Origin of the sequence: Pseudarthrobacter sp. NPDC058119 (assembly GCF_042884655.1) — a bacterium.
Classification (GTDB): domain Bacteria; phylum Actinomycetota; class Actinomycetes; order Actinomycetales; family Micrococcaceae; genus Arthrobacter.
In genome coordinates this window covers 1-171,710 of sequence record NZ_JBHVTN010000002.1, presented here as the reverse complement: position 1 = coordinate 171,710, position 171,710 = coordinate 1, and the positions used below count along the sequence as shown (strand labels likewise).

At 64.6% G+C, this 171,710-nt stretch carries 155 protein-coding genes, 2 rRNA genes and 4 pseudogenes; 73 read left to right on the top strand and 88 right to left on the bottom strand.

What is annotated here, in order from left to right:
• The coding region (locus ACFVTD_RS05810; RefSeq protein WP_387559441.1) for an FG-GAP repeat domain-containing protein at nucleotides 1-296 on the top strand (296 nt) is incomplete at its 5' end.
• A gap of 16 nt (nucleotides 297-312) precedes the next feature.
• Here the strand turns inward: ACFVTD_RS05810 and ACFVTD_RS05805 are convergent.
• The gene (locus ACFVTD_RS05805) at nucleotides 313-1,095 is read right to left on the bottom strand and encodes an SDR family oxidoreductase (protein ID WP_387559439.1); all 783 of its coding nucleotides are present in this window, start codon (nucleotides 1,093-1,095) and stop codon (nucleotides 313-315) included.
• 192 nt (nucleotides 1,096-1,287) lie between these two features.
• On the opposite strand from ACFVTD_RS05805, the gene ACFVTD_RS05800 reads away from it, so the two are divergent.
• On the top strand, nucleotides 1,288-2,877 hold the full coding sequence (locus ACFVTD_RS05800; RefSeq protein WP_387559436.1) for an alkaline phosphatase D family protein: 1,590 nt from the start codon (nucleotides 1,288-1,290) through the stop codon (nucleotides 2,875-2,877).
• Between the two features lie 28 nt (nucleotides 2,878-2,905).
• Here the strand turns inward: ACFVTD_RS05800 and ACFVTD_RS05795 are convergent, their stop codons facing one another.
• The 3 genes from ACFVTD_RS05795 to ACFVTD_RS05785 all read right to left on the bottom strand — a co-directional run bounded on the left by ACFVTD_RS05795 (nucleotide 2,906) and on the right by ACFVTD_RS05785 (nucleotide 6,582).
• Entirely contained in the window at nucleotides 2,906-4,171 is a 1,266-nt protein-coding gene (locus tag ACFVTD_RS05795) for a S8 family serine peptidase (protein WP_387559433.1), read from the bottom strand.
• Between the two features lie 70 nt (nucleotides 4,172-4,241).
• Nucleotides 4,242-5,333 (bottom strand): hypothetical protein, encoded by a 1,092-nt coding sequence (locus tag ACFVTD_RS05790; protein ID WP_387559430.1) that lies wholly within the window; start codon nucleotides 5,331-5,333, stop codon nucleotides 4,242-4,244.
• Nucleotides 5,317-6,582 carry a S8 family serine peptidase gene (locus ACFVTD_RS05785; RefSeq protein WP_387559427.1) on the bottom strand — a complete coding sequence of 422 codons (1,266 nt, stop codon included), beginning with the start codon at nucleotides 6,580-6,582 and terminating at the stop codon, nucleotides 5,317-5,319. The genes ACFVTD_RS05790 and ACFVTD_RS05785 overlap by 17 nt, the downstream gene beginning before the upstream one ends.
• Nucleotides 6,583-6,789: 207 nt before the next feature.
• Between ACFVTD_RS05785 and ACFVTD_RS05780 the strand changes: the two genes are divergently transcribed.
• Nucleotides 6,790-8,010: an MFS transporter gene (locus ACFVTD_RS05780; RefSeq protein WP_387559424.1), complete on the top strand. Its 1,221-nt coding sequence runs from the start codon at nucleotides 6,790-6,792 to the stop codon at nucleotides 8,008-8,010.
• Nucleotides 8,011-8,111: 101 nt separating this feature from the next.
• On the opposite strand, the gene ACFVTD_RS05775 is transcribed toward ACFVTD_RS05780, so the two are convergent.
• The 3 genes from ACFVTD_RS05775 to ACFVTD_RS05765 form a co-directional block, all read right to left on the bottom strand.
• On the bottom strand, nucleotides 8,112-8,954 hold the full coding sequence (locus tag ACFVTD_RS05775) for an esterase/lipase family protein (protein ID WP_387559421.1): 843 nt from the start codon (nucleotides 8,952-8,954) through the stop codon (nucleotides 8,112-8,114).
• Nucleotides 8,955-9,383: 429 nt separating this feature from the next.
• Entirely contained in the window at nucleotides 9,384-10,145 is a 762-nt protein-coding gene (locus tag ACFVTD_RS05770) for an SDR family NAD(P)-dependent oxidoreductase (RefSeq protein ID WP_387559418.1), read from the bottom strand.
• Nucleotides 10,138-11,862, bottom strand: a complete 1,725-nt coding sequence (locus tag ACFVTD_RS05765) for an FAD-dependent oxidoreductase (protein ID WP_387559415.1) — start codon at nucleotides 11,860-11,862, stop codon at nucleotides 10,138-10,140. Before ACFVTD_RS05765 ends, ACFVTD_RS05770 begins: the two co-directional genes overlap by 8 nt.
• Nucleotides 11,863-11,991: 129 nt before the next feature.
• Between ACFVTD_RS05765 and ACFVTD_RS05760 the strand changes: the two genes are divergently transcribed.
• The 5 genes from ACFVTD_RS05760 to ACFVTD_RS05740 all read left to right on the top strand — a co-directional run bounded on the left by ACFVTD_RS05760 (nucleotide 11,992) and on the right by ACFVTD_RS05740 (nucleotide 17,127).
• A complete protein-coding gene (locus ACFVTD_RS05760; RefSeq protein ID WP_387559412.1) occupies nucleotides 11,992-12,777 on the top strand; it encodes an IclR family transcriptional regulator in 786 nt (261 codons plus the stop codon).
• A 106-nt stretch (nucleotides 12,778-12,883) separates the two neighbouring features.
• Nucleotides 12,884-13,645, top strand: coding sequence for an SDR family NAD(P)-dependent oxidoreductase (locus ACFVTD_RS05755; protein ID WP_387559409.1), 762 nt, complete (start codon nucleotides 12,884-12,886; stop codon nucleotides 13,643-13,645).
• Nucleotides 13,646-13,713: 68 nt separating this feature from the next.
• Nucleotides 13,714-15,396: an FAD-dependent oxidoreductase gene (locus tag ACFVTD_RS05750; RefSeq protein ID WP_387559406.1), complete on the top strand. Its 1,683-nt coding sequence runs from the start codon at nucleotides 13,714-13,716 to the stop codon at nucleotides 15,394-15,396.
• 1 nt (nucleotide 15,397) lies between these two features.
• On the top strand, nucleotides 15,398-15,727 hold the full coding sequence (locus tag ACFVTD_RS05745; protein ID WP_387559403.1) for a Dabb family protein: 330 nt from the start codon (nucleotides 15,398-15,400) through the stop codon (nucleotides 15,725-15,727).
• A gap of 11 nt (nucleotides 15,728-15,738) precedes the next feature.
• Nucleotides 15,739-17,127 (top strand): MFS transporter, encoded by a 1,389-nt coding sequence (locus ACFVTD_RS05740; protein WP_387559400.1) that lies wholly within the window; start codon nucleotides 15,739-15,741, stop codon nucleotides 17,125-17,127.
• A 68-nt stretch (nucleotides 17,128-17,195) separates the two neighbouring features.
• Here the strand turns inward: ACFVTD_RS05740 and ACFVTD_RS05735 are convergent, their stop codons facing one another.
• The 5 genes from ACFVTD_RS05735 to ACFVTD_RS05715 all read right to left on the bottom strand — a co-directional run bounded on the left by ACFVTD_RS05735 (nucleotide 17,196) and on the right by ACFVTD_RS05715 (nucleotide 21,613).
• Nucleotides 17,196-17,519, bottom strand: a complete 324-nt coding sequence (locus ACFVTD_RS05735) for a 2Fe-2S iron-sulfur cluster-binding protein (RefSeq protein ID WP_387559397.1) — start codon at nucleotides 17,517-17,519, stop codon at nucleotides 17,196-17,198.
• Nucleotides 17,520-17,551: 32 nt separating this feature from the next.
• Nucleotides 17,552-18,829: an NAD(P)/FAD-dependent oxidoreductase gene (locus ACFVTD_RS05730; RefSeq protein WP_387559394.1), complete on the bottom strand. Its 1,278-nt coding sequence runs from the start codon at nucleotides 18,827-18,829 to the stop codon at nucleotides 17,552-17,554.
• Nucleotides 18,822-20,087 carry a cytochrome P450 gene (locus tag ACFVTD_RS05725; RefSeq protein WP_387559391.1) on the bottom strand — a complete coding sequence of 422 codons (1,266 nt, stop codon included), beginning with the start codon at nucleotides 20,085-20,087 and terminating at the stop codon, nucleotides 18,822-18,824. Before ACFVTD_RS05725 ends, ACFVTD_RS05730 begins: the two co-directional genes overlap by 8 nt.
• 245 nt (nucleotides 20,088-20,332) lie before the next feature.
• Nucleotides 20,333-21,112: an IclR family transcriptional regulator gene (locus ACFVTD_RS05720; protein ID WP_387559388.1), complete on the bottom strand. Its 780-nt coding sequence runs from the start codon at nucleotides 21,110-21,112 to the stop codon at nucleotides 20,333-20,335.
• Between the two features lie 297 nt (nucleotides 21,113-21,409).
• Entirely contained in the window at nucleotides 21,410-21,613 is a 204-nt protein-coding gene (locus tag ACFVTD_RS05715; protein ID WP_387559385.1) for a hypothetical protein, read from the bottom strand.
• 178 nt (nucleotides 21,614-21,791) lie between these two features.
• Between ACFVTD_RS05715 and ACFVTD_RS05710 the strand changes: the two genes are divergently transcribed.
• The 4 genes from ACFVTD_RS05710 to ACFVTD_RS05695 are packed head-to-tail and all read left to right on the top strand — an operon-like array spanning nucleotide 21,792 to nucleotide 28,492.
• On the top strand, nucleotides 21,792-23,234 hold the full coding sequence (locus tag ACFVTD_RS05710) for a DUF3375 domain-containing protein (RefSeq protein WP_387559382.1): 1,443 nt from the start codon (nucleotides 21,792-21,794) through the stop codon (nucleotides 23,232-23,234).
• On the top strand, nucleotides 23,231-23,863 hold the full coding sequence (locus tag ACFVTD_RS05705; RefSeq protein WP_387559379.1) for a DUF4194 domain-containing protein: 633 nt from the start codon (nucleotides 23,231-23,233) through the stop codon (nucleotides 23,861-23,863). Before ACFVTD_RS05710 ends, ACFVTD_RS05705 begins: the two co-directional genes overlap by 4 nt.
• Nucleotides 23,860-27,267 carry an ATP-binding protein gene (locus tag ACFVTD_RS05700; RefSeq protein ID WP_387559376.1) on the top strand — a complete coding sequence of 1,136 codons (3,408 nt, stop codon included), beginning with the start codon at nucleotides 23,860-23,862 and terminating at the stop codon, nucleotides 27,265-27,267. Before ACFVTD_RS05705 ends, ACFVTD_RS05700 begins: the two co-directional genes overlap by 4 nt.
• Complete coding sequence (locus ACFVTD_RS05695) at nucleotides 27,257-28,492, top strand: Wadjet anti-phage system protein JetD domain-containing protein (protein ID WP_387559373.1); 1,236 nt, start codon at nucleotides 27,257-27,259, stop codon at nucleotides 28,490-28,492. Before ACFVTD_RS05700 ends, ACFVTD_RS05695 begins: the two co-directional genes overlap by 11 nt.
• Before the next feature lie 30 nt (nucleotides 28,493-28,522).
• Here the strand turns inward: ACFVTD_RS05695 and ACFVTD_RS05690 are convergent, their stop codons facing one another.
• The 4 genes and pseudogenes from ACFVTD_RS05690 to ACFVTD_RS05675 form a co-directional block, all read right to left on the bottom strand.
• On the bottom strand, nucleotides 28,523-28,849 hold the full coding sequence (locus tag ACFVTD_RS05690; protein ID WP_387559370.1) for a type II toxin-antitoxin system PemK/MazF family toxin: 327 nt from the start codon (nucleotides 28,847-28,849) through the stop codon (nucleotides 28,523-28,525).
• The gene (locus ACFVTD_RS05685; protein WP_387559367.1) at nucleotides 28,846-29,049 is read right to left on the bottom strand and encodes an antitoxin MazE-like protein; all 204 of its coding nucleotides are present in this window, start codon (nucleotides 29,047-29,049) and stop codon (nucleotides 28,846-28,848) included. The genes ACFVTD_RS05690 and ACFVTD_RS05685 overlap by 4 nt, the downstream gene beginning before the upstream one ends.
• Nucleotides 29,050-29,184: 135 nt before the next feature.
• Nucleotides 29,185-29,478: pseudogene (locus ACFVTD_RS05680) on the bottom strand (SDR family NAD(P)-dependent oxidoreductase); the annotation flags it as partial.
• A 79-nt stretch (nucleotides 29,479-29,557) separates the two neighbouring features.
• Nucleotides 29,558-30,217, bottom strand: coding sequence for a DUF3841 domain-containing protein (locus tag ACFVTD_RS05675; protein ID WP_387559364.1), 660 nt, complete (start codon nucleotides 30,215-30,217; stop codon nucleotides 29,558-29,560).
• Nucleotides 30,218-30,404: 187 nt separating this feature from the next.
• Here ACFVTD_RS05675 and ACFVTD_RS05670 point away from each other — a divergent pair, with 187 nt between their 5' ends.
• The 5 genes from ACFVTD_RS05670 (at nucleotide 30,405) to ACFVTD_RS05650 (ending at nucleotide 34,859) form a co-directional block, all read left to right on the top strand.
• Entirely contained in the window at nucleotides 30,405-31,394 is a 990-nt protein-coding gene (locus ACFVTD_RS05670; protein WP_387559361.1) for a 2-keto-3-deoxygluconate permease, read from the top strand.
• Complete coding sequence (locus ACFVTD_RS05665) at nucleotides 31,391-32,596, top strand: four-carbon acid sugar kinase family protein (protein WP_387559358.1); 1,206 nt, start codon at nucleotides 31,391-31,393, stop codon at nucleotides 32,594-32,596. Before ACFVTD_RS05670 ends, ACFVTD_RS05665 begins: the two co-directional genes overlap by 4 nt.
• Nucleotides 32,596-33,597, top strand: a complete 1,002-nt coding sequence (gene pdxA / locus ACFVTD_RS05660) for a 4-hydroxythreonine-4-phosphate dehydrogenase PdxA (RefSeq protein WP_387559355.1) — start codon at nucleotides 32,596-32,598, stop codon at nucleotides 33,595-33,597. Before ACFVTD_RS05665 ends, pdxA begins: the two co-directional genes overlap by 1 nt.
• A gap of 125 nt (nucleotides 33,598-33,722) precedes the next feature.
• Nucleotides 33,723-34,496 (top strand): DeoR/GlpR family DNA-binding transcription regulator, encoded by a 774-nt coding sequence (locus ACFVTD_RS05655; protein ID WP_387559352.1) that lies wholly within the window; start codon nucleotides 33,723-33,725, stop codon nucleotides 34,494-34,496.
• Between the two features lie 60 nt (nucleotides 34,497-34,556).
• Nucleotides 34,557-34,859 (top strand): YciI-like protein, encoded by a 303-nt coding sequence (locus ACFVTD_RS05650; protein ID WP_387559349.1) that lies wholly within the window; start codon nucleotides 34,557-34,559, stop codon nucleotides 34,857-34,859.
• Nucleotides 34,860-34,888: 29 nt separating this feature from the next.
• On the opposite strand, the gene ACFVTD_RS05645 is transcribed toward ACFVTD_RS05650, so the two are convergent.
• The 13 genes from ACFVTD_RS05645 to ACFVTD_RS05585 form a co-directional block, all read right to left on the bottom strand.
• Complete coding sequence (locus tag ACFVTD_RS05645; RefSeq protein WP_387559347.1) at nucleotides 34,889-35,653, bottom strand: ABC transporter permease; 765 nt, start codon at nucleotides 35,651-35,653, stop codon at nucleotides 34,889-34,891.
• Entirely contained in the window at nucleotides 35,650-36,423 is a 774-nt protein-coding gene (locus ACFVTD_RS05640) for an ABC transporter ATP-binding protein (protein WP_387559344.1), read from the bottom strand. The genes ACFVTD_RS05645 and ACFVTD_RS05640 overlap by 4 nt, the downstream gene beginning before the upstream one ends.
• Before the next feature lie 3 nt (nucleotides 36,424-36,426).
• Nucleotides 36,427-36,801: a DUF1048 domain-containing protein gene (locus ACFVTD_RS05635; RefSeq protein ID WP_387559341.1), complete on the bottom strand. Its 375-nt coding sequence runs from the start codon at nucleotides 36,799-36,801 to the stop codon at nucleotides 36,427-36,429.
• A 2-nt stretch (nucleotides 36,802-36,803) separates the two neighbouring features.
• Nucleotides 36,804-37,154 (bottom strand): PadR family transcriptional regulator, encoded by a 351-nt coding sequence (locus tag ACFVTD_RS05630; protein WP_387559338.1) that lies wholly within the window; start codon nucleotides 37,152-37,154, stop codon nucleotides 36,804-36,806.
• A gap of 284 nt (nucleotides 37,155-37,438) precedes the next feature.
• Nucleotides 37,439-38,281, bottom strand: a complete 843-nt coding sequence (locus ACFVTD_RS05625) for a class I SAM-dependent methyltransferase (RefSeq protein WP_387559335.1) — start codon at nucleotides 38,279-38,281, stop codon at nucleotides 37,439-37,441.
• A gap of 95 nt (nucleotides 38,282-38,376) precedes the next feature.
• Nucleotides 38,377-38,652, bottom strand: a complete 276-nt coding sequence (locus ACFVTD_RS05620) for a putative quinol monooxygenase (protein WP_387559332.1) — start codon at nucleotides 38,650-38,652, stop codon at nucleotides 38,377-38,379.
• A gap of 110 nt (nucleotides 38,653-38,762) precedes the next feature.
• Nucleotides 38,763-39,935: a Gfo/Idh/MocA family protein gene (locus ACFVTD_RS05615; RefSeq protein ID WP_236801395.1), complete on the bottom strand. Its 1,173-nt coding sequence runs from the start codon at nucleotides 39,933-39,935 to the stop codon at nucleotides 38,763-38,765.
• A gap of 65 nt (nucleotides 39,936-40,000) precedes the next feature.
• Nucleotides 40,001-40,822: a sugar phosphate isomerase/epimerase family protein gene (locus tag ACFVTD_RS05610; RefSeq protein WP_387559329.1), complete on the bottom strand. Its 822-nt coding sequence runs from the start codon at nucleotides 40,820-40,822 to the stop codon at nucleotides 40,001-40,003.
• Complete coding sequence (locus tag ACFVTD_RS05605; protein WP_387559326.1) at nucleotides 40,819-41,973, bottom strand: Gfo/Idh/MocA family protein; 1,155 nt, start codon at nucleotides 41,971-41,973, stop codon at nucleotides 40,819-40,821. The genes ACFVTD_RS05610 and ACFVTD_RS05605 overlap by 4 nt, the downstream gene beginning before the upstream one ends.
• A gap of 5 nt (nucleotides 41,974-41,978) precedes the next feature.
• On the bottom strand, nucleotides 41,979-42,965 hold the full coding sequence (locus ACFVTD_RS05600; RefSeq protein WP_387559323.1) for an ABC transporter permease: 987 nt from the start codon (nucleotides 42,963-42,965) through the stop codon (nucleotides 41,979-41,981).
• Between the two features lie 3 nt (nucleotides 42,966-42,968).
• Nucleotides 42,969-44,477: a sugar ABC transporter ATP-binding protein gene (locus tag ACFVTD_RS05595; protein ID WP_387559321.1), complete on the bottom strand. Its 1,509-nt coding sequence runs from the start codon at nucleotides 44,475-44,477 to the stop codon at nucleotides 42,969-42,971.
• A gap of 53 nt (nucleotides 44,478-44,530) precedes the next feature.
• A complete protein-coding gene (locus ACFVTD_RS05590) occupies nucleotides 44,531-45,691 on the bottom strand; it encodes a substrate-binding domain-containing protein (RefSeq protein ID WP_387559318.1) in 1,161 nt (386 codons plus the stop codon).
• Nucleotides 45,692-45,736: 45 nt separating this feature from the next.
• Nucleotides 45,737-46,219, bottom strand: coding sequence for a hypothetical protein (locus ACFVTD_RS05585; RefSeq protein WP_387559316.1), 483 nt, complete (start codon nucleotides 46,217-46,219; stop codon nucleotides 45,737-45,739).
• 216 nt (nucleotides 46,220-46,435) lie between these two features.
• Here ACFVTD_RS05585 and ACFVTD_RS05580 point away from each other — a divergent pair, with 216 nt between their 5' ends.
• Both ACFVTD_RS05580 and ACFVTD_RS05575 read left to right on the top strand, forming a co-directional pair.
• Nucleotides 46,436-47,503: a LacI family DNA-binding transcriptional regulator gene (locus ACFVTD_RS05580; RefSeq protein ID WP_387559313.1), complete on the top strand. Its 1,068-nt coding sequence runs from the start codon at nucleotides 46,436-46,438 to the stop codon at nucleotides 47,501-47,503.
• A gap of 154 nt (nucleotides 47,504-47,657) precedes the next feature.
• Entirely contained in the window at nucleotides 47,658-48,440 is a 783-nt protein-coding gene (locus tag ACFVTD_RS05575; RefSeq protein WP_387559310.1) for a GntR family transcriptional regulator, read from the top strand.
• Between the two features lie 4 nt (nucleotides 48,441-48,444).
• Here the strand turns inward: ACFVTD_RS05575 and ACFVTD_RS05570 are convergent, their stop codons facing one another.
• A complete protein-coding gene (locus tag ACFVTD_RS05570) occupies nucleotides 48,445-49,179 on the bottom strand; it encodes an IclR family transcriptional regulator (RefSeq protein WP_387559307.1) in 735 nt (244 codons plus the stop codon).
• A gap of 225 nt (nucleotides 49,180-49,404) precedes the next feature.
• On the opposite strand from ACFVTD_RS05570, the gene ACFVTD_RS05565 reads away from it, so the two are divergent.
• The 3 genes from ACFVTD_RS05565 to ACFVTD_RS05555 all read left to right on the top strand — a co-directional run bounded on the left by ACFVTD_RS05565 (nucleotide 49,405) and on the right by ACFVTD_RS05555 (nucleotide 52,752).
• Nucleotides 49,405-50,223: an Asp/Glu racemase gene (locus ACFVTD_RS05565; protein ID WP_387559304.1), complete on the top strand. Its 819-nt coding sequence runs from the start codon at nucleotides 49,405-49,407 to the stop codon at nucleotides 50,221-50,223.
• A 12-nt stretch (nucleotides 50,224-50,235) separates the two neighbouring features.
• A complete protein-coding gene (locus ACFVTD_RS05560; RefSeq protein WP_387559301.1) occupies nucleotides 50,236-51,621 on the top strand; it encodes an SLC13 family permease in 1,386 nt (461 codons plus the stop codon).
• A gap of 447 nt (nucleotides 51,622-52,068) precedes the next feature.
• A complete protein-coding gene (locus tag ACFVTD_RS05555; protein ID WP_387559298.1) occupies nucleotides 52,069-52,752 on the top strand; it encodes a serine hydrolase in 684 nt (227 codons plus the stop codon).
• A gap of 70 nt (nucleotides 52,753-52,822) precedes the next feature.
• On the opposite strand, the gene ACFVTD_RS05550 is transcribed toward ACFVTD_RS05555, so the two are convergent.
• Nucleotides 52,823-53,443: a flavin reductase family protein gene (locus tag ACFVTD_RS05550; protein WP_387559295.1), complete on the bottom strand. Its 621-nt coding sequence runs from the start codon at nucleotides 53,441-53,443 to the stop codon at nucleotides 52,823-52,825.
• Nucleotides 53,444-53,485: 42 nt separating this feature from the next.
• Here ACFVTD_RS05550 and ACFVTD_RS05545 point away from each other — a divergent pair, with 42 nt between their 5' ends.
• Nucleotides 53,486-54,232, top strand: coding sequence for a haloacid dehalogenase type II (locus tag ACFVTD_RS05545; protein WP_387559293.1), 747 nt, complete (start codon nucleotides 53,486-53,488; stop codon nucleotides 54,230-54,232).
• A 73-nt stretch (nucleotides 54,233-54,305) separates the two neighbouring features.
• Here ACFVTD_RS05545 and ACFVTD_RS05540 read toward each other — a convergent pair whose 3' ends face one another.
• The 3 genes from ACFVTD_RS05540 to ACFVTD_RS05530 all read right to left on the bottom strand — a co-directional run bounded on the left by ACFVTD_RS05540 (nucleotide 54,306) and on the right by ACFVTD_RS05530 (nucleotide 56,118).
• Nucleotides 54,306-54,806: an SRPBCC family protein gene (locus tag ACFVTD_RS05540; protein WP_387559290.1), complete on the bottom strand. Its 501-nt coding sequence runs from the start codon at nucleotides 54,804-54,806 to the stop codon at nucleotides 54,306-54,308.
• Between the two features lie 37 nt (nucleotides 54,807-54,843).
• Nucleotides 54,844-55,581 carry a hypothetical protein gene (locus ACFVTD_RS05535; RefSeq protein WP_387559287.1) on the bottom strand — a complete coding sequence of 246 codons (738 nt, stop codon included), beginning with the start codon at nucleotides 55,579-55,581 and terminating at the stop codon, nucleotides 54,844-54,846.
• 114 nt (nucleotides 55,582-55,695) lie between these two features.
• Nucleotides 55,696-56,118, bottom strand: a complete 423-nt coding sequence (locus tag ACFVTD_RS05530) for a nuclear transport factor 2 family protein (RefSeq protein ID WP_387559284.1) — start codon at nucleotides 56,116-56,118, stop codon at nucleotides 55,696-55,698.
• A 521-nt stretch (nucleotides 56,119-56,639) separates the two neighbouring features.
• On the opposite strand from ACFVTD_RS05530, the gene ACFVTD_RS05525 reads away from it, so the two are divergent.
• Nucleotides 56,640-57,065 carry an HNH endonuclease gene (locus ACFVTD_RS05525; RefSeq protein ID WP_387559281.1) on the top strand — a complete coding sequence of 142 codons (426 nt, stop codon included), beginning with the start codon at nucleotides 56,640-56,642 and terminating at the stop codon, nucleotides 57,063-57,065.
• A gap of 63 nt (nucleotides 57,066-57,128) precedes the next feature.
• On the opposite strand, the gene ACFVTD_RS05520 is transcribed toward ACFVTD_RS05525, so the two are convergent.
• Nucleotides 57,129-58,331, bottom strand: a complete 1,203-nt coding sequence (locus tag ACFVTD_RS05520) for a beta-propeller fold lactonase family protein (RefSeq protein ID WP_387560508.1) — start codon at nucleotides 58,329-58,331, stop codon at nucleotides 57,129-57,131.
• Between the two features lie 346 nt (nucleotides 58,332-58,677).
• Between ACFVTD_RS05520 and ACFVTD_RS05515 the strand changes: the two genes are divergently transcribed.
• The 4 genes from ACFVTD_RS05515 (at nucleotide 58,678) to ACFVTD_RS05500 (ending at nucleotide 61,108) form a co-directional block, all read left to right on the top strand.
• Complete coding sequence (locus ACFVTD_RS05515) at nucleotides 58,678-58,944, top strand: type II toxin-antitoxin system Phd/YefM family antitoxin (protein ID WP_387559278.1); 267 nt, start codon at nucleotides 58,678-58,680, stop codon at nucleotides 58,942-58,944.
• A complete protein-coding gene (locus tag ACFVTD_RS05510; protein ID WP_387559275.1) occupies nucleotides 58,941-59,339 on the top strand; it encodes a type II toxin-antitoxin system VapC family toxin in 399 nt (132 codons plus the stop codon). The genes ACFVTD_RS05515 and ACFVTD_RS05510 overlap by 4 nt, the downstream gene beginning before the upstream one ends.
• A 107-nt stretch (nucleotides 59,340-59,446) precedes the next feature.
• Entirely contained in the window at nucleotides 59,447-60,229 is a 783-nt protein-coding gene (locus ACFVTD_RS05505) for a GntR family transcriptional regulator (RefSeq protein ID WP_387559272.1), read from the top strand.
• 75 nt (nucleotides 60,230-60,304) lie between these two features.
• Complete coding sequence (locus ACFVTD_RS05500) at nucleotides 60,305-61,108, top strand: alpha/beta fold hydrolase (protein ID WP_387559269.1); 804 nt, start codon at nucleotides 60,305-60,307, stop codon at nucleotides 61,106-61,108.
• 209 nt (nucleotides 61,109-61,317) lie between these two features.
• Here ACFVTD_RS05500 and ACFVTD_RS05495 read toward each other — a convergent pair whose 3' ends face one another.
• From ACFVTD_RS05495 to ACFVTD_RS05485, 3 genes are all read right to left on the bottom strand, one after another.
• Complete coding sequence (locus tag ACFVTD_RS05495) at nucleotides 61,318-61,479, bottom strand: hypothetical protein (RefSeq protein WP_387559266.1); 162 nt, start codon at nucleotides 61,477-61,479, stop codon at nucleotides 61,318-61,320.
• A gap of 105 nt (nucleotides 61,480-61,584) precedes the next feature.
• Nucleotides 61,585-62,580 carry a nucleoside hydrolase gene (locus ACFVTD_RS05490; RefSeq protein ID WP_387559263.1) on the bottom strand — a complete coding sequence of 332 codons (996 nt, stop codon included), beginning with the start codon at nucleotides 62,578-62,580 and terminating at the stop codon, nucleotides 61,585-61,587.
• A 29-nt stretch (nucleotides 62,581-62,609) separates the two neighbouring features.
• Nucleotides 62,610-64,055, bottom strand: coding sequence for an MFS transporter (locus tag ACFVTD_RS05485; RefSeq protein ID WP_387559260.1), 1,446 nt, complete (start codon nucleotides 64,053-64,055; stop codon nucleotides 62,610-62,612).
• Nucleotides 64,056-64,100: 45 nt separating this feature from the next.
• On the opposite strand from ACFVTD_RS05485, the pseudogene ACFVTD_RS05480 reads away from it, so the two are divergent.
• Together ACFVTD_RS05480 and ACFVTD_RS05475 are read left to right on the top strand one after the other, a co-directional pair.
• Nucleotides 64,101-64,965 (top strand): annotated as a pseudogene (locus ACFVTD_RS05480) (PfkB family carbohydrate kinase).
• On the top strand, nucleotides 64,962-65,354 hold the full coding sequence (locus tag ACFVTD_RS05475) for a GNAT family N-acetyltransferase (protein WP_387559257.1): 393 nt from the start codon (nucleotides 64,962-64,964) through the stop codon (nucleotides 65,352-65,354). The pseudogene ACFVTD_RS05480 and the gene ACFVTD_RS05475 overlap by 4 nt, the downstream one beginning before the upstream one ends.
• Nucleotides 65,355-65,422: 68 nt before the next feature.
• Here the strand turns inward: ACFVTD_RS05475 and ACFVTD_RS05470 are convergent, their stop codons facing one another.
• Both ACFVTD_RS05470 and ACFVTD_RS05465 read right to left on the bottom strand, forming a co-directional pair.
• Nucleotides 65,423-66,112, bottom strand: coding sequence for a hypothetical protein (locus tag ACFVTD_RS05470; protein ID WP_387559254.1), 690 nt, complete (start codon nucleotides 66,110-66,112; stop codon nucleotides 65,423-65,425).
• 210 nt (nucleotides 66,113-66,322) lie between these two features.
• Nucleotides 66,323-66,883, bottom strand: a complete 561-nt coding sequence (locus ACFVTD_RS05465; protein ID WP_387559251.1) for a VUT family protein — start codon at nucleotides 66,881-66,883, stop codon at nucleotides 66,323-66,325.
• A 296-nt stretch (nucleotides 66,884-67,179) separates the two neighbouring features.
• On the opposite strand from ACFVTD_RS05465, the gene dpdE reads away from it, so the two are divergent.
• From dpdE to dpdD, 8 genes are read left to right on the top strand one after another with little or no spacing between them, the layout of a single operon-like run.
• Entirely contained in the window at nucleotides 67,180-70,608 is a 3,429-nt protein-coding gene (gene dpdE, locus ACFVTD_RS05460) for a protein DpdE (protein WP_387559248.1), read from the top strand.
• Nucleotides 70,605-73,208 (top strand): protein DpdF, encoded by a 2,604-nt coding sequence (gene dpdF / locus ACFVTD_RS05455; RefSeq protein ID WP_387559245.1) that lies wholly within the window; start codon nucleotides 70,605-70,607, stop codon nucleotides 73,206-73,208. Before dpdE ends, dpdF begins: the two co-directional genes overlap by 4 nt.
• A gap of 1 nt (nucleotide 73,209) precedes the next feature.
• Nucleotides 73,210-74,121, top strand: coding sequence for a protein DpdG (gene dpdG / locus ACFVTD_RS05450; RefSeq protein WP_387559242.1), 912 nt, complete (start codon nucleotides 73,210-73,212; stop codon nucleotides 74,119-74,121).
• Nucleotides 74,118-77,144, top strand: a complete 3,027-nt coding sequence (gene dpdH, locus ACFVTD_RS05445; RefSeq protein ID WP_387559239.1) for a protein DpdH — start codon at nucleotides 74,118-74,120, stop codon at nucleotides 77,142-77,144. The genes dpdG and dpdH overlap by 4 nt, the downstream gene beginning before the upstream one ends.
• Entirely contained in the window at nucleotides 77,141-77,845 is a 705-nt protein-coding gene (locus ACFVTD_RS05440; protein ID WP_387559237.1) for a hypothetical protein, read from the top strand. The genes dpdH and ACFVTD_RS05440 overlap by 4 nt, the downstream gene beginning before the upstream one ends.
• 14 nt (nucleotides 77,846-77,859) lie before the next feature.
• On the top strand, nucleotides 77,860-82,320 hold the full coding sequence (dpdJ, locus tag ACFVTD_RS05435) for a protein DpdJ (RefSeq protein WP_387559234.1): 4,461 nt from the start codon (nucleotides 77,860-77,862) through the stop codon (nucleotides 82,318-82,320).
• On the top strand, nucleotides 82,317-82,835 hold the full coding sequence (dpdK, locus tag ACFVTD_RS05430; RefSeq protein WP_387559232.1) for a phospholipase D-like domain-containing protein DpdK: 519 nt from the start codon (nucleotides 82,317-82,319) through the stop codon (nucleotides 82,833-82,835). The genes dpdJ and dpdK overlap by 4 nt, the downstream gene beginning before the upstream one ends.
• Nucleotides 82,832-85,039: a protein DpdD gene (gene dpdD, locus ACFVTD_RS05425; RefSeq protein WP_387559229.1), complete on the top strand. Its 2,208-nt coding sequence runs from the start codon at nucleotides 82,832-82,834 to the stop codon at nucleotides 85,037-85,039. The genes dpdK and dpdD overlap by 4 nt, the downstream gene beginning before the upstream one ends.
• 67 nt (nucleotides 85,040-85,106) lie before the next feature.
• Here the strand turns inward: dpdD and dbpB (ACFVTD_RS05420) are convergent, their stop codons facing one another.
• From dbpB (ACFVTD_RS05420) to ACFVTD_RS05405, 4 genes are read right to left on the bottom strand one after another with little or no spacing between them, the layout of a single operon-like run.
• On the bottom strand, nucleotides 85,107-86,210 hold the full coding sequence (gene dbpB, locus ACFVTD_RS05420; protein ID WP_387559226.1) for a DGQHR domain-containing protein DpdB: 1,104 nt from the start codon (nucleotides 86,208-86,210) through the stop codon (nucleotides 85,107-85,109).
• A complete protein-coding gene (gene dpdA, locus ACFVTD_RS05415; protein WP_387559223.1) occupies nucleotides 86,203-87,450 on the bottom strand; it encodes a tRNA-guanine transglycosylase DpdA in 1,248 nt (415 codons plus the stop codon). Before dpdA ends, dbpB (ACFVTD_RS05420) begins: the two co-directional genes overlap by 8 nt.
• Nucleotides 87,447-88,580, bottom strand: a complete 1,134-nt coding sequence (gene dbpB / locus ACFVTD_RS05410) for a DGQHR domain-containing protein DpdB (protein WP_387559220.1) — start codon at nucleotides 88,578-88,580, stop codon at nucleotides 87,447-87,449. The genes dpdA and dbpB (ACFVTD_RS05410) overlap by 4 nt, the downstream gene beginning before the upstream one ends.
• Nucleotides 88,577-89,461, bottom strand: coding sequence for a hypothetical protein (locus ACFVTD_RS05405; RefSeq protein ID WP_387559217.1), 885 nt, complete (start codon nucleotides 89,459-89,461; stop codon nucleotides 88,577-88,579). The genes dbpB (ACFVTD_RS05410) and ACFVTD_RS05405 overlap by 4 nt, the downstream gene beginning before the upstream one ends.
• Before the next feature lie 113 nt (nucleotides 89,462-89,574).
• Between ACFVTD_RS05405 and queC the strand changes: the two genes are divergently transcribed.
• Genes queC through folE2 form a run of 4 tightly spaced genes read left to right on the top strand, consistent with a single transcriptional unit; the run spans nucleotide 89,575 to nucleotide 92,065 of the window.
• The gene (queC, locus tag ACFVTD_RS05400) at nucleotides 89,575-90,264 is read left to right on the top strand and encodes a 7-cyano-7-deazaguanine synthase QueC (RefSeq protein WP_387559215.1); all 690 of its coding nucleotides are present in this window, start codon (nucleotides 89,575-89,577) and stop codon (nucleotides 90,262-90,264) included.
• Between the two features lies 1 nt (nucleotide 90,265).
• The gene (gene queE, locus ACFVTD_RS05395; RefSeq protein ID WP_387559212.1) at nucleotides 90,266-90,901 is read left to right on the top strand and encodes a 7-carboxy-7-deazaguanine synthase; all 636 of its coding nucleotides are present in this window, start codon (nucleotides 90,266-90,268) and stop codon (nucleotides 90,899-90,901) included.
• Complete coding sequence (gene queD, locus ACFVTD_RS05390; RefSeq protein ID WP_387559209.1) at nucleotides 90,898-91,281, top strand: 6-carboxytetrahydropterin synthase QueD; 384 nt, start codon at nucleotides 90,898-90,900, stop codon at nucleotides 91,279-91,281. Before queE ends, queD begins: the two co-directional genes overlap by 4 nt.
• The gene (folE2, locus tag ACFVTD_RS05385) at nucleotides 91,256-92,065 is read left to right on the top strand and encodes a GTP cyclohydrolase FolE2 (protein ID WP_387559206.1); all 810 of its coding nucleotides are present in this window, start codon (nucleotides 91,256-91,258) and stop codon (nucleotides 92,063-92,065) included. Before queD ends, folE2 begins: the two co-directional genes overlap by 26 nt.
• Here the strand turns inward: folE2 and ACFVTD_RS05380 are convergent.
• Entirely contained in the window at nucleotides 92,062-92,439 is a 378-nt protein-coding gene (locus tag ACFVTD_RS05380) for a hypothetical protein (RefSeq protein WP_387559203.1), read from the bottom strand. The genes folE2 and ACFVTD_RS05380 overlap by 4 nt on opposite strands.
• A gap of 656 nt (nucleotides 92,440-93,095) precedes the next feature.
• Between ACFVTD_RS05380 and ACFVTD_RS05375 the strand changes: the two genes are divergently transcribed.
• A complete protein-coding gene (locus ACFVTD_RS05375) occupies nucleotides 93,096-94,187 on the top strand; it encodes a helix-turn-helix domain-containing protein (protein ID WP_387559200.1) in 1,092 nt (363 codons plus the stop codon).
• Nucleotides 94,188-94,577: 390 nt separating this feature from the next.
• On the opposite strand, the pseudogene ACFVTD_RS05370 reads toward ACFVTD_RS05375, so the two are convergent.
• Nucleotides 94,578-95,445, bottom strand: a pseudogene (locus ACFVTD_RS05370) (transposase).
• Nucleotides 95,446-95,656: 211 nt separating this feature from the next.
• Here ACFVTD_RS05370 and ACFVTD_RS05365 point away from each other — a divergent pair.
• On the top strand, nucleotides 95,657-97,714 hold the full coding sequence (locus tag ACFVTD_RS05365) for an ATP-binding protein (RefSeq protein ID WP_387559197.1): 2,058 nt from the start codon (nucleotides 95,657-95,659) through the stop codon (nucleotides 97,712-97,714).
• A 118-nt stretch (nucleotides 97,715-97,832) separates the two neighbouring features.
• On the opposite strand, the pseudogene ACFVTD_RS05360 reads toward ACFVTD_RS05365, so the two are convergent.
• A pseudogene (locus ACFVTD_RS05360) lies at nucleotides 97,833-98,630 on the bottom strand (APC family permease).
• Between ACFVTD_RS05360 and ACFVTD_RS05355 the strand changes: the two are divergent.
• A complete protein-coding gene (locus tag ACFVTD_RS05355) occupies nucleotides 98,514-99,275 on the top strand; it encodes a hypothetical protein (RefSeq protein ID WP_387560545.1) in 762 nt (253 codons plus the stop codon). The pseudogene ACFVTD_RS05360 and the gene ACFVTD_RS05355 overlap by 117 nt on opposite strands.
• A gap of 344 nt (nucleotides 99,276-99,619) precedes the next feature.
• A complete protein-coding gene (locus ACFVTD_RS05350; protein ID WP_387559194.1) occupies nucleotides 99,620-100,888 on the top strand; it encodes a hypothetical protein in 1,269 nt (422 codons plus the stop codon).
• A 388-nt stretch (nucleotides 100,889-101,276) separates the two neighbouring features.
• On the opposite strand, the gene ACFVTD_RS05345 is transcribed toward ACFVTD_RS05350, so the two are convergent.
• Together ACFVTD_RS05345 and hisC are read right to left on the bottom strand one after the other, a co-directional pair.
• Complete coding sequence (locus ACFVTD_RS05345; RefSeq protein WP_387559192.1) at nucleotides 101,277-102,692, bottom strand: amino acid permease; 1,416 nt, start codon at nucleotides 102,690-102,692, stop codon at nucleotides 101,277-101,279.
• Between the two features lie 53 nt (nucleotides 102,693-102,745).
• Nucleotides 102,746-103,843 carry a histidinol-phosphate transaminase gene (hisC, locus tag ACFVTD_RS05340; protein ID WP_387559189.1) on the bottom strand — a complete coding sequence of 366 codons (1,098 nt, stop codon included), beginning with the start codon at nucleotides 103,841-103,843 and terminating at the stop codon, nucleotides 102,746-102,748.
• A gap of 93 nt (nucleotides 103,844-103,936) precedes the next feature.
• On the opposite strand from hisC, the gene ACFVTD_RS05335 reads away from it, so the two are divergent.
• On the top strand, nucleotides 103,937-104,440 hold the full coding sequence (locus ACFVTD_RS05335) for an Lrp/AsnC family transcriptional regulator (RefSeq protein ID WP_387559186.1): 504 nt from the start codon (nucleotides 103,937-103,939) through the stop codon (nucleotides 104,438-104,440).
• Nucleotides 104,441-104,550: 110 nt separating this feature from the next.
• On the opposite strand, the gene ACFVTD_RS05330 is transcribed toward ACFVTD_RS05335, so the two are convergent.
• Together ACFVTD_RS05330 and ACFVTD_RS05325 are read right to left on the bottom strand one after the other, a co-directional pair.
• Nucleotides 104,551-105,471 carry a hypothetical protein gene (locus ACFVTD_RS05330; RefSeq protein WP_387559183.1) on the bottom strand — a complete coding sequence of 307 codons (921 nt, stop codon included), beginning with the start codon at nucleotides 105,469-105,471 and terminating at the stop codon, nucleotides 104,551-104,553.
• 101 nt (nucleotides 105,472-105,572) lie between these two features.
• Nucleotides 105,573-106,007: a hypothetical protein gene (locus ACFVTD_RS05325; protein WP_387559179.1), complete on the bottom strand. Its 435-nt coding sequence runs from the start codon at nucleotides 106,005-106,007 to the stop codon at nucleotides 105,573-105,575.
• A gap of 150 nt (nucleotides 106,008-106,157) precedes the next feature.
• On the opposite strand from ACFVTD_RS05325, the gene ACFVTD_RS05320 reads away from it, so the two are divergent.
• Complete coding sequence (locus ACFVTD_RS05320) at nucleotides 106,158-106,859, top strand: hypothetical protein (protein WP_387559176.1); 702 nt, start codon at nucleotides 106,158-106,160, stop codon at nucleotides 106,857-106,859.
• 183 nt (nucleotides 106,860-107,042) lie between these two features.
• The gene (locus ACFVTD_RS05315; protein WP_387559173.1) at nucleotides 107,043-108,710 is read left to right on the top strand and encodes a thiamine pyrophosphate-binding protein; all 1,668 of its coding nucleotides are present in this window, start codon (nucleotides 107,043-107,045) and stop codon (nucleotides 108,708-108,710) included.
• A 191-nt stretch (nucleotides 108,711-108,901) separates the two neighbouring features.
• Here the strand turns inward: ACFVTD_RS05315 and ACFVTD_RS05310 are convergent, their stop codons facing one another.
• From ACFVTD_RS05310 to ACFVTD_RS05300, 3 genes are all read right to left on the bottom strand, one after another.
• Nucleotides 108,902-109,501: a hypothetical protein gene (locus tag ACFVTD_RS05310; RefSeq protein ID WP_387559170.1), complete on the bottom strand. Its 600-nt coding sequence runs from the start codon at nucleotides 109,499-109,501 to the stop codon at nucleotides 108,902-108,904.
• A 135-nt stretch (nucleotides 109,502-109,636) separates the two neighbouring features.
• Nucleotides 109,637-110,074 carry a hypothetical protein gene (locus ACFVTD_RS05305; RefSeq protein WP_387559167.1) on the bottom strand — a complete coding sequence of 146 codons (438 nt, stop codon included), beginning with the start codon at nucleotides 110,072-110,074 and terminating at the stop codon, nucleotides 109,637-109,639.
• 26 nt (nucleotides 110,075-110,100) lie between these two features.
• Nucleotides 110,101-110,625 carry a hypothetical protein gene (locus tag ACFVTD_RS05300; protein ID WP_387559164.1) on the bottom strand — a complete coding sequence of 175 codons (525 nt, stop codon included), beginning with the start codon at nucleotides 110,623-110,625 and terminating at the stop codon, nucleotides 110,101-110,103.
• A 1,143-nt stretch (nucleotides 110,626-111,768) separates the two neighbouring features.
• Between ACFVTD_RS05300 and ACFVTD_RS05295 the strand changes: the two genes are divergently transcribed.
• The 5 genes from ACFVTD_RS05295 (at nucleotide 111,769) to ACFVTD_RS05275 (ending at nucleotide 116,215) form a co-directional block, all read left to right on the top strand.
• Nucleotides 111,769-112,524 (top strand): SDR family oxidoreductase, encoded by a 756-nt coding sequence (locus ACFVTD_RS05295; RefSeq protein WP_387559162.1) that lies wholly within the window; start codon nucleotides 111,769-111,771, stop codon nucleotides 112,522-112,524.
• A gap of 178 nt (nucleotides 112,525-112,702) precedes the next feature.
• The gene (locus tag ACFVTD_RS05290; RefSeq protein ID WP_387559160.1) at nucleotides 112,703-113,989 is read left to right on the top strand and encodes a hypothetical protein; all 1,287 of its coding nucleotides are present in this window, start codon (nucleotides 112,703-112,705) and stop codon (nucleotides 113,987-113,989) included.
• 619 nt (nucleotides 113,990-114,608) lie between these two features.
• Nucleotides 114,609-114,887, top strand: a complete 279-nt coding sequence (locus tag ACFVTD_RS05285) for a hypothetical protein (protein WP_387559157.1) — start codon at nucleotides 114,609-114,611, stop codon at nucleotides 114,885-114,887.
• Nucleotides 114,888-115,013: 126 nt separating this feature from the next.
• Complete coding sequence (locus ACFVTD_RS05280) at nucleotides 115,014-115,943, top strand: NADP-dependent oxidoreductase (RefSeq protein WP_387559154.1); 930 nt, start codon at nucleotides 115,014-115,016, stop codon at nucleotides 115,941-115,943.
• A 116-nt stretch (nucleotides 115,944-116,059) separates the two neighbouring features.
• On the top strand, nucleotides 116,060-116,215 hold the full coding sequence (locus tag ACFVTD_RS05275) for a hypothetical protein (RefSeq protein WP_387559151.1): 156 nt from the start codon (nucleotides 116,060-116,062) through the stop codon (nucleotides 116,213-116,215).
• 56 nt (nucleotides 116,216-116,271) lie between these two features.
• Here ACFVTD_RS05275 and ACFVTD_RS05270 read toward each other — a convergent pair whose 3' ends face one another.
• Both ACFVTD_RS05270 and ACFVTD_RS05265 read right to left on the bottom strand, forming a co-directional pair.
• A complete protein-coding gene (locus ACFVTD_RS05270; RefSeq protein ID WP_387560505.1) occupies nucleotides 116,272-116,913 on the bottom strand; it encodes a DNA alkylation repair protein in 642 nt (213 codons plus the stop codon).
• Between the two features lie 103 nt (nucleotides 116,914-117,016).
• Nucleotides 117,017-117,724, bottom strand: coding sequence for a hypothetical protein (locus ACFVTD_RS05265; protein ID WP_387559148.1), 708 nt, complete (start codon nucleotides 117,722-117,724; stop codon nucleotides 117,017-117,019).
• A 171-nt stretch (nucleotides 117,725-117,895) separates the two neighbouring features.
• Here ACFVTD_RS05265 and ACFVTD_RS05260 point away from each other — a divergent pair, with 171 nt between their 5' ends.
• A complete protein-coding gene (locus ACFVTD_RS05260; RefSeq protein WP_387559145.1) occupies nucleotides 117,896-118,105 on the top strand; it encodes a hypothetical protein in 210 nt (69 codons plus the stop codon).
• 69 nt (nucleotides 118,106-118,174) lie between these two features.
• Here the strand turns inward: ACFVTD_RS05260 and ACFVTD_RS05255 are convergent, their stop codons facing one another.
• Nucleotides 118,175-118,495 carry a GYD domain-containing protein gene (locus ACFVTD_RS05255; protein ID WP_387559142.1) on the bottom strand — a complete coding sequence of 107 codons (321 nt, stop codon included), beginning with the start codon at nucleotides 118,493-118,495 and terminating at the stop codon, nucleotides 118,175-118,177.
• A gap of 291 nt (nucleotides 118,496-118,786) precedes the next feature.
• Between ACFVTD_RS05255 and ACFVTD_RS05250 the strand changes: the two genes are divergently transcribed.
• The 3 genes from ACFVTD_RS05250 to ACFVTD_RS05240 are packed head-to-tail and all read left to right on the top strand — an operon-like array spanning nucleotide 118,787 to nucleotide 122,736.
• Nucleotides 118,787-119,473 (top strand): DUF998 domain-containing protein, encoded by a 687-nt coding sequence (locus ACFVTD_RS05250; RefSeq protein ID WP_387559140.1) that lies wholly within the window; start codon nucleotides 118,787-118,789, stop codon nucleotides 119,471-119,473.
• The gene (locus tag ACFVTD_RS05245) at nucleotides 119,470-122,103 is read left to right on the top strand and encodes a PEP/pyruvate-binding domain-containing protein (protein ID WP_387559137.1); all 2,634 of its coding nucleotides are present in this window, start codon (nucleotides 119,470-119,472) and stop codon (nucleotides 122,101-122,103) included. The genes ACFVTD_RS05250 and ACFVTD_RS05245 overlap by 4 nt, the downstream gene beginning before the upstream one ends.
• 36 nt (nucleotides 122,104-122,139) lie before the next feature.
• Nucleotides 122,140-122,736, top strand: a complete 597-nt coding sequence (locus ACFVTD_RS05240; RefSeq protein WP_387559134.1) for a TMEM175 family protein — start codon at nucleotides 122,140-122,142, stop codon at nucleotides 122,734-122,736.
• A gap of 11 nt (nucleotides 122,737-122,747) precedes the next feature.
• Here the strand turns inward: ACFVTD_RS05240 and ACFVTD_RS05235 are convergent, their stop codons facing one another.
• The 9 genes from ACFVTD_RS05235 to ACFVTD_RS05195 form a co-directional block, all read right to left on the bottom strand.
• Nucleotides 122,748-123,014: a hypothetical protein gene (locus tag ACFVTD_RS05235; protein WP_387559131.1), complete on the bottom strand. Its 267-nt coding sequence runs from the start codon at nucleotides 123,012-123,014 to the stop codon at nucleotides 122,748-122,750.
• A 101-nt stretch (nucleotides 123,015-123,115) separates the two neighbouring features.
• Nucleotides 123,116-123,613, bottom strand: coding sequence for a hypothetical protein (locus ACFVTD_RS05230; protein ID WP_387559128.1), 498 nt, complete (start codon nucleotides 123,611-123,613; stop codon nucleotides 123,116-123,118).
• A 143-nt stretch (nucleotides 123,614-123,756) separates the two neighbouring features.
• Nucleotides 123,757-124,734, bottom strand: coding sequence for a squalene cyclase (locus tag ACFVTD_RS05225; protein ID WP_387559125.1), 978 nt, complete (start codon nucleotides 124,732-124,734; stop codon nucleotides 123,757-123,759).
• Nucleotides 124,735-124,988: 254 nt separating this feature from the next.
• Nucleotides 124,989-127,049 carry a phosphocholine-specific phospholipase C gene (locus ACFVTD_RS05220; protein WP_387559122.1) on the bottom strand — a complete coding sequence of 687 codons (2,061 nt, stop codon included), beginning with the start codon at nucleotides 127,047-127,049 and terminating at the stop codon, nucleotides 124,989-124,991.
• Nucleotides 127,050-127,160: 111 nt separating this feature from the next.
• Entirely contained in the window at nucleotides 127,161-128,030 is an 870-nt protein-coding gene (locus ACFVTD_RS05215; protein ID WP_387559119.1) for an SDR family NAD(P)-dependent oxidoreductase, read from the bottom strand.
• A gap of 157 nt (nucleotides 128,031-128,187) precedes the next feature.
• A complete protein-coding gene (locus ACFVTD_RS05210; RefSeq protein WP_387559116.1) occupies nucleotides 128,188-129,225 on the bottom strand; it encodes a TerC family protein in 1,038 nt (345 codons plus the stop codon).
• A 211-nt stretch (nucleotides 129,226-129,436) separates the two neighbouring features.
• Nucleotides 129,437-131,305: a hypothetical protein gene (locus tag ACFVTD_RS05205; RefSeq protein WP_387559113.1), complete on the bottom strand. Its 1,869-nt coding sequence runs from the start codon at nucleotides 131,303-131,305 to the stop codon at nucleotides 129,437-129,439.
• A complete protein-coding gene (locus tag ACFVTD_RS05200) occupies nucleotides 131,302-132,336 on the bottom strand; it encodes a hypothetical protein (protein WP_387559110.1) in 1,035 nt (344 codons plus the stop codon). Before ACFVTD_RS05200 ends, ACFVTD_RS05205 begins: the two co-directional genes overlap by 4 nt.
• Before the next feature lie 418 nt (nucleotides 132,337-132,754).
• Nucleotides 132,755-133,624 carry a DUF1295 domain-containing protein gene (locus tag ACFVTD_RS05195; RefSeq protein ID WP_387559107.1) on the bottom strand — a complete coding sequence of 290 codons (870 nt, stop codon included), beginning with the start codon at nucleotides 133,622-133,624 and terminating at the stop codon, nucleotides 132,755-132,757.
• 237 nt (nucleotides 133,625-133,861) lie between these two features.
• Here ACFVTD_RS05195 and ACFVTD_RS05190 point away from each other — a divergent pair, with 237 nt between their 5' ends.
• Complete coding sequence (locus ACFVTD_RS05190) at nucleotides 133,862-134,293, top strand: DUF2177 family protein (protein ID WP_387559104.1); 432 nt, start codon at nucleotides 133,862-133,864, stop codon at nucleotides 134,291-134,293.
• 120 nt (nucleotides 134,294-134,413) lie between these two features.
• Here the strand turns inward: ACFVTD_RS05190 and ACFVTD_RS05185 are convergent, their stop codons facing one another.
• Together ACFVTD_RS05185 and ACFVTD_RS05180 are read right to left on the bottom strand one after the other, a co-directional pair.
• Nucleotides 134,414-134,560 (bottom strand): hypothetical protein, encoded by a 147-nt coding sequence (locus tag ACFVTD_RS05185; RefSeq protein WP_387559101.1) that lies wholly within the window; start codon nucleotides 134,558-134,560, stop codon nucleotides 134,414-134,416.
• 1 nt (nucleotide 134,561) lies between these two features.
• Nucleotides 134,562-135,947, bottom strand: coding sequence for an OFA family MFS transporter (locus ACFVTD_RS05180; protein WP_387559098.1), 1,386 nt, complete (start codon nucleotides 135,945-135,947; stop codon nucleotides 134,562-134,564).
• A 369-nt stretch (nucleotides 135,948-136,316) separates the two neighbouring features.
• Here ACFVTD_RS05180 and ACFVTD_RS05175 point away from each other — a divergent pair, with 369 nt between their 5' ends.
• The 3 genes from ACFVTD_RS05175 to ACFVTD_RS05165 are packed head-to-tail and all read left to right on the top strand — an operon-like array spanning nucleotide 136,317 to nucleotide 140,441.
• The gene (locus ACFVTD_RS05175; RefSeq protein ID WP_387559095.1) at nucleotides 136,317-137,585 is read left to right on the top strand and encodes an alkaline phosphatase family protein; all 1,269 of its coding nucleotides are present in this window, start codon (nucleotides 136,317-136,319) and stop codon (nucleotides 137,583-137,585) included.
• A gap of 2 nt (nucleotides 137,586-137,587) precedes the next feature.
• Complete coding sequence (locus ACFVTD_RS05170; protein ID WP_387560502.1) at nucleotides 137,588-138,712, top strand: alkaline phosphatase family protein; 1,125 nt, start codon at nucleotides 137,588-137,590, stop codon at nucleotides 138,710-138,712.
• A gap of 52 nt (nucleotides 138,713-138,764) precedes the next feature.
• Complete coding sequence (locus ACFVTD_RS05165) at nucleotides 138,765-140,441, top strand: FAD-binding dehydrogenase (protein WP_387559092.1); 1,677 nt, start codon at nucleotides 138,765-138,767, stop codon at nucleotides 140,439-140,441.
• Here ACFVTD_RS05165 and ACFVTD_RS05160 read toward each other — a convergent pair.
• Nucleotides 140,398-140,934, bottom strand: coding sequence for a GNAT family N-acetyltransferase (locus ACFVTD_RS05160; protein ID WP_387559089.1), 537 nt, complete (start codon nucleotides 140,932-140,934; stop codon nucleotides 140,398-140,400). The two genes, ACFVTD_RS05165 and ACFVTD_RS05160, sit on opposite strands and share 44 nt — an antisense overlap.
• A gap of 66 nt (nucleotides 140,935-141,000) precedes the next feature.
• On the opposite strand from ACFVTD_RS05160, the gene ACFVTD_RS05155 reads away from it, so the two are divergent.
• Together ACFVTD_RS05155 and ACFVTD_RS05150 are read left to right on the top strand one after the other, a co-directional pair.
• The gene (locus tag ACFVTD_RS05155; RefSeq protein WP_387559086.1) at nucleotides 141,001-141,891 is read left to right on the top strand and encodes an ion channel; all 891 of its coding nucleotides are present in this window, start codon (nucleotides 141,001-141,003) and stop codon (nucleotides 141,889-141,891) included.
• A gap of 24 nt (nucleotides 141,892-141,915) precedes the next feature.
• Nucleotides 141,916-142,416 carry a DinB family protein gene (locus tag ACFVTD_RS05150; protein WP_387559083.1) on the top strand — a complete coding sequence of 167 codons (501 nt, stop codon included), beginning with the start codon at nucleotides 141,916-141,918 and terminating at the stop codon, nucleotides 142,414-142,416.
• Nucleotides 142,417-142,437: 21 nt separating this feature from the next.
• On the opposite strand, the gene ACFVTD_RS05145 is transcribed toward ACFVTD_RS05150, so the two are convergent.
• On the bottom strand, nucleotides 142,438-143,355 hold the full coding sequence (locus ACFVTD_RS05145) for a LysR family transcriptional regulator (RefSeq protein ID WP_387559080.1): 918 nt from the start codon (nucleotides 143,353-143,355) through the stop codon (nucleotides 142,438-142,440).
• A 95-nt stretch (nucleotides 143,356-143,450) separates the two neighbouring features.
• On the opposite strand from ACFVTD_RS05145, the gene ACFVTD_RS05140 reads away from it, so the two are divergent.
• Both ACFVTD_RS05140 and ACFVTD_RS05135 read left to right on the top strand, forming a co-directional pair.
• Nucleotides 143,451-144,476 (top strand): MBL fold metallo-hydrolase, encoded by a 1,026-nt coding sequence (locus ACFVTD_RS05140; protein WP_387559077.1) that lies wholly within the window; start codon nucleotides 143,451-143,453, stop codon nucleotides 144,474-144,476.
• Nucleotides 144,477-144,496: 20 nt separating this feature from the next.
• Nucleotides 144,497-145,813: an MFS transporter gene (locus ACFVTD_RS05135; RefSeq protein WP_387559074.1), complete on the top strand. Its 1,317-nt coding sequence runs from the start codon at nucleotides 144,497-144,499 to the stop codon at nucleotides 145,811-145,813.
• A gap of 49 nt (nucleotides 145,814-145,862) precedes the next feature.
• Here ACFVTD_RS05135 and ACFVTD_RS05130 read toward each other — a convergent pair whose 3' ends face one another.
• Nucleotides 145,863-146,780, bottom strand: a complete 918-nt coding sequence (locus tag ACFVTD_RS05130; protein ID WP_387559071.1) for a CPBP family intramembrane glutamic endopeptidase — start codon at nucleotides 146,778-146,780, stop codon at nucleotides 145,863-145,865.
• 16 nt (nucleotides 146,781-146,796) lie between these two features.
• Nucleotides 146,797-147,846 (bottom strand): response regulator transcription factor, encoded by a 1,050-nt coding sequence (locus ACFVTD_RS05125; protein WP_387559068.1) that lies wholly within the window; start codon nucleotides 147,844-147,846, stop codon nucleotides 146,797-146,799.
• A 168-nt stretch (nucleotides 147,847-148,014) separates the two neighbouring features.
• Here ACFVTD_RS05125 and ACFVTD_RS05120 point away from each other — a divergent pair, with 168 nt between their 5' ends.
• Nucleotides 148,015-148,449 carry a nuclear transport factor 2 family protein gene (locus ACFVTD_RS05120; protein WP_387559065.1) on the top strand — a complete coding sequence of 145 codons (435 nt, stop codon included), beginning with the start codon at nucleotides 148,015-148,017 and terminating at the stop codon, nucleotides 148,447-148,449.
• 11 nt (nucleotides 148,450-148,460) lie between these two features.
• Here ACFVTD_RS05120 and ppsA read toward each other — a convergent pair whose 3' ends face one another.
• From ppsA to ACFVTD_RS05095, 5 genes are all read right to left on the bottom strand, one after another.
• Nucleotides 148,461-150,872: a phosphoenolpyruvate synthase gene (ppsA, locus tag ACFVTD_RS05115; RefSeq protein ID WP_387559062.1), complete on the bottom strand. Its 2,412-nt coding sequence runs from the start codon at nucleotides 150,870-150,872 to the stop codon at nucleotides 148,461-148,463.
• Between the two features lie 147 nt (nucleotides 150,873-151,019).
• On the bottom strand, nucleotides 151,020-151,853 hold the full coding sequence (locus tag ACFVTD_RS05110) for a pyruvate, water dikinase regulatory protein (RefSeq protein WP_387559059.1): 834 nt from the start codon (nucleotides 151,851-151,853) through the stop codon (nucleotides 151,020-151,022).
• A 9-nt stretch (nucleotides 151,854-151,862) separates the two neighbouring features.
• The gene (locus ACFVTD_RS05105) at nucleotides 151,863-152,498 is read right to left on the bottom strand and encodes a lactate utilization protein C (protein ID WP_387559056.1); all 636 of its coding nucleotides are present in this window, start codon (nucleotides 152,496-152,498) and stop codon (nucleotides 151,863-151,865) included.
• On the bottom strand, nucleotides 152,495-154,021 hold the full coding sequence (locus ACFVTD_RS05100; RefSeq protein ID WP_387559053.1) for a LutB/LldF family L-lactate oxidation iron-sulfur protein: 1,527 nt from the start codon (nucleotides 154,019-154,021) through the stop codon (nucleotides 152,495-152,497). Before ACFVTD_RS05100 ends, ACFVTD_RS05105 begins: the two co-directional genes overlap by 4 nt.
• Complete coding sequence (locus tag ACFVTD_RS05095; protein ID WP_387559050.1) at nucleotides 154,018-154,821, bottom strand: (Fe-S)-binding protein; 804 nt, start codon at nucleotides 154,819-154,821, stop codon at nucleotides 154,018-154,020. The genes ACFVTD_RS05100 and ACFVTD_RS05095 overlap by 4 nt, the downstream gene beginning before the upstream one ends.
• A gap of 192 nt (nucleotides 154,822-155,013) precedes the next feature.
• Here ACFVTD_RS05095 and ACFVTD_RS05090 point away from each other — a divergent pair, with 192 nt between their 5' ends.
• From ACFVTD_RS05090 to ACFVTD_RS05065, 6 genes are all read left to right on the top strand, one after another.
• Nucleotides 155,014-156,759 (top strand): L-lactate permease, encoded by a 1,746-nt coding sequence (locus ACFVTD_RS05090; protein WP_387559047.1) that lies wholly within the window; start codon nucleotides 155,014-155,016, stop codon nucleotides 156,757-156,759.
• Nucleotides 156,760-156,841: 82 nt separating this feature from the next.
• Entirely contained in the window at nucleotides 156,842-157,594 is a 753-nt protein-coding gene (locus ACFVTD_RS05085) for a FadR/GntR family transcriptional regulator (protein ID WP_387559045.1), read from the top strand.
• A 17-nt stretch (nucleotides 157,595-157,611) separates the two neighbouring features.
• Nucleotides 157,612-160,440, top strand: coding sequence for an FAD-binding and (Fe-S)-binding domain-containing protein (locus ACFVTD_RS05080; protein ID WP_387559042.1), 2,829 nt, complete (start codon nucleotides 157,612-157,614; stop codon nucleotides 160,438-160,440).
• A gap of 104 nt (nucleotides 160,441-160,544) precedes the next feature.
• Nucleotides 160,545-161,186 carry a hypothetical protein gene (locus ACFVTD_RS05075; RefSeq protein WP_387559039.1) on the top strand — a complete coding sequence of 214 codons (642 nt, stop codon included), beginning with the start codon at nucleotides 160,545-160,547 and terminating at the stop codon, nucleotides 161,184-161,186.
• Nucleotides 161,179-161,340, top strand: a complete 162-nt coding sequence (locus ACFVTD_RS05070; RefSeq protein WP_387559036.1) for a hypothetical protein — start codon at nucleotides 161,179-161,181, stop codon at nucleotides 161,338-161,340. Before ACFVTD_RS05075 ends, ACFVTD_RS05070 begins: the two co-directional genes overlap by 8 nt.
• Before the next feature lie 47 nt (nucleotides 161,341-161,387).
• On the top strand, nucleotides 161,388-161,615 hold the full coding sequence (locus ACFVTD_RS05065) for a hypothetical protein (RefSeq protein WP_387559033.1): 228 nt from the start codon (nucleotides 161,388-161,390) through the stop codon (nucleotides 161,613-161,615).
• Here ACFVTD_RS05065 and ACFVTD_RS05060 read toward each other — a convergent pair.
• The 11 genes from ACFVTD_RS05060 to ACFVTD_RS05010 all read right to left on the bottom strand — a co-directional run.
• On the bottom strand, nucleotides 161,612-161,884 hold the full coding sequence (locus ACFVTD_RS05060) for a hypothetical protein (protein WP_387559030.1): 273 nt from the start codon (nucleotides 161,882-161,884) through the stop codon (nucleotides 161,612-161,614). The genes ACFVTD_RS05065 and ACFVTD_RS05060 overlap by 4 nt on opposite strands.
• Nucleotides 161,885-162,068: 184 nt before the next feature.
• Nucleotides 162,069-163,166: a DUF2891 family protein gene (locus ACFVTD_RS05055; RefSeq protein ID WP_387559027.1), complete on the bottom strand. Its 1,098-nt coding sequence runs from the start codon at nucleotides 163,164-163,166 to the stop codon at nucleotides 162,069-162,071.
• Nucleotides 163,167-163,201: 35 nt separating this feature from the next.
• Complete coding sequence (locus ACFVTD_RS05050; protein WP_387559024.1) at nucleotides 163,202-164,173, bottom strand: DUF979 domain-containing protein; 972 nt, start codon at nucleotides 164,171-164,173, stop codon at nucleotides 163,202-163,204.
• Nucleotides 164,170-164,883: a DUF969 domain-containing protein gene (locus ACFVTD_RS05045; protein ID WP_387559021.1), complete on the bottom strand. Its 714-nt coding sequence runs from the start codon at nucleotides 164,881-164,883 to the stop codon at nucleotides 164,170-164,172. The genes ACFVTD_RS05050 and ACFVTD_RS05045 overlap by 4 nt, the downstream gene beginning before the upstream one ends.
• 211 nt (nucleotides 164,884-165,094) lie before the next feature.
• Complete coding sequence (locus ACFVTD_RS05040) at nucleotides 165,095-165,772, bottom strand: GntR family transcriptional regulator (RefSeq protein ID WP_387559018.1); 678 nt, start codon at nucleotides 165,770-165,772, stop codon at nucleotides 165,095-165,097.
• Nucleotides 165,773-165,820: 48 nt separating this feature from the next.
• Complete coding sequence (locus tag ACFVTD_RS05035) at nucleotides 165,821-167,569, bottom strand: acetyl/propionyl/methylcrotonyl-CoA carboxylase subunit alpha (protein ID WP_387559015.1); 1,749 nt, start codon at nucleotides 167,567-167,569, stop codon at nucleotides 165,821-165,823.
• Entirely contained in the window at nucleotides 167,562-169,235 is a 1,674-nt protein-coding gene (locus ACFVTD_RS05030; RefSeq protein WP_387559012.1) for a 5-oxoprolinase/urea amidolyase family protein, read from the bottom strand. Before ACFVTD_RS05030 ends, ACFVTD_RS05035 begins: the two co-directional genes overlap by 8 nt.
• 2 nt (nucleotides 169,236-169,237) lie before the next feature.
• Complete coding sequence (locus ACFVTD_RS05025) at nucleotides 169,238-169,996, bottom strand: LamB/YcsF family protein (RefSeq protein ID WP_387559009.1); 759 nt, start codon at nucleotides 169,994-169,996, stop codon at nucleotides 169,238-169,240.
• Between the two features lie 215 nt (nucleotides 169,997-170,211).
• Entirely contained in the window at nucleotides 170,212-171,063 is an 852-nt protein-coding gene (locus tag ACFVTD_RS05020) for a phosphotransferase (protein WP_387559006.1), read from the bottom strand.
• A gap of 157 nt (nucleotides 171,064-171,220) precedes the next feature.
• A 5S ribosomal RNA gene (gene rrf, locus ACFVTD_RS05015) occupies nucleotides 171,221-171,337 on the bottom strand.
• Nucleotides 171,338-171,507: 170 nt separating this feature from the next.
• Nucleotides 171,508-171,710 (bottom strand): 23S ribosomal RNA (locus tag ACFVTD_RS05010); the annotation flags it as partial.

Sequence of the window (171,710 nt, the reverse complement as noted above, 5' to 3'; positions counted from 1 at the left end):
GCGACCTCACCGGGGACGGCAAACCCGACCTGATCGCCCGGGACACCGACGGGACCCTCTGGACCTACCCCGGCCAGGGCAACGGCCTCTTTGGCTGGCGGATCAACGTGGGCCCCGGCTGGAACGTCATGACCGCCATCAGCGCAGCAGGCGACCTCACCGGCGACGGAAAACCCGACCTGATCGCCCGGGACACCGACGGGACCCTCTGGACCTACCCCGGCCAGGGCAACGGCTTCTTCGGCTGGCGGATCAACGTGGGCCCCGGCTGGAACGTCATGACCGCCATCAGCTAGGCCCCTGCCTGGCCGGTCACCAGACGGAGTCCCCGCGCAGGACAACGTCGCTGCCGCCGTCCACGTAGACGATCTGCCCGCACAGGTGGGTGTTTTCGGCGCTGTTCAGCCAGGCCAGCAGGCGGGCGACGACGATGGGTTCGGCGATCCCGTTCAGCGGCATGGGGACAACTTTCAGCAGCGACTCCCGCTCCTGTTCGGTGTCGATCAGGTCGGCCGTCATCGGGGTGGCGATGACGCCGGGCGCCACGGCGTTCAGCGGGATCCCGGCACCCGCCCATTCCGCAGTGGCAGCCTGGCGGCGGACCCACCGGGACAGCGCCACCTTGGTCGAGGCGTAGATGAGGCCGCCAGTGGTGGCCGGTTCCTTGGCCAGGACCTGGGCGCGTTCGATGGCTGCCGGTTCGTCCCCGTCGGCCAGCAGCGCCACAAGCTCATCGTCGCTGGCCATGAGGGCCGCCATGGAAGACACCACCACGGCGCGCGGCGCCTCTGATCCTGCCAGCAGGGGCCGGAGCCCCTCGACCGAGGCGACGGTACCGAAGAAATTCACGGCCACCGTGGCCGGAGCCGGGATGGCGAGGCCGGCCACTGCGTATATGGCATCAATCCTGCCGCCGCTGGCGTCCCGCACCGCGTCCACCAAGGCGCTGCGGCCCTCCCTGGTGGAGAGGTCGGCCACCACTTCGGCGTCGTGGAGATCCACGCCAATCACGCGTTCGCCCCGCTGCTCGAGGAGTTCTTTGGTTGCCTTGCCGATCCCGGAGGCGGCGCCGGTGATGACGGACGTGCGGGGCATGGTGCCTTCTTTCGTTGGCCGGAGGGGGTCGCTGCCAACGATGCCCGGCGGCCCTCGTCGGGACCAGAGTCCAAAGGCCCGTGCGGCGCCGAAGCCAAGAACGGGCTGATCCAACAATCCTTGTCACACCGTTAACCGCGCATTCATATCCTCATCGAAACCTGTACAACGGCTGTAAATAGCGTGGGAGCCATGGACAACATCTCCCGCAGATCCCTTATTTCCGCCGGCCTGGGGACAGGCTTGGTGGCCGCCCTGCCGAGTGCCGCCGTCGCGGTTTCCACCGCGGATGACGCCGGCCTCCGAACCGATCCCTTCATGCTCGGCATCGCGTCCGGCGAGCCGTGGCCGGACGGATTCGTGCTCTGGACGCGCCTGGCGCTCAACCCCGTCGCGGAGGACGGGCTGGGCGGCATGCCGTCGCGGCCGGTCGCCGTGCAGTGGGAGGTGGCCGAGGACCAGGGCATGCGCAACGTGGTGGCACGCGGCGTGGAACAGGCCCGGATCGAAACCGCGCACTCGGTGCACGTGGAGCTGCGGGGACTGAAAGCGGGCCGCGAGAACTTCTACCGGCTCCGCGCCGGCAAGCACCTGAGCCCGGTGGGGCGCACCCTGACCAGCCCGGCGCCGCATGAGACGCCGGCCGCGCTGGCCATGGCGTTCGCCAGCTGCGCCCAGTATGAGCACGGCTACTTCACCGCGTACCGACGCCTGGCAGAGGACCACCCGGACCTGGTGCTGCACCTGGGCGACTACCTCTACGAGTACAAGAAGGGCAGCTACGTGATCGGCGGAGGGAACCCGCGCGACCACGAGGGCCCGGAGACCGTCACCCTGGAGACCTACCGGCAGCGGCACGCCCAGTACAAGGCCGACGCCGACCTGCAGGCGGCGCACGCGATCGCACCGTGGGCGGTGGTCTGGGATGACCACGAGGTGGACAACAACTGGGCGGACGACGTGCCGGAGAACAGTGACGCCGGCCAGCTGAACGACAGCGTGGAGCACTTCCGGCAGCGCCGCGCCGCCGCTTTCCAGGCGTACTACGAGAACATGCCGCTGCGCCCGTCCTCCCTGCCGGCAGGCCCGGACATGAAGATCTACCGGAGGATCCAATGGGGCCAACTGGCCAACTTCCACATGATGGACACCCGGCAGTACCGCGACGACCAGCTGGCCGGCGACGGCTGGAAGAAGAACGTCACCGAGCGGCTGGCGGAGGACCGGACCATCACCGGCGCCGAGCAGGAAAAGTGGCTGCTGAACGGCTTCCGCAACTCCACCCAGCGCTGGGACATCCTGGGCCAGCAGGTCTTCTTCGCCGAGCGCGACCGCGCCCAGGCGGCGGACGTGGACGACGTGTCCATGGACGGCTGGGACGGGTACGTGTCCTCCCGCCGCCGGATCACCCAGGGCTGGGTGGACGCGAACGTCCGCAATGCCGTCGTCCTCACCGGCGACGTGCACCGCAACTGGGCCAACGACGTCAAGGTCGACTACAAGGACCCGGCCTCCCCCGTGGTCGGGTCCGAGCTGGTGTGCACGTCCATCACCTCCACCGGCAACGGCACCGGCTCCACCACGGACCCGGTCATGGCCTGGAACCCGCACTTGAAGTTCTACAACGACAACCGCGGCTATGTGAACACGCGGATCACCAAGGACGCAATGACCGCGGACTTCAGGACACTGGACCACGTCACGGCGCCGGGTGCACCGGTGACCACCAAGGCGTCCTTCGAAATCCGCGACAGCGTTCCGGGGCTGCAGGCCCGGGCCTGACCGTCCGCGGGGATGAACGCGGCCAGGCCTACTTCACGGCATTGGCCGCGTTCACCCGCCCGTGCGCCCAATAGGTTTCCGTGCCCTTCTTCACCTCGCCCGAGGATTCCACGTCCGCCCGGATGACAGTGTTCGTTGCACCTGCGTGCGAGCTCCAGGCGAGGGCTGCAGCGGCGGCAACAATGGCGGAGGACATTGAGCTCCCGTTGCCCACGTCGTATCCCAGCGCCCGGTGGTTCTGGGTGGCCAGCACGAACGGGTGGTTGGGGAAGGTGGAGAAGACGTTGACGCCGGGCGCGGCGATGTCCACCCAGCTGGAGCCATAGGTGGAGAAGGAGGCTTTGTCATCGTTGTTGTCCGTGGCTCCCACGGCGATGACGTTGTCATAGGCGCCCGGGTAGATCTTGGTTTGGTTGCCGCCGTTCCCTGCCGCGGCTACCAGCACCACACCCTTGTTCCACGCGTTGTTGACGGCAGTTTCCAGGGTCCGTGAGGCCCGCACACCCAGGCTCATGTTGATCACTTTGGCCCCGTTGCTGACCGCCCAGTCGATGCCGCTTGCCAGGCTGGAGCTGGAGCCGACGCCGCTGTCGTTGAGGACCTTCCCGGCCAGGATGCTGCAGCCCGGGCAGACGCCGGCCACCCCGATGGTGTTGTTCACGGTGGCGGCAACGCTGCCGGCCACATGGGTGCCGTGGCCGTAGTAGTCCTCGGCGACGGGGTCACCGGCCTTGGTGGCGGAGCTGCTGAAGTTGGCGCGGGCCACCACCTTGGGCGCGATGTCCGGGTTGTCGCTGGCGACGCCGGAATCCAGGACCGCGACTTTGATGCCATTTCCCGTGGTGGTGTTCCACGCTTCCACGGCGTCCACGTCGGCGTCCGGGGTGCCGGCGGCAATGCTGATGGGATAGTCCGGGTTGTTGTTGGTGAACGCCTGGCCGGTGTTCTGCAGGGCGTACTGGCGCGGGAAGAACTCGTCGGAGGTGGTTGAACCCACGGGCTGGTCCGGTTCGGCGTAGTCGACGGCGGGATCCCGGCTGAGTGCGTCGATGAGTTGCTGTTCGGTGCCGGCGCGGACGCTGATCAGCCGGGCCCCCGTGCTGCCGATGGCAGGCCCGTCCTCAAGGCCCTGCCGGCGAAGGGCGCCAGCGGCGGCACCGCCGTCGTGGAATTTCACGATGATGCGCCCCGCTGCGCCCGGCAACGCCGCCCCGGCGTGGGCGGGAAAGGCAAGCGGGACGGGCCCAAGCATCATGGCTGCGGCCATGAGACCGGCGGTGACCAATTTCCTCATACGCCCCATCCTTGACCCGTCCGGAGGCACCGGCATAGGGGTAAAAGCCCCCAACCTGGCTCCGAAGCGATTACGGTGCCGCGCGGCTCCCCGAGTCGGCGCCGGACCCGGTGGTTGCCTGGAAGTTCCAGTCGAAGGAGCCGTCGGAGTGCAACGTGAGCTGGAGGAAGCCACGGCTGTCGCTGAACCTTTTCGCAATGTAGGACGGGCGGCGGCCGGTGAACGGGCGGGTGTCGATGCCGCCGGTGGAAACCTGGAAGGCCGTCATGCCGTCGTCGACGCATTTGTCGGCATTGTTCACCGGGCATGACCGCTCATAGTTGTGCTGCGAAGCCGAGAGGGTGAGGCGGACGCGGTACTTCCACATCACGTCGATCCACGGTTTGTTGTCTTCGGTGCGGCCATGTTCGCTGGTGTCGGACGTGAAGTACGGCTCGTGGTAGACCACCGCCAGGTGCTGGCCTGCGGCCTGGGCAGCCGAGAGGTCCTTGTCCAGCCAGTCCGTCGCGGCCTTGGCGTCGGCGGTCTCGTACCGCCACAGGGCGGAGGACAGGAAGGCGAAATGCCACTTCCCAAAGTCCTTCGAGTAGGGCTGGCCGTTCGGGACGAACCCGCGTTCCTGGTTGATCGCGGCCTTGTCCGTGGAGCCCGGGCACTGGCCGTTCATGAAGTTGTCCAGGTCCTCGTTGCGGCCGGGTTCCCAGTCGTGGTTGGGGGCGGACACCCAGTACAGCTTGGGCAGGGTGCCGCCCCAGAGCGGTTTCCAGAAGTTCACGTAGTCGGCGCAGCGCGCGGTGCTGTACTGGAAGTCGCCCAGGCCCAGGAACGCGTCGATTTCGTTGTTCGCTGCCAGCCGGGCAATGGCTGCGCCGTTGCGGCCGGAGGGGCTCTCCGGGTCGGTGTTCCCCTCGGGGTTCATGTCGCCGACGGCGGCGATGTGCACGTCGGGCAGGGGTGATGGCTGGTCCGGGGGTTTCGGTCCGCCGGTGCACCCCGCGGCGGCGAGCGCCAGGAGGGCCGCGGCCGTTGCGGCTACACGCCGGAAGCGTTTGGAACGAGGGAGCGCTGTCTGCATCCCGTTACCTCCTTCGAGCTGCAGGACCGGATGGTGGGAGGACGACGGCGGCCCGGCCCGCCTGCCGCGCTCAGCATACCGGGGCATCCACTGCCTTGCAGGCGTTTACCCGGCCGTGGGCCCAGTAGGAACCGGTGCCGGAGATCGGATCGGCCGTGGATTCAATTTTGGCGCGGACGGCGGTGTTGGAGGTGCCAGCCGGCGTGCTCCAGACCAGTGCTGCTGAGGCGGCGGCGATGGGGGACGCCATCGATGTGCCGCTGAGGATGTCGTAGCCCGGCGACAGGGTGTTTTGCGTGCCCAGGACCGTGCTGTAGTCGGGGAGGGTTGAGTAGACCCTGACGCCGGGGGCGGCGAGGTCCACCCATTTGCCGTACGTTGAAAATGATGCCTTCGCGTCCTTGTTGTCCGTGGCGGCCACGGCGATGACGTTCGGATAGGCGCCCGGGTAGACCTGGGCCTGCGTACCTGCGTTGCCCGCTGCGGCCACGATCACCACCCCCTGGTTCCAGGCATTGTTGACCGCGGCCTCGAGGGTCCGTGACGAGACCCGCTGCCCCAGGCTCATGTTGATGACCTTGGCGCCCTTGCCCACGGCCCAGTCGATGCCGTTGGCGATGCTGGAAGAGGAGCCGGTCCCGTTGCTGTTGAGGACCTTCGCGTCCAGGATGGAGCAGCCCGGGCACACACCGGCGACGCCCAGGGAGTTGTCCGCTGTGGCAGCCACGATGCCGGCCACGTGGGTGCCGTGGCCGTACTTGTCGTAGTCCTCCGGTGCCATGATCTGGGTATCGCTGAAGTTCACCCGGTCAACCACCTTGGATGAGATGTCGGCGTGGTTGATGGCGACACCGGAATCGACGATCGCCACCTTGACCCCGGTTCCCTTGGTGACGTTCCACGCCTCGACGGCGTCCACATCGGCGTCCTGGGTGCCCGCCGGGACCGTGACCGTCCCGGCGGTGTTGGTGAAGGACTGCCCCACGTTCCGGAGGGCATACTGCCGGTCAAAGTACGGGTCGGCGGTGGCTGCAGTCACCAGTTCGTCCGGTTCGGCGTATTCAACTGCGGAGCTCCGCCCCAGCGCGGCCACGAGCTGCAGTTCCCTGCCTGCCGGCACTTTGATGAGGTGGGCGCCGGTACTGCCGACCGCCGGGCCGTCGCTGAGCCCATGTACGCCGAGGACCCCGGCGGCGGCGCTGCCGTCGCGGAATTTGACCAGGATGTGCCCCGGCACCGGAGAGGACGGAGTGGCGGCGTTGCCCGGGGCGGCCGCCGTTATGGCTCCCAGGACCAGGACCGTCACAGCCACACCGGTGGTAAGCATTTTTTTCATGGCTTATCTTGCGCCCCACAGGCCACAGCTGAACAGGGTCCGCCATGGCAAACTTTGGTCCACAGGCCCCTGTTCGCTGTTCGAACATTTGTACGTTCATTGAACTTCTTGGTAACCTGCAAGCAGTAAGCATGCCGTGGATCACTCCCCCTGGTGACAGGGCTCTCAGCCGCATGCACCCCCGGCTCCCTGATCAATGAGGATTTCATGACCACTTCCCCCTCCACCCGCGCGTCACGCTGGCCGGTCTGGCTCTGCTGGCTGGCCATGGTCCTGGACGGCTTCGACCTAGTGGTGCTTGGCACCGTCATCCCTACGCTCATCAAGACCGGTGAGCTTGGCTTCGACGCGGTCGGCGCCACCCTTGCTGCAACCATCTCCCTCGTCGGCGTCGGTCTCGGTGCCCTGTTCATCGCCCCGTTGTCGGACCGGTTCGGGCACCGCAAGCTGCTGGTGGCCTGCGTCCTCTGGTTCTCCATCTTCACCATCGCGGTGATTTGGGCGCCCAACGTGGCAGTGTTCAGCACGTTCCGGCTGCTGGCCGGCCTGGGGCTTGGCGCCTGCCTCCCCGTTGCCCTGGCCTACATGAACGATTACGCCCCGGCCGGTTCTGCCGGCAAGTCAACCACCCGGACCATGACCGGCTACCACGCAGGTGCCGTGGCCACCGCCTTCCTGGCACTGATGGTCATCCCGGACTGGCGCACCATGTTCGTGGTGGGCGGCATCGCGGGCCTGGCCCTGGTGCCCCTCCTCTGGTTCAAGCTCCCCGAGACCCTGCCGGCAGAGCGGGATGCCAAGAAGCAGGAGCAGGGCACTGTCCGCGACCTCGCGAAGAAGCCGTACCCCCTGGTGGCCCTGGCCATCGCGGCGGCCTCGTTCATGGGGCTCTTGCTCGTCTACGGCCTGAACACCTGGCTGCCGCAGCTCATGGCGTCCGCCGGCTATCCCGTCAGCGCAGGCATCTCACTGCTCCTGGTACTGAACCTGGGCGCCGTCGCCGGCCTGATCATCGCCGGCATCCTGGCGGACAAGCACGGAACCAAGCGGATCGTCCTGCTCTGGTTTGGCCTGTCGGCCGTATGCCTCGCCCTCCTCAGTGTCAAGGTGGACAACGCCATCCTGCTGAACGCCCTCGTCTTCGTGACCGGAGTCTTCGTCTTCAGTTCGCAGGTCCTCGTCTACGCCTGGGTCAGCCAACTGTTCCCGGCCCGCCTCCGCGCCACCGCCCTCGGTTTCGCCGCCGGCGTGGGCCGCGTGGGTGCCATCGCCGGGCCTGCCGTGACCGGCGGCCTCGTTGCCGCCGGCATCGCCTATCCGTGGGGCTTCTACGCGTTCGCCGCCGCCGGCGCCCTGGCCGTCGTGGCGCTCGTGGCGGTACCCCAGGTCATTTCTGCCCGGACACCGGCACAGGAGCACGCTGGCTAAGCAACCGCAGCCGGGGCTTCAGAGACCAACGACGGCGGGTGGCCGGCTTTTGGAAGCCGGCCACCCGCCGTCGTACTGCTTGCTACTGTGCGTCCCGGGGGCTAAAGGCAGACGGGCTGGAATGCCGGGTCCGCCGGACCGGACGGCTGCGCCAGGGCGTTGCCAACAAGCTGGTGCACCACGGGATCATTCGGCGTTTGGTCGTGTTCGATAACGTCCGCCGGGCACTTGTCCTGGATGGTGATGTTGGTGACCTGCCGGGCGGAGCCGCTGAGGTACTGGCTGTTGTAGGGGATGACCACCTCGTCATGGGTGGTGGAGATGACGGTGTAGGCGGGGCCGGCTACGGTATCGCCTACCGAGTTGAGCTCCTGCATGAAGGGTGAGCCGGCCTGCTGGTCTGCGCACGCGGCGCATCCGGCCGCAGTGTAGTCGGGCGTGGGCACCAGGTCCGGCGGCGGAAGGATCACGCCTTCGGTGCCGTGGTTGGACGGGGCGATGCCGACAAGCTGGTGGACGTACTTGGCGCCGCCCAGGAAGCCCATGTAGTACCGCGGCATCATGCCGCCCTGGCTGTGGCCCACCAGGTCCACCTGCTTGGCGCCCGTGGCGGAGCGGACGGAGTCAACGAACGGCGCGAGTTCCTTGGCGGAATCCTTGACCGGAGCCGTGGCATAAACACCGTTGGTGGCACCGTAGTTGAGGGCGAAGACGCAGTACCCCTGGCTCTTGAGGTAGGGCGACATGGTGGACCAGTTCTTCTCCATGCTCTCGAACGTTCCGGGCACCAGGACCACCGGGTACGGATGTGCGGCTGACGGTTTGCAGGACCAGTCGTTGGCCCCGGGCGGGGAGACGTCAACCGCCTGGGCGGGTGCGGCCACCAGGGATGAGGCCAGGATTGCCGCGGCGGCAACGGACAGGGCTCGGCTTAGGAAGGACATGGAAACCTCTTCGTTTGTCTGTCTCTGGGACGGCCGGAACTGATGGTCTTGGGGGTCACCATCAGTTCCGGCGTGGTTTTCCATGCTGGCAGCGCTGCCGCTCCTCCGCAGCGGATCTGCACGAACGTGCGGCGAAATCGCGGCATCAACAGCATCAGGGCTTCCGGCAAATGTGACCTGAAGCACTCGTATTGTTACTGGTGAGTAGCCTATTTAGACGCTTCCTGCCCGTGGACGCCCGCTCAACGGCTGCTGCACAAACGTGCAAACGAGGGCATTCGCCGAGGCCGCCGGCGCCGGTATCGCCGGAACGGTGCGAACCCGCCGGTTCGTTACGGCGTCCCGGCACCGTTCCGGCGATCCCGGGAGTGCCGGGGCCACGGCGGTCCGGCTGCATCACCGTATGCAGGTGCTCAGGTCCGGCTGTCGCTAGGCGGCGGTGTAGCCGCCATCCACGGTGACAATGGATCCCGTCATACCGGACGACCCGTCCCCGGCGAGGAACAGGACGACATTGGCGATCTCCTCGGGCAGGAGCAACCGGCCGATCGGCTGCCTCGAGACCATGTGGGAACGCGTCTCCTCCGGCAGCTGGCTCAACAGCGGGGTGTCCACATAGCCCGGCGAGACCGCATTGAACCGGATGCTGTCCTTGGCGTAGGTCAGCGCTGCTGAGCGGGTGAAGTTGGCCACTGCAGCCTTCGCGGCGGAGTAGGCGGTGCTTCGATCCTGGCCCACGTGGGCCAGGATCGAAGCCATGTTGATCACTGAGGCCGTCCGCGGTTCTGCGCCCCGGCGCCGACCCTCGAGGATGGTGGCCACAGCCCACTTGTTGCAGAGCGCCACGCCAGTGAGGTTGACGTCCAGGACACGCTGCCACTTGGACAGGTCCAGTTCGTGAACGGGGGCCTTCACCTCGGGAATGCCGGCGTTGGCCACCAGGACGTCCAGGCTTCCGTAAGTGGCGGCCGCCGTTTCCATCAGGGCGCGGACCGACTCTTCGTCGGTCACGTCCGTAGGGACAAACTGCGCCTGCCCGCCACCGGCTGCGATCTTCGCAGCCACACCGGCAGCCGCCTCGCCGATGTCACCGATGGTCACCGCGTAGCCGGCCTCCCCCAGCTTCAGGGCGATGGCTTCGCCGATCCCGGAGCCTCCCCCGGTAACCACCGCGGATCCAGCGCTATGCACGGTCCACCAGTTCGGAAGTCCGGCCGCGCGCGGCGGCGAGCTTGGCAATATCCCGGCCGGCACGGTACCCGAAGACCAGGGCGGGGCCGATGTGCGAGCCGTAACCTGGGTACCCGCCGCCGAATACGCTCACAGCCGCCGAGCCGACGGCGATCAGCCCCGGAATGGCGGTGCCTTCCTCGGTTTCCACCTCGGAAGACCCATTGACGCCAATGCCGGCGAAGGTGCCCAGGTCGCCCATCTGGATCTTGGCCGCGTAGTACGGCCCCTTGCCCACGATTGCCAGGTTGGGGTTGGGCTTGTGGTCCATGTCGCCGCGGAAGTTGTTGTACAGGGTGGAGCCGCGGCCGAATGCCGGGTCCTCGCCGCGTTCGGCAGCCGGGTTGAACTCAGCCACGGTGGCCTTCAGGCCCTCGGCATCGATGCCGAGCTTGCCGGCCAGTTCCTCCAGCGACGCGCCCTTGACCAGGTAGCCGGTCTTGTAGAAGTAGCCGCGCGGCATGGGCCAAGGCTTGGCGTAGCCGATGCCGTACTTGTGCATGGTCTTGGCGTCACCGATGACGTAACCGAAGGTCTTGTCCTCGTCTTTGTTGTGCCCGATCATCGCGCCGCCGAAGTCGTGGTAGCTCAGGGCCTCGTTGCCGAATCGTTTGCCGTGGCGGTCCACGGCGATCAGCCCTGGCAGGCCGATGGCCCGGAGGTGCGGGAAGAGCCGTTCCTTGCCGTTGAGGGATTTGAAGACCGTGACGGGCGCCCAGGAGCCCACGCTGAAGACCGAGTTGTCGATGTGTCCGCCGGCGCTGAGGGCCAAAGTGGCGGCGTCGCCGCCGTGGCCCACGGTGGGCGTGAAGTGGTCGTCCCCGTCGGCGTCGTGCGGGAAGTACTGCCGGCGCAGTTCCTTGTTGCCTGAGAATCCGCCGGCAGCCAGGATGACCCCCAGCTTCGCGGTCACGGTGGCGGCATGCGAGCCACCGATGACCGCTCCGGTGACGGTCCCGGCGTCGTCCCGTGTCAGCGAAAGCGCCGGCGAGGAGTTCCAGAGCCGGACACCCAGGTCATCGGCACTTTTAACCATGCGCGTCATCAGCGCATTGCCGTTAGACCGGAGCACCGGCCGCTTGTACCGGGCGGCGTCGAACCAGGTCCGGAGCAGCTTCTTCGCCACGTATACGAAGGATCTGACCGACTGGTTGACGTGGAAGAACTCGTTGATATCCGGGCCCACCTGCGGCATGTAGCCGAACACCGTGTAGGAGCTCAGGTACGGCTGCATCAGGAGGCGCTTGTCACCGAGCACGCGCGCGTCAACGTCCTGCGGCAGGATCGCCCGGCCGGAGAGCCTGGCGCCGGGCAAGTCCATCTTGTAGTCCGGGGATTTCTCCGGGTACGTGAACTTCACGTCAGTCTCGTTCTCGAAGAAGTCAAGGGCCTCGGGCACAGTGTCCAGGAAGCTGCGGACGCCGGCCTCGTTGAAGGTGTCCGGCGCGAGGTTCTTCAAGTAGGTTTCCGCTTCCTCGCGGCTGTCCCCCTGCTCCACGCCCTGCTTGTTGCCGGGAACCCAGGCCCAGCCTGCCGAGATCGCAGTGGTTCCGCCGAAGTACTGCTCCTTCTCGGCAACAATCACGGTCAGTCCCTGCGATGCGGCTTTCAACGCTGCGGCCATCCCGGCCACACCGGACCCGATCACCAGGACATCACACACAACACTCTTACTCATGGTTCTTGCTCCGTTCAGTGGCTGCGCCTCGGTGCGGCAGCCGGGTGGAATGCCAGCCCCCAGTACAACGGGGGGTGGGGAACCACCACAGCCGCGATTACCATTGATCGGGAATCCCAAGGAGGATCAGTGGCCAATTCCGCATCCGGCGAGTCGATGATCGCCCGCTTCGTCAGGGTGGTGAGCGCATTCGATGACCGCCACCAGACCATGACCGTCGCCGAACTGGCCCGCAGGACCGGGCTCCCGGTCACCACCACGTACCGGCTGGTCAACGAACTGCTGCACGAGCGCCTCCTGGAGCGCGAGCCGGGCGGCGCCGTCCACATCGGAACAAAAATGTGGGAACTGGCATCCCGCGGCTCCAAGATGGTGGGCCTGCGCGAGGCGGCCCTGCCGTTTATGGAAGACGTCCAATCCGTGGTCCAGCACGCCACCACCCTGGGCATCCTGGATTCGGACGAGATCCTCTACATCGAACGCATCGGCACCCACGCAACGGTGGTGGATATTTCCAAAATCGCCGGCCGGCTCCCGCTGCACGCCACGTCGTCGGGACTGGTCCTGCTGGCCCACTCCCCCGCCGCCTACCAGGACAAAATCCTCGCGAGGCCGCTGTACAAATACACCGACACCACCCTCACGGAGCCGATGGTGCTGCGGCGCCACCTGGCCGATATCCGGCACAGGGGCTTCGCCGCCATGCCCGGCGTGATTGTTCCCGAGACCACCGGCATTGCCGTGCCGGTGTTCGGGCCGGACAACACGGCAGTGGCAGCCCTAAGCGTCATCGTGCCGCGGACCGAGGAGAACGACTCCGCCCGGGTGCCGGTGCTCATGGCCGGAGCCCGCGGGATTTCGCGCGCCCTGGGCTGGCGGGGCGAGCTCAAAGGAACTGTCCGCCGAAGCCAGTGAAGCGACTGATTACCGTTCATCGGTAATCCTGTGGTTCCGCTCACAGCACTCCTGCCACGGTAGCTAAGGCGCAGCGACGAGGCTGCGGAATGACGAGGAGCGGAACATGAACATCACGCACGGACGGGTCGCCGGCAAGACGGCGGTCATCACGGGCGGCAGGGGGGACCTTGGCAGCGCCACGGCGGCGCTGTTTGCGGAACACGGCGCCCGGGTTGCCAGCCTGGACATGGCAGGGGCCCCGGCCGCCGTCGAGCATCACAACGTCCGGGAGTACGACGTTGACGTCACCAGCGAGGACAGCGTTGCCGAGGCGATCCGCCGCGTCACAGAAGAAATCGGCGCACCGGACATCCTGGTCAATGCGGCCGGCATCATCGGGCCCGCCGGTCCGTCCCACACCGCCTCCGGCACGGACTTCGACATCATCTTCAACGTCAACGTCAAGGGCGTCTGGCTGATGACCAAGCATGTGGTCCCCGGCATGATCGAAAAAGGCGCCGGCAGCATCATCAACTTCTCCTCCATCCACGGACTCACCGGAGGCAGCAGCGTGCCCCTGTACCACGCCACCAAAGGTGCCGTCCGGCTGCTCAGCAAGTCCGATGCCGCCGCCTACGGAGCCCACGGCATCAGGGTCAACTCCATCCACCCCGGCTCCATGAACACGCGGATGAGCCGGCGCTCCGCGGAACAATCCACGGTTGGACCCGAGGCGTACTACAAGCAGCTGCTCGGCTCCAACCCGCTGCCCCGGCAGGGGGAACCGGAGGAAATCGCCTACGGCGTCCTGTACCTGGCGTCGGACGAATCCCGCTTTACCACCGGTTCGGAACTCGTGATCGACGGCGGTTACACCGCGGTCTGAGCCGCCGACCCTTGCCGCACCGCCTCCTAACGCGCGGCGGCACTGAACATCTCCCGAAAGGCATCACCATGAAAATCGTCAGTGGAACCGCAGCGGAAACGTACGACGTCGTCGTCGTGGGTTCCGGCGCCGGCGCCCTCACTGCGGGGGCCACCGCAGCCCGGGCCGGCAAATCTGTCATCATCCTGGAAAAGAGCGACCTGCTGGGCGGCACCTCCGCCGTGTCCGGCGGCATGCTGTGGGTGGCGGACAACCACCACGCCCGCGAGGCAGGCATCGCCGATTCCAAGGCCGCGGCAGCCGAGTATGTTCGTGCGGTGGCCCGGGGCCGCGGCCGCGAGGAACTGCTGGATGCCGCGTTGAACTATGGGGACCAGATGCTGCAGTTCGTGGAGGACGAGTGCGGCGTGCGCTTCATTTTCCTGGACAACTTCCCGGATTACCGCCAGGACCTGCCCGGCGCGCTCGACGGCGGACGCACTATCGAACCGGAACTCTTCAACAGCGGGGATGCCCTGGGTTCCCTCACCGCACATGTCCGCACGGACCGCCGCGCTCCGTTCACCATGCAGGAGTACGAGGCCTGGGGCGCTTTCACCAAGTTCCCCTGGGCGGAGCTGGACCAGCGCCAGAAAGACGGTTTTGTGGCGAAGGGCCAGGCGCTGGTGTCCATGCTGCTGGCCAGCCTGGTCCGGAGCGGTGCGGCCCTGGCCACGGGCGCCCGCGGGCACCGGCTGGTGACCGACGGCGGCCGGGTAACTGGCGTGGAGCTCGAAACCGGCGAGATCATCCGGGCCAACGACGGCGTGGTGCTGGCCACCGGGGGCTTCGAATGGGACAAGGCCCTGGCCGATTCGATGCTGGCCTCACGGCTGTACACCATGTGCTCGCCGCCTTCCAACACCGGTGACGGCCTGCGGATGTCCCAGCGTATCGGCGGGCAGACCCGCGGCACCCGCGAGGCCTGGTGGGCACCCATGTCGGTGACCGGCGATACCCGGGACGGGCAGCCGATCGGCACCCTCCTCCGGTTCGAACGCCAGGGCCCGGGATCCATCATGGTGAACCGGCACGGCCGCCGCTTCGCCAACGAATCCCAGAACTACAACGACCTGGCACGGTGCCTGCAGTCGTGGGACTCCGCCGCGAACCAGACCCTCAACACCCCCGCCCATGTGATCGTGGACCACGCCTACATGGAGCGCTACGGCATCCTGGCCCACCGCGCCGGCCAGCCCACGCCGGCCTACCTGACCGAGGCTGGCACGCTGGAGGAACTCGCCGCGAAGATCAACGTACCCGCCCGGAACCTTGTGGAGACCGTGGCCCGGTTCAACGGCTTCGCCGCCAAGGGCGAGGACCCGGACTTCGGCCGCGGCGAGAGCGCCTACGACAAATACTGGGGCGACGCGGACAACGCCTACCCCAACCCGTCCCTGGCTCCGCTGCAGACCGGACCGTTCTACGCCATGGAGGTGGTCAACGGCGCGTTCGGTACCAATGGCGGCATCGCCACCGACGGGCTGGCCCGTGTGCTCGACGTCGACAACCGCCCCATTGAGGGCCTGTTCGCCGCCGGCAATACCACCGAGAGCGCCTACGCGGCCGGTTACCCCGGCGCCGGTGCCACCCTGGGGCCCATCATGACCATGGGTTACCTCGCCGGACGGACCATCGCGGGCCAGGATCCCGCGTACGTCCCGGGCTCAATGGCTGGCGGCAACCACGCAGCGGAACTGGTAGGTGCCTGAGATGATCCGCCACACTGTCCTGTTCAAGTTCAAGCCGGACTTCCCACCGGAGGACAAACAGACCTGGATCGCCGGACTCAACCGGATGCGCGGCAACATCCCGGGCATGGTCAACCTGGCACACGGACCGGATGTGCTCAGCACCGAGCGTTCCTTCGATTACGCCATCGTGGCGGACTTCGAAACCGTCGAGGACATCGCCGTGTACAACACGCACCCTCTCCACGAGCCGCTGAAGGCGTACTCGTTCCCCAACAGCCAGCACATCCTCTCGGTGGACTTCCACCTCGAGGATCCCCCGCCGGCTTCCGCCAAGACAACGTTGTCTTAAGGAGATTCATCATGGAAACATCACCCGACACACGTACAGCCCCGCCGAAGACGCCGCGGAAGGCGGCCCTGGCATCCTTCCTGGGCAGCACGCTGGAGTATTACGACTTCTTCATCTACGGAACCGCGGCCGCCCTGGTGTTCCCGCATCTGTTCTTCCCGGCCGATGACCCCGCCGTCGGCCTGATCGGCGCACTGGCCACTTTCGGCGTCGCGTACGTGGCACGGCCGGTGGGCGGGCTGGTCATGGGCCACTTCGGCGACAAGCTTGGCCGCAAGAGGATCCTGCTGCTCACCCTGGGCATCATGGGCCTGGCCTCGCTGGGCATAGGCTGCCTGCCCACCTACGATCAGGTGGGGGTCTGGGCCCCCATCCTGTTGGTAGCAGGACGCCTGGCCCAGGGTTTCTCCGCCGGGGCTGAGTCCGCGGGCGCCTCCACCCTCACGCTGGAGCACTCCCCGGACGGAAAACGCGCCTTCTTCACCAGCTTCGTGATGATGGGCTACGCCTCCGGCATGGTCCTGGCCACCCTGGTGTTCATTCCGGTGAGTGCCCTGCCCCAGGATGCCATGATGAGCTGGGGCTGGCGCGTCCCGTTCTGGCTCTCCATCGTGGTCCTCGCCGTGGCCTACTGGGTGCGGACGCACCTGGACGAAACCCCTGTCTTCGAGGAAGCGCAGGAGCGCGAACAGGTCGCACCCATGCCCGTCAAGGAGGTCCTGCAGTTCCAGGCACCGGACGTGCTGCGCGTGGCGGGCATGTCCATCATGGTGGTCATGCAGACGGTGTTTACGGTCTTCGGGCTGGCCTACGCCACTTCCACGGCGGGCTTCGACCGGTCCTCCATCCTGACGGTCAACGCCGTCGCGATCGGGTTGTCCATGCTGGTGATGCCATTGGCTGCGACGCTCGCGGACCGGATCGGACGCCGTCCGCTGCTGCTGGCCGCCGCGATCGGATGTTCCGCAACGATTTTTGTGTACTTCCTGGCGTTGTCCTCGGGCAACATCGTGCTGGTGTTCCTGGCCGCGTTCCTGAATATGACCGTGCTGTACTCGGCGTACAACGCCGTCTGGCCGGCCTATGTGGCCGAGCAGTTCGCCACTCCCGTGCGCTATACGGGAATGGCGCTGGGCAACCAGCTGGGCCTGGTGCTGGCCGGATTCGCCCCGATGATCGCCAGCATGCTGCTGACGCCGGGCCTGACGGGCTGGATGCCCGTCGCCGTTTTTGCGACTGTCTGCATGCTCATTGCCGGCGTCTGTGTCTTTTACTCACGCGAGACGTACCGAACCCCCATTGAAAAGCTGGGCACACCGTATCTCGAGGGCACTGCCTTGCGCCGGGAACAGCATGCCGCCGCCAAGGTGGAGGCGGGACTCGACAGCCCTGTCCGCTAGGCACCCACACCGCAAAATGACAGTGCCCCCGTCGCCTTGGTGGCGACGGGGGCACATGTCATGGGGGCTTATTCCTCCGGGGCGAGGGTGACAGTCATCCCGTCCAGCCGGTCCTCAAACGCGACCTGGCAGGACAACCGTGAGCAGTCCTCCCTGAAGCCTTCGGCGTCCACCAGCAGCTCGGCCTCGTCCTCGCTCCGTTCACCGAGGCTGGTGACGATGTCGCCGTCCAGGAAGACGTGGCAGGTGGCGCAGGAGGCTGTGCCGCCGCAGGACGCCAGCACGGGGAGGTCGTTGTCCCGCAGGGCCTCCATCAGGCTTTGCTCCGGCTCCCACTGCACGGCGTGCTGCTGGCCTTCGCGGTCCACTACGGTCAGGGTGTTGTTGCTCATCTGGTGCTCTTTTCTGGGAATTCTTGCGGTTATCAGGCCAGTGCTGCTGCGGTCTGGCGGGCGTCAGAACACGAATGTTCGCCGGTTGCGGTGTCCTCGAGTTTCACGGCCGGGTCCGCCACCAGGGCGGGGTCCAGCAGCCGGCCGGCGGGAATGAGCTTCTTGGCCGGGCGGAAATCGGCCAGTCCGCCCACGGTGTCCACGGCGGCCAGCCGGCCCTCGCGGAGGTACACCACGGAGAATTTCCCGGTGGCGGGATCCCCGCGCACGATGACTTCGTCGTCCGGGTGCATCACGCCGGCGGTTTGCAGCCGGACACCGTGCTGGACGGTCCAGAACCACGGGACCTCCGCGGTCCGGGGCTGGCTGCCGAGGATGTCGCTGACCAGGGCCTCCGCCTGGGCATTGGCGTTCTGGATGGATTCCAGCCGTTGGCTGGCGCCGCTGAACGGGCTGGTGAACCGGGTGACGTCCCCGGCGGCGTAGATGCCCGGGATGTTGGTCCGGCAGTGTTCGTCCACCAGGACGCCGTCCCGGCATGCCACCCCGGCGGCTTCGGCGAGCTCCTGGTTGGGCAGCACACCGATGCCGGCCACCACCACATCGGCCTCGAAGTGCCGCCCGTCTGACGTCACGACGCGTTCCACACGGCCTTCCCCCTGCAGTTCGGTCACGGCGGCGCCGAATTCCAGGTTGACGCCCCGGTCCCGGTGGAGGCCCTCGAAGAAGGCGGACACGGGTGCGGAGGTCACCCGCTTCATCACGCGGTCCTGGAACTCCAGCACCGTGACGGAGCATCCGTTCTTGACGGCCGCCGCGGCCGCTTCCATACCTATGAAACCGGCACCGATGATCACCACTTTCGCGCCGGGAACCAGCGCGCGCTGGATGGCCAGCCCGTCCTGGTAAGTCCGGAGGGCAAGCACCCCGTCAAGCTGTGCACCGGGCACGGGAAGCTCGCGGGCACGTGAGCCGGTGGCGAGCACCAGCCGGTGGAACGGGAGCCGGCTGCCATCTGCCAAGACCACTGAACCGGCATCCGGGTCGATCGATTCGACGGCCTGTCCCGTGATGCGCTCAATCCCCCTGGCCTGGTAGTAGTCCTCCTTGCGAAGGAGCGGTGTTTTGTATCCGGCACCGGGCGTAAGCAGTTCCTTGGACAGCGGGGGCCGCTCGTAGGGCATCCCGTGTTGGGCATCGATGAGGACGATCCGGCCGTCCCAGCCGCCGGCCCGCAGGCCTGCTGCCACGGCAACGCCTGCGTGTCCGCTGCCGACAATAACCATAGGGTCTGTGGTTTTCTCAGTCATTGTGCTCCTCCAGGAAGACGTGCATGCGGTGAGGGCCCGCGTTGGTGAGGTTGTTGCCGCGCACCCACTCGATCGGGTGGGCTGGGTCCAGCGCGACCGAGGCCAGGCGCTGGGCCAGCACGTCGGCGGTAATGGTGGTTTCGAGGTGGGCCAGGGGCTGGCCCAGGCAACTGTGCACGCCGTGGCCGAAGCCCAGGGATTTGCTGTTGTCGTGGTCCATGTCGAAGGTGTCGCCGTCGTCGAAGAGGTCCCGGCTGGCGGATGCGTTGAGCAGCCGAACGATGCTGCTGGCGGGGATGGCCACCCCGGCCACTTCCACGGCTTCGGTGGTGACGCGGCTGGCGCGGTGGACGGCGCCGCTGTGCCGGGCCAGTTCCTCGGCGAACCGTGCGGCGTCGGCCGGGGTCTCGCGGATGCGGGTGAGCAGGCCGGGCTGTTCGGCAAAGATGCGGAAGGCATTGGCCAGCAGGATGGTGGTGGTGTCGTGTCCGGCGATGAAGACGAACGAACACAGTTCCTTGGCTTCCTGTTCGGTGAGGATGCCTTCGTCCTTCCACATGCGGGCGATGTGCCCGCCCATGGACGGGCTTTCCTCCGCGTAAAGGCGCTCCAGGGTGTCTTTCAGGTAGGCCCAGAAGTCGTGGGCGCTGTCCTTGTCGGTTCCCGTGCCCGGGGCGTTCCGGGCGAGCCGTCCGAAGTAGGAGAAGGTCTCATCGGACCAGAACTTCATCTTCTCGTAGTCCTGGGCGGGGACGTCCAGCAAGGCGGAGATGGTGGCCATGCTGAGCTGGATGGCGTACTCCTCCACTACTTCGCCGCCGCCCTTGGCGAGGAGATCGTCGAGCAGCGCGTTGGCCGTTTCCCGTATTCGGTCCTCAAACAGTTTGATGGCGTTGGGTGTGAAAGCGGTGGCCACAACCTTGCGCAGGCGGTTGTGGTTCGGCGCATCGAAAAGCGTCAGGAAGGTCATCGGCGGCGGCGAGACCACTTCCGAAGAGAAGATCTTCGGGGCCCGGAAGGCCCTGCGGACATCCTCGTAGCGGGAAATGAAGTAGACATCTGAGACCGGTGACCAGCACCGGAGAACGGGCGCGTTCTCGCGCATCCACGTGTAGTGGGCGTAGGGGTCCTCTTGGGAGCCGTCGTCAACAACCTTGAACGGCTCCAGGCCATCGGGCCATTGCAGTTCGTGGGAGTAGGGCAGGCTGCCTTCCTCGCTGCGTGGAAGGTGCGCGTCGAGCGTCGTTGCTGCGAGCATCGTAGTCCTCTCATGTGGGGCTTCGTCACCGCTGGCCGGGCAGGGGTGATCGGGGCCGGGATACAGGTGAGGCGGGACCGGTCTGGCGCCTGTCAGGGCACGGTGGACAGGGCACCCGTCAGGGCAACCGTCCGGCTGGTCCGCCGGCCCACGCCTCGTTTCCACTGTGAGGCGCGCCACGCGGGAAAGGTCGACGGCGTCCATTCAACGGACGCACTGGCCTGCGGTTTGTTTGCGCCGCGGGTTTAGCCGTTGCTGCCCGGAGAGGGCTGGCGTACCGGGCTGAGGGTCCGGGAAATGCCGCGGGCCGCTGTCAGGAGAGCCGGCACGATGACCTGCACATCGCCGTCGTCCCTGGGGACGATCGCGCTGAGCGCCGCCACCACGGAGCGTTCTGGTCCGAAGACGGGAACGGCGATGCCCAGCCATTCGGACACCCCGATTCCCGGGAGGGCAACGAATCCCCGCTGCCTGACCTCGGCGAGGTGCCGCCGGATGAGTCCGGGGTCGGTGGGGGTTTCGTCGGTCATCTTTACCAGCCGCCCGGAGAGGAAGCTCTCCTGGAAGGCGGCAGGGGAATGGGCCAGCAGCACCAGGCCGGGCGAGCAGGCGTTGAGCGGCAACCGGTCAGTAATCCGCGCTGCGTCCAGTACGGAATCCGGCGCCGACATACGCTCGACGTAGAGGGCGGATCTGTTGTCCAGGACGGCCAGGGTGGTGTGCTGTCGGACCACGGAGAGGACGTCGTCCATGAACGGCAGCGCGGCTTCGCGGACGTCCAGTGCTGCTTGGGACCGGGTGGCAATTTCCCACATGCGCAGCCCGATGCGCAGTTCCCCGGTGTCGGAGCGGCGGATCAAGCCGTGGCTGATGAGCTCCTCCACCAGGCGGTGCGCGGTGGACCGGGGCAGGCCGGCCCGCATGGCGAGGCTGGACACGGTCATCGACTGCCGGTCGCGGTCGAAGGCCTCGAGGACCCGGACCACCCGGCCAAGGACCGAATCTCCGCTGCGGGAATTGGCCATGGGCGTTGCCCTTTCCACGGACGGACTGGACCCCGTCTACCGTGTCAGGTGAGTCCGGGCGAGTGACATCCAAGACTATCGGCAGGCCCCGCGCCCATCAATCGCAGCGCCCCCACCCCGCGTGCCTCAGCGCCCCATGCCAGGAAGACGGCAAGTGACTGTTCCACCGCCGACATCGTCTTGACGTCCACTTGCCCTACTCGCTGCCCAGGATTCGTCCGCCGAACAGTGGTCAGCGGGACGGAAGGACCGCGGCCACCGCCTCGACGGCCGCGCGGGGGCTCGTCAGGACGCGCGTCACGATCCCGGGCAGCAGGGCGGCGGGTTCCTGCTCGCCTGGGCGAGGACGACGACGTCGCAACGGTTTGAGAGCGCGAAGGCCGCCTTCGCGATGCGGAGGCGGTAGTCCTCTCGGGACAGTGCCTCGAACGTGGCCACGTGGACCTGCGCCATGTGGAGGAAGCCCACGGTGCGGGGACCGTCGGGGCGGAGTTCGGTCATTGGCCTGACTTCAACAGGGAAGGACAACCAAGAGTGCGAGAGCGGCCGCGGAAAACCCACGGAAAGTGATAGAGCGTCGGGGAAAAACCGACATCAAGTGATAGAGCGTCGCAGGGATCGCCTAGAGTGATCACGACGACGTGACGCACCACATCAGACGCACCAAACACGGGACCCCATGGACTTCTACGCCATCAATTCCCTGCGGGAGAACCATGCAGGCTGGTCATTGCTCCGCGCACAGAACGCACCACTGGCCCTGGCGTTCTTCATGGCGGCCTTCACCGGCCCCAACCAGCGCAACCTGGGCCGCCAGCAGCTGGTTGACGTCCTGGACGACGTTCTGTTCGGGCTGCGCGACAGCGAAGGCCAGGACCGGTTTCCACGCGGCGCCGGCGAGTATTTGGACGACTGGGCGTCCGACGAACGGAAGTGGCTCAGGAAGTACTACGTCCCCGGAGAGGACGAACCGCGCTACGATTTGAGCGCCGCGGCTGAAGACGTTGTCCGGTGGGTTGAGAACCTCCGGGGACGGGAGTTTGTCGCCACCCAGTCACGCCTCACCAGCATCTTCGCTGTCCTTAAAGAGCTCGTCCAGCAGTCGGAAACGGACCCGGAAGTCCGGCTCGCCGAACTGCAGCGCCAGCGTGACGGGATCGAAGCCGAGATGCAGCGCATCCGAGACGGCAACATCCGGGTCATGACCGGCCCCGAGGCCCTGGACCACCTCCAGCAGCTGACCACCCTCGCGAAGGACCTTCTCTCGGACTTCCGTGAGGTCGAACAGAACTTCCGAAAGCTGGACCGCCAGGTCCGGGAGCAGATCGCCACCTGGGACGGGACCCAGGGCGAGCTGCTCCAGTCAATCTTCGACAACCAGCAGGACATCAGCAGCTCCCTGCAGGGCCGCACTTTCCAGGGCTTCTGGGACTACCTCATGTCGCCGCAGCTGCGCACGGAACTGCAGGACCTGCTGCAACGGGCAACCCACATCGAAGCCCTCGCCAACAACAGCGGCCTGAACGCGGTCGCCAACCTGCAGCAGGACTGGCTGCCCGCCGTCGAGCAAACCCAGGCCACCGTCCGCCATTTGTCCCAGCAGATGCGGCGGCTCCTGGACGACAAGGTGTTCCTTGAAAACAAGCGGGTCATGCACCTGATCCGCAGCATCGAATCCGCCGCGCTGGGCATCCGGGACGCACCGCCGTCGGGCGCCTTCATGGAAATCGACGCCCCGTCCGTGGACGTCGTACTGCCGTTCGAACGGCCGCTCTACGAGCCCAGCCGCAAGGTCCTGGTGGTCGATGCGGTCGAAAACGCCGAGGACACCGATCTGGACGCGGGCGCGCTGTTCACCCAGTTCCACGTGGACAAGGAGCGCCTTCAAGCCAACATCGATGCGGTGCTTGCGGAAGCCAGCCAGGCAACGCTCGCCGAAATCACCGGGAACTTTCCGCTCACGCAGGGCCTGGCCGAACTCGTGGCTTACCATCAGCTGGCCTCCGAATCGGACTGGGCCACCATCAACCCGGAGCAGTCCCAACGGTTGTCCTGGCAGCTGCCGGACGGAACGGCGCGTGAGGCCACCATTGAACAAATCATCTTCGGAAGGCCGGCATGAACCCCGCTAACACTGATACGGAAATCCGACCGCCCGAGGAACTTCCCGGCGTCGTCACTCGGATCTTCAAAGGCGTGCTCTATGCGGAGAACGACGCAAAAGTGTGGCAATCCCTGTTGGGCCTGGCATCCCAGGTCCGCGACTACGTCGCCGTACTGGGCCTTGACCTGATCCTCGACGAATCGGAAGGTTACGCCTTCCTGAGGTCGCGCGAGGACCCGGACGGCACGCTTCCCCGGCTCATCGCCCGGCGTACGCTCACCTTCAACGTCAGCCTGTTGCTGGCCCTGCTGCGCCGCCGGATGATGGAGTTTGACATCAACAGCGGCGATGTCCGGCTCATTATGACCGAACAGGACATCGCCGATTTGGTCTCGGTCTTCCTGCCGGAATCCAGCAATGAAGCGCGCGTCCTGGACCGGCTCGGTTCCGATATCAAGAAGGTTGTGGACCTGGGTTTCCTCCGCAAGCTCAAGGGCCAGGCGGCCACCTACGAAGTGGCGCGCATCCTGAAGGCCTACGTGGACGCGCAGTGGCTGGAAGAGTTCGACGCGCGGCTGGCTGACTACCGTGCAACACTGGCCGGAGAGCCGCTGGCCGGTGCCGACGGAGATGGAGAGGTCAAGTGACAGCACAGCTCAGCGGCGACCTGCAGGACAGCCTGTTCAGTCTGGACGAAACGGAGAACGACGCCGGCACTCCCCCGGGCTTCCGGCTGCACCGCCTGGAGCTGCTCAACTGGGGCACGTTCCACCACGGCGTGCGCACGTTCCGGCTGGACGGGGACAACAGCCTCCTGACCGGGGACATCGGTTCCGGAAAATCCACAGTGGTGGACGCCATCACCACACTGCTGCTGCCGGCGAACAAGATCGAGTACAACAAGGCCGCCGGGGCACAGAAGAAGGAGCGCTCCCTGATGTCGTACGTCCGGGGCTTTCACAAAAGTGCCCGGAGCATCGGCGGGGAGTACTCCAAACCCGTGGCGTTGCGCGGCACAGGCCAACTTACGGTGGTGCTGGGCGTCTTCCACAACGCCGTGCTGGGCAAGTGGGTCACCCTCGGCATCACGCTGTGGGCCACGCAGGAGGCCGGGCAGCCCAGCCGGTTCTACTCGCTTGCGGAGGCCGAGCAGTCCATTGCCGCCGACTTCAGCAACTTCGGGCAGGACCCGCTGAAGCTGAAGAAGAAGCTGCGTTCTGCCGGGGCCTCGGTCCATGATTCCTTCGAGCCGTATTCGGCCGCGTTCAAGCGCCAGTTCGGGATAAGCGGCAACCAGGCCATGGAACTGTTCCACCGCACGGTGTCCATGAAGCAGGTGGAGAACATCACCTCGTTCGTGCGCGGGAACATGCTGGAGGAGGACGACGTTGCCACCCGGATCACCAACCTGATCCACCACTTCGACGACCTGAAGAAGGCCCACGACGCAGTGCTCCGGGCCAAGGACCAGATCGCCCTGCTGACTCCCATAACCAAGGGCGCCGGACAGCACGCCACGTTATCTGCCGAGGATGCGTTTGCCCGCCAGCAACGCGACCAGTTGCACCCTTGGTTCACCGACCGGAAACTGCAGTTGAGCCTGGACCACCAGGCCGAGCTCGAACAGACAGGCGTCCGGCTGCAGGAGGACAGGACCCGGCTGGCCCGGGAGGTCAAGCAGCTGCGCCGCGACCTGGCCGGGGTTGAGGAGGACATCCGCACCAACGGTGGCGGACGGTTGGCCGCCATCGACGCGGACCTTTCCCGCCTCGCAGTGGAGTCCGCGGTCCAGCGTCAGCGGTTTGAGGCATATTCAGCGGCAGCTTTGGACTTGGGCCTGCAGGCACCGGAGGACCGGGTCCTCTTTGACGGGAACCGTGCGCGGCTGGCCCAGGTGGAGGAGGACCTGGCGGGCAGGTCGGACACCCTGCAGGGTGACCGCACCACCCTGTCCATCCAACAGGCGGGACTCGAAGCGCGCAAAAAGGAAGTCAGCGCTGAGCTCACCAGCCTCCAGGCCCGCCGCAACCTGATCCCCCTTGACCAGCTGGCCATCCGCCGCCGGCTCAGCGAGGGAACCGGAATCCCGGAAACCGAACTTTCCTACGTGGGCGAGCTGCTCAAAGTCCGCGACGGCGAGTCCGCATGGGAAGGCGCGGCAGAACGCACGCTACACGGGTTCGCGCTCTCGCTCCTTGTGCCGGAAGAGCACTACCCGGCAGTGAGCACATGGGTGGACTCCAACCACCTGCGCGGCCGCCTGGTGTACCTCCGGGTCGGTGACACCCACCCACCGAAAAGTCCTGAACCCGGTACCCTGGCGGCCAAAATCGCCATAAAGCAGGGAACCAGGTTCCGGGACTTCCTGCAGGAAGAACTCACCAGCCGTTTCGATTACTTCTGCTGCGCGGATTTGGCCGACTTCCGCCGGTACCCGAAAGCCCTCACCGTCAACGGCCAGCTCAAGGGAGGGCGTGGCCGGCACGAAAAGGACGACCGGAAAGACCTCGCAGACCGCCGCAACTACGTCCTGGGGTGGGACAACCATGACAAGATGGCCCGCTTCCGGGCCGAGCAAGATGAAGTACAGGGCCGGCTGAAAGTTACAGCTACGGAACTCGGCAAGATCAACCAGCAACTGGGCGTGCTGGGAAGGCACCACCGGCAGCTCGGCGTAGCTGGCTCCGTCAAGGAGTTCGGCGAAATCAACTGGCAGGCTACCGCCCGCACCATCGAGGAACTCAAGGCCGAGAAACGCGCCCTCGAGTCCACCAGCGACGTCCTTCAGCAGCTCATGGCAAGGCAGGAGCAGATTGGACAGGACCTGGAGCGCCTGGAGGAGAAGGAAGGCAAGCTGCAGCAGCGGCTCGGCGCCAACCAGAAGGACGCCGGGGACATTGCCGAAGCCATCGAGGAATGCCGCTCAATCCTGTCGGAGACGCCGGTGAGCGGCGACGCCGAGGTGCTGGCCGCCGTCGGGCTCCTCGCCGAGGAAGCGCTCGACGGAAAGCTGCTCACCTATAGGAACACCGCATCCACAGAAAGCACCGTCCGGAACGGGCTGACGGACTCTATTGATGCACTTGCCAAGCGCATCGCCCGGGCGGCTGAGAGCACCGTTCGGCAGATGGCGGACTTCCGAAACAAATACCCCACGGAAACCACTGAATTCGACGCGTCACTGGAGGCTGCTCCTGATTACAACAGGCTGCTGGAACAGCTGGTTGGCAACGACCTGCCCCGGTTTGAAGCCCGTTTCAAGGAATCGCTGAACCAGAACACCATCCACGAGGTGGTGGCCTTTAATGCGTTCCTGGACACCCGGCGGCAGGACATCGTGAACAGGATCGGTGAGATCAACCAGTCTCTGGCCGGGATTCCTTACAACACCGGCCGGCACATCCAGCTGGAGCAGCAGGCCACCACCGACCAGGATGTGCGGGAGTTCGGCAATGACCTGCGCGCCTGCTCCGAGGGAACCATCGGTGACGACGACCAATACTCGGAACAGAAGTATCTTCAAGTGGAGCGGCTGATCGAGCGGTTCCGCGGCAGGGACGGCCTCACCGAGCTGGACCGGCGGTGGACCACCAAGGTGACAGACGTTCGGAACTGGTTCACGTTCTCCGCGTCGGAGAAGTGGACCGAAACCGGGGAGGAGTATGAGCACTTCACCGATTCGGGCGGCAAGTCCGGAGGGCAAAAGGAGAAGTTGGCCTACACAATCCTGGCGGCGGCGCTGGCATTCCAGTTTGGCCTCGGTTCCGGGAAGGGGGTCGGGCGGAACGCCGGGACTGGCAGGAGCTTCCGGTTCGTGGTGATCGACGAGGCATTCGGCCGCGGCTCCGACGAGTCGGCACGCTACGGGCTGGAACTTTTCCAGCGGATGAAGCTGCAGTTGCTGATTGTCACTCCGCTGCAGAAAATTCACGTGATCGAGCCATTCGTCTCTCATGTGGGCTTTGTGGCCAACACCAACGGCGACGATTCACAGCTGCGCAACATGACTATCCAGGAATACCGGGACGAAAAGGCCCGGCGTGGCCTCTAGCTCCTGGACGACCCTGGCGGGGTTGCGGGAACAGTCACTCAAAGCCTGGAACAGCGGTGCGCTGCTCCGGGAAATGCTGGAGCCCGCGGGACTGTACCCCCGCCGTCGTTCCCTCAAGCGTCCGACGGCGGCGCAGCTGTTGAGCGATTACGCTGCCGTCCGTCAGTGGGCTGCTGAGCTGGCTGCCGGAGCGGGTGCCTATTCCTTGGAATCGGTCGAAGCCGGGCAGCGGACAGTCGGTTCCAACAGGATTCCGGCTGCTGCCGTGTTTCCTTCTGTGGAGGACGAGCTCGCGTTTCTTGGGAAAGCCCGGGAGGCGGCGCGGTTCCGTTCGTTGGCTGAGGGTCTCACTAGGCTGGATCCACAGCTGCTGGGGTGGGCTGCCCGGCGGCCCCTGAAGGTCCTGGAGCTGGGGCACGGCGCACTGACGGCAGGACGCGTAGCACTGTGGCTTCGGGACAATCCCTTTCCCGGGATCTATGTCCGCCAACTGGCGCTGCCGGGCGTGCACACGAAATTTGTCGAACGGCACCGCCAGGTGATCGAGCAGATGTTGGCTGCCCTGGCGGAAAATTCCGTGCCGGTCGATTCAGCGGAACCGGATGCCCTCCCTGACGCTCCCGACGCTGCGCTGGAAGACGGCGCAGGCCGCACTCCCGCGGCCCGGTTCGCGCGCCGCCACGGATTCCTCCACCCGCCCGAACTGGTCCGGTTCCGGATTCTCGATCCAGCCATCGAGGTCCTTGGCGGGGCGCGGGACATCACCGTGACGGCGGAGTCGTTCGCTTCCTTGTCGTTGCGGGTAGGGAAGCTGATCGCCACAGAGAATCAGGTCAACTTCCTGGCTCTGCCCGATCAGCCAGGAACCTTGGCGCTTTACGGCGGCGGCTACGGTTTCTCGTCGTTACGGGATGCGGCCTGGCTGCGGGCTTGCCGGGTCCTTTATTGGGGCGACATCGATACCCATGGCTTCCGGATCCTGGACCAGCTGAGGGCAGTCCATCCGCACGTAGAGAGCCTGCTGATGGACGAGGCAACATTGTTGGCCCATCGTGAGGCCTGGGGCAGAGAACCGTCGCCGTCCATGGTTCCACTGCCGCGGCTGACCCCGGACGAATCGGCCCTGTATGAAGCACTCGGCAACGAGATATATGGCAACGCTGTCCGCTTGGAACAGGAACTGGTTTCCTGGGACTGGGCCCGCCAGCACCTCAGCGATCTTTAATACACGGTGCGGGCGCCACCAGCACAGGAGTCAGTGGGCAAGGCCGAGAAACACTGCCAGCGACTGTTCGACGGCCACCATCGTTTCCGAATCAATGCGGCCAATCCTCTGTCCCAGATTGGCACGACGAACCGTGGTGAGTTTGTCGACCATAATTTGGCTGGCCCGGTCCAGGCCGTTTAACTGGCCCGGGTCCAAAGTCAGCCTTAGCAACGGTGCATCGATGAGGTGGGACGTCAAAGGTAAAAGGGTGACTGACTCCGACCCAGCAAAGAGATCATCCTGGATGATCAGTGCCGGTCTCGGCTTCTGCGCATAGGTACCGCCGGATACCGTCCACAATTCGCCGCGGTTCACTCCGGCCAGTCTTCTGAAATTTGCTCAACGAACTCCTGGTCGTCCGTTGCATTATCCGACACCGACACAGCACGTGCCTGGCGTTCGGCCTCACGCTTGAACTCGTCCGTGCGCGCGTCCGGCACCCACATTTGAATCTGGCGGAACCCCCGCTCGCGCATGGCTATCCTGTGCCGCGCAACGCGATCCCTGACGCTCATGGCATCAACGTTACATGTAACGCCCTCCATTGTCAGCGTCTTGGCAAGAGGAGTCGGTGCGCGGGCATTGAGACAGAACCTGCAACAGGTGATGGGGCGTCGCGTGGAAAAGGGGCAGGACGTGATGGGGCGTCGCTAGAGGGAGGCGCCGCCGCAGATCACGTAGTTCTGGCCCGTGATCGACTTGCCGTGCGGGCCCAGCAGGAAGGCGGCCAGGGCGGCCACATCTTCCGGATCCACCAGCGCGCCGAGGGCCGGCAGCTTCACGGGGGTGGCGGCACGGCCGGGGTCGTTGAGCATCGGGGTGTCAGGGGGGCCCGGGGAGAGGACGTTGACCGTAATCCCGCGCGGCGCCAGCTCCTGCGCCCATGTCCGGCCCAGCCCCATCAGCGCAGCCTTCGTAGCCGCGTAGTGGCTCTTCCCCGGAACCTCCGGCGTCGCGGTTCATAGAACCTCCTCAATCGGCCCCTCTCCTCCGGGCAAGAAATGGAGCGCGCTTGGGTGGTCTTTAGCCGAGCCGCACCGCGTAGAGGACGTCTTCGGCTCGGAGGGCGTGCGCGGTTGCCTGCACCACGTCCCACCTGCCGTAGGTTGCCGGGTCGAGGAACTGCTCCCAGCTCCGCTCAAGATCCCTGCGCACATCCTCGGGCCACTCACGGAATTCCTTGTGGAGCACGCCGGCTGCGCGCTTCCGGTCATCGATTTCGCCCCAGATCCGGTCCCGCCGCGCGTCATAGTCCTCGTCGCCCTCACCCGGCAGTTCCAGCACGTGCGGAATGCCGTTGAGGGCGCAATGCCAGTCCCAGTGGTGCGACAGCAAAACCCGCTCCCGCGGGATCCGGCAGGTCAGCAGGACGTCGCCGCGGTGGCGCCTGGAGCTCTCGACCAGGTACTCGCGGGTAATGCGCGCCCAGAACCAGAGGGCCCCGTCGCCGCTGGTGGGGAGGCGGCGGTCCATCTCCCGGAGCATCCAGGCATAGGCGTCGGCGAACAGCGGCTCCGCCCGGCTCGGATCGGGGATGAGTTGCTCTGTGGACAGGAGTTCCTCCAGGGCCTCCTCGGGCTGGAAAGTATGGAGCAGGAGACGGTCGGCGTTCAGGTCGTAGCCCACGCGGCCGGCGGGAACTGCACGGTCCGCGCGGGCACGGGTAACTGGAAAGTTTGGCACGGTCTGAGAGTAAAGCTGCGCACTGACAATAACGACGGCGGCGGGTTGGGTTGGGGCGGCAGGAGTTCAGCTTGCGCGGTCCGCGCAGAATGTCTTGCGCTAATCGCGCAGCAGTGGCTATGATCTACATCATGCTTCGGGCCCGCAACCCGACCTCCCTCTCCCCCACACAACAATGAGGTTGCACATGTCTGTCCCCATCAAAGCCACCATGGAAAAGGTTCCTGGCGGCATGATGCTCATCCCCCTGCTCATCGGCGCCGTGCTTGGCACCTTCGCCCCGGATTCCGCGAAGTTCTTCGGGTCCTTCACCGGCGCGCTCTTCACCGGTGGCACCACGATCCTCGCGGTGTTCTACGTCTGCATGGGCGCCAGCATCGATATCAAGGCCACCCCGTACATCCTGAAAAAGGGCGGCGTGCTCTTCGGCAGCAAGGTCCTCTTCGCCATCATCATCGGCGTCATCGCCGGCCGGTTCATGGGTGAACTTCCCATCGACGGCGGCCTGCTGTCCGGCCTCTCCGTCCTGGCCATCCTCGCGGCCCTGAACGACACCAACGGCGGCATGTACATGGCCCTGATGGGCCAGTACGGCAAGCCCAAGGACGTGGCAGCCTACTCCGTGATGACGCTGGAATCTGGCCCCTTCCTGACCATGGTGACCCTCGGCGTCGCCGGTTTGTCCGCCTTCCCGTGGCAGGCACTGGTGGGCGCCATCATCCCCCTGCTCCTCGGCGCGATCCTCGGTGCCCTGGACCCGGCCATGCGCAAGTTCCTGTCCTCCGCGGCCCCGGTGCTGATTCCTTTCTTCGCCCTGGCCCTGGGCTTCGGCCTGAACCTGGGCCAGGTCCTCAACGCCGGACTGCTCGGCGTGGCCCTGGGCCTGTTCGTGCTCATCGCCGGCGGCGCCGTGCTCTTCTTCGCGGACAAGCTGACCGGCGGCTCGGGCATCGCCGGGCTCGCGGCAGCCACCACGGCAGGCAACGCGGCCACCGTTCCCATGCTGGTGGCCGCCGCCAACCCGGCCTACTCCGCCGCAGCCGGCCCCGCCACCGTGCTGGTGGCAGCCTCCGTGGTGGTCACGGCCATCGGCTGCCCCCTCATGGTCGCTTGGTACGCTAAGCGCCTGAAAGCCAAGCAGCCCGTGGAAACCCCCGAGGTGGCTCCAGCAGTATGAACGCCAACGCAGCCAAGCGCTGGGCAATCATCGCCGACGACCTGACGGGAGCGGCCGATGCGGCCGCAGCCTACGGACCCACCCACAGCAGTTCCGTGATCCTTGACCTGGCCGCCACATGGCCCGAGGCGGACATCCTCTCCGTCAACACGGAGAGCCGCTACCTTTCCGGCGAAGACTCAGCGGCGGCCGTCACCGCCGCCGTCGCACGGGCACTGGATCAGGACCGGCAGGTCTTCAAGAAGATCGACTCGCTGCTCCGCGGCAATGTCGGTGCCGAGGTTGCCGCAGCGCTGGCTGCCATCAGTGACGGCCGCGGCAGGGGCCTGGCCCTGGTGGCCCCCGCCTTCCCGGGCACGGGAAGGACCACGGTTGGCGGCATCGTCCACGTCAACGGTGCGCAGAACGCGCAGGGAAGGTTCGACGGCGACGTCGCGGCTGCGCTTGCCGCCGGGGGTCTTTCAACGGAACTGGTGGGCCGGGAAGCCCACCGCACCCCGGAGGAGTTGGCCGCGCACCTGCGGGACGTGCAGGAACGCGGGAGGGCCGCCGTCGTACTTGACGCAGTGTCCGACGACGACCTCAGGTGCGTCGCGGAAGCTGCCGCCCTGCTGGAATTCCCCGCACTCCTGGTGGGCTCCGGCGGCCTGGCCGGGCACGTTGCCCCTCGTGGGGAAGGGCAGGATGTTCTTCAGGAGCACGCGAGGTGCGTGACACGGACGCTAACCGTGATCGGCAGCTACTCCGGCTTGGCCCGGCAGCAGACGGAGGCGCTGGTCGCAGCGGGTGCCGAGCACATCACGCTGGACCACCAGACGCTCGAGGATCCTGCAGTTGCGCGCGAAGTTGCGGCGGCGATGCTGCGGACGGACGTGGTGTTAACGCCGGATCCCATGGGCGCCGTGGACAAATCGCAGGCGGTGGTGGTGGCGGAGGCGCTGGCACGGGCCACTGCGGCCGGCGTCGAGCACTGCGAGGCGCTGGTCCTAACGGGCGGGGAAACCGCCACGGCCGTCCTAAAGGCACTCGGCGCCGGCAGCTTCACCGTCATCGGGGAGATTGAGCCCGGAGTGGTCGTGAGCCTGCTTCCGGAGCCCCTCCCCCTGCTGGTCACCAAGGCCGGTGCCTTTGGGGACGCCGGCACGCTGGCCAGGACCAAACAGTTTTTCACTAGCACTACGACTGAAATGAGTAGCAAATAATGGGACGCCCGATTGTAGCCATCACCATGGGCGACGCGGCCGGCATTGGCCCGGAGATCATCGTCAAGGCCCTGGCGGACAGCGAACTCCGGTCCAAGGCGCGGATGCTGGTCATCGGCGATCTGCGCCGGATGCAGCTCGCCGCGGACATCGTGTCCAGCCCGCTGACCCTGCGCAAGGTCACCGAACCGTCGGAGGCACTGTTCCAGGAAGGCACCATCGATGTGCTGGACATCCACTGCATCCCGGAGGACCTGGCCTGGGGTGAGCTGTCCGCCGCCGCCGGACACGGCTCGTACCTCTTCATCGAGAAGGCCGTGCAGCTGGCGATGGACCGCCAGGTGGACGCCATCTGCACCGGCCCGCTGAACAAGGCGGCCCTGCACGCGGCCGGGCACAAGTTCCCCGGACACACCGAACTCCTCGCCGAACTGACCGGCACCGAGGAAGTGTCCATGATGCTGACCGCGCCCAAGATGCGCGTCATCCACGTGACCACGCACATCGGCCTCATCGACGCCATCGCCAAGATCAACGGCGACCTGGTCTACCGGACCATCAAGCGCGGGTACGAGCTGCTGCGCACCTCCGGGATCGAAAATCCGCGGATCGCCGTGTGCGCCATCAACCCGCACGCTGGCGAGAACGGCCTGTTCGGCTACGGCGAAGAGGCGGAGAAGATCCAGCCGGGCATCGAGAAGGCCCAGGCGGACGGCATCGACGCGTTCGGCCCGCTGCCCGCGGACACCCTGTTCTTCCTGGCCGGCCGCGGCGACTTCGACCTGGTGGTGGCCCAGTACCACGACCAGGGCCACGGCCCCGTGAAGGTCCTGGGCCTGGAGAACGGCGTCAACATCACCGTGGGGCTCCCCGTGGTGCGGACCTCCGTGGACCACGGCACTGCCTTCGACATCGCCGGCAAGAACATCGCCGACCACGAGTCCCTGCTCGAGGCGCTGCGGCAGGCAGTGGACCTGGCACCGGCCCGCGAAGAAGCCTGAGCACTGGAGTGGTCCCGTTAGTACGGCCGGTCAGCGCTGCTGGCCGGCCGTTGCCGTGAATGGAGGGGGCCGGAACTACCATGGTTAGCACTGCCACCGCCATGCCCACGGGAAGGAGACCGGGAATGCTCAGCGCAAACGCGCGGCGCGAGGAGATCTACCACCTTGCCGTGACCACCGGCCTCGCCTCCGTGGAGGAGCTCTCGGCCAAGTTCGAGGTGACGGCGTCCACCATCCGCCGCGACCTGGCGCTGTTGAATTCCCAGGGCCGGCTTGCCCGCACGTACGGCGGGGCGATGGCGCTGGGCGCGCACCCGGAGGCGTCGCTGCGGCAGCGCACCGGCGAGGCGTTTGAGCAGAAGCATGCGATCGCCCGGTGGGCGGTGTCCGTGATTCAGCCGGGTGAGAACATCCTGCTCGACGCCGGCTCCACGGCGGGTGCGCTGGCGCACGAGCTGCGCGGGTTCGATCGGTTGTCCGTGACGACGCCGGGCATCAATACTTTGCAGGAGTTGGCCGATTCCGCGGGCATCGAGGTGGACTGCCTGGGCGGCCGGCTCCGCGGGGTATCTCAGAGCTTCGTGGGACCGCTGGCCGAGGCTGCGCTGGAGCGCATGAGCTTTGACCGGGTATTCCTGGGCGCCGACGCCGTCACCGCCGAGGACGGCATCTGCGAAGCCGACCACGCCCAGACCCGGCTCAAGGAGCTGATGGCCCGGCGTGGGCGGTCCGTGTACGTTCTGGCCGACTCGTCCAAGCTGGGGCTGCGGCCCTTCCACGCGTGGGCGCGACTCGCATTGCCGTGGACGTTGGTGACGGACGACGGCGCCGACCCCGATGAGTTGCAGAAGTTCCGGGACGCGGGGGTACAGGTTGAGGTGGCTGCGGTTACTGATTAGCGCTTACTGGGTACGCTGCTCCTACAAACAACGAACACCCTGAGCGAAACGGAGACGCGCATGCACGCCGTACTCGAATACACCTACGCCGATGACTACCTTGAAGCCCGCGAACAGTACCGAGCAGACCACCTCAGGGCGGGGTGGGAAGCAGTCGAACGTGGTGAGCTCCTGCTCGGCGGTGCCATCGGCGAAGGCCCCTTCAAGGGGCTGCTGATCTTCGCCGGCGAGAACCCGGTGGAGGCGGCCAAGGCGTTCGCAGCCGCCGACCCCTACGTCATCAACGGCGTGGTGACGGAGTGGACCGCCAGCCCCTGGACCACGGTGCTGGGAAATGAAGCAGCCACGCCGGTCCACCCCTGAAGCCGGTCAACCCCTGAACAGGACAAACGTCAGCTGATCCTCCGGCGGTAGCTGGTGATCGCGAAGGCGTACCCGAGGACCAGGATGCCGACGAGCCAGGCCAGTGCTGTCCAGATGTCGCCGCCGACCGTCTGCTGCGTGAACAGTGCCCGAATGGTGTTCACGATGGCTGTCACGGGCTGGTTTTGCGCGAACCAGGCGACCGGGCCGGGCATCGAGTCGGTGGGTACGAACGCCGAACTGATGAAGGGCAGGAAGATCAGTGGGTAGCTGAATGCACTGGCCCCGTCCACGGTCTTGGCCGAGAGCCCGGCGATCACGGCGATCCACGTCAGCGCAAGGGTGAAGAGGGTCAGCAGGCCCGCAACCCCGAGCCAGGCCGCCACCGATGCCCCGGTACGGAACCCCATGACCAGTGCGACGCCGATGACCACCGCCACCGAGACGATGTTTGCGGCCAGCGACGTGAACACGTGCGCCCAGAGCACGCTGGACCTCGCAATCGGCATGGACTGGAAACGTTCGAAGATGCCGCCCTGCAGATCCAGGAACACCCTGTACGCGGTGTAGGCGATGCCGGACGCAATGGTGATGAGCAGGATTCCTGGGAGCATGTAGTTGACGTAGGACTCGTCGGATCCGGTGTTGATTGCGCCGCCGAACACGTACACGAACAGCAGCATCAGGGCCACTGGGGTGACTGCCGTAGTGATGATCGTGTCGGGGCTGCGGAGGATGTGGCGCAGCGAGCGGACGGTCAGGACGCCGGTGTCGCCGAGTGCATGGGTAGTCATCGGGATTCCTTTCCAACCAGGGCCAGGAACACGTCCTCAAGGGACGGCTGTTTCTCGATGTATTCGACCTTGGCCGGCGGGAGGAGTTGTTTGAGTTCGGCGAGGGTGCCGTTTTGGATGATCGTGCCCTGGTGAAGGATCGCGATCCGGTCGGCCAGGTGCTCCGCCTCGTCGAGGTACTGGGTGGTCAGCAGGACGGTGGTGCCGTGGTTGGCGAGTTGTTTGACGGTCTGCCACACCTCGATGCGCGCCTGCGGGTCGAGCCCGGTGGTTGGCTCGTCCAGGAAGATCACCGGAGGGTTGCCGATCAGGCTCATGGCGATGTCCAGCCTGCGGCGCATGCCGCCCGAATACGTCGACGCCTTGCGGTCGCCGGCTTCGGTGAGCGAAAAGCGGGCGAGCAGGCCGGTGGCGATCGTCGCCGGGTCTTTCAGGTGGCGGAGTTTCGCGATCAGCAGCAGGTTTTCCCGGCCGGTGAGCACTTCATCCACAGCAGCGAACTGACCGGTGAGGCTGATCGATTCGCGCACGTCACCGGGGGCGGCGGTGACGTCGAAACCGTGCACCGTGGCGCTGCCGGCGTCGGATGTGAGCAGCGTGGAAAGGATCCTCACCAGGGTGGTCTTGCCTGCGCCGTTCGAGCCGAGCAGCGCGAAGATGCTTCCCACAGCTACCTCGAAATCGACCCCCTTGAGGACCTGCACGTCCTTGAACGATTTCTCAATGCCCTGCACCCGGATTGCGGGGTCGAGGGCCTGGGCGGGGGCCACGGGTCAACTCCCGTTCCCGCTGTCACCGGCGGCTGCATTGATGGCCTGGCGGAGACGCTCGCGCTCCTTGTCGATCCACTGCTTGCCGGAGTACGCCTGCGCAAACGTCTCAGCGAACTCCACCGGATCCTGGCCAACAATCTCACGCACCGGCGTCCCGTCGATGGCAGCCCGCTCCCAGAGGTCGGCCAGGTCACCGAACATAGTCATGAGCGTGTCCCCGTCGGTGACGCCGCCGTAGTACATGAGGTACCGGTGCATGGCCGTTGCCGCCGTCGCGTACGGTTCGGGAAGGCCCTCGATGCGGGCTTTGTCCTGCTTGTACTGCTTTTTCTGCTCCAGCGAGCCGGTGAGCGACTCGATCCACTTTGCAGCCATGGTCAGGCTCCTTCTTCCTTCGGGTTTTCAGTGTTGTGTTGGAGCTGTTCGATCCGTTCCGCGAGGAAACTCCAGGTCTTCCAGAACTCTGCGAGGTATTCCTGGCCGAGCCCGTTCAGCGAGTACACCTTCCGCGGCGGACCCTTTTCCGACGGGACCTTCTCGACGTCCACCAGGCCGCGCTGTTCAATCCTGACCAGCAGGGCATAGACGGTCCCTTCCACGATGTCGGAGAAACCCTGGTCGCGCAGCCTGGCCGTGATCTCGTAGCCGTACGCCGGCCGCATCGCCAGGATGGCGAGGACGACGCCCTCGAGCGTGCCCTTGAGCATCTCGGTCATTTGCTTGCCCATGGCAACCCTCCCCTGCTATTTGGTATTACTGACTACCGGTACATAGTAAGCACAAGTACCGGTAGTCAGCAATACTAAATAGAGGGGTTTCGGGGAAGGCTCCACCAGGTTCAGAACTTCGGGGCTGCGTGCGCCAATTGCAAACCGCGCCAAGCGTGCCCGGATTCGGGCTCCCAGCCAGCAGCGCCGGATGGAACGACGACGGCGGAAGTACCTGCCGCCGTCGTCCTCCTTCAGCGTGGGCGAACGCCAGGCACTGCCCTGCCCCTGAGGCAGTCCCGCGATCAGGCCGGTTTAACCTTCGCGAGCGTGAAGATGCCGTAGCGCATGGCACCGGTACGGTAGGCCAGGATCAGGCGGGGAATGCCGAGAAACGAGTTGCGGTTGCGTCCACCGAAGGCGAGCCGACGTGTCTCGCGATCGACGAGAACGGCCTTCACGAGCCGGGCGGCGCAAATCAGCCAGGTGCGGGCAACGCGGCGGCTCACATCCTCGTAGCCGGTCACCGCGAAGCCCGCGGCAGTAGCCATTGCCTCGTACTCCTCGCGGGTCCCCATCGACGGTAGCCGCCCCTCGCGGCAGATCGGCTCCAGCAGGTGGCGGACCTGCCAACTACTGGCATCCGTCCCGGCGAGCCACGCGCAGATGACAAAGCGGCCGCCGGGCGCCAGCACGCGGTGCGCCTCGGCGAAGAACAGCGGCTTATCCACCATGTGCTCACTCGACTCGATCGCCCACGCGGCCTTCACCGAGGCGTCGGCCAGCCCGTTGGCGAGCCAGTCGCAGACCAGGACGTCCACGCCGGCGACGGGGTGCGCGACGGCATAGCGGGCCTGCCCAGCGGACAACGTGAAGCCGGTGGCCCGGATCCCCCGTGTCACAGCCAGGCGCCGGGCGGTTGAGCCATAGCCGCAGCCGATGTCGACGCACGCCTGGCCCGGGGTGAGGCCCAGGCGATCGCCGACCGTATCCACCAGCGCCTCGACGGCCTCTTCCGGTGTCTCACGGCCCGTCGCCCACAGCCCGTGGTGGACGTGATCGCCCCACACTCTGCGGTAAATGGGATCCAGCTCGTCGTAGTGGTCCGCGACGGCCACGGCGTTCTGGGAGATATTGGGGACGATCACGGCCTGACACTACAACGGCGCCTCACAGTGAAGGAAGGGAAAGGACGACGGCGGCACTTGCGTCCCGCCGTCGTCCTTCCCCACCTTGGTAGCTATCAGACCAGAGGCGTAATCGGAGATACGGAGAAGGGTACGGCCAGCAGGGACTGCACGCCGTCCACGAAGTCCTTTACGTGGTCTTCTTCGTTGTGGGCCTTCAGGTCCTGGTGGCTGGCCCACCCCTCAAAGAGGATGAACGTATCTGCCCTTTGATCGTCAGAGAAGACGGTGTATTCCAGGCATCCGGCGTCCTTCCGACTTGCAGACTGCAGTCCGAGGAGTGCTTCCTGCAGCGTGGCTTCGTGCCCTGCTTTTGCGGTGAACACTGGCATTAACCAAACTTGCGTTTCGTCGTGGCTGACTGTTGTGTGTGGCATTTTTCGTCCTCTGGTACTTCTGGGCTTGCGGGAGGGGCTGATTCGTCGCCGCCCCTCCCCTTGGGTCATGCGTTGATCTGCGGAACGTCGACCCAGGATTCTTTTGCCGCCGACTCGACAATTGCGTCGTCGATGAGGGCTACCTGGTATCCGTCGGCAAAGTTCGGGCTGACGCTGCCGCCTTCCGCGATGGCCTTGAAGAAGTCGTAGGCCTCGATGATCTTCGTTTCGCCGTATCCGATGCCGAGCGCAGGGATGGGCCACAGAGCATCTCCATGCGGGTGTGCGGGCCCGGTGTAGACGGTGCGGAATCCCCGGCGGTCGGCCTGGTCGGAAGCGAAGCAGACCTGCAGTTCGTCGCGCCGCTCGTAGTTGAAGACGATGCTGCCTTCGGTTCCGTGGATTTCGAAGGTGATGTAGTTGTTCCTGCCGTGGGCGTTGCGGGTTGCTTCCACGGAACCCACGGCACCGTTGGCAAAGCGGATCATGGTCATGACCTCGTCGTCCACGTCGACCTGGCCACGGGGGCCTTCTCCGCCGCGTACCGTGCCGAGCGCGTCAGCACCTCCGGCTTGGAGCGGCCGCTCGGGGATCCAGGTGGACAGGAGGGCGTTGACGGCGCTGAACTCGCCGACAAGGTAGCGGGCCATGTCAATGACGTGCGTTGCGATGTCGCCGAGGGCTCCGGAGCCTGCGATGGATTTCTGGAAGCGCCAGGAGAGCGGGGAGTTGGGGTCGGCGCTCCAGTCCTGCAGGTAGGTGCCCCGGAAGTTGAGGATTTGTCCGATGGCCCCTTCCTCGATGTATTTCTTTGCCAGTGCAACGGCCGGAGTCCGCCGGTAGTTGAAGGCGACCATGTGGACGAGGTTCTTGTCTTTCACTGCGTCGTACATCGCCTTGGATTCTTCGCCCGTACGCGCCAGGGGCTTTTCGCAGATGATGTGCTTGCCCGCTTCGGCGGCGGCGATGGCAATCTCGGCGTGGAGGTGGTTTGGCGTGGCGATGTCGACGACGTGGATGTCCGGATCATCGATGATGCTGCGCCAGTCTGAGGTGGAGTTCTCGAAGCCGAAGCGGCGGGCAGCTTCCGAAGCAAGGTCTTCGGTGGCTTCGGCAATGACTTTTCGGACCGGCATGGCTGGTGCGGGCCAGAAAAACATGGGCATGGCGGCGTAAGCCAGCGAGTGGGCCTTGCCCATGAAGCCGCCTCCAATGAGGCCGACGTTGAGGTTCTGCATGTGAATCGTGTTCCTTCCGGAAGGCAGGGCAGTTGCCGTCTGTGGCAGTCCCCGCGGTTGAAAAATTAGTGAGACAGGAGCTTTTCGAGGTACTTCTTGCTGAGGGCCGCGGCTTCCCGGGGGTCACCGTCGTAGTTGTCGAGTTCGACCATGAGCCAGCTGTCATAGCCGCTCTCGCGGATGGCTGCGATGATGTCGGGGAAGTCGAGCCCGCCCTGTCCAAGCGGCAGGAAATTGAAAGGGTCCTTCTGGAAGTCCTTGAGGTGGACGTGCCGAATCCTGTCGGGGTACTTCCGGATGACTGCGGCCGGGTCCGCTCCGCCGGCTGCAAGGTGCGCCGTGTCCGGGCAGAAGCCGATCCGGGTGAGCGGCATGAGCCTGTCCAGTTCTTCCGGGCTTTCGACAATGGTGCTCAGGTGCGGGTGATAGCTTGCCGACAGGCCGAAGCTTTCCGCAATGTCCGTCACGCTGTCCAGAGCCTCGCCGAGGCGGTGGTAGTCCTCGTCAGTGGTTCCGGCGGCGCGGCGTGCCCCGCCTCCCACTACCAGCCGTTCTGCTCCAAAGTTGGCGGCCAGTTCGGCGGCACGGTGGATCCGGTGCAGCTCGTCGGGAAGGACGTCAGCGTAGATGAAGTTCGCGCCGGTATAGACACTGGTTAGCTCGATGTTGTTGCTGCTGAGGATCTCTTTAAGTTCTTCCGGCTTGTCGGCGTATTCGGCCAGGTTGCCGTCGAACATCTCGACGCCCTGGTAGCCAACGGAGGCGATGTCCTGGACCGCTTGCTGCATGGACCCGTGGGTCATGTAGAAAAGGTCCTTCACGCTGGTCACACCTTGGGGGTGGCCGACGACGCCGCCCCAGGTGATGGAACAGTAACCGAGTTTCATTGCTTCTGCCTTTCAGCTGCCGGGGAAGAGGTGAGTGATCCGATGAGGTTGTCTGTTTGGGGAACCTCGACCCAGGTCTGCTGCGCAGCCGAGGTTACGACTGCATCCGTGATGAGGGCTGCCCGTAGGCCGTCCCGAAAAGTGGGCAGCCCGTCCGGTTCCTGGCCGTGGACGGCCGCATACACGTCCGCGACGAACGCGTTGAAACTGTCCTGGTAACCCTGGGGGTGGCCCGGCGGGAGTTTCGCGTACCGCCGGCCGCCCGGCGTCGTGAGTGTTTGCGGGCCGACCGGGATCTCGGAACTTGAGTCGCTGCGGCCGATATGCAGGGTGTCCGGCCGTTCCTGGTTGAAGCTGAATGACGCTTCGGTTCCATCGAAAGAGAACCAGAGCCGGTTCTTCCTGCCGGGACTGACTTGGCTGACCACCAGGGATCCGGTGGCACCCTTGTCCGTCTCGAACAGGAGCGTTGCGCCGTCCTCGGTGGCAACGGAGGACAACCGGCCGCCGGTTTCGCGTTCGTCGTATGCCCTGCCGGTCTTGGCCACAAGCCTGGTGATTCTGTGTCCGGTGGTGAACTCCATCAGGTCACACCAGTGCACGCCGATGTCACCGAACGCCCTGGAGGCGCCTCCGATCGTTGAATCGACCCGCCAGTTCGTGGCTTCCGCGCCGGCCAGCCAGTCCTGCAGGTAGGAACCGTGCAGGAGCCAAAGGCGGCCCGCGTCGCCGCGGAGGATCCGGTCGTGGGCCTCGCGGACGGCCGGATAAAACCGGTAGACGAAGGGCACGCCCGTGACGACGCCGGCCTGGGCCGCGAGGGCTGTCAGTTCCAGCGCGTCACCAACGTTCGTGGCCAGTGGCTTTTCGCAGATGACTGCCTTTCCTGCCGCAATGGCCTTGCGCGCAAGGTCGGCGTGGGTGGCATTCGGCGTGCAGATGTGGATCACATCCACATCTGCCCGTGCGATCAGTGCTTCAGGCGATTCGGCTGCCGTTCGGGCGCCGAGCGCGGATACTGCGGCTTCGGCCGAAGCCTGGCTGCTCCCGGCGACTGCAATGACTTCACCGCCTGCTGCACGCACGGCATGGGCGTGGACAGAACCCATGAATCCTGTTCCGATAATTCCGGCCTGTAGGTGGGACGTCACGGCTGCTACTTCTTCCTGGCGAGGGCGACGGCCAGGATGATGATCGCGCCGCGGACCACCTGCTGCTGGCTGCTGTCGAGTCCGGCGAGGATCAGCCCGTTGTTGATCAGGCCGATCAACAGGGCGCCGAAGAGGGTGCCGATGATGGAGCCGAACCCGCCGAAGAGGCTGGTTCCGCCCAGAATGACGGCGGCGATGGCGGAGAGTTCGTCTCCCGCTCCCCACTGGAACCGTCCGGACTGCAGGCGGCCGGCGTAGAGCATACCGGCGACGCTTGCCACCATGCCCGAGATGAGGAGCACCTGGAACTTAATGCGCTTGGTATTGATGCCGGTGAACTCCGCGGCGTTGCGGTTGCCTCCTGTGGCCAGGACCTGGCGGCCGAATCTGGTGCGGTTCAGGGCGACGGCGCCGATGGCCACGAAGATGGCACTCCAAACCACCAGGCCCGGAACAGGACCGAAGTTACCGGATCCAAACAGCGTGTTGAACGTGTCGTTCAGGATGGGCTGGGGCGCCGATGCCGTGATCCACTGGGCGACGCCGACGGCGATTCCCAGCATGCCAAGTGTCACCAGGAAGGATGGGATGCCCAGGAGGCTGACGAGGGCACCGTTGATCGATCCGACGACGAGCCCCACAGCGAGGCCGGCGAGGATGCCGGGCACCAGGCCCCACTGGGAGAGTGCCATCGCGGTGCACACACTGGACAGGCCGGCCACGGATCCGACGCTCAGGTCGATTTCCGCGCACGCAATCACGTATGTCATGCCGACGGCGATGACGGTGATGGTGGCGGTCTGCCGGAAGATGTTCAGCAGGTTGTTCGGCGACAGGAAGCCCTGGTCGCGGAGCAGGACGGCGAAGAAGAGGAAGACGACGACGAAGCCGATGTAGATGACGTAGCGCCGCCAGTCGAGTTCCTTGAGGATCGTGCCGAAATTACGGGGCGCCGCGGTGTCCCGTGGCGCGATGGTGTTTGCCTTGCTCACTTTTCAGACTCCCTGCACTGCAAGTTGGAGATACTCCTCGTCAGCAATCTCGCTGCGGGGGATATCGCGGATGATGGAGCCGTCCTTAAGGACGAGGACGCGGTCGCTGACCGCGAGTAGTTCGGGGTACTCGGAGGAGATGACAATGACGGCCTTGCCGGCACTTGCCAGCCCACGGATCATGTCCAGGATTTCGCTTTTGGTGCCGATGTCGACGCCGGCCGTCGGCTCGTCAAGGATCAGGATGTCCGGATCCGTGCCCAGCCACTTGGCGATGACCACTTTCTGCTGGTTACCGCCCGAGAGAAGCCGCACCGGGCGGTGGGGATGGGCTACCTTCACTGCGAACCTCTGGATCAGTGACGAGGACAATTCCTTCCCCTTCGCACCGTCAAGGAGGGGTCCCCGCTGGATCTGCCCGAGGAGGGGAAGCAGCAGGTTGTCCTGGACGGAGTGCTCCAAGACCAATCCCTGGGCCCTCCGGTCTTCCGGGATCAGGGCAATGCCCGCGTTGATGGCCTGCTGCGGCGAGCCAAGGTTGACCCTTTCGCCCCGCAGGAGGACCTCACCGCTGTCCAGCTTGTCAATGCCAAAGAGCGCACGGGCGAGCTCGGTTCGCCCGCTGCCCATCAGCCCTGCCAGGCCGAGGATTTCGCCAGGCCGGAGCGCGAACGAAACGTCCCGCACCCGCTGCCCCGCATTCAGCCCGCGGACTTCCAGCAGGGGCGCCCCGTCATGGGCCACATGGTCACGCGCACGATACGAAAGCTGGCCCTCGATCTTCTTGCCGACGATGCCCTCCACGATCTGTTCGGGAGTGACGTCCGTCAGCGGCGCGGTAAGGAGGTGGCGGCCGTCGCGGAGGATGGTGATCCGGTCCGCGAGCCTGTACACCTCGTCCATGCGGTGGGAGATGTAGATGATTGAGATGCCACGCTGTTTGAGGCGGTCGATCAGTTCGAAGAGCGCTTCGGACTCATGCCGGGCAAGGCTGGCGGTGGGCTCATCCATGATGAGCACCTGGGCATTCTGGGCGAGTGCCTTGGCGATCTCCGTCAGCTGCCAGTATGCGGTGCCGAGCCGTGAGACGCCGGCGCGCGGATCGACGTCGACCTCCATCTCGCTGAAGACTTCCCTGGCCCGGCGCACCGCAGCACGGTCGTCGATGAGCCCGCCCTTGCCGAGCGGTTCGGCGGCGAGGAAAATGTTCTGCGCAACGGTCAGGCTCGGTACCAGGCTGAACTCCTGGAAGACCATTCCGATCCCGGCGGCCTTCGCGTCCTGGATCGAGTTGATGGCGGTCGGCTTGCCTCCGATATGGATTGTGCCGGCGTCCGCCTGGTAGACGCCCTGAAGGATTTTCATGAGCGTGGACTTCCCGGCGCCGTTACCGCCCGCCAGCGCATGGACCTCACCCTTGCGGACATCGAAACTGACGTCCTTCAATACGGGAACGCCATTGAAGCTCTTGGAAACCGAGCGCATTTCGACGACATTGTCTGCGGTATTCATCATTGCCCTTTCGGCGCGGTGCGGGGGCGGACCCCCGCACCGCCGGTTCTTGCCTACTTCTTGTAGGAGTCCTGGATGTCCTTCGGGGCATCCTCGTGGTAGACCTGCTTCCACGCATCCAGGACGTTGGAGTGGTCAACCGGAAGGGCGCTCAGCGCCACATAAGCGGGTGCTTTCTTGCCGATGAGCGCCCCTGCGGCCAGCCGCGCTTCCGTGACACCCTGGTCGAACGGAACCTGCGCTCCAAGGCCGACGACGAGTTCGTCCTTGGCAAGGGCAATCGCCACGTTCTTGCCAAGGTCTTCCGTGGCGATCTTCAGGTCAGGCCGGCCGGCGGCCCGGGCGGCGGCCATGACGCCTTCTGCAGGAACATCCCAGACCGCCCAGATTCCGGACAGGTCAGCGTACTTGCTGAGCATTGCGTTCGCAGCAGCCTGGGCATCCCCAGCGAAGTCCGGACCGGCAATTCCCTTTTCCTCGACAATCTTGATATCCGGGTATTCCTTCGTAATCGTTTCCTTGAATCCCTGGTAGCGCTGCTTGGTCACGAAGAAATCGGCCTGGTGGAAGACAAGCCCGATCTTCCCCTTGCCACCGAGCGCTTTAGCCATCTGGTGGGCGGAGACGACGCCGTTGCCGTAGTTGTCGGCAGAAACAACCGAGACATAGTCCTGGCCGGCCGTCAGTCCCTGGGGGACGTTGTCCATGAAGACGAGCTTGGTGCCGGCAGCCGCGGCCTTCTTGTAGGCGGATGACGTAGCCACAGGATCGGTGGGGATCGAGACGATGACGTTCGGGTTCTGCGACATGACCGTCTCGATGTCCGAGACCTGCTTGTCCGGCTTGAAGTTCGCGTCGGTGGTGGCGATGACTTTGATGCCGAGCTTTTCAAACTCGGACTTGAGGCCATTGATCTGGGCGTTGGCCCAGTCGTTGCCGCCGTAGTGCATCACAATGGCTGCCTTGGCGTTGAGCGCCTTGACCTTTTGAATCTCGTCAGGCGTGAGGTCTGCTGCGGACGCCGCGGAGGGCGTCTCGCCGTTGGGCCCCTTACTCAGGACCTGTCCCTTGATCTGGTCGAGGGCCTGCTGGGCCTTGCTGGACACACCAGCGTCGGGCGCGTTGGACGTGGCCGTGCTCGAACTGCTGCAGGACGCGACGGAAAGGGACAGGACTGCGGCAACGGCCACGAGTGGAAGCCTGCGGATCATCATTGTTCTCCAGTGCTTGGGGTGGGTGGGGTGGATGCCTGGGGTGGTTCAGGCGAGGGCTATGGCCAGGGCCGGCGGAACCGGGGACAGGACGAGGCCGCCGGAGGCCGACGCTGTGCGGATGGCGGCGGCCTTGTCCGAAGCTTCCAGCAGCGCCTCTGCGTGCATTTTGTCGACGAAGAAGCCCAGCGAACACGGTCCGTGGTGGGCTTGAACCCACTTCACGGCCTCGTTGGCTGCCTTCGTCATGTCACCGCCCGCTTCCCGGACCGGGCCGGGAATAGTGGACGCTGACGCGGGTTTGCCAGAGTCGTCGACGGAGACGACCAGGCTTGCCCAAAGACGGTCATCATCGAAGACTCCGACGACCGCCGAAGATCCGGCAGAGACAAAGGTGCGGACAGCGGCTGCCAGATCGCCGGGCGCCGCATCCTTCAGGAGCACTTCGAGATTTGCCCATTGGGTTTGGTCGACATCCCGAAGTCCGGCGTTCGGAGAGAGCGCGAGTGCGTAGACGATCTGGTCGGGCATCGCGCTCCTTTTCTTCATTGAAATGGGTGGTTGCGTAAACGTTCACGAAAGCTTCGTAAACGTTTACGGACCTCATCGTAAACGTTTACGGTGATACGTGTCAACGGTCACATGGACAGCAGCCATTTCAACGGATGCGGGACTACGGGCCGACGTAAGATCGAAAGGCACGGAACCCGAAAGGTTCACACCATGACGTGCAAGACAGGAGTGAGCATGGCAGGCACAACTGTTCCCCGTGAGGCGAACGGGAAACTCCCGGATGCATCACGGCGCCGGAAGCCCACCATCAACGATGTGGCGGGCATCGCCGGCGTCTCCTTCGGCACAGTCTCGCGGGTACTCAATGACGCACCGGACGTGAGTGCGGCAACGCGGCAACGTGTCCTGCAGGTGATCAAGGACATCGGGTACCGCAGGAACCGGGCAGCCACGGCACTGGTCACCAGCCGGTCCACCTCCATCGGCATACTCTCCGACGGGTCCCCGCGGTTCGGCCCGGTGGGGACGCTCATGGCCCTGGAGAATGTGGCACGCAGGAAGGGTTACGCCACAACCGTCATCAGCGTTGAGCGGCCCTACGGAGAGTCGGTTCAGGCCGCCCTGGACACCCTGGACGATACCGGCGTGGGAGGAATCATCGTCATCGCCCCGGTGGTGGAGATGGCAGCAGCCGTGTGGAACGCCTCGTGCCGAGTCCCGGTGGAGATGATCGCAGCAGGCGCATCATCGACTCCCAACGTCTTCACATACTCGGAGAACCAGGAGTTGGGCGCACGGCTGGCCACCCAGCACCTGATAGACCTGGGCCACACCGACATCGCCCACTTCGGCGGCTCCACGGACTGGTTCGACGGCCGGGTCCGGAAACGCGGGTGGGAGGCGGCGCTTCGCGACGCCGGGCTTACACCAGGGCTGTACCTCGAAGGCGATTGGAGCCCGCGGTGGGCTTATGAGACCGCCCTCCAGCTCGTCCGGGAGCAAAAGGTGCCGCAGGCGATCTTCGCAGCCAGCGACCATACGGCTCTCGGGCTGATAAGGGCCTTCGCGGAAAATGGAATCAGGGTGCCGGCTGACGTGAGCGTGGTCGGTTTCGACGACATCGAAGGCTCCGACTACTTCCTGCCTCCCCTGACCACCGTCCGCCAGGACTTCACGGCCTTGGCGCACATGAGCATGGAAGTGCTCCTTGGCGCCATGGACGGGCGGGAGGTGGACCGCACCCCGATCGCGCCCACCCTTGTTGTCCGCGACAGCGCCCGCCAGGCCACCTCGCACAAGTAGGACGGGGACGACGGCGGCACTTGCGCCCCGCCGTCGTCCTCCACACGCACTGGTACCAGCAGCGCTAAGACCTGCATACGCCGCTTGTCCAACAAACGCATCAGACGCTGAAGTAGGCTGGAATCCCCACACCAACCAAAGAGCGAAGCAAAACGTGCACCAGGACGCCGCCCGGTTCCTGTCCCAGCCGGTGGCCGCCCAGCCCGGCTCACCCCTGCGCGTGGCGGTGTACTCGCGCATCGCCGAAGCCATCCGCAACGGCCTCCTCACCCCCGGCTCCATGATCCCCACCGAAACCGAACTCGGCGCGGACATGAAAGTCAGCCGCACCGTGGTCCGCGAAGCCCTCATGCTCCTCGAGGAGGACGGGCTGATCAGGGCGCGGCGCGGCGTCGGACGCTTCGTCTCGGACACGCTCCCCCGCATCGGCATCGAACGCATCCGCCCGTTCGAGGAAGTCCTCGCCGGCCCCGGCCAAACGCTCGAGGTCAAACGCACCCAAACCATCCGCCAGGCCGCGTCCGAATTCGTCGCCCCCGGCATCGGCGTCGAGCCCGGCACCGAATGCTGGCTCTGGGAATCCGTCCTCATCCGCGACGGCGAGGCCATCGCCCACCTGCAGGAAAACGTCACCGCCCAGCCCGTCAGCGTCGGCAAGGACGCCGCCGCGCCCCTGGAGATAGAGGACGACGGCGGCGCCACCTTGCTTGCCACGCTCAACAACCAGCTGGGCCGGCTGGCGGGTCCGGGCGAGTGCCAGATCAGCCTCAGCCAGGTGGGCCCCAGCCGCGCGAAGCTGCTGGACCTGCGTCCAACGGACCCGGTCCTCGTGCTCACCCAGTACGTCCGGCACGGCAACCGGCCCTTCTACCTGGCCAAGTGCCTCATCGCCGCCCGGGCCGGGCACCTCTCGGTGATGCAGCAGTTCCAGTCCTAACCGGTCACCCGGCGGCTTGGCTGCTGTCGTACCCCAGTGCACGGCTGGCTTCCAGCCCGGCACGGGCCACCACCGGCCCAAGCCGCTCAACGTCGGCGGGACCGATGCGCTGGGTTGGGAATCCGAGGCCCACCGCGCAGGCAAGCCGGCCGGCGTGGTCGAACACGGGGGCACTGATGGAGCCCACGTCCTGGTTGCGTTCCCCGAAGGCTGCAAAATACCCCTGCTTGCGGGCAACGGCCGCCTGCTCCCGCAGCATCTCCAGGGATACCGGGGTTTCGGGGGTAAAGCCCTCGAGTCCGTGCTGGTCCAAGGCATCCCAGGCTCCGGGGTCGAATGCCAGGAAAATCTTGCCGGGGGCGCCTGCATGGAGTGGCATGACCATGCCCACCATGAACGGCCGCATCACCACGTGCCGGGTCTCGGCCACGGCGACGATGGTCCGGAAGGCCCCGTCCCGGACGTACAGGCACGCAGTTTCGCCGGTTTCGTCGCGCAGCTGCTGCAGGACCGGTTTCACCAGCTTCACCACGTCCAGTCCGAACGTCCCGGGGGTAGCCCAGCGGACCAGTCCGATCCCGATCCGGTATCGGTCGCCGTCGCGGTCCAGGAATCCTTCACGGAGCATGTTCTGGACCAACCGCTGGCAGGTGCTGGACGGCAGTCCCGTCTTGCGGATGATCTGCTGCAGCGTCGGCTCGGGCTCCTCCACTGAGAAACAGTCCAGAATCTCTGCCACTTTGTGCAGGACCAACAGGGGGGAAGCGCCAGCTCCCGGTTCCTTCACCACTGCCTAAAACGCCCCTTCAGTCTTTCTGTGCCATCAGCCTCCAGCTTAGTGAGCCGGGAGCCGTCCCGGGACGTGATCCATTTGACATCCCGCAGGAGTGACCCACATCATGGGATTAGAACCCACTCTGTGGGTTTACCTACTAAATCCCCAACACAACGACGTGGAGAATCCATGAGCACCCCCGCAATCACGTGTGAAACCGCCCCCGAACCCAAGCGCCCCGGCGCGAGCCGCGTGGGACTGATCCTCCCCAGCTCCAACACCACCATGGAGACCGAACTGCCGGAACTGTTCCGGCGCCAGGCCGAGGCAACCGGCCACAAGTACACCTTCCACTCCGCCCGCGCCGGCATGAAGAAGGTCACCACTGAGGAACTGCTGGCCATGGTGGGCAAGGCAGCCCAGTGCGCCGAAGCTGTCTCCGACGCCGACGTGGACGTCATCGCCTACGCCTGCCTGGTGGCCGTCATGGCCCAGGGCCCCGAAGCCCACGAGGGCTCCGAAAAGGTCATTGCGGACGCCGCTGCCGGCAACGGCCACCCGGCCCCGGTCACCAGCAGCGCAGGCGCCCTGGTCCGCACCCTGCACGAAATCGGTGCCCGGAAGGTCGCCATGATCACCCCCTACATGAAGCCGCTGACCAAGATGGTGGTGGACTACATCGAAGGCTCGGGCATCACCGTGCTGGACGCCATCAGCCTCGAAGTAGCGGACAACCTCGAAGTCGGCTGCCTTGACCCGCAGAACCTCCCCGCGCTTGCCCGCAGCCTGCAGCGCGAAGGTGCTGACGCCGTCGTCCTCTCTGCCTGTGTCCAGATGCCGTCGCTCGCGGCCGTCCAGGCAGTGGAGGACGAACTGGGGCTTCCGGTCATCACGGCGGCCACGGCCACCACCTACGAGATCCTCAAGGCGCTGGGTCACAAGCCGGCCATCACCGGCGCGGGCAGCCTGCTGTCCGGCGCCGGCGTCATCGCCGCAGCGGACGCGTAGGCGGGGGGCACCATGTCGCTCTCACTCATCGCATTCCTGGTGCTGGTGGCGGCCTTCGCGGTCGGCTCCTTCACCAGGATCAACGCCGGACTGCTGGCCACGGTCGCCGCATTCGGCGTGGGCACCCTCCTGGCCGGGATGTCCATCAAGGATGTCATCGGTCAATTCCCCGCCGGACTGTTCTTCATCCTGGTGGGCGCCACCCTGCTCTTCGCCATTGTGCGGATCAACGGCACCATCGACCTGCTGGCGTACTGGGCGGAACGGCTCGCCGGCGACCGGAAGATCCTGGTCCCAGTCCTGATGTTCCTGCTGACCGCAGCCCTGGCTTCGGCCGGCGCCTTCACACCCGCCGCTATCGCCATCGTCGCCCCGGTGGGCCTGGCGCTGGGCACGCGGTTCGGCATCAGCACCCTGGCCATGGGCCTGGTCATCGTCCAGGGCGCGAACGCCGGCGCGTTCTCCCCCGTCAACCCCTTCGGCGTCCTGGCCAACAAGATGCTGGATGGTGCAGGCGCTTCTGGCGATTCCTTCAAGCTCTACGCCTACTGCTTCGCCTTCAACGCCGTCCTGGCCGTGATCGCCTACGTCCTGGTGCAGGCCATCATGAAGCGCCGGGCAGCCAAAGCGGAGTCGCGTCAGGCGGACGGCGGTGACATCGCCGTGAAGGACGACGGCGGCGCTGCCGCCCCCTCAGGCGGCAGTGTTTCAGGTCCCGGCGGCGCCGGAACGGCCGTCCTCACCGCACCGGCAGAAACCTCTGTGGCTGCCGGAACCCGGACCCGCCCGGAGAAGGTGGCAGCAACCCCCATGCGCATCCTCACGCTGGTGGGCATCGCCTCCCTGCTGGTGCTCACCACCGTCCTGGGACTTGATGTGGGAGTAGCCTCGCTGGTCATCGCCGCGGTCCTGATCGTCCTGGACTCCAGCGTGCAGAAGCCGGCGGTGGAAAGCATGCCATGGTCAGCCATCATCCTGGTCACCGGCATCGTCACCTACGTGGGCATGCTGGAGAAGATGGGTGCGCTGAAGGAGCTCCAGGAAGGCATCGCGGGCCTGGGCAACAGTTCCCTCGCTGCGCTGATCGCCAGCTATGTGGTGGCCATCGTTTCGGCCTTCGCCTCCACCACCGGAACACTCGGCGTCATCAGCCCTGTGGTCCATTCGATAGCCATGGATCCGTTGCTCACCCCCGTGGGCGTCATCACGGCCATCGCCATCAGCTCCTCGGTGGTTGACGTGAGCCCCATGTCCACCAGCGGAGCCTTGCTGATGGCCAGCGCGCAGCCCAAGGACGAGCGCATGTTCTTCCGTGCACTGCTGCTCTGGGCCATCGCCATGATCGGCGTGGTGCCGCTTCTGGTCTGGTTCGTGTTCGTCCAGCTCGGCCTCGGCTAAGAGCCCGGCTGACAAGCGAAAGGGACGTCCTCGCCCGGGCGTCCCTTTCCCTTTGCTTTTCCGTACCCCGGGCACTCCCGTAGCCGTCGCAGCCTCATCTGAGTAGCAGAACCAGCCCCCCGCACCTCCCAGTCAAAAAATCGAGTACCAATTTCGCGTGACCGTCTTTGCATGAGGATGAGAAGGTTTCCGTCCGGGTAGGGAATCGGGGACATTCGGGTGAAGACAACAGGCCGCTTACGGCGAAGGCTTTACTGTGTTGCTCTATCCATCGTGATGGCGTTCGTGGCCGGTTGCTCCGCATCCGTCACGTCCGCTCCGCTGACCTCGGAGAGGGTGGCGGCGGTACCACCAGCAACAGCAGAACCGGCAGCGGCTCCGAAGAGCCAGAGCACAAGCGGTCAATCCTCGCCAGCCCCAATAGTTGTCGGATCTCTGCAGGACAGCGTGGACAACATCCTTTGTGAAGCGGGCCAATTCAGGATCGGCCTGGCGCTCGCCAATGTGTCCGGGGGTGCCGAGCGGACATTCGGTGACGAGGGCACTTTTACCGCGGCCAGCACGGCGAAGATCCTGACTGCCGCTGCCTACTACCACCTGGTGGAGAACGGGCAGGCCCGCCTGGACGATTCCGTGGGCGGTTATCACGCCGCGTACCAGCTCAAAGCCATGGTCAATGAGAGCGACAACGAGTCCTGGCTGATGCTGATGGACGCCGTGGGCTACCCGCAGCTGACCGCCTACGCGGCCTCCATCGGGGTGGCCTATGACCCTGAACAGAACCTGCTGACCGCGGCGGACATGGCCCTGATCCTGAAGAAGCTCTACGCTGGGGAGCTCCTGGACAAGGACAACACCGACCAGCTCCTCGGCTACATGCAGGACACCAACAACGAGGACCTCATTCCCGCCGGGTCACGGCCGGGCGTGGACATCCACCACAAGTACGGGGAATTGTCCGGCGAACTGCACGACGCCGCGCTCCTGAGCTACCGAGGGTCCACGTTTGCGCTGGTGATCTATACGGAGAACCCCGAGGGCGCGGCCGATGACGCCCAGGCGGAGGTGATCCGGGACCTGACCCGGGCGGTGGAGGACGCGTTGTTCCCGGTAGGGATGGCAAGCAAGTAGCAAACACCACACCACACCGGCAGGCGCCACGCGCTCCGGCGGCCCCTGGCCGGCATCCACCAGACCTGCCCTAGTCCTTGGGACGGAAATGGCCCGGCCAGTCCTTCAGCCGGATGCGGGTGAGGTCCTGGATTTCGCCGAGGGTGCCCCATTCATCCAGCCCCAGGCGGGCCAGGGGCTCCAGCAGGTCGATCCGCGGGTGGCTGCCATCGAGTACTTCTTCGCTCACGGCGGCGTGGGTGACTTCGCCGAAAACCAGGGTGGAGTCCCCTATCGGCAGCACGGAGTGGAGGCGGCATTCGAGCACCGCCGGTGATTCCTTGACCCGGGGCGCGGCCACGGTGAGGCTCGGCTCCCGGGTGAGTCCGGCGGCGTCGAACTCGCTGACCTGCGGCGGGAAGTTGGTGCCGGTGGCGTTGACCTCTTCCAAGAGTGCGGCCGGGGCCAGGTTGACCACGAATTCGCCGGACGCGGTGATGTTCCTGAGCGAATCCTTCTCCCCCACCGACGTGAACTGCACGATGGGTGGATTGGTCGAGGCTACGGTGAAGAAGGAGTGCGGGGCGACGTTGTCGATGCCCTCCGGGGAAACGCTCGACACCCACGCGATGGGCCGGGGCACCACCACGGCGGTGAGCAGCCGGTAAAAATCACGGGCGGACGTCGCTGAAGGACTGAAATCAGTTCGCATGCTGCCAGACTAACCATGCGGCAGCCAGGAAGGAGAAAGCATATGGGGTTTGAGCCCTACCGTTCACCATCAACAGGGCGCCCGGTGCGCGCCGTCCTCTTCGACACCTTCGGGACCGTGGTGGACTGGCGCACCGGTGTGGCAAGGGAGGTGGCAACTTTCGCCGCGGCACATGGGGCCGCCCTGGACGCGCATGCCTTCGCCGACCGCTGGCGGGCCCTCTACCAGCCGGCCATGGACGCCATCCGTTCCGGGCAGCGCAGTTTCACGAAGCTGGATACGCTCCACCGTGAAAACCTTGACCGGGCGCTGCGCCATTGCGGCATCGAACCGGCACTGGTGCCCGGGGAAACCCTGGAAGAGCTGAACAAATCCTGGCACCGGCTGCCGCCCTGGCCGGACAGCGTGGACGGCCTGGCAACCATCTGCCGCCACTACATCGTGGGTCCGCTGTCCAACGGCAACACCTCACTGTTGCTGGACATGGCCAGGAACGCCGGCCTGCCGTGGCATGTGATCATCGGCTCGGACATGACGGGCACCTACAAGCCGTTGCCCGAGGCCTACCTCCGGACGGCGGGGTTCCTGGACCTCGAGCCCGGAGAGGTCATGCTCGCCGCGGCGCATAACAATGACCTGCGGGCGGCGCGCGAAGCCGGGCTGGCCACGGCATTCATCGCCCGCCCCACCGAGCACGGCCCCGGCCAGGTGGCGGACCTGGCTCCGGAGAGCGACTGGGACCTTGTTGCGTCCAGCATTCCTGAACTGGCCCGAATGCTCGGTAGCTGAAAAGCCTCGCCTCGGGCAAAACGCGCTGCTGCGGCAGCAGAAAAGCATCGGGTGCCTCGGTGCCGGTGCAGTCCTAGGACCCGGCTTCCTGATGTGCTGCGATGGACTCGCCGATCTGCTTGATCGCGGCGAGCGTTGCCGGGATGCCGTGAAGCGCCTGCTGGGTGCGGTCGGCGATCTGGGCGGGGGCGTCGTCACCGAACTTCTCCTCGAACATGGCGATTCCACCCGGAAGGAATTCCCAGGACTCGGTCAGCGTGGTCCCGTCATCAGCGGGTGCCATGGTGAAGCTCCAGCGGACGAACTTGCCGCCCACCACCCACGCGAACTCGCGGCCGCGTTGGGCGGCCACCACCTGTGACCGGGTCTCCCAGGTCCGGTGGGGCAGTTCGTTGCGCCCCGTGAACCAGGCCCCGACCTGCCCGGCACTGTTCTCGTCGTCCCACCAGCATGCTTTACAAATAGGGCTCCACTCGCCGGTTCGGGTGACGTCGGAGACCAGATCGTAGACCGTCTCGGCCGGTGCCTGGACCGTCACGGACTCCTGGTGTGTGCGGACGCTGCTCTGGTTCATGGATCCATCCTTGCTGGGAGTCACTTCTTACTGAAGATCACTTCTTCTGCCGCCGGCTGCCGCCGTGCCAGTCCTCCTGCCGGCCGGCCGTGCCGGCGGTAACTCCGAAGGCAGGCAGCTGCGGCTGCTCACGCAGGCTTCGCTTGAGCTCGGCGAACCCAGGGAAACCTGCCAGCCCCACCACGTGGTCCCACAGCTCGGCGGCCGACTCTTCGTCCGGCAGCCGGCTGATCACCGGCCCGAAGAAAGCCACCCCGGTGGGCGGCTCAAAATGGATGATGGGCGTGCCAACATCCTTACCCGTCAGGCCCAGCGCCTCGTCAGTCTCCTGCCGGATTTCCCGGTCCCAGGACTCGTCATCCAGGGCTTCCGCCAGCTGCAGGGGCAAGCCGGCTTCGGCGAGGATCGGCTCCACAAACCCGTGCGTCCCGCGCCGCTCACGCACCGCGAGCTCGGTGGGCGCGTTGTCCGTGTCCGGGGCGGCTTCGAAGATGTGGGTCCCGAATGCCTCATACAGCCGCTCAATCGACTCGCGGCCGTGCTCTGCTCGGGCCTTCGCCGCCACGCGCAGCAGCCGGAGCCCGGCCGTGTGTCCGGCCTCGTACTCGGGCGGGAAATGGGCGTCGTAGTCCACCGCGGCGTTAATCTGGCGCAAGGAGATGAACCGCCAGTCCACGGTGTATCCGCGCTGCGCCTGCACCACGCGCACCCACTTGCTGGTCATCCAGGCAAAGGGGCAGACCGGGTCGAAGTAAAAGTTGATGTCGGCATCCACCTATCCACCCTTGCACCCGTCAGTGACCTGCGTCTAATCACCGGCAGGTCGGCTCGAGCCACCCTGCTGCGCTTCCGCCGTCGCAGCAGGTGGACTGAATCAGCGGTCCGTCCGTCAGGGCCCTTCAACGCGGTCCGGCCGCAATCCGGACAGCCTCTGAACGGCCTCGTCGATGCCTACGGCTTCCCGTTCGACGTCCTCCAAATAGAGCCTGCCGGCGGTGATTTGACCGTTGCTGATCTCAAAGAGCGTCACTCCGCGGACCTGGAAGTCCTGGCCGTCAACGCGGTGTCCCGACCAGGACCACTCGCTCCACGTGGTGTCGCCGTCATCCACGGATCGGATCAGGTCAGCTCGGAAATCGGGAATGCCGGCAAGCATCGCCTGCCAGTTGGCGTGCATTTGTGCGCGTCCCACAAAGGCCCTGCCGGGGTGGGCTGGCTGTTCGCTGCGGTAGTGCTCGTGGATAAGCGCTGCCGCCGCTTCGAGGTCGTGGCCGTTCAGTGCTGCCGCCAGCTTGTCTACAACGTCACTCATCAGCCATCCTTCCGCTTCCAGGAGTCGGGGGCAGTGCGCGGGCCGCATCATTGGGACTTAAGTCTCTGCCGCCCGGGACCGGCGCGCAACGGCGGCACGCACCACGGGTGAGCCGATCCCTGTGTCATCAACGGCGTCGTGACATCGTGGACCGCCAGTCCGTGGCCAACGGTCTTGGGAGAAGAAGCGGCCATGTCCCTGCTCACCGGGACTCCCGGTTGGCTTAGCCCGGCCAATCGTTCGGCCATGAAGCTCAGCAAAAACTGAGCTAAACCTGGGACGTCGGCGTGCACGCCGCTTATAGGATTTCCTAGGCATTCCGAACCTGGAACGCCCGGCAAATAAAAATGGGGGAATCAATGCCGGAACTCGGCCGCATCTACTGGACCCGGCAGGGCCTTCGTTGAGCGTACTCGGCGGTGCTGATTTGGCTCGCTGCCTCGGTGATAACGGCTCTCATGGCAAAGGGAACACCGGTTTCCGGATCCGGGCCATCCGTCGCCGCTGAAGTCTTGCGAGGCATGATCGACCGCGTCGTCTCCTCAGCCGCGCTCCCCCTTGTGTTCGCGGCCGTGCTGGGCATCGCCGCGGCCGTCATCACTACCCGGGACCTGCGGCGTCGGGACCCGGTCCGGCGTTTCACCCGCCAGCAGCGCCGGGAAGGGATGGCCCGCGCCGGCGGCCGGTGCGAGTTGGAAGCCGGTTTCGGGCGCCGCTGTGGCCGCCCGGCCGAACACGGCGACCACTTCTATCCGTGGTCCAAGGGTGGCTCCACCAGCCTTCAGAACTTCGTGGCTGCGTGCGCCGGGTGCAACCGCGCCAAGCATGCCCGGATTCCGTCTCCCAGCCAGCAGCGCCGGATGGAAGGACGACGGCGGGAATACCTGCCGCCGTCGTCCTACTTCAGCGTGGGCGAACGGCAGCCCCTTCCTTCAGGGCGCCGGTAGTTTCGCCGGTTCGCGCAGCGTCCCGGTTTCCCCTCGGCGCCCAGGACGAATTCCGCGAGTCGTTCAGCGGATCTTCGCCTTGGTCACGGTGACCGTGATGCGGTCCGTGACGGCGTCGGGGCTGACCCCATTGCTGGCGGCCACTTTGAACGTGAACTTTCCGGCCTTGGACGGGGTTCCGGACAGGACTCCCGTGGCGGCGTCCAGCCTAAGGCCTGCCGGCAAGGTACCGGAGGAAACATGGAAGGTCGGCGCCGGGGAACCGGTAGCGGCAAACCTGTAGTTATAGACGGCCCGCATGTTCGCCTTGGTGGGCGGCGTGGCGGCGGTGAACGCCAGCGGTGCCCCCAAGGAGATGACGGACACAGAGTTGGAAAGGGTATTGACGACGTAGACAGAAGACCCGTCCGGGGCGGCCGCGATACCGGTCGGGTGCGAACCGGCCGTGACCGTGGAGGTCACAGCGCTCGAGGCCACATCAATAACCGACACCGTGCCGGCACCCGAGTTGGTGACGTAGGCTGCGGACCCGCCCGGGGCCACCGCAACACCGTCCGGGGCATGCCCGACCGGGATGGTGGAGGTGACTGCACCGGATGCCACATCGATCACCGACACTGAGTCGCCCTCATTGTTGGTGGTGTAGGCCTTCGATCCATCCGGGGTGAAGGCGACGTCTGTCGGAGACGACCCGACAGGGATCGTTGAAGTCATGGCCCCCGCAGCAACATCGATGACTGTCACCATGTCGGAATCCTGCCCGTTGGTGACGTAGGCCGTGGACCCGTCCGGTGAAAATGCAACGGCGTTCGGCAGCGGCCCAACCGGGATCGTGGAGGCCACCATTCCCGAGGCCACCTCGATGACGGACACCGTGCCGGAACCGCTGCCGCCGCTGGTGACGTAGGCCGTCACCCCGTCCGGGGCAAACGCAACGGCCATCGGAGCCGCGCCGATCGCGATCGTGGAGGACACCGCTCCCGTCGCGACATCGATTACGGACACCTCGACCGAATCGCCACTGGTGACATAGGCCCTTGAGCCGTCCGGGGCAACCGCCACATCAAGGGGAGACGCCTCAACCGGGATCGCGGAAGTCACCGTGCCCGAGGCGACATCGATGACCGACACCGTGTTGGACTCCCAGTTGGTGACGTAGGCCTTCGACCCGTCCGGGGTGAACGCAACATCCCTGGGGCTGGGACCGGCAGGGATCGTCGACGTCACCGTGGCTGCGGCCGTTGCAGGGACATTACCCACCAGCATGAGGGTCGCCAGGACCGCGCCGATGATGGCTGCACGGCGCCCGCGAAGGCGTGCACCAGACGAAGGCCGTGGGCTAGTTTCGAGCAGCAGCATCACGTTTCCCCCTGTTTGGTGACTGAGTTCTGTTGCGCTGACACGCAGTAAGTGAATGGTAAGAGCCGCTCATCGATCGATGAACGAATCAGCCGGCAACTCCGGTAGGGGCGGGACGAGGTTTAGGGGATGTAGGGGGCGCCCTCCTGCTCGGCGGAGTCATAGCCAGCCTGGAGCTAGTCGGTGCAGAGACTGACCGGACGGCAAAGACTCCTGACACAGCCGGGTGCTACGCTTGCTACGGAGGTCCCAAATGACAACGATTCCCCACCGCGAGCTGCGTAATCAAAGCAGCAGGATCCTGGAGCGGGTGAAGAACGGCGAGATCATCGACGTGACCAATAACGGCGAGGTAGCAGCGACTCTTATCCCGCCTGCGGCGTCCCCGTTCGAGCGGCTGCTGATGTCTGGCAGCGTGCGGCAAGCAACGCCGAATCCCGTTGATTTCCAGCTTCTTCCCCGGGTGCCCTCCAACGCCGGCACGGCAGACATTCTTTCCGATCTCCGCGGCGACCGGTGATTGTCTACGTCGACACCTCGGCTGCCCTGAAACTGGTGGTCGAGGAACGTGAATCGCGGTCGACAGCTGAGTTTCTTTCCACCGCCGGGCAGCGAGGAGACCGGCTGGTCGCCTCCATGCTCCTGCATACGGAACTGCATTGTGCAGCCAACCGCCGAGGGCTCCCCGCAGACCTGGTCAACGCCGTGTTGGCGGGGATCAACCTCGTGGACATGGTCCGCTCCGACCTAACCTACGCAGCGGCGTTGCCCGGTGGACTGCGGAGCGCAGATGCCATTCACCTGGCCGCCGCGATCCGCGTTGAAGCCGACTTGCTGGTGGCATTCGATCACGAACTCCTCAGGGCGGCGACCCAGGCAGGCCTGCAGACGCTCTCCCCGGGGAACACCTCATAAGGGGCGCCCCGCGCCAGCCACACCAACCAGTCCAACTTGTCCAACAAACAGGTGCAACGTGTTCTAGGCTGGAATCCCCGGACCAACCACAAAGAGCGAGGCAAAACGTGCACCAGGACGCCGCCCGGTTCCTGTCCCAGCCGGTGGCCGCCCAGCCCGGCTCACCGCTGCGCGTCGCGGTCTACTCACGCATCGCCGAGGCCATCCGCAACGGACTCCTCACGCCCGGCTCCATGATCCCCACGGAAACCGAACTCGGCACCGACATGAAGGTCAGCCGCACCGTGGTCCGGGAAGCGCTCATGCTCCGCGAGGAGGACGGGCTGATCAGGGCGCGGCGCGGCGTCGGACGCTTCGTCTCGGACACGCTCCCCCGCATCGGCATCGAACGCATCCGCCCGTTCGAGGAAGTCCTCGCCGGCCCCGGCCAGACCCTCGAGGTCAAACGCACCCAAACCATCCGCCAGGCCGCGTCGGAATTCGTCGCCCCCGGCATCGGCGTCGAGCCCGGCACCGAATGCTGGCTCTGGGAATCCGTCCTCATCCTCGACGGCGAGGCCATCGCCCACCTGCAGGAAAACGTCACCGCCCAGCCCGTCAGCTTCGGCAAGGGTGCCGCCGCGCCACTTGAGATACAGCACGACGGCGGCAGCACCTTGCTTGCCACGCTCAACAACCAGCTGGGCCGGCTGGCGGGTCCGGGCGAGTGCCAGATCAGCCTCAGCCAGGTGGGCCCCAGCCGCGCGAAGCTGCTGGACCTGCGTCCGACGGACCCGGTCCTCGTGCTCACCCAGTATGTCCGGCACGGCAACCGGCCCTTCTACCTGGCCAAGTGCCTCATCGCCGCCCGGGCCGGGCACCTCTCGGTGATGCAGCAGTTCCAGTCCTGACGGCGCCCGCCCAGGGGCCGAGGAACCCCAAAATGCCCAGCAGCTTCCCCGCCCGGACCGGCGTATGGTTCTTGCATGGAACCGATTCGGGTCATCCTGCTTCCTGGTTCAGTGCTCCCCGCGGAGCTTGCCTATAGGCGCCTGATTGAGGCGCTCGGCCCGGGCGTGCATGCCGTTGCCAAGGAGCTGGAGCTGTACAGGGGCGATGACGTGCCCCCGGGGTGGAGCCTGGACACCGAGGTGGACGGAGTCCTGAGGGAAGCCGACGCGCTGGGCTGGGAGACCTTCCACCTCTTGGGCTATTCCGGCGGCGGGGCCGCGGCCCTGGCTTTGGCTGCCAAACACCCGGAACGCCTGCAGAGCCTGGCCCTGCTGGAGCCGGCATGGGCAGGGAACTGGGATTGGAGCCCCGCTTACGCGGAGCATTGGAAGAAGTTCGGTGAGCTGGACGCCCTCCCGCCGGAGCAGTACATGCCGGGGTTCATGAGGCTGCAGGTCAGGCCCGACGTCGTCCTGCCGCCGCCGGAGGCGGGTCCCCCGCCGCCGTGGATGGCCAAGCGGCCGGCCGGAATCAAGGCCTTCATGCAGACCTTCAAGGACTACGATCTGGATAGGGCCCGGCTTGCCGCCTTCAGCAAGCCGGTGTTCTTCGCCCTCGGCGGCCTTAGCCATCCGGATGATTTTGGCGAGGTGGCGGCCCGGCTGGCACGGGTCTTTTTTCCCGACTTCCACTTGGAGGTCTTCCCCGCGCGCCACCACTTCGACCCGCCGCACCGGACGGAGCCCGGGCGGCTGGCGGAGGCACTGTTGCGGCACTGGGCCGACGCCGAGGGGCGGCCGGACGGGCAGCCGTTAGCGTCCGGCTCCCAGAGCCTGTAGACCCGGCGCCCGTAAGCTTCACCGTATTTGCCGCTGCTGGGTCAGTGTGCGGCGCCCGGGGGCGGGACCTGCCGCACGCCCCTGGTGTGCGCTCTCCTCCGCAGCATGATCCTTGCGGTCACGGCTGCGATGAGGCCGGCGAGGGTTACCAGTTGCACTTCGTCGAAGGACAGGCCGTCGATGTTCGGCTGGAGCTCCTCCCCCGTCGCTCAGCCGAACCAGAATTCGCTGACCAGGATGCCCGCGACGAAGTACCCGGCCGCCGCATAGAGCCACAGCCAGCGTGACACCCGCCTGCCCACGATCAGGTGGGCCACCAGGCCGAACGCCACTGATATGGCCGCGAGCAGTCCCAGTCCGGCGATTCCCAAGTCCCAACGATCCACGGCCCGCCACCTCCCTGCTTCCCGTGGTCCTCCCGCCAGTCTCGCGAAGCCTGGTCCGGAAGGGTAGAGGCCATGGTCCCGCGGTCCGGATCAGGCGAGTGAACCTAGTTCGGCGAGTCCCGCCGTCGTGCGTTCAAAGAAGGTCAGCAGTGTCTCCACCAGGTGCGGGGCGAAGTCCTCTTCCAGCGAGAGCACCACCCGGCAGCGCGCGCCGGACACCGGAGTGTACTCCGCGTACAGCCCGCGCATGTCGCACACGGTCTGCCCGCGGCCGGGCCCGTCGGAGGTGTCGACGGCGGCCCGCACCATGGGTGCCAAAGCAGGCGTAACGGCACCCACAGCGAGCGCCGCCGCCAGCGGGTCGTGCATGGCGGAGCAGGGCCGGCCGTAGATGCCCTCGTAGAACCGGAAATAATAGCCCAGCATCCTCCCCAGCGCCCGCGGCACCGCCCCGGGAGAAGAAAGCAGCACCTGCCGGTGCGGCTCCTCCAGAACAGACGCCATGGTCACGTCCAGCGGCACCAGGGTCACGTCCCAGTCGGCGGCCAGCACCAGGGCGGCGGCCTCGGGGTCGTGCCAGATGTTCGCCTCAGCCACGGGCGTGATGTTCCCCGGCGCCAGCGCGGCCCCGCCCATCACGGTCACCGACTCCACCAGGGACGGCAGCGCCGGCTCCAGCCGCAAGGCCTCGGCAATATTGGTCAGCGGCCCGATCGCCACCACCCGCAACTCCCCCGGACACTCCCGCGCCAGCCGCACTAGCATCTCCGCCGCGGACTCGCCCGCCAGCGAAGCACCGGACGCCGGCAGCTCAACCTCGCCCACCCCGTTGGATCCGTGCACCCACGGCGACCCGCCGCCAAAGGAACCAGCCAGCGGATCGTGGGCGCCCACGGCCACGGGCACGGAAGCAGCCCCGGCCAACGAAAGCAGGTCAAGGGTATTCCGGGCACCGACCGCGGCACTCACGTTCCCGCTCACCGTCCCGATACCCACCACGGAAGCACGAGGCGAGGCGAGCAGGTAGGCCAGGGCGAGGGCGTCGTCGATGCCGGTGTCGCAATCCAGGTAAACGGGGGCAGTCACAATAGGTTCCTTCGCAACAGATAGAGGGGTTAGACCGTCTCGCCCTTGGGGGCGGCGACGAAGAGGCTGACGATGAACGCGGCGGCGGTGATGCCCACCGAGATCCAGAGGGCGGTGGCGTACCTGGCGGCGGTGGCCTGCGCGGCGAACGGCGCCACGAGCACGACGCCGAGGCTTGTCCCGATCCCGAACGACGCACCGTTGATGCCGGGCAGCGCAGCCGGGGCCTCCTTCGGTGACAAAAGCACCGAGAGCCCGTTGATGGCGGTCAGGAAGAAGCCGTTATAGAAGATGCCCAGGCAAGCAATGGCGATAAACACTGCCACCGGACTGGAAGAAAACGCAGCGGCCACCATGGCACACACCAGGCTCAGCGAGGTCCCCAGCCGCAACGTACGCACCCACCCGCGCCGGTCCGCCAGCCATCCCGCCAAAGGTGCGGCGAAGACGCCAATCAGCGCGGCCGGGGTGAGGAACAGCAAAGCCGAGATAGAGGCGGAAAGCCCGAAGCCGCCGTCGGAATCCTGGCTCAGCAGCACCACGGTGAAGTTGATGACCGCGAAGATGCCGGCCAGCGTGAGGACGGTGGTGGCGATGACCGGCCACACCTGCCGGGAGCGCAGGTGGTGCACGGCGATGAGCGAGTGGCTGCGGCGCTTCTCGATGACCCAGAATCCCGCAAAGGACACTACGGTGCCGGCCAGCAGGGCCAGGGCGGTGGGCGACGTCCAACCGGCGGCCGAACCGTCGGACACGAAGTACGTCAGGAACACCAGGAACAGCGAGAGGGAGCCGGCGCCCCACCAGTCCATGGCGCCGCGCACCCCAACAGGCCGTCCGGCGGGCACCAGGCGGAAAATGCAGAGAGCGGCGACGGCGGTGAGGACAAGGACGACGATGAAGATGGACCGGAAACCGAGGGTCTCGGCCATGAGCCCGCCCACATAGCCGTCCACGCCGCCGATCCCGCCGTTGATGGCGGCGATGATGCCCACGGAGGTGCCGAAGACCCTGGCCTGCAGGTTCTCGCTGAGCACGATGTAGGCGAGCGCGAACACGGCGCTGGAGACGCCCTGCAGGAACCGGCCAGTGACCAGCAGCGGCAGGGTGGGCGCGGCGATGCAGAGGATGGCGCCGGCGCCCATGATGCCCAGGACCAGCAGCAGCGCGGCGCGGCGGCCGATGAAGTCGCTCCACCGGCCGACCACGGGCCCGGCGATGGCGCCGGCCAGGAAGAACATGGACTGGACGGGGGCGGCGCTGTCCGCGCTTTCGCCGAAGCTCCCGGCGATCTGCGGCAGCGCGGGGGTGACCATGCTGGCGTTCAGCTGGAAGGACAGCACGCCCAGCAGCAGGGTGGAGATCAGCAGGGCGGCGCCTCGGCCGGAGAGCCTGGTGGCGTCGTCGTCGGGGATGACGGCGGCGGCGCCTCCTTGCGCGGGAGGCGCGGCTGCGGCGGGGGCCGGGGTGTTCACATCAAACTCCATTGTTCGAGCAGAAGGCATCGAATTTTGGCTCCCATGAACACAACACGTCCTGCCGTCACCGTGGTCGGCAGCATCAACCTGGACCTGATCGCCACCGCCGAACGGCTTCCGACCGCGGGCGAAACCATCGGCGGCGCCGTCCTGTCCGAGCAGCCCGGCGGCAAGGGCGCCAACCAGGCCGCGGCGGCCGCGCGCCAGGGCGGCAGTGCCCGGATGGTCGGTGCCGTGGGCCAGGACGCGACCGGGCAGCGGATGCTTAATACTTTGGCTGCTGCCGGCGTGGACACGTCCGATGTGGCCGTCCCGCCCGAGCCGACCGGCACGGCGCTGATCGTGGTGGACCGTGACGGTGAGAACCAGATCGTGGTGCGGCCGGGCGCCAACGCGCACCTGTCGCTGGACGGGGTGGAGTTCGGCCCGGAGGAGACGGTGCTGTGCCAGCTGGAGGTCGGCCTGGACGTGGTGCTGGAGGCGGCCCGGAAGGCGCAGGGTTTCTTTGTGCTGAACGCGGCGCCGGCCATGGATCTGCCGGCGGAGCTGCTGGAGCGGTGCGACCTGGTGATCGTCAACGAGGCGAGTACGCGCTGATCCCTGCCCTGGCGGAGGCGAAGCTGGTGGCGGTGACGTATGGCAAGGACGGCTCGGCAATGTTCGAGCACGGCCGGAAGGTGGCCGAGGCGCCTTCTGTTGCGGTGACCGTGGCGAATACCGTGGGTGCGGCGATGCGTTCTGCGCGGCCCTGGTCCTGGCTCTGCGGAGCGGACTGGACTACTCGCGGGCCCTTGCTGTGGCGAATGCTGTGGGTGCAGATGCCGTGGGCGGTCCGTCGTCCCAGCCAGATTTGGCACAGTTGCGCCACTACATGGAGCGGACCACCACCGCGGGCGCTTCCTCGTGACTGTCACTCTGCCGTTGACTGTCACCTTCCGGCGGGCGGTGCCGGCGGACTTCCCGGAGGTCCGGCGCATCACCCGCGACGCCTACCTCCGGGCCGGTCACTTCGCGGCCGACCACCCGTACACGGGTGTGCTGGAGGACGTGGAGCACCGCGCCGAGCATGCGGAGGTGTGGGTGGCCGAGGCCGCCGGGAAGGTGGTGACGGCGGTGACGCTGACGTTCGCCGGCCAGCCCTACAGCGAGATCGCCCGGGACGGGGAGCTGGAGTTCCGGATGCTGGCCGTTGACCCTGCCCACCAGGGCGGCGGGGTGGGCCCGGCGGTGGTGCGGGAGATCATGGAACACGCCCGGCAACCGCACGGCATCATAGCGATCGGCATCACCGGCTAGACTATTCCCTCTTCACCAGATCTCTCCTTGATGCCAAATGTCCAAGCGCATGGGATGCGGGGGCGCCATCACCGATGCGAAGGCGAACTGTTACTGGCTACCACCCACTCGGGGTCACTTCGTGCCATTTCCCCAACTCGGATCATGGCACAGACGATGGAGGCCGGGACCGGATCAGCACCCGTCTCGTCTGCAGCGTCGCTCAACAAAGCATCAGCGACCCGAGGAGTACATTCCAGTCCAAGGCGGTTGTCAGTAACAGAATAAGCAAAAGCATTTCGTTTCACGGTTGGCCGTACCCGGATCGTGTACTCTCCGAACTCATTTTCCAAAGTCAGTTCCGTCTTCGAGCCGTTCAGAAGGCGGAACTCCCTGAAGGCGGTCGAACCTGATGTCCCAAGGGAAGTGGAGTGTTTCCATGCTCTCAAATAGGCCGACTGACCACGAATCTGGTTGAATGCACGTCGTACTTGTCCGGCCTCAATATCATCGCCGCGCGTGTCGACGACGACTGCTTGGAAAGCAAGTGGCGTTGTATCGCCTTCTAGTAGTCCGAACTCTGCGGTCGTCCTGGTGAGAGCAAACCAGTACGCAGGCTTTGATCCAGCGTCAACCTCACCTTGCAATGTCGTACCTGCGTAGACATTCACGTTCTTTAGAACGCCGACAACCCCCGCATCCTCCAAGGTCCCGATCGCCCAGTCATAGAAACGCTGCTCTTTGTTGTTCAAAAACGTTTCGACGAACTCAAGCGTCATGCGATGTGGCGCTTCAGTCTTATGGGGCCCACAGATTTCAATGCCCGTGGATTGCGGAGAAGGGGGCATATAAATACCCGCTATGGCGCTGCCCACATACGGAGCGCTCACATTCAAGTTCATTGAATGAGAGTAAGGGGCAGTCCCTCAGTATTTTGCAACTTTGATTTAAATTTCGCCTAACTTGAGCATAGGTGTAGAAGACTGAAGTTAAGCCACCGCGCGAACTCTCCGCGACAATCGGAAGGAGGCAACTGCAGTCACGGCAAGTGCTGTCAGTAGCAACTTTCCCACCATTTGACCTGCGAGGGCGTTTTGAAGGGGAAATCCAGCAATAGTCAAAAAGATAGCTGTGTCGACGAATGCCCCCACAGAGTTTGAAGCGAGAGACGCTCGGATGTATCCACGTTTCCTAAGCGGAGTGTAAACAAGTAGGTCGGCTACTTCAGAGGCCAGAAAGGCGACCGCAGAGGCAAGGGCTATGAACGGGTCTGCCAAGACGAAGGACAAAATTGCGCCGGCAGCAATGACTGCGAAAGCCCATCTCTTGCCGGCGGCGTCTTGCACTGCGTCTCGAAGGATGAAAGTGACGCCAGCGAAGTAAGTACCGGCCGTGGCCATGAGGCCAAAGCCCACAGGAACCACACCGTAACGAGATGTAACAAGATTCGCGGCCAAGATGCAGGCTAGTAAGGCAACCGCCGCGGCGACACCAACTGTTGCCTTTCGTGTAGCGGCACTCTTGGTGGCGCTAACTGTGCTCTCGGTCAAGGCTCGCTCCTATATCTTGAACGCTGTCGCGCCCACCCGTAGACCTTACAGGCAGGCACGGACATGCCCAGGAAAAGAAAGTATGGGGTCTCCGCCAGCACCTTGAGTAAGCGGCACCGTTCTCGAAGCACAGCAGCACGGTGTCGGCGCGGTCAGGCTGTCATCCATCAGCTTGTTAGCCACGCGCGGATCGAAGAGCGAGAAACTCGCACCGTGTATGTAAGCTTTCCCCCAGAGCACGGTAGCAAGGGGGGAAAGTGGACTGGGAGCATCACTGTCCACAGTGTGGGGGTCCGATGACCTTTCGCACGGCGCGATATGGTTCCAGCGCGGGAACCGATTTCTGGGGATGCCTCAAATTTCCCTCGTGCAAGGGAAGCTTGAACCTCGATGGTTCCCCCCGCGACCGCTCGGCCACGCACAAACGTGTCGGTAGCGGCTCGCCCGGAGGTTCAGAAGCTCGTGACGCGGGGAACACCACGGGTAAAGCTAACGGCAATAAGAGGAGTCTCCGCCGGGGAGATCTCCTCATCTCAAATAGCAACTCCCTTGGTCCTGGCAAACTCGTAGCGAAGGACGGCGAAAATCTAGTTCTCGAGTACTTTGACACCCCTGGGCATGCGCCGGAGCAACGCACACGACTGTCCGTCCCACGTCAGGGATTGCGCCGGTTCGCACTGAAGCCGGAAACAAGAGTCTTCTGGATTTCGGGCGCAAAATGGCGTTCGGGTAGGGTCATCGAGACCAGTCCCGAGAGGGATATACACGTCCGGTCACGCGACTGGGAAGGGTTCGTTGCCGAGGAACAACTGTTCGTGCGGTGGCACCGGCCCCTTACAAACCCGGTCGGGTTTGCCGCAGGCGGATTGCTCGAGTCGCCGCTGCTAGCCGACCTGCGCCGGCCTTTCCTCCAAGCTATCCTGCGGCAACGCGCTGCCGCTAGGGGAATGAAGGGTGCCTTATCGAGCGCCATCGAACTCCATGATCATCAACTCGAGGCCGCGTGGCGCGTGCTGCAAGATCCTGTGCAGCGTTTCCTCCTCGCCGACGAGGTGGGCCTCGGCAAGACCATCGAAGCGGGCATCATCCTGCGTCAGTTACTCCTGGACGACCCCGAACTCTCGGTGCAGCTAATCCTGCCGCCGTTCCTGATCGGCCAGTGGCGGCATGAACTCGCCGACAAGTTTTTCATCCAAGACTTCCCCCGAGCCGACATCCGGTTCTCCCGCAACGACGAACCCGGCACTTGGGCGCCCGCCGACCTTCTGATCGTCGACGAGGCCCACAACCTGGCAGCCCTTGCCGACAGCGATCAGCCGTATCTTGCCGCACGCTACGCCAGATTGGCGCAGACCGCGACAGAGTCGACGAAGCTCCTCATGCTGTCTGCAACACCCGCACTCAACAACGAACCCGTCTTCCTGCAGATGCTTAAGCTTCTAGACCCTGCCGTATACGCCGATGTGTCTGTGGAAGACTTTCGTCAACGTCTGGCCGCAAGGTCCGGGCTCGGACGCATCTTTCTCGGCCTCCAGCCCGGCCTCCCCGCGATACTCCTCCGCAACCGGCTCGCAGAATTGCGCATCGAACTGGCAGGCGATACCGAAGTCGAGCAACTCCTCGATATCGCGTCAGACGCCTTGAACGCCAACGATCGTGATGCTCTCAAAGCGGCCATCGACGACATCCGCACGCATGTCGCCGAGATTTACCGCGTGCACCGCCGCATGCTCCGTACCCGACGTACGTCCGCATTGCAGACCACCTACCGAGTCACGGGGCGCAGATCTCCTGACTCACTCACGTTGGAATCTGGACTGCTCACCGAGACAAGCAGACTGCTGGAGGCGTGGCGTCAGGAAGCCCTCGCCGCGCACGAGGAGGATCCAACTGCTCTCGAGTCCGCCTCAGATGCGTTCGCCGAAGCTGTCAGCCTCTCGCTTGACCCCGAGTCGCTCGCCGCCTGGGCGGGTTCTCGTACAGCCGCGACACCTGGAGAACAAACGGCGCTGGATCGCATCGCCCAAGACCTGTCGTTCACGAACCGCCGGGATATCGTTGCCAAGCCAATCGCAGACGCTCTCTCCTACCAATTCAAAGGTCGGGAGAAAGTCGTTGTCTTCTGCCCGACGGCCGATCTCGTGACGGAACTCGGAGAGAACCTCCGCGCCTTTCTCCCCGACACTAAAGTGCTTGAGCACCGCGCCACTGATGCGCCAGAGCACGTCGAGATGGTAATCCGGCAGTTTGAGAGCGAACGTGACAGCGCCGTCTTAATCGCAGACTCCTCAGCGGAAGAGGGTCGCAACTTCCAGTTTGCCGACCTTCTAGTCCATGTCGGAGTCCCGTCCGATGCCAACCGCATGGAGCAGCGGATCGGACGATGTGATCGCTGGCAAATGATTGGTGCTGCAGGTGAGCGGCGGTCGCTGTCGGTCACCGAGTCCGGCGGGTCCGAGTCCTTCGCTTCCGCCTGGACCCGCATCCTCAAGGACGGCTTCGGTGTCTTCGAGTCATCCATCGCCAGCTTGCAGTTCGCAGTGGAGACCGCGACGAAGGGCGCATGGCAGAAACTCCTCACTGATGGCACCGAGGCCACAGACATGATCATAGAATCGGTGCGTTCGTCCCTTGAGGAGGAGGTCGAACGGATCCGTGAGCAGGATGCCCTCGACAGCATCGAGTCCAGCGGCGACCGCGGCCCCATCTACAGTCAATTGCAGGAGTTCGAGTCAACCGAAGCCGATTTCGCCGAACTCACCCACGCACTCCTCGCCACTGTACCTGGCAACCTACGCTTCCGAGTCATCGGAGACCCGGTACACGGCGTGGGCGGCTATGATGCCATCTCCCGCCTGCCCGGCATGCAGTTGCAGATCCCACTCGTCTCCTTGGAACGGCTGGAGCGCGACTTCTTGCCAATCCGCGATCTGCGCGGAACCTATCTTCGCAGCGTCGCCATCAAGCACAGCGAGGCCCACCTCTACCGCTACGGTGATCCGTTCATCGAGGCGGCCTCCGACTTCCTGTGGCATGACGACCGTGGTCGCGCGTTCGGTATGTGGCGCTGGCGCCCGGACTGGGGCTACGGGGAACGAGTCGCTTACCGTTTTGACTATGCCGTCGAGGCGCAACCTGTTGCCAGTAACAGGGCATCTGTCCTGCATAGCCAGGTATCGGATCGGGAGAACGCTGCCGAGAGGGCTAACTTGATGCACCGGGCCGATGGCTTATTCCCGCCCTTGATCGTCACTGTGTGGGTCGATGAGGGGGGTAAGCAGTTGACCGATGACCGTCTCCTGGACGTGCTGCGACAGCCGTACGTGAAGCCTCAGCATTTGTCGGCCGGAGGCGACTACTCACTGAATCGTTCGCGCATTGAAGCCGCCTACATGTACGTCCCGTCCACGGAATGGTCCAAGCGATGGCACGACGCGGAAACTTCTGGGATGAATCTAGTCAGAAGCCTTCCGGAGGTGCAGGAAGCCATCGCCACAGGTCTACAGCATGCGCAGGCCGACTCGGCGAAGCGCATCAAGCAATTGAAATTGCGAGCTGCCCGCGCCGACGGCAGCGAGTGCGCAGCTCTAGAGCGGGAAGCGGCCTTCGAGGAAACTGCAGGACAGACGCTTGCCGACGCAATCAAAACTCCCACGCTTCGTCTTGACAGCACCGGCATTGTGATCGTCTCCGGCGAGGAATTGGTGCTTGGGGATGACGCATGACCATTCAGTTCGAAACGGTCCAAAGGGCTCTGGACGGGGATGTCAGCATTCGGGACAGCCTCACTGGACCCCATCGTCGTCTGGCTGATGCATGGCTTTCGGACCGTCCAGGTGCGGAGATCGTGGCCGATGTTGCCGCGCTCATATCCCAGGTGCTTCGGCACGAGCGAGAGGTGACGTCCTACAACGCCCCGCACCTTCGACTCAAGTTGGACGAGCGTACGATCGCCACAGATGTGCTCGCCCGGAGCAATCTCCGTTGCACCCGCTACGGCAAGACCGAGCATCTTGTCACCGTTAAGGAAACATGGGCGCCAGAGTGGCTGCACGGTGATCCCCGCTGGATTGATGTCGCGTGCGCAAGTCCCGGCCCGTATCGCGGCGGCACGCCAGAAGAAGTGCCGACGTACGCACGCCCGGATGACCCTGTCCCTGCTGACCCCGCACTAATTGCTATCGCTCCCAGCATCACGAAGTACCGGTCCAAGACGCAAGCCGCCGCTGTCCGTACGGCTATTCTCGGTAACCCTAAGTCCACATTGCACGTAGTGCTCCCCACCGGAACCGGTAAATCAATCGTCGGACTCGCCCCGGGCATGCTGCACCCAGCCGGCAACACTCTCGTGGTAGTCCCCACGATCGCCCTCGCACTCGACCAGGAACGCACCATACACGCACGGTTTCCTGGAATGAATCTCCCCCCGGAACTCGCCTACTACGGTGACCGCGCAGACGGCGGGAAGGAAGCGATCCGGGAGCGTTTGCGTGCAGGTACACAGCGAGTGGTGTTCACATCGCCGGAAGCAGTGACAAGTGGTCTCGCGCCCGCACTTCATGCGCTGGCTGCGAGGGGCACACTTACTAGCATCGTGATCGATGAGGCCCATCTGGTCCGCTCGTGGGGACTCGACTTCCGTCCTGAGTACCAATTGGTGAGCGCACTCGTGAGCGAACTCCGGGCAATCGCAACCGCGTCCGGACATCGAGAGCCTCACGTCATCCTGCTCACGGCGACGCTTTCCGAAGAGGGCCTCGAACTTAACGACGCCCTCTTCCGCGGGTCGGAAAAGTCGACCTTCGTGGGCTCCGCATTCCTGCGCACCGAACTTCGGTATCTCATGGGTGCATCACAGTCACGTGAGGAACGTCTCGACCGCATCGTCGAAGCTATGCATCATCTTCCCCGTCCGGCCATCATCTACGTGGCCCGTAAATTGGATGCAGAGGAGATCACTGCTCGTCTCAAGGATGCCGGATTTAGCCGCGTCGGCTTCTTCCACGGCGGAGTCAAGGAAGAGAAACGGCTGAGCATCCTGAAAGGATGGTCAGGTTCGGCGGGCCCCTCGCAACTCGACGTTGTCGTCGGTACCAGCGCTTTCGGTCTCGGTGTCGACCAGAGTGACGTGCGTTCCGTCGTTCACGCATGCGCGCCCGCGTTCGTCGACCGCTTCTACCAGGAGGTCGGGCGCTCCGGGCGAGATGGGCACGCCGCTGTGTCGGTCTGGCTCACCGCACCCGGGGACGTCAATGAGGGACGCAGCATCGAAGGAAGCACCCTCATCGGTGACGAAAAGACCTGGAACCGTTGGGAAGGGATGCGTCTCCATTCCGCAAAGGTGGATTCCGATTCCGGGTTGTTCGTCGCCGACACCTCAGTAACACCCAAACACCTTACTTACATGTCTGACTCCAACCGACTCTGGAACCGCAACACGCTCACGCTAATGGAGCGGGCTGGCCTTGTTTCGATCGAGGCGACTCCCCCACCTGACATTCAGCGCAATGAGGACGAGGATGAGGCCAATTTCGAAGCGCGGCGGCAGAAGGCTTGGGAGGAATTCCGTAACCACGTACGGGTGCGCGTCAATGGGACTCTTAATCTCGACCGTGCGACATTCGAGGCCAGCCTCCAACAACTCCGAGCCGACATTCGAGCGACCGAGAAGGCCTCCCACGGACGCATCGACAAACTTCTCGCGAGGTCAGAGTGTTGGGCGCATGTGCTTGCCTCCGAGTACACCTTCAAAGACGTGGGTCCCATGCATGCAGCCCTTGCCGCTACACCGGCGTGTTCGGGTTGCCCAGCGGAGCAGCACACCCACCGCCTGAGGCTTGACGCTCCGATTCCGCTCGTCAGCGACTCTGGCATGCCTAATCTCCATCGGGACGTTAGTGATGCACTAAAGGGTCTCGCCGCGGGCGGCAATGTCGTGATTGTGAGTTATGCAGGCAGTTTGCGCTTATTGCTCAAAAACCTTGTCCAGCGATGCATCACCAACGGGGTCCGCGGAATCTTGGCTTCGCAGTCCTTAATCACTCACCCCGCGGTGGTTAGCACAGCATCCCAGTCCGCCGACGAAGGGTTGGTTTGTGTTGACCCGATCACCAAGGGGCTTCCGCAGATCTCCTTCGCAACTCCCACGCTCATCCTGCTCGACGACACGGACTCACCCAACTTGTCCTGGCTCAACCCTTCCTCCGGCCCCTTGCGCATCGTGGTCGTACCTGAGAGTACGGAAGATCCCGGGAAAGCCGGACACAAAATCATGGACTACCGCTCCCCCCATTGGGGAATGCACGACTTCCTCAGGAGGATCTGATATGGCCGTACTCAACCCACCGCGAGTGCTCCCCGGTCTCGGTCGAGCAATCGTCAACTTCCTGATCGAAAACCGCAGTACCTGGAACGAAGCAGGACTCGTTGACGTCTTCAAACCTGAGGGTTTAAACGAGTCTGGAGCCGCACACGGAGTGACGAACACACTCAGCGCGTTTCGTGCTATTGGCATACTCGAAAGCGATACAAAGGGCAGCATCACTGTCACGAACAGCGTGACGGAGCACGGAAATCGGTTTGAGCGTGATGAATTCAGGCGCCTAATGCTCAGCCATGTCCTCAACCTACGCCGGGACGGCGACCCTTGGGCCGTGAGTGACGAGGAGGCCAGCACCAGCGGCGCTCGCGACCTGAGCCGCGCACTGTCGTGGTTCCTTGCGCAGGACGCAGTCGGGGCCCCCTTCACCTGGAACGACAACGTTCAGAAGTTGCAAGCCGATCAGTTTGGCAGCGACCAGAATGCCGAGTGGCCATTCGCAAACGACACCCGGTGGAACGCGTTCACGCGCTGGGCGACGGCTCTCGGATTGGCCGCGCCCTCAGTCGTACGCTCCGGTATAGTGCCGCTCCCAACCGTCGCCGTGGCCGATGCCGTCGCCGAACTGCCAGACGGACAAATGCCTATACAGGATTTCCTTGCTGCCCTAGCCCGAAAACTACCCATTCTCCACGGTGGCATGATTCGAAACGGGCTTGTGGCACGACTCGTCGTCGACCCGGATCCTGGTGTGCAGGGCAACGCCCTAGACACCTCCGTTTCTCAAGCGCTTCGGATCCTCGAGGCCCGTGGGCGACTCAGTACTGAGAACCTGGCTGACGCTGGCGGCGTGTTTCTTTCCCGAAGCAGCACGAACCGCACCACACACATCACTCTGAAGGGCGGGAAGAAGCAATGAGTTGGCGAGGTACCTTGCCCCCCACGTGCTGGGAAGCAGTCGAAACAGAGAGAATCATCCCTACTGAAGCGGAAATTCCCTCAGACGGCGTCTTCCTAGCCACACACACATCGATCCCGTTGTTCCAGCGTGACGTTGTCGTCAATGCCAATCACACAAACGAGACAGATGAAGAAGCACTCCTGCGCGCCGTCGAGGAGCAACCTGCTGACCAGCCGATCCTGCCGATCCTCGGCGGCTCCGGCACTGGTAAGTCCCATCTGGTGCGGTGGCTTCGCGCGAAACTGCCCCCGGAGGAAAGGCGCCGCGTCATCTTCGTACCCAAGCACCGCATGTCGCTGCGCGGCATCCTCGAGTTGATCCTTCAACACGCCACCGGCGACCGTGCCGATGAGTTGCGCGACAAAGTGGCTAAAGCTGTAGAGGGATTCGCTAATGAGCAGGTGGCTAGGTTGCGTCTGCGTAGCGAACTCGCCCTCTTGATCGAGACACAGAGTTCACATTCCGATAATTCCCCTGAAGAACAAGACCTACGCCTGTACTTGTCTTCACGTGAGGGCCTTCCTGCACTGCTGGGAGACGACATCTTCCGCGATGCCCTTTTGAACGAGAACGGACCGATAAGCCGACTTGTACGCGAGAAACTGGATGGCAAGGGTGCAGAGGACAAAGAGGAGGCCTTCGGCTTCAGCACTGAAGACCTCAATCTGTCAGTCGACGACGTCAGTCGAGCGGGGGCAGCCGCAAAGAGCGTTGCATCTGCTCTGGCAAGTGGACCGGAGGTTCGTGAAGTAGCCGCCAAGATGCTCAATGAGCAACTGGGCCCGGCGGTCAGCCAGGTCTTCGGCATCGGCGGGGACGACTTGAAGGACCTGTTGGTGGAGGTCCGCGGCGATTTCAAGAAACAGGGTTTGGAACTCCTCCTGCTCATCGAGGACTTCTCGATCTTCCAAGGCATCCAGGGCGGACTCCTAGATGCGATCACACTAATTCCGACCCAGGACAACAACATCTGTCCAATGCGAGTAGTGATGGCAGTCACAACGGGTTATTTCCGCAATCAGATGCCAGACACCGTCTACACCCGCGTGTACAAGGTTTTCGACCTCGATGACCCGAAACCTAAAGTATCGTTCGATACAAAAGCACTCGCGGCGCGCTACATGAACGCGATCCGCGTCGGCGGCCAGGTTCTGGACCAAGCGTATGCCAGCAAGGACGAGACCCCCAACGCATGTGATCAGTGTCCGGTCAACGATGCGTGCCATAAGGCATTCGGAGCGGCCGATGGTTACGGCCTGTTCCCGTTCAACGAGCACGCTCTTGACAAGGCGGTGAAGAGCAAACTCGTCGATGAACGCCTCAGTGTCCGTGACTTCCTGACTCGCGTCCTCCGCCCAGTGCTGTTCAATAATCACGACGAGATCGACACGGGCAACTTTCCCCCCAAGAATTTCGACGCCGCGTTCCGTGCCGGGGCCTCGGGCACGCTCGACAGTGTCGAGGATGAACACCGGTTGTCTACGCCGGGCGACCCCGAGCTATCGAAGCGCAGGGTAAACCTGGTGCGATATTGGAGTCCCGACGGTGCCGGGCCTCGCAATCTGCTGCCGACGATTCACGAAGCGTTCGGGATCCCCCAACTACCAGGACTCCCGGGACCAGATGCCGTTAGCAACACGCCTACTCCTGGCCCCAGCCACATCCCCGCCCCGACACCCCCCATCCCGCCAGCACCAAAGCCAGTCGCGGATCCGGCACTCGTTCGCGCAATCGACGAATGGCGCGCAGGCAAGCCTCTGCTCCAGGGCAGACGAAATGATCTCCGCAACCTCGTCCACAGCGCTGTCGTCGCGCGACTCGCACTCGATGACGGACTCGGTGGAACTCCTATGTGGACAAGCAAGGGCAAGGAATGGGATGCGAAGTTTGAAGCCCAGACCTCGATTGCCTTCGGGGACCAGCAACTTCCGGGAGCGATAATCACTATCGACAAGGACAGCGACGGCGATGTTCGCGCCCTCCGAGCGCTTGCTTGGATAAACGCGATGGAGGACTGGGGCAAAGTCCAAAACGGTGAGGAACTCCAGCGATTCGTCGAGGAGAGACTCACTGCGTGGACGGCCTCAGTTTCTGAGGCGTTGTTCCCATACCGCGATAAGCGCGACGATCCCGAACTAGCCGTCGCTGCCCATGCGTTGCTCGCGATGAGCAAGGCACTCGGTGTCCCTGATGCTTTCAAGGACGATGCGCTGAATCGCTCTCGCTCGCTTTTCGCTCCCGCGCCAATCAACCCTGCTCTTCCCCGCCAGAAGTTGCGACTGTGGCAGCAACGCATCTCCCAGGACTCCCAGCGCCTCACGCGTGAACAACTCCAACGACGTGTGCTTCGACTCGCTTCCTTCACGCAGGGCGCAGGAAGCCCGCTCGCCCTCGACCTAGCCCGCATCGCGGGAGCACTGCGCGGCAAAGAGAGCGGTACGGGCCTACCACCCGCTACTGGGCTCCTCGGAGAGACCGTCAAATCGATCGAAATGCTCCACAGCATACTGCCCGAACTACGCGACGAGGCACGCACGATGGTTCCGGATCTTAGTGAACTGGGTGGCGAGCTCCCCGAGATTATTAAGCACCTCGACGCACTCCTCACGGAGCGTGCTAGCGCTGGACAGCTCCCATCTGTGATCAATCGAGCCGAACTCGCTGCGGCAGGCAAGTCAATCAAGCAGGGCGATCAGAATCGCATTGAGGGGGTGCGGGCTAAACTCGACAACTGGGGTTCCCTCTCCTTAGACGATCAAGTGCGCTTGCTGACGGATGACTGGGACGAGGCCGCCGCTCGGATAGGGCTCTGGCTCGGCCTCGCAACACGGGCGGTTGAGGCCTTGGAAGCCAAACTTGGCTGGGGCGCAAACTCGGCGGCCCAAGTCGAGTACGAGCAAGCCCATTCAGAACTACTGGCCACACTCGAAAACGTAGCAACGTTACTCGCCCCGGCCCTTGAATCGACGGAGACGGCATGATGCTTCTTGACCGGATTGCCCAACTGCGCATGAGGGCTGTCGCTGCAGACGACGAAGAAAAGATTAAAAGCAGGGCGGGCGAGTTCGCCATGCTGACCGAGCGTCTGCAGGCAACAACCGCGAACGCAGAGCGCGTCAACGCCGGCAGAAGGGAACTCTGGTCCGCTGGCATCGTCCAGGACGACCACGCGCAGAACCAAGCCTCTGCACTTGAGGTGGCGAAGTACCTCATTACGATGGTCGAAGACCTCCCCGTGAACGCAAAGTTCGACGCGGTAAAGACGCAGAGCAGCACAATCGAAGCCCACTTCAAGAGATCCGAGAAGTTCGTCTCCGATGCATGGCGAAGCCACGTGCCGAACGTCATACCGGCTGTCGATGATGATCTCTTGAATGCCCTTGATCAGGCGGGCGTTGACGTGGAGTCGATCCGGTCCGATATTGAAAGCGCGGCGGCAACTCTGCTCACACTTCGTAGCCGTGTCCTCCCCGAACCTGACGACAACCGCAGACTGCAGAGTGCCCTCGAAACGTTGAACTCCAGCGGCGGGCGCATTGGTGAAGTTGTCGATCCTGCCATAGCCGACGTCATTGTGCGCGCCCAGGGAAGCGGCGTTCTGTACTCTGAGATGACCCCTGAGGTGATCTCAGGGTTAACGGAGCTCGGAATCCTCGACCGGTTCCGGGTCGTGCTGAAATGAAGAAAAATGTTGTCTTGCAGGCACTCGACGCGCTTGAGGCGCTGGAGGATCCCCTCCTGTGCTGGGGGGTCGTGGATGGAGGGCTTACCGATGACGAACTGATGCGGGCCCTGGACAGTGTCATTCTGCGGGCAGGTGGACTTGAAACTCCTGAGGAACTCGCGGAGATTCTGCAGCAGAAGGGCCTGATTCTGGGCGACGACTCCACGTCCCCGCCGCTATGGCGCACTCGCAATGGCGAGACTCTGCGCTTGCTCGCACGGTTGCGACAGATCTTCCTCTCCAACAATCCTCAGGCGGCGTGGCGGCACGGTGCACAACTAGTCGCGGACTATCGATACGCTCGACGGCCACGCGCCTATCCGAAGCGCGACCAGAGGTGGGACTCTCCCCTCACTGACGAACTTAACGACGGTACGTGGCGCGAGGTGCTTAAACTTCTCACTGCCCAGCCACCCCTGCAAGATGCCGATAACTTCGACATCGCGGGATTTCAGGTACGTGCCACTCGCCACATCCTCGCTTCGCTCAAGGCAGAGTCCACGTCGGGGACTGTCGTGGGCGCCGGTACCGGTAGCGGCAAGACGCTAGCGTTCTACCTGCCTGCATTCGCCTACCTCGCCGGAATCCAGGACCCTAGCGCCTGGACCCGTGCCGTCGCCGTATATCCCCGCAACGAATTGCTGCGGGACCAGTTCTCCACTGCCTTTTCGAATGCGCGCAAGCTTGATGCCGTTGCCCGGAGAGTGAACGGCCGTCCTCTTACCATGGGCGTGCTCAACGGCGATACCCCCACCACCAACGCATCGCTGAAAGCGAGTTACTCAGCCTGGAAGAAGTCGTCGCAGGGGTACCGCTGCCCCACTCTCACCTGCCCCAGTGATGGCGGCATACTCTACTGGCCGGAGGCTGACGCTAATTCTGGCACGGAGCGCCTAGTCTGCGGTTCATGCCAAGCGTCGTTCGATTCCTCGGTCATCGTCCTGACCCGCAAGCGGATGAGCCAGTACCCTCCCGATCTGCTTTTCACTACGACGGAGATGCTGAACCGCAATATCAGCAACCTGGAGTTGCGGCACGTGTTCGGAATCGGAGTGGCCAAGAAGCCTCGCCTCATGCTGCTCGACGAGATCCACACCTACGAGGGCACGACTGGCGCCCAGGCAGCGATGACGATCCGCCGCTGGCATCACGGCGTCCAAGGTCCCGTATGTTTCGTCGGCCTCTCAGCAACGCTCGCCAATGCCGTGCGTCACTTCGGTGACCTCACGGGTGTCGACGACGAATTCGTCACCAGCATCGAACCGCTACCCGACGAAATGGAGTACGAGGGAGCCGAATACATGATCGCGGTTCGGAGCGACCCGACGAGCGGCGCAAGCGTTCTCTCTACCACCATTCAAACTTCAATGCTGCTTCCGCGTACCCTCGATACACCTGTTGACAGAAACTCCGAGGGAGCCTTCGGCACCAAAGCCTTCGTCTTCACTGATGACCTCGACGTTACGAACCGACTCTTTTCCTACGTGCTTGATGCCGAGGGACAGCGCTACTACGGACAGCGAGCCAAGCAGGTTAAGGCTCCGCTGGCTGCGATGCGCATGCCTATCCCGGGCGATGTCGAACAGCGGCGTGCCGGCCAGAGTTGGGACCTACCCCGAGACCTCGGACATCAATTCAAGACCACAGGCCTGAAAGTGAGCCGTACGACGTCGCAAGACGCCGGAGTCGACGTCGACTCTCAGTTGATTGTGGCGACCGCATCCCTGGAAGTCGGTTTCGACGATCCCGATGTCGGCGCAGTGCTGCAGCACAAAGCGCCGCGAGGCGTCGCTGCGTTCCTGCAGCGCAAGGGGCGTGCCGGACGTACCCGCGGCATGCGGCCCTATACAGCCGTCGTTCTCTCAGACTACGGACGCGACCGGGCAACCTACGAAGCGTGGGACGCGCTCTTCGACCCGGTACTGCCGAGACTCGTCCTGCCTATCCGCAACCGTGCCGTGCTCCGCATGCAGGCTACGCTGGCAACGATGGACTGGCTTGCCCAACAGGTGCGTTCCCAAAAGCCCTATGCGAACCTCTGGCGCGACCTGTCAAGCATCAGCAGCGCCGGTTACGGACCAAATCAGCGGGAAACCCAACTGGCTGCCGTCGATCTACTCAACAAGGTGTTACGTGACCCCTCCCTGCAGTACAGCCTGCGCCAATGGATCGTGGGGGCTCTCAAATTGCCGAGAAATGTTGTGGACCAGATTCTTTGGCACCCGCCTCGCGCCGTCATCTTGGCAGCAGTGCCGGCTCTGGCCCGTCGCCTGGCGACTGAGTGGTCGGTGGCAGACCCAGACCGATTTGTACCGGGCAAGGACACCCTCGGCGGGAACCCTCTCCCCGACTTCTTCCCCCAGAATCTGTTCAGCGAACTCGCACTCCCGGAGGGTAACGTCCTGGTGCCATCGCAGCGCCGGGACACCACGGAGCGCGGAATGCAGGCGATGGGCATGGCACAAATGCTGCGCGAGTTCGCCCCAGGCCGCGTCTCCCGCCGATTCGCCACACGCGAACTGAGTCATCGGCACTGGATACCAATCCCCACCGAGGTTCGTGAAGCCGTCATCGACATCCCGACGATACTGCCCGTGTATCGCCACGACTCCGAATTGCTCGTCGACCTGGACGGCACTCCAACTGCGCTCAAGTTGATACGTCCCGACCAACTCCAGGTCGAACTAGCACCTGACGAGGTTAAGGACTCGTCTAATGCTGTCCTCACTTGGTCGACCCAAATCACCGAGACCGGCGCAGGCCTCGAAACCCGCATTCCCAAGACTGATCCCCTCGGACATCTCGTCATGGACGTGAAGTTCTTCCTGCACGCGCAGAACTCCCACGTGGAAGCGCGTCGGGCGGCGATCGAGTCTGAAGCTTCCCTGATGATGGAAGGTGGTCACGAACGACGCGTAAGCGTGGCTTTCCGACTGGACGGACAGCGCGTCGGCCTCGGTGCAACATACGACGTGGACGCTATGTCAATCCGCCTCGAACTTCCTGCCGTCATCGGCGTACCTGAGGAAATCGCACCCGGCATCAAGAGCGCATGGTTCCGCCATATCGTCACGGCCGATCCCGAACTCTTAGAACATGTCAACACATTCCAACTGACGTGGCTTTTCGAAGCTTTTGAGGCGATGCTGCTGACAAACGCCGTGGACAAGCAATGGACGCTCGAAACCGCGTACTCGGAGGTGCGTACGGGTTTCGCCGACAAACTGCAGGAAACCCTTCAGGCCATGTTTAGGAGCACCGACATCGATGAGGACGGTGACGGTACGATCAGCAGGCTCGGTAAGCGCCTCACGGAGTTGTTGCGCGAACCTGCCGTCGTAGCTCGACTCGATCGCCTTGTGGAACAAGCGTGGAAACCGGATGCCGACGCTTTCCAGGCGTGGCTGCATCACCGAGTTCTATCCACGTTTGGACAGGCCGTCCTGTGGGCGGCTCGCGAAATCTGCCCCGAGCACGATCCTGAGGGTCTGTTCGTCGACGTCGAACCCGGCCTCGAGGCGTCTGGGAAGCCGCGCATCGACGAGGTCTGGCTAACCGAGACGTCCATCGGCGGCGGCGGCTTCATCGAGACGCTGGCTGCACGAGTCCGCCCCGACCCGCGCCGCTTCCTGCGACTTGTTTCCCGCGCACTCGAACCGGGCACAAACGAACTCGTCGATGCGCATATGCATCGGCTACTGAGTCTGATCGTGTCCGAATCCGACTGGAGCGCGGCCATCGCTGCCTTCCGTAGTGCGCAATCGCAGGAACAACGAGTGGGAGTCCTGGGCAGCATCATTACGAAGATGCGCCAAGCCGGCGTATACGGCGCGGAGCAAGCCGTGACGTCCTCCATGGCCAACCGCCTCCTCCGCCCCGGTTCGACAACTGCAACCGACCAGGCGCTCCACACACTGATGAACGAATGGCACCAGGAGGAAGAGCGACTCGGGGTCGAGATTCCGTCGCGAACATGGGCCTATCTGATGCGCCAGCGCAGTGACCTGGACGCGGGGCTCAACATCACAACTATCAAGACTGAGCAGCACCGCATCGACGCAATCCAAAGCCTACTTTGGCCACGGGGATGGTCGCTGCGCGCTCGCGAACTCGAGTCGTACAATCCTTACGCCAAGACCTTGCCGTCAGCGCCCGACCTGTTGCGTTCCATGCTCAAGAACAACCAGGCTGCCGTCGACGTTGCTGCGCCGGAAGCTGACAGGAAGACACGGGAAATGCTTGCCGATCACGGTTCAGCGCAACTCAGCGCTCGACCTGAGGACTCCGGTGCGCTCTCCGATCTCTTGGTGGGGCTTACCACGAGAGCCATCGAAACTAACTTCCTCCAGGTTTATCCGCACATAACTGAGGTTAGGCACCTACCGGACGGAACAGCACTGGTCTCACTGGAACTTACGGAGGTTGCCCTGTGACTACTCGACGTATCGCCACACGAGGTGGCGGACAGACCCGTCTCGTCAATGACATGCTTCAGACGCTGCTCGTCACCGAACTACTCGACCCATCGAGCGAACTGCTTGTACTGTCACCTTGGATCTCCGACATTGTTGTCATCGACAACTCCGCAGGACAGTTCAAAAGTGTCCTCCCCGGCATGCCAGCTCGACCTATCCGCGTTACCGAGGTGCTAATCGAATTAGCCCGGCGTGGCAGCAAAGTGCGCATCGTGATTCGTGATGACCCAAAAAATGCCATCGTCCGCACCCGGATCTGCGACCTGCCCGCTGCCGGCCACCGCCCCGAGATCCTCCTCCGTGACAATCTCCACGACAAGGGCTTGCTGAGCGACCGCTTCCACGTGCATGGGTCGATGAACTTTACGCACTTCGGCCAGGCCGTGAACGAGGAGGGCGTAACCGTTACATCGGATCCTGACTCGATTGCCCGTGCCCGTCTCGACTACCAGGGGAGGTATCACGTCTCGTGAGCGGCGTTCTCGACGATTTCTTTGGTACCGGTAACGAGATCAAGCCTGCCGATGTGGCCCCTCAACTGCAGGCCATGCTCGAGAGTTGGCAGGCATCGATCCGTGGCGGGGGATTTGGCTTCTTGCCGCGCTTGACGCAGCAACGCACCTATTGGTATGGCTTCGCGCCCTCAGCGCGACAACGTCGCGAACTGCTCGGACTCCTCGACGCATGGGTGGGCCCGACCTACAGCGACCTCGATTTGCGGCGGGGGGAGTTGGAAGTCTCCGACCCTTTCGACGCCACTCTCGCCGGTCTCGAAGTTGCACCCCTACGGTTCGAAGTACTACCTCGAGTTGCTCCACATTCGTCCCGCGCCAAGGAAGCCGTCCGTAACGCGCTGACGACGCTGACGCGACTCACGAACGGGCGCCCGGCGTCCCAGTTCGACGCGATGCGAACAACAGTGGAAATTTTGGACGACCTCGGCCACGCGATCGCCGCGCGCGACCGTGCGCTCGCAAAGGCATGCTTGGCCGAACTTGAGCAGTCGGCCGATCTGGACGAGTCGAATCTGGCATTTCTTAGACTCCGTCTCTATGCAGGTATGCACGATTGGGACGCGATGTTTGCGGATCCCGCTTTGGATCAAGTGCTGTCGATGCGACGGCCTCTGGGGGTAACCCGGGTGATCCAGTCGGGGCTCTATTATGACCGGTTCAGGGACTTTGATTACCAAGGTGCAGAGTCCGAACTTCGCACTGCCGCCGAGCAGTTGGAGCCTGCCCTCCGTGACCTCTATACCGGGGCCCCTCCGAGCAACCGCGCCGAGGCATTGGTAGAACTCGTTTGCAGGTTGTTAACCAACCCTTCTGCAAGCGATCCTGCGGTCAGGCAACTCGTCGGTCTCGCATCCGGCATCCAGTCGGGGCTCGACGAGCAGTTCCAACGGATCGTCAAAGCTTTCGTCCCGGTAGAGACCATCCCCGAACCCGGTTTCGGGGTGTCCGTCGAACAACCATCACTCAGCCTGACCACGCGGATCGCTTCCCTGATGTTCCAAGGAGAGTTTGCCGCCTGTATCGAACTCGCCGTCGAGAGTGAGCCGAGTGTGGAAGCGGGACGCGCCCTGGTGTACGCCGCCCGCCAACTGTCCAGTGCGAAGTGGGCTGCCCTGGTCGTCGAGTATCTTGGCGCTCATGAACTGAAGGAAGCAGTAGCGGCTAGTACGCCGATGCTTCGGGCCGACGTGGAGTGGTTGGAATCTATCTGCGGCAAAAACCCCTTGCGCGGCTGGGAGGACTGGTTCGCGAACCTGGACAATCCCGAGGGCGAGTCGCTCCAACAGTCGAATGAGGCCGTTCAGTCTTGGGAGCCACTGCCACCGGCCAAGCTTATGTCATTGCTGGCCAACGCCTCCGATGCCGCCTTGACCAAAATCGGAGAGGGTGGCGGCCAGTTCCTTGCCGCCCACAGTCACGTTTTCGAGTCGCAGCACGCGGCAGAGGTGACACTCCAACTCGTTTCAGCGATAAGTCTTAGTGGTAAGGCGTCGCAAGGTATTCGCGTGCAGACGCTTGCTCTGGTCGAGTCCTTTGGGACGAGTGGCGCCTCCCAGACGATGTACGTGGATCTTCTCACGTGGACAGCAGGAATTCTGGAGACGAACGCTGCCGCGACAACCGTGTCATGGGCTTGCGACGTCGTGCAGACGCTTACCGCGATCCCCGCACCCAACAGCACAGATGCTGTTCTCGAGTTTTACTACAATGCAATTAAGGTGCTGCGTCCCTATCGGACCGCATTAGACACCGCTGACATCGAAGCGCTGGAAGTGGTCGCTGCGGAACTCGACGCCGAGGTGCCCGCGGACTTTCGTGCAGTCCTAGCCGAAAGCCCCAGCGAGGATCCGGCCGCCGCTTACCGCTACCTTGAAGGCAAGGTGGTAGTCCTGCATTCGCTTACTGAAACCGCCATAACACGCGCCTCCCAAGTGCTCAAGCGCTTACTACCCAGCGTTGACGTGCGCACAAATTCTGAGCACGACGGCAGCCCTCAACTCGCCCAACTCAGCGCCAACGCGGATGTGTTCGTGGTGGTCACGGCAGCGGCAAAGCACGCTGCGACGACATTCATCGCTCAGCATCGTCATGGCCCTACCGTTCTGGTCAATTCCCGTGGATCCTCCGCGATTTTGCGGGAACTGGCGGCTTTCAGCCTCTAAGCTAAGAGTCCCGCTGACACCACCTATTCACCACGGCGGGTCCGTAAGTCCTGCCCCAGGTCCAGCATCATTTGAGGGCTCGCAGAAGGTGGTTCGTGAGCAGACTAACATCACTCGGCGTGTTCTGGAGTCCGTTCCACCGTCTGACGTTATCGGGTCCGAAGTCCCAGGTACCGCTTGTCCAGGCAACTACCGGCTTGAGTTTGCTAATCGCCTTCTCCAAATCAAGACCTGGAAGTTCTGCCGCCGGCACTCCCTCGGTCAGTGAGTCCATCACGTAGCCAAGGGACTGTATTCCTGCACCGTGCGTAAGCCGCGATTTGAGCGGCGGCAAGCCCCAGGCTTCTGGGAATGTCGCCTGTACGACCGTCCAGAAGTAATTCAGGTGCAGTTCTATCTGCTGTACGTCGGCCGAACCATCAGAAGGGTCCCTGTACTGGTAAAGCGCGCCCTCGTACAGGCTATTCTCAATCATCTTCAAGACGCTGTTGTCTTTAATGTAGCCGTCTGGAGTAGTCGGCGTAGAAATTCTGCCCCCGAATGGTGCACCAATTTCCTTCGCCAACGAGTTGAGCCTAGTCATGATGAGAGCGGGCAGTTGCTTGCGAGCATAAGCGACGGGGAGATGGCCTGTCGTATCCGGCAAAAGCTCGTGAATGAGACCTTTGGGCAGGGGTTTGGTGTTATTCACCAAGATGAATTGGGAGCGTTGTTCAGCCTCACCATGAGCAATGAATCCGACGGCAGCAACTGGAAACTGGGCCAGATCTGCGTCGCGAATAGCAGCACTGCGCTGTTGGCCGTCCACCAGCCAGGCCGGTTTCTCATCGTCCGGAAGTGCTTCATCAACCGGGATTACCAATTCTCCAACCACTGAGTACGACAACTCGCCAACCGGTGAACTCGGTTCAAACTTCACTCGTTCGTCGAAGGCAAGCACTATTGCGTTGGGCAGCAATGGAGATTCCGATTCGAGGTATCGGCGGATTGCTCGAATGTGGCTGAGAACCTCTGGTCGCTGGTAACCCTGAAGCATGTCATCATCTCGGTGCACCCGCGAAACAGTGGCAAAATCATGGATTCGCTTGCCATCTACGCCGAAACAGTAGATGTGCTGCGCGCCTTGTTGAAGCCTGATCGCCGGCAGTCTCATCTCGTAGCGGTCAGCCATGGTTACTCCTTGAAGTGGGTGCGAGCACGTTGCTCTTGAGTTTTTTCATTTTGCTTGCCAGTACTGACATGTTGTGAAACCCTCGCCGCTTATTCCTTTCGGTGCCCCGAAAAATGGCAATTTCTATACCCAGGTTTTTGCAGAGCGAGCAACGACACTCCTTCCAAGGAGCTGCGGTGAGGGTTCGCTCGTACTCAGATACATGAGCCCTGTTGGTCTGGCAGATCGTCTCGTAAGCATCAAGTTCAGTCATGGCGCGGTGGACCGCAGCAGGACTACCATCGAACTCCCGCAGGACTCGGAGGCAGACACGCTCCTGAGCGATAGCATCCTTTTGCGAGACTTTGCCCGCCAGAATGGCTCGTTTCAGCGCAGGGTTGCCATCCACCTGCGGAACCCGCAGTGCAATAAACGAATCACTTTCGGTGTGAAAGTTGTTTCTATCGTCCATAAATGCCTGCCTGAAAGCAGATGTGCTATCGAAGCTTGTCACTCCAAACTCACTGAACAAATCCATTGAATCGACGCGGGTTACGCCCAGGAGATGCAATTCAGTTGTTGGCAGACGTACCTTGTCGATCTCTCGTAAGCAGTCGAGGATGTCCTTCGTCTTAAGCGGGACCATACCGCCGAGTGCTATACGCTGATAGCCCATCAATTGCAACTGTTGGACGCTGTCCGCAAAGCTCTTAGGACTCCAACCTTGGGCAGCCCCTACGGGTTGCAGTTTCAGATTCTGCTCTGACACTCGCGCCATGAATTCTTCGGCGAGCCGAAGGGTGATACGTCGCCGTTCAGACCAGGCAGGGTCCACGTCGTCGAACGTGGCCTGGGGCGCGTAGCCGAAGATGATGTGGTCAACACTTACACCCGCGTCAAACCCACAGCCAACATAAAAGTCGAGGGTCTCATCGACGGTAACGGGGGGAACCAGTTCGTCGACATAGTTGAAGGCCCCGTTGTCTCCTAGTGATTCAACAGCCTGGGGCAGTCGGAAGAAGCGGTCAACTCCTAACCTATAGAGGCGCGCTCGCTGAGCAATCGTGTACTTGCCGGCGCCCTTCATCGCTCCGTCAACAATCGACTTGCTTACGAGAATGCCGCTGTACGGCGGAGTGTCCAGGATTTCGTGAGCATATAGATCATCTCGTTGCCTGACCCTCAAAGGTGAGTATTCGTCGTGCTGAAAGTCGTATGTTGGACTTACCAGATCCTGGCTATCAGGAAAATAAAACTTCACTTCAATGCCGCTCGGTTAGTTACGTAGGCCCTGGCCAAATAGTTTGAGAGAGCGCTTATATGTCGAGGTGTATTTTGAAGCTCGTCCCAAGGTAGTCCCAGTTCTGGCCACACGCCTTCGGTCCAAAAACAACTGCCTTCGATGATGCGCAACTCTTTCTCAGCATCAGCAAGGGCAGTAGGCGAATTTACGTCGACATGGGCCATGACACGCTCCATCAGGCGTCCCATCGCGCGGATGCCTACTCCGCCCATCAGGCGGGACTTGGTGGGCGGTAACCCCCATGCCTTAGGGAAGGTATTTCGCACTGCAGTCCAGTAGGTGATCAAAACGTCCCTGATACCTTCGGTGTCAGTCGTTCCAGTCGCGATATTCCTGTAAGGGAACAGAACCCCGGATGGCGACTCGAGCGATTCTTTGAGTGCCTCGACTAGTCCAGTATCTGTAACTATGGCTGCCTTTTTTGCTTCATCAGTTGATGAAGCGCGCTTGACGATTCCGGCAAATGGAGAACCTGGATCTTGATTCAGCATGTCGACGAGAGCAGAAGGAAGCTTACGAGTGGGAAGCCTTCCCGACGGGACCCTTGTAATCTCGGGCAGCAACTCCGTTACTAAATTCGCAGGAAGCGGCTGTACGGTGTTGACTCGTAAAAACTGTTCCCTTTGAATCTCTAGGTTGTTAGCAACAAACCCGGCCACCGGCACTGGCAGGCGACGATTCTTAGTCCTGGAGAGCGCGAGGCTGCGCTGTTGCCCGTCCACGATCCAGGCGGGCCTGGGACCATCGTCACCTTGACTTACAGGAATCTCCAGAGTTCCCGCGACAACGAGACCGTCGCTGGTTGTCGGACCCCGACTGGACTTGAAGCGCACCTCCGGAGGTAACGCCAAGATCAATCCGTTCGGAAAAAGGACGTCTGCACTATCGAGGTAGTCCTGAATTTGCTTCACATGCTTTTTCTTCTCCGGGCGTTGATAGCCAATGAGCTTGCCCGCTTCATCGCGTCCTATCCTCGCGACTGAGGCAATAAGATCAACTTCTTCGGCGGCCAGCGCGAATAGATAAAGCGGAGTGTCCTCATTTTGCAGCACCTTGAGGCACCGCCGCTCCAACCAACCCTCGGTCATCTGTCCTCTTTCTCTACAGCACTGAACAAACCACCGAAACGTCGCTGCTCGCAAGCGAATCCATTGTCCCTCAGCATCCGAAGCGCAGCCGTCTTCCCCATCTTGGGCTCGCCTATACGCACGTCGCGAATAAAGGCTATGACGTCCTCGTCGGTCATCGGCTTGCGTTCGTATACTTCGGGACGACGTACCTCATCCACCCAGGCACGCCATCGGTCATTATTGCGTTGTCCCACGAGGTTCGGCGAATCGAGCCTGCTGATCCAGGCATTGGCGGTTCTTACATTGAGGCTGCCCGAAGTACCCCCCAACTCCCCTCGAAGTGCAGCGTCGGATGGGATCCTCAACTCCTCTGGAACATCCTTTGAGCCGCCAAAAATTACGACATCGTCGCGTCCTTCGAATGCTGCTAAGTCCTCCGCCATGGCAGAACTGTAGGTTTCGGAGAGAACCATGAGTGTTTGTCCCTGCGCTTGCTCAGCTAAGGATTTCTGTTCCCGGGTTATCAGTTTCCACCACAACCTGATGTCGGCGGTGTCGCGGCCGACGGTGTCGGCATGACGTGACGAGAACGTCGCGGCATACGCGGGCCACTCGTCGTCGACGGGCACCAACCCCAAGCCTGCTGAAGCAACGAGAAGATTAGGGGCAAATCCGACGTCGCGAAGACTGCTCTCCAGTTCGAGGGCTTGCTTCCAGGCGTCACCCCGATACAGGCGCCGCAAGTTCACGCGCCCGGACTCCTGGTGAAGTGCAGCACGCCATTGTTCAACGCGCTCCGATTGTTGCCCATTGGGAAGGTTCTCTACTCGTAAGTGTTCAACTGGGCTCAGAGACTTGCGATCGGTACAAGTTACAACCACTGTCAGTTTCTCCGCCACACCACGTACCCTTGCCCCCCTAAACTGCGAATGTCTTAGACCTACTGTATCGTGTAGTTTCATCGTAGGCGGCACAAACCGAAAACTGCTTGCGGAGCAACGAGAGGGACGGCATGACAAGGAAAGCTATAGTTCTCCTGAGCGGAGGGCTGGACTCGACGACGGTCCTAGCCCATGCGAAAAGCATGGGATTCGATCCCTACGCCCTTAGCTTTCGCTACGGCCAACGCCACGCTGTGGAGCTGGCCGCGGCGAAGCGGGTAGCAGAGGCCCAAGGTGTTGCTGACCATGTCGTCTGCGATATAGATCTGCGAGTCTTTGGCGGGTCCGCCCTTACATCAGACGTTGAAGTTCCCAAGCACCTCTCTGTCGACCAAGTAGAAGAGAATATCCCGGTTACTTATGTCCCGGCAAGGAACACGGTGTTCCTCTCCTTCGCGCTTGCTTACGCCGAAGTAGTCGGGGCGACCGACATTTTTATCGGAGTGAACGCTCTGGACTACTCCGGCTACCCGGACTGCCGCCCAGAATTCATTAAAGCCTTTGAGAACATGGCCAACCTGGCCACCCGGGCCGGGGTTGAGGGTGGAGCAATCACCATCCACACGCCCCTAATGGACAAGACCAAAGGCGAAATCGTCCAGATGGGCCTGGCCCTTGGCGTCGACTACAGCCTGACATCTTCTTGTTACGACCCCGACGAAAGTGGCCGATCCTGCGGGCACTGTGATTCTTGTCTTCTCCGGCTCAAGGGGTTCGCGGAGGCCGGCAGCAGCGATCCCATCACTTACCAGGGCGTGTAGCTTGAACTACAAGGTCAAAGAGATCTTTTACACTCTCCAGGGCGAGGGTACACACGCCGGCCGACCGGCCGTGTTCTGCCGCTTCAGCCTGTGTAACCTCTGGACAGGCCGCGAAGCGGACCGAGCCCGAGCCATCTGCCAGTTCTGTGATACGGACTTCGTAGGAACGGACGGTGAGGGCGGAGGAAAGTTTGAAACCGCTGAAGACCTTGCTGATGCCGTCGAGGCTGCATGGCCTGCGGGTTGGACGGAAGACAGGATGGTTGTCTGCACCGGTGGCGAACCGCTCCTGCAATTAGATGACGCAGCAGTAGCGGCGTTAAAGCGTCGCGGATTCTACGTAGCAGTTGAGACAAACGGCACTCGGGTGCCGCCCAACGGCGTCGACTGGTTATGCGTGAGTCCGAAAATTGGCGCTGACCTTGTCGTCACGGGTGGCCAGGAACTCAAATTTGTCTATCCGCAAGCAGATGTCGATCCCAGAATCTTTGAAGAGCTGGACTTCGAGACGTTTCGGGTTCAACCCATGGATGGCCCCGACGTCGTCGAGAATACCCGTCTTGCAGTCGAGTTTTGCTTGGAGCACCCCAACTGGCAACTGAGCATGCAAACCCACAAGTACCTAGGAATCCCATGACCTTCTCCGCAGAAATATACCGCGAGTTCACTTTTGAAGCGGCACACCGCCTACCCAACGTTCCCGACGGACACAAGTGCAGTCGACTGCATGGACACTCCTACCGCGTTGAAGTTCATGTCACCGATATAGTGGGCGAAGACACAGGGTGGGTGCAGGACTTCGGCGATATTAAAGCCGCCTTCAAGCCCCTGGAAGATCAACTCGACCACAACTACCTCAATGAGGTACCGGGTCTGGAGAATCCCACAAGCGAGATCCTTGCTAAGTGGATCTGGACCCGTCTGGTGAGCGTACTACCCAAACTTTCTGCAATACAGGTGCGAGAGACGTGCACCTCGGGCTGTATCTACCGTGGAGAAAAAAGCAATGCTGCCTGACGTACAAGACGAAGTCGACGTCCGGGGCATCGAACTGGATGAAGTGGGAATCTCAGGGCTCAGGTATCCCACTGAGTTCACAGACGGGGCAACGCGACAGGCAGGCATTGGCTCGTTCGCTGTGGTGGTGACTCTTCCCTCAAATCGCAGGGGTACGCACATGAGTCGCATGGTTCAGTTAGTACAAGAGCAGTTGGCAGTCATCGATCCGCGAGAACTACCGGTGATTATGAAGCAAGTCGCCGCCAGAATGGACATCGATAGGGCGGTTGTTCGGGTTGCATTACCGGTAGCCACCACCGTCGTCTCGCCCGTGTCTGATCTGAAGGCGCTTCAGACAAGTGACCTGCATCTGTCAGCCAGCATTGACACTGGTTCGTTTGAACTGATCACTTCGATCACTGCTCAGGTGACGAGCCTTTGCCCCTGCAGCAAGACCATTAGCGACTACGGTGCCCATAATCAACGCAGCGATGTGAAGGTATCCGTCTCCGGAATGAATAGCGATCCATATCCCATCAACGTCAAGGATCTTGTCGACCTTATCCGAGCAAGCGGTTCATGCCCTGTCTATCCCGTCGTTAAGCGCCCCGATGAACGAGCCATCACAATGACGGCCTACGACAACCCAGCTTTCGTCGAAGACATGGCCCGAGACATCTCGCTGGCGTTGCGCGGAAGAAACGTCGGCCACAATGTGCAAATTCGGAACCTGGAGAGCATACACAGCCACGACGCCGTTGCTTCAGTTTCATGGGCTCCCCCGCCGACTGCAGGCGTCTAGTCCTGGCTTTCAAGAAAGCGTCCAATGCCTCTGTATATTTTCGTATCCATGAATCGGGGAGCATCGGTAAAGCCGATATAGGTGCCCTCTTGTTTTGAAAACGTCTCCGCACCGACACAACGTGGGTGCGGAGGCTCATGGTCCTGCCGGAACAGGACGTTCGTGACGTAACGGCAAAGGCCGTGGCCGCAGTGAATGACACATCCCTGCCGGCACACCTTCTGCGGCAGCTGTCGGCCGGAGTGCACTTTCACCCCTGCCAGGCTTTTGAAAGCGGAGACGCTCTGGCATCGGCGTTGCTGCTTGCTGCCGCCCCAACCCGGATGGCCGTCTACGACCGACGTGCCCAAAGCGGATTGGAGGTCCTTGGCCACGCCCTCTCCCCCGCACGAAGGCGGTATTCACGCTATATGGAACTGGTTGAACTCCTCCGTTCAACTGCGCACCGGAATGGTCACAAGTGGTTGGCACGAGATGTCGACGTCCCACCCTACTGGCCCGGCGGTTCAGTACCGGCTCGCGATCCCCTCGATGACACCCAGCCTTCCTAGACGGGTGCATTTGCTCCGCCCCACGCTCTCAGTGAATGACAGGCACGTGCCTCGGTAACTAATCTCTTCGACCACCTGCAGAACGTGGCGCACATCGTTCAGCATCACGGGATGGGTCAACGGGTAAGTGCCAGTGCTTTCCTGGCCCCAGCCACTCCTCGTCGAGGTGGTTTTTTCAACGGTGCTGCTCTGCTTAAGACGGCAACCCGCCGCGGATGGCCTCTACCAACTTCTTAACGGACCTGGCTACCTCCATCCCGGCGTCCCTTACCTCCACATTCCGCGCCAGAGCGTAAAGCCGTCGAAGAAGGCCAGTGTCGGGGGCCTGTGCGGTGAAGTGAAAGTTAGCCATTGGAGAACTCCTTTTATCTGGATTTGGTTGATTCGTTGCCGAACTAGAGCAACAAGCTATAATTTAGCTAGCTAAGTTTTAGCTTGTCAACAAGATTTTAGAAGGCTTAGTGGGATAGGGTTGAAACATGGTGCAGGACGACATGAAGTTGCTCGGTCGCGTGGTGCGCGAACTTCGAACAGCCCAAAAGCTGACCCAGGCCGAACTGGGAACGAGGGCCGGGTATCGCAGCGGTGCCGGCGTTTCGATCTCCCGACTTGAAAACGGACAGTTGAGTCCAGGGATCGAACGTCTCCAGGGTGTTGCGGAGGCACTGGGACTCACCCTGGAAGAGTTGGCAGCACGAGCCTCCGGGGACTCCGGCCCTTCCGAGGCGGCCGATGCCGACGCAACTGCTACCGATTCCCGACCGGCGGAGGGGCTCAAGGAGCGGTACAGCCGGATTGAACGTGAGATCAATGCGCGGAAGACAGAAATCAGTGCCCTCAATCGTGAGTTCGCTGAGGCACGTGAGCGCGCCCGTGACGGGTTCCTGACGAAGTTTATTGAGCTAGCAGGACGCATCGAGGGCGCACGGCAACCCGACCCGACACAGCTTCCCGGCAGCGACGAAAACGCTGATGGCCGGGCCAAAGAGACAAGAAAGGGCCCGCAGCGACAACCAGTACCAGGCGCGGACGGTAGTGGGAATGAGTTCCAACTTGCGTGGCTGAGCAGAGTGGCTAGCTTGGCGGCCGTTGCTGCCGGCAGTGCGTCGGTGTTGCCGCTTCTTGCTGCGGCCCCACTGGCCGCCTTTGGTGCCATTGAACTCGCCAAACGCAATAGAAGACGACAGCAGGAACTGGCCGCCAAACTGGAGTTGGCGGAGACCGAACTAGAAGCCACGACCCCCGGATTCGAGGCGCTCCGTACCATCCTCCCGCGGGCAACAGGCATTCTGGACTACATCGCGGTACATGCCAGCCATGCACTGGCCCGGTGGGAAAACCAAATAGGGACCCAAATAGGGCCAGGACCCATCTCCTGGGAACCGCTAAATGAGAACGACCGGAAGCTTTACGAGGACTTCTTCGAGATTGCGGCGGCTCAAATTACGGTACTAACTGTTGACGTTCCCAGTCTCCTGGCCACTCAGAACAGCAACGCCCTAAACCAATTACTCGCGCAGTTCGATACTGCCCTGACTCACGCCGAAGACGCCATCAAGGCACGCGTCTGACGCGAGTCCAACCGGAGAGTGCTGGAAGACTTCACAGTACGCACCGGCCATCTCCGTGCCTGGTGTTACTAAGCCCCGTAGTTCCCCCGCCTGGCGTCGATGGATATGGCCCGGCACCACGCACAGGAAAAGTAATTTCGCGCAGAAACAGGCCAGCCTCGCTTTCCAGTTCTGCACGCGCCGCCACGCACGATACCCCCGGTGCCTCGTCCACCGTCCGGCTATACGGGTAGCACAGGGGCGGTAGGCGCCTTCGATCCCCATCTATACAAACTCGTCTTCCATGACCCGCAGCCGCAAGGGCATTCATCCCCTGCAGTGGGAGGGAGAAAATTGCGCCAGTAAGTCCGGTCTGTAAACGAGGACGCGGCCGTGCTGAGTCCGAAGGGCTTATCGCATTTCAGAGTGTAAGTAGGGTCTGAAGCCGCCTGATTCCAGCAGACTTCGAGCGATGTAGTTGGTGAGGTTTCGGAAGCCGATACGGAGCCGCGGAGGTGCTCGAGGCGTCCGTCAAATGCCTCCATAGGACCATTGGAAGTTCCGGGGCGGTCGAAGAACGCCAGGACGTCAGCAGCTCGCCGCTTCAGGGTCCAGCCGAGCCTGCGGATCTCGATCAGGGCACCGGGGACGCCTGCGGTGACCGCGTCCATGATGGCCTTCATGAGTTCCTTCCCCTGCTTCTTGTCGGGCTCTCGGTACGCGGCGACGATCCGGTGATAGATCCCCCACGTTGCTTCGACTTCGACGTGTTCCTCGGCCGCGAAACAGCATCCAGGTGCCCCTCGAACCGATGCGGGTCGTCGATCAACCTCCGCTTGCCTTCGGTCAGGATGGCGGTGTTCGCCGTATGCCAGGACACCCCGAGGCCGGCGGCGACCCGGGACACGGTGAGGTGATCAACCACGACGGCCTCGAGCGCCCAGCGGAGTCCGCGGCGGGAGATTTTCGCCCTGCGCTCAGCGGCTGCGTCTGCGTCCTGCCGCCACGTGCACCCGCAATGCTCGCACCGGTAGCGGCGGACCCGCACCAGCAAGATGGTGGGTCGGTGACCGAACGGTTCATGGGCGAGCTTGCGGACAACAGTGTCGCGCACAACACCCTCGGTGCCACAGGACCTGCATCACCGATCGGGCTCGGGGACACGGCACTTAATCACCGTCCGACCAGGGCTGAACTGCTGGCCAACGGCTATCAAGCCGAGTTCATCGAGTCGGCAGAACGTGGTGAGGTCAGGCGCAGCGACGGTAGCGTGGAGCATGTCGACACACTCTCAATTACAAAGAGCCTCATTGGGTCCATGAGTAGGAGTCCGCGTCTGTTTAGGAGGCGCATCCAATATTGGCAGCAGGGTCCCTTGGCGCTTTTGGCGAACGTGTGGCGTAGAACCAAGGCACCACGCGTACGAGTCGTGGTAGCCGCAGGTGAGGTTCCAAAGGAATCCGGGTTACGAGCCGTGTAGAAGCGGACACGTGAGCCTGTGGAAGCAGTCAGCGCTCGCTTTGATCAAGAATCATCCTATGGTTGGTGGAATGAGCGCTCAACCGAACCTGGTCAATCTACTGACACCGTCTACGGAAGCTACGCCGGAAGACAGGATATACGAACTTACGAACACCATCTCGAACATCGTGAGTAGCTACGACGACCCGTATGACGCTTTTTCGGAACTGGTGCAGAACGCGCTTGACGCGGTAGCCGCCCGAGCCGCTACCGACGGAGCCGATTACGTTCCGCGCGTCGAGGTGACCGTGGACACCAAAAAGCGATCGCTGGCTGTCCGGGACAACGGGACCGGAATCAAATGGGCAAATCGTCAGGAAGCGGTGCGCCCAAACTATTCGCTGAAGCGAAGGCTCGGGCAGATTTCATCTCGCGGCGAGAAGGGGGCCGCTCTCACGTTCTTACAATTTGGTGGAACCGAATTCAGTCTGACGAGTCGTTCGCGGGATGAGTTCGAGTGGACCTACACCCTCCGCGGAGGACGTGAGTGGTTTGAGAGCACGGTCCGACTCCTTGAGGACGGTCGGAACTACAACGAGAAGGTGGATGATTTTCCCCCGTCAGACTACGAGCTCGTGCAGTTAGAAGAAGAGTCGGCCTTCGACCAGGGCACCGCAGCCTCCGTGACGTTTGCTGACGGGCGCCTCTCGGACTTGCTCGGTGATGAGCAGAAGGTCGCGTCTGCGAGGCTCGAATACTTGCTACGCACGCGGACTGGCCTCGGGTTCCTCATTCCTGACGGCGATCGCGAGAGACTCCCTGAGTGGCAACGACGCCTAGAGATCACTCTCACCCTCGATTCGAAGAGTCAAAAGCTTTCGCCTGGGTTTTTTTATCCTCACGAGCTCGCAAAACGAAGCGGATCGCGGAAGGCATCGATGCTCACTTCTCCCACAACGAACAGCGAGTTGCTCTATGATTTTTTCGATAAGGCCTGGCTAAAAAAATATGTATCCAAAATAACAGGCAACCCTAAGCACGCCGCTGTCCTGGAACGGTTTAAGGTGGCCGGGTACGTAGCTTATGCCTTTAAGAATGACTGGTACGAAGATGTTGCTCAAAAGCATCTACAACTTCCCGAGGACGCTGGGGACAGCCAGTTATCCGAAACGCTCATTCAGGTGAACGGAGGTTTTCTGGTTGCAGTTAGAGACTTTCCTACGGGCCGCCGAAAGGCTTTCCTTCACAGGTCCGGTGCCGAGCACAAGAGTCGAACCTTCGTCTGCATCAACCTCTCAGGAGATTACAAGCCGGACTACGGCCGTAAAAATCTGTCATCGGATGCTCATGCACTCGTACTTGACCTCTGCAAAGAACTCATCGCGTTTGCTGCCGGCAAGTCTGCGCATCTCTATCGCGGGACGGGACAGTCCACACATGCGGCGAAGAACGTCGCCGACGCCCAGGAATCGCTGAAGGATGATGCTGCGAGGCTCATGGAGCGTGGCCTGTTGCTGGTGTCCGGGGAACCCAGGCTTCGTCGCGCCCCTGCTACCGAAACTGAGGTGGTAGCAGAGTTCCTGAGACTAGCGGCTATCGACGCCCTGCCAGGGTTCGAGGTATACGGCCTGCTCGCTCGCGGCATGCTAGACGGCTACTTCGACTACCAACTTTCCACTGAGGATCACGCCTTTGACGAGGACGAGTGTCCCTTGGGGGTCGCCTTCGCTGACGGAAAAGCCGTGAAATACCAAGGCCAGTGGATGGAATTTAAAATTACCTCGGACGGATTGACGGATGACTTTGACCGACAGCCCGGCCAGCCTGGGAAGAAGTATTTTGGTCTGGTGGACCTCCTCGTGTGCGAATCGATTGATACAGCGACAGACAACTACGAGATCGTAGAAGTCACCGCCGAGAATTATGACGAGCGGAAGTATTTTGGCGTCACTCACATAATGCGCAGTGCGAAAAATGCTGAACACTCAGTCCAAGTTATCTGCCTTCGATCACTTAGGACTGCGATCGGAGCGCAAGAGGGAGAGAATCCGCCCCTGGCACCTGTCGAACCAGTGGAGAAGGACTGAAACCACGCTCACGCGCCACTTCGGTGATTCAAAGTGGCGCGTGAGCAAGCGCGGCCCCAGTGCGTAACGGCGTTGCTGTCCAGCTGGGATAGCAGGTACGCGCAGATGACGGCGCCGATCACCGGACCACCACGTAGGACACCGCGTTCAGTTGCTGTCCGGCACGGCGGTGGCGCACGTAGTGGAACACCACCGAGGCGTTCACCAGCGTGAAGGCGGTGAAGGCACCGAAGTTGATGAACGACGTCGACGTGGCCACGTCCAGGAAGAGCGCGATCAGGCCCACGACGCCGGTGACCACGAGGTTCGCCACCGGGGTGTGGTACTTCTCGTTCAGCCGGCCGAAGACCGCTTTGGGCAGGACCGAGTCGCGGCCCATCGCATACAGCAGGCGGGAGGCGCTGGCCTGCGCCGCCAGGCCGGAGGCGAACTACGCCACCACCAGGCCGGCCAGGAACACCGCGCCGAACAACTGCCCGCCGATCTGCAGGGCGATGGAACTGGCCGCGGAGGCCGAGTCCTCAAACGCGCCGCCGGGGTGGACAAGCTGGGTCACGTAGGAGACGGCCACGAACATGCCGCCGCCGATCAGGGCCACGAGCATGATGGCGCGCGGCACGGTGCGGCGCGGGTTGATGGTTTCCTCCGTGAGGGTGGTGACGGCGTCGAAGCCCCGGAACGAGTAGGCGGCGATCGCGGCGCCGGCGGAGATGGTGGCGAAGCTGGTTGAACTGCTGGCCTTCGCTGCCGCGTCCGCAGACGCTGCGGGGGCAGCCAAGTGTTTTAAATCTTTGGCAAGTTGCTTCAGTTCTTTGACCTGCGGCCCGTCCAGCGGTTCGGCACTTTTGATCCATTGAACCTTATGATCAGAGGATATGTAACACCAGGTATTTGGGGGAGAACGGTGACTGAGCACGATCCCGCGTCAACACATCCGGCAGCCGAAAAACTGCAAGTCGCCGCACGGCTCAGGGACCAGGAACTGGACTACCTGGACGCCGAATATGCCAAAGCTCTTGCCTCGGGGGCGTGGAATCCGCTTGAACTCTATGCCCGCTACATCCAGACATGGGAAGCCGCCGCTGCCCGACACACTGCAGCCCTTACCAACGCGCATTCTGAATACGTCGCAACAGCAGGAGTCGATGTACCCGCGATCGCCGGCTGGCAGGTGCCCGCTCCCTATCCGGCCCCAGGGAGGAAAGCCCCCAAAAGCGGTCAGTCCCAGCTACACGAATGGCAGACACCTGTGTCACACCAGGCAGGTTCCAGAACCTCAGCCGTGCCCGTTAGGCCGAAAAACGGGGCTCTGCACAAGCTGCGTTGGGTAGGCGCAGGCATCCTGGCAGTAGTTCCTCTTGCTGCTGTCTCGTCGATAGGCTCTGCCGGTACAAAGCCCAAAAACATCTCGCCCATGAGCGATCCTATTTCAACGACCAGGACCGTGACGTATGAAGTGGTCGGTGGAGCGAAGACTGCCAGTATTACCTATGAGACGACGGCCGGCACATCGCAGGCGACCGTCGCAATTCCACTAAAAACAAGGCCGGCGAACTGGTGACCTTCGAGATGGAGCGGGGCGCCTTCGTCTACCTCTCTGCACAGAATAAGGGAACCTCCGGCAACCTCATTTGCCGGATCAGCGTCGATGGAGTTGTCATCTCGACCCACACCTCATCCGGTTCGTACGCTATCGCCAGCTGTGATGGCATCGTTCGCTGAAGACACCGCGAAGTCCTGGCACGCGTACTAAGCCCGGTGTAGCACGGGAGCCGCAGGCGCGAGAGGACCTCTCAAACGGCAGGGGGATTCACGTCGGGGTACTCCCAGTGATCGTCCAAAACGCGCCACCCAGCCCGCACTAAAGACAACACCGTCATCCAGCGAAAGGAGAAAGATCAATCTATGGAAAGTACAGTTCGCGATGGGCAGCTTGAAGAGGGGGTCGTCTATCTGCAATCAATGGGGGATGACGATGATGGCGTCGCCGTTGACCCGGAACGAGCCGACCCCGCTGAAGTGTATGCGCATGACCTGCTCATAGGTGGCGGAGGGACAATCGAGTGGATGCACAATGGCCCCCTTGTCGGCCGATACGTCGACTTGGCACCCGTCAAATTGTCAAGGCTCCATGCTGCACTGAAGTTCGAACGGTGCTGCAATGACCCTCGCATTTACATCGAGCGAGGATCTGGAGAAATCAATGAAGACATGTTGGATCTGGATGATCTCCATCTTGAGCTCCGCGATAGCCAGCTGGTTGCGGTCGTCAGGACAAGCCAGGAGTCTCAGCCGGAGATGAGCGAGAAAGAACACGAGTCTTCGCTGCAGCAGATTATGGCGCACTATGGATGCGTGGTTTCTGCGGTGCGGTATCTCTCAGCTGACTTGGAGCCCATAAGCACCCTGAAGATTGATTTCTCCAATGCCGGTCTAGAACCTGATGTGGCAGCCAAGTTCAATGCTGAGGAAGTCGAAAGAATTCGGAACACTGTCCATGTCGTGGAGGTTCTACTGACGGCTTCGGACGAGGACCCTTGCGAAAAACTCATTGACGCCAGCCGTGCTCTGGCCGCCTACCTCACTGCATTGAAGGGGGGTGCGCTCACGGGTCGGACAATCGTTGACCTACTCCGCGGTGGACACACGAAGCTACTCCTCGGACACAAGGAAAGCGCCTTTCTCGATGTTAAGTCGCAGCAGTACAACGTGGGCCTAAATGGTGATGCTGGGAATCGGCAAAAGATTGAACTTGCTCAGGACGTCGCACGCTTTGCCAACGGAGACCAGGACGCCGTTCTTGTGCTCGGCTACACGGAAGGCAAGGTAGGCAAGGACTCAGTAATTAAGGGCATCAAGGAGATCGACCTTGAGGGGTTTGATCCTGATACGTATCTAAAGATTCTCGACGCTAAGGTCGTGCCTGCAGTTACAGGGCTTGTGGTCGAGTCGGTGGAAACCGAGCCAGGCAAGGGCGTAATTTTTATCTACGTTCCCGCTCAGGCTCCCGAAATGCAGCCGTACCTCGTGCACGGCGTTGTAGCCGAAGGAAAAGTCGAGGGTGCTTTCTTCAGTATCGTGCAAAGACGGGGCGAGGGATCCATCGCCATATCCGCGAGCCAGATACACGGATATCTGGTGGCGGGTAAGGCGTTCCTTAGGGGGAAAAGCTAGCAGGTTGGAACGATCCGGCCCGGATGTGAAAGGGCGGACGGCACCTCTTATGTCCCCGGCCGGTCAACTAAAGCTTGAATCTCCCGAGCCCGGCAGCTGCCCCATGACGGTGCATGGGTTGGTCCGGAATCCGAGGTAGGCGAGGTCATCGGTGATCCGGTAAGCGGACTACACGGTGGTGAAGACCGGCTTCCCCTGACGCCGCCACCGATTGCCCCACTGTTGGTGCACGAGTCTTCTGCAACCCAAGGTCAACAGTTCCCTGCACTCGCCCGCAATTCCCCAGACCGCTACAAACGACTTCTGTAACTGACCGAGGGCGCCCGCAGCTTCAGCGGACGCCCCCCATTCGGGTGTTAAGCCAGCGCAGTGGCGTAACACGCGTGACTCAGTCAATGAGGACAGGCTGCTTGTCACCCTCTGAAGATTCGACACATTGCCGGGAAGCGTCCCGCTTCCGGTGATTCAACCAGCACCCCAACGCAAGAACCGCCACGAGCCCAAACGTGCTCAGGAGCTGTGGACGGGAATCTTCGCCGATGAAGCCCACCGTGAAGATCGCCGCAAGGATGAGCAGGCCAACCACAGTGAGCACCGGGAAGCCGGGCATCCGCAGGGGAAGCTCCGCACCCTCGCGGTCGGCGCGGAGCCGCAGCGCCGGCTGGGCCAGGAGTGCTGACGTCCAGACCAGCAGGCACGTCGAGCCCACGATGTTGAGCAGGACGGGAAGGACCTTCTCCGGGAATGCCAGCTCAAGCACCACCGTGACAACGCCGAAGGCAACGCTGGCCAGGACCGCAGCCACCGGAACCCGGGCCTTGGAAACGGAAGCCAGCCAGCGCGGGGCCTCGCCCCGCTCGGCCAGAGAGAACGCCATCCGGGAGGCACCGTAGAGGTTGGCATTGAGGGCGGAGAGCAGGGCAGCGACGGCAACCAGAGTGATCGCGGCGGCCGCACCGGGCATACCGGCAGCATCCAGCACCGCGGCGAAAGGGCTCTTCAACCCCGCCGAACCCACGGGCACCACAGCAGCAATCACGAAGATGGCACCGATGTAGAACACCAGGATGCGCCACAGCACAGTTCGGACCGCCTTCTTCACGCTGCGGGCCGGTTCGGCGGTCTCGGCTGCGGCCACGGAAACGATCTCGGTACCGCCGAACGCGAACGCCACCACGAACAGGGCAGTCGCAATCCCGCCGAAGCCGCTGGGCGCGAACCCCTCCCCCATGAAGTTGTCCAGGCCCGGTGACTGCACGCCGGGCACCAGGCCGAACAGCAGCGCATAGCCCACCAGCAGGAACCCGACGATCGCTGCCACCTTGAGCAGGGCGAACCAGAACTCGAACTCACCGAAGTTTTTCACGCTGGTCAGGTTCACCGCGGTGAGCACCACGATGAACACCAGGGCCATCAGCCACAACGGCAGGACCGGGAAGATGGTGGCCAGCAGTCCTGCCGCGCCAAGTGCCTCGGCGGCGATGACCACCACGAGTTGGATCCACCAGAGCCAGCCCACGGTTGCACCGGCCACCGGCCCGTAGGCCTTGGCGGTGTAGACGGAGAAGGCGCCGCTGTCCGGGTTGGCGGCGGCCATCTCGCCGAGTGCCCACATCACCAGGATGATCAGGGTGCCAGCCACGAGGTAGGAGATCAGCACGGCCGGGCCGGCGGCCTGGATGCCCGCGCCGGAGCCGATGAACAGGCCCGCGCCGATCGCGCTGCCCAGCCCCATCATGGTGAGCTGGCGGGGTTTCAGGGCTGCGCCGAGTGGGCGGTCAGACGTCGTTGTCTGTTGTTCCATGGGGAGTCCTCTGGTTGTAGGTCGAACGGAGTTGGGGAAAGGTCAATGAGTTGTCAGGCCGCGTTGGCCGCGAGGAGCCGGAGCACCCGGTTGTTGGAGTCCGGGTCGGCGACGGTGATCCGCACGCCGTCGCCCTGGTAGGCCCGGACCAGGATGCCCGCGGCGTCGAAGCCGTCCACCAGCGTGGCCAGCAGCTGGGCGTCGGCGCGGATCCACAGGAAGTTGCCCTGGCTCGGCTGGAGCGTCCAGCCCTGGCCGTCCAGTTCCGCGGCCATCCGGGCGCGCTCCTGCTTCACCGCGGAGACCCGGGCTTCCATCTCCTCCCCCGCGTCCAGCGACGCGATGGCCGCCTTCTGCGCCAGCGCGCTCACGGCGAACGGCAGGGCGGTGCGGCGCAGGCCTTCGGCGATGGCCGCCGTCGTAATGGCGTACCCGACGCGCAGGCCGGCGAGCCCGTAGGCCTTGGAGAAGGTGCGCAGTACGCAGACGTTCGGGTACCGGCGGTAGAGTGCCAGGGAATCGGGGCCGCTGCCGGCGTCGGCGTACTCCACGTAGGCCTCGTCGATCACCACCAGGACGTCGGAGGGGACGGACTGCAGGAAGGCCTCGAGGCGGCCGTTGCTGATGGGCACGCCGGTGGGGTTGTTGGGTGTGCAGAGCAGGATCACCTTGGTGCGGTCGGTGACGGCGGCTGCCATGGCGTCGAGGTCGTGGCCCTCGGCGTCGTCCAGCGGGACGCGGACCGGCCGGGCGCCCGCCAGCTCCACCAGGATGGGGTACGCCTCGAAGGAGCGCCACGCGAAGACCACCTCGTCCCCGGCCTCGCACAGTCCGGTGATGATCTGCTGCAGGACGCCCACGCTGCCGGGTCCCACCGCCACCTCCGCGGCCGTGACGCCGAGGTGCCGGGCGATCCGTTCGCGGAGTTCGACGGCGGCCATGTCCGGGTAGCGGTTCATCCTGCCCGCCGCCTCGGTCACGGCAGCGGTGGCTGCGGGCAGCGGTTCGTAGTGGCTTTCGTTGCTGGCGAGGGCGGCGATGTCAGCGCCGAGGCTGCGCCGACCCGGGACGTAGGCCGGAAGGCCGGTGACGGCGCTGCGGAGGGTGGGCAGCTTTGATGCCGATGGGGCCAGGAGTTGATCAGGGCTCATGAGGTCTGATCATGGAAGTGACCCGGGCCACATTGCAAGGTAAGCTCTGGTGCTTGGGACTTATGCTCAACTTCTAACAACTGTGGTGAAAATATGACCATCGCGAACTCTCGCACCCTCGATCCGCTCGACGGCAGGATCATCCTTGCCCTCGACAAGGACCCCGAAGCCAGCGCCTTGGCACTTTCCCGGACACTCGGCGTCGCCCGCAACACCGTCCACGCCCGGTTGGCGCGGCTGGAGCGCAGCGGCGCGCTCCGCTCCTTCAGCCGCAGGCTGGACCCCGCCGCGCTGGGCTACGAACTGATGGCTTTCCTCTCGCTGTCCATCAGCCAGACCCGGACGGGCTCGGTGGAGAACGGGCTCGCCGCGATCCCTGAGGTCATCGAGGTGCACGCCACCACCGGCGACGCGGACCTCATGGCCAAGGTGATGGCCCGCGGCACCGCAGACCTCTACCGCATAACCAACGAGATCCTGGAGATCGAGGGAATCGAGCGGACCAGCACCGCCATCTCCATCCTGGAACTCATGCCGCCCCGGTACGACGGGCTGATCAGCCGGCTGTCGGAGCAGGAGTCCTCCGCTTCGAGCTAAACATTGGCGACGGTATTGACGGCCGGCCATTTCGTCACTCCGGCACGCATATCGTGCCAAAAACCCAGCCGCAAGGATGAAAGCTTGCGTCCTCCCGCGGCCCGGACGCATTAAGGTCGGAGCCGCAATTCACCAAAGTCCTTAAGGGCGGAAGGATTAAGCCAGACCTGATCGAAGGTGGGCAAAGGCGCCTTGTGATGAGATGTGCAGCGCTGCAGGAGGAGGCGAATGGCCTCCTCCTGCAGCGCTACTGCGTTGTGGGTCAGCAAGAGCAGGTGCTTATAACTGCCCGAGAGCAGGAAGGTTCCATCCCCGCTCGCCGCCGGTTGACCGACTTCCTCCATGTCACTAAGCAGCAGGCCCGCCCACCGTTTGCCGTGCGCCATCCCGCTGCATATTTGCCATTTCACCAAAGGCCTAATATAAGCAAGACTTGGAAATTCGCCGATCTCCCGCAGAAGGCCCGTTACACCGTAGCTGGTGACTTCCTTCCACGCGATCTCTGGGTACGGCCGGACCATATCTTCCACCAGCCTGATTCGACGTTCATAGGTCTCCGGATCTGTGGAACCTAAACTGAGGAGGGCAGCTTTTGACATATTCGCATCCGCGTACTCTAGTTTTGCAGTTCGCAGAACTCGGTCCCTTCGGCGAGCGGGAGCGATTATCCAAAGAGCTGTTCCTGCTGATTCAAATGCATTACGAAGCAACGTGTACGGAGCGAATGGATGAAGGGTCAGGTCCAAATTGTTCGCGGTTTCCGCCGAAATGGTCATGCTTCTTAGGGCCGCTAAATTATCCGCACTAGCCATTAGCAGGTAGCGCACATAGCTAGATGTGGGTAGCGGATAGGTTGCCTTGTCATCGCCGTGCATGGCCGACCCCCTCTGCACCTCACTGAAGTGACCGAGCTGATCATGAAGAACCGAGTGCCTGTCCAAGACTTGAAGCAGCAGGCGGGCGTTATCGTGTTCCTGCTCTGAGGAAGAGAATCTGTTTCTAGATTTGGGTGGATAGGAATCGGCGGTCATGCCCTGATGATCGCATCAGTTGAGACGTGGAGACCTCACCGTTCCATTACGGCGTTGCGGTACCGTCTAAACGTCGGACACCAACACAACAACAAATGCCTTCAATGCCTGTTTCCGTAACTGCGAAGGAGTCCGCGAACAACGCCTAGGTCCGTCACGGGATTGCGAATCAAACGCTTCGATTTCACGACGAAAGGGGACTTCTCGATGACCACAAGACGCAACCCCTGCTCGCGGATGAGCAGACGCTTGCGCTCGTCATAGCGACGACGCTGCTCGCCGCGATTGACGCCGGATACGGTCTGACGCCTGTCGAAGAACGAAGATGGTTTTGTATGCTGCTCTTCCTGAAATTCGACGACGAGCTCGAAGGAGGGCCAGAAGCTGTCGACAGGAAGCCTAGTTCCGAAAGGCCGCGAAGGGGACGGGTCTCCGCGGAGCCACTCGAACGTCATTTGGCGATTGCCGCTTGCCCCAAGGACCTCGTCGCAGAGATCAAGTACGTAGTATTCGTCGGATGAAGCGCGGTCTGCCATAGGGCAATACTTGCAGTTCCGGGCAGCTTCTTGATCTAGTCGAGCTCCACGAACCGATGTCCACGGCAGTCACCTGCCTTATCCGGGCCTCTCAGCGAGAACACGGGCTGGGTTCCGGCCGCCCCTCGCGCAGCCGGATATCATCCGGACGTGACTCACCTTCAACTACTGCTGAAAGCCATCGCCGAGGATCTGGGCGACCCAGTGACCTGGAGCGCTCCCGTTGAATTCCCCAACTCTCTCGCGCTTTGCGCCCTGAACTCGGCCTATTCCCTGCGCGCAACCTCTGCTTCTGCCAAAAACGTCCTCGCCCGATACCGCGCGGTGCGTCCCGCCGCAGACTCCGATAGCGGCCCCGACCTACTCCAGGCAATGGATGATGTGGGCGGTCCTGCCAATTTCGCCCGCGAGATCCTACGCAACGGCAGCAAACTCCCGGGCACCGTGCGCTTGCGCACTGAGGGCATTTATGAGGGCCTGACCCGACTCGCGGCACTGGAAGTCACCGTGACAACTGCGCAAGACCTTCGGGCCGCAGCGGCAAACGGCAACACCGCTGCAGAGAAAGCGTGGTGCTCTGTCGTCGGCCTTGGCCCACTTTCCTGGTCATACCTGCTCATGAACGCTGGCGTCGGCACCGAGACTAAGCCGGACGTTATGGTCCAGCGGTATCTCGCCAGGGCTCTCGGCGAAGACCAGAAGGTAACGCCAGAACGTACGCGGCAGCTCCTCCAGCTCGCGGCCGCAGACCTTGCCGTAGAACCTAGAGACTTAGACCGAGCAATTTGGCTGCACGAGAGTCCTTCGTCACCGGCCGGTCGGGGCAGGCAGGACGTAACCGCAATACAGTAACGGTCGGAGATCGGGCACGGATGCAATTCCCCGATCAGCCATCCGGAATCTCGCATTCAGGACAGAAGCGGCGACTCGCGCCACAAGTGGGCGTTTTGTCACTGCTTTCCGCTTCTGCTGCCAAAAGTCCCAACGGCAAACTCGTCTCTTGCCGATCTGAGGTCTACGTCGCAGGATTCCTGCATGACTTCACTTACCGTCTCCGGCCGTGTGGCAGAGGTTCTCAGCAGCTACGTCAGCGACGTCTTCGGCGTCATGGGCAACGGCAACGTCTACTTCCTGGACGCCGCCGAGCAGCAGGGCCTGCGCTTCACCGCCGTCCGGCATGAGGGCGCCGCCATCGCCGCGGCCGACGCCTACTACCGCGCCTCGGGACGGCTCGCCGCGGGCACCACCACCTACGGCCCCGGCTACACCAACGCGCTTACCGCCCTCGCCGAGGCGGTCCAGGCGCAGATCCCGGTGGTGCTGGTCACCGGCGACGCGCCCACCAGCGGCGCCCGGCCCTGGGACGTGGACCAGGCGGCCATCGCCGTCGGCCTCGGCGCGACAACCTTCACCGTCACCCGCGACGCCGCGGGCGCCGGCACCCGGCAGGCGGTGGAGTACGCACTCACCCGGCGCACCGCCGTCGTGCTGGCCATCCCCTACGACCTCGCCGCGCTCGAGGCAGCGGACGAGGAGCTTCCGGAGCCGTCGGCGCCCAAGGTGACGGACGACGGCGGCACCGACCTTGTGCGGGTCGCCCGCCTGCTTGCCGGTGCCAGGCGGCCGCTGATCCTGGCCGGCCGGGGTGCGCACCTCGCCGGAGCCGGTCGGGAACTCCGCGAACTTGCCGACCGGCTCGGCGCACTGACCGCCGGAACCGCCCTGGCGCTCAACCTCCTCAATGGCGAGGGGTACCTGGGCGTGTCCGGCGGTTTCGGCACCGACACCGCGGCCGGGCTCATGGGCGAGGCCGACGTGGTCCTGGTGGCCGGGGCGAGCCTGAGCCCGTTCACCATGCGGTTCGGGCACCTGCTCGGCCCCGATGCCACGGTCATCCAGATCGATACTGCGGTGGAGCCGACAAATCCGCGGGTGGATGTGTTTGTTCAGGCGGACGTGAAGGCTGCTGCTTCGCGGCTTCTGTCCCTGGTTGAAGGCGAGGCTGCTGCCGTGGCGTGGCGCGCTGAGGCTGCTCGTCGTTTGGCATCGGGGCCGGGGCATTCTGCTGGTTCCGCTTCGACTGTGGACGGACGGCTGGACCCGCGCGCCCTTGCTGCCGCTCTGGATGCCGTGCTGCCGGAGCGCCGGACGGTGGTGCAGGACGGCGGGCACTTCATCGGGTGGGCGCCCATGTATTGGAACATCCCCCGGCCGCAGGACCTGGTGATGGTGGGGACCGCGTATCAAACGATCGGGCTGGGTCTGGCGAGCGCTGTCGGCGCGACCCGTGCCGTGGAGAACGACCGGACCCTGGTGCTGGCTTCGGGGGACGGCGGCTTCCTCATGGGCCTTGCCGACCTCGAATCGCTGATCGGTGCCGCCAGCAGCGCCATCGTTGTCATCTACAACGACGCCGCCTACGGCGCCGAGATCCACCAGTACGGTTCCCAGGGCCTTACGGAGAGGCCAATGGTGATCCCGGAGGTGGACTTCAGCGGTGTGGCGCGTGCTTTGGGTGCTGAGTCGGCTGTCATCCGTTCCCTCGATGACCTGTCCGCGCTGCAGGACTGGATCGACGCGGGCGCCCTGGGAACCTTCGTGGCCGACTGCCGGATCACCTCCACCGTCCGGGCTCCGTGGCTGACCGAATGGATGAACGCGACGAGGACGGCGAAGACGCTCAAAGCGGCGGTGGCGTCCTAGCTAGCCAAAACTCTACGGACAGCCGCGTGCACCAGAATGGGACTGTATGCCGCCCGCTGGCGGAACATTGCGTTAATTACCGAGCGCCGCGAACCGTTCCAAGACAATGCGGCATGCCTGTACATCGAATAACCCAAGGCCGTGCCTTACAAGAGGCACGGCCTTGGACCACCAAGAGTCAGTGAGCCTGATTAGAGAACTTCGCAGGCTTTTAGTTCGACGCCGAGGTCCCCACCATCCTGGAACGTGCCACGCACGGTAATCGCGCTTCCGGGCACAATTGTTGCGGCCCGTGCTGCTGCCAAGTCATTGCAGTTGACGTGCAGGAAGTTGTACTTATCGCCATTGTCCACTCGAACGATGTACTGATCCTTGTCGAGGAACTCGGTATCGACCTTGTTTACAAATCCGGTGACCTGCAGAACCTTTCCTTTGTACTTAGCATCGGCAGCTGCCTCATTGCCCTTGAAGTCCGCCAGCAATTGGCCAGCTTCGACCTGCACTACTTCGGGAGCCGTTTTAGCAGGAGCCGCCGCCGGCGCAGGCGCTGCTGCCGGAGCCGCAGCAGACGTCGCTGTTGGCACCTCCGTGGCAGGCGTTGCAGTAGCCGAGGAAGTACTCTTGCCACCATTCGCCATAGACGAAATGATGGCTATCACGATAATGATCAGCGGGATCATGAATCGCTTTTTCTTGAACCAGGGACGCGAAGCCTTGCGGTAGGCTTTGTCGGCAGCGGCTTGAGCTTTTCCGTCGCGCTTTGCATCAGTCAAGGTTGTGTTGTCAGTCATTTTTATCCTGTCTGAATTATGATGTCACTGTATAGATGCCAGGCTGAATATCACACGGATATAGCTTGAAACATGCGGACGTCGTCATCGCACGGGCCTGCCTCCAAAACCGGGCTTCTGTTTTATCGCGCATAATTAGAAACTGACGAGCTTTCCGCCTAATTTCTCTTGGACTTGTGCGGTCGTGGGGCTATTGATCACCCAGTTTTCCCCGACAAGCCACGAATTGCCGCCCGATGATTTCAGATCTGCGTTGAGTTTCTTGACGTTCTGAATGAGCTGGCTGATGTCGCTACTCGAGAGGTACGTCGAGATGACCGTATTCGACGAGCACTCGGCCGACTCCGCGGCAAGTGTGATCACGTTTGTTTGTTTGAAGTCCGGGCATACACCCCCAGCCTTCACATATGCGGCTTTAAGCGCTGAAACTGTAGAGTAGCTGCCCCCATTCGCAGGGGGTGCGGTTACCGTCGGCGTGACTTCGGGGGTAGCCGCTGGCTGAGAGCCTGAACAGCTGGTAAGAGCAAGCGCCCCGGTCAGCAGGACAGCGTGCACAATGACTTTTGAGGACATGTTCGAATTTCCTTGCAAATTTGAGGTCATTGCTTCAACCACGAGCCGCAGCGGGACGATTTGAAGTCCTGCCCCGCTGACAGTGTCACCGAAGGACGTCCGCCTGTGACGATGTCGTTGTCCACAATGTCCGAACCGTTGGAGCCGGTGCGGTAGATTCCCCAGTAGCAGCTTCCCGTTACGTCAGCTGTTGTCCGGTAAGTGCCTGGTTCGATGTCCCTGCCCACGGTCCAGGTTCCTTCTTTGATGGTGTTCGCTGCCTTTGCCTTCTCGGCAGACGTGACGGACTCCTCCCGCTTTTTCACACTCTCTTCCGCAGCCTTCACCGCGGATTCGCGAACGGTGATTGCGGTTTCCTTTGTGGAAATTGTTGACTCGCGTCCCGCGATGCTCGAATTCAGAGTGTTGTAACGACTTTGAAGTTGGGCTAGATCCGCACTGACGCTGTCTTTCTGCGATTGGAGGGCCACATACTCGCGGCTTTTCGTGGGATCAGGAAGAGTTGCACCGACGGCTATCCCTGCAATGAGAAACACCACCGCGGCACTCACTGCCCAATACCATTTGATCCGCGGTTGGCGGATTCCTTTGCTGGCAGCTGTTGAAGGGGCGGAACTGGCACCGAATCCAGTCAACGGCCACCTCCGCGATTTCCCGGAGAAGAGTGGAAAGCGATGCCTCTCCAATTTCTGAGACTTCGGTGACACGACCTTCAGTTCGGCTTCTGGGCTGTGGTCTGACGGCATAGAAAGCGGTGCTGCCTCTGGCCTGGGAGGAATCCCCGGCACAGATTCGGTTTCGGACAATGTAGCCCCCAATGATTCGTACGAGTTGCAAATGCGCGTGCAACCTATCAACCACTTCGGAGACCACTCAGGGAATTGCTCAGAAATACTTATGAGCTTCGCGGCACTTCTCGACGTGATAAGTCGCATCTGAAAAGAGGGTATTTGTTCATTCCGTCCGACAAAGACAAAAAAGCATATCCTTGCCATAACCTGCTCAAGTCTTGATGCGATCTTGAGGACCGACTGACGTTGTCGCCTCAATCGCTTAACAGTTGCAATCTTCGGTTAGACCTTATCGGGTTACCGTTTAGTTGGCATCAAGGCGGAGAATGCACCTCCCGGTCCGATAGCCGCCTCTTAACCTCCTTACGCTTCCCGCCGCAATTACAAGTCGCCTTTGTTCTGTACGGGGGCCACTCCGGTTGATTCGTAAGGTCGATCCACGCTGAGCACGGGCACTAGTGCCGCCGCTGCCCAACAGTGCAAGATCCTCCGCGCTCGACCAACCAACCGTATTTAGCGAAGCCTCCACCGCCCCCATTACAGGCTCCACGCTGCGCTGTCTTGCTCTCCCCCGGAACCCCAGGACGAGCAAACCCGCAGCACCCGCGCGCAGGCGTCGGCCAATAGCCCGGCGAGTCCGGGTACTGCAGGTCCTAGGGGCTTATCAGGCCGATGGTGCACGCCCGCGCTTCAACACAGTGGGTGCAGTGGAAGGTCTCCCGCCCTACTGAACTCGGAACACCCGAATCCTTGTACGCCAAAAATTGCCGTCGCGGCCGCCCACCAGCGCCAGCGATGTCTTGCAATTGCTTCTCTTTGCGGCAACCATGCAAAGCATTGCCAGATGGCAAGCGTGCCGGACATTCCGATTCTTTTTTGACGGCCCGGCTTAGGATCTGTTTCATGAGGATTGCCGTTGCAGGGGGAACCGGTACAGTGGGCCGCCACGTTGTGGCCATCGCCAGGGAGCGCGGGCACGAGGTGGTCAGCCTCAGCCGCTCGGAAGGGGTGGACCTGGTCAACGGGCGCGGCCTCGGCCAGGCACTGCAGGATGTCGAAACAGTCATCGACGTCTCCGGCATCCAGTCCCTGTCCACCAAAAAAGCCGTGGACTACTTCACCAACGCCACCCAGAACCTGCTGGCGGCCGGGAAGAAGGCCGGCGTCACCCACCATCTGGCGCTGTCCATTGTGGGCATCGACAAAGCCAACTCAGGACTGTATGCCGGGAAACTGGTACAGGAGGACGAAGTCAGGCACGGCGGCGTTCCCTGGACCATCCTCCGGTCCACCCAGTTCCACGAGTTCGTGCCGATGTCCATTAAGGCCGCCTCGGCGGGCCCCATTGTTTTCGTGCCCACCATGACCACCCAGCCGGTGGCGGCAAAGGAGGTGGCCGCGGCCCTGGTGGACGCGGCCGAGGCCGGACCGCAGGGACGCCTCCCGGACCTCGGCGGCCCGCGGACCGAACAGCTGAAAAGCCTGGCCGCGGCCTACCTCACCAAGGCGCAGCAGAAGAAACGGATCGTTCCCCTGCGCGTTCCCGGACCCATGGGCAAGGCAATGCGCAACGGCTCCCTGATCCCTGCGCCAGGATCCGCCGTCGGACGCCAGACGTTCCAGGAGTGGCTCGAAGCCAACGATGCCGCCCAAAGCTGATGCCCGCCGCCCGGTAGGGGTTTCCCGGCATCCGCCCTTGACTACCTAAAGCCCTCCCCCTTTGGCTCCCCTTTCTGGCAACCCTGCAATCCGGGCCTAGCCTGCGGACGTATGGTGATCCCGCCGGGAGGCGGTGAAACGGCCCCGGTGCCACTGACATTGGTCAAAGGGGACTGTTATGCGCCCGCTCCGCCTGTTCATCGCCCTCCTCCTCGCCGCCGCCTGCGCAGTGGCGCTGCCTGTCCCCGCCCAGGCGGCCGACGTCGGAATTCCCGGCCCGTCATTCGCTGCCGACGGCGTGCGAACCCCGACGGCGGACAAGGCCCAGAGCAAGCTCTGGTTCCAGGATGGGAGCTGGTGGGGGCTGTTGTGGAGCGAGTCCGCACATGCCACAACGATCCACCGGCTCGACCCCGCCACCCAGACGTGGCAAGCGACCGGCACTATGGTTGATGGGCGCCTGACTGCACGGGGAGACGCTCTGTGGGACGCAGCAGCTGGCAAGCTCTATGTCGTATCGGGCACCACGGTTCGTTCGGAATGGAACTCGCCACCGTCCCAGCAGGCGGTGGCGTCCGGGTCCGCGGAGCTGCACCGGTTCAGGTATGACGCCTTGGCGAAGACCTATTCGGAGGACGCAGGTTTCCCCCTCACTCTGCACCGTGGGAGCACCGAATCGATCACGGTGGCCAAGGACTCCCTTGGCAAGCTGTGGGTCACCTACACCGTGGTGTCCTCCGACAACAGCAACCGTGTTTATGTCAACCACTCCACAACCAGCGACACCTCTTGGGGCACCCCGTTTGTCATGCCGACCACCAACGCCCAGGTGCACTACGACGACATCTCCGCCGTCACGTCGTTCCAGGGCGACAAGATCGGCATTATGTGGAGCAACCAGCGGCCGGGGCAAAAGAAGTTCTACTTCGCCATCCATCAGGACGGCCAGCCGGACACCTCGTGGCAGACAGAGGTGGCCTATGGCGGGGGCAGGAACTGCACCGGCGGCTGCGCCAACGATCATCTCAACCTCAGGCAGCTGGCCAGCGACGGCAGCGGCCGCCTCTTCGCGGCCATCAAGACTGCCAATCGGAAGGTCGGCCAAACGCTGGTGGCGCTCCTGGTCCGCGATGCCCAGGGCAACTGGAGCAGCGCCGAGTTCGGCGCTGTGGAAGACCTCCACACTAGGCCGATGGTCATGATCGACGAGGAACACAGCCAGGTCTGGATGTTCGCGGTCGCACCCGAAGAGGGCGGAACCATCTATTACAAGAAAGCACCCTTGGACAGCATTGCCTTCCCGCCCGGCGTCGGAACACCCATCATCAGCAGCAGTGTTGACACGGACATCAACGATCCGACGTCAACGAAGCAGAACGTCAACAGCCAGACCGGGCTGGTGGTGCTGGCATCCTCGAGGGCTAATGCCCGGTACTGGCACGCCTACATAGACCTTGCAAAATAGCGCCTGCGTCAGCATTTAGGTAGGCGAATCCCCTCAGATACGGGTGTTTTGGTAAGGCTTTGGGTAGAGCGGTCGCAATCCGTTCGCAGTACCCTCTTCTCAAGGCGACGACAGTCATTGGCGGGCACTGGAAAAGCCCGGGTCGCCTGCCGCAAAGGGTGCGGGTTCTGGGCTGCACCATCGTAAGGCGGCCCAGTTGGTCACTACCGAGCGGGCCGCTATCTGCCGACAATCCGGCGTCCATTTCACCAAAAAATGTGGGTATTCAGGTGGAGCGGACCTTGAAACCGGTTGGTCGGCGCGCCCGTGTGGGCATCTATCGGAGTAGCGCAGCCAGGCTGCGCCTCTCCTATCGCCATTTGCAGCCCGAGAGGGCTGCCGCACCCTGGAGATTCTGATGAAAGTCTTGTCACGCATTGCCGTACTCGCAGCTGCCTTGATTGCTGGTTCTTCCTCAGCCGTCGCCGCTCCTCCACCAATCCGGTCGGACTTACTTCCGACTACGATCAAGTCAGGGGAGGGCTGCAATTTCAGGTTAAGAGTTGAAGGAACTGACGCCAACGCGCGCGTCAAGACCTTCAAGAACGGCAGACAGATCACTTCCGGCAAGGGCTATCTTGTGACGTATACAAACGTGAAGTCAGGCGAGTCCCTGACTTTCGAAACGAACGGATCAGCGGAGATTATCTCGGCCCCGGACGCGGACAATGTTGTCACCGTTACTGCCACCGGGAGTTACGGCCTGATCTTGTTCCCCAGCGACCTTCCCCAGGAGCTGACGCCCTCCGCAATCCAGTACACAGGGCGGATTGTCTACACGGTGGACCTTGATACCGGCGTCTTCACCTTGCTCAGCTCGTCCGGCCAGCAACAGGACATCTGCGCCGCGTTGTCGTAAAGCCCTGCGGCCGTTGAGGACCACAAGACCAACCTTGGCGCGATAGCAGCGTTCGTCCACCGTGCGATACGCCACTCCCCAGCCGGATCCGGAATAGCCGCACCTGGCCACGCAGTTGTGCCAACCATGAAGGCAATCACTTACAGCGAATACGGAACCCCGGACGTCCTCGACTACGGCGACCAGCCGATGCCGAAGGTGGGGCCCGGCATGGTCCTGGTCAAGGTCAAGGCAGCCGCGGTGAATCCTGTGGACTGGAAGATCATGGCCGGCGGACTGGATGCGGTCATGGACCTGCAGTTCCCCGCCATCCCCGGCTGGGACGTGGCCGGCGTTGTGGAGTCGGTTGGCATCGACTCCCGGCAGTTCCAGCCCGGCGACGAGGTCATCGCCTACGGCCGCAAGGACTACGTCCACGGCGGCAGCTTCGCCGAATACATCGCCCTGCCGGAGCGGGTCCTGGCCAAGAAGCCCACCTCACTCGGCTGGAACGAAGCCGCAGGTCTGCCGCTGGCCGGACTCACCGCCTACCAGGTGCTGAACCGGCTGGGCCTGAAGGCCGGCGAAACGGTCCTGATCCACGGCGGCTCCGGCGGCGTGGGCTCGCTGGGCATCCAGATCGCCGTGGCCTTGGGTGCCAAGGTCATCGCCACCGCCTCGGAGAAGAACCACGATTTCCTCCGTTCCCTCGGCGCCGAACCGGTTGCCTACGGCGAGGGACTCGCAGACCGCGTGCGCGCCCTGCGCCCCGACGGCGTGGACGTTGTCGCGGACTTCGTCGGCGGTAACCTGCAAGCCACGCTGGCGGTGCTCGCCGACGGCGGACGCCACGCCTCCATCGCCGACAGCGACGTGGAAGAGCACGGCGGCGAGTGGATGTGGGTCACCCCGGTGGGATCCGACCTGCAGGAACTGGCCGACCTGGCGGACAGCGGCAAGCTCCGCGTGGAAGTTGCCGAGGTCTTCCCGCTGGACAAGGCCGCCGATGCCTTCCGGTCCAACATGGACGGCCACACCCGCGGCAAGATCGTGGTGGCCGTCAACCAGGATTCCTGATCCGGTAACGGTTTGACGAAGGCTCCGTCCCTAGGGACGGAGCCTTCAATGTGAGGACAGCCTTCGTGAGAGTCTGGGAGAAACTCACATTGGGGGAAACTGTGAATGTTGGCTGGATGCTGCTCAACGCAGCTGTTCTGATCGTGCCGATCGCCTTGGGCGCAGCGCTCTTGTACTGGATCATCCGGCTGGGCGTGAAGCACGGCCTGCGCTCGTACTACGCGGACCGAAGCCGGGAATCGGCCGTCAACAGCACCAGCGGCGTGGGATAGCCCGTGCCCAAGCCTGGACGGCGGCACTGCCGCGCGTGCCGCCGTCGTAAATCCGGCTACTCGCCTTTCCGCCGCACCATCTCGCCGATCCACACCGGAGCGAACGGCGACGTGCATCCCGGCGGTGTGGGGTAGTCCTTGAGCACTTCCAGCCGCTCGCCGATGACGATGGCACGGTCCCTGTACTCCGCGTGCTCGATCCCGATCTGCGCCAAGCAGGCGTTCATGGCCCACTGCAGCCTGCCCGGGGCATCCTTCATCCCGTCCTCGATGGCGTCCAGCAGCCCTGGCAGGTCCAGGCCCCCGGGCTTCCTGGCCACGCGGTCCGAGGTCAGCGCCCACCCGGCGGCCGCCACCACGGGGTCCGCATCAGACAGCCACGCGACGCGCAGTTCCTCGGGATGTGGGCTTTTCTTCACCACGTAGTTCACCAGCCAGTCCTGCACCTTGGGGGCGCGGGCTTCCCGCAGCATGGCATCCAGCTCTTCCCGGCTGAACGCCTTGGGCCGGCAAATGAGCAGCGCCAGCAGCCTCGCAGCCGTGTCCCCGGTCTCCCACAGCCGGTACGCCAGATCCTGCTGCGTCTTCAGCCGCTTCGCCAGCGCCCGCAGCTGGCTGAGGTTCACGCCGTGGTCATCCCCGCGCTTTTCGTTCGCCACACGCACCTTCGCGTCCGCAAGCTCAGCCAGCTCGGCCATCGCTTCGTCCAGGCTTAGGTGCTCAACTGTTTCCGCCACGTCTTCCTCCCCTATGTGCCAGTTTCAGCGTACGACGGCGGCGGCGCACCTCCACCGGCTTGGGTCATCCCAGCTCACAGGCCTGGTCCGTTCCACCCCCGTGAGCCCTTCGCCTGTGCCGAAGCCCAAACCAGGCAGCGGCACCGGCGAGAAGCACAGCAGCACCGATGACGGGCGCCGGGAACGGCTCACTGTCGGCAACCGGCGTGCTCGCCACCTCCACCGGTACTACGGCCGGGGTCGCCTCCGCCCGTGCCGCCTCAGGGCTTGGAGTTGCAGTTGCCACAGTGGACGTAGGCGGTTCCAGAGCCGGCGAAGGTTCCGCAGGCGCGGCAACGGCTTGGATGCCAGCCGGAGCCTCGGCAACCACTGCATCTGCGACGGCCGGCGGCTGGTACCCGGTGGATTGCGGCGGGACGTAGCCCGGCCCGGGAGCCTGCGGGGCCTGAACCGGAACGGGCATCTGGACAACCGGCGCGGGCGCGGGCTGGGCAGGGGCCGGCGGGACCGGGACGGGAGCCGGTGCCACCCACGGCTGCTCGACCGGAGCGGCCGGAGGCGGGGTGAACGCAGGCGGCGTGTAGGGAGGTTCCACTACCGGCGCCGGCGAGGGCTCCTCCGGAACCTGCCGGTCGCCGGGGTCGTAGCAGTACCTGACCCCGTCGGACATCCAGCAAACGTAGTCGGCATGCGCCGGTGCAGGCACCAGCACTACGGCGCCCGCGGCAAGCACGGCAGCGGCGGCAGCGCGCCGCAACGGATTGATCCCCAAAATTTGTTTCCCCCAAACTCCGGCCGCATGCGGCAGTGCTCCGATCCTACCGAAGGTCCGGCGCCGGCCTTCGCTCAAGATTCGGGCAATTATTCCCGCTGCTGGACAAAACCCCTTCCGTACGCGGGCCTGGCTTCCTACAGTGTCCACACAGGCCGGACGGGGGACACCATGAAAAGCCAGGACGCATCACCAGCCCGCGGTACAGAACGCACGACGCCGGACCCTCCGGGCGCCGCGCACCGGCCCGTTCCCGCTCCCCCGCCAAAACGTCCCGCTGCCGCCCAGGCACCGCTCCCCCGGGTCAGCGGCCGCGAGCGCGAAGTCCAGCAGCTGATCTACGATCTCGCGCTCCTCGCCGCCAGGCAGTGTCCGCAGTGAAGCACCCAAGCCGCCGGGTCGCCGTCGTACTTTCACGACGGCGGGCCGCCGCCAAGGTGCGCAGCTCCCTTATTGTCCCGGGGCCCGGTAGGACGGGGTCTTCTTGGCGGCTTCGTCAATGTCCTCCACTGTGAGGAGCGGCTTCAGCCGGACGTTGACGTTCCCGGTCGAATTGATCAGCAGTGACAACGCCGCAGCACTGGCATCATCCGGCGCGTCAAAGACGCCCAGGACGTCGTAGTAACCAAAGGCGTAGTAGAAGCTTTCCAGCGTTCCGCCCACGGACTTCAGGGCCTCCGTCAGGGCATCGCGCCGCGCGGTCCCGCCTTCCTGCATGAGCCCCTTGATGCCTTGGCCCACGTACGTTGCTTCGAACAGATACTTCGGCATGGTCTTTCCTCCTGGCCTGTCTTGGGCGGCGCCTCATTCGCGTGATGTGCGGGTGCTGGGGCCGTTAAGGCGCAACGTATTCCCCTGCGAAACGGCAGTCAAGATGCCCGAATACCCAATACGGGAAGAAGGGGGACAGCACGCCGTCCCCCACCCCAGCCCCCAAGGCCGTTCGGCCCTTGCGGCACCGGGCGGCCAGGCACACGCTGGAACCGGTAGGCGCCAGGGCCTTCGCCCGCGTGCCCTGCGCCGCGCCGCTTGCCGGACCGCGGGCTTTGAGGACTACCGGACATGTCTGTTGCAGGAGGACGGCTTCCCGGACACAGGCGGGCCGTGCCGTTCGCAGGCCGGCACAGGGACGCCCTGCGCATGCCCCTCCTCGCCGCCGGGCCGCTCTCGTCACTGCTCTACGTGGTCTTCACCGACGGCATCGCAGCCTCCCAGTGGGCCGGCTACCGCCGCGCCGAACAGATGGTGAGCGAACTGTTCGCCGTCGGTTCCCCCGGCCGGGACGTCCTTGTTACCTTCACCTGGATCTATACGGTCCTGTTCACGGCGTTCGGCCTGGGCGTCTGGAGCTCCGTCCGCGGCCATCGTGCGCTCCGCATCGCCGGCGCGCTGCTCACCGCCTACGGCCTCTGGAACATCGTGGGCGCCCTCTTCCCGCTGCGGCTGGGCGACGACGCCTCCATCCCCATGCACATTGTGGCCACCAACGTGCAGCTGGCCCTCATGGTCGCCGCGATGTGCTTCGTCGCCGCCGGATTCCACGGCCCGATGCGGACCTTCTCGATCGTTTCGCTCGCAGTGTCAGCCCTCATGGGTATGGTCGCGTTCATGGCAGCCCCGGGACCGAACCTCGTGCTGGGCATTGGCGAGCGCATCAGCATCGGTGCATTCTTGCTCTGGGTGGCAGTCCTGGGGGTAGCGCTTTGGAAACGGACGACGGCGGCAGGCAACAGGGAGGGCACGTCATGACCTACATCAACGGCTTGGCCGACGTGCACCCAGGCGACATTGCCGCGGCGGGCGGCAAGGCCGTGGGCCTCGGCGGGCTGGTCCAAGCCGGCCTTCCGGTTCCGCCCGGGTTCGTCCTCACCACCAACGCCTACGCCGCCTTCGTGGCCGAAAACGAGCTCGGGGAGGCCATCCAGGAGTTGGCCGGCCTCTCATCTGATGCGCCGCCGGAGGAGTATGAGCATGCCTCCGCCCTGATCCGGACCCTGTTCAGCAAAGGTGCCATGCCGCCGTCCATCGCAGCGGAACTCCAGGACGCCTACCACCGGCTCGGCGCCCAGGACGCGGCCGTGTCAGTCCGGTCCTCCGCCACCGCCGAGGACCTCGCCTCCGCCAGCTTCGCCGGGCAGCAGGAAACCTACCTGAACATCCGCGGCGTGGACGCCCTGGCCGCAGCGGTCATCAACTGCTGGGCCTCCCTCTGGACGGCACGCGCCATGGCCTACCGTGCCCGCGCCGGTGTCCCGCCGGACCAGGTGCGCCTCGCCGTCGTGGTCCAGCAGATGGTGGAGGCCGAGGCCGCCGGGGTGATGTTCACCGCCAACCCCGCGAACGGCCGCCGCGACCAGACGGTGATCAGCGCCGCATGGGGCTTGGGCGAGGCCGTGGTCAGCGGCCGGGTCACCACCGATGACCTGGTGGTGGAGGCCGGCACCGGCAAGTTCGTCTCCCGGCAGACCGCGGACAAGGAGGTCATGACCGTCACCACGGAGAACGGAACGGTGGAGCAAAAGGTGGCGGAAGCCCGCCGTCGTGCGCCTGTCCTGGACGATGCCGCCGCGGCTGAACTGGCCGCCTACGGCCGGCGGATCGCGGACCACTTCGGCTCGCCGCAGGACATCGAATGGGCCCGCGCCGGCGGCCAGTTCTTCCTGCTGCAGTCCCGTCCCATCACCGCCCTCCCCGAGCCGGCCGCCGACGCTCCCACCGAGTGGCCCATCCCCTACCCCAACGGCCTCTACTTCCGGGCCAGCATCGTGGAACAGATGCCCGAGCCGCTCTCCCCGCTCTTCGCCGACCTCATCGACGGCTCGGTGTCCCGCTCCATCTCGGCCCTGATGAACCAGGCGCTGGGCGGCCACCCCCTCCGCGAGGGCGACGTCCGGTTCCCCACCGTCAACGGCTACGCCTATTACTACTACCGCACCTGGCCCATGCTGCGGATGACGGCCCGGACAGTCCCGGCGATGCGCGGGCTGTTCCGCGGCACGGCGCACATGGGCGTGGCGGGCTGGCGCGACTACTCGCATCCCCGCTACGAACGGATCATCAAGGACTGGTCCGCGAGGCCGCCGGCCGGGCTTTCCGGCGCCGAGCTGCTGGCGGGCGTGCAGGCCCTCCTGAACGCCGGCACCGTGTACTACACCGCCGTGCAGTCCATCATCCCGCTGGCCGACATGAGCGAACTCTCCTTCCGGGGAGTCTACAAATCCATCCGCCGCCACGGCGATCCACCGGCCCAGGAATTCCTTCTGGGCTTCGACAGCGAACCCATCCGGGCCGAAAAATCGCTGTACGATTTGGCCGGCTGGGCGCGCAGCGACCCAGCGCTGGTATCCACCCTGGTGGAACGTCCGACGGCGGCACTCGCCGAAAGCCTGCGCACCGGTTCAGCGCCGGCCGGGGTGGATGACGCCCTGTGGCAGGAGTGGCGGATCGCCTTCCACGAGCATCTGGCCCTGTACGGGCACGCGGTCTACAACCTGGACTTCGCCAGCCCGGTGCCGGCCGATGACCCCACCGCCCAGCTGGAAACCGTGAAGTTCTACCTCCGCGGCCAGGGCACGGATCCGAATGAACGGCAGCGGCTGCTGACCGAGCGCCGGGAGTCGTTGACCCGGGACGTCGCCGGCCGGCTGGGTCCGCGGCGCCGGGCACTGTTCCTCCGGGTGCTGAAATGGGCGCAGGAGACGGCGCCGGTCCGCGAGGACGCATTGGCCGACGTCGGGCTTGCCTGGCCGCTGCTCCGGAGGATTCTGCGGGAACTCGGGCGGCGGCTGGTGCTTTCGGGCGTCATCGCCTCACCCGACGGTGTGTTCTGGCTGCGGCTCTCCGAGCTGCAGGGGGCGGTGGAGTTCGGGCTGGCGGACGCGGAGCCGGGCGGTGCCCTTGCCGGAGCCTCCCGGCCGGTCCGTGCCGCCGCAGTGGAGGAGCGCAGGATGCTGTGGCGGGGGCAGGCGAAGGCCGCGGCACCACAGATGCTGCCACGGAAGGCATGGATGGAGAAGGCGTTCGGCTCGATGATGCCGGGAGGCCCGCAGCAACAGGCCGGCGACGTGATCAGGGGTACCGGCGCGAGCTCCGGCCGGGTCACTGCACCGGCCCGGGTCCTCCGAGGCCCGGAGGACTTCGGCCAAATGCGGCCCGGCGAGGTGCTGGTGGCCCGCATGACCACCCCGGCCTGGACCCCGTTGTTCGCGATGGCCTCCGCGGTGGTGACCGATGTAGGCGGCCCGCTGAGCCACAGCTCCATCGTGGCCCGCGAGTACGGAATCCCCGCCGTCCTGGGCACCGGCGTGGCCACGCAGCGGCTGGCCGGAGGTCCGAAGGTGGCGGTGGACGGCGACGCGGGGACGGTGGCTATTGTTTGACGCCCGGCCGTCCGGTTTTGCGGGCAGAATAATCGGGTGAACAAGAACCGGCTTGAGGCCTTCAGCGACGGCGTCCTGGCGATCATCATCACCATCATGGTCCTGGAACTGCACACCCCGGAGGAACCCACGTGGGCCGGCGTTGCCGCCATCCTGCCCACACTCTTCACCTACCTGCTGAGCTTCGTGTACGTGGGGATCTACTGGAACAACCACCACCACATGATCCACCTCGCCAGCCGGGTGAACGGGACCATTCTCTGGGCCAACCTGCACCTGCTGTTCTGGCTGTCCCTCTTCCCGTTCACCACCCGGTGGATGGACGAGTCCGGGTTCCTGCAGGTCCCCGTGCTGCTGTACGGCATCAACCTGCTGTGCGCCGCGATCGCCTACTTCATCCTGGAACGGCGGCTGATTGCGGTGCAGGGGAAGGACGGAGCGTTGGCCCGGGCCGTCGGGAGGGACTGGAAAGGCAAAGCTTCCCCGCTGATCTACCTCACCGGCATCGCCCTCACCTTCCTCCAGCCGCTGCTTGGGGTGGCCGTTTTCACCATCGTCGCGCTGATCTGGCTGGTGCCGGACCGGCGGGTGGAACAGTTCGTCGTCAGGGCCCATGAGGAGAGCGCCGGGTAGCGTTGTGCCGGCTACTCCGCCATGCCTGGATGCACCGGAACGAAATCGACTTTGTTGCCGGAGTTGGTCCGGCCGGCCGGCGCGCGGTTGAACCCCTTGGCGTCCAGGCCATTCTTTGCGCGGAACTCGGCCACTGCTGCGTCGTACGCGTTGTTGAGGGTGCGGCCGGAGAAGTCGCCGGTGCTGCCGTCGTTGAAGGCGATCCGGATGCGGACGCTGGCCGGGTAGTGCCGGTTCATGCGGACAAAGCCATCAGCGTCCTGCTGGAGGGTAATCACGGAATCCTGCTTTCGTTCGGTGGGCAGTCCCCAGTCTGCCGCAGGAACCCGGACCGGCGGCACCCAACCCGGGGTGCCGCCGTCGTAATTCCCTGGTCCAATCAGCAGTGGACCGGGCTGTAGAAGGCAGCGCCCCAGCTGGATTTGTCGGTGGAGTTCGGACCGAAGCTGGCGTCCAGGGTGATGCACTGGCCACCGGCGGTCTGCGTGCTGGTGTAGACGGGACCGGCGTAATACGAGTAGTAGCCGCTCGAAACATCGTCCGGCCCGTACGACGGGTAGTTCCCGATCATATTCTGGCGGTACATCTTGATGCCGTACGTGGGACCGTAGGCGTAGGCGACGGAGCAGTTCTTGCGGGCCGTGGAGTTCCAGTACACGTCGATGGAGCCGGTTTTCGTGCCCGGCTTCCCATACCGGTAGTCCTTGCTGTAGCTCGGCACGGTGATGGGATGCGACCCGATGTACGTGTATCCCGTGCCGCACGGGCCAGCTGCGGTGGCGGGAACCGCCGCCACCAAGGAGGCACCGGCGGCGACCCCGGCAGCGACCAGCAACGAGATGCCTTTGGATTTCAGTGTGCCCTGCGGGAATTTCATGGTGTCTCCAACGTGATGAGTGGCCTGGCGCAGCGGAGGTGCTGCAGCGCAGGCCAATATAAGCACACCGATTGGATGAAAAGACAGGGCGCAGCATGGGGAGGTCTCCCCACCGCCTCATCGCCGGACCGGGGCACGCCACACTAGTCCGAATGCCCCTCGTCCCACCAGTCCAGCACCCTGGTTCCATGGAACGTCAGCCACTTGGATGGCTCTCCCGGAACGTCCACGTCGAACCACACCCGGCCCGGATGGCGGCGCTCCTGGACCCATGTGCCATCCCCTTGCCGGGCTGACCGTACCGTCCCGATAGCGTCGGCCAACCGGGGATCTGGGGCAGCGCCGTCGTGCAGGGCTGCCGCCCGGAAATAGTCCAGCGCATTCAGCGCACTGTAGAACCACCGGAACGGGTAGGCCTGCCGGGCCACCCACGGCGCCACCGGCTCCCCCGTGGACTTCCGGTAGAGCAGCCGCCGCTCCAGCAGATATTCCTCGCCCCGGTGCCTGGCCGCCCTGGGTTTCGGCGATCCGCCCGTAGCGGCCTCGTAGTACAGGAGGCCCTTCAGCGAGTTGATGGTGGAGTGGACCGAGGACCGGACGGACCCGTTGACCCATTCACAGTTCCAGCCGCCGTCGGGCAGTTGGCGTTCCAAAAACCATTGCGCGATGCCCGACACGTCCGCCCCGAGCCATGCACCGTTGGCCAGGGTGAACGCATTGATGCAGCAATCCACCTCGCCGCCCCAGTACGGGAGGCCCTGGTACTCCCACCTGCTGTTAGCCGCGAGCTTTTCGGCGGTGCCGGCCAGCACGGCCGCGTCCAGGCCCCATTCCCGCAACGCGTTCAGAGACCACGTGGTGGCGGTGTACGGCTGACCAGCGTCCTCCGCGGCCTCGGGTCCGTTGAAGTCGAAGTCGGCGGGAAAGTAGGCGCCACCGGCCCACTGCCCGTCGGGATCCTGCCGGGACAGAAGCTGCGCCCCGAACCCCTCCGTCCGGATCCTGGCCCGGGTTGCCTCCCACTGTTCGGGCGGCGCGCCGGCCAGGTCACGCTCAACCTGCCATTTCAAGGCGGGATCGGAGTCGAGCAACCAGTTGAGCAATGCTGGGTCCACGGCCATAGCGGGGAGCCTACCACTCGCTTCACTACCCAAACCTGCGGAGCCACCGGGCAGTCCGCACAACGCAAAACCTGCAGGTACCTTCGCGATCTCGCTAAGAGAAGGCTCGGACATTCGCATGTCCTGAACAACCCGGCGTCATCTGATGGTTACCTGCAGGCACCTTTAAGTCTAGGACCACACCACCTCCAGCAGAAGCGGGCCGGTGCCCCTTCGCCAAAATTCTTCGTGGGTTCGCGTCCGGCCCGGCCGGTTTAGCGGCCGAGCTGGGGGTCGCTGGTCAGTTGGCCGGCGTTTTCAAGGCGGCCGGCCAGGACACGGACCAGCCTGGGACCTGCGGCGGAGGTGACGGTGAGATCGTACCAGCCGCCCTGGGTGGGGATGACGATGGTCTTTGCCTGGCCGGGGTTGAGGGAAACCGTCTGGGAACCCGGACCGTACGCGTCCTTGAGGGTGAGGTTTGCGCCTGTGGTGCCGGCGTTCTCGATCCGGAACTGCGCGTGCGCGGCCCTGCCGTCCGCGGCGACGGTCACGCGGATGTCCGCGGCCGCCGTCGTCCCCGCAACGCGCCGGTACCACCCGGCCGGGCCGTGCATCTGCACGTCGTACTCGGCGCCCAGCGCCCACGAGGCGTCCAGTGAGGCTTCTGCGCCGATGGTGTAGGAGTATGGACCGGCCGGGAGCAGGTTGGACCGGACCTGCACGTGTGCGCCCAGCGTGCCCTGGTTGCTCCACCGGCTGGTGAGCTTGCCTGAGTCGAGCCTGGTTTCGACGTCCAAGGCATAGCCCAGCGGGCGGGACGGGCGGGTGCCCTTCTCCTGGGCCGGCATCGAGTTCGTGTCCGGCGGCGTCGGAACGTAGCTCGGGTGGCGCTTATGGTCTGCCGGCTTGTACGCGGACGTATCCGGGAGTGCCGGCGCCGCTCCCCCGGTCTTCGAAAAGTCGAACGCGCTGGTGAGGTCGCCGCTGATGGCGCGGCGCCACGGGGTGATGTTCGGCGAGGCCACCCCGAACCGGGTTTCCAGGAACCGGACAATCGAGGTGTGGTCGAACGTCTCGGAGCAAACCCAACCGCCCATGCTCCAAGGGGATGCCACGATCATCGGCACGCGCACACCCAGGCCGAAGTGTCCGGGAACGTCCTTGTCGCCGTAGTACGTCGGGCTGCCGTCGTACCATTCACCGGCAGTGGAGACCGTGGAGGCACCGGGTATCTGCGGGGTGTTCGGATGCGGCGGGACGATGTGGTCAAAGAAGCCGTCGTTCTCGTCGTACATGAACAGGACAGCGGTCTTGCTCCAGACATCGGGGCTGGAGGTGAGGATGTCAAGGATGTTGGCTGCGTACCAGGCCCCGAAGTTCGGCGGCCAGTTGGAGTGTTCGGAGTACGCTTCGGGCGCCACGATGTAGGAGACCTGGGGCAGCGCGCCCGCCGCTACGTCCTTGCGCAGGATGCTGAACAAGTCGTCGCCGGCCTTGGCGTTGGTGCCGGTCCGGGCCTTGTCATACAGGGGGCTGCCGGGCTTCGCGTCCTGGTACTGCTTGAAGTAGAGGAGGGAGTTGTCGCCGTAGTTGCCGATGTAGGCGTCGTCAGTCCAGCCCTCGTAATGTGCCGGATCAAGGCCCTCACCGATGTCCTGGTAGACCTTCCAGCTCACCCCGGCCTTCTCCAATTCCTCGGGGTAGGTGCTCCACCAGTAGCCCTTCTCACCGTTCCACAGGTCAGGGCCGCCGCCCTTCCGGTCGGGGTCGTCGCCGCCGGCGAACATGAAGTAGCGGTTAGGGTCGGTGGGCCCGAGGACCGAGCAGTGGTACTGGTCGCAGACGGTGAACGTGTCGGCGAGGGCGAAGTGGAAGGGAATGTCCTGGCGGCCGTAGAACGCCATCGTGGCATCGGTCTTTTCCGGCAGCCATTTGTCGTACTTGCCGTTGTTGAAGGCCTCGTGGGTGAGCTTCCACGAATGGTCCAGGTCCTCCATGAACTGCATGCCCAGGTTCGGCGCGTCCGGGTGGAACGGCGTAACCTCGCGGGTGGAGCTTGCCTGGTGGAACGCATCCTTGCCCGAGGGCAAAAGCGCGGGGTGCGGGTCCGAGAATCCCCGGACGCCCTTCAGCGATCCGAAGTAGTGGTCGAAGGCACGGTTCTCCTGCATGAAGATCACCACGTGCTCAACGTCCTTGATGGAGCCCGTGGCCCGGTTGGCCGGAATCTCCGCGGCCCGGGCGATGCTCTGGCCCATCATCTGGGAAATTGCAGTGCCAGCGGCACCGGCGGCGGAAAATTGAAGAAAACGACGGCGGTTGAGACCTGCCATGAGGGCGCTCCTAATGCGTTGGCTTTTGATGTCCCCCGCGGGGTACTCTGCCAGCGCTGCGTTACGGCCCCGTGTACACGGCCTGAACAACCGGGATCCGGAGTTACAGACTCACGCCAACCCGACCCACCCCTGGGTCATCGAGGTCACCCGGCTGCCGTCCAGGTCGTTGATTTTCGCGGAGACAAAATCCCGGGCCCACGCAGAGGTCTGGATCCTGAAGGCCGGAGACGGTCCGTCCAGGGTGTCGAGCACGATCCCGGCAACCTCCTCCGGCGTTTGGGCGTTGGAGCTGGCGAACTGCCGCGTGGTCCGCTCCAGGTAGGCGCTCAGCGCCGGCCGGTAGGGGCCGGCGCCGGCAAGCATGCCGGCTGCATCAACGCCGGCGTTTGCGACGAATTCGCTGGACACCGCCCCGGGCTCGATGAGATGGACACCCACGCCAACGCTCTTCGCCACGGGCTGGAGGCTTTCCAGGAATCCTTCGACGGCAAACTTGGCAGCACAGTAGGCCTCATTGAAAGGCTGGCCCACAACTCCTCCCACGGAACTGATGGTGAGGACCCGGCCGCTGCTTTCCCTGAGCAACGGCATGAACGCTTTCGTCATGGCCACAACGCCAAAGTAGTTGACTTCCATGGCGTCCCGGAAGGCCTTCATGTCCAGCGATTCAACAGACCCCAGGGCGGCACTGCCCGCGTTGTTGACCAGGGCATCCAGCCCACCGTAGGTGCGGCGGCAATAGTCGGCTTCCCGTTCTATGGCGTCAGCATCGGTGACGTCCAGGATGCGGATGTCCAGCTCGACTCCTGCCTCCGCGGCGTCGGCCCGGAGGGCCTCTGCATGCCCTGGATTGCGCATCGTCGCAATCGTCCGCCACCCTGCCGCCGCCGAGGCGAAAGCCGTGGCGCGGCCAATTCCTGTCGACGTGCCGGTAATCAGCACGATTCGCGAGTTCTGGCGGCTGGGTTGAACGGCCATGGCAGTGAACCTCCTTGTAGTCCTCTTGTGGCGTCTAAGGGCCGGGCCTCTTCCCCTGATGATTCATCCGTTGCCCGTGCGGAGCAAGCGGGGGTGAGCCGGCGGCACCCACCCCGGGTGCCGCCGTCGTCCGTCCTTCCTGGTGATCCGCGGCCACCTACCGCCGGGTGCCCGCGGCGGTGTCCGCCTCCTCGCCTGAGGACGCCTCCTGGACCGCACGCCCGCCGGCGCCGTGTCCGCCGCGGGTCTTAGCCAGGCTGGCCACCGTGGCCACCAGGATGGTGGCGCCGATGAAGACCAGGGAGAACCAGATGGGGATCTCCGGCACCCACAGGAGCGGCCGGCCGCCGTTGATGAACGGCAGTTCGTTGACGTGCAGGGCGTGGAAGACCAGCTTGACGCCGATGAACGCGAGGATGACGGCCAGTCCTTGCGCCAGGTAGACCAGGCGTTGCAGCAGGCCGCCGATGAGGAAGAACAGCTGCCGGAGGCCCATCAGGGCGAACGCGTTGGCGGTGAAGACGATGTACGCCTCGCTGGTCAGGCCATAGATCGCGGGGATCGAGTCGACGGCGAAGACCAGGTCCACGAACCCGATGGCGATGATGGTCAGCAGCATGGGCGTCACGAACCGCTTGCCGTCCAGCTTTACGGTGAGCTGGTCCCGGTGGTACTCGGGGGTGACCGGCAGGACGCGGCGCACCAGCTTCATGAACCGGCCGTCGGCCGGGTTGGAGTCGTGCCCGCCGAACGCCTGCTTGTACGCGAGGACGAGCAGCAACGCACCGAAGATGTAGAACACCCAGGAGAAGTTTGCGATCAGGGTGGCCCCGATGGCGATGAACCCGCCGCGCAGGATGAGGGCGATGATGATGCCCACCATCAGCACTTTTTGCTGGTACTTCCTGGGGACGGCGAACCCTGTCATCACGATGAGGAAGACGAACAGGTTGTCCACCGACAGGGCTTTTTCGGCGAGGTAGCCGGCGAAGTACTCGCCGCCGTACGTCCAGCCCGAGACGGTTCCGATTCCTACGCCGAACAAAAGGGCGAGGCCGATGTAGAACGCCGACCAGCGGGCCGACTCGCCAATGGACGGTTCGTGGGGTTTGCGGACGTGCGCGAAGAACTCGTAAACGAAGAACAGGATTGTCACGGCAATGGTGATGATCCAGATGAGCGGTGTGACCTGCATGGGGGTACTCCAAAGGGTTGGCGCTGACAGTGACGCCAAGGTCTCCTCCGCCCGGTTCAACCGGAGCCGGTGGCCCGGAATGCTTCACTGCATCCGTATTGACGGGCCACGCACAGACGGGAGTACTCCCCTTGATGGGTTAAATGGTAGCTGATTAACGGACGACGGCGGCACCCGGCTGGGTGCCGCCGACGCCTGCTTCTGCGTCAGGTCATCCGGCGGGCCGCACGACGATCGCCGTTCCGCACTGGTTGATCACCGTGCCGGAGCTTGACGATGCGGTTGCCACCTTGGCGCCGGTGGCGGACGTATCGGTCAGGGCGAGTGAGTCCACTTCCAGGGCCGCATTCGACTTGGACGCGATGTTCGAGGTCGAGTCACCCTGTTCACCCATTCCCGCCGGCGGCGAGAACGACGTGGTTGCCGAGTTGGTGCCGTTCCGCACGCCGTGGGCTGTCAGCAGCAGCGCCCCGGGAGTCACCGGCGTGATGGACGGAGCCCGTACACCTGGGTAGGCCACTCCGCTGTTGGTGTCCGTGGCAGGAGTGACGTCAAGCGGCGTTGTGGTGTTGGCGCCCTGCACGGCAACCGTCGACCAGGCATACCTGGAGGCGGGTTCCGCCACGCTGGGCGCGGTATCGCCGGCCTGCATCACCCGGTACCAGACGGCTTGGTGGGCGGACGCGGAGCTTGCGCTCGTGAAGTCACCAACAGCCTGCGTCCACCCTGCCGGGGCGGCGGTGTTCGCCGACCCGGACACGGTGACCTGCGAGAACAGGAAGACAGTGTCGCCCGGCTGCCAGCCCGCCGGCAGGCCCGGCGTGTACGAGCCCGCTGCGGTCAACTCCCCTGCTCCGCTGGCCGTGGACCGGACCGCGATGGCCGATGGCGCCGGCGTCGTGGTGGTTGGTGTAGGCGTTGGGGTCGGTGTGGGAGTAGGCGTTGGTGTCGGTGTAGCCGTTGTGGTCGGAGTAGGCGTTGGTGTCGGTGTAGCCGTAGTTGTCGGAGTAGCCGTCGGGCTCGGTGAAGGTGCCGCCGGCCTGGTGATGGTGAAGCTGTCCGAATACGTGCCGCCCGAAGCCCGCACGAAGTTGCCGGTCAGCGTGGTACTGGTCACCGATACCTTCAGGAAGCCGTAGGTGGGGTTGTTGTTGCTGCCCATGAAGCTTTGGAAGTACGGCGCAGTAGTGGTGTTGTTTTCGCTGTTCAGCGATCTGCCGCCCGAACCCACCGTGGCCAGGATGGTCCCGGTACCGGCCGCGAACTGGCCATTGGGATTGGTGGACGCCACGCAGTCCGGGTTGAAGCTGCTCACGGGAATGGCCGTGCAGCTGCCCTTGAGCGCAAGCGGGTAACTGCGCGCATAGGCGTGGTCGTGCGCCTGCATATAGAGGTCCACCTTCTTGGAGACCAGCATGTTCATCAGGTCGGGGCTGGCGGCGCAGGGATAGTTGACCATGGACAGGCAATACATGTGCATTCCCACCACGATGAACGGAATCCCGGCGGCACGGGCCGAGTCGATCGCCGACGTCACGAACTTGTAGCCCTGCGTGCCGGACTTGTAGGACCAGTCCAGGCCGCTGCCGCTGAACGTCAGCTTCGGGGAAACCATGATCAACCGGACCAGCGGGCTGCTGGCCGGATAGTCTGTGTAGAACTGCTGGGCATAGTTCCCTACCGAACCGAGCTGGTCCGGCAGGCACGATGCAAAGTTGGTCCACACTCCGTCAGGTCCGTCGTCCTCGTGGTTTCCAGTCACGAACTCATACGGCATGGTCCCGGCGTGCTGCTTGACGAACGAGCACCAGGCCGATTCCGGCGTGATCTGGGAATAGGACAGGTCCCCGAGGTTGAACATGGCCGCGACGCCGCCGTTGTGCGCGGCATCGATGACCTTGCCGGTCACCGTGTTCCCGCCGGTGTCGCCGGCGAATCCGAGGCTCACGGTGGTCGCGGCGTTGGCTTCCGAGTCCCTGGAAGCGGCCAGGTAGTAGAAGTTGGCGAGGATCAGCGCCAGGCCCAGCAGGAGGGCCGGCACCCACCGCAGCGGGTGGCGCGTAAGCCGGACGGCGTTCACTTGCAGCTCCATTCGGTGGCGCGGCGCAGGCCGTTATCGGCTGCTGAGTATCCGATGACCACGGTGTTCGCTCCCTGGCGGGACACCGAGCTCGCGGATCCGGACACGCCGGTGAACTGTGCATCGGAACCTGGTGGCAGGATCCGTGCGCTCTTGCCGATCCAGATCACCGCCTGCGGCCTCGACCCGCGGAAGGACGCCGAGCTTCCCTTTCCTACGGTTACGCCCGCAATACCTGATGACGCACTCGACGCGGGCCCGGCAGCCGCCGCTCCCACGTCGGTCACGGCACTGGGAGCAGCCCACGTCACGGCATGCGTTCCGTCGGCCACCGCGCTCTGTCCCAGCGCCTGCCCGGCAGCATCGATCCCGAGGACGACGCCGCCCTTACCGCTCAGGGTGGGGAGGGCTTTCGGAGAGCCATCCGGGGCCCACAGGACCGGAGTAGCGTCGTCGGCGAGGGCCACCCCGCCGGCGGTGCCGTCAGGGCCGAGCGCGAAGGCGTGGCCGCCCCTGGCTCCGGCGGGCAGCGTGAGTTCACGCGGTGCCGTGGTCACGGATGGCCAGACGGCGGGGCGTTCGTCTTCGTCAGCTCCCGGGCCGTCCGAATGCTCTTCATCAGCCACCAGCGCCCCCGCCACAATGCCGTTGTCCGAAATCGCGGATGGTATTGCGATGTCGCCGGGCTTGACGGGCAACGGATGATACTGGCCGTCCTGCCACCACCAACCCACCAGAACCTCGTTGGTGGCGTCATAGCCGGTACCGACAACAACTCCCGCCGCGTTAACCCCTGCCGGGGCCACTGAGTCGAGCGGGATGGACAGCTGGGTGGGCTGGCCGCCACGCCAGAGCACGGGTGCGGACCCGCCCGCGGAGGTGTCGGCGATGCCTATGACCAGGCCGTTGCTGCTGGAAGCGATTGCGTTGCTGCCGGGGCCGCCAAGGCCCGGGAAGATCCGCACCGAACAGTTCGCCGCCTGGGGCAGGTCAGGGCCCGCCGCCGTCGCGGCATTGGGAAGCATCACCATGCCGCCTTCCAGCGCCAGGAGGGCGGCTGTCAGAAGGGCCTGGGGCCGGATATCCCGAAACCCGTCGTGATGGCGGCCTCCCGGACCACCACCGCCCGTGTCGCCACGCCGGGAAGTCCTACGGTTGCCTCTGGGGCCGCCGATGCCAAAAAATCCGTTATCTCGCAATGTCGCTCCCTGGAGTTGAGACTCCATGCCCCAGCAGCACGCGCAGCGCACCCGGCCCCTGCTTGACCGCGCTGTCCTCGAAGATTAGGGGTACCCCCCGGTACATGTCACGAGTACCCGGTACCTGCTTCCGGGTATGCACGCTACTTCCCTAACCCGGCCGATGGGGTGTCCCTCAACTCCCCAGTGGCGGGCGGGACGGCCGCACCCAACCCGGGTGCCGCCGTCGGCCGTCCTGACGGCGCAGGCCCTACTTGAGCTTTGGCACCAGCACCGGGGTGCTCTTCTTGTACTCCTCGTAGTCGGCCTGGCCGCCCCACTTCTTGTCCGCCTTCTTCTCCAGGGGCGGAACGCCGCTGCCCTTGGTCAGCAGCAGCGCCACGAACACCGGCGAGACCAGGGCCGCCCACTGCCAGCCCTGCAGGACGGGCAGCGCGATGATGGCCACGCCCACCCACAGGGTGATCTCGCCGAAGTAGTTGGGGTGGCGGGACTTGGACCACAGGCCGGTGCTGATGAAGCGGCCCCTGTTGGCGGGATCGTCCTTGAACCGGTTCTTCTGCACGTCCGCGGTGGTCTCGATGGTGATGCCCGCGAGCCAGACCAGGAGGCCCACCCAGAAGAACCCGTCCAGGCCCACCTTCTTGTCCGAGGTGATGGCCACCCATGCGAGCGCAGCGGTCAGCACCACCCACAGGCCCTGGATGGTCCAGGTGTTCAGGAAGCGGAAGAAGTCAGGCTTGAGTTCATCGAAGCGGTCGTCCTTGCCGTGCTTGCTGATCCGCAGGAACAGGAAACTGCCCAGCCGCGCGGCCCACAGCACCACCATGACGGCCAGCAGCATGCCGCGGGCGTCCACGCCCGGGGACGCCAGCACCAGGAACACCGTGATGGAAATGTAAGTCAGGGCGCCGGTGAGGTCGTAGAACTTCTCCGTCTGCGCCTTGTAGGAGGGGATGAACACCAGCCACTGGATCACGAAGGCAATGGCCACCCCCAGCGCAAACACCGGGAAGCCGCCAATCCTGGATCCGCCCTGGCTTCCAGCAAGGGCGATGAGCACGGCCACCACCACGGCAACGACGGTGCTGATGAGCGCCTTGCGGCTCTTTTCGTTCACAGACAGCTTCCTTTCCCCTGGGCCGCCGCGCGCTGCTGCACGGCCGGTCCCGTTCGCGCCCCTCCGGGCACGGTTGCATCCAACAACAACTCAGCCAGGGTGGCCTTGTCCACTGAGTGTTCGGAGCGGGCGCGGGATTGTATGGGTAGAGGTGTACTGCGTTCGGGTTTCGGCAGTCCACCCCCGGCCCTGGCTGCGAACCACTCCCGCACGGCATCCGACTGCAAGGAGTCCCCCATGAGTCCCCGCACCAAGAACTGGCTGGCCGCGTATGTTGTCAGCGCCCTGATTTTCGCAGTCCTGGACGTGGCGTGGATCCTGCTGGTAGCCAATCCGCTGTACCAGAGCCAGATCGGCCACCTACTGGCGCCCAAGGCCAACCTGCCCGGTGCGGTGCTGTTCTATGCCGTCTTCGTGGCGGGCATGGTGCACTACGGCGTCCGGCCGAACGACGCCGGGGCCACGCTGCGGCAGCGGGTCACCGGGGCGGCCCTGTTCGGCTTCTTCACCTATGCCACATGGGCGCTGACCGGTTTTGCGGTGCTGAAGGACTTCACCGCACTGGTGGCGGTGACGGACGTCCTCTGGGGAGCCGCGGCCTGCAGCCTGGTGACCTGGGTGGCCGCCACCATCCTGCGCCGCCGGCTCATGAAACCTGCCGTGGCCTGAAGCTGCGTGCCGCCCGGCGCACAGACTGGCCCAGTTTTCGGGGCGGAACGGCGCAAATCCAACGGTTTCGCGGGCGTTCGTGCCTGAAAACTGGGCCAGTGTGACGCTCAAGCCAAAGGTTTAGCCGAACAGGGCGGCCACCTGGGTGAGTGTCTGGAATACGCCGTAGGCCAGTGGGATTCCCACCAGCACCCAGGCCAGGACCAGCCTGCCGGTGGACTTGTTGACCGGCTCCTGCGCGGCATGGGTGTTTGCGGTGCTGCCCATGTCAGGCCTCCTTCGTCGATAGGTGCTGCTCGGAACGGGATTCGTGGAACCGTGAGTCCACGGGTTTGACCAGCAGGTTGGCCGCGAACCCAACCACCAGCAGCGCCACCATGGTCAGCAGGGCGGGCTGGTAGGACGCGCCCGTCAGCTGGCCGGGCTTGCCCTGCGCGTCCAGGATGCTGTTGACGATCAGCGGCCCTGCCACACCGGCAGCCGACCACGCGGTCAGCAGCCGGCCGTGGATGGCGCCCACCTGGAAAGTCCCGAACAGGTCCCGGAGGTACGCCGGGACGGTGGCAAAGCCGCCGCCGTAGAACGAGATGATGATGAAGGCGAGTACCACGTAGAGGGCCGTGGCGCTGGACCCGGCAAGTGCCAGCACCGTGTACAGCACGGCCCCCACGCCCAGGTACACCATGTAGATCCGCTTGCGGCCGGTGACGTCGGAGGTGGCCGACCAGGCGAACCGGCCGGACATGTTGCCAATGGACAGCAGCCCCACGAAGCCAGCGGCGACGCCTGCACTGACCAGGGACTTCCCGTCCGGCTGCCGGAAGAAGTCCTGGATCATGGGCGCCGCCTGCTCCAGGATGCCGATGCCCGCCGTGACATTGCAGAACAGCGCCACCCACACGAGCCAGAACTGCCGGGTTTTGATGGCGTTCTTCGCCGAGACGTTTTCGGTGGTCACGAGTTTGGCCGACTTGACCTTGGCGGGGTCGAACCCGGCGGGCCGCCAGCCATCGGCGGGCACCCGGACGGTGAACGCACCGAACAGCATGTAGGCGAGGTAGACGACGGCGAGGGTCAGGAAGAGCTTGCCCACGGCGTCGCCGCTGGCAACCCAGCCCTGCGCCCCGGAGTTGGGGTCGTACGCCTTGAGCAGGGCCTGCGAGACAGGGCTGGCGATCAGTGCGCCGCCGCCGAAGCCCATGATGGCCATGCCGGTGGCCAGGCCAGGCCGGTCCGGGAACCACTTGATCAGCGTGGACACGGGTGAGATGTAGCCGATGCCCAGTCCGATGCCACCCACCACGCCGTAGCCCAGGTAGACCAGCCAGAGCTGGCGGGTGAAGATGCCCAGCGAGCCAATGAGGAAGCCGCCGGCCCAGAACATGGCGGACGTAAACATCGCCTTGCGCGGGCCGTTGGTGTCCACCCAGGTACCCATGACCGCGGCGGAAAGGCCCAGCATCACAATGGCGATGGAAAAGATGACCCCCACCTCGGTCAGGCTGGTGCCGAAGTGCTTGACCAGTGCGGTCTTGTACACGCTGGTGGCGTAGGCCTGTCCAATGCACAGATGGACGGCGAGCGCCGCCGGGGGCACCAACCAGCGGTTGAAGCCCGGCGGCGCGATGGAGTGGTCACGGTCCAGGAAGCCCATGGTTGTTTCCCTTTGCTTGTCGAAGACGTCGATGTCTGATCGATCCAGAGGCGAAAGGCCTTAGTGAGCCCGGCCCCTTGCCTTGGGCAATCATCATGCAAATCATCAGCAAACGTACTGTTGGCGCGCCGAACGGCGGTGATTTCACGGCGAGCGGCGCTCCGGCCCCAGACAGGGACCCACGGGACAGGTACGGGAACGTCCGGTGAACTCTCCATGAACGGACTCCGGTTTACGCCGGGGCCGTAACCTCTCCGTGATCTACTGGGTGACTGCAAACCTTACCGACCAGTAACTTACAGTCCGGCGACCGGCCCAGGATGGGGGCGTGCCCGCGTCGCCGCCCATCAGACCTGCAAGGAATCAGACGTGAATCTTTCGAGACGCCACTTCCTGGGAGCCGCGGGAACTGCTGCTGCCACCACCCTGGCCGCCGGCAGCGCCTTCCAGCCGGCCTTAGCCGCGCCGCCCGCACTTCCTGCACCCGGTGACTCCGGCATTGAACACATCATCGTGGTGATGATGGAAAACCGTTCCTTCGACCACTTCCTGGGCTGGATGCCGGGGGCGGACGGGAAGCAGTCAGGGCTCAGTTACACCGACCGCTATGGCTTCCCGCACTCCACCTACCACCTGGCCGATTTCCAGGGCTGCGGCCACCCGGACCCGGACCACTCCTACGAGGGCGGCCGGATCCAGTACAACAACGGCAAGAACGACGGCTGGCTGCGGGCCGGCGAAAACGACGAGTTCGCGGTGGGTTACTACGGCGAAGCCGATCTGGACTTCTGGCGCCAGGCCGGACCCGACTGGACCGTCTGCGACCGCTACTTCGCCGCCACCATGGCCGAAACCTACCCGAACCGCTTCTACCAGCACGCCGCGGCCACGGACCGGATCCACAACTCATCCGCCACCTCCACCCTCCCCACCATCTGGGACCGGCTGGCCGCGGCAGGCGTTTCCGGCAAGTACTACTACGGCGACATCCCCTTCACGGCGTTGTGGGGAACCAAGTACCAAGGCATCTCCCGCCCCTACGCGGAGTTCCTTGCGGACTGCTCCGCCGGGGCCCTGCCTGCCGTCTCCTTCGTGGATCCGCGCTTCACCGACGAAGGCTCCGGAACCTCCGGGGACGACCATCCCCATGCCGACATCCGTTCCGGCGAGACGTTCCTCGCCGAGGTCTACAACGCGGTCACGTCCGGCCCGGGCTGGGCCAACACCATGCTGGTGGTCAACTACGACGAGTGGGGCGGCTTCTATGACCACGTGGCACCCGCCACGGCGCCGGACAGCAGCCCCGAAACGGCCCTCCGCGGTTTCCGGGTTCCGTCCCTGGTGGTCTCGCCCCGGGCACGCCGCCGGTACGTGGCCCACGACGTCTACGACCACACCTCGGTCCTGAAGGCCATCGAATGGCGCTGGAACCTTGCTCTCCTGACACCACGCGACAAGGCGGCGCGCAACATCGCCGAGGTCCTGGACTTCGGCACCCCCGCAAACCTGGCTGCGCCCACGTACCTGGTCCCGCCCTTTGTGGCCGGTCCCGCCTGCACCCCGGTGGGCCCGCCCCCGGCCGAGGAATGGTCCGGCCTGAAAGAAAAAGCACTCGCTGACGGATGGAAGCTCCCGTGAAAATGAAACTCCGTGCCACCCTCGCCGCCCTGGCCGTGATTGCCGCCGCTGTCGGCGGCACCGCGGCAACCCTCAACCCGGCCGCCGCCACCACCCCAGCAACCGCCTCATCAAGCCAGGGCTACCTGCCCGGTGCCAACCACGTCTTCGTGATCAACCTCGAAAACAAGGGCTACGACGAAACCTGGGGCCCGGCGTCGGCCGCTCCTTATCTCTCCCAGACCCTGCGCAGCCAGGGCGTCCTGCTGAACCAGTACTACGGCACCGCCCACAACTCCCAGCCCAACTACGTGGCCCAAATCTCCGGACAGGGACCCAACCCGCAGATGCAGGCCGACTGCCAGAGCTATACGCCGTTCGTGGGCACCGGCACGGCCAATCCCGGCCAGGCTGTCGGCGATGGTTGCGTCTTCCCTGACACCGTGCCCACGGTCGCCGGCCAGCTGAAGGAGGCCGGCAAGACCTGGAAGGGCTACATGGAGGACATGGGCACGCCATGCCGGCACCCTGCCCTGGGCGCCGTTGACGACACCCAGAAGGCAAAGGTGGGAGACCAGTATGCGGCGCGGCACAACCCGTTCGTGTACTTCGCCGGGATCACCGGGTCCCCGGACTGCGCGGCGAACGACGTCGACCTGTCCGCCCTGAAGACGGACCTTGCCTCGGCGGCCACCACCCCCAACCTGTCGATGATCACCCCCAACCTGTGCCACGACGGACACGATTCCCCCTGCGTCGACGGGCAGCCGGGCGGTCTGGCGAGCGCCGATGAGTGGCTCAAGCAGTGGGTTCCGGCCATCACGTCCTCCCCTGCGTTCAAGCAGGACGGCGTCCTGGTGATCACCTTCGACGAGTCCGACGGGCCGCAATCCGACGCCAGCGCCTGCTGCGGAGAAGGCCCCGGACCCAACGCTGCCCTGCCCGGCATCACCGGAATGGGTGGCGGCAGGGTGGGAGCCTTGGTCCTCTCCCCCTTTACCAAGGGCGGCACCTGGTCCACCACGCCGTACAACCACTACAGCCTGCTGGCCAGCATCGAAGACACGTTCGGCCTGCCGTACCTGGGTTACGCCGGAACGCCGGGACTGAACCGCTTCGGACTCGACGTGTACAACGCGGGAGTTTGACTGAGGCTGGCTTAGGCTGTCCCCGGCAGGGACCACTCCGGAAGGGAATCGCATGGACGCGGACGTCATCATCATCGGCGGCGGCCTGGCCGGGCTGGTGGCCAGCAACGAGTTGGTCCGCGCCGGCAAACGCGTAGCCATCGTGGACCAGGAGAACGCCGCCAACCTGGGCGGCCAGGCGTTCTGGTCGCTGGGCGGCATGTTCCTGGTGGACACCCCGATGCAGCGCCGGCTGGGCGTCAAGGATTCCTTCGAGCTGGCGTGGCAGGACTGGCAGGGCTCGGCGCAGTGGGACCGGCTCTCCGGCCCCCACCCGGAAGATGAGTGGGCACAACAGTGGGGCCGCGCCTACGTGGAGTTCGCCGCCGGCGGGATGCGGGCCTGGCTGCAGGAGCAGGGCATCCGGTTCACCCCGCTGGTGGGCTGGGCCGAGCGGGGCGACGGCAGGGCCGGCGGCCACGGCAACTCGGTCCCCCGCTTCCACGTCCCGTGGGGCACCGGCACCGGGGTGTCCGAACCGTTCGCGGACAAGGCGCGGGCGGCGGCTGCGGCGGGCAGCGTCCGGTTCCATTTCCGGCACCGGGTGGACGGTCTAACGTACGACGGCGGCACGGTCACCGGGGTGCGGGGCGCGGTGCTGGCACCTGACGCGTCCCCGCGCGGAGTGCCCTCCACCCGGGATGTTGTTGGCGGCTTTGAACTCCGGGCGCAGGCGGTGGTGGTCGCGTCCGGCGGGATCGGCGGCAACCATGACCAGGTGCGCCGCTGGTGGCCGGAGCGGTTGGGGACGCCGCCGAAGAAGATGGTCACCGGGGTGCCGCAGCACGTGGACGGGCGGATGCTGGACATCGCGGACCAGTCCGGCGTCCGCCTGGTGAACCGCGACCGCATGTGGCACTACACCGAGGGCATCCAGAACTGGAACCCCATCTGGCCGGACCACGCCATCCGCATCCTGCCCGGCCCGTCGTCCCTGTGGTTCGACGCGGTGGGCAGGCGGCTCCCCTCCCCCGGCCTGCCCGGCTACGACACCCTGGGCACCCTGCGGCTCCTGCGGACCACGCCGGACACTCAGCAGCACAGCCATTCCTGGTTCATCCTCAACCAGCGGATCATCGAGAAGGAGTTCGCCCTCTCCGGCTCCGAGCAGAACCCGGACATCACTAACCGGGACCTCAAGCTGCTCCTGAAGACCCGGCTGGGCCGCGGCGCCGGCGGCCCCATCGAGGCCTTCAAGGAACGCGGCGCAGACTTCGTGGTGGCAGACAACCTCGTGGACCTGGTCCGCGGGATGAACGGGCTGACGGAGCAGCCGCTGCTGGACTACGGGCAGCTCAAGCGGCAGATCGACGAGCGGGACGCAGAAATCCGGAACCCCTATTCCAAGGACACGCAGGTGACGGGCATCCGCAACAGCCGCCGCTTCCTGGGCGATCGGCTGTTCCGCACCGTGAAGCCGCACCGGATCCTGGACCATGAAGCGGGCCCGCTGATCGCCGTGCGGCTGCATGTGGTCACGCGCAAAACGCTGGGCGGGATTCAAACCAACCTCTCCGGCCAGGCGCTGGGGCACGGTGGCCGTTCCGTTCCCGGCCTGTACGCCGCGGGCGAGGCAGCCGGGTTCGGTGGCGGTGGCGCGCACGGGTACAACGCGCTGGAAGGCACCTTCCTGGGCGGCTGCATCTTTACCGGCCTGACTGTTGGACGGTCCCTGGCGCAGGCGCTGTAAGCCCCGCCCGCACCAGCCGGAATTCGGGCAGGGCCTCCCATTCGGGCGGGAGGGTATTGCGCTTCCCGTCCGGCCGGAACCCCTGCTTCAGGTAGAAGGCCAGGGCGCGGGGATTGTCCTCCAGCACCCACAGGTATGCGGGAGAGGGGCCGACGGCGGCGCCCACCAGCGCTGCGCCAAGGCCAGTCCCATAGGTCCGCCGGAGGGTGTAGATCGAGTACAGTTCCAGCGCTTCAGGGGCATCGTCCTCGCGGCCTGGACCGGCGTCCGCGTAGCCCACCAGCTGGTTTGCGGCGTCGAACGCAAGGATGCGCGGCTCGTTGGTATCCAGGAAGGCCCGACGCCGTTCCACCCGTTCCGGGATGGCCGCCCTGCGCCGCCGGAAAAACTCCGGTGACAGCAGGTGCGGGTAGCACTCCTCGTGCGCCTGAGTCTGCATGAGCACCACCGCTTCGGCATCGTCCGGTGTGGCTTGGCGAAGGTGAAAGTCCATGGCGCCAGCCTAGCCAGCGGACCGGGCACTCCGCGGCACTTGATCCCGGGGCACTTAAGATGAGGGATGGACCTCGAGGGCGTGCTGTTGACGGCGGTTGGCGCGGCACTGATCCTGTTGATGATCGCCGACGTCTTCCGCACCCTGCTTTATCCGCATGGTTCTGGACCGGTGGGCAGGACCATCATGCGCGGGTTCTGGCTCCTGTCCAAAAAGCTCAGGGGCGGTGCGTCCTCCGCCGCCGCGCCGCTGGCCATGGCTGCGGTCATCGCCGCCTGGGCTACCCTGGCCGCGGTGGGTTGGGCGCTCCTGTACCTTCCGCATTTGCCGGCGGGCTTCTCCTACTCCAACGGCATTCCCCGCCAGGCCGACTTCGCCGAGGCGCTGTATATCTCACTGGTGGCACTTTCCACCGCTGGATTCGGCGAGATCGTCGCAGTCCATCCGGTACTCCGGCTGGTGATGGCTTTCCAGGCGGTGGCCGGTTTTGGCCTGCTCACGGCCACGGTTTCCTGGATCCTGCAAACCTACCCGGCACTGAGCCGGCGCCGCGCCCTGGCGCACCAGCTGAACCTGTTCCGGGAAGCAGCCGGACCCGCGGGCATCGCCGCACTGGAAGCCCGCCACGCGGCGGCGCTGTTGGAGTCGATGGCCGAAAACGTGGCGTCCGTCAGCATCGACCTTTTGTCGTTCCACGAAACCTACTACTTCCATGAGGTGGAGCAGCGCGGATCGCTCCCGGCCACCCTCGCCTACGCCCACCAGTTGGCGTCGGAGGCCCAGGACAGCGACAACACCGAACTCCGGTTTGCCGGGCGGATGCTCTACGCGGCGCTGGAGGATCTGGCCGGTGTGCTGCGCGGAAAGTTCGGCCATGTGGGCGACACGTCCTCCGACGTGTTCGACCACTACGAACTCCACCACCGGCACCGGCGCCCACCGGAACGGCGGGGGTGAGGGTCCGCTTGCTAGGGTCTGCGTATGGCATCCCACTTCCACTCCATGGACGACGTCATCAACGAGCCTGAGCGCGTCCAGTTCGAGTTCTTCCTGGACGAGCACCGGGCCGCGCTGGACGCGTGCCTGGACGGGCTGACCGAAGAGCAGGCACGGCGCCGGCTGGTCTTATCCAGCACCACGCTGCTGGGCCTGGTGAAGCATGCCACCTTCGTGGAAAAGGTCTGGTTCGATGAGGCTTTCACGGGACGCCCGCGCCGCGAGATCGGCATCCCCGCCACACCGGATGAGTCATACATCCTGGACGACGGCGACACCATCGAGTCCGTCCGGGCAGCCCACCGGGAGGCCTGCGCGGCTTCCCGTACCGCGGCAGCTCCCCTTGGCCTGGATGACGTGGTGACCGGGAACCGTCGGGGACCCGTTCCGCTGCGCTGGCTGTACCTGCACATGCTGCGCGAACTTGCCCAGCACTGCGGCCACGCGGACATCCTGCGGGAGCAGATCCTGGCGGAGAAAGCTTAGGCGGCCTCAGCCACCGGAAGGTCAGGACTCGGTAGCCACTCCACTCGCGATCCTCCTGGCCACCTCGATGACGACGTCAACCCTGCGGGGCCGACGGCCGCCTGGCGGCACTGCAGCGACCACGCCATTTGACGGCACATCGTCCGCCACGGGGACCAGGCAGACGCCTGACTCCGGATAGAGGTGTTCCATCCCGGCCCAGACGTTGTTGACGCTGTAAGCCTGCCCGCTGGCAACGATGCCGCGGATGGTTTCCGACACCACGCTCCGCCACCGGACACGCGGCTCGATGCCGGCGGACTGGAACATCGCCAGGACGCGCTCGGCACTGGGTGGAACGTTGAACAGGACCGCGTCCTCGTCAGCGAGGTCCGCGAAATGAAGCGACTTCCGGTTCGCGAGCGGGTGCTTGGCGTGCAGGAGGAAGTGCATGCGGGATTCAGCAACGGGGATCAGGTCCACGCCTGGAACAGCCTGGAGCGAATAGATGAATGCCGCGTCAAGGGAACCGCCGGCGGCAGCCTGCTGCAGTTCCTCGGCGGCACCTTCGGTGAAGTCCACTTCAATTTCCGGCCAGCGCCTGCCTACCTCGGCCAGGAGCCGCGGCATCAGGCGCGGACTGATGGCCACCATGCAACCGATTGACACCCGTCCACGCAGTTCCTCCCACCCCGCGCGGACAGCATCCGGGATTTCAGCCGCCTCTCCCAGGACGCGGCGGGCCCGGGCACCGAGCGCCTCGCCCGCAGCGGTAGGCACCACCCGTTTGGACCGGGTCCGCAGGAAGAGTTCGACGCCGAGGGCCCGCTCCAGTTGGGCGATCGCCATGGAGGCTGCGGCCTGGGAGATGTTGCTGTTCCTGGCAGCGTCGGTGACCGAGCCCGCGTCGAGGACAGCGACGAAGTACTGCAGTTGACGGAGGGTGAATTCGGCAGCCATAAGTTTTCCTGATCATACTGCTCAAATTGATTGATTATACAAATGATGTGCGCCAAAGCACACTTGAAACCAGCCTCGAACCAAAGGAGATTCCCATGGCGCATTCTTCCTCCCCGTACGTGATCACTCTCGGTACCGCCGGCGGCCCACGCTGGTGGGCGGCGGCCGATTCGGGCGAACGGACCGGTATCGCAACGGCCGTGGTGGTCGGCGACACGTTCTACCTCGTTGACTGCGGCCAGGGAGCGGGCCGGCGTCTTGCCCAGGCGGGCCTGGACCTGAAGGACCTCCGGGCGCTGTTCATTACCCACCTCCACTCCGACCACGTGTATGACCTCGCCGGCATCGGCATCTTCGGCCTCTACGCGCTGCAGCACCGGACCAGCGATCCCGTCCGGATCATCGGACCCGGAGACCGCGGCGCACTGCCTCCGGTGTCCCCGCGGGCCGTCGTCGCCCCCGCGCCCCTCGCCCCCTCAAACCCCACGCCGGGGACCCGGGACATGTTCAAGATGCTGATGGCTGCACACGCAACGGACCTTAACGACCGCATCCTCGACAGCCTGAAGCCCAGCCCCCTCGACGTCTTCCAGGCCGAGGATATTTGTATTCCGGACGGGGTCGGATACCACCCCAACAACAACCCGACTCCGCAGATGGACCCCTTCGAGGTCTACCGCGACGAACTCGTGACCGTGACCGCCATCCTCGTGGAGCATCCCCCCGTTGCCCCGGCGTTCGCGTTCCGGTTCGATACCGCGGGAGGTTCTGTGACCATTTCCGGGGACACGTGCTTCACGCAGAATCTGGTCACCCTTGCCCAGGACACCGATCTTCTGCTGCACGAGGCAATCGACTTCGATTGGGTCGAGCAGCTCTACGGCGACAAGGCGGACAGCGCCTCGCGTGCCGCACGCGACCATCACTACAAATCACATACGAGCGTGCGCGACGCCGCCAAGGCCGCGGAGGCCGCCGGCGCCGGTCAACTTGCCCTGCACCACCTCGTCCCCGGCCATGCACCCGATCGGGTGTGGCGGGAAGCAGGCGAACACTTCTCAGGCCGCTTCGCCCTGCCCAACGACCTGGACATCATCCCTTTCGGCTCCCAGCGCCGCTAACTGAAACGTCAGGAAAAGACATGGCTTCCACAATCCCGCTCGCCACCGACGGCCAGTCCGTCTCCCTGAACTCGAAGGACATGCGCCGCATCCTCGGCTCGTCCTTCATCGGCAGCGCCATCGAGTACTACGACTTCATGCTCTATGCAACGGCGGCGTCGCTGGTGTTCGACAAGGTGTTCTTTGCCGGCCTGGGCCCAGGGTTCTCGCTTTTTGCCTCGTTCGCCACGCTCGCGGTGGGCTACCTCGCGCGGCCGCTCGGCGGCGTCGTCTTCGGCCACTTCGGTGACCGGCTGGGACGGAAGAAGATGCTCGTGGTTTCGATGCTGATCATGGGCTTCGGCACCGTTGCGATCGGCCTCCTGCCGACTACGGCGCAGGCCGGCATGGCAGGCCCGGTTGCCCTGGTGGTCCTGCGCCTGATCCAAGGGGTCGCCGTCGGCGGCGAATGGGGAGGCGCCGCCCTCATGGCGATCGAGCATGCTCCTGCGGAGCGCCGCGGATTCGCGGCCGCCTTCGCCAATGCCGGCGGACCGGCCGGGGCCATACTCGGAACACTGGCCCTCTCACTCTTCGCGGCCCTGTCCGGCCCAGGGTTCCTTACCTGGGGCTGGCGGGTTCCGTTCCTGCTGAGTGCCGTCCTGATCATCGCCGGCCTGGTGATCCGCCTTAAGGTCTCCGAGACTCCCGCGTTCCAGCAGCTTCAGTCGGCCGGTGAACAACACAGGGTCCCGCTGCTCGACGTCCTGCGCAACAACTCCCGTGCGGTGCTCCTCGGACTGACTGCCACCACAGCCTTCTATGTGTGCCAGGCGATGACCACAGTGTGGGGCGTATCCGTGGCAGTGGAGAACGGCGCCGATAAGAACGGCGTGCTGAACATTAAGGCCGCCGCTGCAGTCCTGACCCTCGTCATCTGTTTCTACTCGGCGCGCCTCAGCGATCGGATCGGCCGCAACCGGGTCCTCATCGGTGCCTCCATTCTCGGCATCGTCCTCACGTACCCAATCCTCATCCTGATCACCAACGGGACACTCTGGGGCTTCGGGCTCGCGATCGTGCTCGGAAACGGACTCGTCCAGGGCTTCCTTTACGGACCCATCGCCGCCTACGTCGCCGAGCAGTTCCCCACACGCAACCGCTACACGGGGTCCTCGCTCGCCTACCAGGGCGCTTCGATGCTTGGGGCCGGTTTCACGCCCCTCATCGTTACCGGCCTGAGCCTCGCAGGCGGCGGAAGCATCTGGCTTATCGGGGTCTTTTGGATTGGTGTCCTGGGCGCGGCGGCGACGGCAGTGCGCTTCACCCCCGAGGGAACCCGCCGGGAAGTGCAGTGAGGGCTGGGCGGGGAAATTAGGAAGGAGCCTCGGTGTGGCGGCGCCGAGGCTACCTCCGCCGGCGCGGCGGCCTGTGCGGTGGCCGGATGTGGAGGGGCAGGAAGCGCCGCGGACCGGTCATCTCTCCCCGGCTTGTCAGTGCCACCGCCGCGACCAGCAGCCACATTGATGCAGCCTGGCCCCACGGATAGACCTGCTGGGGAACCCCAGGTGCCAGCGGGTTGAGGATGAACTGGAAGGCCGCCAGGCTCGCGTGCATCAGCGCTGCCACCAGCACGCTTCCTGTATGGTCGTAAACCCACACCATGAGCACCCTGTACGCCGTGAGCTGGCCGACGAGCACCGACACGAGCCACAGCGACATGAAGACCGCCAGCGGCACCCCGCCGTTCGTCCCGCCGCCGCCCCAGTAGTTCACGAAGAAGTGCCAGGCGCCCCACGCCACGCCCACCAGCAGCCCGGTCCAAAGAACGCCGTAGTGCTGCCTGGCCCTGGGAATGGCGAACCCGGTCCAACCGATTTCTTCAAGAAGACCCACCACCACGCCGAGCACCAGGGCCATGACCAGGGTTCCTGCCCTGTCCGGCTCCGTGGCAATCCGCGGCGCGTAATCCGGGGAGGATATCCAGAGGACCAGCACGGGGGCGGCAAGGGTCACGGGGGCGACCAGCAGGGCGAAGAGGTACCAGCGCCCCTCGACCCGCCATATGAGCAGCCGCCCCAAGAGGTCCTGGTAACCTTCCCGGCCCGACGCAATTCCAGTGAGGACGAGGCTGGCCACCGCGGGTCCCAGCAGCATGGCCGGCACGGTGGCGGGGAGGGTGAGCTGGAACTGTTCCGGGGTGGGCGAGAGCCCGCCCGTGGCCAGCTGCACGGCGAGCACAATGGCGCCCCACGACAGGAAGAAGGTCACGCCGAAGTACCACGGCAACGGGTGCCTGCGCACCGATTCCGTCAGGGCGTGCATCGGAACTCCCCTCGTTTCACGCCACCAGCCGTGCCACCAGCTCTCCCCGGCTGCCGACCCCCACCTTCCCGAAGACCGATTTCAGGTGGTCGTGGACGGTATGCGGTGAGATGAACAGGTGCCGGGCGATCTCCGCCGTCGAACTGCCCGTCAACACCTCGAGGCACACATCGCGTTCCCGGGCTGTGACGCCGTACGCCATCAGCAGCAGGCTGGCGAGTTCATGGGTTGTGGCCGGTTCCACGGTGACCACCATCTGCTCCGGGTCATCGCCGGTGATCAGCCTGCTGGCCTGCAGCACCACCCAGTTGTTCCCGGCGTCCCGCATCCTTGCCCGGGCGGTCCCGGACACTGCCGCGTGGGCCTGGGCCACCACCGCGTAGAGCGTCTGGCTGAAGCGCCCCGGCGCCGCGTCCTCCACGGCGGCGAGCCAAGAAGCGGCCGCGGGAGTAGCGGCGCGCAGGTCGCCGTGCAGCCCGGCCAGGACAATGACGGGCCCGACGGCGGCCGGCCCGGCGGCGCGCGCCGCGCGGACCACGGCGCGGGTCGCCGCGGCCAGGGTGGCGGTGATGGCGGAGAGAAACTCCACCTCCCGGTCGGTGAAATCCCGGCCCGCTGCCCGGAAAATGCTGCCCACTCCCCAGCACGCCTCGTCCACCCTAAACGCGGCGCGGAGCTCGTGTTCCAAGCCCAGTGGCCTGAGCAGGTCGTTGATCCGGACGCTGCCGGCCACCTCCCGGTGCGGCGCGTCGGAGATCCTGGCCACGGGCCGTGGACGCCGCAGGAGCTCCACGAACGTGTTCGGTTCCCGGCCTGTGTACTCCGACTGGGCAAACCGCAGGAAATACTCCTCGAACTGGTGGCTGGACACCGGCCACGGCCGCCAGTTGGAAATGGAGGTCATCGCCATCGAATCGGGGTCGACGCCGGCCCAGCACCCCTGCTCGAACGGCACCTCCCGCTGCACGACGGCGAGCGCCGACGCATAGAGGTCGGCCAGGTCCATCCCGGCGGCCGCCATGGACGCGATTTCCCGCCGGGCACGCTCCGCGCGATCCTCCCACATACCTCCAGTATCGTCCCGGCGGCCCGCGCGGCAATCCCCTAATGTGGGGGTTTCCGGCATGCACCGAAACCCCCGGTGAGGGGATCGCAACGGTGCGTGCCGCCGTCGTAAGTTCCCCTTACGGACGCCGGGCAACGGGCCCGGCTGCGGCACTCACTGGAGGCTCACATGGGACAGGCACGCGATGCCATGGACCGCCTGATGGCGGCCATGGACGCCAAGGACAGGGATGCTTTGGCCGGCTGCTATGCCGAGGACGCGGTCATCCGGACTCCGGACCAGGCCGGCCTCAGCGGACGGACGGCGATCGCGGACTACTACGCACACTTCTGGGAGGCGATGCCGGACGTCAGGTACGACAGGACAGCCACGCATGAGGCCGGGGACGCGGCCATTGCCGAGGGCTTTGTGGTGGGCACGAACACTGGGCAGCTGGGCCTGCCTGCCGGCGGTAGGCTTCCGCCCACCGGACGGCAGGTAAAGGTCAGGAGCTGCGACGTCACTGCGGTGAAGGACGGCGTGATCACCTCGCACCGGGCCTACTTCGACCAGCTGGAACTCCTGGGCCAGCTCGGGCTGCTGCCCGAACCGGCCCAGGGGTAACTGGCTAGGCGCTAAACGGCGGCAGCTGCGGCAACGTCCGGAGTTTCCTCCGACGCGCCGGCGAGCCGGAGCCAGGTGTCCACCACGGTGTCCGGGTTCAGGGAGACGGAGTTGACGCCCTCCTTGACCAGCCACTCAGCGAAGTCAGCGTGGTCGCTGGGGCCCTGGCCGCAGATGCCCACGTACTTGCCACGGGCGCGGCAAGCCTTGATGGCCATGCTCAGCAGCTTCTTCACGGCAGCGTCCCGCTCATCGAAGCTGTTGGCAACGATGGCCGAGTCGCGGTCCAGGCCCAGGGTCAGCTGGGTCATGTCGTTGGAGCCGATGGAGAAGCCGTCGAAGTGCTCCAGGAACTCATCGGCCAGCAGCGCGTTGGAGGGCAGCTCGCACATCATGATCACTTCAAGGCCGTTTTCGCCGCGGCGCAGGCCGTTCTCGGCAAGCAGCTCGATGACGCCCTGCGCCTCGTCCAGGGTCCGCACGAACGGGATCATCAGCTTGACGTTGGTCAGGCCCATCTCGTTGCGGACGAAGGACAGGGCCTCGCACTCGAGGTCGAAGCAGTCCCGGAAGGACGGTTCCAGGTAGCGGGACGCGCCGCGGAACCCGATCATCGGGTTCTCTTCGTGCGGCTCGTAGGCCGGGCCGCCGATGAGGTTGGCGTACTCGTTGGACTTGAAGTCGGACATGCGCACGATCACCGGCTCCGGGGCGAAGGCCGCGGCAATGGTGGCCACGCCCTCGGCAAGCCGCTTGATGTAGTACTCACGGGGGCTGTCGTAGGCGCTGATCCGCTGCCGGATTTCGGCGGCCACGTCCTCCGGCTGGCTCTCCAGGTTCAGCAGGGCCTTGGGGTGGATGCCGATCTGCCGGTTGATGATGAACTCGAGCCGGGCCAGGCCCACGCCGTGGTTGGGCAGCTGCGCGAACGTGAACGCCTGCTCCGGCGTGCCCACGTTCATCATGACCTTCACCGGCGCCTCTGGCAGCTGGGTGATCCCGGTTTCCTCAACGCTGAAGTCCAGCAGGCCCTGGTAGATGGCGCCGGTCTCGCCGTCGGCGCAGGAGACAGTGACTTCCTGTCCGTCGGACAGGGTGTCGGTTGCGTTGCCGGTGCCGACGACGGCGGGAATCCCCAGTTCGCGGGCGATGATGGCCGCGTGGCAGGTACGTCCGCCGCGGTTGGTGACGATCGCGGAGGCCCGCTTCATGATGGGTTCCCAGTCGGGGTCGGTCATGTCCGCCACCAGGACGTCGCCGGTCTGGAAGGAGGCCATCTGGTCGATGGAGGTGAGGATCCGGACCTTGCCGGCTCCGATCCGCTGGCCGATCGCGCGGCCTTCCACCAGTACGGGCCCGCTGCCGTTCAGCCGGAACCGGCTCATGCTGCCGGGGGCGCGGCGTGACTGCACGGTTTCCGGGCGTGCCTGCAGGATGTACAGGCCGCCGTCGGTCCCGTCCTTGCCCCACTCAATGTCCATGGGGCGGCCGTAGTGCTTCTCGATGGCGACGGCGTGCCGCGCGAGCTGCTCCACGTCGTCGTCCGTCAGGCTGAAACGCGCGCGCAGGGAGTCCTCCACCGGCACGAAGTCGATGGTGCGGCCGATCTCGCTGTTGTTGGTGTACGTCATCTGCAGGGCCTTCTCGCCCAGGCCGCGCTTGAGGATCGCCGGGCGCCCGGCCTCGAGGGCGGGCTTGTAGACGTAGAACTCATCCGGGTTCACCGCGCCCTGCACCACGGCTTCGCCCAGCCCGTAGGAGGAGGTGACGAACACGGCGTCTTGGAAGCCGGACTCGGTGTCCATGGTGAACATGACGCCGGAAGCGCCGACGTCGGAGCGCACCATGCGCTGGATGCCGGCGGAGAGTGCCACCTCGGCGTGTTCGAACTTGTGGTGCACGCGGTAGGCGATGGCGCGGTCGTTGTAGAGGGAGGCGAAGACGTCCTTGATGGCCTGCAGGATGTTCTCGATCCCGCGGACGTTCAGGAAGGTTTCCTGCTGGCCGGCGAAGGAGGCATCGGGCAGGTCCTCGGCGGTGGCGCTGGAACGGACAGCCCAGGAAAGGTCGGCCGATCCGGCGTGCTTGTCCACCAGCTGCTGGTAGGCCTCGCGGACCTGCGCCTCAAAGTCCGGCAGGAAGGGCGTCTCGCGGACCAGGGCGCGGATTTTCTGGCCGGCCGCGGCCAGGGCCGTCACATCATCGGTGTCCAGCCCCACCAGGCGGTCGGCAATCTTCTGGTCCAGGCCGGAATCGGACAGGAACCTGCGGTACGCGTCCGCCGTGGTGGCGAAACCGTCCGGGACCTGGACACCGGCGGAGGTCAGGTTCTGCACCATCTCGCCCAGGGAGGCGTTCTTGCCGCCCACCTTGTCCAGGTCTTTGAGTCCGAGTTCAGAGAACCACAGAACGTCTGTCGTCATGCTTGCTGCTCCTTTGCAGTGGGGTGGCGTAGGCAGGGCCGGCCACCCACGGTAGTGCCGGCCGGAAGAAAAACCCTGTCCACAGTTTCAGGTCTGCCGCTTAGTTTCCACATGATGTGCGACACACCACGTTTGTGAATATTTTCGTCAGTGCTTCAGGTTCATCCGCTGCAGGATGGTTGCTGCCATTTCCTCCACGGAAACGGTGGCGGAGTTGAGGTACGGAATCCGGTGGGAAACGTACAGCTGCTCGGCGCTGCGGAGCTCAAACCCGCACTGCCGCAGCGACGCATACGGCGAACTGGGCCGGCGCTCGGTGCGGATCTGGCTGAGGCGCAGCGGGTTGGAGGACAGGCCGAAACACTTCGACACGAATGGCTTCAGGGGCTTGGGCAGCCCGTCGCTCTGGAAGTCTTCATCCACCAGCGGGAAGTTGGCGGCGAAGATCCCGTGCTGCAGCGCCAGGTACATGGTGGTGGGCGTCTTTCCGCACCGGGACGGGGCCACCAGGATCACCTGGGCCTTCTCCAGCGCCCGCAGGCTCTGCCCGTCGTCGTGCTCCATCGCGTACTCCACCGCCGCCATCCGGGACTGGTAGCGCGCGGCGTTCCCCAGCCCGTGGGCCCTGCCCGGTTCCCCGCTTGCCGGATGGCCGAGCGCCTCCTCCAGGACTCCCACGTGGGTGCCGATCAGGTCCACCATGGCGCCCTTGCAGCCGGCCAGGATCTGCCGGATCTCGCTGCTGACGGCGGTGGAAAAGACCAGCGGCTGCGGCCCGGTTGCGGCCAGGCCGTCGATGGTCCGCACCACGGACCGCGCCTGTTCCTCGGTGGTGATGAACGGGATGGTGACGCGGTCGAAGTTGTCTACGGGGAACTGCGTCAGCAGCGTATTCCCCAGGGTTTCCGCGGTGATGCCGGTGCTGTCCGAAAGAAAGTAGACAGGCCGCAGTGCAGAAGTGTCCAGAGCAGCGTTGGTCATGGCAAAACTCTAGCGGGCAATGATGACATCCAGCCTGCGCGGGCCGTGGACCCCCTCCACGCGTTCCAGCTCAATGTCGCTGGTGGCACTCGGCCCGCTGATCATGGTGATGGGCCGGGTCCCGTCGATCCGGCGCAGCGCTTCGGGCAGGATGCCGGCGATGTCCGCGGCCTTGACCACGCAGATGTGGTGGTCAGGGACCAGGCTGATGGCACGGCGGCCCTGGTTGGCGCTGCCGTCCAAAATGATGGTTCCCGTCTCGGCCACGGCCACCGCACTGCCGGTCACCACGGCGTCGGTTCCGTCCAGGTCGGTGACGCTGAGCGGTTCCGCTGAAGAGTCGACGCGACGGCGGGACGTGGTCTCGCCGTCGTCCATCCCTGCCAGCCAGCCCCCGTCGAGCCCTTCGGGGACCACGTAGCTGCGCGCCCCTTCAAGGAGCGACGCAATCGTGGCGGGCACCCCGGATTCCGGCACCACGGCCACCTGCGCCTTGTAGTCCACCAGCCGGTCTACCAGGAGGTCGATCAGCTCGTCTGTATCCATCCCGGACCCGGACCGGTACTCCCGGGGGATCTGCGCCGCCTCCGGGCTGTCCTGCAGCGCGGCGCGGACCCGCGAGAGGATGTCTTCGCGTGCGGTCATTGCTGGGTTTCCTTATCGTCTTGGGACGGCGCGGCTTGCGACGGCGCGGTGGACGTGTGCTCCTTGGCCCACCAGTCCCGGAAGGACTGGGCCGGGGGCGCCGGGATGTCGCGGCTCTGGGTCCAGCCGCCGGCGATGCCGGGCAGCTTCTTGATCTTCTTGTCCCGTCCGGCGGCCAGGCGGCCCAGCGGCAGTCCCTTCTCCACCAGGCCCAGGTTCTTGCCGGAGGAAAGCGCCCAGGACGCCGCCTTCATGCCCACGTCCATCTGGCTGGGGACCTTCTTGGTCCCGCGTTTGCTGTCCACGTCCACGCTGCGCAGGTGCACCAGGATGTCGGGGATGTTGATCTTCACCGGGCAGGCGTCGTAGCAGGCACCGCAGAGGGAGGACGCGTAGGGCAGGGAGTTGTTTTCCTCGGCCTCGATGCCGGTCAGCAGCGGGGAAAGGATCGCGCCAATGGGCCCCGGGTAGGTGGAGCCGTAGGCGTGCCCGCCCGTCCGCTCATATACGGGGCAGACGTTCATGCAGGCGCTGCAGCGGATGCAGTGCAGCGCGGAGCGGCCCATTTCATCCGCGAGCGCGGCGCTGCGGCCGTTGTCCAGGAGCACCAGGTGCACGTTCTGCGGCCCGTCACCCTCCGTCACACCCGTCCACAGCGAGGTGTACGGGTTCATCCGCTCCCCGGTGGAAGACCGCGGGAGCAGCTGCATGAACACTTCCAGGTCCTGCCACGTGGGCAGCAGCTTCTCGATGCCCATCACCGTGATCAGGGTTTCCGGCAGGGTGAGGCACATGCGGCCGTTGCCCTCGGATTCGACGACGGCCAGGGTGCCGGAATCTGCAAGGGCGAAGTTTGCCCCGGACACAGCCACCTTGGCGGTGAGGAACTTGCGGCGCAGGTGCTCGCGGGCGGCCATGGCCAGGACGGGCGGATCGTTGGTGAGCGCCGGATCGGCTCCGGGCATTTCACGCAGGAAGATGTCCCGGATTTCGGTGCGGTTCTTGTGGATGGCCGGCACCAGGATGTGGCTGGGCTTGTCGTGGTCCAGCTGGACGATGAGCTCGGCGAGGTCCGTTTCGAAGGCCTCGATTCCCTGCTCCTCGAGGTACTCGTTGAGCCCGATCTCCTGCGTGGCCATGGACTTGACCTTGACCACTTCGGTTTCGCCGGTCTCCCGGACCAGTCCGGCCACGATTTCGTTGGCCTCCCCCGCGTCGCGGGCCCAGTGGATCACGCCGCCGCGGGCGGTGAAGTTCTTCTCGAACTCCTCCAGCAGTTCGGGCAGCCTGGCCATCACCGACTGTTTGATGGCGGAGCCGGCGTCGCGCAACTGCTCCCAGTCGGGCAGTTCGGAGACCACGGCCTGGCGCTTGTCGCGGATCGTGTGCGTGGCATGGCCAAGGTTGGCCCGCAGCTGGGCGTTGCCCAGTTCGCGGTGCGCCGCCTTGGGAAAGGATTCGCCTGCGAACAGGTTTCCCGAGCCGAAGACCGGCAGTGTGGGCATTCCCAAAAAGGTGGTCATCGGAGGGCCTTTCCGGTGGAGACGCGGACTTCGCCGGTCACGGACGCTGGTTCTTCCATGGTGCTTGCGAGGATTTCCGCCAGGTGGAGGGTGGTGGTGGAGCTGCCCTGCCGGGAGAGTCCGCCGCCGATGTGCATCAGGCAGGAGGCGTCCCCGCCGGTGCAGAGTTCGGCGCCGGTGGCTTCGACGTTGGCCGCCTTGTCCTGGAGCATGGCCGAGGAAACATCGGCGTTTTTCATGGAGAACGTGCCGCCGAAGCCGCAGCACTGGTCCGCCTCGGGCAGGTCGGCCAGATCAATCCCCTGCACGGTCCGCAGCAGGCGGGACTGCCTGTCCCCGAGCCGCAGCAGGCGCATGCCGTGGCAGCTGGGATGGTAGGTGACCCGGTGCGGGAAGTAGGAGCCCAGCTGGGCGCCGGCGTCGGTCACGCCCAGCACGTCCACCAGCAGTTCGGAAAGTTCGTAGGTTTTGGCCCCGACGGCGGTGGCCCGGGCTTCCAGCGCGGCGTCGCCGCAGGAGCGGGCCACCATGGGGTGCTGGTGCTTCACCGAGGCAACGCAGGAGCCGGAGGGGGCGACGGCGACGTCGTAGTCCGCAGAATCGAAGGCGGCCACGTGGTTGGCCACCACGGGGACGGCCTCTTTCAGGTAACCGCTGTTGACGTGCATCTGGCCGCAGCAGGCCTGGCCCGCTGGGAACACCACTTCGTGTCCCAGGCGCTCCAAAATCCTGACGGTGGCCTTCGCCGTGGCCGGATACATCGCATCCACGATGCAGGTGGCGAACAAGGCAATTCTCATGGCGGCCTTCCGGGAATGAGGGTTGTTCGTATGGTCTGACCACAGTAGACCACGTGACGCCAGCCACTTACAACCCCGGATCAAATGGTGAAGCCGCTCACACCTGTTGGAAATTGTGGGCTACACTTCCGTGGTCGGACCATTGTGGTCTGACCAAACACAACCCCAACACCCTCAATGTGGAGGAACTCTGTGGACCACTTCACCCCCAGCACTGACCCGGTGCTGAACAGCGTCGCTTGGTCGGCCATCGTTGCCCTGCTGCCGCTGCTGACCTTCTTTCTCCTGCTCGCCGTCGCCAAAACCAAAGCCCACGTGGCCGGCGGGTTTGCCCTGCTGGTGGCCCTGGTGGTGGGCATCCTGGCGTTCAAGATGCCGGCCGGCCTGGCGCTCCTGTCCGCAACCCAGGGCGGCGTTTTCGGCGCCTTCCCCGTGCTGTGGATCGTGGTCATGGCCGTCTGGCTCTACCAGGTGACGGTGCTCAGCGGCCGCTTTGAGGACCTCCGCCGCGTCTTCGACGTCATCGGCGGCGGCGACGTCCGCCTGCAGGGTGTCCTGATCGCCTTCTGCTTCGGCGGGCTGCTCGAAGCCCTTGCCGGGTTCGGCGCTCCGGTGGCCATCACGGCCACCATGCTGCTGGCCCTCGGCCTTCCTCCGCTGCGGGCCGCCGCCGCCGTACTGGTGGCCAACACCGCGCCCGTCGCCTTCGGCGCCATGGCCATCCCGATCACCACCGCCGCCGGGCTGACTGGCCTGCACGCGACGGACATCGGCTCCATGGTGGGCCGCCAGGCGCCGCTGCTGGCAACCTTCGTCCCGCTGATCCTGCTCTTCATCCTGGACGGCCGCAAAGGCCTAAAGGACTGTTGGCCTGCCGCATTGGTCGTCGGCTTCTCCTTCGCTGCAGCCCAGTTCCTCTGCTCCAACTTCTTCTCGTACGAACTCACCGACATCATGGCCTCACTGGTCGGCCTGGGCGCGGCTGTCCTGTTCTTCCGGATGTGGAAGCCCCTGGGCACGGCGGCGGCTCGTGACCGGCTGGGCGTGGCCGCGGAGGCTGTTGCCGCGGGCGGCACGCCGCGAACCAACGGAACCCGCAGCGCCGGTACGGGCAACGTCGCCACTGTGGAGACTGCCGCCGGCGAACGCCTTACCCCCGGACGGACCTGGCTCGCACTGTTCCCCTACTTCCTGGTCATTGTGGTGTTCGGCATTGCCAAACTGTGGAAGCTCGGCGTCGACCTTCCCGCAGCCCTCGCGGCCACGGATATCAAGATCCCGTGGCCGATCCTCCACGACGCCTTGGTGGGTGCGGACGGCAAGCCGCTGTCCTCCACGGTCTACGTCTTCCAGTGGTTGTCCAGCCCCGGCACGCTCCTGCTGATCACGGGCCTGATTGTGGCGGCGGTCTACGCCCGCTTCGATGACCGCGGCCGCTTCCCCATGACGGTAGGCAACGCTGTGGCCGAGATCGGGCGGACCATCTTCAAGATGCGCTGGGCCGGCCTCACCATCATCACGGTGCTTGCCCTTGCCTACGTCATGAACAACTCGGGCCAGACGGTCTCGATCGGCGTGTGGCTGGCCGGCACCGGGAGCTTCTTCGCATTCCTCTCCCCCGTGCTCGGCTGGCTGGGCACGGCCGTTACCGGTTCGGACACCTCCGCGAACGCACTGTTTGCCAAGCTGCAACAGACCGCCGGTGTCAATGCCGGCATTGACCCGAACCTGCTGGTGGCCGGCAATACGGCGGGCGGGGTGGTGGGCAAGCTCATCAGCCCGCAGAACCTCGCCATCGCCGCCACCGCCGTCAACCTTGACGGCCAGGAGTCGGTCCTTCTGCGTAAGGTAGTCGGATGGAGCGTGGGGTTGCTTCTGGTGCTGTGCACCATCGTCTTCCTGCAGTCCACCCCCGTCCTGGGCTGGATGCTCCCCTAGCCAGTACCCGCGGCCATTAACCGCGCAAAACCGGAGTGCGGGTCCACCGCGGCCCGCACTCCCCCACCCCAGAGGATCGCCCGTGACAACCGCCGCAGCCGGAGCAGCCCCCCGCCGTCGAACCCACGACGCACTGCTGAAAGACATTGAAGCGGACCTGCGGGCCGGCAAGATCAAGGTCGGCGACCGGCTCCCGGGCGAACGGACGCTGGCGGAAAGCTACGGCATCTCCAGGGCGTCCGTGCGGGAGGCCATCCGTATCCTCGACGCCATGGGCGTGGTCCGCAGTTCGGTGGGCTCCGGCCCCACCTCCGGTGCCATCGTCGTTTCCGATCCGTCCGCCGGGCTCTCCTCCGCCCTCCGGCTGCACGTCGCCAGCAACCGCCTGCCGGTCGAGGACATCGTCCAAACCCGCATCCTCCTGGAAACCTGGACTGCCCGCGCCGGCGCGGAGCGCGAGGGCGGCGACGCGGAGCGCGGACAGGCGGCCCAGTTGCTTGAGGCCATGGACCACCCCGAGGTGGACCGGGCAGCCTTCCACGAGCTGGACGCCCGGTTCCACGTGGCTCTGAGTTCGCTTGCGGGCAACGAGGTGATGGCCACCGTCATGGAGTCCCTGAGCGGTTCAATCGTCGACTATGTCAAGGGATCCATGGACGCCATGGAGGACTGGCCGGACGTCCTGGAAGTCCTGCGCACCCAACACCACGGAATCTTCGATGCCGTGCAATCCCGCGACGGCGAGCTCGCCGCGCGCCTGCTGCGCGAGCACATCGAATGGTTCTACCAGCGGGCAGGCGACGCCACCGCGCCGCAGGCCCACACCACCACCTAAGTTTTTTGGAGTTACGCATGCGAACCGCAACGGCAGGAGCCGAATCCCCCATCGAGCAACTCGAGCTGGATACCGTCAGCACGCGGGACCTGGACCGCCATGCTATGGCACACGACGCCTCGCATTACCTCCTGGTCCCGCAGGGGGTAGCCACTCCCCGCGATGCCGCGGACGTCGGCGCCCTGCTGCGGCGCAGTCGGGAGCTCGGGCTTCCCGCCACCTTTCGCTCCGGCGGCACCAGCCTGTCGGGCCAGGCCCTGAGTGACAGCCTGCTGATCAACACCCGCCAGCATTTCCGCGGCGTTGAGGTGCTCGACGGCGGCGCGCGGGTCCGTGTCCAGCCGGGCGCCACGGTGCGCAGCGTCAATGCCCGGCTCGCCCCCTTTGGGCGGAAGCTCGGCCCGGATCCTGCCAGCGAAATCGCCTGCACCGTGGGCGGCGTCATCGCCAACAACTCCTCCGGGATGGCGTGCGGCACCGAGTTCAACACGTACCGGACGCTGGAATCAATGGTGCTGGTGCTGCCCTCGGGCACGGTCATCGACACCGCCGATGCCAACGCCGACCGGCGGTTGCGCGAACTGGAACCGGAACTCCACGAGGGGCTGCTGAGGCTGCGCCGCCGGGTGGTGGGCAACGACGAGTCCGTCCGCATCATCCGTTCACTGTTCTCCATGAAGAACACCATGGGCTACGGCGTGAACTCCTTCCTGGACTACGAACGCCCCGTGGACATCCTGACGCACCTCATGATCGGCAGCGAAGGAACCCTTGGCTTCGTGGCCGAGGCTGTTTTCCGCACCGTCGAGGTCAAACCCGCCGTCGCCACCGGGCTGCTGGTTTTCAACACCCTCGACGCGGCGATGGGAGCCCTGCCGGACCTGGTGTCCACCGGCCTCGCCACCATCGAACTCATGGACGCGGCAGCGTTGACGGTGGCCCAGGCTGCGGCCGACGCTCCCGCCGCCATCAGCACCCTGCCGGTCCAGGGGCATGCCGCGCTGCTGGTGGAACACCAGGGCTCGGACGCCGCCGAGCTGTCCGGCAAGCGTGCAGGCTCGCAGCAGCTCTTCGACTCACTGGACCTGGCCGCGCCCTTCGCACTGACCTCGGACCCGAAAGACCGGGCGGCGCTGTGGCACGTCCGCAAAGGCCTGTACACGGCCGTTGCCGGCGCCCGCCCATCGGGCACCAACGCGCTGCTGGAGGACATCGTTGTGCCGGTTCCCGCCCTCGCCAGCACCTGCGGCGAACTGACGAGGCTCTTCCACGAGCACCAGTACAAGGAATCGGTGATCTTCGGGCACGCCAAGGACGGAAACGTCCACTTCATGCTCAACGAGCGCTTCGACGACCCGGCCCAGCTGCTGCGCTACCAGGCCTTCACCGACGAAATGGTGGACCTGGTCCTCGGCGCGGGCGGTTCACTCAAGGCCGAGCACGGCACCGGCCGCATCATGGCCCCCTTCGTCCGCCGCCAGTACGGCGACGAGCTCTATGCAGTGATGCAGGAAATCAAGCGGCTGATCGACCCGCCTAACCTCCTGAACCCGGGCGTGCTGCTCGCCGATGAGCCTCTCTCCTACATCGAGAACCTGAAGGTGGCTCCCACCGTCGAGGAGGAAGTGGACCGCTGCGTCGAGTGCGGGTACTGCGAACCGGTGTGCCCCAGCAAGGACATCACGCTTACTCCGCGCCAACGCATTGTGCTTCGGCGGGACATCGCTGCCGCTGAGCAACGCGGCGACCACGCCCTCGCGGCCAACCTGCGCAAGGACTACGACTACGACGGCGTGCAGACCTGCGCGGCGGACGGCATGTGCGTCACCGCCTGCCCGGTGCTGATCAACACCGGGGACCTGGTGCGGCGGCTGCGCAAGGAAAACGCCAATGCGGTCGCCGCGGCTGGCTGGAACAAGGCCGCCGAAAACTGGGGCGCCGTGACCGCCGGCGGCGGGCTGGCCCTCACTGTAGCCAAGGCCCTGCCGGCGCCCCTGCCAAAGGCCGCCACCGCCGTCGGCCGCGCCCTGCTGGGGACGGAGACGGTGCCCGCCTACTCCGCCGTACTGCCCGGCGGTGGTTCCAGGCGCAGCGCACGGCCGGCCCCGGACAGCATCGCGGTGTTCTTCCCCGCCTGCATCGGCACCATGTTTGGCCCGGCGGATGCTGCAGGAGGCGCCGGGAAGGGCTCGGCCCAGGCCTTCCTGGACCTCTGCGAGCGCGCCGGTGTGCGGGTCAGCGTTCCGGAAGGCATTGAGAGCCTGTGCTGCGGCACGCCGTGGAAGTCCAAGGGCTTCTCACAGGGCTACGACGCCATGGCCGCCAAGGTCCTGGACCAGTTGTACGAGGCCAGCGGCCGGGGCGAGCTGCCCGTGGTGTGCGATGCCGCCTCCTGCACGGAGGGCCTGGATACCATGAAGCGCCTTGCGGCTACGGGCGAAGAGCGGTACGCCGGGCTGCGCTTTGTGGACTCGGTGGAGTTCGTACACCAGCACGTTCTGGGCAAGCTCACGGTCACCGCCCGGCTGAATTCCATCGCCCTGCACCCCACCTGCTCGTCCACCCAGCTGGGGACCAACCCTGCGCTTATGGAGATCGCGCGTGTTGTCACGGACGACGTGTTCGTGCCGCTGAACTGGGGTTGCTGCGCGTTCGCGGGTGACCGCGGCCTGCTCCACCCGGAACTGACGGACTCCGCAACCGACCGGCAGGCCCGTGAGATCAACGAGCGGGAATTCGACGCTTACGCCTCCACCAACCGCACCTGTGAACTGGGAATGTCCAAAGCGACCGGCCACTCCTACCGCCACCTGCTGGAAATCCTTGAGGAGGCCACCAGGCCCTGACGCGTACCGCTAGACTGGCCGGGCAAGGACGGATTGGGGGATCCAGGGCGGCGGCGCCGCCTGTTCCGCTGGTCGGTCGCAGCCAGCGGACCCAAGGACCACCGATGACTTTCTTCCAGGACTTTCCCGTCCCTCCCCTGCCGCCCCGGCCGCGGTCAACGAGGCACGTCCCGCCGGCATGGGTGGCTGCACCCGCTTACGAACTCCCTGCTGTTGTCCACCTGGGCCTGTTCGTGAGCCGGACGCCGGGAATGGTGGTGGCGGTCAAAAGCGCGGACGTATTCTCCACTGGCTGCCTGTTCAACCTGTCCTGGGTCTTCCGCCGGACCAATCAATCCGATCGAGACTGGGACGATCTGCAGCCGCTGTTCTTCCAGCCCGGCAGGGGCTTTCGCGGGCGCAGCGAACGGCAGACCGGGCTGATGTTCGGCATGGAATTCCCCGACGGTTCAAAGGCCAGCACCGGCAGCCAGATACCTTACGGATTGATGGAACCGGGGACCAACCCGGAACCTCCGGTCCTCGCCCTGAACGCCGGCGGTGGCGGCGGTGGCGATGAGGAGTTCTCCGGCAGCGGCACGCTCTGGCTGTGGCCACTGCCGCCCGCCGGTGACCTCCGGCTGGTTTGCCAGTGGACGGACTTCGGCCTGGAGGAAACGTCCCTCATGCTCGACGGCGGGACGTTGCGTCAGGCGGCGGCGTCTGTTCAGCCGTACTGGCCGGAGGAGGACCACGCTGATGGGTAACGTGACCGGACTTGTCCTGTATGTGCTCTTCGGGGCGGTCTTTTTCTACATCCTGTACGGGGTGATCCGCGCCGCGGTCCGTGACGGGATCCTCCAGGCTGATGAGCGGCGAAGGCGGCACGCCGCCGAACAGCCGGAGCGGCTCGGAGGGTAGTGCCAACGGCCCGCGCTCGAGGGCCGGAACCGGCGCATACTGGTCCTATGACCGTGGCTGGTGTCGATGTGTTGCTGCCCTGGCTGGTCCTCTTACCGTGCGTGGCCATCTGGGCCTACAGCCTGGTCGACTTCAGCCAAACAGACGAACGCGACATGCGGATCTTCAGCAGGGACGTCTGGCTGGTGCTTATCGTCCTCGGAAGCGTCGTGGGCGGACTTGCGTGGCTCGTGGCTGGACGCCCACGCCCACCCGGCCTCCGCCGTCGTACCTAAGCGCCGGTCTCCAGCGCTGACACGATGCTGCCGTAACCCTGCAGGAACATCCGCCGGCCCTGGCCCTCGTCAGTCCAGACCCAGATGATGGAGTAGTCGGAGGTCACGGCATCCACCACGCCGGTGCCGGCGAGGGTTCCTTCGGCGAAACGGACCCTGTCCCCCACAGCCAGCCGCGGATGCTTGGTGCGCTTCCTTCGAGGCCTGGGCGGGGCTGCGTTCCCTGCCATCGCAGGGTCTGACGTGCAGGTGCTGACGTGCTGGCGCATCGGCTTCCTTGGGCTCGCGGGCGGACGGTCAGCTCATTACGACCCTGCCCGCTGCTCCCAGGTCACGCCCTCCGGCGTGGTGCAGCAAGACTAGCGCGCGGCACTCCAGGATGCACAAACAGCCCCCTCGGAACGGAGTGTGACTGCTCCGTTCGGAGGGGGCCGTTGGGCACAGCGAAAAAACTTAGTCCAAAGCCGCCACAGATCCCAGGGCGTCCCACGCGAAGCTGGCCAGCCAGTGGGTGGACATGAAGTCGCCGCTCTGCAGCCCAAGGAGTCCGGCCTTCAGCAGCGGATCCAGCGACTCGCTTAGCACGGCAGCGGCGGAGGAAGCCTCGGCACTCCCGGACTCCCGAAGCGTGGCAACGATCCGGGCCACCTGCCCGGCCCGGGTCAGGTTCAGCCCGTGCAGGTGCACCAGGTAGCCGTCGGTTTCATCGGTGACACTTACCGGCTGCAGGATCTGCGACTCCACGGAAAGCCCCGGGAGGAACGCCGCAAACCAGGAAGCAAAGTCGTCAGCAGACAGCACACGGCGCATCAGGTCAGCCTCGCTGAGGCCGGCGGAAAGGAAGTCCTGGCCGCTGAGCTCCCAGTCGCCCGGCCAGCCGCGGTCGTTCCCGAACCAGCCACGCGCCGCTTCCTCGCACGCCTTGGCAGCATCAACGCGGCCCAGGGAGCGGAACGCGTCCAGCATGTAGCCCACGCCGAAGGCAGCGTTGGTGTGCAGGCCGTGCCGCACGGGATACTGGGCCTTCTGCATCCAGGCGGCACTGAGGTCCGCCACGGCATCCACCAGCGGTTCCAGCGCAGTGCCCCATTCCCGCAGCTGCGCATCGGAGGACGCGGAGCATGTCGCCGCCAGCCGCATCAGCCACGCCCAGCCGTACGGGCGTTCCCAGGACGGGTTGCCCAGCAGGTAGTCCCGCTCCACCGCCAGCTTGGCCGGCCTCAGGTTGGCGCCCACCGCTGCCCGAAGCGACGCCTCGGTGGGGCCATCCACCCAGGCCGCCGCGCCGCCGTCGGACGCTCCTTCCGGAGCAGCCCCGCCAAGGGGTGATCCGGGGGTGCCGCCCAGCAGGCTCACCCCCAACCAGTGCATGTGCACGCAGGAGTGCCAGTCGAAGGAGGTGTAGAACGCGGGGTGGATCTGCTCGGGGGTGGGCCGGTCCTCGGCGGACACCTGGGTGTGGTGCGCCGAGTGCGGGAAAGGCTCGGAGAGGTTGCCCAGCACCACGGCCGCGTAGTCCGGTGCCGCCTGTACGCGGAGATCGTTGTCCATCATGCTCCTTTGAAAGCCGGGTTGAGCGAAGGGGTTTAGTGGAAGGCGAGGAAGTACATCAGCGCGATGTTGACCGCCAGCAGCGGGATGGCCGTGCCCACCTGCGCCGTGATGACGCCGTACTTGTTCTTCATTTCCAGCAGCGCGGACGGCACCAGGTTGAAGTTGGCGGCCATCGGGGTGCAGAGCGTGCCGCAGAAACCGGCCAGCATGCCGATGGCGAAGACGATGGCGGGATCGCCGTGGAAGGTCTCCACCAGCACGGGCCAGCCGATCGCCGCGGTCATGATGGGGAAGGCTGCGAAGCCGTTGCCCATCAGCACGGTGAACAGGAACATGCCCACGCAGTAGACGATCACGCCCGCGATCAGCGAGCCCTTCGGCAACAGTCCGGAGGCGAGTGTTCCCACCGCGGTGCCCACCCCGGCCTTGGTGAAGAGGATGCCGAGCGTGGTGAGCATCTGCGGCAGCAGCGCGGCCCAGCCGATTGATTCGAGGATGCGGCGGCTTTCAAAAATGGGCGTTGCCGGGTTCTTCGGCTTCAGGATCAGGAGTGCGACGACGACGGCGGCCACAGCGCCGATGGCCAGGGCTACCAGCGTGGTGTTCTTGGGGTCCAGCAGCGGGGTGCCGCCGATGTTCAGCACGGGGGCTGCAAGGACCAGGATGACGGTGACCAGCGGCAGCGTCAGGGCCGGGATGAAGAGCTTGTTGCCGAAGCGCTTCGCGAAGGCCTCGCGTTCCGGGCCGGTGGAGGTGCGGTGCTTTCCGTGGCCCAGCAGCCCGGTGGATGCCAGGACCACCAGGACCAAAACCGCGATGCCCAGGATCCAGCCGGGTGCGGTGCCGGCCTGGACCCAGGTGCTGTAGAAGAAGCACAGGCCCAGCAGGCCCCAGAAGGCCGAGCTGCCCCAGCGGCGGGGGTGGTTGGTATCGGCGGCAATCAGCGATGCCCAGGCGACAAACAGCAGTCCGATCAGCCAGTAGACGGCTTCAACGTTGATCATTTGGCTTCTCCTGCGGTTTCCTTCTGGGCGGTGAGCTCAAATTCGCGGTATTCCTTGTCCAGCTGCTTGTCCAGGCGCAGGAGCCGGAAACCGTGGATGAGGAAGGCGGCGATGGCGGTGGGGATGGCCCAGAGGGCCAGCTGGAGCGGTTCCAGGTGCAGGTGGTAGGTGGTGTCCACGAACGTGGTGATCAGCAGGATGGAGCCTACGGCCACGAAGACGTCCTCGCCGAAGAACACGCCCACGTTGTCGGCACCGGCGGAGTGGCCCTTGATTTTCTCGCTGATCTTTTCCGGAACGTGCCCGTAGCGGCGCAGCGCTGCGCCTTCGGCCATGGGGAAAACCAGCGGGCGGACCGTTTGGGCGTGGCCGCCGATGCTGTTCAGGCCCACGGCCGCGGTGAGCTGGCGGACGGCAAGGTAGCCGATCAGGACGCGGCCCGCCGTCAGTTTGGCCAGCCGGCCGATGAGGACCTTGGCCTGCTCCTGCAGCCCGAAGTACTCGATGATGCCCACCACCGGCAGCACCGCCACGAAGATGGTGACCGAGCGGCTGCTGGCGAAGCCGGTGCCGAACGAGTCGAGGATCTGGGCGGGATTCATCCCGCCCAGCAGCGCGGTGACGATACCGGCGACGGTGACGACAATCAGGGGGTTCAGGCGGATGGCGAAGCCAACGATCACCAGCAGCACCCCGATGAGTACAAGCATGATTATCCCTTCCCAGGGGACCCGTGACGGGTCTGCGAAAAGTGGGGTCCGGCGCGTCCGTGCCCCGGTTGAATGGTTGGGCGGCGCCGAGGGGCGGGAGCCCCGGTTACGTCAGAGCTGCAGGGTTCTGTGAGCTGCAGAACAACGGTGTGATCCACAGCATACCGTTTTGTTCAACAATCCTGCAACCCCTCCCCGGGAAGGGTTTTGGTTATCGTTCGACGGCGGCGAGCAGCTGGGCTTCAGCGCGGTCCAGGTAGCTGGACAGGAAGTCCGCTGCCGCGGCCCGGTCCCCGGCCTGCAGGAGCTCCACGATCCTGGCGTTGTCCTGCACGTACGGCTCATGGAAGGCAGGGTTGGCGGCCATGGAGTGGAATACCAGGCGCATCTCGGCCAGGACCTGCTCCATGAGGCTGTTGAGCCGCTCGCTGCCTGCACGGTTCACCAGAGCGCGGTGGAAGTCCTGGTTGGCGCCGGCCATGCCGGGAATGTCCCCCTCCGCGGCGGCGGCCTGCGCGGTTTTCACGATTGCCGCAAGGGGCTCCAGCGGGGCCTCTCCGGCCCAGAGCACGGCTGCGGGTTCCAGGAAGCGGCGGACGCGGTAGATTTCGCGGATGTCATCCGCGGTGGGGTGGGCGACGAACACGCCGCGGTTGGGGATGCGGGTGACGATGTGCTCGGCGTGGAGGGCAGTGAACGCCTCCCGCAGGGTGTTGCGGGACACGCCCAGGGCCTCGCGGAGGGCTTCCTCCGCGAGCTTGGACCCTGGCTTGAGCTTGCCGGCCTCGATGCGGCTGCGCAGCTGCGCGGCCACCCAGAGGCCAGTTTCGGCGTGCTTTGTGGTCCTGGCCTGGGCCTGGAGATCGGCCAGCACCTCGTCAAACGTCATGGCACCACGATATCGGCCCCTGCCCGCGCCACTGCGCCGGCAACGCGACTACCCGATGATGGTGAGCACTTGGCCGGGCGCGACGGCGTCCCCCGCCGCGGCGAACTGCTCCCCGAGCGTGCCGGTGCGGTGGGCGGCGACGGCCGTTTCCATCTTCATGGCCTCGAGCACCAGCACCGTTTCACCCTCCTCGACGCTTGCCCCGGGCTCAGCCAGCCACTTCACCACGGTGCCGGCCATCGTTGCCAGCAGGTCGCCGTCGTTCTTTTCCGCCTCTTCCTCCGCGGGAACTGCTGCAGCGTCGGCACCTCGCCGGCCGCCGCCGTCCAGCAGGGAGTCCAGCAGTGCCTTGGGGAGGCCCAGTTCCATGCGCTTGCCATCCACCTCGATGCCGATTGTCCGGCGCGGCTCCTCGGGCGCGGCGGGGCTGAAGGCAGGGTCTGCCTCCAGCGCGGTGGTGAATTCGCTCTCGATCCAGGTGGTGTAGATGTCCAAACTGTCCGCATCCGTGAAGTCCGGCGCTTCCACCACGGCGCGGTGGAACGGCAGCACGGTGGCCAGGCCGCCGATGCGGAACTCGCGCAGGGCGCGGCGGGCACGGCGGAGGGCCTGCTGACGGTCTGCCCCGGTGACCACCAGCTTGGCGAGCAGGGAGTCGAACTGCCCCGGCACCATGGAACCTGCCCGGACACCGGTGTCCAAACGGATCCCGGGCCCGGTGGGGACCTCGAACTCCGTAATGGCGCCCGGGGAGGGCAGGAAGCCGCGGCCCGGGTCCTCGGCGTTGATCCGGAATTCGAACGCGTGGCCGCGCGGTTCCGGGTCCTCCAGGATGGGCAGCTTCTCCCCTGCCGCGATAGCCAGCTGGGCTGCCACCAGGTCCACGCCCGAGGTCTCCTCCGTGATGGGGTGCTCCACCTGCAGCCGCGTGTTCACCTCCAGGAAGCTCAGGAAGCCGCTGCCGTCCAGCAGGTACTCCACCGTACCGGCACCTACGTAGCCGGCTTCGCGGCAGATGGCCTTTGCCGAGGCATGGATTGCCGCCCGCTGGTCGGAGGTGAGGAAAGGCGCGGGAGCCTCCTCCACGAGTTTCTGGTGGCGGCGCTGCAGCGAACAGTCACGGGTGCCCACCACCACCACGTTGCCGTGCGTGTCGGCGATGACCTGCGCTTCCACGTGGCGGGGCCGGTCCAGGAACTTCTCCACGTAGCACTCGCTGCGGCCGAAGGCGGCCAGGGATTCCCGGACGGCGGAGTCGAAGCTTTCCTCGATGTCGGCCTGGTTCCGGACCACCTTCAGGCCGCGGCCGCCGCCGCCGAAGGCAGCCTTGATAGCCACGGGGAGGCCCACCTGCTCGGCGAAGGCCCGGACTTCCGCGGCGCTGGCCACCGGGCCGTCGCTGCCCGGGGCCAGCGGGGCGCCGGCGCGGACCGCCACTTCGCGGGCGCTGACCTTGTCGCCCAGGAGCCGGATGGTTTCCGGGGAAGGCCCGATCCAGGTCAGCCCGGCGTCGATGACCGCCTGGGCGAAGCCGGCGTTTTCGGACAGGAAGCCGTAGCCGGGGTGGACGGCATCGGCGCTGCTTTTCACCGCGATGGCGAGGATTTTTTCACTGTCCAGGTAGGTGTCCTGGGGCCTGGAGCCGGGCAGCGCATACGCCTCGGTGGCGGCGGAGACGTGCAGCGCATCGGCGTCGGGATCGGCGTAGACGGCCACGCTTTCCAGGCCTGCATCGTCGCAGGCCCGGGCGATCCGGACGGCAATTTCGCCGCGGTTGGCAATGAGGACTTTACGCATGGGGGCTTTCCTTTGGCGTTTCGGGCAGTTCTGCCGGGAGCGTGGCGGCTGCGAACCGCACGGTGGTGCCCGGGGGAAGTTGGGCGGCTTTGTCCAGGTCTGCGTGGACGACCACGGCAATCACCGGGTACCCGCCGGTCACCGGGTGGTCGGAGAGGAACAGGACGGGCTGGCCTTCCGGGGGTACCTGCACGGCGCCGCGGACGGTTCCTTCGCTCGCCAGTTCGCCGTCCCGGCAGCGGGTGAGGGGCTGGCCATTCAGTCTGAGTCCGATCCGGCTCGATTGTGGCGTGACGGTCCATTCCTGCTGGAGGAACTCCTGCAGGGTTTCGCCGCTGAACCAGTCCTGCCGGGGTCCGGGGACCACGCGCAGCACGGTGGCTTCGTTCCGGTCCGGAAGCGCTGAGACCTCCGGGTGGCCCACGATACTTCCGGGCCTGGGGGCCCGTACGGGCAGGATGGCGCCCGCCTGGAGCGGTTCGGGGCCGATGCCGGACATGGTGTCCGTGGATCGGCTGCCCAGGGCTTCGGCTCCGCCGAGTCCGCCGCGGACACCCACGTAGGAGCGCAGTCCTGCGGTGGGTGTGCCGACGGTCAGCCGCTCCCCTGCCAGGAGGGCAAAGGGGGCGTCGCACACCGGGTGGCGTACCGCCGTCGTCCGCTTTTCATCCCCATCCCGCGGCTCATCCGGCGGCGTGATCTCCAACGGAACGGCTGCACCGGTGACGGCCAGGACCTGGTCACTGAGGGCAACCAGTTCCAGTCCGCCGAAAAGGAGTTCGATTCCGGCGTCACCTTCGCCGTTGCCCACCAGGCGGTTGGCGCGGCGGAGTGCTCCGCGGTCCATCGCGCCGGCGCTGCTGACGCCGAGCGATGCGTAGCCGGGGCGGCCCAGGTCCTGGATGGTGGACTGGAGCCCGGGCTTGCGGACGGCGAGGCCTTCGGTGGCCTGCGCTTCTTTTGAGGCCGCGCCGGCACTGGACTGCTGGTGGTGGGTCACGGTCGCCTGGGCACGGACGGCGTTGAACCGGACAGTGTCCCCGGGCCGGACCAGCGCGGGACTTTCCCGGCCCAGGTCCCACATGGCTGCGTCCGTCCGGCCGATCAGTTGCCAGCCGCCAGGCGATTGCCGGGGGTAGACGGCGGAGTAGGCGCCGCCCAGCGCGACAGCTCCCGCGGGGACGGCGGTGCGCGGCGAGCGGCGGCGGGGCACCTCCAGGCTGGAATCCTGCCCGGTGAGGTAGGCGAAGCCCGGGGCAAAGCCGGCGAAAGCAGCCGTCCAGAGCTGGCCCGTGTGCGCTGCCACCACTCCCCCGCGGTCCAGGCCGGTGAGGGCTGCCACCTCGTCCAGGTCCTCGCCGTCGTACACCACGTCGATGGTGACCAGCGTGCTCTCTGTCTCCGCGGGTGCCTCGAGGTCCAGGCTGCGGACGTGCGCGGCCAGTGCCCTGGCGGTTTCCGGCGAATCCGCCGTGACCAGCACGGTTTCCGCGGCGGCAATGACGTCGATCTGGCCCGGCTGCGGATGCGCCGTGAGCTGTGCTTGGAGGCTGAGGACAGCGTCCAGGGACGGAAGCTCAATTAGGACGGCCCTGTCCCCGGCGGGGCGGATCCCGGTCAGGCCGGCGCGTGGGGGTGTTTGGGTCTCGTGCTGCTGCGCGGTCATGGCTAGGCGAAGCTCTGGATCTGGATACCTGCGTCCACCAGTGCGGCGCGGACGGCAGCGGCCATGGCCACGGAGCCGGGAGTGTCACCGTGCAGGCAGATGCTCTCGGCCTTGACGGGGACCAGGGATCCGTCGATGGCACGGACCACGCCGTCGGTGGCCAGGCGCAGGACGTGTTCGACGACGTCCGCCACTTCGTGCAGCACGGCGCCGGGTTCGCGGCGGGAGACCAGGGTGCCGTCGGGGTTGTAGGCCCGGTCGGCGAAGGCCTCGGCCACGGTCCGGAGGCCGGCCGCTTCGGCCTGGCGCTGGATTTCGGAGTTCGGGAGCACCATCAGGGGCAACGTCGGGTCCACGGCGAGGATGGCAGCGACCACTGCTCCGGCCTGCTTGGGGTGGTTCACGATGGTGTTGTAGAGGGCGCCATGGGGCTTGACGTAGCGGACAGCCGTTCCGGCGGCGAGGGCCACGGCCTGGACGGCGCCGATCTGGTAGACGATGTCAGCGGTCAGCTCTTCCGGGGTCATGTCCACGAAGCGGCGGCCGAATCCGGCCAGGTCCCGGTAGCCGGGGTGTGCGCCCACGGTGACGCCGGCCTTAACGGCGGCCTGGCAGGTGGCCAAGATGCCCACGGGGTCGCCCGCGTGGAATCCGCAGGCTACGTTGGCACTGGATACACTCTCGAAAATGGCGGCGTCATCGCCGAAGGACCAGTTCCCAAAGGACTCGCCGACGTCGCTGTTCAGGTCGATGCTGGGCATTGTGATCTCCGTCTCGGATTGGTGTCCTTCAAGAATGCACTAAAAATGCGGATTGTTCAACAATCTTGGGCACCTATTGACGCCCTTCCCCGCGATGCGCCATCATCTCCTGCCCCTTTTCCCCCAACGCGCCATCACAACCCGCAACTCTCCCGCCAACGCCCCATCACCGTCTGCAACTGTTCTGCTAACGCCCCTGCCGGGTATAGAGCGCCTCAGAATTTGCCCAGGGCATCGCGGAGCATCTGGTGGCCCTGTCTTTCGAACTCGAAATCGCCCACTTTGTAGGCCCACGCGGCCGTGGAAACGGCTTCGCGCAGCTGCATGATCTTCCAGAGCTGACTATTCCTGGGATCCGGGCCGTAGCCCGAGAAGAACGCCAACTCCAGCTGGGGATCTGTACGCCACTGCTGTACTGCCAGGCGACAGAAATCGCTGGCAGCCGGCCGGAAGTCAAACCTGCCAAAGTCGATGACCTTTACCTCGCTCCCGTCGACCAGCCAGTTGCGCGGCTGCCAGTCACCGTGGGAGGGGACAACATCGACCGGCTGCGGCTCATAGGTGCCCAGGATGGTCCGTGCTTCTTCTGCGGCCGAGGCATTGATGCGGTGGGGTTCTCCGAGCCACGCGAGGGCCCGGGCAGTGGCGGCCGGCTCATAGTCCGGGTCGCTGCGCACAGCCTGCTGGTGAAAGGCGCGAAGGAGGGCACCGGCTTGAACGTACGTCTCCGCGGCATATTCGGCGTCGGTACCTTCCACCAGGCAGCCTTCCAGATACTTATATACCAGGACGTTCGCAGGGCGGTCCGCGTACATGAGCGTTGGTGCACGGTTCTGCCGGGACAAGACTTGGACCCAGGATTCGTGGGCACTCATCTCACGCTGAATGTGATGGTTGGCAGGACCGCCGGCCTTGACGATGTATCTCCGGCGCCCGCTTACCACCTTGAGAACCGCAGTATCGATGAGGTCCCAGGAAAGATCACCCACCAGACGGACCCCGGGGAGCCAGGTTGCCACGAGCCCAGCCTGCCGCGTACTCAGGCGGTTGCCGTCCCAGGATGCCATTCCGGCAGACTACCCGGTCAGGGCCGCCCACATCCGGAAACGACCCGTGACGTTAATCCGGGGCGGTTCGCCGAGTCGTCTGTGGTGTCGGGTATGCCGGGTTTAAATGTGGGAGGCCCCGAACCGTGTGGTTCGGGGCCTCGACCAGTAATAGTTGTTCCGGCGGTGACCTACTCTCCCACACCCTCCCGGGTGCAGTACCATCGGCGCTGTGGGTCTTAGCTTCCGGGTTCGGAATGGGACCGGGCGTTTCCCCCACGCTATGACCGCCGTAACCCTTTCACCCGCTCCCCCGGGTGTCCGGGGGTGGGAAGATTTGTGGTTACAACATTGTGGTGTTGTTGTGTATTTTGTTGTGTTGGTTCCGTGCCGTGACCGCCCGTGTTGGGGGGTTGTTGGTTGGGAACCACATAGTGGACGCAAGCAGAATATGTATGTTTCTGTGTGGTGTAAGTTGTTGGCCTATTAGTACCGGTCAGCTTCACGAGTCGTTAGTCCTCGCTTCCACATCCGGCCTATCAACCCAGTGGTCTGGCTGGGGGCCTCTCACACATAAAGTGTATGGAAATCTCATCTTGAAGCGAGCTTCCCGCTTAGATGCTTTCAGCGGTTATCCCATCCGAACGTAGCTAATCAGCGGTGCACTT

Bases quoted from the DNA above. Each gene is read 5' to 3' on its own strand.
- ACFVTD_RS05805 (WP_387559439.1), bottom strand. From the start codon at position 1,095: ATGCCCCGCACGTCCGTCATCACCGGCGCCGCCTCCGGGATCGGCAAG.
- ACFVTD_RS05120 (WP_387559065.1), top strand. From the start codon at position 148,015: ATGGGACAGGCACGCGATGCCATGGACCGCCTGATGGCGGCCATGGAC.
- ACFVTD_RS05160 (WP_387559089.1), bottom strand. From the start codon at position 140,934: ATGGACTTTCACCTTCGCCAAGCCACACCGGACGATGCCGAAGCGGTG.
- ACFVTD_RS05250 (WP_387559140.1), top strand. From the start codon at position 118,787: ATGTCTGTTGCAGGAGGACGGCTTCCCGGACACAGGCGGGCCGTGCCG.
- ACFVTD_RS05610 (WP_387559329.1), bottom strand. From the start codon at position 40,822: ATGAAACTCGGTTACTGTTCCATCACCTGGGGCGGCGTCGTCGGCCAC.
- ACFVTD_RS05275 (WP_387559151.1), top strand. From the start codon at position 116,060: ATGCTGCTCAACGCAGCTGTTCTGATCGTGCCGATCGCCTTGGGCGCA.
- ACFVTD_RS05130 (WP_387559071.1), bottom strand. From the start codon at position 146,780: ATGCACGCCCTGACGGAATCGGTGCGCAGGCACCCGTTGCCGTGGTAC.
- ACFVTD_RS05795 (WP_387559433.1), bottom strand. From the start codon at position 4,171: ATGAGGAAATTGGTCACCGCCGGTCTCATGGCCGCAGCCATGATGCTT.
- dbpB (WP_387559220.1), bottom strand. From the start codon at position 88,580: ATGACCGAGGGTTGGTTGGAGCGGCGGTGCCTCAAGGTGCTGCAAAAT.
- ACFVTD_RS05585 (WP_387559316.1), bottom strand. From the start codon at position 46,219: ATGCCCGACCAGATCGTCTACGCACTCGCGCTCTCTCCGAACGCCGGA.
- ACFVTD_RS05060 (WP_387559030.1), bottom strand. From the start codon at position 161,884: ATGCGCCAGCACGTCAGCACCTGCACGTCAGACCCTGCGATGGCAGGG.
- ACFVTD_RS05655 (WP_387559352.1), top strand. From the start codon at position 33,723: ATGCTCAGCGCAAACGCGCGGCGCGAGGAGATCTACCACCTTGCCGTG.
- ACFVTD_RS05670 (WP_387559361.1), top strand. From the start codon at position 30,405: ATGTCTGTCCCCATCAAAGCCACCATGGAAAAGGTTCCTGGCGGCATG.
- ACFVTD_RS05210 (WP_387559116.1), bottom strand. From the start codon at position 129,225: ATGCAGGTCACACCGCTCATCTGGATCATCACCATTGCCGTGACAATC.
- ACFVTD_RS05565 (WP_387559304.1), top strand. From the start codon at position 49,405: ATGAGCACCCCCGCAATCACGTGTGAAACCGCCCCCGAACCCAAGCGC.
- ACFVTD_RS05185 (WP_387559101.1), bottom strand. From the start codon at position 134,560: ATGGGCAGCACCGCAAACACCCATGCCGCGCAGGAGCCGGTCAACAAG.
- ACFVTD_RS05775 (WP_387559421.1), bottom strand. From the start codon at position 8,954: ATGTCCTTCCTAAGCCGAGCCCTGTCCGTTGCCGCCGCGGCAATCCTG.
- dpdE (WP_387559248.1), top strand. From the start codon at position 67,180: ATGACCTTTCGCACGGCGCGATATGGTTCCAGCGCGGGAACCGATTTC.
- ACFVTD_RS05145 (WP_387559080.1), bottom strand. From the start codon at position 143,355: ATGGCTGCCGAATTCACCCTCCGTCAACTGCAGTACTTCGTCGCTGTC.
- ACFVTD_RS05025 (WP_387559009.1), bottom strand. From the start codon at position 169,996: ATGCCCAGCATCGACCTGAACAGCGACGTCGGCGAGTCCTTTGGGAAC.
- ACFVTD_RS05075 (WP_387559039.1), top strand. From the start codon at position 160,545: ATGACTTTCTTCCAGGACTTTCCCGTCCCTCCCCTGCCGCCCCGGCCG.
- ACFVTD_RS05540 (WP_387559290.1), bottom strand. From the start codon at position 54,806: ATGAACCAGAGCAGCGTCCGCACACACCAGGAGTCCGTGACGGTCCAG.
- ACFVTD_RS05545 (WP_387559293.1), top strand. From the start codon at position 53,486: ATGGGGTTTGAGCCCTACCGTTCACCATCAACAGGGCGCCCGGTGCGC.
- ACFVTD_RS05110 (WP_387559059.1), bottom strand. From the start codon at position 151,853: ATGACCAACGCTGCTCTGGACACTTCTGCACTGCGGCCTGTCTACTTT.
- ACFVTD_RS05725 (WP_387559391.1), bottom strand. From the start codon at position 20,087: ATGCTCGCAGCAACGACGCTCGACGCGCACCTTCCACGCAGCGAGGAA.
- ACFVTD_RS05635 (WP_387559341.1), bottom strand. From the start codon at position 36,801: ATGGCTGCAAAGTGGATCGAGTCGCTCACCGGCTCGCTGGAGCAGAAA.
- ACFVTD_RS05255 (WP_387559142.1), bottom strand. From the start codon at position 118,495: ATGCCGAAGTATCTGTTCGAAGCAACGTACGTGGGCCAAGGCATCAAG.
- ACFVTD_RS05595 (WP_387559321.1), bottom strand. From the start codon at position 44,477: ATGAATACCGCAGACAATGTCGTCGAAATGCGCTCGGTTTCCAAGAGC.
- ACFVTD_RS05500 (WP_387559269.1), top strand. From the start codon at position 60,305: ATGGAACCGATTCGGGTCATCCTGCTTCCTGGTTCAGTGCTCCCCGCG.
- ACFVTD_RS05150 (WP_387559083.1), top strand. From the start codon at position 141,916: ATGGCATCCCACTTCCACTCCATGGACGACGTCATCAACGAGCCTGAG.
- ACFVTD_RS05440 (WP_387559237.1), top strand. From the start codon at position 77,141: ATGATGCTTCTTGACCGGATTGCCCAACTGCGCATGAGGGCTGTCGCT.
- ACFVTD_RS05020 (WP_387559006.1), bottom strand. From the start codon at position 171,063: ATGGCATCCTGGGACGGCAACCGCCTGAGTACGCGGCAGGCTGGGCTC.
- ACFVTD_RS05765 (WP_387559415.1), bottom strand. From the start codon at position 11,862: ATGAGTAAGAGTGTTGTGTGTGATGTCCTGGTGATCGGGTCCGGTGTG.
- ACFVTD_RS05215 (WP_387559119.1), bottom strand. From the start codon at position 128,030: ATGGCCGTTCAACCCAGCCGCCAGAACTCGCGAATCGTGCTGATTACC.
- ACFVTD_RS05520 (WP_387560508.1), bottom strand. From the start codon at position 58,331: ATGCTGGTGGGTAATGTCCCTGCAACGGCCGCAGCCACGGTGACGTCG.
- ACFVTD_RS05375 (WP_387559200.1), top strand. From the start codon at position 93,096: ATGGTGCAGGACGACATGAAGTTGCTCGGTCGCGTGGTGCGCGAACTT.
- ACFVTD_RS05615 (WP_236801395.1), bottom strand. From the start codon at position 39,935: ATGCAGAACCTCAACGTCGGCCTCATTGGAGGCGGCTTCATGGGCAAG.
- ACFVTD_RS05190 (WP_387559104.1), top strand. From the start codon at position 133,862: ATGAGTCCCCGCACCAAGAACTGGCTGGCCGCGTATGTTGTCAGCGCC.
- ACFVTD_RS05105 (WP_387559056.1), bottom strand. From the start codon at position 152,498: ATGACCGCACGCGAAGACATCCTCTCGCGGGTCCGCGCCGCGCTGCAG.
- ACFVTD_RS05135 (WP_387559074.1), top strand. From the start codon at position 144,497: ATGGCTTCCACAATCCCGCTCGCCACCGACGGCCAGTCCGTCTCCCTG.
- ACFVTD_RS05295 (WP_387559162.1), top strand. From the start codon at position 111,769: ATGAGGATTGCCGTTGCAGGGGGAACCGGTACAGTGGGCCGCCACGTT.
- ACFVTD_RS05780 (WP_387559424.1), top strand. From the start codon at position 6,790: ATGACCACTTCCCCCTCCACCCGCGCGTCACGCTGGCCGGTCTGGCTC.
- ACFVTD_RS05095 (WP_387559050.1), bottom strand. From the start codon at position 154,821: ATGAGAATTGCCTTGTTCGCCACCTGCATCGTGGATGCGATGTATCCG.
- ACFVTD_RS05140 (WP_387559077.1), top strand. From the start codon at position 143,451: ATGGCGCATTCTTCCTCCCCGTACGTGATCACTCTCGGTACCGCCGGC.
- ACFVTD_RS05065 (WP_387559033.1), top strand. From the start codon at position 161,388: ATGACCGTGGCTGGTGTCGATGTGTTGCTGCCCTGGCTGGTCCTCTTA.
- ACFVTD_RS05035 (WP_387559015.1), bottom strand. From the start codon at position 167,569: ATGCGTAAAGTCCTCATTGCCAACCGCGGCGAAATTGCCGTCCGGATC.
- ACFVTD_RS05225 (WP_387559125.1), bottom strand. From the start codon at position 124,734: ATGGCCGTGGACCCAGCATTGCTCAACTGGTTGCTCGACTCCGATCCC.
- ACFVTD_RS05720 (WP_387559388.1), bottom strand. From the start codon at position 21,112: ATGGCCAATTCCCGCAGCGGAGATTCGGTCCTTGGCCGGGTGGTCCGG.
- ACFVTD_RS05750 (WP_387559406.1), top strand. From the start codon at position 13,714: ATGAAAATCGTCAGTGGAACCGCAGCGGAAACGTACGACGTCGTCGTC.
- ACFVTD_RS05045 (WP_387559021.1), bottom strand. From the start codon at position 164,883: ATGCTTGTACTCATCGGGGTGCTGCTGGTGATCGTTGGCTTCGCCATC.
- ppsA (WP_387559062.1), bottom strand. From the start codon at position 150,872: ATGACGACAGACGTTCTGTGGTTCTCTGAACTCGGACTCAAAGACCTG.
- ACFVTD_RS05800 (WP_387559436.1), top strand. From the start codon at position 1,288: ATGGACAACATCTCCCGCAGATCCCTTATTTCCGCCGGCCTGGGGACA.
- ACFVTD_RS05200 (WP_387559110.1), bottom strand. From the start codon at position 132,336: ATGGTGATGCTTCCCAATGCCGCGACGGCGGCGGGCCCTGACCTGCCC.
- queD (WP_387559209.1), top strand. From the start codon at position 90,898: ATGACCTTCTCCGCAGAAATATACCGCGAGTTCACTTTTGAAGCGGCA.
- ACFVTD_RS05550 (WP_387559295.1), bottom strand. From the start codon at position 53,443: ATGCGAACTGATTTCAGTCCTTCAGCGACGTCCGCCCGTGATTTTTAC.
- ACFVTD_RS05730 (WP_387559394.1), bottom strand. From the start codon at position 18,829: ATGACTGAGAAAACCACAGACCCTATGGTTATTGTCGGCAGCGGACAC.
- ACFVTD_RS05245 (WP_387559137.1), top strand. From the start codon at position 119,470: ATGACCTACATCAACGGCTTGGCCGACGTGCACCCAGGCGACATTGCC.
- ACFVTD_RS05735 (WP_387559397.1), bottom strand. From the start codon at position 17,519: ATGAGCAACAACACCCTGACCGTAGTGGACCGCGAAGGCCAGCAGCAC.
- ACFVTD_RS05785 (WP_387559427.1), bottom strand. From the start codon at position 6,582: ATGAAAAAAATGCTTACCACCGGTGTGGCTGTGACGGTCCTGGTCCTG.
- ACFVTD_RS05170 (WP_387560502.1), top strand. From the start codon at position 137,588: ATGAAACTCCGTGCCACCCTCGCCGCCCTGGCCGTGATTGCCGCCGCT.
- ACFVTD_RS05665 (WP_387559358.1), top strand. From the start codon at position 31,391: ATGAACGCCAACGCAGCCAAGCGCTGGGCAATCATCGCCGACGACCTG.
- hisC (WP_387559189.1), bottom strand. From the start codon at position 103,843: ATGAGCCCTGATCAACTCCTGGCCCCATCGGCATCAAAGCTGCCCACC.
- ACFVTD_RS05650 (WP_387559349.1), top strand. From the start codon at position 34,557: ATGCACGCCGTACTCGAATACACCTACGCCGATGACTACCTTGAAGCC.
- ACFVTD_RS05030 (WP_387559012.1), bottom strand. From the start codon at position 169,235: ATGACCGCGCAGCAGCACGAGACCCAAACACCCCCACGCGCCGGCCTG.
- ACFVTD_RS05740 (WP_387559400.1), top strand. From the start codon at position 15,739: ATGGAAACATCACCCGACACACGTACAGCCCCGCCGAAGACGCCGCGG.
- ACFVTD_RS05155 (WP_387559086.1), top strand. From the start codon at position 141,001: ATGGACCTCGAGGGCGTGCTGTTGACGGCGGTTGGCGCGGCACTGATC.
- ACFVTD_RS05345 (WP_387559192.1), bottom strand. From the start codon at position 102,692: ATGGAACAACAGACAACGACGTCTGACCGCCCACTCGGCGCAGCCCTG.
- ACFVTD_RS05590 (WP_387559318.1), bottom strand. From the start codon at position 45,691: ATGATGATCCGCAGGCTTCCACTCGTGGCCGTTGCCGCAGTCCTGTCC.
- ACFVTD_RS05280 (WP_387559154.1), top strand. From the start codon at position 115,014: ATGAAGGCAATCACTTACAGCGAATACGGAACCCCGGACGTCCTCGAC.
- ACFVTD_RS05530 (WP_387559284.1), bottom strand. From the start codon at position 56,118: ATGAGTGACGTTGTAGACAAGCTGGCGGCAGCACTGAACGGCCACGAC.
- dpdG (WP_387559242.1), top strand. From the start codon at position 73,210: ATGGCCGTACTCAACCCACCGCGAGTGCTCCCCGGTCTCGGTCGAGCA.
- ACFVTD_RS05290 (WP_387559160.1), top strand. From the start codon at position 112,703: ATGCGCCCGCTCCGCCTGTTCATCGCCCTCCTCCTCGCCGCCGCCTGC.
- ACFVTD_RS05325 (WP_387559179.1), bottom strand. From the start codon at position 106,007: ATGGCAGACCGCGCTTCATCCGACGAATACTACGTACTTGATCTCTGC.
- ACFVTD_RS05790 (WP_387559430.1), bottom strand. From the start codon at position 5,333: ATGCCCCGGTATGCTGAGCGCGGCAGGCGGGCCGGGCCGCCGTCGTCC.
- ACFVTD_RS05515 (WP_387559278.1), top strand. From the start codon at position 58,678: ATGACAACGATTCCCCACCGCGAGCTGCGTAATCAAAGCAGCAGGATC.
- ACFVTD_RS05165 (WP_387559092.1), top strand. From the start codon at position 138,765: ATGGACGCGGACGTCATCATCATCGGCGGCGGCCTGGCCGGGCTGGTG.
- ACFVTD_RS05100 (WP_387559053.1), bottom strand. From the start codon at position 154,021: ATGACCACCTTTTTGGGAATGCCCACACTGCCGGTCTTCGGCTCGGGA.
- ACFVTD_RS05755 (WP_387559409.1), top strand. From the start codon at position 12,884: ATGAACATCACGCACGGACGGGTCGCCGGCAAGACGGCGGTCATCACG.
- ACFVTD_RS05305 (WP_387559167.1), bottom strand. From the start codon at position 110,074: ATGTCCTCAAAAGTCATTGTGCACGCTGTCCTGCTGACCGGGGCGCTT.
- ACFVTD_RS05620 (WP_387559332.1), bottom strand. From the start codon at position 38,652: ATGCCAGTGTTCACCGCAAAAGCAGGGCACGAAGCCACGCTGCAGGAA.
- dpdH (WP_387559239.1), top strand. From the start codon at position 74,118: ATGAGTTGGCGAGGTACCTTGCCCCCCACGTGCTGGGAAGCAGTCGAA.
- ACFVTD_RS05050 (WP_387559024.1), bottom strand. From the start codon at position 164,173: ATGATCAACGTTGAAGCCGTCTACTGGCTGATCGGACTGCTGTTTGTC.
- ACFVTD_RS05180 (WP_387559098.1), bottom strand. From the start codon at position 135,947: ATGGGCTTCCTGGACCGTGACCACTCCATCGCGCCGCCGGGCTTCAAC.
- ACFVTD_RS05470 (WP_387559254.1), bottom strand. From the start codon at position 66,112: ATGACGCTTGAGTTCGTCGAAACGTTTTTGAACAACAAAGAGCAGCGT.
- ACFVTD_RS05310 (WP_387559170.1), bottom strand. From the start codon at position 109,501: ATGACTGACAACACAACCTTGACTGATGCAAAGCGCGACGGAAAAGCT.
- ACFVTD_RS05080 (WP_387559042.1), top strand. From the start codon at position 157,612: ATGCGAACCGCAACGGCAGGAGCCGAATCCCCCATCGAGCAACTCGAG.
- ACFVTD_RS05560 (WP_387559301.1), top strand. From the start codon at position 50,236: ATGTCGCTCTCACTCATCGCATTCCTGGTGCTGGTGGCGGCCTTCGCG.
- pdxA (WP_387559355.1), top strand. From the start codon at position 32,596: ATGGGACGCCCGATTGTAGCCATCACCATGGGCGACGCGGCCGGCATT.
- ACFVTD_RS05330 (WP_387559183.1), bottom strand. From the start codon at position 105,471: ATGACCGCCGATTCCTATCCACCCAAATCTAGAAACAGATTCTCTTCC.
- ACFVTD_RS05525 (WP_387559281.1), top strand. From the start codon at position 56,640: ATGATCGACCGCGTCGTCTCCTCAGCCGCGCTCCCCCTTGTGTTCGCG.
- dpdF (WP_387559245.1), top strand. From the start codon at position 70,605: ATGACCATTCAGTTCGAAACGGTCCAAAGGGCTCTGGACGGGGATGTC.
- ACFVTD_RS05580 (WP_387559313.1), top strand. From the start codon at position 46,436: ATGGCAGGCACAACTGTTCCCCGTGAGGCGAACGGGAAACTCCCGGAT.
- ACFVTD_RS05315 (WP_387559173.1), top strand. From the start codon at position 107,043: ATGACTTCACTTACCGTCTCCGGCCGTGTGGCAGAGGTTCTCAGCAGC.
- queC (WP_387559215.1), top strand. From the start codon at position 89,575: ATGACAAGGAAAGCTATAGTTCTCCTGAGCGGAGGGCTGGACTCGACG.
- ACFVTD_RS05685 (WP_387559367.1), bottom strand. From the start codon at position 29,049: ATGAGCGTCAGGGATCGCGTTGCGCGGCACAGGATAGCCATGCGCGAG.
- ACFVTD_RS05125 (WP_387559068.1), bottom strand. From the start codon at position 147,846: ATGTGGGAGGATCGCGCGGAGCGTGCCCGGCGGGAAATCGCGTCCATG.
- ACFVTD_RS05040 (WP_387559018.1), bottom strand. From the start codon at position 165,772: ATGACGTTTGACGAGGTGCTGGCCGATCTCCAGGCCCAGGCCAGGACC.
- ACFVTD_RS05630 (WP_387559338.1), bottom strand. From the start codon at position 37,154: ATGGGCAAGCAAATGACCGAGATGCTCAAGGGCACGCTCGAGGGCGTC.
- ACFVTD_RS05645 (WP_387559347.1), bottom strand. From the start codon at position 35,653: ATGACTACCCATGCACTCGGCGACACCGGCGTCCTGACCGTCCGCTCG.
- ACFVTD_RS05230 (WP_387559128.1), bottom strand. From the start codon at position 123,613: ATGAAATTCCCGCAGGGCACACTGAAATCCAAAGGCATCTCGTTGCTG.
- ACFVTD_RS05710 (WP_387559382.1), top strand. From the start codon at position 21,792: ATGGACTTCTACGCCATCAATTCCCTGCGGGAGAACCATGCAGGCTGG.
- ACFVTD_RS05715 (WP_387559385.1), bottom strand. From the start codon at position 21,613: ATGACCGAACTCCGCCCCGACGGTCCCCGCACCGTGGGCTTCCTCCAC.
- ACFVTD_RS05350 (WP_387559194.1), top strand. From the start codon at position 99,620: ATGGAAAGTACAGTTCGCGATGGGCAGCTTGAAGAGGGGGTCGTCTAT.
- ACFVTD_RS05260 (WP_387559145.1), top strand. From the start codon at position 117,896: ATGAAAAGCCAGGACGCATCACCAGCCCGCGGTACAGAACGCACGACG.
- ACFVTD_RS05705 (WP_387559379.1), top strand. From the start codon at position 23,231: ATGAACCCCGCTAACACTGATACGGAAATCCGACCGCCCGAGGAACTT.
- dbpB (WP_387559226.1), bottom strand. From the start codon at position 86,210: ATGGCTGACCGCTACGAGATGAGACTGCCGGCGATCAGGCTTCAACAA.
- ACFVTD_RS05335 (WP_387559186.1), top strand. From the start codon at position 103,937: ATGACCATCGCGAACTCTCGCACCCTCGATCCGCTCGACGGCAGGATC.
- ACFVTD_RS05220 (WP_387559122.1), bottom strand. From the start codon at position 127,049: ATGGCAGGTCTCAACCGCCGTCGTTTTCTTCAATTTTCCGCCGCCGGT.
- ACFVTD_RS05055 (WP_387559027.1), bottom strand. From the start codon at position 163,166: ATGGACAACGATCTCCGCGTACAGGCGGCACCGGACTACGCGGCCGTG.
- ACFVTD_RS05070 (WP_387559036.1), top strand. From the start codon at position 161,179: ATGGGTAACGTGACCGGACTTGTCCTGTATGTGCTCTTCGGGGCGGTC.
- ACFVTD_RS05270 (WP_387560505.1), bottom strand. From the start codon at position 116,913: ATGGCCGAGCTGGCTGAGCTTGCGGACGCGAAGGTGCGTGTGGCGAAC.
- ACFVTD_RS05745 (WP_387559403.1), top strand. From the start codon at position 15,398: ATGATCCGCCACACTGTCCTGTTCAAGTTCAAGCCGGACTTCCCACCG.